A 230,686-nucleotide genomic window follows, 5' to 3' on the forward strand; every position below is an offset into this window, starting at 1 on the left:
ATGGTGGTTTTGCCGAGGGTGTTCACCTCTTCCCATTCCGAACAGAGAAGTTAAGCCCCTCATGGCCGATGGTACTGCACAACAATGCGGGAGAGTAGGTAGCTGCCATACTTATTAAGAGAAGCCTTAGTGTTTATGCACTAAGGCTTCTTTATTTTCATTTTTTTCCGCATAGAAAAGCTATCACCGGATCATTACTTTCAATGCTATTGAAAGTTTTTATTTGCGATTTTTTACAAGTTCGTTAGAACTTTCATAATATATTATTGCCCGCTAATACCGGCAAAAGATCTTATGGTGGTTTTGCCGAGGGTGTTCACCTCTTCCCATTCCGAACAGAGAAGTTAAGCCCCTCATGGCCGATGGTACTGCACAACAATGCGGGAGAGTAGGTAGCTGCCATACTTATTAAGAGAAGCCTTAGTGTTCTATACACTAAGGCTTTTTTATTTTATGTCATCTTCTGAAAAATTATTCTCTTCCAAAACCTATCTATCTCCGGAAAATCATCTACCTGGAATTACAAAGATTATTATCTCCGGTTATACCAACGTGCGATATCTACTGCTACTCCCATCGTAAAGGTTACCTGCTGGAAATATTGATTGATATTATCGTAGTTATTATTATTATTATTATCATTAAAAGAGCCATTATTTAAAGGAACAGAAAACTGAAGCTGTGACTGGAATTTCACATACCTATATCCTACACGCACAGTAAAGGCCGGCTCGTAAAAAGCGATTGGTTTATTATTGATCCGCATAAAATCCGCCTTACCAGCATTGTCACCTTCGAATGCTTTAACACCTAGCTGGCTGTCATAGAAGTTTACCATAGAAAAGCGGCTGCTGAAAATAGTTTCCACAACAGGATGTACAAATCCGATACTTGGCTGGATGAACACTTTGCTGAAACGGTTCTTTATCATATAGTCGTTCTCGTTACCACTGCTTCCTGAGTTACTATATTCACGGGTAATGGTTTTAAAGCCTCCGCCACCATAGCCTGCGTATACATCAAACACCATTTTTTTACTGGGTCCGAATGGTTTGAAAAATCCCACGGCACCTTCTACCAATCCACCACGGGTACGATTGGATACCAGGAGGTCATTATTATTGGAATTATTTTCATTAGCAGGATCTAAATAATTGAAACCATATAGATACTGCCCATTTGCCATAATGGCGATATTGTCGGTAATAGCAAAGGCACCCTGGAGATTGGTGGGAGTGACACTGCCTTTAAATTCATACCGTTCTTTTAAGAGAGGAGCATTTACCTGGTTAGGTACATAAATATGCCTGTTGCAGGAGGTGACAGCAAAGGCTGCTGAGCACAATATAGCTGCATAGATACGCGATTTCATACAGTTGTAGGTTTTATTGATATAGCTTATTGGTTTAACACTGCACTATGATGCAGTAGATTCCCGTTTTATTAATTCTACCGGAAAGATATAATTTTTAGTCACTTTTACTGTCTCTTCGTGATTGATCAGCTGTACAATTGTCTCCACTGCTTTTTGTCCCATATTATAGCCCGATTGCTCAATAGTGGTCAAAGAGGGAGAAATGATCCGGGAGGAGAGGTCATTGGAATAACCAACTACTTTGATTTGTTGTGGCACGGCAATATTCCTGTTTCTCGCTTCACGTATAAAAGCTACTGCGGAACTGTCATTGGCAGCAAACATACCATCTGGCATTTTTTGTGCATCAAATAATTGTTGCGCTGCTACCGTGGCAGAATCCATTGTCAGATCATGTATATATACGAGTTGTTCATCAAAAGGGATGTCGTACTGAGCCAAAGCTTCTTTGTAGCCAGAAAGTCGTTGTTGGTAAAGATTGCAGGTAAGCAATCCCGAAAAATGGGCAATACGCCTGCACCCTTGTTTAATCAGATGTTCAGTAGCCAGAAAGCCGCCTTTAAAATCGTCTCCCGTAATGGTATATCCCTGAAAATCGGTAGGTACGCGATCATAGAATACCAACGGGATATTGTTTTTAATAAACGGACTAAAATGGTCGAAATTGGTGGTAAACATGGAAGCTACTGCGAGCAGGCCATCTACACGGAGGGAATAGAAAGTATGTACCAGCTCTTTTTCCATCGCCACAGTTTCATCCGACTGGCCAATTACAATACTGAATCCGTATTTATGGGCTTCATGTTGAATACCACTTATCGCTGTACTCTGAAAATACATAGAGGTACGTGGTACGATCAGCCCGAGGATATTTGACCGTTTCTTGCGCAAACTGGAGGCGATCCAGTTGGGCACATACCCCATTTCTGTAGCAGCCAGCTGTACTTTTTCCCGCGTTTCCATGTTAATAAGTGGATTGTTTTGCAATGCACGTGAAACAGTAGATGCTGACAGGTTAAGCTTGCTAGCGATATCGTAAATCGTTATTTTGTTAGTCCGATCTTTCACTTTTTGAGGCTTCGTGAGTAAATAATGTAGCGATATTAAGCATTTTCCGGAAGAATTACCAGGCTTTAGGATATACATCAACGAAAGTACCCTTTCCGGTATAACCGGAAAGGGTACTCCTATTTTCGTGTATGCCTTATAGTTATTTGGGGTCCAATGCCTTACCAATACGGGCAATCAGGTCCTGTACATGGCTGCGGGTCATGGCATCTCCACCGGCCGCAGCTGCACGCAGTTCTGTTCTGAGTGCTATCAGTTGAGTGCGGCCAATGCTTGCAGCATCTGATTTAGATGGATTAGCAGGTGCATAGCCAAACATAGCTCCCATGGGATTAGCAGCAGGAGGTGTTACCAGTTCTGCCAGGTTATCCACATAAGAACGTTGCAGGTTCCTGCGGTACACATCAACTGGCTGATGTGCGTATATTTCTGAGAAGATGGATTTTTTCAGGTCGTTCAGCAACTCAGTAGGAGCATAAGCCTGTGTACCTAATGCGGCTTCACTGCTGATCAGTTTATTGATCGTATTGGTACTCATCAGTCTATCCAGCACTGGTTCCTGGCGGGAGTTGATCAGAGAAACGGCATCACCACCGAAGCGGCTCAGCAGGTCCTGGTTGATCAGCCATTTAGGCGTGGTAAACAGTTGTTTATTCAGGAATTGTACGGCTTCTTTCTGGGTAGCCTTTGGTACATATTCGTATACTGCACCAGGTTGTTCTACCGTTTTGGGTGTTTCGTAGATACCAGCCACATTTTTAACCACATGGCCCATGTAACGGCCGAATTGTCCGGCTATTTCTTTGTATAATTCAGCCAGGTTGCCATAGCCTTCATTCTCAACTTTAGTCCAGCTGAGTAGATTGGGCATAATATACTGCAGATTTTTAATACCGTAAGCACTTGCAATCATGGCATTATCGCCCAGATCTTCGTTTTGTGATCTTGGATCATCAGGATTAGATTCTGTACCAAACCAGAATTTCTTATCCTTCAGTTTTTCAACGGTCCATTTGTTCAGGATAGGAGTTTCTGCTTCCGGGGATTTTGCCTGTGGGAGCAGTTTGTAACCCCATTCAATCGCCCATTTATCGTAATAGTTGATACGTGGGTAAAGGTCGGCACCACTGATACCATCACCAGGTTGCGCAACGTAGTTGAAACGTGCGTAGTCCATGATAGAGGCAGCATGGCCATTTTTCTTAACCCATTCTTTATCACGTAATTTCTCAACAGGATAAGTAGAGCTGGATCCGAAGTTGTGGCGCAGCCCCAGGGTATGGCCTACTTCGTGAGAAGATACAAAGCGGATCAGTTCACCCATGAGTTCATCGCTGAACTGCATGCTGTGTGCACGTGGATCATTAGGAGCTGCTTGTACAAAGTACCAGTTGCGTAATAAACGCATTACGTTGTGGTACCAGTTGATATGGCTTTCTATGATTTCACCGGAGCGGGGATCGTGAATGTGAGGACCGCTTGCGTTAGGTACATCGGAAGGTTTGTAAACAATCGCAGAGAAGCGGGCATCTTCAATAGACCAGGTAGAATCTTCCTGTGGAGTAGGAGCCATTTTAGCGATGATCGCGTTTTTGAATCCGGCTTCTTCAAAGGCTTTCTGCCAGTCGTTAACGCCGAGGATCAGGTATTTACGCCATTTCTCAGGAGTAGCGGGATCAATGTAAAATACAATTGGTTTAACTGGTTCTACCAGTTCACCGCGTTTGTATTTTTCCATGTCTTCCGGCTTTGGTTCCAGGCGCCAGCGGGTAATCATCTGCAGTCTTTTTACGCCTTGCGGATCTGCATCAAAATCAGTTACGCTGGTAGTAAAGTAGCCTACACGCGGATCGAAGTAGCGTGGCTGCATTGGTACAGCAGGCAATAAAACCATGGAGCTGTTTAATTCTACCGTAGCATTACCACCTGGAGCAGGAGGCATGCCCGGACCGGCAGGACCACCGCTTTTGCTGTATGTTTTTACGGTTTTGATTTCTGTATTCAGCGGATAGGACTTTACATCGGAGATGTAAGATTTATCTGGTTGAACACCACCGAGTTTGAGCGCATTTTTTACTTGTCCGTCGAAGAACAGGATATCGTTATCACCGCTGATGAATTCAGTCAGATCGATGATGCTACCCTGATTGTTTTTAGACAGTGCTTTTACATCAAATGCAGCTACAATTGGTTGCAGGTTAGAATTCCTTACAGACGTGAACATCGGCTGTGTAGAATCTTTTGATACTTCGGAGTAGGAAATATTTTTCAGGAAGATGCGACTGTTAGGGCCTTTTTCAAAGCGGATCACATTTTCGTTGATGATATCTCCGCTGAATCCCAGCATCCCAGCGCGAAGGCTTGCAGCGGATTTGGATATTCTGTTTACCACGAGTACATCTCTGCCGAGGAGGGAATCAGGAATTTCGAAGAAGAAGCGGTCATCCAGCTTATAGATATTGAATAAACCGGAGTCAGATTTTGCTTTATCGGTGATGATTTCGGCAAAAGGTTTAGGGCCTTGTTTAGGTCCTGGTTTGATCATTGGTGGTTTTCCTGTGGAGTCTTTTGCTGGTGCAGGAGTAGTTGGTGCGGCGTTGCGGGAATGTTTTTTCCGTTGTGCTTCCGCAGGGTGAAAAACTGCAGTACCCAGACAGAGTGCGCCTGCCATGGCTATTATCAGTTTGTTGTGAAGTGGTTTGCTCATTGCGGTTTAAATAATTGGTTCTTGATTACTTGTTAAGTTTTTTTTAAAACCTTTGCAAGTAAGTATATTAAGTATTAACTTATGAGGAAAATCCATAAGCGCAGCAATGGCTGTAGGAATGGAAAAAAAGAGTCAAATTGAGAAGTAAATGTTAAAACAATAGTTGCGGGGGCAACTTTTTTTATGTAAGTATTTATTATTATAGCAAATAATAAATACATATGGGGGAGAAGGAAGGGAAGAAGTTGATGCCCGCTGTGCTATTGAATTTCGAGATAGGAGTACTGAAAATAATCGATGAAGTATTGCTAAATGCTATTAGCTTGGGCTGAAAGTGTTGACTGGCGCGGGAATAAATAAGTTATCAGAATTGTAAGATTTCTGTTGGAACATTTGAATTTTTTCTTAAATTGTGCGTCCAACTTTGAAAAAAATCAAACGATTTCAAGAATTGGGACAGTAACAATCAGTTGTGAAAACTGCAACATTGGTTTTTTCGCTTAATTAAGTGTTTGCTCTAAAAAAATGAGTGGTCTAAAAGCCCTGTGATGGGGCTTTTGCGTGTGAAAGTTAATTTTTGTGGGTTTTTTTGAGCTGCACTTGTTTTTTTGGACCAACCGTATAACTTTGCGAATCACTGATTAAAACAGTAAATTGAGTGCTGAGGGGCATTCCACAATAGGGTATCGTAATTAGTAACTTCTAACAAACAATAGTTTAATTTTTAACACTAAAATTTCAATCAACATGGCTGAGACTAAAACAACTGTGACTGCAGCTACAGCTAAGGCTTCTTCTCATCAACCTAAGTCATCCAACTTGTTCGCGACGTTGGCTGTGCCTATCTGCTTAGTGATAGGTTTTCTGTTTTACTTTTTTGTATTAGGTAACCCAGCTAACTTCCAGGGTAACAATCCTGAAGGGCATCCAGTTGATTCTGGTATCGGCAAATGGTTTGCTACTGTTTACAAAGGTGGTTTGATCGTACCGATCCTGATCTCCGTATTGCTGGTTTGTTTGACTTTCGTGATTGAGCGTTTTCTTTACCTGTCAAAAGCAAAAGGTAAATTCAGCGGTTCTGAGCTGGTACGTAAAGTACAGTATCACCTGGCTAACCGCAATATAGATGCAGCACTGGCTGAGTGTGACAAACAAAAAGGTTCTGTGGGTAACGTACTGAAAGCTGGTCTGAAAAAGTACAAAGAAATGGTTTCTAATACTGAGCTGGATACAGAGCAGAAGATTCTGACCATTAAAAATGAAATTGAAGAAACAACTGCATTGGAACTGCCAATGATGGAAAAGAACCTGGTGTTCTTGTCTACTATTGCTTCCGTAGCTACCCTGTTAGGTCTGTTCGGTACAGTATTGGGTATGATCCGTGCGTTCGCAGCGATGTCTTCCGGTGGTGCACCAGACTCTGCACAGCTGGCAGGTGGTATCTCTGAAGCATTGATCAACACTGCACTGGGTATCGGTACTTCTGCTGTTGCGATCGTAATGTACAACTACTTTACTACCAATATCGATAGCATCACTTACGCTATTGACGAATCTGGCTTTACTTTAACACAGAGCTTTGCTGCTAATCATAAATAATCTGAGATTATTTTGTGGAAAGTAAGCGGTTTTGAATCTATTTAAAGTAAACCATAAAACAGAGTAAAGATGCCTAAAGTTAAAATGCCAAGGAAAAGCACCGCCATTGACATGACAGCAATGTGTGATGTGGCTTTCCTGCTATTAACTTTCTTTATGCTGGCAACTAAGTTCAAACCGGATGAACCGGTAACAGTAGTTACCCCATCCTCTATAAACACTACCCTTTTGCCTGATTCTGATGTGTTGTTATTCACAGTAGATAAGGATGGTAGAGTGTTTTTCAGCATGGATGGCCAGCCTAAAAGAAGAAAGCTGATAGAAGATCTGAATACGCAGTATAAACTGGGCCTCACTGACAAAGAAATGAAGAACTTTGTTACAGGAGCCAGCGTAGGAGCACCTATCAAAGATCTGAAAGCTTACCTTGGCCTCACAGAGGATCAACGTAAAACTTCCGGTCTGGATAAAGGAATCCCTACAGATTCTGCCAGCGGTGAATTAGGAGCATGGATTGATTATGGTAATGCAGCTCAGGGTACAAACCTCAATAAAGTGAAGTATTGTATCAAGGCGGATAACCAGACACCCTATCCTAAGATCAAAGAAATTCTGGAAACTTTCAAGAGAAAGAAAATTCAGAAACTGAACCTGGTTACTAACCTGGAAGAAGCACCGAAAGGTACTGCTGCCTGGGAAGAACAACAGGCTGGTGGCAAAAAGAAGTAAACGACAGCAAATGCTTCCTGACCAGGAAGGCTGTTGATTTAAGAACTAAAAAAAATTGGCTACTATGGCAGAAATGGATACCAGTAGTAGTGGTGGGAAAGGGAAGAAACACGGTGGGACGAAATCCAAGAAACAGTCTACCCGTGTAGATATGACACCCATGGTGGATTTAGGTTTTCTGTTGATTACCTTCTTCATGCTTACCACTACCATGTCCAAGCCCAAAACAATGGACTTGATCATGCCAAAGGATACCGAAAATGAAAAGGACCAGAACAAAGTAAAAGAAAGTACGGCCCTGACCATTTTACTCGGAAAAGATAATCGTGTTTACTATTACGAAGGTTTGGCACAAGACCCTAATGCGTCTGCTAATCCTGACTTCTTCAAGGCAACAACTTTTGCCAACACAGGAGGAATCAGAGATGAGATCATTAAGAAAAGGGATGAAGTTGCCAAACTGAGAAATGCAAAAGGTGAACCAGAAGACGTTGTAGTGATTATAAAGGCTGATAATGACGCCAATTATAAGAATTTCGTTGATATCCTTGACGAAATGGCGATCAATAGAATTCAGCGTTACGCAACCGTAGACATCAGTGACCAGGATAAAAAATGGATACAGTCTACAGAAGCAGCTAACGGTGTATCTTCTACTCCAACGCCTCCAGCTAAATAGTTTTGTGGAATAATTATTTTTTTGCATCCATCATAAAACAACAACAATGGATTCTGCTAAAGTCTTAAAGTCCGATTTTCTCGATATCCTGTTTGACGGCAGGAATAAGGAATATGGGGCGTACGATTTGCGGAGACAGTATAATAAGCGTGTGCGGAATGCCATTTTAGGAACCGCGTCATTGTTTGTAATATTCTTTGCAACGTACATGATATCACAGTGGGTTAGAGCTGCTGAGGGAGATAACCTCAAGAAGCCGGTGATACAGGAAATTAAGATGGAAGATGTGAAGTTACCGGATGATCCGAAAACGCCACCTCCGCCACCTCCACCGCCTGCGCCACCGCCACCGGTAAAACCGTCAGTACAATTCACTCCTCCGGTTATTAAGAAAGATAACGAAGTACCACCGGATGAGGAACCTCCTAAACACGAGGACATCAAGGACAAAGCCATCAGTACTAAAACTGTAGAAGGTGATCCAAACGGTATCGATCCGGGATTACTGGAAGATAGTAAAGGTACCGGTGTAGTAACCGCTCCTGCTGCTCCTGCGAAAGAGGAAATCTTCACCTTCGTAGAACAACCTCCAACCTTCCCAGGTGGTGAGGAAGCACTGGCGAAGTACCTGAGCAAAAATATCCGTTACCCACGCGTTGCGCAGGAAAATGGTATCTCCGGTACAGTATTCGTTCAGTTCGTAGTAGACTCTGAAGGAAACATTAAAGACGTTAAAACAGTAGGTGCCGCAAAAGGTGGTGGCCTGGAAGAAGAAGCTGTTCGTGTGGTGAAAACCATGCCTAAATGGAAAGCTGGTAAGCAAAATGGCCGCCAGGTTTCTGTACAGTTCAACCTCCCTATCCGCTTTACTTTGCAGGAGTAGTACTGTATCAACATAATTTCAAAAGTCCCGTTTCAACATCGTTGGAACGGGACTTTTGATTTTTACAACCATGGATGGTAGCACTGATTATCGTAAATTTGTGCCCTTTGGGAATAATCATAAACTAAACAGGTATGCTGGGTAAACTAACAGGATTTGATGATACTATTGTGGCCGTAGCTACCGCGCCAGGCCTCGGCGCCATCGCAGTCATAAGACTAAGTGGCCCGGCTACCTACGCTATCTGTAATGGACTATTCCCCGCCAAAGACCTTACCCAACAGGCCAGTCATACCCTGCATTTCGGCAACATCGTATCAGAAGGCCGTGTTCTTGACGAAGTAGTCGTTAGTCTGTATAAAGGCCCCCGCTCTTATACCGGAGAAGATGTGATAGAAATATCCTGCCACGGATCTCCCTATATCCAACAACAAATCATTGACGCCACCATCAGATCCGGCGCCCGCCTGGCCAAACCAGGTGAGTTCACCCAACGGGCCTTCCTCAACGGTAAACTGGACCTTACCCAGGCGGAATCAGTAGCTGACCTTATCGCCAGCAACTCCGCCGCCTCCCACCAAACAGCTATGCAACAAATGCGTGGTGGCTTCTCTAAAGAATTACATGCCCTGCGTGAGCAATTAATCACCTTTTCAGCCCTTATAGAGCTCGAGTTGGACTTCAGCCAGGAAGACGTGGAGTTCGCCGATCGTACGGGCTTATATGCCCTTGTTTCAAATGCTACCGGCGTACTGCAACACCTGATAGACTCCTTTCGCATGGGAAACGTCATTAAAAACGGCGTAAATACCGCCATCGTTGGTAAACCCAACGCTGGTAAATCTACCCTGCTCAATACCCTCCTTAATGAAAACCGCGCCATCGTCAGCGATATTGCCGGCACCACCCGCGACACCATCGAAGAAATCCTCAACATTGACGGCATCCTCTTCCGCCTGATCGACACCGCCGGCATCCGCGAAAGTCGGGATACCATCGAAAGTATAGGTGTACAAAAAACGATGGAGAAGATCAAAGAAGCAGGTGTAGTTGTTTACCTGTTCGATGTAAACGAACTATCGGCAACGGATATACGTAATCAGATCAGCGCCTTCGAAACCGATAACATCAACTATCTCCTCGTAGGTAATAAAACTGATATCACCGGCGAAACAGCTATCCGTGCTAAATTCACGGACAGCCCCGATATCCTTTTTATCTCCGCAAAAAATCATGCGCATATCCAGGACCTCAAAGATGCACTCGTCCGCAAAGTAATAGCAGGTGAAGTGAATACGGAAGATACAATCATTACCAACGCACGGCATTATGCCGCATTGCAGGAAGTACTGAAATCATTGCAGGATGTGAAAGAAGGTATGGATAATGGATTGCCGGGAGATTTACTGGCGCTGGATATCAGGCTTTGTCTGCATTATTTGGGAGATATTACCGGAGAGGTGACGAATGAAGATAGACTGGATTATATTTTTAGTAAGTTTTGTATCGGGAAGTAGCATCGTTTCTTTTAGTTGACTTTTCAGACTGCCATGAAGACGGTCAAAGGACTTCGTGATAAATAGCTGATTCCCACCAGGCATTTTCCCCGAAGTCCTATGATAGAACTGATTCATACTTTTGGATCAATGAATCTCCAGTCAGGAATGCGTCCTCCCACGAATATTCATCGCCAAATGAGAGTAGCTATAATCTTCATCGCCTTCTATTCAATTTAACCCCCACTCCTAACTCCAGGTAACCAATATTACTAACCGTGCCCAGAGGATAATACCGGATAGGATAAAAAGGAAAATATAGTCGTGCATCGAATGTTCGCCTTTTGCCACCGAATGAAACATCATACATCAATCCATAATCCGGTACTATACTGTGTGTAGATGTAGTTATTTTATCTAACTCGGGATTGTCAAGTGTTTCGCTGAATGCAATGTATTTTATTCCACCCATTAGCAAGATAGTATGACGTGTTTGCCCTTTTGGACCGTATAAAGAATATCCTATACCCAACTTTTGAGCAAGGGTATAGTTGTAATTCGTTTTGATATATTTCTGTGGAAAATTCCTGAATAGCAGAAAGCTGAACATCGAATGGGAGGCGATAGAAAGTTTTGGGGTGAACTGATGAAAGGCCATGACAGACAGTGTTGGCTTTACCGTAATCCAGGTAATACCCAGGGCAGGTTTAATTTCCAGTAATGGAAGCGTATCCTGCGCCTGTACGCAGGTAGTAATAAAAAGAGAAATGCAAATAAGTATCAGACGCATAGGAGAGCGATTTATAATTGTTGAAAGTAGAAGGCTATTGCCTTTTTAATATTTGGAGTTTTGGAACCCAGGTGATCCAGGCCTTTGGCAAGATGGTATTGCTGGGCGAAGCCAGTGTAATATTGATTTAACACACGGTTAAACAGCGCTATGGGAGGCAGCATTATTTCTTCTTCCAGTTCACCTGCAGCCAAAAAAAATATACCAGAGGTAGTTTGATTGGCAGCGCGGTTTGCTCTCTCGTTTTTAAGAACGATCTGACCGCCCAGCCAAAACGAGGGACTAAGACAGAGGTAATTTCCAAATATCCCGGGATAATTTGTAAAGCAGTAAGCTACGCATAGTCCGCCGGCAGAATGTCCTATCATGCCCCTGTCTTTCCGGTTATCTGATGCGTGAAAATCCTGTTCCATTTTGGGAATCAACTCCTGCCGAATGAATTGAATGAATTTATCAGCTTCTCCTTTATGCCCTTTGTAGGATACGGGTAAATAGTCATCCAGGCGGTTATTGCCCCCACCTATACCAATGACCAGAATTTCTTCTTTATTTAGATCGGATGACTTTTTGTCGCATTCTAAAGCCACCAGGTCGAAGTCCGTTTTGGGATCAAGTACGTATAATGTTTTATAGGTCGTGGTTGGAGAGAAGTGTTTGGGGAGCGCAACTTTTATATTATAGGTGGCGCCATTGACCGATGAAGTAAGGTCAAATGTGCTGATGCGAGCACTTTCGAATTTTTCTTTCTTGCAGGCGGACACCAATAATAACAAACTGAAACATGTAATAAAAAGCTTCATAAAATGACTGAATTTATCTTTTAAGATAAAAAATGAAATAGGACTCGTACCAGACGAAAACCGCCACAAATGTGAGGAATGAGGCCATGGGAATCGCCCCACCAGCTATGATGACACCTTTTTTTGCGATAAACAATAAGAAAAGAGAGATTTTCCTCAGGAAGTGGGATGTTGATCCTTTAAATATGCAGATGGCTGCTGACCTGTGAATTTCCGGAAATTCCGATTGAAGGAAGACTTTGAATTAAAACCACATTCGAAAGCGATAGACAATAAGGTATAGCTCTTGCTTCCTGGAGCCGCAACCACTTTTTTAAATGCTTCCACCCGCAGAAAGTTGATATAATCGTAAAAACTCTGATCGAATTTTGAGTTGATAACCTGAGACAAAATGGCATCATGGACCTGCAGAAGCCGGGCTACTTCTCCCAATGTGAGTTCAGGATTCGTGTACAACCGCTCTTGGTCCATTAACTCGTTTAGTTGTTCCTGGATCTTTAATGCATCTACTTCTGTAAGGGAAGACCCTTTATATTTAATCCTGGCAGCGGGTACTTCAACTACTATTGGCTGACTGACTGCAATAGGTACAGGTTCCTCTTTTTCGGTTTCCATCCCAATAGAAGGGCCAGGGGATTTGAATATGGCTTTTTGGCGTACGCCAAAAAAACCGATGAAACATATAAACAAAGATGCGCTGAGGTAAATTGTTTGCGGCGTTTGATAGAATACCACAAATAACCAGATTATTCCCATCCCTCCGATCAGGTAACGGAGCCAGTTTAAACTGATCTTCTCCGTGTTGGAAAACTCCTCTTTCAGTTGCCGCTTAAATTTATATAGCAATATTGCCGATGCGGTGATGTAACTCACTCCTGATATAATAATGGTAATATTAGTGAAGATAGCCAGATAGCTAAAAGCTGGTAGTCCGTTATCGAATACCCGTATTTTTTCCTGTGGATGTAACAGGAGGAACGGCAACCAACAAATACTGATTAGTACCACCGGCAAAAAATGCAACAACCACATGGGGGCCGGCTTTTTTTTAGCCGTTAAATGTAAAATATAGAGATAGAGAAAGGGGCCATGGACAAGCGGAAAAACGCCACTCCACCCCAACAGGTAGGGAAATTGGTGATAATGCCCGGAGATAACGAAATAAAGATCCGCCAGGTGTAAAGTGGCAAATAATTGCCAGATGATTAAAATTTTGTCGGCAGTCGTCTTATCAGGCTTTCCGATTAGCAACAATAACAAATAGATAGATACAATGACACTTGAAAAGTACAGCCAACTCATTTTATTTATAGATAGGTTACAAATACAGCACGCACAAGGGCAGGTTGCAACGACGTATAACAAATATAGGTAAACTGAATTACAGCCATTACATTAAACTTCCTTAGTTAGGTGAATAGATAAACTGGATTAATGATTCTATTTTGATAAAAAACAATTCTATATTGACTTTTTTCTAAAAAAGTTGTTAAAAAATTGCGCGACTTGAAAAACTTTACATAGGTTTGAAAAAGAAGAAAAAGAGCATTTGGAGCAATGGGAAAAGCGATTCTTTTTTATTTTACTGATTGCTAAAACGTTTAATCAAAGACTGATTAGCATATTTCGTCCAACGCAAATCAACCTACAACAATTTAATTCAATCAGAATCAGCAATAATTTAAAGAACCAGATTTTCTTTAAACAGTCAACGAGAATTTCACTAAATAGCCAGACTTTTTTATCAATCACGTTGTTATTCGTAAGCATATGCGCGTTAAAATATCTCTATCATCAAGTAGCGTTGGTGAACGATAAGTGATGTCTTTCAAGCAAGACGCCTTTATCCCGTTATAATAATCAAGACAGCAAAACATTTTTTGTGCTAAGAAATAGCGCAATAGCTACTGCTTCTGCAAAAAGTATGAATCAAAAGAATGAGGACTGAACACACCAAACGGCGGCCATGTAATTCCAGCCATTATCAGCAACAAGGATTGAAACTGCGAGGAAGAATGAGTAATGGCCTTACAGGTTATAGTGCTGAAGCCTTGAACAAAGCCGAGTATCCTTTGTCATTTGGCGAGAGTGGTACATAAAGTACCATATACAATGTGTGTAACATTGCATATGGCGACTAATTACTGTCTTATAACCAACCAATAGTGGCCTTCCCGGGAAAACCGGCTTAGCCTGAATGCATAAAAAAATACTATCTCAACAAACGCTATCTACCGTCAGTATTATCAGCAGGGTGATCTGTTCGGTATTGTAAGTTTTTGACTATAGAAATTAGCAGTCTGGTGCTGATTTCTATAGCAGATGCAAATAGCCTGCAACATAGAAGATTCCCATTCGTGATACTATACCAAAATCAGTTCTATTCAATTATTAAAACTAAAAAATGATGAAGTCAACCAAGAAATGTCTTTTGCTTTTTATGCTCTTTTGCATAGGAAGCATGTTTGCTTATGGGCAGGGGAAAATGACAGTTACAGGTGTCATTAAGGATGGCACAGGCGCAGTTCTTGAAGGAGCTACAGTGGGCGAAAAAGGTACCGTCAACGGTGTATTGACCGGCAAACAGGGTACATTTACTATTAACGTAAAACCAGATGCAAAGCTGGTCATTTCTTTTATTGGATATGTAACACAGGAACTGTCAGCAACCTCTTCTATGCACATAACGTTGGTACCTAGTGTACGAACTACTGATGAGGTAGTGGTGACGGCACTTGGTATCAAAAAACAATCCAAAGCATTAGGATACGCAGTATCCAAAATAGATGCTGACAGGATTATGATTAGTGGTACCCCTTCCAATCCCTTACAGGCACTCTATGGTGCTGCACCCGGCGTACAGGTGGCTGCAACAGCAGCGGGCCCTACTGCCGGTATGAAAATCAACATTCGTAATGCAGTATCTTTTGACGAGAATTCCACCACACGTCCGCTGATTGTGGTAGATGGTGTGCCCATTCATGACCAGAATACCAAAATGGGTTTTGCCGCTACAGATCGTGACAACGGAACTGGTATTAACGATATCAACCCTGACGACATTGCTTCTATGGAAATTCTCAAAGGAGCGAAAGCATCTGTATTGTATGGTAGTGAAGGTGCTAATGGTGTGCTGTTGATTACTACCAAAAGTGGTACTAAAGGAACAGGGCTTGGAGTATCCGCTTCTTATACTACTTCATGGGACCGCGCAGCTTTCCTGCCTAAATTACAAAATGAATATGGTACAGGTTCCAGCCCCAGCAACCCCAGAAATGATGCGGATGGATATTATCTTGATGTGAACGGAAAAAGAGCGCTGGCAACTACATTGGGAGATGGTACCGGTGCCCAGGCATTTGGACCAAAATTTGACCCCAGCGTGAAGGTTTTATGGTGGGATGGCGTAGAAAGACCATGGCAGGCGCAAACCAAAAATATCTATAATGACCTTTACCAGACAGGGCATCAAAATACCACAAACGCGGCAATAAGTGGTGGAGGCGAACAGGGACAGTTCCGTTTCTCCTACACTAATTTAAGTATGACGCCGATCAGACCAGGTTCTCAGTATGATAAAAATACTTTTAGTCTTAGTGCGTCTGGTAAAATAAACGATAACATCACCCTTAAATATTCCGGTAACCTGTATCTTTCCAGGAACCTGAATGCTTCCAACCTGAGCACCATGAACGGAGAAGGTCAGCAGACAGAAATTGGAGCCTTCAGTGCTGATATTAATGTTGGTCTGTTAGAATCGCATCTGTTAACACCAGATGGCTATAACTACTTTGCCAGCCCAAGCMGTAGGAACTTAATATCCAATGGTAGAAAAGGGGTGGTTGGTTTCCTGTGGGATCAACTCTATAACAAATCTATTTTCTCAAGATTGCATACTATTCAGTCATTATCTGCTGATATAAAAATCAACAAAATATTTAGTGCTACGCTGATGGGTGGTATTGATTATAGCACAGAGCGGAATGAATATAAAGGCAGATTGCTGGACCCGCAGTTATTAGGCCCCACCAGTGGTATGATGTATAGTGATATGACTAATATATTTAGAAATACCTATGGTCAGGGTATGTTAAATTTCGATACTAAAATAAACAGTGATTTTGATTTATCCGGTTTTGTCGGAGGTGTGATCAGACAAAATTATACAGAAGGAAAAGGTGCATCTGTAAATGGTTACGGCCCTGGATTGATGGGTATTCCTAACTTCTTCTCGTTTACTAATTTGCCACTGGGCGTATCACCAACTTACCAGGCTATAAACGGACAGGATATATTGTATAGCTTATTGGGATCTGCACAGCTGGCATGGAGAAACCAGGTTTATATTGAAGTACAGGGTAGGCAAGACTGGTCTTCTATTTTACCTCCAGGCAATAACCATTATTTCTACCCAGGTATAAGTGCCGCCTGGATTTTAAGCGAAAGCTGGAAGTTGCCGGAAGTGTTTGATTACGCCAAAGTAAGGGCATCATGGGCAAATGTGGGACGTCCGGGACCACGCTATTTCAGTAACGTAAACTATGATGTTTCTCAAGTAGGTGGTGGATATGTGTTTACTCCTCCCGGCGATATTCCTCCAATGGATGGTAATGGCGTACCCAACTTAAAACCTGAGCGTAAACGTGAATTGGAAGTAGGCTTTGAAACTTATCTGTTGAAGAACAGAAGAATCGGTGTAGACTTCTCGTATTACAAATCTGATATCTACGACCAGATCATGGCAGTAGCTGCCCCTCCGGGAACAGGAGCTAAGAATCAGCGCATGAATGCTGGTGACGTGATGGCCAAAGGATGGGAACTGGCTATTAAAACAAAACCGGTTTTAGCCAAGGATTTTGAATGGGATTTGAATCTGATGTTTGCACACGGTAAAACTGTTGTAAAAAAACTGGATGGCAAACTGCAATCTCTTACCTTATGGAGTTCATTTGGTGCTGTAAATACAGTGGCTAATGTAGGCGAGGAGTATGGTCAGATTTACCTGACTAAGTCAACTTACACTTACAATAATCCTGATAAAGCAGATGATCCGGCTAACGGCAAAAAAGTAGTAAATGCTGCAGGATCTGCTTATGACTACAAAAGCACTGCAAAATTGATTGGTAAAACAATTCCTGATATATCAGGTGGCATCTTCAATTCCTTTTCCTACAAAAACTTCCGCCTGGTTGCAAATATCGACTACCAGTTTGGCGCTACGTTCTTGTCAGGATCAGAAACTTATATGATGGCTGCCGGTGCGTTGAATGAAACACTGAAATACAGAGATGCAGCACATGGTGGCGCGGCTTATTACTTAGATGCTAATTCCAAAAAAGTAGCTGGTAATAATCCCAATGGCGGACCTACCTTCCATGATGGTGTGATATTGGATGGCGTTAGCACTGATGGTAAAACAAATACAAAAGTAGTTTCTGCGGACAATTACTATTACGATTCATACTTCTCAAATGGTTTCTTCCCTGAAGACAGAATCTTTAAAAGCGACTATATAGCACTGCGTAACGTAGCCCTCGACTACAATCTGGGTCGGAAGATCGCTCAAAAAATCCGCATGAACAGTCTGACGGTATCTGTTTTTGCAAACAACGTGGCTTATCTTTATAAAGCGGCGCCAAATTCAGTACCGGAATCCACTAACGGAACCGGCTGGGGCGTAGGTTCCTATGGAACAACAGCATTACCTGCACAGCGTTCAATAGGTATTTCTATCAAAACTAAATTCTAAAAGCAACTAAGATGAAATACATACATTTAAAATCACTTTTCTTACTTACGTTGTTAATATCCTCCGTAGGATGTAAGAAGAAATTGGAAGAATTATATCAGAATCCGGATGGATATTCGAAAGATATGGCGGATAAGTCCGGCGTAAGTGTTATTGCCGGATTCTTCACTTCTCAGCTAACGCAGGGATTCTTTTTGAGTGGAGATTATGGTTCTGTTTATCACCAGGTAAGAAGTGGAGGAAGGATTACGGCTAGTGGCATTCAAATTTATAACGTAATGTCAGAAGGCGGTGCATACTCGCTTGCAGATGTTGAGCATGACTGGGGGACAGGTGGTTTTAACGAATCTATTTTCAACTTCGTGAATACCCAATGGATCACGCCAATAATCTGGGCACAACGGGAATACAATAAAACAGCACCGGATAAACGTACTGTTTCAGATAGCCTGTATATCACCTTAATGCATGTTTTAAAGGGGTATGCCTATCAAAGAGCGACCGACATGTATGATAAGGTGCCATACATAGAAACAGGTACTGCAGGTGGATTGGACGGACTTAAAGCAAAGTATCTCGGTCAGGCGGAAATCTATCCGAAAATAATCAACGAATTGAAAGCTGCTGATGCAACGCTGACGAATCTGACACTCACTTCTACCCAGCAGGCATCCTTTAATCAACAGGATATCCTTTTTGGCGGAAATCTTTTGAAATGGCGTAAGTATATTAATTCATTGAGATTACGTTGTGCAATGAACGTAAGCGAGGTGACGCCTGCGCTTACAAGGCAAGTGCTGACAGAGTTGCAGGGCAAGCCTTTATTGACCGACTACAACGATGTGGCTGGTGTGGCCGACATCGCTGTTATTGCACTGAATCGTATTTGTAATGAATTAGGAATTACACGTTCTTTCAGGGAAAGAGGGGCTGATTTCACAGCAGGGAAAAAATTCCTGCAAGACGTGATGTATTGTCAACCGACTCAAGGTAGCAAAGTGGTAAACGGAAAAACATTATTCTATTTTAGTGGTGATAATTCCGCAACAGGTTTGTTGAATGGTACTGTTGATCCGCGTGTTTCTTATATCTTCTCCCCAGATTGTATTGGCAGATACCTGGGTACTGAAACAAAATGGGATGGCAATGCAGATCCAAATAGTTATTTAAATAAAGTTTTGCGCGGCTACTACATCAACGATCCCATCATGACTGATATTTCAAAGACCACCTTTTATTATGGTCCAAACAAAAGCCTGTCAATTGAATTGGATGCAGCGTCAAAAACAGATCTGAGCAAACGTGAAGCATTCCTGTTAAATGCACTTCGCAGCAGACTCGCTAATTCCGAGGACACTGATGGGAACGTAGGTTCTGAAAGAAATCTGGTTGCCGCATATAATGTACGCCCCGAATTCAACTTTGCACTGAAGTTTCCAACCATTCATGCGGTTGAAACAGAGCTTTCATTGGCTGAAGCAGCAGTAAGAGGTTGGGGGCAACTGAATGGAAGTGCCCGCGAACACTACAAGAATGCGATCATCTTGTCCTGCAAATACTGGTATGAACTGAATAACTCAAATCAGTATTCAAAGACCACTTTGCCGGCGATGCCAACCACGATGGATGATTCGAGAATCAATGCCAAACCTGCTATGGAATATAATGCAAGTGCTTTTGCTGAGAATGCCGCCCAGAAATTTGATGCGATGTCAAGCGTGCAACAGGTACAGGCAATTTTTAATCAGCTGCAGCTGCACTACAATATGATAAACTTTGAAGTGCCATACACTGCTGCCCGCAGATTAATTAAATATGTGGGTACAAATCCAGCTTCTATGTATGATAAATACAAATGGAAGGAAAGAATGAGCTATCCAAGCAGCATTCAGGCTTCCGATCCCGAAGGTTGGAATATCATCAGCTCTACCAATAACCCGGATCTTCCGATGTGGTTTACAGGTCGTACTGCCAAATGGAAGAATGCATTGGAATAGGAGTGAAAAGTCTTAAAAAAATAGAAAAGAGAACGTCGCAAAAATGAAAATGCGCGTAAAGCATAATCTTCTGGCAGGTGAAGCAGACACCTCCTGATGGTTTAATAGCAAAGTGAAGACAGCAATAAGGCCGCCATTGTGCGGCTTTATTGCTTTTATATAAATGACTGGAAATTAGCTCGACCGGATTTTAGCACTTGCTTTCATAGAGATTCTCCAATGGTAAATCTACTATCTGGATAAGTAGCTTCAAACGCTGTGTGGTAGGGGGGAGACATGTTCTATTGCTGATAGCCTTGCCTGTATTAGTTTGTTTAACTGTTATTGCAATGTGAATTTATCGTGGTGTAAAAAAATGAAATCGTAATAAATTGATCTGCTATATTTGCCATCACCATGCAACACATATGAAGCCCAACAAAAATTAATTGTTTATACCCATCCATATTATGTACTATGAACCCGTATAACCCATGGTTGGCGCCTCATATGAAAGCAAGTTAACCGTTAAGAATGCTTTTTATATTTTATCATTGATACTATTCTTATGAACAAAAAACATGTTGCAATACTTCCGGCAATCGCATTGCTGGGAAGTCTGTTAAGTTCCTGTAGCAAACAGTTAACCCAAAAAGATCAGCTCCATCCGGAAGAGCTGAAAGGCGCGTCAATAGCTGAACTCCGGGGATTCGCGGATGCTCAGTATAACCTGCTGGGTTTTGGTTATGATCTTACTGGTACCTACGGGAGCGCTACCTCCGCTACCTACCAGGTTATTGATGTAGCACGCCTTAGTACCGAGCAGCCCGGCCGCGTGGAAATCATTCAAACACAAGGTCAGGATCAGCAACTGATATCCGGTATTAACTGTGAAAATTACTCGAGAAATTTGTCACAGAAGTTAGAAGTAACAGACACGCTGAAACTCTTCTCCGGCACGTTGAAATCCGCTTTCCAAGATAGTAGCGCTTATTCATCCAAGTATGTTTACAGCAGTTACAACATCCAGATCAAACAGCGTACATTGAAATTTGCAGCGGATAATTCCGTGCTCAGGAACTATCTCTCCGCTGCCTTCAAGGCGGATATACTCAGCAGTTCACCTGCGCTGTTGGTGAGTCGCTATGGTACACATGTCATGTCGGGCATTCTGCTGGGAGCAAAACTGAATTTCATGTACCAGGCACGAACCCGGAGTGAGGATCGTTCAAGCGCTGCTTCTTCTGGTTTGAAAACTGCGGCTGGTACATCTTTTAACGTAAATGTAGAGGGTGCAGCCGGTTCCAGCTATTCCAGCACGAATACCTCCCAACGTTTATATTACCAGACCATTGGTGGTGACCCTACCAAGGGGCTTTTCGGTATTATCGATCTGACGAATGGTACTCCTGCTCCAAAGATAGATATTGCAGCTTGGCAGGGCAGCGCAAGCCTGGCGAATTCGGAGCTCATTGATATCAACCGTAATGGCCTGATACCTATTTACGATCTGATTGCCGATCCGGTAAAGAGTGCTGCGGTGAAGGCATACGTAATCCAATACCTGATTGATCATCAGATAAAGACGAACAGTGATCCTGTACGTGTTTATTATAACACTATCATCAACCATCATACGATGACGATCGATCCCTATGATTACGACTATGCAGGTAATAACTGGACAGACGTAGGCATTAATTTCCATGCCTTCACCTCCCAGGTAGAAGGATCTTTGCCAGTGTATGAATATATCAATTATACATCTGGTAACCATGTGTTTACTATTGTCAAGGATGATTACCCTTATGCACAGAATAATTTTGTGTTACTGGGGATTAAATTCTATGCATTTCGGACACCGGTTCCAGGCAGCGTGCCGGTACACGTGCTCCATAATAGCGGTATTAATAATCACACCTATACTATCGACAGGTATAGTTATCCTTTTGAACAGCATGGCTACACCTATCTGGGTGTTGGTTTCTATGCATTCAGATATCCGGTAGCGCGCTAGTATTAAGTCAAAATTACCGGGTAAGGTTTTTAGCTTTACCCGGTAAATAATATCATATGCTGTATGATGTCAGATTCAAAGCAGTAAAAAGGCAAGACCCTAAACTTCTTATTTACCTGCTATGTGTTTCTGCAGCATGTTTAGTAGTGGCGATAGCCACCTGTTTCATTCCGGCAATGCACTTTCTTCAACGCTATGCAGCAATAGGCATAGTAGTGGGACTCACTATTCCGAATCTCTTTCAGCTATATAAAGAAATTGGAGAGTGCGTATTAGCGGATGATGAAATCATTCTTGTGCATGGAGAAAATATTGTCAGATACCCCATATCAGAAGTTACCGATATAAAGTTTCTTGAAGAACGATAGGAAAGTCGCTGTCTTACACTTTTCTTCATCAATTTGCATCATACATTTCTATTGTATTAAATGAAAGCAAACATAACCTGCCCGCTATAGAATGGCAGCTTGTATATTATATATAAAAAATACGCTATTTTACCCCGAAATAGTGAATATACTAACAAACATTGCGATGATGATAATAGCAAAACCGCTCGCCATCACTTATCTTCGTTACAATCGTGGACATAGTAAATCGCCAAAATCACTTTAGGACCAATTATATATCGTTGTGAAAAAGAGCTCCTGCAGCGTATTGCGGCAGGTGACGATATGGCGTTTACCCATCTTTTCCATACTTACCATCAACAGCTGGGGGAATACATCTGCAGGATCACGGGGTCTATCACGGCGGCAGAAGAAATTGTGCAGGAAGCATTCGTAAAGATATGGACCAAGAGGCACCTGCTCAATGATGTAGAGAATATCAAATCCTATTTGTATCGGTTGTGCAGGAATCAAACCCTGAATAACCTGCGGCAGCTCGCAAAAGAAAGAGCTAACCAACATGAGTGGGTCCAAACGGCAGGCAGTGTTATGGAGGACGAATTGAATAAGGAAACCTATTTCAGGTTGATCGATGAAGCTGTGACCAAGCTACCACCCCAACAGCAAAAGGCTTATTTACTGAGCCGCAGTGAAGATCTGACTTATGAGGAAATAGCCAATCGGATGAACATTTCCCGGGATACGGTTAAAAAACATCTCCAACTGGCTGTAAGGTTTATTATGAATTACGTGCGTCAGCACGCCGGTATGCCGGTTATAGCCATCGGCATTTTCTCTTCTTTGGTATAAAAATCGCTCTCCCGAAAAAAAGTTTACAGCGCATTACCCCTTTTGCCGACTTTCTGTGTCTTACCCCTGAAAAATGCATCCACATAATGATGAGCGAAAGACAGCATTACCTTTTCCAGCGATACTTTGAAAAACTGGCCACTCCGGAAGAAGCGGCTGAACTAATGTCGTGGTTGGCCGAAAACGCATCCGACCAGGAGGTGTTGTCATTGATGGATGGAACCTGGGAGAGCTTTGTTCCCACGCAGCCGGTATTTGATGAGGAAAAGAGCAACCGGATGTTGCTGTATGCACTTCAGGCACCTGTAGAAAAACAGCGAATGAAATATTGGCGCAGTTGGGCCGCTGCCGCTGCTGTTCTTTTGCTGCTTTTGTCCTCGGGCTACCTGCTGATGAAGAAAACTTCCCCAGCGGTATATCATCATCAACTGGCTAAATTAAAAAACGATATCACGCCGGCGAATGGGAATGTAGTATTAACACTTGCCAATGGTGCAAGTATTGTGCTGGATGATGCGGCTAATGGCCATCTTGCCAGTCAGGGAGGGAGTAGTGTTATAAAACAAAACGGGCGGCTATCGTACGCGGTGGCTGGCAAAAGCGGGACAACCACGATATACAATACCATCTCTACTGCTAGGGGAAAGCAATATATGGTAATACTCTCGGATGGTACCAAAGTATGGCTGAATGCCACCTCTTCACTTCGTTACCCGGCTGTTTTTGATGACACTATCCGAAAGGTGGAACTAAGTGGAGAAGCCTATTTCGAAGTGGCACATAATAGGAAGGCTCCATTTATCGTGGCTACGGTTGCTCCTGCCGGCGGACGAAGCGCAGAAGTAAGGGTGTTGGGCACTCATTTTAACGTAAAGGCTTACAAAGATGAATCACTCGTTAAAACGACACTGCTGGAAGGCAGTGTGCGTATGTCAACCATAAAAGATGCTACTACCAAAACCAGGATCTCTGCTTTGCTGGCACCTGGCCAACAGGCAGAACTCTCCCATCTTTCAGGGGAGGAAGATCATAACATTCACCTGGTAAAAGAAGTAAACGTTCACCAGATCCTCGCCTGGAAAAATGATTTGTTTGATTTCGAAAATGAAACTATTCAGGACATCATGCGGCAACTGACACGCTGGTATGATATAGAAGTGGAATTTAAAGGAGATATCCCGGAGAAGCACTACTACGGGGCTATCCGCCGGCAGGTAAATATTTCAGAAGTATTTAAAATGCTGGAAATAGCGGGAAATGTAACCTTCAGTATCAACGGTAAAAAAGTATACGTACAGAAAAATAATATCAACCTACAGCATCGGTAGCAATTGCTAACATATTCCCTAACACGAACATTAATATTTCACACGTATGAAAATTCGAGTTGTCTGCTCTGCTAATGGCAGAACGAAATGGGTCAGGTTCACCAAACTGATCTTTCTTTTTCTCACCTTTTCGGCAGTGCAATCGTTTGCCAAAGCCTATTCACAAAAAATCAACGTCAACCTGAAGAGCGTATACCTGGACAATGTTTTTAGAGAAATACAACGACAGACAGATTACCTGTTTCTGTATACTGCCGAAGAAGTTAAAAAAGCAGGTAAAGTAAATGTCAGTGTAAGAAATAGTACAGTAGAAGAAACGATGCAGCAATGCTTGTCGTCAACAGGCCTGGGTTTTCATATTGTGGATAAAACAATTGTACTGGACCCGAATCCAGTTGCAACGGATAATGCAGTTAAGCGGGTGGCCCGCCAGAAGATATCCGGTATCATTATACACCAGGAAACAAAAGAACCATTGATTGGTGTAACCATCATCATCAAAGGCACCAAAACAGCTACTATCTCCGACAGCAAAGGTCACTTTGAAATTGACGCAAACCCGGGACAGACAATGGTGTTGACCTATGTAGGTTTTGCTGCCAAAGAAATAGTCATCAGCAACCAGACATCCCTGAATATTCAATTACAGGAGCAACCTAAATCAGTATCTGAAATTGTAGTAGTAGGCTACGGCACTACAAAAAGAACGGACCTCACCGGCTCTGTGGGTACCGTGAATGCAAGTGACCTGGGTAAGGTAACCACTACTAATCTGGGACAGGCCATCCAGGGACGTATGAGCGGTGTTCAGGTAACGCAGACTTCTGGTCAGCCGGGAGCAGGCGCCGATATAAAAGTACGCGGCGTAGGCTCTGTAAAATCCGGTAATAGCCCGCTGGTATTGGTAGATGGCTTTGTAGGCAATATGAATGACATCGATGCGGATGATGTAGAGTCGATTACCGTGTTAAAAGATGCATCTGCTGCAGCCATCTACGGATCAAGGGCAGCGAATGGAGTACTGCTGGTCACCACTAAGAAAGGAAAAGCCGGTAAAGCATCTGTAGAATTTAAATCAGAAAACGGGTGGCAGTCACTAACTAAAAAGCCGCACTACCTCAATGGTCCCGAGTGGGCCCGGCATCAGAATGAAGCCCGGCAATACAATGGTAAATCCCCTTTCTGGGTGGATGCGACTGCGCCTGAAACCATTACGCAGTGGACGGATTGGTCTGACTACGTATTCAGTACAGCTCCTATACAGGATTATCACCTCGGTGTGAGCGGTGGTACTGATAAAACCCAGTACGCCATAGGAATAGGTTATGTTAATCAACAGGGAACTATCATCGGCAMAAATTTCGACAGAATTAATACCCGTATCAATTTTCAACAGGAGATCACAGATCATATCAGAACAGGTATTAACCTCAGTTATATCCGCTCGGCTTATACCACTACCATCACTGCGTTTTCATCTTCGCAGCCCGCTGCATTAAATGGTATTACGGCGGCACCACCTACCATCCCTGCTTATAATCCTGATGGACTTCCCGGCGCGCCACGTCCCGGATATTCCGGCGAAGCCTATATTACAAATACTACCTGGAAAACACCTTCTATCGCCAATGACATCCTGGATAATCTTTCCCGGAGTAATAAAACCTTCGGAAATCTTTTTGCAGAAGTAGACCTGATAAAGGGATTAAAATACAGACTCGTAGTAAATGGTTCTGTGATGAATAATTTTAATGAAGAATGGACCAGCAAATGGGCTATCTATTCTCCTGCAGATCTTAATCACACTACTCCGCTGGCGCAGGGAGCCACTGCCAGTTTACGTAATTTATCCAAAGAAAGTTATGTGTGGGAAGTACAAAACCTGTTAACCTATGTGAGAACTTTCGGAAAACACAGTCTCAACGCATTACTCGGCGTGTCTTACGAAAAAGGGGATGGCTACCAGTTTGATGCTTCGAAAACGGATTTCCCCAACAACGATTTACAGGTGCTGGGCGCAGGTAATACACTGGGCGCCATCAACGGCGGATATGTAGATCCTTATTCCCTCACCTCACAATTTGGCCGCATCAATTATTCCTATAACGACAGATACCTGTTCCAGGCCAATATACGTCGAGATGGTTCTTCCGTGTTCGCACCGGGTAAACAGCAAGGCATTTTTCCATCCTTCTCTGCGGGATGGCGCGTATCACAGGAGCCATTCATGAAGCAATTGAAAGCCGTCAGCAACTTGAAAATCAGGGGTAGCTGGGGACAGCTGGGAAATGCCAATATTCCGGCGTATTCGTGGATCAGCACCATTGATGTTACCGGCGGTGCAGTATTCGGTAATCCGCAAACAAGACAACCGGCATATTTCCCCAACCAGATGTCTAACGAAAACGTAAAATGGGAAACTACCACCACTACTGATATTGGTTTGGAGTTAGGCTTGTTCAACGACCGCATCACCTTTGAAGGAGATGTATACAATAAGAAAACAACAGACATGCTGTTGGACGCCACCATTCCATTCACTGCTGGCTTTACTTCCGGTCCGGTAGTGAACATCGGAGAAGTCCAGAACAAAGGCTGGGAGGTATTGTTGCGGTACCAGGATAACATCGGAGATTTTAATTACAGTGCTTCGGTTAATCTTTCCCACAATCAAAATAAACTGGTAAACCTGGGCGGTGTAAAATCAATGCTGACCGGACCCCTGAAATCAGATGAGGGGCTGCCATTATACACTTACTGGGGCTTTCAGACAGATGGCATCTGGAGAACCAGGGATGAAATCAATGCAAACCCTCATCGCAGCGGCGACAGGCCCGGCATGGTACGTTTCCTGGATCTGAACAACGACAAACAGATTACAGATGCAGATAAAACTGTTATCGGTAGCTATCTGCCGAAATATGTATATGGCTTTAATGCTGCATTTCGCTGGAGAGGAATCGATGTTTCTATTTTGTTCCAGGGAGAGAAAGACAAGGACATGCTTGTTGAGTCAGTATTTGGTGGGAATGGGGAAGGAGAAGATAATAACATAGACAGGTATTACTGGGATAACAGGGCGATACTTGATAAAGACGGCAATGTAACAAGTGGTACAACACCCGCTGCCGGTGCAGTAAAGGGAGATGCCATCTGGAGTAGTTACCTGGTGCAGGACGCCTCTTATCTGAGGATTAAAAATCTACAGATAGGTTATACCCTGCCTAAAAAATGGATAGCACCATTGCGGATACAGTCGCTGCGATTATATGCCAACGGCACCAATTTAGTTACCTGGACTAAATTTATTGGTTATGATCCTGAAATGAAACCATCAGAGCCCAGTGGTATTAATGCTTACTCCCGCGGAGGAGTAGACGCATATCCGGTAGCCAAATCGATCACCCTGGGCGCAAGACTTACTTTCTAAATCTTTAATCGGCAGTTATGAAAAAGATATTAAAGCTTTTCACCTTATTACTGTGTATTCTCTGTCTGACGCAATCGGGATGTAAGAAAAACTTTTTATCATCTTACCCGAAAAATAATCTTTCAGAAACTAATTTTTATAAAACAGAAGATGACTTCACCAGTGCCGTAAATGGTATTTATGATGCGATGCAGGCCGACAGGGAATTGAGTTTTTTTCCGATGACGGATATCGCTACTCCCTATGCCGGTTTTGGAGACACACGTTTTGGACAATATGATAACGGGATATTTGGTATAACTGATGGCTGGTTAATGGGGCAAACTTTATGGGTAGCGTGGTACCGGGTAGTGTTCAGAGCCAACCTGGTGTTAGATCATATTGATGCCAAAGATGTAACACTCTCGGCGGCCATGCATGACAGGTTGAAAGGAGAAGCGTTATTTCTCCGCTCACTCGCCTATTTTTATCTTGCTAATCTGTATGGAGATGTACCACTGATCACACGCGTATTAAAATATGAAGAACTCTTTACGCCCCGCAATAAAAAGTCGGAAGTAGTAGCAGCTATCATCGCTGATCTTAAAACAGCAGAAACACTATTACCTTCTGTTACTATTTATCGCAGCAAAAAATCGCTGCTGGGAAGAGCCAGTAGAGGAGCGGCTAAATCGCTGTTGGGTAAGGTATATGTATATGAAAAAATGTGGCCGGAAGCAGCAGCTAAATTAAATGAAGTAATTAATGTGGATAAAGACTATGAACTGGAACCTCAGTTCCTGGACTTGTTCTGGCCGTCTACAGAAAATGGCAAAGAGTCGATTTTTGAAATTCAATATGCAGGCGGTGTAAAAGAAGGTAATTCCTATGTGCGTTTTGCCGCGCCCAATACCACCTCGCTGATATCCACCGCGGGATTTGGTTACGTAACACCAACAGAAGATTATACCAATTTATTTGAAACCACCAATGGTTATCCGGTAACCAGCACCTTTGTTAGCAGGGTAGCAGCAGGAAATGCTTACCGCTATAAGTTTACCTATGCATCCGCAGATCCGGCCTTTGATCCATCTAAACCATACAACAACCGGGACCCGCGACTGGCGTGGACGGTATGGTATGAAAACACCCCCTACATTGCAGAATTTCAGGCCCGCACCGGCCAGAGTGGTGTAAATTATCTACAACAATATGCGAATGAAAACGGGCATAATACGGTGAAATATGTCATCGGGAAATTAGATCTCACTGCCGGTGACAGCCCGGGTAATATGATCCTGATCAGGTATGCAGATGTTTTATTATTGTACGCAGAAACATTAATAGAATTGAATCGCAGCGCAGAAGCCGCCACCTATATTAATAAAGTGCGTCAGCGTCCCAGTGTTGCCATGCCTACTATACAGGCGCTGGAAGTGGTACAACATAAAACTATTATTGCAGATCAGCAGGCAATGCGGAATTTTCTGCATGAGGAACGCTATCGTGAACTGGCTTTCGAGTGGGGACACCTGTACATGGATCAGATCAGATGGGATGTATTTGCAGATGAAATCGTGAAATACTGGACTGCCGGGAAATATGGTGGTAATAATCCTGCACTGAATAGCTTCGATAAGCGTCATTATCTGTGGCCTATCCCTGCAGAAGAAAGAAATAAAAATCCACAGTTATCTCAGAACCCTGGTTATTGAGTAGCATGTGTGTTGCAGGTATAATAACAGTTGACGGTTGGATGCCTTCAACTATTATTATACCTTCTTCTTTACATGCCCTATATTTTACGTACAATTAATTTGGTAAGCAAACGCTATTTAAGAAAAGTAGCCGAAATTGTTCCCGGATTTAATAATGAGAAAGAATAGAAGATGTATCCAGGCAATATTATTTTTGAATTGGGAAGAGATATCGACCCGATCATACCCTCGCTGAGAGCTAATCACATTAAAGATTTGGAGAACGCGGAGCTGATGGCATTAAAAAAGGTGTTGCAAATTAATGATCATTTGCCCGAGGCATCTTTGATGGCGGTTGCAGAAGCAATGCATAAGTATCCGGATCTGAGGCTGGCTTTCTATAGCCATGCGGACGTTACACGGATCGACTGGGGGCTTTTTTCTCATGTACGTCATTTGTCAATTGGTGGAAAAGGAAACTGGGAGCATGTAAATTTTTTGGAGCAGATGCCATTGCTGGAATCATTGGAATTAATAGCTCCATTGAAATGCAAGGCTTCGCTGTTGCCAATAGAAAGCCTCCGGAAGCTGAAGCGACTTAGTTTGAACGGCATTCAAAAAGATGTGGATAAAATTGTCTGGCTAAATGGCCTGGACTCATTGGGATTGTGTATTGGGAAGTTGAAGGATCTGGCATTTATGGCTAATATTCCTTTTATAAAAAATCTTAGTATAAGTTATACGCAGCCATCTGATTATAAAGTGCTGCTGAATATAAAGGGACTAAAAATCCTGAATTTGCTGGGTTTAAGATGCTTTCAGGAAGAAGATGCCTGCAGCTTACAACAGATACCGGAGTTGAAATTGCTCACGATGTCAAGATGTTCTAAAATCAAATCAATTGAATTTGTGCCAGGCTTGCAGCAACTAAAAAAATTAAGTTTGGGCAGTATGAGTATATGCTCTTTTGATCCTTTGTATGAGCATGAAACATTGCAGGTCATCTCAACACACTCAACAGAACCTGCAAACAAATCTTTAAAAGGTGTTTACCATATACCGCATGTATACCTTGGAGGACGTTTCCCGAAACCGGAAATAGAGGCCTTCCTGGCTGGTTTTACCGGTAAGGATGCAATTATTGGCGGGGTACAGTTGAAAGGTGCTATGGAGGAACATAATTTCATATACCATGTCAATGAAGTAACGGATGTTTAGGATTTCTTAAGATGGATATTAATAGGAAAGGGCGTAACTAAAAAAGCCCTTCCCTATTTAAAAATCTATCACGCATAAAATTGTTACATACCCGCCCTTTTCTCTTCCTCATTTTTATTTTCCTGTTTGCTCTTCTGCGTAGATTTTCCAAAGCTATAACTGAGGGTAATAGCCATCTTCCGGTTACCATTCCAGTGCTGTAGCTGGTTATCAATGATACTTTTCTCCCGGAACTTTAAGCGAATAAAATAGGTGTCAAACATATCGTAGTAGCTGATCCTGGAATTTAGTCTTCCTTTCATCCAGGTTTTCTGAACCCCCAGATCAACACTGGCCATCGGTTTGACGGTATAAAGACCGCGTCCCCCTGCGGAGCGGTAAAAATAGGAGATGTCGAAAGTGATTCCTTTGGGTAATGTAAATACCTGGCTGCCCGAAATAGTATAGTCAAATACAGGAATAGCATAGGTTACGCCGTGATAAGGTGTCTCCTCTTTTTTATAGGTCCCACTGATGGTATGATTCATTTTCCACCAGCTATAGATGGTAAGAGGAAAGCTTACGTCAATGCCACCAAAATCATTATAGGGTAAGTTTCTGCCGAGGTATTGCAGTACATTGGTAATGCTGTCATATTCGGGATAACGGGTCATAGGGTCCGATTCTCTGCCCAAATACACGGAAATGTTAAGTGCCCGTCTGGTGTAAGCAATCGTAAACATATCTGTTTTAGACGGCAGCAGATAAGGATTGCCCACATAGTAATTTAGCGGACTATTATAAAAACGGAAAGGATTCAGTTGAGCAAAGCTGGGACGGGTCATACGCCGACTGTAGGAGAGGTGGAGTTGCTGGGAGGGGCGGAGCGGAAACGTAAAACTGAAGCCGGGTAACCAGGTCAAATAATCTCTTGTTGTGAGCTCGTGCTGCGAAATAGCATTGCCCGTACTGTGCGTATGTTCTGCCCGCAGACTCACGCCATAGCTCCATTTGTTAACAGCACCTTCATAAGCAATATATCCTGCCGAAATGTATTCATCGTATTGAAAATTATTGGTGCGACTGCTGTCGGGCACAAAAATGGCTGCGTGGGTAAGGGTATCATAGCGGAGTTTGTTTTTTGTGGTAGTAAAAGCAAACCTGGCGCCAGCGCTCCATTTCCCCTTACCGGCATTTCCTGAAAGATCTGCCTGTACAGAACGGATCAGGATATCATTCTTCAGATCGGTTTTCCAGTAGTCCAGGAGATAGTGGGTAACGGCATTTTTTGTTTGTATATCCTCATTTTGCTGGTTATTTATTTTTAGGAGAGAAGACAATATTTCGAGCTGAGTGTTACCCAGTTGGCCGCTATAATTGAGATTGACGGCATAAGTATACTGTTTGGGGCCTCCGTTATTAACGCTGTAGGTTTCAGCAACCAGTTTTTGCGCCGTGGCATCCGTGGTATGGAGGACGTTGAAGGAATAGATGTCACGGTTTGCCTGAAAGGCGCGGGCCATGATCTCAATACGCTGCCCCTTTGCAAAGCTGTAGTCTGCGCCCAGTTGATAGTTGAAATTATTGTTGCCGGTTAACACCCTGGTGTTGGTGGCCATTATGTTGGTATTGGCCAGATGCTGCAAGGCAGCATACTGGTAGATGCTTTTGCCGGTGGTATAACCCAGCCGGGCGGTATAGGCGATCTTCCTTGTTTTGTAGGTGAGCGACAAATTATTATCGGCCAGATGATATTCATTTTGCTGGATGTTGCTGCTGATGTTGCCTTTCCAGCCCAGTGTGAGGTCACGTTTCAGCTTAATATCAATAATGCCTTTGTATTCGCCATTATATTTGGAAGAAGGATTGGTAATGATGTCGATAGATGCTATCATATCGGGCGAAAGACTGGCCAGATAGTTTTGCAATTCTTCCGGACTCATGGGAACCGGCTTCCCGTCAATGAATATATCAGGCGTTATTCCTCCGGACATTTGAAGTGTACCATCTCCATCTATCCGCAGGCCTGGTATTTTTTTCAGAATATCGAAGGTGTTGGCGGCAGCAGTGAAAAGTGGATTGCCGGAAATATTAAGGACCAACCTGTCTGCCAGTCGTTGGAAGACAGGTTTTTGTCCACTTACAATTACTTCGTTTAATTGGCTGGCAACCATCGACATGGAAACATCTCCAAGATAGATCGTATTACTTAAGGTATTTTCAAGTATCACATCTCTATATAATTTGCTATACCCAAAAGAGGAAAACAACAGGGTATACCTGCCGTTCGGGAGGCCCGGTAGTTCAAAAATACCGGCAGTATCGGTGACCTGCCCTTTGATCAGGGTGGAATCTTTCAGTGAAAGCAGGCTAACGGAAACGAACCCGATGCCCTGACCGGTTTTGTCATCAACCGTTTTTCCTTTGATATTTATTTGGGCATTAACGGAAAAGCAGACTACTATCAGCAGGCTAAATACCAGGCAAAATTTTGTCATCATCAACAGTTTTCCGCAAACGTAATGAGGAGACAGACAGTCGGGGTTTGACATCCGGAAATCAGGCGTACGGATTTATAAAACCGGACTATCTAAATTGTATCTGACTGGTTATCAGTGAAGTATTTAATGGCTTTTTTCAAGGCTTTCTTTATAAAGTGCCGGCGTGGTATCCTTTATTTTCCTGAAAGCAGCATAGAATGTTGATTTCGAATTATAGCCTACCTCATATCCGATGGCTTCAAAAGTGAGGTGATTGTTGCAGGTAATTAATTTGCAGGCTTCCCGGATCCTGTATTCGTTAATATAGGTAGAAAAACTTTTGCCGACATTGTCGTTCAGCAATTGTGATAGTTGATGCGGGGTAATATTGATATGTTTCGCCAGATCGTTTAACTTAAGGTTAGGATCCTGATATAGTTTCTTATCTAGTATCACACTTTCTAATTTTTCTACCCATACCAATGCATCTGTAGTCGCTATTTTCTTTTTTTCTGCTTTGATGGACAACCGGGTATTTTCAAATTTTGCACCATTTAGCTGATAGAAAATGGCCAGATATAATAGCGCGGAAAGCAAAACGGGGCCACTGATATACAGGTAGCAGGCAACTCCCGACCACGACAATATATATGTTATACAGATCACACAGTTACTCAGATACAACAAGAGCCAGAATTTATCTGTTTCATTGAGTGCCACTGCATTTACAATAAAAGTCTTTAATACATCTTTTAACAGAACGCCGGTGGCTACCAGGTAAATCATCCATTGCCCATATATCACATAAGTAATTGTATGTCTCCAGGTATCAGGATAAGTTTGGTACGGAATAAAAACCCCTGTTAAGATAATGATCCCTACCAGCGCACCCCAGATCCATTTCCATGAATCAGGAATGGCGGTCAGCTTTTGTGTTGCTGACCTGAAAAAGTAATACAGTGAAGGACCAATAAGAAAACAGGCCGATAGCCCTATCTGCAGGTATATTTTAGGTAGTGAAGGATGGAAATATAAAAAGACGGATTTAATGACCCGAAAACTCAGTGTCAGCAGTAGTATAGACAGAAATATAGTGGGTAGCGTTTTTTTTCTTTTACTAAAGAAAAGGTAAAGACTAAGGATCATGCCGTTAAAAGCGCCCAGGGCACTAACAAAAAATAATATTTGCTGACCAATATTCATGGATGAACGATACGTGCTTTTACAGATGAAATATAAGCGAATTTTAAATAGTACAATGTTGTGATTTTTCTGGCAGACATGAAAATTTGAGATGTAATTGATAGAATATTCATTACAGTGTATTAATATTAAAATATATATTTGAGCGCCATTTAAGTATTTTATTTATTTACTCGCCATGCTAAAGAATATTTTGTTGGCTTGCCTTTGCAGCCTGATGTTACCCGTAATACTTCCTGCCCAATCCCCCGAAGTTGTACGTAGCCAATCTTTTGATGAACCTGAAGACGGCGCCAGCAGGTTATTACTCATGAAAAATGGGAACACGCTGTTTTTCCATTTCACCCGTAAGAAAGGAATCGAAGTAGTGGTGTATAATAACAAACACCATGAATCTCCGATGGAGCATAACCGGGTGAGATCCTGGAAACAGAAAAAAATGGGGAATGCCGCATTGAAAGGGTTATTTGAAATGAATGGCCAGGCCGTGGTATTCCTGAGGCAGTATATAAGCAAGAAACCTTGTCTCTATCGCTTTATTTTTGATGGTAATACCGGCAAACTGTTGAAAGAAGACATTATCGGTGATTTGCCCCGCGTTGGCATGAAATCCGGTTATAGCCTTATGTTTGGCAGTGTTCCAACGCCCGATTTTTATGTACGCAAAGATCCTGAATCTGAATATTATGCAGTTGCAGCTTTTAATTCGTTTGCCCATGACCGTAATGAACGCATAAAGGTCACACATTACAGCCCTGATCACAAAAAACTGAATGAGGCGTTTTATGAATCTCCCCAGGGGGCCTATAAATACCTGAACTTTATGGAGATGTATGTGCATGGAGACGAATTTGTGTTTGTATCATCTTTCGCTTATAATACCAGGGCTTCTGGCGGAAAAGAATCCACGGTGATGATTTCCCGTCTCACAAAAGGAACGAAGGAATTTGAATATAAACTACTGGATTACCCGGATAGCCGTGTGCAACCAGATGTAGCATTAAAGTATAACCTGGTGAATAAAACTCTTTACATGCTTGCGGCAGTAAATGCTAAAGTCGCTGAAAAACCATACACCATGTATACCAGTGAGCAAAATATGGTATTACAGATGAATATAATAGACCCGTTTGTGTTAGCGGTAAAAAACAAGTACTTCATTGATCATCCGCAGTTATCAGAATATGCTAAGGATCACTTAAAGTATAAAAAGCCATACTATGGAGTGATCCAGGATTTCAGACTAAATACAGACAGCACGATCACGCTCATGTATGAAGAATTGGATGCACAGGTAAATCATACCACTACCACCACATTTGTAAACGGACAAATGAGGACCGGTGACCGCACCTCTATTAGTACCACACTGGGTGATATCGGCGTAGTGCGTATCAATGACGCTGGTAAAGAAATGTCCGGCAGTTATGCCATTGCCAAATTACAGTTGAGTGCCGGTTGGATTGATCTTTATTTTATACACCGCAGGCCTCAAACCAGCTGGACTTTCCGGAAAGGGATGATAAACAGTGGTAACTATAACGCTGGATTCTTTTCTTATGATTATATGTTTGCCAATAACAGGGGATATGCCATCTTCAATGATTTTCCCCGGAACGCAGAAGACTCAACGGAAAATTACCGGAGGAAGAAAGGAATGAGGGCCATCAGTGCAGCTAATACCATGTTGGCTTATCATGACGGCAACGCTGTGAAAAAGACGTACCTGTTTGGTGATCCGGAAGCAAAAGATGTATCGCGGTTTAGCATGCTGGAAATGAATACACATAGCGAAGATCAAAAATCCTATGCTACATTGATGATAGAACGTAAAGGCAGCAGAAAAAAGGCATATATTGTTTGGATTACTTTCTAAAGCAGATTCTGATACGAAAAAAGGCCAGGGTATTTTATCCTGGCCTTTTTTTGTCTAAATTCACCATCAGAATTGAATCAGCATGGAAATATTCGGGACAGCCAAACATAAAATCATCCACGGCGATGCGCTGCAGGCATTGCAAACAATGGTGCCGGATAGCTCAGTAGACCTGCTCTTCGCCGATCCTCCCTATAACATAGGCAAGAACTTTAATGGACATATTGAAAAATGGGATACGGAAGAAGCATACCTGGACTGGTGTTACCAGTGGTTGGACCTTTGTTTGCAAAAGCTGAAACCTAATGGTAGCCTATACGTTATGACCGCTACGCAGTTCATGCCTTATTTCGATATCTACCTGCGGCAGAAAATAAACATTCTCTCCAGGATTGTATGGAGCTACGACAGCTCTGGAGTGCAGGCCCGTAAATACTTTGGCTCCATGTATGAACCTATCTTATATGCTGTGAAAGATAAAACGAATTATACCTTCAATGCAGCCGATATCCTGATAGAAGCCAAAACGGGTGCAAAGAGAAAACTGATTGATTACAGGAAAGCGGTACCAGCTGCCTATAGTACCGAAAAGGTACCCGGCAACGTTTGGGATTTTGCCCGCGTACGTTACCGCATGGATGAATATGAAAATCACCCTACCCAAAAGCCGGTGGCATTGCTGGAACGTATCATCAGGGCCAGCTCCAACGAGGGCGATATCATACTGGATCCTTTTTCAGGCACTTTCACTACCTGCACTGTGGCAAAAGAACTGGGCAGAAATTGTATAGGCATTGAAATGCAGGAAGAATATATAAAGATAGGACTGCGGAGAATGCAGCTGGCAGCCGAATACAAAGGAGAACCATTAAAACGTGCGATACGCTCTTTTGAAAATGATGTGATGTAAACAGCTGTTAGGACGGATTTTGCCTTTAGGACTTCTTTAAAGCAATCCCCGCGATAAAGTATGGCATCATAACAATATGGACAACATACAAAAATCTATTATCTTCGCCCCGTAAGAACCTATATTATTCAGCCGTTTAACCCGTATTCTCAAAACAAGTAAAAACATAAACTATGTTTGTTTTCGTACGTTTAAGCCTCGTTTGCGCTTTGACCATGTCATTTGCTGTAGCCTCAAATGCACAATTAAAATTAAATACTAAAACGCTGGGAGCCGGCGCCAAGGCGGTGAAAGCTGTTACTCTCACCGATGACGATGTCATTAAGTATACCAAAGAGTATATTCAGTGGATGGATGCACACAACCCGGTAGCCCCTGCAGATGACGCCATGGCACAGCGTTTAAAAAGACTCACCGATAAGGCAACTAATTATGAAGGACTGAACCTGAACTTCAAAGTGTACCTGGTAAGAGATATCAATGCTTTTGCCTGTGCAGATGGTAGTGTACGTGTTTGCGCAGGGTTGCTGCAAACCATGACAGATGATGAAGTAATGGGCGTTATCGGCCATGAAATCGGTCATGTGAAGAACAAAGACTCTAAAGACGCATTTAAAACTGCATTACTGACTTCCGCGCTGAAAGACGGCGCCTCTTCACAAGGTGGTACAGCCGGTGCATTAAGCGATTCACAACTGGGAGAACTGGGTGAAGCAGTAGCGAATTCCGCCTACTCCCGTAACCAGGAAAGCCAGGCAGATAACTATGGTTATGAATTCCTGAAAGCAGCTAAGCTCAATCCATGGGGCATGTCTATCGCTTTCGAAAAATTATGGAAAGCTTCTCAGGAAGACAGCGGCGATAAAAAGAAGAAATCTCAACTGTTTTCTTCTCACCCTGACACGGAAAAAAGAATGAATACAATGGCGGAGAAAGCAAAGAAAGACGGATATGAAAAGCCGGTAGTGGCAGTGAAATAATTTTTTTAAATAAGAATCCCCGGTTGTCCTGCAAAGGATAGCCGGGATTTTTTTTGCCGTTACTTATGCGCCGTTTTGTTTTTTATTAGTATTTTTCCTGGCAGTGAACATGATAAATACTTTCCACAATTTTTAAGGCCGGCATGGCCATTTATATTTTTATGAGACATTTAAAATCGCGCTTGCTGCTCTTCGCATGTTTTCTCGGACTGTCAACTAAAGGAATGGTGAAAGATATACGCTTATCTGTGCTGCAACTGAATATCTGGCAGGAAGGTACCATGGTGCCGGGCGGTTATCAGGGAATTGTAGACGAAATTGCTGCCATAGATCCGGACTTTGTGACCTTAAGTGAAGTCAGGAATTATAAGGACACTCGCTTGTGTGACCGACTGCTGGCCTCTCTCGCCGGGAAAGGTAAAAAGTATTATTCCTTTTTCAGCCAGGGGGCGGGCCTGCTGAGCCGTTACCCTATCACCGACAGCGCCGTGATATTCAGTGAAAACGGAGAGATCTGCAAGCTGATCGCAAATGTGCATGGCCGGGAAGTAGCGGTGTATTCTGCTCACCTCGACTATCTGAACTATGCAGTGTACCTGCCCCGCGGATATGATGGTGTGACCTGGAAAAAGATGACAGCGCCCTGCACCAACCTGGATACTATCATGGCATCTAACCTGGCGTCTAAAAGAGACGAAGGCATCGCCGCATTTATACAAGCAGCAGATCAGGATATTCGGGCAAAAAGACTGGTATTCCTGGGGGGAGATTTTAACGAAGCAAGTCATCTCGACTGGACAGCATCTACCAAAGACCTGTTCGATCATCATGGAATGATTGTACCATGGACTTGCTCCGTGATGTTGCAGGACAAAGGATATAAAGACAGCTACCGCGTCAGGTATCCATCTCCCGAAAAAAATCCCGGATTTACCTTTCCGGCAGATAATAAAGCAGTAGAAGTGAAAAAACTGGCCTGGGCGCCAGATGCCGATGAAAGAGAAAGGATAGATTATATATACTTCTATCCGGACAAAAAACTGCAACTGCAGAAAAGTATTGTGGTAGGACCTTCTGGTAGTATTGTAAGAAATCAACGGGAAGAAGAAAAGGGGCAGGATAAATTTTTACTTCCTTCCGGTACCTGGCCGACAGACCATAAAGGAGTACTCAGCATATTTAACATGGGCTTATAGTGCTTAATTAAAATATTCCATCCTATTTTTGTCAAAGTGCAGCCAACCGCTGTACTTTTTAATACGGAGACATGGAAATACGGGATCAAAAAATTATCGCAGCAATAGAAGCCATCTGGCAGGAATCAGAAGTGTTGTTTGAAAAAAATGACCTCGCCAGGTATGCACAAAAACTGGAAGAGGCCTGGGACCTGTTGCCCTCCCCCAAAAACAGTTATGATGATAGCTTCCACCTTGCTTTAAGCATCGCTGAAACTTACCTGGAATTAAAAGATTTTCCGGCTATGCTGAGATGGGCTAAAACCCTGCAACAGTGTGATCTGGAACGTGCTGACGATGGTGACCGGGAATTTATGCTGGGCAAGGCCTTTTATGAAAATGGGTCTATGACGGAAGCGGAGCAGTATCTGAACATTGCCATGCAAAAATCCGGTGGCCGCGTATTTGAAGGTGCCGATGAAAAGTACCTGCACGTATTCCAGGGCCTGGCCTCCGTAGTGGAAGAATCACTTCCGGATGAAGTGTATGAGAAAATAGAAACATTATCGGAAGAAGGCAATGTACTTGCTGATGAAGAAAATTATGATGCTGCACTGGCAAAGTTCACGGAAGCATTGCAATTGCTACCTGAGCCCAAACATGAATGGGAAGCCAGTACCTGGCTCAATGCCAGCATTGGTGATATGTTATTTTTTAAAGCCGACTACTCCGCTGCCGCCAATAGCTTTTTTGATGCCTTAAACGGTCCCGATGCACAAGCTGTAGGTTTTGTGCAATTGCGTTTGGGAGAATGTCTGTATGAGCTGAAACAGGAGGAACAAGCCCTGGAACATCTGCTGCGGGCTTATATGCTGGAAGGGGCAGAGATTTTTACAGAAGAAGATCCCCGTTACCTTGACTTTTTAAAAGCACGGGTAGAATTATAAGTTTACCCATTTATTTCAAAAAATACAGATGAAAACGATTGTCCCATTTCTTTGTTTGTTGGCGATATGGTCATGTAATGGCGGTTCCAAAAACAATCCGCCCGCCGATAGTACGCAGGTGAAACATGATAGTACAGTAGCAGCTGCTCCTGCGGCATTAAAGGATACTGCCGCGGCGGCTTTTATCAGCCACTTTAGAAAAGGGGAGATCCTGACAAAAGGGAAAGTGTATACAGATACCCTTACTTATATTGGTTTCAACGACTTTGGCGATGATGCACTGTTTAGTTGTGTGAAAGGTAAGGACACCGTATCCCTGATCTTTAATAGTGGCGTACAGGACCCCGCGCTCAACAATGGCGACCGGATTATACTGCAGTGGAAAATGGAGGTATATGAACCTGCCGGAGACCCTGAGTTTCCTTACCCTAAAGAATATGTAGTGGATTATCATTTATTACAGCCGGGGAAAGTAACGCTGCTGAAGAAGACCAATATTTTGCTGCAAGGGTATTATGACGATAAAGAAATAAGCCCTGAAGGACAAATTGAAATAGAAGCCGCAGTATGGTATTATGTCGCCAATACAACAGACACGGCTATACGTAACGTAGTGGATGTGGAGCGACAGGCATTGCAATATTCCATTGAAAAATATGACGGAGAGGGGGAGCCGGGAATCAGTCATATTATCTTTAAGACTGCCAGCCAGCCGGTGTTGAAGCGGGTGCGCTTTGATGCAGGGATGTCGTATTCACTTTCTGAATAGATGTAGTGAGGGGAGTCGTTTCAGGCGTTTTCTTCTGAAATATCTCCCCGTTCTGCAAATTCATTGATTAGCCGCAGGTGATCTCCCAGGGAGTAAACGGCATCAATCAAAGGTGCATATTTCAGGCTGAAATTTTTGAGTTGCAGTTTGTTAGCAGCTTCTTTCTCTGCCGGACTGAATACACCTGCTTCTTCAAACAGAAATCCATCTCCCTGTATGCTGCTGCACGAGACACAATGATTAAGCCAGTGGTGACTTTCTGTAGACGGAGACGAGGCCGGCTTGTAATGAGGATAGTTGTCCTGCAGGAAAGTCCGCAGGTTGCCGGATACAGCCGAAATCTGTTGAAATACGGTAAAGAAGTCCTGCGCCAGCCATACCGGCTCATCCCGGTCATTGATATCTTTCTCATAAAAATAATTCCCGGCAATAGCTATAATGCGATTTTGCTGCTGACATTTCCAGCAGGGCCTGTCGGCATGTACAATGGTAATTTCAGTCGGCAGGATAATAGCCGGATTTTTTTCCGGAATCCACTGGTCTACTTCCATGAGCCGATCGTATTGATCTTCCGGTAAAAACCAGGCCTGGGCGACTTGATCCCATTGGGCGCCCTTTGATATAGCATTCTCTTTTTCCGCTAAGGGAACATTCAGTAGTAATGACATAATGCAGGGTATGACTAGAGGACTCTCTTCCCTGAATTTAAGGAAAAATCCGGGGATTCTGATATCCGGAAGCAAGTCTTTAGAATTTCATCATATAGCAGCGCTGTAGTGATGTGGAAATCAGGGGTTGGGCTTTCTTTTATGTTTCAGTAGCCACATACCTGCGGGTACCAGGAGTAGTAATATTAGCCAATACCAATAATGCGGGGAGGCATGCAAAACAATCGCCTGCGTATTGCCCTGGAAACTCAGTGCTGCCCAGTAATAGGGGAGTTTGTGGATATCTGATACCCCGGCATCMTGCAGCCAGTTGAGTTTGGCCTGTTGCAGTGCTACGGCGGCATTGCTTTGTTTCGACAGTTGTGTATAAAACTGCTGCATTAATAATGGTGCCGTGGCATCATTTACATTCCAGGAAGCCGCTACTACAGCCGGGGTTCCTCCGGCCATGAACGCGTGCGCCATACTTTGTATACCTTCTCCGGTTACCAGGCGTCCATCACCGGTTTTGCAGGCACTCAGCACTACCATCGCCGGATGCTGCTGCAGGCCATTCAATTCAAATAAATAAAACGGTGCATCATACAGCATAATATGCGGTGCATCAGCACTATCTTTTTTAATAAATGCATGCGTGCTGATATGCACCACTGCTGACTGCGTCAATGCCTGCCGGAATTTCCCGCTGCTGGCCTGTTCATTTACAAACCAGTTGCCGTTGGTGATAGCGGGCATCATGCCTTCTTTTTCTTTTTTCACTCCTTCCAGGTCCGATAATCCTGCTTGTTGCTGCGAAACAAAGAAGCCGCTGAAGCCTTGCCGGTTGGCAGGCGCCTGCATCTGCAGCCGCCAGGTACGTAATGAATAGGCGTATGAAATGGTGGCCTGTTTCACCAGGAAGGGCCATTTGCCAATGGCCGGTTTGTAAGTGGCATCCGTTACCAGTGCCTCCATAGGCAATGTACTCAGTACGCCATCTGGCATCAGCAGATAAGTATTGTGTGGCTGCAACGGATGACGCGCAAATAGCAGCGTATAGAGGCCGTAGGCAGCGTTGTAATAGGCTTTGGGGTTGTTGAGCATAGCCTGTGGTCCTGCTTCGAAATATAGCTGCTTAAAATGCGCAATAGCATCTCTGTCAATGGCGCTGCTGTCTACATAGCGGATACCATTTCGGTCCAGTTCTACTGTATACAAAGTATGGCTGCCGGTGAAAAATGTGCGGATCAGTTGTGCCGGCGCCAGCAAGTGCAGAATGCTGTCTGTCGGCAATACATCTGTTTCAGCGCCGGGAGCAGGACGGATTTTTTTACGTAGCGTGGCCAGATCCCAGGCCACCCGTTGCTCCCGAACTTGTAGTAAACTATCATTGCGACCGGATTGCAACGCTTCTTTACGGTAATACAACTGTGCCTGTTCCAGCAGCCGTATACGTTTATGTATGGAGTCGTTGCCGGTGTAATGGGTTTGCTGTTGCATTTCCTCCCACAACAGTTGTGATTTGCTGTTTTCCATAAACTGCAGCATCGCCTGTTGATACTGCTTGTCGTGGGTCATTTGCCAGCAGTGCCACGCCAGGGTAATAGCCGTTTCATAACGATAACGGCTATCTGAAATAGCTGTTTCTTTGGCAGAAGAGGAAATATATTGATGCCGTAATTCTTTTTCTGCGGCAAAGCATAAACGATATAAGGAGAGCGCCGTTGCAGACTCCTGCAACGATTGACAGGCAGTAGCTGCCGTGAACAGGAGATCAAGCAGGGCGTATTCTCCATAAATATCCCGGCTGTTCAAATGACGTATATTCTTTCCCGGTAGCAGAATGTTGGCACAGCTATCCAGCCATGCCAGGGCTTGCCGGGGCTGTTGCAGGGAGAGCTGAAGTTTACCCATCCGTAAAAACAACCGGGCTTGTTCCCGCCTGCGTAGCGCGCGTTTGCTTTCCGGCATAGCGGCAGCCTGTTGGTAGTATTGTGCAGCAATGGTGGGTGTGGAGAGATAAATATCACCAGCCTGCTGATAGGCCATAAACAGCCAGTGCGCAGCTTCCTGGTTAGTGGCGGGTTGTTGCCGCAATATGGCAATGCTTTGTTGTATGCTTTGTTTGGCAGCGGCGTATTGTTGTAGTTGCTGGCAGGCATCGGCCTGTTCGGATAGCAGTAATCCGTAAGTAGCACTGCGTTTATCTGCCAGGCGGGCGCCTTCCCTGCAGTATACAAGCGATTGCTGTAGCTGTCCCATATTGGCCGCGGTATTAGCCAGGTTGCTGTAAGTGGCTGCTATGGCTTGCTTGTCCTCCAGCTCACGGGCAAATTCCAGTGCCATGCGATGAATGAATAACGCCTGCTCATAGTCGCCCAGCCTTGTATAATTATTGCCTAAAGGCTTAAGAATATATTCCAGTACCAGGCTGGGATCTGTGATGGCAGTATGTTGCCGTCCCCATTCAAATGCCTGTTGATAGGCATCTGTAGAAGAAATAATATCCCCGCTTTGGAGTAAAGTATACCCCTGATTAATGAGGAGGTCCTGCCAGGCCTGTATTTCATCGGTACTGGCAGGCGTGCGCCAGGCACTTCCCTGTGCATGTCTGAGTTGTAAGGCTTTGGCAGAGGGAGAAGCGGCAGGATATTGAATCTGTGCATAGATCCAGGCCGAGAGCTGATTACTGTCCCGGTACTTTTTGAAGACCGTGCTATCCGGGTCTTGCCAACAGATGAAAAGCCCTGCTACTGCCAGTAACAGCAGCCTGTTCTTGATCAGGGCAATATATGATCCGACTTCAGCCATTTATAATAGCTGAAGATAGGATTAATTATAGTTTGTAGATGGCGTAAAGAAAGAATCGATCTCTGGTGTCACCACTGAGCTGATGCAGGTAACGGAATCCTATGGCCGGACCACTTTTTATTTTCCCCACCTGTATGTCTGCGAATGGTGCGGCATTCAGGCTGGCAAACCACTGTGTATCATCCTTTATGGTTTTGCTCACGGTGTTAGCGATGACGGTTGGCTGCTGCGCGGTGGTCAGGTATACTTTCGATTCGGTGGTAGTAGTGGAGGCGATATTTATCTGTGCCAGTGCACCTATGCCCACACCTACCCAGTTATTGATGTTGTAACGGAAGTGCAGGGGCACCAGCTGCATCGATTGACGGGAGGTGGTGATGAGTTTATTTCTGCCGCCGATTAAATACACCTGTCCGTTGATGGTAGTGTCGCGTTTGTCGCGCACAATGGTTGTTTCTGATGATGTTTTTTCCAATATCCCGGCATAGGCTTCCACCTGGAAGTAAGGCCGGTCGGGAGCAAAAGGTGCCAGTACGGCGCCGAGCTGCAAGGGGCCTTTCAGCGTATAGTCTCCACTGTTAGGCGAAAACGTATAGCCGGCTACGATACCCGGTGAAAAGCCTTTGATGAATCTTGCCGTAGCACGATTGGTATAAATAGGTTCGTTTTTGTCAAATATAATGGCAGCGCGGCTGCTGAAAGGAATCTTCCTGGGCTTCTTTTTAAATAAAATGCTATACCGCACAAATCCTTTGGTAGAATCTTCATCTGTTACACCTTCCTGTTGTAATCCTGGCAGGTAGATATTGCGGAATACAAAGTAGATGCTGTCTTTGGTGCGTACTGTGTCAATGCAGCTTTGCTGCCGATAGGCAGAGTCGCAGGCAATACAGGCAGGACTGATTTCTTTTAACTGTATCGTTTGTGTGTTTAGTTGCCGGGGAACTGCAATGCCGATGGCGACTCTTTTAGCGGGGCCTGGGCCGGTATTCTGAAATTGAATTTTATAGGTGAGTTCTTTTTTCTTACCCATAAAACGATAGTTAATGCGGTGTTTTTTCAGTTGCAGCCGGTTGGGGTCATGAGAGGCTACCACAGCCATTTCCAGCTCATATACTTCTGGCGCCATCAATGTGTTGTCGGGCACCAGCATGGCTGTCATAGTAACAGTAGCATTGGTATCCTGTATCATTTCCGGCAGGGTATGCATATTGAGAAACAGGAATTGTTCGTCTGTTTTATTGGTATTGCTGTAGTGTAATATGTGATGACTGCTGTAAGTGCTTTGCATGGACTGCAACAATGCTTTGGTAGCAGCATTGCTGGTAACTGCTGTTGGTGCGGCGTAGGGGCCGTGGGCGAAAGCCATGTCCGGACTTTGTTCCGGCGTTTCCAGCTTCGTCAACAGGCTGGATAAAGAGCTGCTGTCTTCTCCATGATAGCTTCTTTTTTCAGTGAGATCAAACCCGGCATGGCCAAACTGCTTCTCATTGTAAAATAAAAGAAGGGTACCGCTGCCGGCATCTCCGGATACATTTCTATAACCAATCAAAGCCATGAAATCTTCTCCCGGCTTGGGGTTGCGGTTGATCTTCATTTCTATATTGCCGGCGCCATGAAAAAAATGAGATGCCCAGGCGCTGTTCTTTACCGGTTTTTTAATTTTAATGGGCCGGGGTCTGGTAGGCGGAGCCTTACCATCGTCATAGTTATTAGTAGCGTATAGTCGTACCTGGTAGGTACCGGTATCTTTATAATGCAGTTCTGGTGTTTTACTGAAACTAAAAGATCCATCTCCCAATTCCCAGAAATAGGTGTAAAAGGAGGTGGGGGCGCCAGCTATCTGCCTCAGTGGGCGAAGCTTTGCTACGAGTTGCAGACTGTCGTCTGTTCCCTGTACCACAATTTCTGCCGGTACAGTATCCTGCGGAAATGCAGGAGAGGAAGGCGTTTGCGCCATACAGATGCTACTAAAAATAAGAAATAGTGTCAGGACAGGGGCAGCGTGTTGCATATAACATAAATATAAATAAATATTATATAAAATGAGCAATAAGTCAACCGGGTTGATTGACTTATTGCTTTTCAGTTTGGAGTAATTGTAAACGGATAACAGGCCGTTATTTGGAATTCATGCTGGTGATCAGTGTGAGCAGCGTAGCAGCATCAACTGGTTGTAGGTTAAAGCTTACGGTCGTATAGTCGTCACCTGCGGCAGGTGTGCCGATGGTAGTTGTTTTTTGTTCAGCATATAATTGTCCACCTATTGCGCTGATAGCGAGGAAAGTACCTTCTATTCCTACAGGGATTGAAGTCTGGTAGCTATGGAATCCTTCCTTGCCTGCTGGCGGCGTCATAATTACGTTATAGAATTTCACCAGGGTATTGAAGTTCTTAGGTTTGAAGAACAGCATGCTGGGTTGTTCTCCACTATAGCTGGCACTGGTTTCTGCATTAAAGTAATTGGTGAAATAGGCCATCACAGTAGTTTTGGGGTTAGGCATAGATGCCAGTCCATCGCAGTTCACCCACCGGATCAGGCTATCGAGACGAAAGTCCATTGTACCGTTAGCCGAATTAAACAAGGCGTAGCTGCTCTGTATCTGGTTCCAGAGTACACCTTTGGAAACAGATTGTTGTTTGGTAATAGTTACCGGTTGATTAATGTAGTTGAAACCGTTTTGAGTGAAGGTAACGGTGGTATCTCCGCTCCACATTGGCACTTCTTTCATACCATTGGGACCTCCTGCATTATCACGTGGTTTGGCGGGCACCTGTACCCGGATGCCATTCCCTGTGTCATTCTTCGGTCGCAGGGAAAGGTCCTGATTGTTCTGCACTGCTTTTACAAAAAACTCCCCATAAGACACCAGTATCTTTCCATCCGCTGTCACTGTAGGCTTGTCCGACAAGATCATATCGCTCACATCTCTCATCTCCTTGATACTGATATCTACAGCACCGGTTACAGGCGCTCCGGTAGCCGTAATAAAAACATTCGCAGGAATCGTAAATTTTGTGCCCTTGGTGGTGGTGATCACACCACCGGCAGCAGCATCTATATTAAAGTGTTCAAATTTAGGGGCATGAGTGCTGAGTAGTTCTGACAGCATTTTTCCGTCCAGCCCTTTATCAGGCGCCACTTCCTGGCTATTATTCTTTTTGCAGGAAGAAATGGCCATGGCGGTGGCTACTAAGCAGGTAATTGTTTTTAAGGAAATAGTTTTCATAAAAGTATTTTTTTTGAGTAATGTTTTCGCTTGTTTGATAGTAGATCAACACCTCTTTTATTTTGTTACCCCCCTTTTGAGAATATTTTTTTAGAAAGATGTATTTTTAATCATGGCATGTTCCTATCAACCAATGCAAATCAATCCCAGATGAGTACTCACCCCGATCAGCGATACCTTGATGGCCTGCTAAGGAACGATACCCGGCTGGTACAGGAGATATATGAGCGCTTCGCCGGAAAGATTAAACACCATATCCTGCAGCATCAGGGTACGGAAGATGATGCGGCAGATATTTTCCAGGAGTCTATTATAGATGTATATAACCAGGCAAAATATAAGCAGTTGCAGCTCACCTGTCCCTTTGAGCCGTTCTTTTTACTGATCTGTAAAAGGAAATGGCTGAATGAAATAAAAAAAAGAGGCCGTCAGCCGGTAACAAAAAGACTGGATGATTTATATGAAGTAGGAGAAGATGTATTTGCTGCCGCGGAGCAGGTGTTGAAAGAAGAGGCGCAGGCAGGTATGTTTCTGACTCAGTTTGAAAGGCTGGGAGAGAAGTGCCGGGAAATACTCCGGCAATCGCTTACCGGCGAGGCCCAGGAAAAAATTGCGGAAGCAATGGGCGTCACTTATGGCTATCTCCGGAAAAAAAAATCCGAGTGCATGGCTACGTTGTTATCATATATTCAGGCTCAGAAAATTTAGTGTATGGCTGCTTATAATAATGAAGATATTATCCGTTATGAAGATGGGGACATGCTGCCGGAAGAACGGTTGCAGTTTGAGGCTGCGTTGCAGGAAGATGCTGCATTGGCAGCCGCACTGGCACAATACCAGGAGGTAACTGCTACACTGTCTGACCGTTTGCAGCGGGATACCGGTAGGGAAGCTCTGAAAGCTACTTTACAGCAACAACGTCAAACACATTTCAGCCGTAAGGGGAAAGTGATCAGTATCAGAAAATACCTCACTGCCGTAGGCGCTGCCGCAGCTATACTCGCCGGCGTACTGTTGTTCCGCTTTTATTCGCACGATACCAGCTATATGGAAACATATGGCAACATTGAAATGCAGGTAGCCGCGGAAAGGGGAAATAATGCGGACAGCCTGTTACAGTCTGCCGCTCTTTATTTTAACGAGAAGGCATACACGAAAGTGATTCCTTTGCTGGATACTTATCTCAAAACCGACAGCAACAGCCAGATGGCGCTCTATTACAGGGGAGTGGCTGCCACCCACACCGGTGAAACCGCCGGAGGGCTGGCAGACCTTAAAAAAGTATATGGAGGGGAATCTGTTTTTAAATACGATGCGGCATTTTACATAGCGCTCTATTACGCACAGCAGCAAAACAAAAAGGAAGCATTGTCCTGGCTGAAATTGATCCCTGCTGATGCCGCCGCAGCAGCTAAAGCCGCCGCGCTGGAAAAAGACCTGAAATAAACTTAGTATTTGTCGTCATTGATTTCCAGCCAGTAGCCATCGGGGTCACGCAGGTAGATCTGCTGTACGCCATCTACCCTTTTGGTCACCGCATCTGCTTTACCAGGCCAGTCTTCAAAATCGATGTTATGCTGTTTCAGCACTTCCAGGAAATCTTTCATAGAAGGAACACTGAAACACAGGTGGGTGTTTTTATCGTGTGTAGTGGCCTGCGCGGCTCCTGAAATAACATGCACCTGTGCATGTTCTCCTACCTTAAACCAGCTATGTCTGCCATCTTTAAATGGCTCAGGCATAGATTCCAGCCCAATAATATCGCGGTAGAAAGTAGTGCTGCGTTCGAGGTTTACCACGTACAACGCCATATGATTTAATGACGGATACTTCTTCGTTTGTCCATTCATGTTAGTGGAAATGCCAATGAGTGCCAGGAGCAAAAGGCATCCGGGTAATAAGAATTGTTTCATAAGAACAAGATAATCACCCGGATTGATAAGTGCAACTAGTTGGCTGCCTTAAACGCCACAGATTCAATAATAACGTCCAGTTTTTTCAGTGCAGGGGTATCAGAACGGATCGTTTTATCGCCCGTTACCTGGTCATATTGTTTGGGATCGCCGGTATTGTTGGCTTTCAGCACAATGATTACCCCTTTACCTTCCAGGGCACCACCATTCCAACTGGATACCATGCCGCCATTGGTCCACTCAAAAGCGTTGAGTTTAAATGGACGGCCATTCACTTTGATGAGTTTATCCAGGGGATCGCCGGCTTTGATGCCATAGGGCGATTTCCATTTGGAAGGATAGTGGGAAAAAGTGAGGATATTGCCGTTTTCTCCATCAAACTGCACTTCCAGCTCATTATCTGTATCCGGGTAAATCAGGTAAGCTTCTCCTTCTTTATCGCCAGCCAGGTTAATAGCGTCATGTTGGGTAACATTACTGGCGCCATACATTTCCAGCAATTGTTCAGGGTTGCGTACCTGGAACAGGGGACGTACTTCCCAGTTACGTGTATCCGTAGCCGGGGCAGTGTTAGCAACGGGAGCGGTGCTGCCATCTGTGGTGGCAGCGGTGTTTTCCTGGGCACTGGTACTGGTATTAGCCGGTGCGGTAGCTGCGGCCTGGTTGGCGGCGGCTACTTCTGCAATGGTAGCAGGAGGCTTTTTGCCGGTAACAGGACCGGTATAGGTAGTCAGAAAATCTTTTTTATCGTCCAGCAGGGCTTTCACCTCGCCTTTAAATTTATTGGCGGTATATGTTGCAATAGGAAATACGCTATTGGTTTGCAGGTCCAGGCTACGCAGGTTGGCAATAAACCGCTGCCTGTTACAATCACTGTACTGATACAGGTATTTCAGGGCGGCGTCCAGGGCTACCGGGTCTTTCTTCAGGTCAAAAACGGTAGAATCTATATCCAAGCCGGCATTACCACTGCGGGTGAGCTGTTCTGCAATATAGCCTGAGATAGAGTCATGGGGCAATTGGTAGTGTGCAGCCACCCTGTTGGAGAAATCGTCTATCACCGGCTGACTGAGTTTCGCTTGTGCGTTCAGTAATACCGGAACGAAGAGGGCAACCAATATGAAAAACCTTTTCATGTGAGCTGTATTGATCATCTTAAAACTAATAACAACGTTAACTGGTTTGAGATCACTAATTTATGTAATCTTATCAACACCGTTACTATAACTGCCCAATTATGGCGGTAATTAGTAAAACGTATGGATACTGAAATATAGTATTTTTAAAGGCAGCCCGCTGCAAAGAAATGAATTTATGGTTGAGGTGGCAGGCTGTCGCGGGTTTTGAGAAAGACCTGGTATTGCTTTTTTATTTCCAGGTAAATATCATAATCCGAGGCGGTTTTTAAAAACGAATATTCGGGCGTATACCGTTGCATGAAAAGTTGAAGACTGTCACCATCCAGTTGCGTCACTTTATTTACCAGGGAGGGCGTATAAACGCTGTTTACATACATTTCCTGTTCCTTGTTGAGCAACATATGCCGGAAGGAGATCTTCTTCTTATTCTTTTTATACTGTGTTACCTTATATAGGTTGTTGATATTTACACTCAGCCCCTGGTACACCTCATACCACTTGGGGCGCCTGAAAGTAAGCGCCTTCCCATATTCTTCCCGGAAAGCCAGGGAATCTTTGAAAAAATTATACTGGATGATATGCACGGTTTTCAGTTGCACCGGTGGCGTAGCCGTGGTGTCTTTAGCCTTGTTTTGGGCAAAGCTGTGGATTGCTGTAAAGCATAACAGTAATAGCCATATCGTGAATGAGGGCTTCATGAGCGGATTAAAATACTTTTTTCTGTTTAAATGAAAAGTTAAATAAACATATCTTAGAGGGGTAGAATGTATCCCAAAATGAAGCGATGTCCATATTTTATGAAAAGTGTTTTGCTGGCCTTGTTGTTGGTATTTTTTGTTTCATGTGACAAAAGTAAACAACAAAAGTTTACGGTGGCAGATGTTCCGGATCCCAAAAAATCGGGAGGTGGTTATGTCAGTAATCCAGACCATTTGATTTCTGATCAGGCAGTAAGTGAGTTGAATACAAAAATAGCTGCGCTGGATAATACCGGCAAAGTGCAGGTGGCAGTAGTGATTATGCATAGCATCGGCGAAAACGAGTCCCGCGATTTTGTACATAAACTGTTTAATTACTGGAAAATAGGGGATAAAGAGAAGAATAACGGATTGCTGATCCTGATGGTAGAAGATGCGCGCAAGCTGGAATTTGAAACAGGTACCGGCATTGAAGCAGATATGCCGGATATCATCTGTTTTCGTATCCAACAGGAATACATGATTCCCCATATCAAGGAACATAACTATGATGCGGCCTTTACCGATGGGCTCCTGTCGGTAGCCTCGTTGTTTAATAATGGCAACTACGCATACAATCAGTTACCGGATATGCCGGCATCAGATCCTTCCCTGATGGCTTCTGATACCACCGCGGTGGCTATAAATATTTTACCGGATAATCCGGTACCAATGGCGGCGCCCGCGATGGACTCTGCTACTCCGGCAGATGCAACAACGGATAATCCGCCTTTAGATAACAACGTGGTGTATGCCGACCCGCAACAGTTTGCAGATACTTCCTCTTCGGGGAACTCCTATTCTTACACTGGTGATTTCTCTTTCATTGGCCTGATTTTCTGGATCATTGCGTCAGCGTTGATGGTGCGGGTTTTCTTCGGCAAAAAAAATAAGAAAACAGGGGCTAACGATCCTGAGCCGGTGCCCGTTTCAGCCTATCCGAATGAATTTCTGCATCCAGGCTGGATGGGGCAGGTGTTATTGCATCTGGCAGCCTTTAGCTGTATTTATTATATCGCCCACCAGCGGCATACAGATGTAGGATTTATAAAAACATTTGTAATATATTATGTGACATGGGTAGTGTTTATGCATGTGGCCGTGCTGATCATCATGATGCGTTCAGGGATGCTGCTGACAGGAAAAGACCGGCATGAAAAATGGCTTCGTCTGGAGATATTATTGCGGGATTTTGGTCGTGCGCGTTATGTCTTTCCCCTTCCTTATCTCTGGTTATACCTGGCGTTATTAAAGAAGCGCCTGGATCATCTGAGAAATGATCCTTATGATTGTCATCACTGTCTGAAGCCAATGCATAAGCTCGATGAGGCGGCAGATAATAAATTCCTGGACAAGAAGCAGGTGATAGAAGAAGAGCTGGACTCCGTAGATTACGATGTATGGGGGTGTGATACCTGCGATAACAAAATAATTCTGAATTACACGAATATGCATACGCAGATGGCGCAATGTCCTTCCTGTGCACACATGACGTATAAAAACGGTGGAATGGTTACGCAGCGTGCTGCTACTTATTCTTCAGAAGGTTGGGGCGTTACCAAATATGCTTGTATGGCCTGTGGATTTAAGCATGAGTATCGGTTTACCATTGCCAAATTAGTGGAATCCTCGTCTTCCTCGTCTTCTTCGGGTAGTTTTTCAAGTTCTTCCTCGTCTTCTTCTTCGGATTGGGGAGGTGGTTCTTCCGGAGGTGGAGGCGCCAGCAGCAGTTGGTAGGTAGTACCTTTAATAAGTGCTGAAACAGGCTTATTTGACGGAAAGATTGCCTCAAAAAAAGAGTCGGTTAAAAACCGGCTCCCTGTTAATCTGAATAACTATTTTCTTTAATTATCGGCATTCATTTTACCCACCACTTTGTAACCTGCTATGGTGTTATCACTGTTTAAAACAGATTGATAATACATGCCGTCTGGTGATAAAAAGAGCTGCTGACCGTTGATATTCACGGTGCGGCAATTATCCGGCAACTGTGTAATCATATTGTCTGTGTCATTGCCGGGATCATTGTTTGGGGCGTTGTTCCCCTGGTTTCCCTGGTCGTCTGTAATCGTCACTGTTTTGTCGCCTATTTTACCGTTCTTTCCAACTACCACATAACGTCTGCCGTTATCAGTCATCGTTTCCTGGTAATAGGTACCATTTAATTCGTAATAGGTGTTTCCATCTACTGTTATTTCCTGTGCACCTTCCGGTAAGTTCGGAACTGCAGCACCCAAAGGGGCTTCTACCACTTTGTAGCCTTTACTGTTGCCGGTAGATTCATAATAGGCACCTCCGTAATAGTACATTGGGCCAAAGGAGGCTCCAAGTGAGAAGTAACCGAAAGGTAGAGATGAAACGTATATGCCTAAAGGAGGATAAAATGGGTTATAGTAAGGTCTGTACCTGTAATAAGGGCGTCCGTAGTAACCATAGCCATGGCCATAGTAGCCGGGACGGTAACCACCACGATAGTAGCCTCTGCTAACAGGTGGTGCTACTCTTGGTGAAGATATATGCTGTGGCGTAGATATTCGTCCTCCGCCATTTCCTCCAAAATGACTGCCGCTGATACGGCCGCCGCCACCAAAGTGACCGCCACCTCCACCACCGTGTCTCTGTGCGTAAGCGCTGCTAACTGTAAATGTGCCCAGGAGGCCAATCAGCACAAACAGTATATAAAATCTGTTTTTCATTTTTGTAGCATTAAGTTGTACTCGTCTTATCAATTCCGCTATTTTTCAACCATTTATTAGACGGAACAAGGACTTGAAAGTTTAACGGAACAACTATAATATGCAAAAATGCGGCCGGTTTCCCGGGAGGATAAATTTACTGGGTGCTGGTGCTGTTAATGGCTGCCATAAAGCGATTGGCGAGTTGTCCGATTTCGGCTGATTTAGCCACCTGGCTGACCCACTGCGGAGAAATATTATTTATTCCGTAATGTAATCCGGCCGCTGCACCTGCCACTGCACCGGTAGTATCCGTGTCGCCGCCCAGGTTTACCGCGCGGAGTACGCAGCTGGCGTAGTCGCTGGTATTCAACAGGCACCAGAGTGAACTTTCCAGGGTATGTAGCACGTAGCCTGAACTATGGATCTGTTGTTCCCGGACTTCCGCTATATTTTGCAGTAAAACCCTTTCATAGTGTTTTACTTCTGCAGGATTAAATGACTGTGTATTTAGATAAGCATTGACCGCTCTTTGCATCTGAAGGTAGGACTCCTGCAAATGGCCGGTTGACAATAACGTGCGCAGGAATTCTACGTAAATAAAACAGGCCATTACCGAACGGAAATGCTGGTGAGTAATACCGGCAATTTCTTTCACCGTCTGGTAGCGGAGATGGATATCATTTTCTTTTGCCAGGAAAAAGGCGACCGGCATCATACGCATTAAAGCGCCGTTACCATTTTCAAATTCTTCGAAACCTCCACTGATCAGGGGAGAGGTTCCGGTAGCGACTCTTTGCAGGGCACGGCGGGTAGTATGCCCGATGTCGAATACTTCGTTGTGCGCGCCCCAGTAACCTTCCTGCGCCCAACGCACAAATGTTTGCGACATAGCGGCAATGTCATATCCGGTAATAAGACTTTCTGCTGTGCAGAAAGTAAGAGAGGAATCGTCTGAAAAAGTCCCTGCAGGTTGGTTCCAGCACCCGTTGCCCGTAAGGGTGTCTATGGGGTTTTCTGAAAGATAGCTACGCGTTTTGAATTCTACCGGTACGCCCAGCGCATCGCCGATAGCAATACCATAAAAGGCACCTGTTATTTGTTGTTGCATGGGATAGGTAACTAACGTTAAAGTCTGTATGAAATTGTCTGATTCAATATACGGTTGATTTATCAATTCTGATAAACAGACGATGTTTTTTATACAATAATTTTTTTGATTTTCGCGTGTTCATTTTCATTCAGTGCTTCTTAAGTTCGTTCATTCTTGTTCATTATGATAATGGCAATAAACGTGTTTTTCGTAAATAACTGTTCCCTATCTTTGCATTATAACGATCACTGATCGTTGAAAGATTACACCGAAATCCGTTTTTTAATTTGTCTGAGCCTTTGTAGATAGCCTTTTCGGTAACAGTTAACCCTGGATACATAAAAGAAAGGTTAACCAAACATTATCACGCAATGAAGTTGCTTATTACTCATTGATCGTGTCCATTTGTTAACAACGAAACCTAACCCACATGCAATCTTTTTTGTTCAACCGGCAGTTTCAGACCTGTACATTTCTCGGGCATTATCACCACCAGCTTTTTCTTTTTGTGCTGAATTAGATACACAGTAACTGTGTAATAGCGGCCAGGCTTTGTGATCGCCTGTTGTACAGGTAAGTGAGTAACTGCATCGTTTCAGTCATGGCTCTGTGATAAAACTGTCATGTATTATCCGCTGTACTGCCGGTAAGGGAAGATGTATGCCATCAAACGAATTTAATAGGAGGTAGCGCCTTCGTACACAGTTTGTTATCTACAGTTAATCTTTTACAGCTATTCACTAATGGGGTGATAGTACATACAGAAAAAGGGGACTGTTTATCCAGACAGTCCGGTTTTCATTGATAAATGAGATGAATTATTAGTTGACGTCTTTGCGACACTTGCATAACGGGACCACTTATTCAGGTAGTCCCCCCTTATTGCTGTCATCATCAAAAAAAGAATATGCAAAAAAATATTGGAGTGCAACATACACGATGGAAGCTTTATACACTGGACTGTTTTTCTAGACGGTCCCATATTATCAACATCATCAATATGCAGGTGCATACAGGCATATTGTTCAAATATAAAGTAGTAAACGCCATATGTTAACCCTCACAGCGTAAATAATGCAAGATCATTTATGCTGCGATTGATTCGGAAACCAGGGACTGTTTTTCCAGGCGGTCCCTTATTTTAAAACTCAGACTGCTACCACAGTCTTCAATTATATAAAACGTTTTTCATGAGTGCAATTTGATTTGGGAAAGGAAGGGACCATCTTTTCAGATGGTCCTTATTTAAACCTCCCAATCGCTTGCCAGGAAGAGACATACGATGGATCGGACATACTAAAAAACGGGGGCTGTTTTTCCAGGCGGCCCCATTCCATAACTACCATGGTAACACTGTCAATGGCAGTGGTTACTGCAACATAGCTCATTTTTGAGGTGGACGTAAATCGATATATAGGGGGCTGTTTATCAAGACGGCCCATTATTTAAACCAGGTTTATATGAAAAATGAAAGATTTGGCTATAACTTMGTTATGATCACTTCTCCGATAGCAGGTGATAAAAAACGTAGTAAAACCCGGAAACCATGCAATATCGTCTCCTCGGAAAATCAGACCTCTCTGTCAGTGAAATCGGATTTGGCTGCATGTCGCTTGGTAAAGATGATGCAGACAACGCACGTCTTATTCACCATGCACTTGATCAGGGCATTAATTTCTTTGACACCGCAGACCTGTATGAACACGGACAGAATGAAATAACGGTAGGAAAAGCATTGCAGGCGAAACGATCAGCCGTGATCATTGCCAGCAAAGTAGGCAATCAATGGAAAGAAGACGGCAGCGGATGGAACTGGAATCCTGGTAAAGAGTATATTATAGCAGCCGTGGAAGCCAGTCTGAAACGCCTGCAAACAGATTATATTGATTTGTATCAATTGCATGGTGGTACCCTGGAAGATCCGATAGATGATACCATCGCTGCCTTTGAAACCCTGCAACAGCAAGGGAAGATAAGGTATTACGGTATTTCTTCGATCCGGCCCAATGTGATCCGTGAATATGTAAAGCGCTCCCATATAGTGAGCGTGATGATGCAATATAGTCTGCTGGATCGCCGCCCCGAAGAAAGCAGTTTTCCGCTGTTGCTGGAAAACAACATCGGCGTATTGGCCAGGGGAAGTGTGGCGAGAGGATTGTTGGCGGACAAACCCGCTATGCCTTATCTAAACTATACAGAAACAGCCGTGGCTGCCGCTGCTGCCGCGATTAAAAAAGTCAGTACACCGGCGCGTGATGCGGCACAAACAGCGCTGCGCTTTGTATTGCAGCAGCCAGCTGTCAGCAGTGCTATTGTAGGTATACGTACCACTGCGCAACTGGAAGATGCAGTCCGCTCCACGCAGGCGCCCGCGTTACAGTCGGAAGAAATAGCCGCATTACAGCAGGTCGTTCCCATAAACAGGTACGATCAGCACCGTTAAGAAAAATTACGAATTGCGGAGTTGTGGGAAGATCGTAAAAACGATGATCGGTATTCTCTTTTACCTTCCCACAACTCCGTAATTCATTTACCTGCTCCCTGTTTACAGGCTGCTGCATTATTATTGTACCGCGTTTAAAGCTCCATGTATGCAAAAATTAAAGGTGGGGATGTTACTTTTTCCTGAATTGACCATCCTCGATTTCACAGGCCCCTATGATGTTTTTATTAAAGCCCCCTGCTTTGAAGTCCTGATCGTAGGACTCAGCAAAAGCCCGATCCGCGCGGAGGGTGGACTATCACTACAACCGGATATCGCGATGGCTGATTGCCCCCAGCTGGATATCATTTTTGTGCCGGGTGGACGGGGTATCAATTCATTACTCACCAATCAGCTATTGTTGCAGTTTCTGCGTGACCAGGGTATGAAAGCAAAATATATTACGTCTGTATGCACCGGCGCATTGGTGTTGGCCGCGGCCGGTTTGCTGGAAGGATATAAAGCTACTACCCACTGGCGTTCACTGGAATTACTGCGGATGTTTGGTGTGGAAACGCTGGAAGAGCGGGTGGTACGGGACCGCAATCGTATTACGGGCGGTGGTGTTACCGCCGGCATCGATTTCGGATTAGTGCTGACCGCATTAATAGGCGGAGAAGAATTGGCAAAAGTGATCCAGTTGCAATTGGAATATAACCCGGCGCCTCCGTTCAGGGCAGGATCTCCACATACTGCCGGATTACCGGTACTGCAAAAAACAAAAGAAATGACCCAGCTGACGCTGGAAGTAAGAAAGAAGATTATCCGGCAACTATTACAGGATCAGGCTTCCTCATCAATTGGGCTGACCTGATTGCGCGTACTTCTCTTAAACTGATCATCTTATCCTGTTCCGGATCCCACACTTTCAGGCGGAAACAGGCGCGTACACCCCGGAGACTCAGGGTGGTGGTTTTGGCGTTTTGTAATGCCGGTATAGCCTGCATTACTTCCGGTAAACGATAAAAAGGAATACGTGCATTCAGATGGTGAATATGATGATAACCGATATTGCCTGTAAACCACTTCATGGCAGGATTCATGACCATATAGCTGGAAGAAAGCAACGCAGCCTTGTCATAACACCATTCTTTGTTTACATTAAAGGTGACGCCAGGAAAATTATGTTGGGCATAAAAGAGATAGGCGCCCAGTCCGCAGGCGATGGTAAAAGGGATTAAAATAAACAGCAACCAGCTTTCCCATCCCAGGAAATACACTACTGCCGCGCTGCCCCCCAGGTGGATGATCAGGGCCAGTAAGGAATCCATGTGTTTACGCGGACTGCTCACAAATGACTGTACACACATACCGAGCATAAACATCGATAAATAGCCTGCGGCAATGGTTATTGGATGACGGCTGAACAGGTAAGTGCGCCTTTCTGCCGGTGTGATAGATTCAAATTTCTTGCGTGTAATGATAGGGTAGGAGCCTATACTGGCACTGAAAAGTTTTGAGTTGTGCTTATGATGATAATCGTGGGAACGTTTCCAGATACTGGATGGGGCCAGTACATATACACCAAAAAAAACCATGATCACTTCCGCTACCTTCGATTTATGCAGGATAGCATGATGTTGATGATCATGATAAATAACAAACATTCTTACTATCAGCAACCCGGAAAGGAGGCTGGCAAGAATTCTTAATACCAGGTAAGGTAATACCAGTGTGCCTGTCAGTGATAAAACCAGCAGTAATAATGTCGATAATGTGAAAAGCCAGCTTTTGGCTCTCTCTTCGCGCGCATATGGCTTGGTAGCCAGTATCAGTTCTTTACCTTCCAGCATATCGTTGTAGGATAATCTTATCTAATGTTTGTTGATGTATGATTGAATGTTAAATAACAGCAGGACGTTTATGTTTCCACCGTTTGTGCGACCACAACCAGGTTGCAGGCTGAGAAACAATATCTTCCTCTAGTTTACGTGTATGTGCTGTTGTAATTGCTCCGTCTTTTTCTTCGGCCGGAGTGGCAGTCAGCATTTCTGCTGTTACCGTGTAATAGCCTCTTTTTTCACGTTGCACTGTTACGTATACTACGGGATAGTTCATTTTCTGCGCTATTTTTTCAGTGCCCTTAAATACCGGGGTGTCCTGATGCAGAAAATTGAGCCATTGGGCGGTTTTAGGCTGCGGAGCCTGATCCGCGATGAAAGCAGTTGCATTTACTTCACCACGGTTTTGTACCATATCCCGGAAAGTATCCTGCATGGCGATCAGCTTGGTGCCGAAGCGTGTGCGCATGCGGTACATAAGACCGTTAAAATGTTTATTCGCCAGCGGATGATAGATGACATATAGTTGTTGACGGCACAATATACTGAATGTATTGCCAGCCCATTCCCAGTTTCCCTTATGGCCCATCACCAGCACGGCACTCTTTTTTTCCGCTTCCAGCTTGTTAAACAGCTCAAGTGTAGCAGGTGTAAAGTTGCAATGCTTTACCATAGCAGTTTTGCTGATGGTGAGCGTTTTAAATGTTTCCAGGAAGAGGTCGCAGAGGTAATGATAGAAATCTTTGCAGATGCGGTTAATTTCCGCATCACTCTTTTCAGGAAAAGAATTGCGCAAATTTTGAAGTACTACCTTTTTACGGTAGCCCATCACATAAAATAACAACACATATACTGCGTCAGACACCAGGTAAAGTACACGGAATGGCAGTAGCGACAACGCGTAAATCAGTGGTAACAGTAAGTAGTAGGCAATTGCAGACAATGTGGCACAGGTTTTTGATACTCCTAAAAGTATTATTGAAAACGTAAATATATATTTTAAAGAACACTTTTCATAGTATCTATGAAAAAAACGATGCATCGGTTCATTTAGTATCTTTATCAAGTAGTCTTGTGTAAACTTTAACAGATACAAATGAAGACCATATTTCCCTTTATAAAATACTGCTGCCTGCTGGCAGTGATTGGCGGCTTTGCTTATTGCGCGCGTAATCCCTATGCCAGTACCAATAAGGTGTACAGGCAGCAAGCCAAGTCCTATGCGAAAGCATTGCGGCAGCAACCCGGGGAATTGTCCGGTGCCAGTGGCGTAGCTGCTCCCTCGTGGGTGGGTACGGTCAATTTTAATATGCGTAAACCCAGCATAGTTATCATTCATCATACAGCTCAGAATTCATGTGAACAAACACTGAAGACGTTTACCATGGAAAAAACACAGGTAAGCGCGCATTATGTGATATGCCGCAATGGGGCCATTCATCATATGCTGAACGACTATCTCCGCGCCTGGCACGGAGGTGTTGCCAAATGGGGCAACCTCACGGATATCAATTCTTCTTCCATCGGGATAGAACTGGACAATAACGGAAAGGAACCTTTTGATCCCGCCCAGATCAGCAGTTTGCTTGTGTTGCTCGATACCCTGCAGCATCGCTACAATATTCCCACTGCCAACTTTATAGGCCATGGTGATATTGCTCCGGGCAGAAAAGTAGATCCCAGTGCTTTCTTTCCCTGGCAACAACTTGCAGAAAAAGGCTTTGGCCTTTGGTATAAAGACACCACCGCCACCGCAGTGCCCGAATCTTTTAACACATTACTGGCGCTCCGCATCATCGGATACGATATAAAAGATTCTTCCGCCGCCATCATGGCCTTTAAACGCCACTTTATGCCAACGGACAGCCTGCCGGGCCTGAGCGATGCCGGAAAGAAAATACTACTCAATCTGCAGCAGCAATATCAATGACCTGTTAGGAAGACACCTTACTTTACTTTTACCCCTACGCGAACCACAGAGTTTATTTTGTGGAATGAGATAAATATGTTATTTTAATAATGAGTTAGCACGATAACCAAAATCAAAGAGATCATCTAATAAGGACTTGTTATATACCTATTCTCCAACCCTTATCTTAATCTATACTTGTTATGAAGCGTACAATTAAATTCCCGTTACTGCTTTTGGCAGCCAGCACCCTTTTGCTCTGTATTCCCCGCCACCATGTTAACGCCGCACACAGCATACTCTCAAAAGACTCCTCCTGCCTCGTGAAAACCGAGGTGAGCTATGATTTTGCAGATAATATGCATAAAAAAGTGAATGACGTTATCGAAGACAAACTCGCTGGCGGTATTGAAGAAGGCGGCAAAATTACCTGGGAAAATTCTCCCGGCGCGCCGGAATACTACCAGGTGATATTGCGCAAAACCAAAGTATCTATCAAGTACAAAGGCACTGCTTGCCAGGACCGGCAAATCTGGCAAAATATTGAAGACTGTAAAGCAGAATTGAAAAAACTGCTGAATATTCAAACTGCTGCAACGAAGTAAACCAACCATTTCCGGGGGATATCATATCTCCCGGTGTTTTATTTGCCTATATTACTTCCATTATTTCCTCCTGCGTTCTTTAAATCTATTTAGTCTATAAATTTTGTAGATTAATAATTGTGCCTTACTTTTGCCCCGATATCACACCAATCATCATACGCCAACAACTAAATGCCAAAATCGGAAACGGGTGTAACGGGATAACCATTCTCCGCAAAGATCTAAGTCAATACATAAACAAAGTACTAAGCATGAATTACGTAAAAAGGCTGTTATGCCTGCTGCCGGTTTTACTGTGGCTGCAGCAGAGTATTGCCCAGGAAATCAGGGTCAGCGGAGTCGTTACTTCCCGCTCCGATGCACAGCGTGTACCCGGCGCTATCATACAGTTGAGAGGAAAAAGTTATGGTACGCAAACAGATCCGGATGGGAAATATACCATCAGCGCAAATGTAAATGACACATTACAATTCTCGTCCCTTGGCTTCCAGACCGCATTTGTAGTCATAGGCAACAGCCGGGTCATTAATATCTCTTTAGAAAACAGCAACCGGAAACTGGATGAGGTAGTAGTAACAGCACTCGGTATTTCCAGGGAAAAAAAATCACTGGGCTATGCGGTGCAGGAATTAAAATCGAAAGATATTTCTGAAGCCAAAGAAACCAACCTGGTAAACGCTTTATCCGGGAAAATAGCAGGCGTGCAGGTGACTAACAGTCAGGGTAACCTCGGCTCTTCCCGTATTGTGATTCGTGGCGAGACTTCGATTGCAGGTAATAACCAACCATTATTTGTACTGGATGGTGTACCGGTAGATAACAGTCAGCTGGGAATAGGTACCGGTCGCGATTTTGCGAATGCTATCTCCGACATTAATCCGGACGATGTGGCCTCTATCAGCGTGCTGAAAGGTCCTAACGCAGCGGCATTATACGGCTCACGTGCCTCCAGTGGTGTGATCGTTATTAAAACAAAAACCGGAAAAGATACCAAAGGCGGTATGGGCGTAACAGTTAACTCCGGCGCTACCTTCGATAAATTATTGATCCTGCCTGATTTTCAGAACTCCTACGGACAAGGGTCCGGCGGACAGTTTTCTTATAAAGATGGTAAAGGCGGCGGAATCAACGATGGCGTAGATGAAAGCTGGGGCCCCAAACTGGATGGCCGGCTTATTCCGCAATTCTTTTCTAATGGAGAAGCAGTACCGTTTGTAGCACATCCGGATAATGTGAAGGATTTCTACGTAACCGGTTATACATTAAACAACGGTTTATCCGTTGGAGGCTCCAATGAAAAACTGGATTATCGCTTCTCTTATAACAACACCAAACAAGAAGGTATTTTGCCTAACACAGGTATTACCCGTAATACTTTTACAGCCAGCAATACTTTCCGCCTCACGCCAAAGCTGACCCTCAGCACCTATGCCAATTACGTGCGCAGCGCCGCCGATAATTTGCCTGGTGTAGATGGCAGACGTGGTAACAGCGTAACCCTTCAGTTTATCTGGTTCGGCCGTCAGGTGGATGTGAGCAAACTGAAGAACTATAAAAATGCAGATGGTACCGACTTTAACTGGAACCATAGCTACTATAGCAATCCTTACTGGATCCAGAATGAAAATACGGTGGGCATGCTGCGTAACCGATTCCTCGGTAACGCCAGATTATCCTATCAGGTACTTGACTGGCTGACCGCTAATCTGCGTGTTGGTACAGATTATTATACCGACAGACGTAAGTATAAAATCGCTTACTATACCAATGGTACACCATTTGGTTCCTACACGGAAGATGCTTACACGGTGAATGAAACCAATGGCGAATTCACCTTGAACGCAAAGAAAAAAATAGGCAGCGATTTTGATTTCGATATCCTGGCCGGCGCCAACCTGCGTACCAATCAACTGGAGCAGAACTACCAACAGGCGCCTAAGCTGGCCGTGAAAGATGTGTATACACTGAATAATTCACGCGATCCGTTTTTATCTACCAGCTTGCTCAACAAACAAAAAGTATACAGCGGATTTGCAGCAGCACAGATAGGCTTCCGCAACTATGCCTTCGTTAACTTAACGGCACGTAACGACTGGTCTTCCACTTTACCGCCCGGTAGCAACTCCTACTTTTATCCTTCAGCCAACGCCAGCGTGGTGCTCACAGAGGCCCTGCACATACAAAGCAAGGCGCTTACCCTGCTGAAAATACGTGGTGGCTGGGCACAGGTAGGAAAGGATACAGATCCTTACCAACTGGTAAATACATTCCCCTTCAATCAACCGTTTGGCGCCAATCCACTGCTGACAGTATCAGATAAGTTTTTAAATAAAAACCTCAAACCGGAGATTACTACCTCCACAGAATTTGGTGTGGAAGCAGGTTTCCTGGATAACAGGTTAAGACTGGACGTCACCTACTATAGCTCTAATAGCCGCAACCAGATTCTGCTGGCGGACGTAAGTCCTACCACCGGCTATCTGAAAAAATTACTGAACTCCGGCGAAATCAGTAACCATGGGGTAGAAGTAATGCTGGGACTAACGCCCATCACTACACGCTCCGGCTTCCGTTGGGATGTGAATGTGAATTACGCACGTAATGTGAGTAAAGTGTTAGCATTGGATGCAGATGGATTTTTGACCAACTATGTACTGGGTAGTTCCGGCAATATACAAGTACTGGCAAGTAAAGGTCAGCAGTATGGTGCATTATATGGTACTGCCTACAAAAGAGATAGTGAGAACAGGATATTAGTGAATGCAGACGGCACGCCATCTGTAGATCCCAACAAAAAAATATTGGGTTACTACACACCAAAATGGACAGGTGGTATTAATAACAGCTTTACTTTCAAAGGCTTTAATCTGAGCTTCCTGATAGATACCAAACAGGGAGGATCTATCTGGTCCGGAACCAATTCTACCGGGATGACTACAGGTGTACTGGCAGCTACTATGCCGGGCCGCGACCAGGAAAATGGTGGGTTACCTTACTACGTAGAGGGCAAAAATAATATTCCGTTACCGGATCATAACGCTACCGCACCGGGTGGTGCAGCGGTAAAACATGATGGGATCATCTTTGATGGTTATACTGCAGATGGTAAAAAGAATACCACCATTCTTCCTGCAGCCAGCTACTACAAGGCAGTATACAGCGGCAATCTGAATGAGAGCGCGATATACGATGCGTCCTTTATCAAGCTGCGCGAAATTAAACTTGGGTATACACTGCCCGCCTCTATTGTAGGCAGATGGGGATTACAGGCGGTGAATATTGCGCTGGTGGCCAGGAATCTGGGATACCTGCAAAAACATGCGCCCAATATCGATCCTGAAACGGCATTTAACACCGGTAATGGCCAGGGATTGGAAACACTGCAAATTCCTACTACGCGCAGCTTTGGCTTTAACCTGAATGTTTCATTTTAACTATTGACCGATCATGAAAAAGTTGTTGATACCTTTCTATATCATATTTGCTGCTACCTTACTGGCCAGTTGCCAGAAGGAGCTGGAGCGCACCAACAAAAATCCAAATGAACCTACCTCCGCACAACCGGACTACCTGTTGAGCAATGGAATAAAATCCAATGTGGATACCTATTGGGGTCCTGATGCCACTATGGAAACATCCTTGCTGTATGTGCAGTATTGGGCAAAAATCCAGTATCCTGATCCTGACAGTTATAAACCAGCATCTACCAGCATACAAACCGTGTGGAGCAATTTTTACGCACAGGGAGTACAGGATTTTACTACGCTGGTGCAGTTGGGTGATAGTCTGCATAATCCCAATTATAGGGCTGTAGGTGTGATTATGCGTAGCTGGATATTTCAGCAGTTAACAGATTTGTATGGAGATATTCCTTATTCTCAGGCTGGTAATATTGAGAAATATCTTACACCTGCATATGATAGTCAGCGGGTAGTGTACAGAGGTTTGTTAGCGGAACTAAAAGGAGCCGTACAGATCATTTCTCCTACAGATAATCCCATATTGGGTGATGTGCTGTTGCAGAACGATCTGAAAAGCTGGAAAAGATTCGCCAACGGTTTACGTTCCCGTATTGCACTGCGTATTGCAGATCGTGATCCGGAAGCAGCTAAAGCGGTATTTGCAGAGCTGGCGGCAGAAGGCAACTTCTTATTGGGGCCTAACGACCCTGAGATAAAACTGAATTACCTGGCTTCTCCTAACCAGAATCCGGTAGGAAGAAACAGGGAAACAAGAAATGATTATCGCATCAGTAAAACAGTGGTGGATAAATTGAAAGGACTGAACGACCCACGCTTAAGTATATACGCCGCATTACCAACAGAACCAGGTTCTACTAACTATGTGGGCGTTACCAATGGTCTGACAGCGGATTCTGCTTCCCGACTTGGTTTCACTAAGACCTCCGATATTGGTGCTGTATTCACTGCTACCCTGGCACCGGCATGGTTATTTACTTATTCAGAACAGTTGTTTATCCTGGCAGAAGCAGCGCAGCGTAACCTCATCAGTGGCAATGCTGCAGATCTGTATGCACAGGCTATCCGCGCTTCTTTCAAACAATACGGCATCACTGGCAAACCGGTAGACGATTACCTGGCGCAGGCAGCCGTTGCTTACGATGCGAATAACTATAAGAAATCAATCGGTGAACAGAAGTGGCTGGCGCTTTTCAGCGAAGGTCTGGAAGCATTTGCAGAGTGGAGAAGACTGGATTATCCACAACTTACACCTGCTTATACCGGTGCATTGCAAGGAAAAATGCCGTTGCGTTTAACGTATCCTTCCAGTGAGCAGGCGTTGAATGGAAATAGCTATAAAGCTGCAGTAGCAAGGCAGGGCGCTGATCTGCTAACCACTAAGGTGTGGTTTGATGTGTACTAACAGGAATTACGAATTATGAATTACGAATTACGGAGTTGTGAGAAGATAGTAAACGCGATGATCGACATTTGCTTTTATCTTCTCACAACTCCGTAATTCGTAATTCTTATTTTTTCGCCCTGTAGCGCATAATTTCAACGCCCGCTTCTATCACAGGTCCTATACCGTGAAAATCGTTTAACTCCGTAGGGCGGTTATAGTAAAAAGAAAGATCGGCAGAGGTATTTGTACCGATACATACATCCTTCAGTTGTCCGTCTTCCTGTATTTTTTCCTTTACCAATCCTTCCCAGCCACGTTCGGCAATAGTGATATAGCGTTTGTCGAGCCAGCCTTCATTTACAGCCCGGGCAATGGAATACACAAACATCGCAGTGCAGGAAGTTTCCGTGTAAGAGTCCGTGCGATCCAGTACCTGGTGGAACAGTCCATTAGCGCCCTGATATTTTGCCACACCCAGTATCTGTTGGGTGAGGTCGGCGATCACTTCGTTTCTGCCGGGATGATTAGCTGGTAAGCTATTCAGTAGTTGTACTTTGGCCAGCATGATCCAGCCGTTGGCACGACCCCAGTGAGCCACGCCCTGTCTTTTCAGATCTTCGTAATAGTAGTGCACATATAATTCTGTGCGGGGATCCCAGAGGTAGTGGGTGAAATGTTTGATCTGCGCTACCGCATCGTCAAAGTAGGCGTTGTTGTTGGTGAGCTTTCCCATACGGGCGAGAAAGGGCACACTCATATAGAGGTCATCTCCCCACAAGGTCCATTTATAGGGGTTTGGCCGGCATAACGTGCCATCAGGCAGTCTTTCCTGTATCTTGCTGATATGATTGGCTGCTTTGTCGATATAGGCCATGTAATCGTTTCTTTTTACGGTATTATATACATCCAGCAGACTGGCGCCCATGGAGCCGCAATCATCCAGTACCCGGGTATTGATCAGCTGATTGAATGGAAAGTTTTTGTATTTCACGCCTTTTTTGCTGAGTGCTTCGAAATAAGCATAGTTGTCGAATGCAAATGCCACATGTTTCTGCGCAAACGCATTGTATTTTTCGTCTTTGAGGTAATTACCCAAATCTATCATGGCAATGTTTAATACGCCATTGGGGTAGTGCCATTCACTCAGGTGATCTGAGATGGAGGCTTTGACGCCGTCCGGAATTTCCTTGCTGGTATTCCAGCTCTGGTTGTTATCACCTGTAAACTTGAAGGCAGCGTGTGCAATGGCGTAATCTGCTACTTTTTTTACCACCGCAGCATCTGCGGAGTTGTCCTGCGTACGGCCGGCAAAGGGTGTGGCCAGTCCCAGGTATAACAGGAATGTCAGCTTTTTCATAAATAGTACGTGGTTTATGCTTAACAATATAGTGCGCTTTCATCATTTGTGCAAACGATTGCATAAAAAATAATTGGTCATCTATATAAATTATTTTAATTATGTGTTTGAGAATGATTAGTTTTAGTTTAATCGGGTCATGCTGAAAAAACGGTATTGACCCCACGAAGAAGTAACGATCATGAAAAGCGTATTTTTATTCCTAACGGTAACCATCCTGTCCGCCTGTCATCAGAATAAACCGGAAGAGCCGGATACGATGCCGGTAGCAGCACCCTCAGAAACCATTCAACCACTCACCGCAGCAGATGACTCTATGCAGGAGCCCCACCGCAGCCGTAACATTTCCTGGGAGCAGGTGGAAGTATTCGAGTTTTCAAAGGCACTGATCAATAACAAAGTGCCCCTGTTTACTAACCGGCAACGCCTGGAAAGCAGCATCGGAGCGGCAGACAGTATTGTTTCTACTCAGAATGAAGACATCTGCGGGTCACAGTTCGACGAGGACTTCAGCTATTTTTATAAAGAAGGTTCTACGTTTGAACTCTGCAGGGATTCCATTGCCTGCGAGGAATTCGTGTTTACAACGAATCAGATACTGACTTTGGGTAAGGTATCCTTCTCCCGTAATACCACCTGGGAAGACGTGAAAAAAATGTTTCCAAATGCCGTATTACAGGCGGAAAATGAAGGAAAATCAGATATGGTTACCCTCCGGGACTCTTATAGTAAAGACAGCGACAGCAGCGTGCAGCTATATTTCGAAAACGGAAAGCTGGCACGCGTGGTGAACTTTATTCCCTGTTAATAACGGGTCGCCTCAACCGCATCTTCAAAAGCTGATACATCTCCGGATATTTTGTTCCAGGTGAACAAATCGTGATTCCTTTCCTTATTTTTGATGATAATGCTTTCGGAAGGGTTACATATGGAGGATGCATGGAGAATGCTGCTGAACGGCCAGCAGGCCGCAATGATGCTGTTATATGATGCGCATTATATAGGCATGTTTAATTATGGGGTGAAGCTCACCGGCAACCGGGAACGGGCTTCAGAATGTATTACCCAGGTATTGCTGGACCTGTGGGACAAACGCAACACATTGCCCGAAGTGGAAAATGTACGCGCCTACCTGCTCACCTGCATCCGTCATAAACTGATGGCTGAAATGAAAGCCGACCGCCGCCGGGAACAGCGACACCACGCTTTTGAAGCCGGCCGGGAACAAACAGAAGTAGCTTATGAACAGCTGCTGATTTCCGCACAATCCGATAAAGTATTGAAACAGCGTCTGGAAAAAGCGCTGGCCAAACTGGCTCCCCGGCAACTGGAGCTGCTGCGCCTGCGCTATTTTGAAGACAGAGATTATGATGAGATAGCTGTTATTTGTAATGTAACAAAACGAACCGTCTATAATAGTATCCACGATGCCATCAAAATTTTGAGGGCAGAACTCAGTACCGACGGCGAGGACTATACTTATCTGTACAGCATTCCCCTCCTTGTTCTATTCATGTTGACCCTTCAATAAAAAAAATATTGTTTTACAGTAGTAAAAAGAACAACCCGTGTTCTCTATAGAAAAAGGATGGATGTTTTATGTCTGATTTTCAGGACTACCATAGTGAAGATTTTTTACAGGAGCCTTCTTTCTGCCGGTACTGTACCGGCACAGATGCCCGTGCTGTCAGCTTCTGGGAATCCTGGATCATAGCACATCCGGAAAAACAGGCAGCAGTGAAAGAGGCGAAAGCCTTATATTATATGCTGAACGGCAATATTACGGCCAAATCTTTCTCGCAGCAACGCCAGCGTTTTGAACAAGCTTTCCAGCAACATCTGGCCACAACGCCTGTCAGGAGGATATCGCCCGTATGGAAAATACTGGCCCGCGCCGCAGTGATAGCTCTGCTGATCAATATCGCAGGATTTGCAGTATACCAATACAAAAAACAAAACCGCATCCGGAATTACAGCAGTCTGTCTGGCGAAAGAAAATCTTTTCAGCTCCCGGATGGCACCAGCGTAATGTTGAATGCCAATAGTCATATTACCATCGCCCAACATTTTAATAAAGAAGCCCGCGAAGTTACATTGGTCGGGGAAGCCTTCTTTGACGTAGCAGCAGCGGCTAACAAGCCCTTTATTGTACACACAAAGAAAATGGATATACGCGTACTGGGAACTTCTTTCAATGTACGCGCCTACCCGGAAGACAAAGTGGTAGAAACCGCCCTGATCAAGGGAAAAGTGGAAGTCACCATTCACGGTGAACAAAACCGGAAAATCATCCTGCAACCGACGCAAAAAATTGTGATCGGGGTGGTGGCAGCGAGTCATATTACCGCACCATCGGCCACCATCGGCAATGTGGTGCTGAGTCCGCGCGATAGTGCTGCGGTAGAAACTTCCTGGACGCGCAATCGCCTTGTACTTACTGATATGCCGTTAGGTACTGCCGCCGTGGAAATGAGCAGATGGTATGGTGTGAAAATTAAAGTCGATAGTACGATTGCTAATAAATACAGGTATACCGCCACGTTTGAGAAAGAAACAGTAGAACAGGCATTGAAGGCCATGCAAGCCTCTGTGCCATTTAATTACAGAATTGAGAACAATGAAATATTTATCAGCCAATAAAAAAAGAAGATGACAACTTATCAAGACCAACCATTTTCTAAACAGTAAAAGGGAACGCCTGAGCGCTCCCTCCAGTTAAGTAAAGGAAACAGGGCTTTTGCCGGGCGTCTGTTTCCCATTATGGACATTAACCAACTAAATGTATGAAAAAAATCAGTCCACGGACTGCACGTATGGTGCATTCCGGCAGGAGCATTATTTGTCGTGTTACCAAAATGACCATGCTGCTGCTGTTACTCTGTAGTATTCACGCCTTCGCTACCAAGCTTCATCAAAACATCCGTTTATCCCTACACTTGAAGAAAGTTCCGCTGACAAAGGTTTTCAGCGCCATTGAACAACAGTCGAATCTGCGCTTTGTATATGGGAATAATATTATTCCGGCAGACAAACGCATTTCCATTGATGTGGACAATGTAACGTTAACGGATGTACTAAAAGAAGTTCTGCTGGGTACCGGACTCGGATTTAGCAGTACGGAAACCAACCTGGTGGTAATTAATCAGCAACCTGCTCCTGCCAAACAGGAACGCATTATCAAAGGAAAAGTATTTGATGAAGCCCATAACGCGGTGCCAGGCGTAACAGTTATGCTGAAAAATCTGCAGGCAGGTTCCAACACCAATGCCAAAGGAGAATTTACATTGGCGGTTACAGAAAGCAATCCCATACTGCTGATCAGCTGTATGGGGTTTATGCCTAAAACATTGGAGGTGGGAGACAAGTCTTACCTGGAAATAATTCTCACACCCAATATCTCCCTGTTACAGCAGGTAGTAGTTACCGGTTACCAAACTATTTCAAAAGAAAGAAGTGCGGGATCTTTTACGAAGGTAGAGGGCGCACAGCTACAGCAAAAATCGGGGAGTATGAGTGTGGTAGACCGCCTGGAAGGCCTTGTACCGGGGTTTGCCGTGAACAACAGTACCGGTGCGGATAAATTCCTGATAAGAGGTGTTTCCAGTGTAAACGCCAGCAGAATGCCGCTGTTTGTAGTCGATAATGTGCCCATGTCCAATGATTATATTACCAACTTTGTTAACCCCAACGATGTTGAAAGTATCACTTTCCTAAAAGATGCTACGGCTGCTTCTATCTGGGGCGCCAACGCTGCTAACGGTGTGGTGGTAATCACCACCCGCAAAGGGAAAGATCTGAACCGCCGCATCAAAATGAATTATGATGGTTTCGTTTCTTTTAAAGGATTGCCGGATTATGATTACCAGCATAAAATGAATTCCACTCAGTTCATGAATGCCGCAAAAGAGATATTTAATGCAACGGCTTATCCCTGGAAGACGGTTACCACACCTGGTGTTGGTAATTCAGATCCTATTGTATATCCACATGAGCGAATATTATACGATCTGAGTAATGGCCTTATTCCGCAATCAGTTGCAGATGCCAGGATGGATTCGTTGGCTTCACTGAATAATCGTGGCCAGATTGATCAGTACCTGCAACAGCCGGCGCTGTTGACAAATCATAGTTTGTCTTTTACCGGCGGTAGTCAGTTTCATTCCTACTACGGTTCACTCGCTTATACCAACCAACAGAATAACGATAAGTCTTCCCTGAACCGTTACCAGATGAACCTGCGTCAGGATTTCGCTTTTAGTAAAAATGTGAAAGCAGATATGACGGTGAACCTGTCACAACAGAAGAACACCCGTTTCATCATTCCTACTCTTCCCGACCTGAATACCTATTTACCTTATGCTATGCTGGCGGATGCCGATGGAACGCCTTTATCCCAGGCGTATTTGAAAATGTATCAGCCCTATCGCCAAACCGCGGAAACGAAAAGTGCACTGAACCTCAACTATATTCCGTTGAAAGAATCCGCTTATACCAGTAATAACGCTACTACCTCGGGGGCTGTCAGGGTAAATACAGGTCTGAATATAAAATTGGTGAAAGGGTTAACGTATGATGGTCGTTTTCAATACCAGCAGGTTAACAACAACGGCTATACGTTTTACGACCAGAAATCTTATCAGACACGCTACGAGTTGGTACATTTTACACAGGCCGCCACTACACCCGGAGCAAAACCTGTATATTTTCTTCCTGAATCAGGTGGACAATACCAATCCTCCAATTCACAAAATATTTCCTGGACAGCACGTAATCAGCTGATGTATGATAACAGTTTTAAAGCACATCAGTTAACCTTCCTCGCTGGTACGGAAGTGCGTGGCGACAGAACCCGCAGTTTTTCTTCCACCCGTCGTGGCTTTGATTACCAGACGCAGACCTATAATGTGTTCGATGAAAAAATGCTGCAAACTACCGGTGTAACCAGTCCCGTGATAGGAAATACCTCCGCCACAAAAAGTTTATTAACAGCTAACCCTATTACAGTGGGAGAAGTCGAAACCCGCTTTTTCTCCTTGTATGCCAACGGCGCCTATACCTATAAGCAGCGGTATAACCTGAATGGTAGCATACGTATGGACCAGTCCAATCTTTTTGGTACGGAAAAAAGTCAGCAGTATAAACCTATCTGGTCGGCCGGCGCCGGCTGGATCATCAGCAATGAATCCTTCTTTGCGGTGAAAACAGTGAATCGCCTTAACCTCCGCGCTACCTACGGTTTGGGCGGAAATGCACCTTTACCGGGTTCCGGCAGTTCTGTGGATATTGTGCTGGCAGAAAGCAGCCCGTTATTTAACAGCGTAGGAATCGGCTATCGTCCTTTATTGCCAGGTAATAAAATGCTTACCTGGGAACGGACTAAAATGATGAACATCGGGGTGGACTTTGACCTGTTTAACAGCCGTTTAAGTGGTGCCGTAGATGTATACCGTAAGAAGACAATTGATTTGCTGGGCTCACAACCACTGGACAGAACAGCTGGTTGGTATTATGGATATGCTAACCTGGGCGATATGATGAATAAGGGGATCGACATACAGCTCAACAGCCGGAACCTGGCGAAAGGCCGTTTCACCTGGAACACTTTATTTACGTTAGGGTATAATAAGAACAAAGTCCTGAAGTTAAACCGCAACACGCCACTGACACCATCCAATAAAGTAAACGCAGGATTTGTGGAAGGTTACCCTGCCTATAGTTTCTTCGCATACAAATGGGCAGGACTGGATGCCATGGGCGACCCACAGGCATTCACTGCCGATGAAAAAAAAGTAAAGAACACTTCCGGCATAGTGGCCGCAGATCTTAATTATGCAGGGGTATCACAACCTACATGGTATGGTGGTATCACGAACAGCTTTCGTTATGGAAATTTTGACCTGTCTTTTTTGGTGATTTATAACCTGGGTTACCAGATGCGCAGAGATGTAAATAATTTTTATGCCGGAAGACTCACCGCCAACATCCCGGTTTCTTTTGAAGATCGTTGGAAACAACCTGGTGATGAAGCGAAAACCAATATCCCGTCTTATATGCCTGTAGGCTCGCAAAGCATTGCACGACGTTCTACAGAATTGTATCAACAGGCAGATATTAATATTGTGAAGGCGGATTATATCAAGCTCCGTGACCTTACGCTCGCCTGGAACCTTCCGGGACGTGTGGTAGATCATGCCGGTATGGAAAGCTGCCGCATTTATACACAATTAAACAACGTGATGTTGTGGAAGGCCAATAAAGATGGTATCGATCCGGAGTACTTCAAACTGATGTATGGTGTACGGGCGCCGGAAATGAAGCCTTTTTTTACAGTAGGGATGAACGTGAGGTTTAAATAATCTTAAAAACCAGGTAATATGAGCAACAAACGACTGATATATATCGCGGTAACGGCAGGCATCCTGATGATGACCTCCTGTACCAAATTTCTGGATATAGTACCCAAAGGAAAAGATACCCCACGCACACTGGATCAGTACAACGGGTTATTTAACAGCAGCAATCTCTTTAGCTATAACGATGTGGCACAGTATGCAGATGGTAGTCTGCATATCAACGGTGGGGCAGATATGTGTGTGATGATGGGAGATGATGTCATTACGGATTCCGGCTACCTCTCGCTGCTGGACCTTTCTTATCTGAAGGGCTATACATGGAAAGATAATCTTTACCTGCCGGATGCGGATGCCATTGAGTGGGGCGCTTTCTATGGTCAGAACTATACGTATAATGTGATTGCCAATAATGTGATGGCAGTGGCAGATGACAATCTGCAAAAGAAAAAAGAATTACTGGCAGAAGCGAGGACAGGTCGTGCGCTGATGCATTTTATGTTGTTAAATTATTTTGCAAAACCCTATGATCCAGCTACAGCTGCCACAGATCCGGGGGTACCATTGGTGACAACCGCTAATGCAGTGGCCTCCGGATTTAAAAGAGCGCGGGTACAGGAAGTGTATGATTTTGTGATCAATGAACTGGTATCCGCCATTCCAGACCTGCCGGAGATTACGCCTATGCGCTTGCGCATGGGCAAATCTGCCGGGTATTATATCCTGGGGCAGGTATATTTTACCATGGGGAAGTATGACCTGGCGCTCGCCGCATTGCAGCAATGTAAAGCAGCCCTGAATAATAGCGCCGTGCCTTTACAATTCTATGATTACAACAAAGTAATGGCGGGATGGACCTCACCTTTTATGCCCAGCTTCGGCGCTTTTAATATGCCGCAGGCATTCGATAACCAGGAGAACATTTACCTGAAACAGATCACGTTGCTGAATTTCATTTTTTCAAATGTAGCGATGCTGAGTCCTGCTGCACTGGCAAAATATGATCCGGCAGACTTGCGCCTGAAGTTCTTTTATGGAGCAGACTATTTCACCGGCGCTACCAAGCTGCCTTACCTGTTGCATAACTCTCCACTGGCGATCAACTTTGGCCCTTCTCTTCCCGGCTTATACCTGATGCTGGCGGAATGTAAAGCCCGTACCGGTGATCTGACCGGCGCTACCGCCGATCTGGTTACACTGCGCAGTAACCGTTTACCTGCTGCCAAAGCAGGTGTGGATGCTACTACCAAAGATGACCTGATACGCTTTGTGATCGATGAACGCCTGCGTGAATACGCCTGTACGGGAGTGCGCTGGTTTGATATGCGCCGTCTTTCTACTGATCCGCTGTTTAAAAATGTAACCTATACCCATCAGCTGGGTACGGCTACTTTTACTTTACCGAAAGAACGTCTGACCCTCAAAATACCACCTAAGATTTTAATGCTGAATCCGGGAATGGAAGACAATCCTTAATCAATAGCTTAAAGAGAAAATCAAGTCATATGAATTATAAAAAGATAGCAGGAGCGCTGATGCTCATGGCTGGCTCTCTGTATGCCAGCGCCCAGCAGGGATATACCATCAAGGCAGCATTGAAAAATGCAGGAGATGCTAAATTACTGATGGCGTACATGGATGGGAAAGACTTTGTAATAGATAGCAATTACACCACCGAAAAAGGCGTGGTTACTTTTAAAGGGAAAGTGAATCATCCGGTATTATGCCATTTTATTACGCGTAACATGGCGCTGAATATAAAAACTGATCATGGTTATATTCCTTCGCCAGGGCTGGAATTCTTTCTTTCCAATGATCTTATCCGCATCACCGGCGATGCCAACGCTATTTATAAAGCTTCCGTAAAAGGAGGGCAGGAGAATAACGACTGGAACACCATTAAAGCAAAGGAAGCGGCGATTACAGACCGGAACTGGCAGGCTACATTGCTATCCTACAAAGATACGGTTGCTGACCATCAGCAGGCGCTAAAAGCCAAAAGCCGCATACTGCGGGAACAACTCAGCACCGAACAGGATAAACTGCAAACAGCCTTTATTCAGTCTCACCCTAAATCACTGGTGAGCATGTACTTCCTGGCTAATATGGTAAATAGCCTGGACCTGGCAAAGTTGGAGGCCACCTACAACCAGCTGGACGCTGCTCATAAAACTTCGGAATACGCCAGAAGAATCGAAGATAAACTGGCTGCCAGCAAAGCCACCAGCATAGGTAAAACGGCTATCCCACTGAATAAAACAGATATCAACGGCACCCCGGTAAACCTGCAGGCGTTGCAGGGAAAATATGTGTTGCTCGACTTCTGGGGCAGCTGGTGCGGCCCTTGCCGTCAAAGCCATCCGCATTTGAAAGAATTGTATAACCAATACAAAAGCGCTGGTTTTGAAATAGTAGGCATTGCGCAGGAACAGGGTAATGATCCTACTGCCGTTTGGAAAAAAGCCATCGCAGAAGATGGCCTCCCATGGATACAGGTACTTAATAACACCGGCATAGAAAAGTTTGATGCTGTAAAATCTTACGGTATTACCGCTTTCCCCACTAAAATTCTGTTGGATAAAGAAGGTAAAATTATAGGGAGATATGTAGGGCAGGAAGCAGAAGGATTAACAGAAAAATTAACAGGGCTCTTTAAAAAATAACACATGAAATATATCATTGCAATGGTCTCCCTGCTCACTGCCACCGGTGTGGCCGCTCAGGGGAAGTATACCATTAAAGGCACTATCAGCGGTTTGGATAAGGAAACAAAAGTGATGCTCAGTTATCGTATTGATAAAACATCAGTAGAAGATTCTGCGATCACAAAAAACGGGACTTTTGAAATACAGGGAACCATTGGAGAACCAGCCAATGCTACGCTCAAACTCAAAGCCCTGGATGATGATGGCATTTTTTCTATCGAGAAAATGTTGTTTGCCGATAAGCAGGAGTTTTTCCTGGAAAAAGGAAATTTCACAGTAACCGGTAACGGCAATATAAGTCATGCGGTGATTAAGGGTGCCGCGGCTCAAACAGATTACCTGTTGCTGGCGCAGCAGCTGAAACCATTTACAGATCAACTGGAGCCATTAACCGAACAAATAAAAAAGCAGTTTCTGCAGAAAAATAATGCGGTGGTGGATTCCGTCCGTAAAATTTGTGTGCCTTTGTTTAATAAAGTGGAAGAAGGAGAGCTGGCGTTTATCAAAGCTCATCCGGCTTCTTTTGTAAGCTGGCACCTGGTAAAGGAACGTGGTGGCATTATTAACCCGGTGACCTTCGAACCATTATTCAATGGTTTGGATGCGCAATTTCGTAATTCCGTGAGAGGGAAGGAGCTGGCTGCCAAGTTAGATATCGCAAAAAAAACGGCGATAGGTAATGCCGCTTTGCCGTTTACACAGGCTGATACCACCGGGCAGGCGATTACGTTAGCATCTCTCAAAGGTAAATATGTGTTAGTAGATTTCTGGGCCAGCTGGTGCGGACCCTGCAGAGCAGAAAACCCTAATGTACGTAAAGCCTATGCGGAATACCACCACAAAAACTTTGAGATCATCGCCATCTCCCTGGATGAAAAAAAAGCGCCCTGGATCAAAGCGATTAACGATGATCAGCTGCCATGGCTGCATGTAAGTGACCTGAAGGGCTGGAACAATGAAGTAGCAAAGGCTTATGGTATTACAGCAGTGCCACAGAATCTGTTACTGGATCCTAACGGCGTCATTATTGCAAAAAATCTGCGGGGTGATAAACTGGCCGCTAAGCTGGCAGAAGTATTAAAATAGAAAGAATAAAAATAAAATTCCGGTAGCATATTAATATGCTACCGGAATTTTATTTTCAGGCAGTACGTTTACATCACCGGTGTTTTACCACCATCTACTGCGGTGCTGGTACCTGTAATATATGCAGCAGCAGGGGCGGCAAGAAATGCTGCGAGGGCAGCTATTTCGCGGGCTTCTCCAAATCTTTGCATCGGAATTTCTTTCAGCCACTCTGCTTCAATTACTTCCCTGGAAACATTTCTGGCAGCAGCACTGCTATTGAATAATCCTTCCAGTCTTGCCGTGGAAGTAGAGCCTGGCAGCACATTGTTGACGGTAATGCCGTATGGCGCCAGTTCCGTAGCCAGTGTTTTAGACCAGGCAGCAACGGCCCAGCGGGTAGTATTGGATACGCCCAGGTTTTTTATCGGTGTTTTTACGGAAGTAGAAATAATATTAATAATGCGGCCATACCCGGCGGCTATCATGCCGGGTACTAACGCCTGCGCCAATGCCTGGTTACAGAGCAGGTGTTGTGAAAATGCGGCGGTAAAGGCCGCCGCATTGGCTTCTATAATAGGGCCGGCAGCTGGCCCGCCGGTGTTATTAATGAGTATATGAACGGGCCCCTGTTCGGCTACGCTGGTCGCAACGGCCGTTACCTGCACTACATCTGAAAAGTCGGCTATCACATAACGGTGTTGTTGTTCATGAGCAGTGCTCAGGGTAGATAACACCTTTTTCAACCGGTCTTCATTCCTTGCTAATAACACACAGGTAGCGCCCAATAACGCCAGTTCTTCTGCTGTAGCTAATCCTATGCCTTGTGAGCTGCCGCACACCAGCGCTGTTTTTCCTTTCAGTGAGAGGTCCATTGGATATGTTTTGTGTACAATTTAATGGATTTTTTTACAGGGGTCAGCGGCAAAAAAAAGCAGCGAAGACAGGATACACCTGCTTCGCTGCTTTTAATAATTTATTTTCTCTAACTACACCCGCACGTAAATCTTACGCTTATCCAGTATGTACCCTACCAACCAGCAGGTGAGCATAAAGGCGAGCGAGAAGAGCAGTGAACCGAACTTGCCGGGTGACAGTGGCTGAAAGATGGTATCGTTGATCCATTGATAAAGAGTGGCGCCGCCAACAGTAAACACGCCAAACAGAATGGCCATGATCTCCGATAGCAGGTAAAGGAACAGTGGATTTTTACCGAATACGGTAAAGAAGCCGGTGCCTTTTGTGAAGCCGATAATATCAATCACAAAGATGAGTAAGGATAACAGGAACAGATCTATACTTATTGTTAGCAGTACATAAGAGCTGGTCCAGAGTTTTTTATTGATAGGGAATACGGTATTCCAGGCGTAAGCCAGGGCAAAGAGGAAGATGCCGGCCATGATCATGCGCATGAGTCCTGGTTTTGTTCTGCCTTGCTGCTGTACAAATAGTCCGGTATAATAACCCGCTATTACATTCACTACCGCAGGAATGGTGCTGAGTAAGCCTTCCGGATCAAAGGCAATGCCTTCGCCGTGGTACATGTGGTTATCACCAAGCACCAGTTTATCGAGCAGGATACCAGCGTTGCCGTTAATGCCGTACTGGTCACCAGGTGTGCCGCAATACCATAGTATGGCCCAATAGCCCAGCAGGAACAGGGCGCTGACGCCCCATATCACTTTCTTTGAACAGTAATGGATTAACAGGGAGGCAATACCATAGCAAAGGGCAATACGTTGCAATACGCCCAGGATACGGGTATGATCAAACGGTTTGAATTCGATGCCGTGATCGGTTTGTTGAACAAAAGGAAACCAGTACATCAGGTATCCTAGCAGGAAAATTATCAGGGTGCGCTTGAAAATCTTTCCGAGCACCGCTGAATTTCCCAGTTGTTCATATTTTCTCATGCTGAAGCTCATGGCATTGCCTACAGCAAAGAGAAAAGAAGGGAATACGAGGTCGGTGGGAGTCCACCCATGCCAGGAAGCATGATCGAGTGGCCAGTATGTTCCACCTGTACCGCCTGTGTTCACTATGATCATGAAACAGACGGTCATGCCGCGGAATACGTCCAGCGGTAAAAAGCGTTGAGAGCTTTGTGTCATTTCCCTTTAATTATTGGTTGATAAGATGGTAAGGAATGAAAAAAGAGCGTTGAGCGCCTACAATATATACATCTAAAAATCAAAATCCAAATATGAAATGTCGAAGAAAAATGTATGAGCGGTCATAATGACTATTTCCGGAAGGGAAAATTGACTATTTTTAGATAGCCCCTTAAACCTTGCCCTATGCACAACAAGATGATGGCAGTATGTGGTTTAGCCCTGTTCCTCACTGCCTGTAAACAATCGCCCACTGATACCTGGTCACCCGAAAAAGCTAACAACTGGTATGCGTCCAAAGGTTGGTTGCGGGGATGTAATTTTATTCCAAGTACGGCGGTCAACCAGCTGGAAATGTGGCAGGCGGCCACTTTTGATTCCGTTACCATTGACCGGGAATTGGGATATGCCGAAGGTATTGGCTTGAATTCGATGCGGGTATACCTCCACCACCTGCCCTGGGTGGACGATGCCGCCGGATTTAAACAGCGCATCCGTACTTACCTCTCTATTGCAGACCGGCACCATATGTCCACTGCCCTGGTGTTTTTTGATGATTGCTGGAATAACGTGTATGATGCCGGCAAGCAACCGCCGCCCATACCGGGGGTACATAATTCCCGCTGGGTGCAGGATCCGGGAATCGCTATCTTTACCAGTCCTGCGCTGGCAGATACTTTGGAGAGATATGTAAAAGATATACTCCGCACGTTTGGTAAGGATCCACGGGTACTGCTCTGGGACCTGTACAATGAACCCGGAAGCTTTGGAGCGGGGACTAAAAGTTTACCACTGCTGGAAGAAGTATTTCGCTGGAGCCGGGAGATAAACCCCGCACAACCTTTAACAGTAGGCATCTGGAACCCGGACCTGAAAGTATTGAACGAGTTCCAGGAGGAACATTCCGATGTGATTACTTATCACAACTATCTGCCACCCGACATGCATCAGCAGGATATCAATAACCTGCGATCGTTCGCGCGGCCACTGCTTTGCACAGAATACATGGCCCGTCCGCTGGGCAGTCGTTTTGATAATATTATGCCATTACTGAAAAAGGAAAATATTGGCGCCTATAGTTGGGGATTGGTAGCCGGTAAAACCAATACCATGTATGCACAGGGTATGCCGGTGCCGGATGGGAGTGAACCTGAGCTGTGGTATCATGATATTTTCCGGAAAGACGGAACGCCTTACAATGAGGAAGAAGTGAAAGTGATACGTGGGCTAACAGCGAAGTAGGCATTCGGATAGGGGGATGACTCTATCCGAATGCCGATATACTATTATTTAGAAAATCCTCTCCCTAATACCTCGTGCACTTCGTGGATAACCACAAAGGCTTCGGAATCGGTTTCCTGTACCAGTGATTTCAGGCGCATCAGCTCCTGTTTACCAATGATCACATACAGCACTTCCTTGGGATCGTGTGTATAGGCGCCATGTCCGTGTAATACGGTGGCGCCGCGTTTCATTTCACCGGTAATCTTTTGCGCAATAGCATCTGTATGGTTGGAGATGATAGTAATTGCACGCTTGGTATTCAACCCATCCACGATATAGTCGACTGTTCTGGCGCCTATGTATACCGCAATGAAAGTATACATGGTTTTTTCTATGCCAATAATAAAGGAGGATGCCAGTATCACTACGATATCAAAAATGAGCATGGCGTTGCCCAGTGTCCAGCCCAGGTATTTGTTGAATAACCGCGCCACAATAGCAGAGCCACCTGTAGTGCCCCCAGATAAAAATACCAGTCCTATGCCTATGCCCACCAGGAGTCCCGCAAAGATAGCTGCCAGTAAAGGGTTGGTGGTAACGGGTGTTAGTTTGTTTTCAGTGAGATACAGAAACAGGGAGCAAAAAAAGATGCCCAGTATCGTATAGACCATGCTTCGTTTATCCAGCAGTTTATAGCCGGTAACGATCAGGATGGCGTTAATAATAAGGTTCGTAACTCCTGGTGACCACCCCCAGTAGTAATAAGTCACAATGGTAATACCAATTACGCCCCCCTCGGATAATTTGTTGGGGATAGCCAGGTAGTTGATGCCGACCGCGAAGATCAGGGCACCTGCCACAATGAGTAAAATATTTTTCACATGCTCTTTCATGCCGCAAAAATACGCTTTTGTCCTACTCCCCATCACGGGTGGCATCCCGGGGAAAGAAAAAAAAGTACAAAAAAGTCATTCAATAATTTGGAATTAATAAAACTCGATGTATATTTGTCTACCAATTCAGTAGACTAATAAAATCTACCACTATAAGGGAAGCATCAGGCAAACGCTTCCGGCATCCTTTGATCCACCAGCAAGGTGTTGCTGCCATCATTATTGAAAAAACGTGTAAATAAAAATACACTATGAAAAGGCACACGCTGACTAGTGGAATGCGTTCCCACACGCAAAAAAACGTGGTAAATATCACCTGTTCCCGTTACATCCAAACGGCCCGCTCCTGTTGCAGTAGCTGCTGTTGATGACAAAATCTTGCGTTCTGTAAGCTGTAAATAGAGTGCCTGGTCTGGCATGCGGGGACGGTATATTGCAAAATTTATTGGTGGTAAATTTATCCGCAACGTACTTACCCGCATCCTCCTGGCATTTTCAACCGGAATCTTAATCATTACCTCTCTCATTGTATTCAATATGAAACTATATAGCCGTTGTTTAATGATGACTTACTTATTGGGTAAGCCAGGTCAAACAACCATGAAAGATAATATAACGTTTACGGATACACGCTTTGTGCTTGTATCCGGAACGGAATAGCATTCGTTACTATCCAATGAAATTAAACGATCGACTTCAGTTCAAAGGGGCGTTGCCTCAAACAATTCTGGTGGGTTTTGTTGGTGGCGGCCCCGAAAACTGAAGTATATAAACTGATTTAAGACTGCTTCCCAACCAACTGTTATTTAAGACATTCATCCGGGAGCGGTCAGCCTACACGAAGTAACGTGTACGTTTATACCTTTTTCGGAAAGCCTAATTAAAATAGAAGGAACCACTTGTTTCCAGGTAAGGTCCCCAGTGCCAGCAAGTCCCGACACGTGTCGGGACTTCTATTTTTGATATATCCTGTATGATTTGTTTACCTGTTTTCATTAATTATCATATATCCATTGACGTTATAATACCATTTTATTTTTCATTTGCCGTATAGTCATCACTGTTGTTTCCTTCATCTTTCTGATATATATGGTTGCGCCCTGCTAACCACTGCAGTCCACACGCGCTTATATAATATACACCACTGTGTTTCCCATCTCCCGGAAAAAATATTTTCATAAACCTTATGGAAAGTATTTCACTGTAACATCTAATTAAAAAACAAATTACTATGGACTCAACTAAGATCCCGGGGAATGAATTCCTCGACATTCTTTTCTATGGAAGGAATAAAGATTATGGGGCCTATGAACTCCGCAGTCGTTACGACAAACGCGTTCGTAATGCAATAATAGGCACCGCTTCTGTTATGTTAGTAATGATTGGTGGTTACGTGTTGAACAACACATTGATGGCTGCCGGAAATGTACATCCTCCGGTGTTTACCAAGGAGGTAATCAAACTGGATGATATAAAATTACCAGATCCTGACCCGGTAATCCCACCACCACCACCAGTTCAGAATACACCACCACCAGCAGTAGCTGCAGTTAGTTATGTAGATCCAAAGATTGTAGCCGGAGATGTTGCGCCGGAGGAAATGCCTCCACGGATGGCTGATATCGGTAACAAAGCAATCGCTTTTGAAAATAGAGAAGGTCCAGATGGAGACATCAATAATATAGATCTGGGCGCTGGTAACCGTGGTGGAACAGGTGTTGTAAAATCTGAAGCAGTGGCACCTGATGCAAGCGGCCCTATGTCTTTCGTAGAACTCATGCCGGAGTATCCTGGTGGAGAAACCGCACTGATGAAATATCTTAACAAAAATGTGAAGTACCCGCATGTAGCCCAGGAAAATGAAATACAAGGAACCGTTTTTGTTCAGTTTGTGGTGAACCGCGATGGTACCATTAGCAATGTGAAAACAGTAGGTGCTCCCAAAGGTGGTGGTCTCGAGGACGAAGCAATAAGGGTAGTTAGCAATATGTCCAAATGGAAACCCGGCAAACAAAACGGACAATATGTAGCTGTCTTCTTTAATCTGCCGATTAGCTTTAGACTCAGTCAATAGTGGCCTTTACGCGATGACTATATTATCAACACATTAATTTTTATTCCTGTTAATCCGGCTTACATCCATTTAACCTGCGCATTCTAATTCCTGATACCAGTCCCGGCTCACATAAAAGTGGCCGGGATTGGCTTTTTTAGGTCATTTTATTTGATAATATTCAAACTTTCTGTATATATATCAAACAAAAATCAAAAAACTCAAAAATTACCGTAATAATTATTAATTTCACGACCGCTTAGTCTTCTTCTTTAGCACTATAAACGGATAATTAGTATGGAAGCGCCGGTAAATAATTCGCTGCAACAGTTCAAAAACCTCGTTGGTACAAAGTTTCAGCTGTATAATAGTCTCTTCACCTCATTGCCTTTCCACCGGGTGGAAAAGACAGGTATCTTCCTGTCCCTGTTCCTGCTTCACTGCGAAGAAGGATACGCCAAGGGCAGCAGCCCGCAGGAAATTATGGATTCCTTTTTTCAGCAGTATACTACCTATACCGAAGAAAAACAGCGGACGGACCTGTTATTCCGCTTTGTGCAGTATGCAGAAAGACAAGTTGTATTATTTGATGCACTCGAAGATGCAGCCTTCCGTAATATCCGCGACCTGCAAGGCGCCGGAACCCTGCGCCACCTGCAATCAGAAGTAATACAGGAACAAGCCCAGGAACAGCTGACAGAGAAACTGAAAGATTTTTCCGTACGACTCGTACTTACCGCGCACCCTACCCAGTTTTATCCGAGTGAGGTATTAGGTATTATCAACGACCTGTCTAAAGCCCTCATCGATGAAAATACCAGCCAGGTAAATATGTACCTGCAGCAGCTGGGTAAAACACCTTTCTTCAAAAAAGAAAAACCCACTCCATATGATGAAGCTATCAGCCTGGTGTGGTTCCTCGAAAATATATTTTACCAGTCGGCCGGCCGTATCCTCTCTTCTATCCGGGCACAGTTTCCCGGTGCGATCAGCAGTGATAACTCCCTGATCCGTATGGGCTTCTGGCCTGGCGGTGACCGGGACGGTAACCCGTTTGTAAAAGCGCCTACCACCCTGGAAGTGGCTGCCGCACTGCGTTCTTCCGTGATGAAATGCTATTTCCGCGAAGTACGTAACCTGCGCCGCCGCCTTACCTTTAAAGGTGTAGAAAATGTAGTGGCTGCACTGGAATCAAAATTATCCCGCAATCTCTTTATTCCCGGCCATAAGGCGGATATCAGTCGTCAGGAAATCCTGGATACGTTGTCGGATATACGCCGTACCATCATCGCCGATCACAACGGCCTGTTTGTACATCTCGTGGAAAACCTGATCAGCAAAGTAGAAATCTTCGGATTGTTCTTTGCCTCCCTGGATATACGCCAGGACAGCTCAGTACACGAAGCCGTGCTGGAAGCAGTGGCCACTAAAACCGATGTACTACCAGGTAACTATACGTCGCTGGACGAGAACGCAAAGATCGATGCACTGCTGAATATTCCGGCAGCGATAGATCCGATGGTGCTGGAAAATCCATTGCACCAGGATACGCTGCAAACTATTGCCGGCATCAAAGAAATACAGGCTGCCAACGGGGAAGAAGGATGTAACCGTTATATTATCAGTCACAGTACCAGCGTACTCAATGTGATGGAAGTATATGGTATGTTCCTGCTCAGCGGCTGGAAGAAGGAAGAAATCACAGTAGACATTGTACCGTTGTTTGAAACGATCGATGACCTTCGTCATGCCGGACAGGTGATGAAGCTGCTGTATGAAAATAAAGAATACCGTGAGCACCTGCGCCGCCGCCAGTGTAAACAAACCATTATGCTGGGCTTCTCAGATGGTACCAAAGATGGTGGTTACCTGATGGCCAACTGGAGCATCTACAAAGCAAAAGAGGAACTGACCAAAATATCCAAAGACTATGGTATCAGCGTGGTGTTCTTCGATGGCAGGGGAGGTCCTCCGGCACGTGGTGGTGGGAAAACGCATCAGTTCTATGCTTCTATGGGTAGAAATATTGCCAATAAAGAAATTCAGCAAACCATTCAGGGGCAAACCATCAGCTCTAACTTTGGTACCGTGGATGCGGCACAATTCAATATGGAACAACTGATTCATGCCGGTATCAGCAATGAACTGTTTTCTTCCCGTGACGTAACCCTGAGCAAGGCAGAAGAAGACCTGTTGCAATTACTGGCGGATGAAGGATATAAGTCTTACAATAGATTAAAAACACATCCGCACTTCCTGGCGTACCTGGATCATGCCAGTCCGCTGCGTTACTATGCGGAAGCCAATATCGGCAGCCGCCCGAGCAAACGTAATGCCTCTGCCAAACTCAATCTCAATGACCTGAGGGCAGTACCTTATGTAGGCGCGTGGAGTCAGCTGAAACAAAATGTACCAGGGTATTACGGCGTGGGCAGTGCACTGGAGCAGTTAGATAAACAAGGTAAATGGGATGATATAGCCGCCTTGTACAAACATTCCCTGTTTTTCAGAACCTTGCTGGATAACTGTGAAATGGCGATGAAGAAAAGCTATTTCCCGCTGACAGCTTACCTGGCCCGGCACCCGCAGTACGGAGAAGTGTGGCAGATGATCAATAGCGAATTTGAACTCGCAAAAAAATACCTGCTCCGGCTCACCAATGAGTCTGAACTGATGGGAGGCAGCCCTATTGACCTGCTTTCTATTCAGATGAGGGAAAGGATTGTGCTGCCTTTGCTCACTACGCAGCAATATGCGCTTACCCGTATCCGAGAGCTGGATTCACATGCCGACAATGGTCATGGCAGAGAAACCTACGAAAAGCTCATCATGCGTTGTTCTTTCGGTATTATTAATGCGGGCAGAAACTCCGCGTAAATAGCAACCGGTGATTTTTATGCAGATCATTGAAATTGAAATGGAATATAACGTGAGCCTTTGGAGTATTCCAAAGGCTCACGCTTTTTGCTCCACTCAGCAGTGGCAGTACAAAAATCACCCTTCCTGCAATATTTCGTAATTCTTCCATACTTTTACACCTCCTTAAGTAACTTCTCTATATATGGCAAACAGCTTATATGACTTTGGAATGATTGGCCTCGGCGTAATGGGTAGAAACCTGTTGCTGAATATGGCAGATCATGGCTTTTCCGTTATCGGCTTTGATAAAGACGCTGCCAAGAACAGCGCACTGGAAGCAGCCGCGACCCCCGGTACTACTGTTAAAGGCGTAGCAGAGCTGGCCACTATGGTACAGTTGCTGGAGCGTCCCCGCAAATTGATGATGCTGGTACCAGCGGGTCAACCGGTAGATGACGTAATCGCATCCCTGTTGCCGCTGCTGGAGCAGGGCGATGTGGTGATAGACGGTGGGAACTCCCACTACACCGACACTTTGCGCCGTGTGCAGGAACTCCGTCCGAAAGGTATCCATTTTATGGGTATGGGAGTTTCTGGTGGTGAGCAGGGTGCCCGTACAGGCCCCAGCATTATGCCTGGAGGCGATCTCGATGCATATGCCAAGGTGAAACCTATGCTGGAAGCAATTGCTGCCAAAGTAAAGGATGTTCCCTGCGTAGCATATCTCGGTAAAGAAGGCGCCGGCCACTATGTGAAAATGGTACACAACGGTATTGAATATGCCATCATGCAACTGATCAGTGAAAGCTATGCCTTGTTACAAAAAGGCGCCGGACTGAACAACGACCAGTTACATGAAGTGTTCAAAAGCTGGAACCAGGGCGCTTTACAGTCTTTCCTCGTAGAAATTACTGCAGATATTTTCCTGCAGGATGACGATAAAACAGACAAACGCCTGGTTGATGTGATTTCCGATAAGGCAGGTTCCAAAGGTACCGGCAAATGGACTTCACAGGATGCTATGGAACTCCCGGTAGCAGTACCTGTTATTGATACAGCGGTAGCCATGCGTACGCTCTCTGGTTATAAAGAGCAGCGTTTACAGGCCGAGGCGTTGTACAAAGCACCGGAAAATACCCTGCACGTTCCTGCGGAGATGTGGATCAAACAGGTGCATGATGCCCTGTATTTCGCTACTATCCTGAGCTATGCACAGGGATTGGCCATGCTGCGTGAAGCATCTGCCGATCTGAAAATGGAAATTCCATTACCGGAAGTGGTGAAAGTATGGAGAGGCGGATGTATCATCCGTTCTACCCTGCTGGAAGTATTTACACAAGCCTACCAGAAAAATGCTGACCTGGGAAATATCCTGCTGGATGAAGGCGTAGCTTACCTGGTACAGTCAGTAGAAAGCAACACCCGCAGTGTAGTATCACAGGCTGCCGCCGCAGGTGTGGCAGTGGGTGGCTTTATGTCTGCATTGTCTTACTTCGATGCTTTCCGTACCGGTCGTATGCCTACTAACCTGATACAGGCACAACGCGATTATTTTGGTGCGCATACTTATCAGCGTATTGATATGCCTGGCACTTTTCACACAGAGTGGCAGCAACACTAAAAATGTTCATCTTTAATTAAAATTATGCAGATCCATAAACGCCCTCCTGCTTCCATCCTTTTTATATTCGGAGGCAGTGGCGATTTAAACTACCGGAAACTAACGCCTGCGTTATACAATCTTTTTTTAGATGAGTGGATGCCTGAGCAGTTTGCAATTGCAGGTTTAGGCCGCAGCCCTTACAGCAACGAAGATTATAATAAACATTTGCTGGAAGGGATCAGTAAGTTTTCCCGTCGGAAGGGCGAGCAGAATGGCCACTGGAAAGATTTCAGCAATCATATTACTTATCTGCAGATGGATGCAGAAGATCCTGCTTCCTATAGCAAAATCACCGATTTTGTTACCGCCAAAGAAGAAGAATGGGGAGTACATCCTACCGTCATCTTTTACCTGGCAGTAGCACCGCAACTGGTACCTAATATTGCTACCCGTTTGGGTGAGCTGAACCTGTGCACGGATAAACATTGCACCCGCATTGTGGTGGAAAAGCCTTTCGGTCATGACCTGCAAAGTGCACATGAACTGAACGAACTGCTGTCAAAGAAATTTACGGAAGAACAGATTTATCGTATAGATCATTATCTCGGTAAAGAAACGATTCAGAATATCCTGGCTTTCCGCTTTGCGAACGCCTTGTTCGAACCGGTATGGAACCGCAACTACATCGATAACATCCAGATCACTGCTGCTGAAAGCGTGGGGCTGGAAGGTCGTGGCGGTTACTACGAAAGGGCAGGAGCCCTGCGTGATATGGTGCAGAATCATATCCTGCAGATTATGTGTATCCTGGCCATGGAAGCACCGGTATCTTTCGATGCCAATGAAGTGCGTAACAAAAAAGTGGATGTACTGAATGCCATCCGCCGTATCACACCGGATAAGGTGCATGAGCATGCGGTTCGCGGACAGTATTCTGCCGGCTGGATGAAAGGAGATAAAGTGCCTGGCTACCGCGAGGAGAAAGGCGTGGATCCCAAATCCAACATTGATACGTACGCAGCAGTTAAGTTTTATATCGACAACTGGCGCTGGCAGGGTGTTCCGATCTATGTACGTACCGGAAAATACCTGCACCAGAAAGCCACCAATATCATTATCACCTTTAAGGAGGCTCCTCCTTATTCCTTCCCGATGGAAGCTGCACAAACATGGCGCCCTAACAGGCTCACCATCAGCATTCAGCCGGAAATGGATATACGGATCCGCTTCCAGGCAAAACGCCCGGGACAAACCATGACACTGGACCCGGTAGATATGACCTTTAACTACGATGCCGCCAATGGCGAACATGCACCGGAAGCATATGAAACACTGCTGCTGGACGTAATGGAAGGTGATGCTACCCTGTTCATGCGCGGCGACCAGGTAGATGCCGCCTGGAAAGTGATTATGCCTATCCTGGAAACATGGGAAAACCGCACCCCGCAGGATTTCCCGAACTATGCACCAGATTCATGGGGCCCTGATGATGCAGATGCACTCGTTGCCCGTGATGGTCATACCTGGATTAATTTACCTACTAAATAATAATTACAGGTTAAGAATTACGAATTACGGCTCTCCGTAATTCGTAATTCCTGATTCGTAATTATCTTCATCTTATGGAACTACACATCGCCAAAGATCCTGCACAACTGAGTGAAAACGTAGCTGCATGGATCAGCAACTACATACTGGAAGTATTACAAACACAGGAGCGCTTTACCTTCGTATTATCCGGAGGCAGTACCCCTAAACAATTATATAGCCTGCTGGCCAAAGCCCCTTATAACATGGTTATTCCATGGGAAAAAATACATTTTTTCTGGGGAGATGAAAGAGATGTACCCTTTGAAGATGAACGCAATAATGCCCGTATGGCCTACCTGGAGCTGCTGGATAAAGTAGGGGTTAATCCCGAAAATATCCACGTGATGCGCACAGATATTGGTCCGGAAGCATCTGCCGAGGAGTATGAAAAAATCCTGAAATCATATTTTGGAAAAGAAGATACCACTTTTGACCTGGTATTACTGGGTATGGGAGATGATGGACATACCCTGTCCCTGTTTCCCGGTACGGCAGTGGTAAAGGAGCAGAAAGCCTGGGTAAAAGCATTTTTCCTGGAAGCACAGAACATGTACCGCATTACATTAACTGCACCGGTAGTCAACAGGGCCGCCTGCGTAGTATTTCTTACCACCGGCGCCAATAAGGCCATTACATTGAAAAATGTGATTGAAGGTACTTTTGATGCGGAGAAATTCCCTTCCCAGCTCATCAGACCGGAAGAGGGTGAATTACACTGGTTTGTGGACGAAGCTGCTGCCGGCGCGATGGAGATTTAGGTGCTTTCTGCTTTCAGCTATTTTCTGTAGCTTGTGACTGTAACAACAACGATGAGATTATGTTTGATAAGCCCGTATTTGACGCACACCTGCATATCATTGATCACCGGTTCCCATTGCAGCCTAACGAAGGGTATTTGCCAGCGGATTTTTCTGTTGCCGACTATCAGCAACAGGTAGGGCCGTTGAATATACAGGGCGGTGCAGTGGTATCAGGTTCCTTCCAGGGATTCGATCAGGCGTATTTGCTGGAAGCACTGAAGCAGCTGGGACCCGGTTATGTTGGCGTTACACAGATACCAGCCAGTACAACCGATGAGGAAATTATAGCTCTCCATAACGCGGGCATACGTGCCGTCAGATTTAATGTGCAACGCGGAGGTTCTGAAAGTGTAAAATTCCTGGAACAACTGGGATTACGTGTATATGATCTCGTGAAATGGCATGTGGAATTATATGTGGACTCCCGCCAGCTACCTGGATTATCTACCACACTGCATAAATTACCCGCAGTAGTGATCGATCACCTGGGATTGTCCAAAGCAGGACTCAAATATTTATTGCCACTGGTAGAAAAAGGAGCCAGGGTGAAAGCTACTGGTTTCAGTCGCTGTGATTTTGATGTGCTAACGGCGATGCGCCAGATAACCGCTATCAATGCCGGTGCACTGTTATTTGGTACAGATCTGCCTTCTACCAGAGCTCCGCGACCATTCGCAGCAACAGACCTGCAATTGATCCTCAACAATTTTCCAACAGATATTGCAGCGAAAATATGCAGGGAAAATGCATTAGCATTATATAAACCTGTAGGAAAGAATTAAGAATTACGGCTTTGTGAGTAGATAGTAAACGCGGATATTATCCGATGTTATCTACTCACAAAGCCGTAATTCGTAATTCCTCTTTATCCCCAGTTATCAATCCCCACTGTTTCCATTTCTTTTTTCAGATGTTCCGGCATTTGCCCGTTCAATAAAGCCCCTGGCATTGTACTCGGATAAATTTCTTCGAAAGTTTTCACCTGGTTCATAAACACGCGGCGGAAAATATGCCGTCTTGTAATATCATGCGGGTCCCGTAAACCGGCTGCACCAGCCAGTTCTATGGCACTCTCAATGGTGTCGCGGTGATAGTTGGCCACGCGGTGTTTTTTATCGTCTACTACCAGCCCGGCAGATAACCATTTGTCCTGGGTAGCTACGCCGGTAGGGCATTTATTGGTATTGCATACCAATGCCTGGATACATCCCAGCGCCATCATCATGGCACGGGCACTGTTGCAGGTATCGGCGCCCAGCGCCATGGCACGGAGCATATGGTAGCCCGTCAGTATTTTGCCGGAAGCAATGATTTTCATATGATGACGGATATTGAAACCCGTCAGCGTATCATGCACAAAGGAGAGTCCATCCATCAACGGCATACCCACAGAGTTGGAGAATTCAGGCGGCGCCGCACCGGTCCCACCTTCTCCACCATCTACCGTAATAAAATCCGGATAGATATCTGTTTCTACCATTGCTTTGCAGATGGCGTAAAACTCCCGTGGCTGGCCTATACATAATTTGAAGCCAACAGGTTTACCCTTGCTCAGTTCCCGCAGGCGCTGTATAAACAGCATCATTTCCCGCGGACTGCCGAATGCTTTATGATAAGGAGGAGAGAATACCGTTGTATAAGGTTTCACATGGCGGATGGCTGCAATCTCCGGTGTGTTTTTGGCGGCAGGTAATATACCACCATGGCCGGGTTTGGCGCCCTGGGAAATTTTCAGTTCTATCATTTTAATTTGTGGCAGCGCACTTTTTTCGGCAAAAAGACTATCAGAAAAATTACCATCTTCTTCCCGGCAACCAAAATAACCGGTACCTATCTGCCAGATAATGTCACCACCCTGTTTCAGGTGAAAATCACTGATCCCCCCTTCGCCGGTGTTATGTGCAAAGTTCCCGATCTTAGCGCCGCCATTTAAGGCCTGTACGGCGTTGGAACTGAGCGATCCGTAACTCATAGCGCTTACATTGAGGATACTGCCGGAATAAGGCTGTTTGCAGTCTTTCCCGCCAAATGTTACGCGTGGGTCCTTCTCCAGGTTGTCAAAATTCTGTGGCTGAATAGAATGTGCCATCCACTCATAACCTTCTGCATACACATTGAACTGGGTGCCAAAGGGCTGGGAATCCAGTTCCCGCTTGGCCCGCTGGTAAATGGTGGAACGATCTACCCGGTTGATCGGGCTGCCATCTATATCACTCTCTACAAAATACTGGTAAATTTTGGGGCGCAATGCTTCCATCCAGTAACGCGCACGGCCTACTACGGGATAGTTGCGGATAATGGCATGTTTCGTTTGAAGCATATCCAGCATGCCCATTATTACAATAGGTACTACAAGGATCAATAGCCAGAATACCCAGGGGAAAAATAAGCCTAAGCCGATGACAATAGCTAAGCTCACACATGAAAATCCGATAAATGCTTTAACCATGAAACGAGATTTTTGTAATTTTTTAATGCTCCCCGCGAAGGGAGATCGTTGAATACTTCCTTATCTATATCTATTATGCCGCATTATCCTATAAAACTAATTAACGCACGTCAGATAAATTTGTTAAATCTGTTTTATTTCGGAAGCCGGATGATGATTGTTTTATCGCCGTATCCCCAAACTCGCACGCCAACTTTCCTTTCTCTCCGTTTATCCCAAAAATCCCGTTGATCAAATTAATCAACCACCAGTTTTTAAATTATTTTATTATCTTTCAAAATAAGCCAATTCTCTAATCAATCCACAACATGAAAAGATACAATTATCTTGGTAAGTTGATAGCAACGGGTATGCTCCTGTTCAGTACTGTAGCAGTTGTACTGGCACAACAATCCTCCTATGATGCTTCACGTCTGAAAACCAGCTGGGAAGTAGTGGAAAACCACTACCAGGGGCGCGACAACTTCCTGTCGGCCTTTACTTTTGTAAATACCACCAACAAGCCCTTTCCAGCTAAAGGATGGCAACTGTATTTCAATTTTGTAAGGATGGTAACACCCGGCGAATTGCCTGGTCATGTGAAAGTAGAACATATTAACGGTGACCTGTACCGTTTTACACCTGCTGATGGCTTTAATGGTATTGCTCCCGGCGACTCCCTCAAACTGGGTATTACCGGAGATGCCTGGGCCGTGAATTTTACAGATGCTCCGGCGGGTTTGTATCTCGTTTGGGATGCACAACCGGAAAAAGGTGTACCGATTAAAGATTATAGTATTCGTTCTTCTACCACCGCCAAACAGTTGATGCGCTATCCTGGCGACAAAACAGCGGTAGTAACGCCCACGGATATATTTAAACAGAATGCCGCAGTAAAAGATATTCCGGTGGCGCAGTTGCCGCTGGTATTTCCAACCCCGGTATCTTATACCGCTACCGGCAATAACCTGGTGCTGGATGCATTTCCCGTTATTAAAGCGGATCCGCAGCTTTCGGCAAGTGCTAATGTGCTGAAAGAAGAATTACAGCTGTTGTTAGGTAAACGTGCGCAAGGCAATGTACCGGTTGAACTTACCTATGATGCCGCATTGGCTGGTAAAACAGAAGGATATAGCCTGAAGGTAAGTCCCCAGGGTATCGTTATTAAAGCAGGTACTGAGGCAGGCGCTTTCTATGCCATTCAATCCTTGAAAACACTGATCGCACCTGCTGCCTGGTCTGGTGTACAAAAATCAATCAGCATTCCCGGCGTAGAAGTAACGGACGAACCCCGTTTCGGTTATCGTGCTTTTATGATTGACGTAGCCCGCAACTTCCACAACAAACGTGATATGTTGCGCATACTGGACCTGATGGCCCTGTACAAATTAAACATCTTACACTTCCACTTCAGCGATGATGAAGGCTGGCGTGTGGAAATCCCTTCATTGCCGGAGTTAACGACAGTAGGCGCCAAACGCGGACATAGCACCGACTGGAAAAATATGCTGCCACCATCTTACGGCTCTGGTCCTGATACCAGCAATGCAGCCGGCACCGGCTATTTCAGCCGCAACGATTTTATCGAAATTCTCCGGTATGCAACGGCAAGGCATATACGCGTATTACCTGAAATAGAAAGCCCGGGCCATGCGCGTGCTGCGGTGAAATCAATGGAATCCCGCTACTACCGCCTGAAAGCGGCAGGTAAGGATCAGGAAGCCAGCGAGTATTTACTCACTGATCTACAGGATAAATCTGATTATCACTCTGTACAATATTGGAACGATAATGTGATGAACGTAGCATTACCTTCTACTTATCATTTCCTCGATAAAGTAGTGGAAGAACTGCAGGCCATGTATAAAGAAGCAGGAGCACCGCTCTCCGCTGTGCATATGGGTGGTGACGAAGTGCCCGGTGGTGTGTTTGAAAAATCACCCGCTTGTATCGCATTGATGCAACAGGATAAATCTCTTACCAGTGTAAATGATCTCTGGTATTATTACTATCGTAAGGTAAATGATCTGGTGAAAGCACGTGGCTTAACAGTAGCCGGATGGGAAGAAGCAGGTATGCGTAAAACTTCTCTGAACGGAGAGGCACAAAGTATTCCTAATCCGGATTTTGTGAACGACAATTTTCAGTTGAACGTGTGGAATAATGTGATCGGTGGCGGTCAGGAAGATTTATCATATCGGCTGGCAAACGCAGGATACAAGGTGATCCTGTCTGGTGTGAGCAATTTTTATTTTGACATGGCTTACATGAAATCTTTTGATGAACCGGGTTTCTACTGGGGTGGTTTTGTAGATGTGGATAAGCCATTTTATTTCATTCCTTTCGACTATTACAAAAATTCAAAAGTAGATGGTAGAGGGAACCCGGTAACAGCGGAACTGTTTGTAGGTAAAGACCGTTTGACAGGTTTCGGCGCTTCCAATATTCCGGGTATACAAGGGTTGCTGTGGAGTGAAACCGTTACCAGCTCTGATCGTATGGAATACATGATGCTGCCTAAATTACTGGGTCTTGCAGAACGTGCATGGGCACAGGACCCAGCCTGGGCTACCGAAAAAGATCCGGCTAAGGCAGATGCGTTATATGCACAGGCATGGAGCGTGTTCAGCAATGTAATGGGTAAACGTGAAATGCCTCGTCTGGATTATTACGATGGAGGCTTTAACTGGCGTATTCCTACCGCAGGTGCTGCTGTAGAAAATGGTGTAGTTACCGCTAATGTACAAATGCCGGGTCTGCAGATCAGGTACACTACTAACGGTGAAGAGCCTACGTTAAAAAGCCCGCTGTATACTGCATCTGTATCCGCAGGTGGAAAAGTGGTAAAACTGAAGGTGTTCAGCACACGTGGCCGTAGTAGCAGAACTACTACTGTAAAGGTTCCTGTGGCAGATACTCAAATGAAGAATAATAAATTGTAAGACAGCTTTTAACCATTAGCTGTTAGAAAAATGCAGCGAATATGAAACAGTATACCAGTTCATATTCGCTGCATTTTTCTAACAGCTAACAGCTAATGGCTAAAAGCTGTTTCCCCATTCATCCCTTTTTTACTTCCTCCTTTTTCAATTTTTGTATTTTGTTTGTTCAACCCATAACGACCTGATGTTTCGTATCATTCCACTAGTATTTTGTTGTAGCCTGTTTGGTATCACTGTAATGGCGCAAAAGAAAAATGAATCGTATCAATTGCAGATGCGTAAGGCCGTTTCACCGGTAAAGATAGATGGCGTAATAGATGAGGCGGCCTGGCAGCAGGCAGATGCGACGCAGCAGTTTCATATGGTATTGCCTATGGATACCAGTTTAGCTAAACTTCGCACAGATGTGCGGATGACATATGATGACAAAAATATTTACCTGCTGGTGGAAAATTATACCACCGGAGAGGGGCCTTATATGGTAGAGTCGTTGAGAAGAGATTTTGCTTTTCTGAAGAATGATAATTTCCTGTTGTTCATGGATCCGTTTGATGACCAGACCAATGGTTTTTCTTTTGGCGCAAACGCTGCTGGTGCACAATGGGATGGGTTAATGTATGATGGGGGTAAAGTGGATCTGAGCTGGGATAATAAGTGGACCTCTGTGGTGAAAAATTATCCGGATAAATGGGTATTTGAAGCAGCTATTCCTTTTAAAACTATCCGGTATAAAAAAGGGATTACCAAATGGGGTATTAACTTTAGCCGCAATGACCTGGAAACAACGGAGAAGTCGGCCTGGGCGCCGGTACCAAGGCAGTTTGCCACTGCATCGCTGGCATATACGGGTAGTCTTGTTTGGGATGCTGCGCCGCCGGAAGCGGGCGCCAATGTATCACTGATTCCTTATTTATTGGGAGGGATCTCTAAGGATTATGATAAAGGGACCAAAGAAAAATATCGCCGGGATGCAGGGCTGGATGCCAAAGTAGCAATAACTTCTTCCCTGAATCTGGATTTAACGGTGAACCCTGATTTTTCGCAGGTGGATGTGGACAAGCAGGTAACCAATCTGGATCGCTTTGAGTTATTCTATCCGGAGAAGCGACAGTTCTTCCTCGAAAACGGGGATCAGTTTTCTAATTTCGGTTATTCCACCATTCGTCCTTTTTTCTCCAGGCGTATCGGTCTGGGGGGCGTGCCTATTCATTTTGGCGCCCGTTTGAGTGGAAAGATCAATAAGGACTGGCGGCTGGGCATCATGAATATGCAAACCGGTAAACAGGAAGAAACCGGGCTGCCGGCGCAGAACTTTACCGTAGCGGCCTTGCAGCGCCGGGTATTTTCCCGTTCCAACCTGGGATTCATTTTCATTAATAAGGAATCGGTTAACTATGATCCGGCGAAGGTAACAGATCATCCGGTATACAACCGGTACAACCGGAACATGGGCCTGGAATATAACCTGGCTTCTTCCAATAACTTCTGGACTGGAAAGGCGATGTTTCTGAAATCGTATAGTCCGAATAAAACCGGCCATGATATAGCCCATGCGGCCAATCTGCAATATACCAGCAAGGAATGGAATATTGGGTGGCAGCATGAGTATGTAGGGCGTAATTACAATGCAGAAGTGGGCTATGTGCCCCGGCAGGGCTATGTGAAAATAGCGCCGCAGATCACCCACTTGTTTTTCCCGTTATCCGGCAAGGTGCTGAGCCATGGACCGCAGGTAACCAGCACCTGGTTTTTTGATGAGAAAAATCTTCACCGTACGGATAATGAAACCATCTTTAACTATGGGATCGTATTCCGCAAGCGCAATACCCTGAATGTATGGGCTTCCAATACTTATATTAAATTATTGCAGCCGTTTGACCCTACCAATACCGGGAAGGATAGTTTGTTTACCGGCTCTCAGCATAACTGGAATACGGTGGGAGCGGATTATGTATCCAAGCCTCAGCGTTTGTTTACCTATGCATTGTCTGCCCGTTATGGGGGGTATTATGCAGATGGTACCAGGTTGATGACCAACACCGAGCTGGGTTATCGTTTTCAGCCCTACGTAAGTATTGCGCTCAGTGCCAATTATAATTATATTAACCTGCCCAAGCCCTGGGGCACCAATTCTTTTTGGCTGGTGGGCCCCCGTTTGGATGTGACCATGACCAACACCTTATTTTTTACCGGCTTTATGCAGTACAACGGGCAGCAGAAAAATATGAACCTGAATACCCGCTTCCAATGGCGTTATAGGCCCGCCTCGGACCTTTTTATTGTATATACCGACAACTATCTGCCTGAGCCTTTTTACGTAAGAAACAGGGCATTGGTACTAAAACTGGTGTACTGGTTTAATATTTAAATCCGGTTTTGTATTAACAGTTAAGAAACGATTAACACTTCTGTATTTTATTCCTGCTAACATTGCACCACTAAATTGGTGTATCGAACGGTAATACCCGTTAAAATATATATTAAGTTTTCATTTACTATCGTTGTGAATATTATCTCCCTGTGGTCTTTACCATGGGGATTTTACCATTTTAAATCCTTTTTTATGCGTCCTCTTATACCCGGGCAGCTACTGCGTATATGCTGCGTATTCATATTGCTGGCAGGATCCGCTGCAGCACAAACCACCGCCGTTATTACGGGGAGGGTAACAGATCGCCCGGTACGGAATGTATCGCTGGCTTACTGGTATGATCCGGGTATTTCCCCGGCGCTTACGCAGGATACCTTATTAAAACAGGATTCCTTTTATTTCCGTTTGCCACTATCTGCCGGCAGGCAGGTATTTTTTTATGTAGATGCCGGAAGCGGATACCAGTTTTATGGCCTGGTCCGGGAGGGAGACAGTATACATATAAATATGCGGGGAGATAGTTTATCATTTACAGGAAAGGGCGCAGTTGTTTGCCGGGCGATGTATGCTGCAGGCAGAGAACAGGCAGCTGTAGTCATTCCGGCGAAGGCGACCGCGCAGGCTTTGGCAGCGGCGTACCGGCAGCAACTGTTGAAGGGCAGCCAGGTATTGGCTGTTTACCGGGATAGCCTGACTGTCATGACCTGGTCTTTGGTGAATGCGCATGTGCAGGGAGAAGCCGGGGCGAGGCTGATAAGTACGTTGTGGAAATTGCCACCTGCACCGGATAGTACCATGGAGGAGCGACAGGTACATTTTTATCAGCGGGAAATTTTGCCTGCGCTTCCGGTGATCATACCTTCAGATACTACGGCGATGGCTATACGGTTTTTGAGTTATCTGCTGCAAAAAGCGGAGGCAGATTATTTTATACAACATCGCTTTGAATGCAATAACAGGGCTATCTACGAATGGGTTAAAGCGCATTATAGTGGCCGTTTCCGGGATAAGCTACTGGCGCATGCACTTACCCTGGGTTTTGCTGCCGGCAATCAGGCAGAAGAACAGGAGTGGTGTGTGCGGGACTACCTCTCGATGGCACAGGATGATGCCTGCAAACAGGCTATAGGAAAGATTTACGGACGATCCAGAAAAGGAATCAGCAAAGGGAGCATAGCACCTGCTTTTAGTTTTCCGGATCAGCAGGGGAAGTTGGTAAGTCTGCAACAATTCAGCGGGAAAGTAGTGCTGCTGCACTTCTACAACAGCACGGATTCATTGGTGAAGATACTATCCGAAGTAAAAACATGTTTCAATGAAGGAACTGTTTCGTTTGTGAATATCTGCTGTAATGGTAGTACTGTAAAGGATTTGCCAGGATGGTTGTTGTATGCAGATGAGCAGCATCAGGAGGTGTTAACGCAATATAATATCAGTAAATATCCATCGTTGATTGTAGTGGGAAAGAATGGAAAAATATATGCCGCCAGACCGCCGGATCCCGCAGCAGATCACGGTACAGCCCTTACCAACATTATCTATGAAGCATTACTGCAGTAAGTATTTATTTTATATTATTCAACCAATAAAACGAAGCTGCCTACGTTTAATATCCGTACGCAGCTAAACCGCATCAGCGCCATTGTTCCGCAGCTAATTTTTGAAAAACCCGTTTAAACCAGTTTGTTAATATTTACATTTAAATATATATATGCGAATACTGGTTTAATCAAGGCACATATCGTATATTCAGTAAATAACCGTTAAGACCCCTCTATGCCACATGCCAAAGCGTTATTTTGACAGACTACAAACCATTGATTACCTCATCAGGATCAAAGGGACCGGTAAGCCAGCTCAGTTAGCCAAGCGGCTTCGTATTTCCGAAAGAACACTCTATGAATTCCTCAAAATGATGAAGGAGTTAGGTGCTCCCATTGAGTACGACCGGTACAAAGAAAGTTACTACTACTCAGAAAAAGGCGGCTTCAACGTCAGGTTCTCAAAAAACCTGATCACCGTGAGTACGATGTTACTTTTATTCCTGCACATTTGGTAAACATGGTCCGCGCACTGACCAGTTAACCGGCCTCCCTGTTAGCTTTCCTGCGCTCACGCTGCCCGTTTTTCGGGCCTTAGATCTACCCACAGCTGTTAACACAGTTGTTCCTGGATCTTTTATTTAAACCTCCTTAAGTGGTGGACAGGAAAGGTGTTGTCCTTTTGACAATAGCTTATCTGTCCACCTTCTTTTTCCATAATACTTAACATTGGATTAACTGTTCCTACTTTAAATAGATCCAATTTTATCAGGGAAGTATATTGTCAGCTTTTGATAAAGTATTATGCGAACAATAACTCTTTTTTCATAACGCGGTTTAGATTAGATTTTAGATAATACGCGGGTCTCTATTCAGTCACCTGCTCTACTTAAATCTTCTGTGTCCGCGGGCAACTGACTCGAATAAATTCTCGTACCCATAATTGACCAAAATCAGCTCTATGGTACTAAACTGTATTATTTTGGGTAATGATCCGGAGGGATTCGGGGAGCTGGAGCATTTTTTGTCTGCTATCCCATATGTTTACCTGGTAGATCGTTGCAATACCATGGAAGACGCACGTTTCTGGCTGGAAACTCAAACCATAGATGTGTTGATTGTTGGTAGCTACGAAGATCCGCTCCCGCCACCACCTGGCCCACAAGATGTATTACCGGTAATGATGATGATGTATACTGAGCATCCTCATGGAGGCTTTGATTTTCTGCCGGCCGGACTACTGCAGTTGCCGTTTACACAAACAGCATTGAATGACTTGATTTCTAAAATATATAATACCATAGAAATGGAAGGAATCGCCCGCCCCACAAAATATTCTGCTGAATATTTTATACTGAAAACACAACACCGCCATGAAAAGGTATTCTATAACGACCTGCAATATGTAGAAGTGATGGATGATCATATCACCTTACACCTGGGTGATCAAAAACTGGTGACAACAGAAAAGCTGGACTGGATCATGTCTCAGCTACCCGCCAATGCTTTTATGCGGGTACATCGCTGGTTTGTAGTAGGCTTCCGATATATTACCCACCTCGATCTGGATCACGTAATGGTAGGAGAAGCCAGAATAGCACTCACCTCTGCCATGAGAAATGAACTGGAAAAACGCTACAAGCTGCCGATGTAATTACACTGATAACTAAGGCATTTGCCCACTCATCCCTATCTGTCAGGGATGCAGTGCTGTGAGTATTTTACCCGCTACACCATTAGCATCTTCATCATACGCATGCCCACCCGGAAGGATCAGCTTCTGATAAGGAATATTAAGCGTAGAGAAATTAAAGTCTTTTTCTTCTGCCCCAAATACAAGCAATAAAGGCTTATCTGTAATTTTATTGATTTMTCCGGGAACACTCAGACCTTTATTACTGGACTTCCCCAGCATATCCGACACATGCACTTCCAAATCTGTGTATAAAGAAGGAGACAGCAATACCAGTTGCTTTACCTCGGTGGCTATCTCTGCAGGTAAACTGGTATATATAAATGGCAGCACATCTGCGCCTAAAGAATAACCAATCAGTAAAACGCCGTGGTTGCTGCCCCATTGCAACTGGTAATATTTAACCAGGGCTGCCACATCTTTTGCTGCCTGCTGCGGTGTTTTTTTGCTCCAGAAATATTTAAGGGCATTCAAAGCTACTACCGGGTAGTTCTTTTGGTGAAAGGATTCTATTACGTTGGCAGAAAATTTTTTCATCCCACCATCACCGGTAATGTAGATGATCAGGGGTGCCGTAGTACCCGCTGCCGGAACTTTTGTAACCACGGGCAGGTTATTGATCCCACTTTGCGCATGTACCTGTAATACAGCCAATAATAATAAACCGCTGAACAGTTTTCCTGTTTTAGATAACATTCCTGATAATAACATATGGCCTTCTGCTTGCAATTGTTAAAGGGAGCCACTAATGGCCGGCAGCTAAATTAACGCTTGCTTATGAAACAAAATCCATTCCGCAATTGTTCGTCCGCCAACCGGCACCGCGTGCGCCAACAATCCTTATGGTTGCATTACTTTGCTCAGCGCAGAAGGCAATTGTATCAGGTCAAAATCATGTTCGTATACCAGGTATTTGTTAGTCCATTCGGTAGCATATTTTTCCTTGAACTCCCGTAACCCCTGGTAGTGACGGAAAAAACGCAATTTCTCATAGGCATACTTCACCATTTTCTCCGCAGTATTTTCAGGTTGAATGATCCCGGACATTGGCACCATACCCAGGTTCAGAAAATGGAGTTCTTTTTGCTGAGCATCCTGTATCAACGCAATAATCAACGCATCCATGACGCCACCAGGCGCGTCAGAGCGCTTGCGGATAAGATCGTAGGTACATTCACCCGGTGCATAATCCGGGATCATGTTCAAAAAGGCGACTACCTGCCCTTCTGCATCGGTAACAGTAATAACATCCTGTCCACGAATACTGTCGGCATCAAAAAGACCCTGTGAAAAAGTAAGTTCCTTTACCTCATATTGCTGCAACCATTCATCGCTGACAGATTTTAACGCCTGCAGCATTGCCGGCGTTTGTGGAGCCGTATGAAAAGTAGTTACATAGCCTTTGTTGGCCAAACTATTCAACCCGTTGCGCAACGATTTTTTGTCTTTGCCACTCAGGGTAAAATTGCGTATATCCATGATGGCTTCCTGGCCAATCAGCATCTTTTTCTTTTTAAGATGACTGAAATAATAGGTGCTGTCTTCATCTACCCGATAAAAGGCAGGCCGCAGGCCCATCTTACGGCATTGTTGCTCAAACTCCTGCAATAAATCGAGTTTGTTATTTTCACTGCATACCGGTTCTTCCAGCACAATGGCAAAACTGCCCGCCACCCGGTAAGCAATAAATCCTTCATACTGATCAGATATAAACAACAGTTTATCTTGCCCTACCTTGAAGTAATCCATGGGAGAATCGCCATACTGGCTCAGGTAGAAGCGTGCTTTTTCAAGACTGGTATTGGTTTGTTGTGTTACATGCAGATAAGGACGGATGATGGTATAGAAAAGAAAAGCCCAGGCGCCTACACCCAATACCCTGATCGCCGACATAAATTCTTTTCCGAAACGGGTAACCGGCTGCAGTCCATCATCTTCCAGCAACATAAAACAGTGGAATGCATGACGTATGGATTGCTGCCAGGTAAAGTCAATCCCAAAGTGGCGCACATTCAGAAAATAAAATCCAATGGTGCCAAAAATCAATACCACAAACAAAGTAGCTAATGCCGTTACTACGCCAATATTCACCAGCTGCGGATTACTTTTTACACGGTATTGTTTGGAGGTGATCAGCAATATCACGCAGGTAACCAGCGCCAGTGAGGCTTCTTCATAGTCAAGTGCTTTTCCGATGTGGCCAAACACTGATAGCATAGATACTGCCAGCGCCACTATCCATGCACTGCGCAATCCCCGGAAAAGGAAGGTGGCTGTTACCAGTAATACCAATCCCAGGAAAACCACTAATAAATTGGTGGCATGTATGGAGGTGCCGGGAATATATGCGCGGAGCAAATGCATGCGATTGGCCAGCGGCGGGGTGAGCACAGAGAAGATATTTACCATGCCCAACAAAAAGATCAGAATTGGTGGTAATAAGCGAAGTACCAGCTCACGACCTTTCAATGCAAACGCAAACATGCCTGCAATCAGTGGCAACCAGAACTCAAACAAACGGAACAACAGTGTGATTTCCAACGCCTCTAATGTGCTGAAGCCATAGTTGCTCAGCAGATAGGCCAGTGATAATTCGATGGCGCCAAGTCCGCGCAGGAAAGGAGATATAATGAGAAAGATAGTAGCTACAATATATCCTACGCAGGCCGCTTCCAGAGAAGGGGTAACGCCAACTGCCAGCATACTCAGGTACAAATGTGCCACCCCTGCTACTTCTATCAGCACAGAAGCCAGCACCGTATTCATAAAAGCAGGTATGGATAATTGAAACGTAAAAATTTCATCTACTTGGTGCGCAGCTCCGGGAAAATATTTAACGAGCAACTGGTAGGCTTTGCCCTTTGTTTGCATGGAACGTACCAACAGTACTACGCTTAACAATAAGCCGCAAATAGCCGCCAGTCCCCAAATCGCATCTCTCATACTGCCGGCATGCAGCATGGAGTATATTACTACAGGAATACCTACCAGGAAAACAGACAATATCCCCACAAAGCCATAGATGCCGGATGCCTGATGTATCTGCTGTTTATGTAATTGCGTACGACGTAAGCTCTGTGGTAAATAGGCCAGTGAACTGATGCCACCTGCCGGCAGAAATACCGACAACAGGTTGCGTTTCAGAAAGAGCTCTGTACTTTTTATGGTGTCCAGTCTGGCGCCTACAGCGCGGAAGCTGAACACATACATGGCAGCCTGTAATAAAATATATGCCAACGTAACGGCTACACCTATTACTACCCAACCCCTGTCTGCTTTTTCAATAGCAGGAATTAACGAATACAATTCATGGCGTTGTGAACGGAAAAAATAAATGGCGAGTAATATAAATAACACCGCCAGCAGCTCTTTCAGATGAAGCTTGCGCAGGAATGCTGCAGTAAAAAATTTCTTTCTCAAAGGTTTGTAGGTTTCGTGAAATGGGTTGTTCGCACTAACCCACAAAGTTACAGTAACTTTAGTAGCCATCCCTTAACTGTGCGGAGTTTAAGCGGATTTTAATATGTTGCCTATTCCATTATTATTACTTTCTCTGTATGCAGCAGCTCATCATTTTCGCCGATAAACTGCAGGAAGTAAGTTCCTCTGGTCAGGTTGGGAGGTACATTTAGTTCATAATAATTACGTTGTTGCAATGGTTGCTGGAACTTCTGGTATATTAACCGGTGTCCTGGCACATCTACGAGCGACAGCGCCTTTATGTGCTGACTGGATCCATAATAGATATGTATCACACCACCTTGTACCGGGTTAGGCCATACGATAATATCTCCTTTGCTTTTTTTACCTTTCACCAAACGCACTGGTCCATAGAAGAAAGAACCATCTGTCATGATAACTTTGAGCCGGTAAAAGATAAAGCCGTCATTATGCGGCGCATCTACGGCATCATAGCCTACCGGATAGAAGCTAATGCCTCCAGGTGATTTGCTGTTGACAAACCCGATGGAATCAAAATTTGAGTTAGCAGCAAATCTTCGTTCAATGGCGAAGCCGCTGCAGAAATATTCTCTGCCGGTGATCCAGTGAAGGAGTACACTGTCTTCATTATCACTGCTGCGATATGCGCTGAAGAAATCCAGTGTTGTTCTGTTGGGGCTGTTCACAGTTTCTGCCACCAGGCTGGTAAAATAGTTAGACGAGCGTAGGTGTTGGAAACTCCGTGATATAGCTACTTTTTGTCTGTCTGGTGGCCCGGTGGTGTAACTGCCTGGGGTACCGGGAGCCCCTCTGATACTGGCAATATCCCATGCAGTATCCGCAAATCTGGCCAGGTAGGCTGTATTCCGGTTCGCTTCATATACGGGCCCTTCATCAGACCGATCGAAAACAAGGTGCAGACTTAATGCTGCATCGGGCTGTGACGCCGTTACTTCCCAGGTTTTATTAATACTGATGAGCAGCAGGTTATCGCCGGTAGTAAGATTTTTTCTGACACTATCGGAAACGCCTGCACGAATAGTGGTGGTGGCACCCGGATTATCCAGCACCACAGGTGTGTAGCTGGAGGGCCTTGTGCCAATAGGAAAGATGACGTTTTTATCTGCCGGGGAAATGTGGTTGCGGTAAAGGGCGCCTCCGCCAAAATTACTGCCGGTAATAATAAAATGTTGGGCAGAATAATGCATAATATTTCCGGGGGTATGATGCCCCATCACCAGGTTCCAGCCATTCAGGAAAATATATCCATTTTGCAGATCCAGTCCATTTACAATTTTAAGATCGCTGAGATCATCCAGGAAAATGCCCGGGGAATTTTCCACACTGATATTTGGGAAGCTGGGACCCTCACCGGTGGCGGCGCTGAATCCTCCGCTGATATACTGATACAGCGCAGGATTTGTTTGCATGAAGCGGAATAATCCTCCTGCTGCACTGAAGCCGTCACTGCTTTCATCCAGTATGCTGGCGTTGTTGCTGTTACGCCAGCGTAATCCATAGAAGTTTACAACGGATCCACTCACAGAAAGGATGTTGCCTTCATTGACCATATCACCAAAAACAGCAATGGTGTCTGCACTGAATATACCCATCCTGGTGTTGGGATGTAACCAGGTGGCTGACTGTGCCCGGACGGCCATATGAGCCATCAGGATGAAGCAGAAAATTAATATGGAGTATTTAAGTCTTATAACGTTAACGATTGTATGAAATTGATGAATACTTTGTTTTAATAGCCTATGACCGTGACGAATATTTTTGTGGTATTTGCGGTACTCGGTTCCAGGCCTTCAACGTTGCCGCCCAGCAGAATGCCCGTGTTCTTGCTCTCTGCGAGGAGGAAATTTATTTTGGTTAAACTATAGCCCAATATGGAAACCAACGGAGCATTGGTCACATCGGTACCACCTTTTGCGGTGGCGGTGATCGACATGATCTTGGTAAATCCTGCGTTGGAAATATCCACAGCCAGTTGTCCGGTTGCGAGCGGTGTTGCAGGCTGACTGACGGAATCTGCCCAGATCTTAATATTCTGCGATACCACACCGCCGGCATTATAAAACACCGGTGCCGTTGCAGATCTGACCACATTTCCGCTGACATCTACGCCCAACGCACCGGCTCCCACCGTGATGGTGGCGGCGCTGGTAAGATTTTCCAATCGTACGCCCGATGTATTGGCAATGCCTGTTTTTACCTGTAATAAAGAGGTAGGTGCGGTATTGCCAATACCCACATTGCCGGTGGAAGAAACCGTGAGTCGTGCTATATTATTGGTGCGGACATTAACGGCGTTTGCATTGGTGCTGCCAATAAATTTTGTGGTACTGTCTGCGAGGGCATTACCCGTCAGCAGCCATTGGTTGTTGCTGACAGCAGTGCTATCCGCCAGTTTTGACCAGGAACCATTCCGCCGGATCAGTAAACTACTGGCCGGTTTGTAATAGATAATCATACCATCCGGAGAGGCGGGAAGTGGTGCTAACGTAGTATCCGTAATCCTGGGCAATAGCAGGCCCTGATTGGTGGTATTCAGTTCCAGCAGTGCGGCTTTAATCGCGGAAGACGTGGGGTCTCCCAGCTTGAGCTGTTGCGCATGTACCTGTACAAGCAGCAACAGCAGCGCGCATAGCAGTATGCTGCTTTTAATTCTTGCTTTCGGCATGAATAACAATTTACGGGTAACAATAAAGAGGGTTTACTTTCTGATCACATACCAGTTAGTGCCATCTGTTTGAATTGTTACGTAGGTATAATTGTTATAAATCACGTAAGAAGTACTGCCTTCGATCTGGGCGCCACCTGAAGGTTGCAGTGTAACTGCATTATCGATGGTGCCGGAGATTTTTTTAATAGTATATACTCTACCGATAATATTTGCTACCGGTGGCAGGGTGATGGTAGTATTCGCTCCGGTGGCATTTACCAGCAATGTGTTATCTGTTTCTGCCAGCGCCTCTGTAGTATTGGTGGTAGTACGGATGTTCAGTGACATGGAACCACTTACCTGCAGGGTGGAGTTAGGGGCTGTGCCGGCGCCTACAATGGCATTTTTGGCAACAGCCAATGTATCACGGATTGTTTTAAAACCTGCAAAGGTCTGGGTAGAGTCATTCACTACACCACGGGCAGTAGCACTCGCATCCGGAATATTCAGGGTGAGGGTGTTGGTCACGCTGGTACTATCCAATGCAATATCGGTTCCTGCTTTGCCGGTTTTGATATAGATATTAGGGCCGGTTTGGTTATTGATTCTGCGGATGCCTACGGAGAAAGCGGCGGAATCAACGTCTCTTTTTTCCAGTGCGCCGGTAACAGGATTTCTGAAGAGTACAGTGGTAGTAGCTGTGCTTACATTAGGAGGTGCGGTGTTCAGGGTAACATTGCCGGTAATATTGGCGCCACCAGCAGTTACTTTGATGCCATTGTTGATGGTAGCTTGCCCGGTTACGCCTAGTCCGGTCACGATGCTCACACTGTCGTTAAATGTTTTGGCGCCACCAAAGGTTTGGGCCACTGCGGATATGCCACCGGGGGTGGTAGCTGTGGCGGCCACCAGGTGAAGCACACCGGCGGCGCTGTCCAGTACCAGACCATCAGGACTGCCGGGAGTAAGTATAAATGCACCGATAGTAATGGCTTTTTGCTTGGTGCTGAAGGATAACCAATCCGCATACGTGAGTAAACCCGTTCTGGCACTGGCAGTACCTACTATCGGGATATTCAGGGAAATGGTACTATCCGCGGGAGTAGTCGTCACCCCAAAGTTTGCATTGAGGGTATCCGCCTTGATGGTGAATCCCTGTCTTGCTACACCATTGAGTGTGCGGATCGCGTCTGTAAATGCCGCTGCCGAAAGGTTCCGTTGATTAATGGTTCCTGTGGCAGGATCTATCATCAGTACGCTGACGAGGGTAGCGCTGGCAGGCACCTGTTTCAGCGCCACGGTCTGGGTATTACTGATATTAATGGCTTCTGCGGCATTGGTACGGATCGACAATGCCTGGTTGTCGGTAGTCCCCAGGTAGTTGTTTGTGGGATTGGTACCTGTATTGCCTTTCAGTAGCCAGGTGCCGGCGGAAGCGTTTAAGCTATCCACCAGTTTTGACCAGTAGCCGGCGCGTCTTACGAGTAAGCTCTGGCTCGGGGTGTGATAAATGATCATCCCGTCTGGTGCCGTGCTAAGTGGAGCAAGCGTGGTATCCAGGATACGGGGCAGCAATAAGCCCTGTCGGAGACTTTCCAGTTCCAGGATAGATGCTTTGTTGATAGTTGCCGGGTTGTCACCGATTTTTAGCTGTGCAAACGCGGCTGGGGCAGACAAAAAAAAGACTAATACCAGCAGCAAACCTTTTGAGGTGTAATTTTTCTTCATAGCAGCGATTTAGAGATGAAGGGAAAGTTGTGTCAATAGAAATCCTTAACCAGTTTTTGGGGCTGGAAGGAGGGTAGTAGGACCGTAGATGTACATTAATTATTCCTTATAAATATAAGCTTTATCATGCGTTTATGCGGCAGCGTAGTGATAAAAAAATCCCGGCGAAGCCGCCGGGATCCTGCAACAGGCAGAGCCTTTGCTGTTGTGGTTTTATTGATTGTTGAGTAGTAGTTGTTGGGCTGACTAGTGTTCCTGCTGATTGTAGGGCACCACCAATACTGGTATGCGTGAATGCCGGATAATATATTCCGCATTGCTGCCAAGCAGCATGTGATCCAGGCCGGTTCTGCCATGTGTACCTACTACCAGCATGGTAGTATTGCCATTATGTGCCTGTTCCAGTGTTTCATTTTTAGGGTTCCCGGTGGTTACCAGGATTTGGATATTATTATTGTCCGGATAATTTTGTTTGTAGGCTTCCAGTCTTTCCGTTACTTCGCGGATGCGTGCCGGGATATCATCTGTAAATACAGGGCCGGCCTCTGGTAAACCTAAGCCTATGCCTATTTCTACTACGGAAAAGAGCGTAACCGATGCCTTCATTTTATTGGCCAGTTCTAAGCCTGTCCTGATCAGGCTTTCTGAAAAGCTGCTCAGGTCTACTGCGATCATGATGTCTGACATATGCATGGTGTATTTATTGTGAATAATTATTCATTATAGTTTATGCTTTCAGCGCATCCCAGCAAAGATCAAAAGTGGTGTTTACCCGGCTTCTGTTCAGGGTAATGCCGCTGTAATGTGTTTGTTTCACCAGTTCATTCATGGTGCCTATCATAAAGGTGAGTAACAACCCGGTATCCACCTGTTTGATCAGCTGTTCTTTCTTACCTCTTTCCATGAGTTCATAGAAGGGGGCAGACAGCTGTTGCGCCTTCTCCCGCGTGTCGGCGGTGATAAAAGGCGAATGGTAACATTGTTCCAGGAAAACGACTTCTTCGAAATTTGCCAGCTTGTAGCGTAAGATGTTCAGCCAGATGTGTCTGAATCCGAGTTTGAACGGAATTTGTGGTTGATAGCCTTTAAAAGCTACCTGTACGGAATTTCCTCTGCAGGCGGCAAACAGTGCATTGATCAACTCATCCTTGCTCTTGAAGTAAACATAGAGGGTGCCGGTAGCTATCCCGGCCTCTTTGGAAATATCTCCCATCGTCATGCCTGACAATCCTTTCCTGGTCACCAGCTTGAGTGCTGCCTGGAAGATCTGCGCTACTTTTTTATCATCTTTCAGTTTCACCCTACAAAGATAAGTGAATATATATTCATTTTCAAGGCAAAAAGAAAGCCTCCGCAGTGGAAACCGCAAAGGCGCTGTAGCTAGATGATGATTAAATCAAAAACCCATTGGTCGTCAGACCGGTGGGTGCTTGTTTTATCTCTGGAGGCAGGGTGGAAACATCTCCATGAAGGCTCCTATGGACAATAAAATAACCCCGTCGGCCTGGAGAAGCCAACAGGTACTGCTGAGATATTTGTTAGTTGTATGCATTTTTCAGTTATCGTGAATATTTGCGTAGTCCTGACAATGGTTTCCTGCCGGAGAAGCGCAAAACGATGCCACAATATTAAGCGGAAGCGTTCCTTGGAGAGTTAACCGAACCTAAACAAGAATTGAAATAACGAGAGAGCCGGGGGGAGTTGGAATGTTACAGATCTGGGCCTGCCTGCTGCCCGAAAGCCTGCATCATGGATATTTTAGAAGGAATTTTATCCTCATTGTCTCTGCATACGCTTTTAAGATATAATGCAGTAAGAACACCCATCATTGCAGTCAGCATTACCTCTTCATTATGGTGATGCTGTCGATCATATGCCTGAAATCCGCTATGTACATACAGTATCCCTGGAGCAGAGGTGGACTTGATGCGGGGATGAGGTCCGGAACTGGCCATAGTAGCGCAGCTATAGCAGACTGTAGCAGGAAAAAAATGTATTGTTTAAAGAAAGCAGGTAAAAAGGGTTTATTCATCAAAATATCTCCAGGAGGCAATGTTGAAAAAAGATATCTCCCTGGTTTTCAACCTGAATCGCCGGGAGCCGGGTAAAAATAAGAAACCCCTGCTGATGACATACAGCAGAGGCTTTTAAAACATTCACATGGCACCTTGGTATTGCACCAGATGCTTATAACACATTATAGCCTATTAATAGCTTAAATAAGATGATTGCTTAATCTGGAAAGTTACATTAATGCTTAGGTAGTGTAACTTGTCTGTTATCGAAATTAACTATTACTCCTGGTAATATTCGTTAACCGTTGGTTAATAACATCACACTTCGTTTAATTGTACCATTTTCCCTTTCCCTGATACCATTTTCCATGCATTTGCTTATACCGGAGGATATGTATATTTTTTACGGCTGGTTACTAAAATTCAGAGTTATGTTCCATAGGGTTCCATGTTTATTGTTGTTTCTATGCCTGTTCATGCACGCCAAAATGCATGCACAGGATATGCCTGATATGTGGAACAAGGCGGCCACTGCTAATCCGGCTCATCCGGGATTAAAATGGTTCCAGCAAGCTAAATTCGGACTATTCATACACTGGGGGCTTTATTCCAAACTGGCCGGCAGCTGGCACGACAGCAGCTACTATGGTAGCGGCGAATGGATTATGGACCGCGCCAAAGCACCAGCCGCAGAATATGCCAAAGTAGCTCAATCATTCAACCCCGTTGGCTTTGACGCAAAAGAGTGGGCAGAAACAGCAAAAGAAGCCGGTATTAAATACCTGGTCGTCACCGCCAAACATCATGAAGGCTTCAGTATGTTCGATTCCAAAGTAACGGACTTCGATATCATGGATGCCTCCCCTTATAAGAAGGATCCGATGAAAGCCCTGTCGGTTGCATGCAAGGCGCAGGGAATACCATTCGGATTTTATTACTCCCAGTTCCTCGACTGGCACGAACCTAATGGTGGTGGCAACAACTGGGATTTTAATAATAAAGAGAAAGATTACCAGGAATATTATCGCACCAAATCAATACCACAGTTAAAAGAACTACTCACCAACTATGGTCCATTGGGCCTGGTATGGTTTGATATGCCCGGCGGGTTAACGACCGAACAAACCCGGCTGATGATAGATAGTTTGCGTGTATTGCAACCCGGCTGTTTATTCAGCAGCAGGGTAGGGCATGACCTGGGCGACTACCGCGATTTCGGCGACTCTGAAGTTCCTCCGGTACCTATTGCCGGCGCCTGGGAATCTATTTATACCCACAACGATTCCTGGGGGTATATTCAACACGACCTCAACTTTAAATCTCCCGAAGAGATAATTCATCTTCTTTCCAATGTAGCCTCCAAAGGAGGTAACCTGATGCTCAACGTGGGGCCGGATGGCAATGGTAAATGGCCAGCCTATTCTGTGGCCTACCTGAAAGCAACCGGTAAATGGCTGCAGACATACGGCGAAAGTATTTACGGCACTACCTGGGGCCTCATTCCGGCACAACCCTGGGGTGTAACCACCAGCAAGCCAGGTAAATTATTTTTACATGTATGGCAAATGCCCGCCAACAGACAATTGCGGGTACCTGGCATTACGGCAAAAATCAAATCGGTGAAAATACTGGGCAGCAATAAGGTGCTCACCTGGAAACAATTACCGGAAGAAACCATTATTCAGATGCCTATAACGCTGCCGGATACACGAAATACGGTGCTGCTGATGGAATACAGCGGACAACAACCCGACCTGTCACAGCTCCGTACACAAACCGTTAGTAACGAATATCCGCATGCGGAAATACCTGCTGTATGGGCTGTTTTCAACGGCGCCGCCAAAAGTAAACTGTTTACCTATTCCCATTATTTCGGCGACTGGAAACATGATAACTGTATTACCGGTATGGTGACGCCTGACGATGCCATTGTATTTCCACTGGACATACAGGATGCCGGAGATTATAAAATTATACTCGACTATGCCTGTGAACCAGGCAGTGCTTCTCAACAGGGGATGGTAACCGTTGGCGGACAACAACTTTCTTTCCTGACGCTGACGACAGGTACCTACGACAGTCACAAACCGATGCAGTTTATTCAACATGCCGTTGGCATTGTACATATTGATAAAGCCGGTAAACAAAACCTGGCAGTAAAGCCGGTATCCGGTAATAAAAGTGAGCTATGTTGGTTGAGGAAAATTATCCTGCAGCCCGTAAAATAATTTTATAAGAATAGCATGAACATGAAAAAAACTAACCTCCTGGCAGGACTGGTTACCTGTTTGTATTCCGGTATGTTACTGGCACAGGTGAAGCCACCGGTAAATGACTGGTTGATTAATCGTCAGCCCTACACCGCTGCTGTTACAGAAAAGGGTAAAGAAATTACACTCAGCAATGGTTTGCTGAGTCGCAGTTTTCGTATAACCCCCAACGTGATATGCACGGATTATCGTAACCTGGTAAGCGGAGAACAATTACTGCGTGCAGTGAAACCGGAAGCAAGGATAACAGTGAACGGACACGACTATATGATTGGTGGAGCGCAGGGACAGCCGCAGCAGGCCTATCTGTTGCCAGCCTGGCTGGATAAGCTGCAGGCGGGTAAATCAGATTTCATGTACAAAGGCCACCAGGTGACCAGCATTGCCCCCTACTTAAAATGGACCGCACATGGTTGGTGTACAAATCCCAAACAACCTACCGGTAAAGCGCTGATCTTCTCCTACGAGGCACAGGCGCCCGAGCTGAAAGGACTATTGGTGAAAGTACACTATGAAATATTTGATGGCATCCCTTTATTATCTAAATGGCTGGAAATAACCAACCAGAGCGGGGAGCCCGTTAAACTGCAACAGGTAGTGAATGAAATACTGGCTACGCCGGAAGAAGAATCGGCAGTAGTAGGTGGCGTAAATAAAATGCGCGTACCACATGGCATCTATATTGAAAGTAACTACGCTTTTAATAACGCCATGAAAGCAAATCTCAGCGACCAGACCACGCACTGGAAGGCCGATAGCACTTACACTTCACAGGTGAATTATGACTACCAAACGCCCTGTGTGCTGGAAGTATATCCAATAGTACCAGTTGGCATTACCATGGCTGCAGGAGAACATTTTGAATCTGTACGTACTTACGAGTTACTATTGGATGGCTACGACAGAGAACGCAATGGTCTGGCTCAACGCCGTATGTACAGCACCATTGCACCGTGGACAACGGAGAATCCCATTTTCATGCACCTGGTAAGCACAGATCCTGTAAAAGTAAAAGCAGTCATTGACCAATGTGCGGCTACCGGCTATGAAGGTGTGATCCTGAGCTTTGGCAGTGGTTTAAATATGGAAGATACCAGCGCCGCCAACATCGCGAAATTTAAAGCACTGGCGGATTATGCGCATAGCAAAAAAGTACTGCTGGGCGGTTACTCCCTGTTTTCGAGCAGGCGTATCAGTGAGGAAGATGATGTAATTAGTCCTGTTACCGGCAAACGTGGTGGCGCCTTCTTTGGCAATGCCCCTTGTCTGGGAAGTAAATGGGGATTGGGTTACGTGCAGGAGTTAAAGCGTTTTATCAGTGGTACCGGCTTTGATATTTTTGAAAATGATGGTCCATATCCAGGGGATGTATGCGCCTCCACCACGCATCCCGGACATACCGGCCTGGAAGATTCCCAATGGAAACAAATGCAGTTGCAGAAAGCGCTTTACCATTGGTGTAATGAAAGAGGTGTTTATGTAAATGCACCTGACTGGTACTTTATGGATGGCACCAATAAAATTGCGCTGGGCTACCGGGAAGTGAATTTTTCCCTGCCAAGAGCAGAACAGTTGATCCTGAACAGGCAGAATATTTTTGATGGCACCTGGGAAAAAACACCTTCCATGAGCTGGGGATTTGTACCACTCAGTGAATACCAGGGTGGTGGCGCTGCTGCAACGCTGGAGCCGCTGAAAGATCACCTGGATTCCTATGAGCAACTGATGGTACAATACTATGGCGCCGGTGTACAGGCTTGTTATCGCGGTCCACGTTTATACGATACCGATAGTACCAAAACAGTTGTTAAAAATATGATCAGCTGGTATAAAAAATACCGGGATATACTCAATACCGATATTATCCACCTTCGCCGCGCCGATGGCCGTGATTGGGATGGCATCATGCACGTAAGTCCCACATTGCCGCAAAAGGCAGTGATCATGTTGTACAATCCAACAGAGCAGGCAATTGTACGGGAACTGACTTTACCGATGTATTATACCGGCGCCACGCAAAGCGTGCGTATCAGGGAAAAAGAAGGTGCGTCAAAAGCGTATACCCTTGACCGTGAATACCAGGCGCATGTGAAAGTAACCATTCCTGCGGCGGGTTATACGTGGCTGGTAGCAGAATAAAAATGTATCAAACCAAATTAGCATAATTAATTAGTTATGAAAAAACTATCACTCTGTGCAGTTACTTTCCTCCTGTTCCTCCTGCAGGTACAGGCCCAGGAAAAGAAAATTTTTAATGAAACGCCCGAGCAAAAAGAACAAAGATTGGCGTGGTGGGTAAATGACCGTTTCGGTATGTTTATTCATTGGGGGCTGTATTCTATGCCTTCCCGCCACGAATGGGTAAAGAGTAATGAGCATCTCACAGACGCCGATTATCAGAAATATTTTGATCTGTATAATCCTGATCTGTACAATCCAAAAGAGTGGGCCCGTCAGGCGAAGGCTGCCGGGATGAAGTATGCGGTGATCACCACCAAACACCATGAAGGCTTTTGTTTGTTTGATTCTAAATTTACGGATTATAAAGCGCCAAATACAGCAGCCAAAAGAGACCTGATCAAGGAATTTGTAGAAGCTTTCCGCGCAGAAGGATTGAAAGTAGGGTTCTATTATTCCCTGATCGACTGGCATCATCCGGATTACACCATTGACCGGGTGCATCCGCAACGCCCCAATGATCCAAAGGATTACGAGCGCCTGAACAAAGGTCGTGATATGGAAAAATACCGGGCTTATCTGAAAAACCAGGTGAAAGAACTGATGACTAATTATGGTAAAATTGATATCCTGTGGACAGACTTTTCTTTCCCTGGTGAGAACGGTAAAGACCATAACGACTGGAATTCACTGGAGCTGATAAAAATGATCCGTAAACTGCAGCCAGGCATTATTGTTAACGATCGCCTGGATTTGGGAGAATACGAAGATGGCGGCGACTTTGCTACACCGGAGCAATACAAAGTATCCGAATGGCCTACCCGTAATGGCAAGCGTATTCATTGGGAAACCTGTCAGACCTTTTCCGGTTCGTGGGGTTATTACCGTGATGAAACTTCCTGGAAGGATAATAAGCAGTTACTGGTACTGCTGATAGAATCAGTGAGCAAAGGTGGTAACCTGTTGCTGAATGTAGGACCTACCTCCCGTGGTACTTTCGATAGCCGGGCACAGGATAGATTGAAAGGCATGGGTGCGTGGATGGAAGTAAACGGTCGTTCTATTTATGGTTGTACAGAGGCACCTGCAGAATTTAAGCGTCCGGACAACAGCCTGTTAACTTACAATCCTACTACCAAGCGTTTATATGTGCACCTGTTGGATTACCCGTTGCAGCGTTTTGAACTGCCTGGCCTGAAAGGGAAAGTAAAGTATGCGCAGTTGTTGAATGATGGTTCTGAAATAAAAATGCATGGTACCGATAAAGGTGATCTGGCACTGGATTTACCAGTACGTAAGCCTGATACTGAAATACCGGTAATAGAGCTGATTTTGCAGTAGGCAGAAAGCGAAAAAGCAGAAAGCGAAAAAGCTATTGAAGCGAATGACCTCAGCGTATATACTATACGTGTTAATCATTCGCTTCAATAGCTTTTTCGCTTTCTGCTTTTTCGCTTTCTGCTCTCCTCGCAAAGATTAATTTCATTTTTGATAGGAATTCTCCGGAAGATGTATATTTTTATGGTCACCATTTTTTATTGTTAAACATCCCGGATGAAGAGAGTTTATTTTTGCCTGTCTACATTATTTTTGGCGGCTGTATTATTCAGTTTCATCAAGCCTTTGCCAGTCGTTAAAAAGCCAAACATTGTGATCATCTTTATGGATGATATGGGTTACGGTGACCTGGAGTGCTTTGCTGGTACACCCTGGCATACCCCCAACTTAAACCGGCTGGCGGCGCAGGGAATGCGATTCACTTATTTTTATGCAGCACAGGCTGTATGTTCGGCTTCCAGGGCTGGTTTGCTGACGGGGTGTTACCCTAACCGGGTAGGCATCAATGGTGCTTTATCGCCGGTGGCGCCTATTGCACTTGATACTGCAGAACAAACCATTGCTACTGTATTAAAAAGCCAGGGCTACCGCACGGGCATGGTTGGGAAATGGCATCTGGGATCTAAAGAACCCTGGTTGCCATTGCAGCATGGTTTTGATGAATACCTGGGATTGCCTTATTCCAATGATATGTGGCCGGTGCATTACGATGGCAAGCCTTATGCCGATACCTCATCTAATCCCCGCAGAAAATATCCGCCGTTGCCGCTGATAGAGGGTAACAAGCCATTGAGATATATTAAAACGCTGGAAGACCAATCCCAGCTCACCACTATTTATACAGACCGGGCCTGCCGGTTTATAAAGGAGCATAAAAAGCAGCCTTTTTTTCTTTACCTGGCGCACAGTATGCCGCATGTGCCGATTGCTGTTTCTGACAAGCACAAAGGAAAAAGTAAAGATGGATTGTTTGGAGATGTGATTGAAGAAATTGACTGGTCGGTGGGGCAGGTAATGAAAACCCTGGAAGAGAATGGGTTGGCGGAAAATACGCTGGTGGTTTTTACCAGTGACAACGGGCCCTGGTTATCTTATGGCAATCATGCCGGTAATACGGGTGGTTTGCGGGAAGGCAAAGGTACTTCCTGGGAAGGAGGTTTGCGTGTACCCTGTATTATGCGCTGGCCTGGTAAAATACCTGCTGGTACTGTTTGTAATAAGATGGCTGCTAACATTGATCTGTTGCCTACCATCGCTAACTTTTGTGGTGCTGCTTTACCCACACGAAAAATTGACGGGGTGGATTTGAAATCATTATTATTTAATGAGGCAGATGCAAACCCCAGAGACGAACTGGCCGTATATTATCAGGTAAATAGTCTGGAGGCTATTCGTAAGGGTCCCTGGAAGCTGGTATTACCGCACAGGAGCAGGACCTATAAATTAAATCTGCCGGGTTATGATGGTTTCCCGGGAGCGCAACCAGAAGTAGAGGTTCCATTAGCATTATATGACATGCGTCGTGATCCGGGGGAAACCTTAGATGTACAAAAGCAGTTCCCTGAGGTGGTAAAAGAACTGCAGGGGATAGCAGAAAAGTACCGGAATGAACTCGGAGATGACCTGACCGGAAGGAAAGGAACTGAGCGAAGAACGGCCGGAAAGGTGCAATTGTAATATATATGTTTAAATATAATTTGTTTTAAATGAGAGAAGTGCCAACTTTTAAGTAGTTGATTTGTAAGCTATTACATTCCTGTTAATCCATTAAAGGGCTACGAATTACCACGTTACACGTTTGTTTTATGGCTAATATAAAACAAATTGTATATTAATATTTATTGAAAAACCATATACGTATCCGATTGACTACTGCATGTAATTGTTTCAAATTTGTTACGGGTATGGAAACCGTGTAATCTTTCCATTTATATTTTATCAGCCATACCAGCTTCCGAGAACTTGCAGTTATCAATGGGAGATTTCATATGAATATACATAACCCAAAAGGAATATTATGAAAAAAGTGCGGCCTATAAGTCCTGGTAATTTGGGAGAAGCGCGTGTTTTGGAAGTTTCGGGATTGCACAACGAATCAACAGAATTGTTACAACAATTAGCAAAAGATATCTGCAACCTGGTTTTTATGGATATAGAGATACCTGGATTGACCGCGATAGAAGCCGCCAGCATAGTAAAAGCAGCTTACCCTGATATAAATGTGCTATTGCTTACCCTGAACGACAAGGAACAGGAATTGACACCTGTGCCGGCAGCACGGCAAGGATATGAACCGGACCATGTACCTCCTGTGTCCTTGTCGGAGTTTATATCTCAGGTGTATGAGACGGCTTTGCAGTCGAATTTAGTGGCGGTTAACAAAGTGCTGGCATTTTTCCGGAAAGAGCGGCACGTCTATCAGGACCCTTATGGATTGTCGCCACGGGAGAAGGAAATTTTACGTTGCCTGGTAAATGGAGACACGTATAAGCAAATAGCTGAAGTGTGTCATATCAGTGTGGGTACAGTACGCTCCCATATCATGAATATTTATCGCAAGCTCGATGTAAATTCCCGCTCCAATGCAATTGTAAAGGCAATGAAAGAACACCTGGTCTGATGCCATAAAAGCTTTAGCCCCAGAAACCCTGTGCCTTTACTTGTCCGCCTTGCTGACGCAGCGATTTACGCACCTGCACTACCATCTTTTGATTACCTGCCACATAATAAGTCGTGTCTGCTGCGGGGAAATTGTAATGATACAACCACTCATGCAAATCGGTGAAATAGTGTCCGTTATTGGAAAGCGGTTGTACCGGCATTTCGAGTATTTGCCTGGTCATCGGACTCTCCAGTTGCAGGAAACAATGGAAATTTTGCAGGGCTGTTTTACGCTGATAGAGCGAATGAAAATGTCCTGCTGCGCTGGCATCGCCTATGCATACCAGGTGTTGGGCAGTAGTAGGTTGATGTATACCGCCACCAGGTCCTGCATAATATACTTCCTGGCCGGGTTGGAGCTGAAGTGCCCAATAGCTGCCGGCGCCATCGTGTCCGCAATCTATCAGCACAGTGGCAGACTGTGTCACCATATCCCATTGTGCTACCGTGTAATCACGATAGGTATACGGAGCTACTTCGCATTTGAGGTGTTGTGTGCTGCGGTCAGGCAGCGATTGTAGTAATTGCAGGTCTACCTGTAACAGCAAATTGCCAATGCGTGTTACGTTACGTACGGACGCAGTTTTCCCTATGCGCGACATCAGTAAACTGGTCGCCCTGTCTTTAATTGAAGGCATGAAAAGTTTATTTTTCGGGTGTTATAATTTACCTGCCATATCAGGCCAGGTTTGCAGGATAATAGTTTTGATGTTTTCAGACCGGATGGCCAGATGTTTAAAAACACCCAGCAGTTCCAGCGCAGGAACTAATTCGAGCATATCTTTTAATGCTTCCGTATAGGCCTGACCGGTAGTATCGCTGTTGTTTTCAATAATATTTACATTCGCCAGAAAGGCAGCAACAGAGCCTTTTCTGAGGGTTTGTCCGTTTATTTCTACATTGTTGATATCATCGGGTAAAATTGCTGATGGTTTCATGTGATGTCTATAATTTAAGCAAAGCTACCGGACCTGTCGTTACCCGTTATTATACTATTCCGGGTTATAATTATACTTTTCCCGGCTGGAGATACGGAAGGCGAGTGGAGTTTGTCCGGTATGCTGTTTGAAGAAACGATTGAAGTAAGTCACTTCATTAAATTGCAGATACCACGCAATTTCTTTAATGCCATGGGTGGAATGCAACAACATACGTTTAGCTTCCAGTATACGCCTCGCCGCCAGCAGTGCAGACGCTGTTTGCCCCGTTTCCTGCTTCACCACCTCATTCAGGTGATCGGTGGTCACATGCAATGCCCGTGCATAATCACCGCAACTGCTCCAGCTTAGTAAATGTACCTCCATTAACTCCCGGTAGCGTGTCAATAACTCCGGCTGTAATTGTTTGCTGGTAGCATTTTCCGGTAAGTAACGCGTAAAAAGCGTGAGTAACAGGGCCAGGTAATGTTGCAACACCGGTTGTTGCAATGCCTTGCGATGATTGAACTCCTGCAATAATCGCTGACATAAATACCAGATCTCTTTATATCCTTCCGGATCAGGTGTGATTGCCTTTTCCATACATACTGGTAACGCCGGGGCTCCCGGTGGCAGAAATTCTGATGTAAAGGAAATCAGGAACAGGTCTGATACCAGTATAATATCCTGTGGTAAATGTATCTGCCAGGGGGAGAGTAAAAAAATACTCTCCGGCGGCATCTCTACCTGCCGGAAATCTACCATATGCTGACTACGCTGATGGCCGGTAACGGCCAGCGTGTAAAATTCGTGCCGGTGCGCCTGGGTCAGATCCGCATGCGGATGATGATGATCCTCCCCGGCTGTTTTGTAATGAACATCTATCATCAGACCAGGAACAACCAGCAAATCCTCCAAACGGTAAGATGTGATGACGGGTTGTTTATCCTTCTTCATAACTGCAAATTAAATCTATCTGCCGGTACTGTATCATGTTCCGAAATATGGGTTAAGTCAAATACAGGTATCACTTCGTGACAATGGTTAAAAGCCTTTAGTCCCGCCGTCCAATATCCTGCTCTTTTAACCAGACGAATGAAAAAAATAATTATTGTAGTCCCTCCCCTGAAAAAGATACCTGAAATAGGTAAAATTGCATACATTTATCTGCAACCGATTGCATAGTTTAGGATTTTATTAGCGCAACAAATCTGACAATACCTGTAAATAATGAGAATAGTACTGATTTCAGCGCCTGAATATTTTTTTGCAAACGTTTGCTATTAATTGATTGAATTCCATAAATGAAAAGTTTACTGCCACTGATCAAAACAGGGCAGGAATTCCTGCCAGATAAAGTATAATAATAAAAAGAAGGCAGACAAGGACTTGTCGCCAGATTTATTCCGGTTATAAAAACAACTGTACGAAAATGTTGATAAGAAGAATAGCTGCCTGCTATGCTATCCTGGCGGCACTACTTTATTCCACACGCGTAACGGCCCAGCAATCTGCCCGTATTAACCAGTCCTGGGAATTCCTGCAGGGTGACCTGGGCGGTATCTGGGAGGCAGTAAGGCCCGCTGCAGAAGGTAGCCCTGAATCTGTGCCCTTGTGGAAAACCATTACACTCCCACATTGCTTTAATGCCAGAGATGCTGTAGACCCGGATCAAAACTACTACGAAGGGCCAGGTTGGTACAGGACCTTACTGGATATCAACAACCCCTACGATAAAGGACGTACGCTGCTGCACTTCGAAGGCGCTGGGCAAAAAACTACCCTATATGTATACACGACAAAAGTGGCGGCCCATACCGGCGGCTATGATGAATGGTCGGCCGACATCACCACAGCCGTGAATGACTTTCTTCAATCGCCGGCAGCAAAACGTTACAAAGGAAAAATACCCATCTCTATCCGTTGCGATAATACCCGCGACCTGGAAATGATTCCTTCCGATATGTCTGATTTTAATGTATACGGCGGATTATACCGGTATGTAAATATCGTATATGCCCCCGCGTTATCCTTTGATGCATTTCACGTACAGGAAGAAACAGACGCCGCAGGAAAAGAAGGTATACTGCATATCAGCACCGCCTTTTCCGATGCGGAAAACATCACCACCGGCACGCTGGAACTGCGTGTACTGGACCCGCAGCATCATATCATCAAAACAATTAAACAAACAATTATCCCCACAAAGAACATACAACAACTATCCGTCATCAGTGTTAAAAAGCCACAGCTATGGTCGCCTGATCAACCACAGCTGTATACGGTGGAAGCCACTTTAACCAGTGCCGCAGGCGTGGCTACCTGGTCAGGGCAAACCGGTTTCCGGCATTTTGAATTTGTAACACAGGGCCCGTTTTTACTGAATGGCAAACGCCTCCTGCTACATGGTACTCACCGCCATGAAGATCATGCCGGCGCAGCCGCTGCAATGACGGAAGACATGATCCGTCAGGAAATGATCCTGATAAAAAAGATGGGCGCCAATTTTATCCGCCTCGGCCACTATCAGCAATCACGCATTGTGTTAAACCTCTGTGACAGCCTGGGCATCCTTGTATGGGAAGAAATTCCCTGGTGCAGGGGAGGGCTGGGTGGAGAAGTATATAAGGCACAGGCCAGAAGAATGCTGACGAACCTCATTTCCCAACATCGCAACCATCCTGCGGTGATATTATGGGGCCTGGGCAATGAAAACGACTGGCCAGGCGATTTCCCCGAGTTCGATAAACAACAGATCCGCGCGTTTATGTCGGAGCTGAATACACTCGCACATCAGCTGGACAGTACCCGCAAAACCACCATCCGCCGTTGTGATTTCTGTAAGGATATTGTAGATGTTTACTCTCCATCTATATGGGCTGGCTGGTATCGTGGCCGCTACACAGAATATAAACAGGAAAGCCTGAACGAAATAGCCAAAGTACCACATTTCTTTCATGCGGAATGGGGGGCCGACAGCCACCAGGGACGCTATGCAGAGGAGCCGGAAAAATTCATTAAACAGATAGCTACCGGTAAAGGTGCCGATGAACGCACCGGTGATTTTGCTCTCACCGGTGGTAATGCCCGCGCATCAAAAGATGGTGACTGGTCAGAGTCGTATGCAGTGAACCTGGTCGACTGGCACCTGAAAGAACAGGAAACCATGCCGCAGCTGACCGGTTCCGCCTACTGGGTTTTCAAAGATTTTTCTACTCCATTGCGTCCTGAAAATCCCGTACCTTATGTAAACCAGAAAGGTATCGTTGCCCGTGATCTCAGCCCTAAAGAAATATATTATGTATTTCAGTCTTACTGGACCAAACAGCCCATGGCACACATCCTGGGCCATGCCTGGCCGATACGTTGGGGAAAAGAAGGAGAAGAAAAAGAGATCCGTGTATACTCCAATTGTACCGAAGCTGAATTGTTTGTAAACGGAAAAAGTGCGGGTATCCGCAAACGCAACAATCCCGATTTTCCTGCTGCCGGGCTGCGCTGGAAGGTGGCGCTGATCACCGGTAATAACGTAGTGAAAGTAATTGCCCGCAACGGAAAACAAACCATCACTGATGAAGTAAACTGGCAATATCAAACTGCTTCCTGGACAGCACCTGTGAAACTGATACTGGAACATACCGGCAACCTGGTGAAGGTGAAGGCAGTAGACGCGGCCGGCGTATTATGCCTGGATGCCGCCAACGAAATAGCATTTTCTATTGCCGGTAACGGCCGGCTGATAGACGATCTGGGCACTGCCGGAGGATCACGCAAAGTACAACTGGCCAACGGACAAGCGAGTATTCGTGTAGCCGTTAACGATGGAGCCGCGGTAGTAGCGGCTACCAGCAAAGGAATGGAAACTGGTATGACTCAAATTAAAAAATAATGAATTAATGATAAAGTATCTGTTAGCATCTGCTGTAATGCTTTTTGCGCGCAACACCTATGCCGCGCCACCTGAAGACTCTCTGCTGAAACTCTGGTATAAACAGCCTGCCCAAAACTGGGTAGAGGCATTACCGGTAGGAAACGGCCGTATCGGCGCCATGATGTTTGGTGGCGTGCAACAGGAAGAACTGCAACTGAATGAAGGCTATCTCTGGTCAGGCGTGCCCCGTGATGGCAACAATCCGCAGGCAAAAGAAACACTGCCGGAAATGCGTAAACTGTTGTTTGAAGAGAAATATACAGAGGCGAATGTGCTGGCAAAAAAAATGATGGGTACCTATAGTGCCCGTTATCTTACGCTGGGCAGCCTGCTGATTGATAACGATATACCACAGGAAGCAATACAATATAAGCGCGAACTGGACCTGAATAAAGGAATAGCACGGGTAAGCTATGTGGCTAACGGCATCGCATATACGAGAGAAGTATTTTCCAGCTATCCACAACAACTGCTGGTGATACGCTATACTGCCGGTAAAGCCGGACAACTAAATTTCAGTACCCGTTTTGCCAACGGCATGCCGCATACCAATAGCGTACTGAATAATCATTACCTGGTGATGAAAGGCAGATGTCCGGAATATGTGGCCGCCAGACCTTATGAGTCTAAACAGATCGTGTATGGCGAAAAAGGTATTAATTATGAAGTACACCTGGATGCCCGTGTTAGCGGTGGACAGGTAAAAACAGATACCGCTGGTGTACATATATCCGGCGCTACAGAAGCCCTGTTGTTATTATCTGTTGGGACGAGCTTTAAAGATGGCCAACCCAATGGTAACGATGAGCATGCCGCCGCAGCTGCGCCACTGCTGAAAGTGGGCAATTATGCACAGTTGCTGCAGGCACATTTGAAAGACTATACCGCATTATTTAACCGCGTAGCTATCAACCTGGGTGTAGACCGTGATGCAACGCTGCCTACAGACGAACGTCTGAAAGTATACACGGAGCATGGTGGTAACCGGGATCCACAGTTAACCACGCTGTTGTATCAATATGGCCGCTACCTGATGATAGCGGGTTCCCGTAAAGGCGGACCGGCTATGAATCTGCAAGGATTGTGGAATAAGGAAATGCAACCGCCATGGGGATCTAACTATACAATTAACATTAATACTGAAATGAACTACTGGCCATCTGAAACGGCTAACTTATCAGATTGCGGTATTCCTTTATTTCAGTTTATTAATAAGCTTTCGCAGAGCGGACGTGTAACCGCTGCCGTTAACTACGGCGCAAAAGGTTGGACCGCGCATCATAATTCAGACATCTGGAATATGACCAATCCCGCTGGCGGCATAGATTTCAAAGACCCCAACGGTAATCCCAAATGGGCTATCTGGCCTATGGGCGGCGCCTGGCTTAGTCGCCACCTGTGGGAACATTACCAGTTTACAGGTGATAAAAAGGCGCTGCAGCAAATGTATCCCGATCTGAAAGGTGCTGCGGAATTTATGCTGGACTGGCTGGTGAAAAACGAAGCCGGACAATGGGTGACCAATCCTTCTACTTCTCCGGAAAATAACTTCCGTATCGATGGCAAAGCTACCGGTACGGTGAGCATTGCTTCTACCATGGACCTGTCGATCATTCATGACTTGTTTAACAACACCATACAAGCCGCTACAGTATTACAGCAGGATGCGCTACTGGTAGCACGTATCAAACAAACCATGTCCGAAATGTATCCTTTTCATACGGGGCAGTATGGTCAATTGCAGGAGTGGTACAAAGACTGGGATGATCCGCAGGACACCCATCGTCACGTATCTCATTTGTATGGCCTGTTTCCGGGTAATTTCATTTCTCCACGCAGGGATAGCATACTCGCGGCTGCGGCTAAACGTAGTTTATTATTGCGCGGCGATGGTGGTACCGGCTGGTCTAAGTCGTGGAAAATTAACTGGTGGGCGCGGCTGGAAGACGGCAACCATGCTTATACCATGTTAAACAAACAATTATTCCTTGCTGGTGGACAAACCGTGAGTGTAGCGGATAACAGCGGAGGTTCTTATCCTAACCTGTTTGATGCACATCCCCCGTTCCAGATAGATGGCAATTTTGGTGTGACCTCTGGTATTACGGAAATGTTGCTGCAAAGTCATGACGGCGTAATATACCTGTTGCCTGCACTGCCGGATGCATGGCCTGCCGGGAACGTAAAGGGACTGAAAGCGAGGGGAGGCTTTGAAGTAGATATGGAGTGGAAAAACGGACAACTCACCCATGCCGTCATCAGATCTGCTTTGGGTGGTAATTGCCGTATTCGTACACGCATTGCGGTGAGAGTAGATGGTAAACCGGCGAAAGCTGCAGTGGGTACCAATGATAACCCATTCTACCAATTACAGGTGCCAGGCAAAACGGTAGTAAAAGACCCAACGAAATTGCCAGTGTTGCAGTTGGAAAAAGTATTTGAGTATGATATTTCAACTGCACCTGGTAAAACTTATCATATTTTATGAGTATCAGGAAAGGGCTACTGAGTGTAGCCGTTAGCGTGATAGCTTATTCTGCTGTAGCGCAGGTAAAAGGAGATGATGAAGGCATACTGACACAGCGCGCCGCTACACGCGACAGCATCGCAGTGAGTACTGCTGTGAATGGCTGGTGGAAAGCATCTATGAAAAATCATGATGCACGTATTGCCTGGTGGCGGGAGGCTAAGTTTGGCTGCTTTATTCACTGGGGAGTATACTCTGCTGCTGGTGGAGAATGGAAAGGAAAGAAGGTGGATGGCTATGCAGAGCACCTGATGAGAAAAGAAAAGATCAGCCGGCAGGAGTACGCCGATCAGTTGATAAAAACATTTGACCCTGTTCACTTCAATGCTGAAGCCTGGGTACGCATGATTAAAGCGGCAGGCATGAAATACCTGATCATCACCGCCAAGCATCATGATGGAGTAGCCATGTATCCTACCGCCATCGGGAATTATCATATTCAACAGGACCCACTGGCGGCGCTGTCTGCCGCGTGTAAAAAGTATGGCATCCACTTCGGTTTTTACTACTCCCATGCGTTCGACTGGGAGCATCCTGATGCGCCGGGTAATGACTGGGATTATAAAAATCCGGGAGGAGATAAAAACCTGTATGGTGGCACCACCTGGTATGATGCACATCCCGAGCTGCTGCCTAAAGCAGTGAAGTATGTGAATGAAAAAGCGATCCCGCAGATTGTAGAATTGCTCAAAAGATATCATCCGGATATTTTATGGTTTGATACACCACATAAATTACCACTGAGTGAAAACATCCGGGTATTACAGGCTATCCGTGCAGTGGATAAAAATGTAGTGGTGAATGGTCGTTTGGCCAGGAGTAGCCATATTTCTTTTGGGGATTATATCAATACTTCCGACAGACCCGCGGAGTTTTATCCCGTTACCGGTGACTGGGAGGCGATTCCCACCACCAATGAATCCTACGGTTACTCAAAATATGACAGCAGTCATAAACCCGCTTCTTTCTTTATCCGTTTGCTGGCTAAGGCGGCAGACAGGGGAGGGAATCTGCTCATGAACATCGGACCAGAAGGAGATGGCAGTATTGATCCGCGGGACACGATCATACTGCATACCATTGGTAGCTGGATGCAACAGAACGGAGAAAGTATTTACGGCAGCAGCAGTAGCCCGCTGCCGGTGCAGCCCTGGGGCGAAAGCACCCTCAAGGGCAACAAATTATACCTGCACGTTTTCGACTGGCGGACGGCCCTTTATGTAGGTGGTCTGGAAAGTAAGGTGAGTAAGGCTTACCTGCTAAGTGACAGCACTAAAAAAGCGTTACCGGTACAACGTAAAAATGCAAAGGACATCTTAATAACCGTGCCTGCAGCAGCACCAGATAGCATTAGCAGCGTGGTAGTGCTGGAAATGGAAGGTATTAAAACAGATACGGTGCGTGTGCTGGATACACAGGATATTACTAACGTATTGAGGGCATTTGACGGCATACTTCATGGTCGTGGCTGGCAGAACGGCGATGGCAAGAAGGCCGCGTATTTCGTACATAACTGGAAAGATACCACGCAATACGTGAGTTGGAAAGTTCGTACAGTGAAAGACGCCACTTATCAGCTCGGTATAAAGTATACTGCGGATCAGTCAGCAGCAGGGAATTACAGTATTCGTGTAGGCGATAACGTTATTACCGAAGATGTTCAGCCGGCAAAAGTAATAGTGAAACCATTGAAGGCAATTTATCTCCCTGCAGGTGAGTATGAAATAACTATCAGGGCGAATGAAATTAGAGGGAGTGAGTTGATGAAATTATTTGAATTAACAATGCAACCAAAATAATATCCACGATGAAAAAATGCAACTTGCTTTTACTGTGTTGTTTGCTGTGCAGTGCTATCACAGCCATGGCAGGAGATCCGGAGCGGTTTGTACAGGCATTGAAAAATAGTACGCCGGTGGCGTATACCGCTGATGGTCGCCCGGCGCCTTCATTTATTAAAGTGATCCGTAACTGGAAAGGAGAGCTATGCGAAGTGCGTGTAGTCAATACCGGTAGTACACCCGTGCGATTGAAAGAAGTGATCACAGGCGCTGTGGGTAAAATACTTCCGGCGGCTACACCTTTTTACGCAGAAGGCTTTCAGATGCTGACTCAAACAGCCGGTACACTGGCTAAGCCGGAAAATCTGGGGAACTACACAGATGCAGGGCATTACAAAATACCACAACCGGATGGCTACCTGGCCGTATATAACCTGTTGCGTTTATATCCTGCCGGCGATGTACAGTTGCTATTGGGATATACTTCCGGCAAACGCTTTGTAGGCAAGTTTTATTTATCTGCCGATACCATTAAAGTAGTGACGGACCTGGAGAACCTGGAATTGTTACCTGGCACCACTTTTAACCTGGAAGAGCTGATGCTGGGCACCGGCAAAGATGGTAATCAGTTGCTGGATCGTTTTGCAGATCGTATCCATCATTTTCATCCCCGCCTGGAATTTAAACAACCACCTACCGGTTGGTGTTCCTGGTATTGCTTCGGTCCTAAAGTAACGGCGCAGAATATTTATGATAACCTGGATTATATCAAAAATAATATCCCGGCATTAAAGTATATACAAATCGATGATGGATATCAGCCGCATATGGGCGACTGGCTGGAAGTGGGTAATTCCTTTGGTGGTAATGTACAGCAGGTACTTCGCAGTATCCGTGACAAAGGATTTGAACCGGCTATCTGGGTGGCGCCATTTATATGCGACAGCAATTCGACCATCTATAAAAATCATAAAGACTGGCTGGTAAAAGATGCGACTGGCGCACCGTTGCGCAGTGACCTGGTTACTTTTGGTGGCTGGCGCTGGAAGCCATGGTATGTACTGGATGGTACAAACCCGGCGGTACAGCAGCACCTGGAGCAGTTGTTCCGCACCATGCGCAACGACTGGGGTGTTACTTATTTTAAGCTGGACGCCAATTTCTGGGGCGCTATTCATGGGGGCTATTTTTACGATAAGCAGGCTACCCGTGTGGAAGCTTATCGTCGTGGCATGGAAGCAGTGATCAAAGGAAGCAAAGATGCATTTTTACTGGGCTGTAATCATCCGCTGTGGCCTTCTTTAGGCCTGGTACATGGCAGCCGCAGTTCTATGGATATCAAGCGTAACTGGACGGTGTTTGAACGCTCGGGCCGCGAAAACCTTTATCGTGCCTGGCAGAATGGCCGTTTGTGGTGGAATGATCCGGATTGCCTGGTGTTAACAGGCGCCATGCCGGCTAATGAATTTAACTTCCATGCTGCTTTATTATACGCTACAGGTGGTATGTTGCTGAGTGGAGATGACCTTACTAAAATATCACCCGAACGACTAAACGTTTTGAGGAAAGCAGTGCCACCAACCGCTAAAGCAGCCGCTTTTGAAAATACAGATTTCGAAACCGGAAGGGTCACTACAGCGGGAGGACAACAGGTGATCTTACTCAACTGGCAGTCATCTCCCAAAAAAATATCCGTAAAACTCGATAAAACGTACGAGGTAACAGACTATTGGACAGGCAAGGTGTTAGGTAGCTTCAGTGGCAATTTCGCCCTGGAATTAGCCGGCCATGATGGACGCGTATTATCATTAACCCCAAAAAAATAGGGCCATGCGTAAACATACTACCTGGCTGTTGGCATTGTTGTTAAGTGTAACGTATGCTGCCAATGCACAATCGCCTTTCGTGAAGCAGCTAATAAAAGATACCCGTCCCGCTATTGTAGCCCGTGCCAAATGGGCTCTGCAGCAGGCGCCGGAAACAATTACGGCTTTCCGTTGCGATCGGAGTGCGGGCGGTTTGCATGATTTTTATTCTGAAGGAGATTACTGGTGGCCGGATCCGGCGCATCCGGATAGTCCTTACATTCAAAGGGATGGACAAAGCAACCCCGACAATTTTGTTGCGCACCGGCTGGCGATGATAAAGTTGAGTCGCGTAATGGGCGCACTGGCAGCGGGGTATGTGGCTACGAAAGACAATACCTATCTGCAACATGCACTGTTGCATGCAAAGGCCTGGTTTGAAGATAGTGCTACCCGCATGAATCCTTCCCTGTTATATGCACAGGCAATAAAAGGAAGGGCTACCGGCAGGGGCATTGGTATTATCGATACTATTCACCTGATGGAAGTAGTGCAGGCATTAAGCATTATGGAAAAGGCGGGAGCTATTCCACCCGCTGATCTGCAAGCTTTCAAAGACTGGTTTAGTACTTACCTGGAATGGCTTACCACGCATCCTTATGGCAAAGATGAAATGAATGCTGCCAACAATCATGGTACATGTTGGGTGATGCAGGTAGCAGCTTTTGCCCGGTTTGTGAACAACCGGGAGCTGATGGACTTTTGTATAAACCGGTATAAAACGGTATTGCTGCCAGGGCAAATGGCAGCTGATGGCAGTTTTCCGCGGGAGTTGAAACGTACTAAACCTTACGGTTACTCGCTGTTTAACCTGGATGCTATGAGCACTGTTTGCCAGTTGCTGAGCACTAAAGAAAATGACCTGTGGCAGTATACCCTGGAAAATGGCCGGAACATCGGCAAAGGCATGGCATTCCTGTCTCCCTATGTAAAAAATAAAAATGGCTGGCCTTATGCCCATGATGTGATGTACTGGAATAACTGGCCGGTAGCGCAGCCATTCCTCATTTTTGGCGCTGCTGCCCTGAAAAATGGTGAATATTACCGTTTATGGCTGTCCCTGGACCCTGATCCCCGGGAAGAAGAAGTGTTACGTAACCTCCCTGTAAGGAACCCTGTGATCTGGTTCTGAGCACTTTAGAATTTACAATTAATTAAGATTCGGATGGTATATTTTGTTAATGTAAATGCTTAACTTTAGGGGACTATACACTATGTTTAAACTTTAGAGATATGAGTTGGATGGACGACTTGTATGTAATTTACCAGAAACTGGATGCCACCGGTTGTCAAGAGGTAAAGCATAACATTCTTAAAGCCCAGATTGACGGCTGTAACAGAGGTGAAATTTACTTCCTGGTATTACAACAATTGGTACGTATTAAAACAGATAAGGCACCTGTTTATGAATTGATTAAAGGAGAAGTGGAAAATATTATCCATTGTAGTAAAGGACAATACCTGAGTTAATTATTTTAATTCTTCTATCAGTTTCTGCACTTTGAGGTAATTAGGGGCACCGGGTGGAATTTTCAACAGCCACTCCAGGCATTGTTGCTTGCGCCCTTCTTTCAGATAACTCAATGCCATATAAAAGGCTGCTTCATTACGAAGATCGCCGCTGTTGTTATAAACAGTGAGGAGATCTTTACGTGCATTTTCCAGCTGGTTTTGGTCTATCAGCGCTACACCACGATAATAGCGGGCGTATAAGTTGCCCGGATTGATGTTGAGTGCATTGTTCAGCAATACAACGGCTTCATTGAAATGGCCGTGGTTAAACTGTATAATGGCTTCTTCCGGCAGGCGTAAACTGTCGATATCCGGTATCTGCATTTCTGTAGAAGCAAACTGCCGGTAAATATTTTTACTCCACGGACTCACATACAGCAGGATTGCCATGGCTGCTGCTATCATTGCTGTCAGTATCACGTAATTACGAATGGGAATGGTGGAGTTGTCTTTCAGGGTATACCAGGCATTGCGGTGGGTAAACAACAGATGTTGCAGTTCATCTCTGCTGGTATCACTACATATTTTTTGTGCCAGCAACTGCCGGACGACATCAAATCTTTTCACCTGTTGATTCAGCAATGCATCTGTTTGCAAGCGTTCTGTGAATGCTTTGCGGTCTGCCTCACTCATTTGTGCGCTCAGGAAGCGGTCTGTTTCCAGCAGGTCTTTTTCAGAAAGACTGTTGGCTTTCAGTTTTGTATCGATATCTCTGAACAGGCTGCGGAAGCAGGCAGTTCTGCGTTCGGGTAATTCAGCAACGGGTATTTTAGTTTCAGCAGCAATGTCTTCCTGCAGGCAGCCCTCAGTCAGCGACCAACGGAGCAGTTCTTTGCATTCATCGGATAATGCGAGGTAGTAGTGATAGGCCAGTCTTCTTTTTTCTCCTTCTTTCAGTACGTCTTCCACATCCTGGATATCATCCCTGCTCATGGTAGACAATTCTTCTGCTTCCAGTCCCGGGATACGCTGTCCCCGTCTTTCCAGTTCCTGTTCCCAGACGCGCTTGCACAATAGTTGCAGAAAGGGTTCGAAGTCGGTTACTTTGAGAGGGTGACGGCGGGCAAAATAGTAGATATCCATGAGGGCTTCTTCAAAGATATGGGCGGCATCTTTTACATGACCGCTTTTTTGGAGAATAAATCGCTTTTCCTTGGAAGCAAACCGCTGATAAATACTTTCTATTACTGCTGGCTGATGGTGAAGCAATCCCTCAATATATTCCTGGTCGTTATGAATTAAAGGTTCAGGTGACATACATATTGTTTTTGCCTTGTTCGTCTTTACTAAAAATATTAAACCTTGCCGAAGTGACCTAATTATTTATTCTGTCTGCAAATGCGATGCCTGTGCGGCGGAACTTGTATGGAAGTTAAGTATCTTGCCGGACATACCAGCTATAGCCGACAGTACCCATTTAATATGTATCAACCGCAGCAGGATGTCAGTGACCTGATATCAAGATATATACAGTCTCCGCAAGACCCGCTTTTACAGGAACAAATAGCTGCGCTGATCGCTGCTGGTCCTGAGCAGGCGGCGTATGTGGAACGGCGGTTGACCGACTGGCTGGGGGAAGGCATTCCTGTTGTTGTTATACCTGCCACTCCTGTTGTTCCTGTGTTGCGGGAACCTAAGGCCCGCTCTTTTCACCCGAAGTGGGTAGTTTTGGCAACAGTTATTGTACTCGCTCTGGCCGGATTTATTTTTTATAAATGGCGTCCCGAGGGCAGCATGTTGCACTACGTTAATCATACCGGCCATATTGATACCCTACGCCTGGCAAAGGATAGCCGGGTCATCACCAATAAGGAAACAGCGATTTCCTATGCGGCTAAGTTTGATGTAACACCACAGCTGCAGATGGTGAATGGTGACGCCTATTTTGAAATCAGTCGACCTGCGCGTATCCGCATGCAGCTGGATGAGCACACTGTGTTATATACTTCGAATGCCGCATTTAATGTGCATAAAACGGCTACGCTATCCCAGGTATTCGTGGTGAAGGGAAGAGTTACCCTCGTGCCGGATAAGGGCAATAAGATGCAGCTAACGGCCAATATGCAGGCAAAACGGGAACTGCATCATCCATTACAGAAGAAAACGGTAAAAAGTCAGTCGCAGCTGGCCTGGAAAACGGGGCACCTGAAGTTTCGAAATATTCCGCTGGAAGAAGTGCTGGATGCAGTGAATGGCTACTACGGTCTGGAAATCCTGGTGCCACCTTCGGCGGGTAATCTATATAAACGCAGGCTCACCGCAGATTTCGAAAATAAATCTGCTGATGAAACACTGGTCATATTACGTACAATGCTGAATGTGCCTATCGTGAAAGATAGTGCGAACAGGTATTATGTAAGCATGAAATAACCCGCAGATCAATCCAATTTTAAACCTGCATTTAATTTTTTGAGGATGGCTTTCAGTTCTGTGAGTGCGTCGGTTCCGATAATGCTTTCATACAACGCCTGTATTTCATCTACCCCTTCATACACGCTGATCATAAATTCTTTTCCTTTTTCTGTGAGGAAAATGATGCTGGCGCGGTTATCAGTATCGTGTTTGCGGGTGCTGATATAGTTTTCTGCTTCCAGGTTTTTCACCACCTTACTCATGGCTTGTTTGCTGATACGTGCCTTTCTGGCGAGGTCGTTGTTGATAGTGCCTTGTGCATCTATATGCACCAGTAATACCATGTCTCCCAATTTAAAATTCTTGTATCCGCGTTCCTGGATTCTTTGGGTAATACGCAGGTCTATATCTTTTTTGAACAAGTTAATCAGGCGGGCGAGGCTATCAGGTCTTTTGGCCAGGCATGCCTCGTATCTCGCATCGACAGTTGCGCTCATCGTATTGTAGGTTTAGTAAAAGTGTACAGTTGATAAAATCTCGTATCCTGATGCAATGCTACAAAAAAGCAGTGATTTTTTCGATTATAAAAAGAAAGACCCAACCGTGATGGGTGGGTCTTTTATATTTTAACGAAGCAGTGTCATTTGTACGCGTAATCAGCCATTACGGTATGTGTTCAAATACGCTTTCTGCTCTGGTGTAGCATCTCAGTCCGACGATGGTATTGCTTATCCCCACCTTTACTCGTTGTGCAGACCTGATGCTGGTAGATGTCAGTCAATCAGAGCCTAAAGCCCCCGCGATGCCCATTTCCAGGCCACGCAGCTCTGCCAGGCCGCGTAAACGGCCGATGGCGCTGTAGCCAGGATTGGTTTTTTTATGGAGGTCATCCAGCATCTGGTGTCCATGATCCGGTCGCATAGGAATGGAAACATTGCGGCGTTTCATGGTGGTGAGGATGTTTTTCACTACAGCAAACATATCTACGTCGCCTTCCAGGTGGTTAGCTTCGTGGAAGTTGCCCAATGCATCCCGCTGTGTGCTGCGGAGATGGATGAAGTGAATATGATCGCCCAGGCGTTCTATCATGCCCGGCAGATCATTGTCGGCCCGTACCCCATAGGAACCTGTGCAGAAGCACAGGCCATTAGACGCATAAGGTGCTGCTATCAGCAGTTCCCGGGCATCCTGCTCCGTGCTTACCACGCGTGGCAGTCCGAAGATAGGAAATGGAGGATCATCCGGATGGATGGCCAGTTTTACCCCTGCTTCTTCTGCAATAGGTACTATTTGCTGGAGGAAATAGAACAGGTGCAGTTTCAGCTGGGTGGCATCAATGCCTTTGTATTTATCTAATGCCGCCTGGAACTGTTGCAGCGTAAAGCTTTCTTCAGATCCGGGTAATCCGGCAATAATATTTTTTTGTAACAGGGTACGATCTTCATCGGTCATGCTGTCGAAATGCTCTTTCGCACGTGCAATGTCATCGTCACTGTAATCTTTTTCTGCATCTGGTCTTTGCAACATGAACAGGTCGAACGCCATGAAGGCTGCTTTTTCAAAGCGCAATGCTTTGGAGCCGTCTTCTACGGTGTAAGAAAGGTCTGTGCGGGTCCAGTCCAGTACAGGCATGAAATTGTACGTTACCGTACGTATGTCGCATGCAGCCAGGTTACGCAGGGTTTGCTGGTAGTTGTTGATATAATCTCTAAAACGCCCGCTCTGCGTTTTAATATCTTCATGTACCGGCACACTTTCTACGACTGACCAGGTAAGACCTGCCGCTTCGATGATGGCTTTCCGCTTTAATATCTCTTCTCTCGTCCATACCGCGCCATTAGGTACATGGTGCAATGCAGTAACGATTCCGGTAGCTCCTGCCTGTTTTATATCAGACAAGCTTACCGGATCATTAGGCCCGTACCATCGCCATGTCTGTTCCATTCTCAGCATAATGCAAATACGTTTAGTAAATCCAGAATTTCTAATTCCAAACCCCAAAAATATAATCTATCCACACATATACAAACTTTGATTTTAAATTTTGGGGGTATCTGTGGTGATGAGCAGGATCATCAGATCCATTACATTGGTTTGAGTAGGCCCTGTAATCATTAGCCCGCCTGCTTTTGAGAAGAAATGCCATGCATCATTGTTCTGCAAAAAACTATTTGCATCCAGCTGCATATTTCTGGCATTTTGCATCGTAGATGCATCTACGATAGCCCCTGCCGCATTTGTAGGGCCATCGCTGCCATCGGTGCCCCCGCTTAAAAAAGTGAGTGTTGGGTGGTGAGCGAGTGCAATACCTGCTGCCAGCGCCAACTGCTGATTGCGGCCACCAAGGCCGTTTCCGGTGATGGTGACGGTGGTTTCACCTCCTGCCAGCAAACAGGCGGGAAGGGAACCGGAATAACCGAGCGCTGTTTGTACCAGTGAAGTAGCCACAGTATGTGCATCTCCGTTAATAGTATCTGACAACAGCAACGGATAATAGCCCAGCTCCCGGGCTTTGCCGGCGGCGGCTTCCAGGGCGATGCGGTTGGTGCCGGCCAGGTAGTTATGCACATGCCCGAAATCCTTATCCCCCGGTTTGGGCGTTTCCGGTATTACACCAGCCACTCCATTTTCGATATGCTGCAGGAGAGCAGCGGATATTTTTTCGGGGAGATGATATTTGAGAAGTACCGCCATCGTGTCGGCAAAGGTAGACGGGTCGGGCACTGTGGGGCCTGACCCTATCACACTCAGATCATCACCCACTACATCGCTCAGGATAAGGGTACATAACGTAGCCGGATATATGCTTTTTGCCAGCTGTCCGCCTTTGATACCCGATAAATGTTTGCGGACCACATTCATTTCGCGGATATCCGCACCACTTTTGAGCAGTGCTTCAAACAGTTGTTGTACTTCCTCCAGGTGACTGCCCCCCGGTACATCGGCCAGCAGGGCGGAAGCACCACCCGATAAAAGGAAAATAACCAGGTCAGACGGCTGCACCTGCGCGGCGATGGTCTGTAGTTTAACGGAAGCGGCTACACTGTTTTGATCGGGTACCGGATGCCCCGCCTCCAATAATCCGAGCTGTTGTAACGGTAACGCATGCCCGTATTTGGTGATGACCATTCCTTGCAGGGGGAAATGGGGGAGCAGTATTTTCTCCAGTTCCTGGGCCATCGCGGCAGCAGCTTTGCCCGCTCCCATGACCCATACACGGCCATCCTCCGGGATCTCATAATCATCTCCCGAAATAGTGATTATACGGGAGCCCGGCTGCACCTGCACATTTTTCCGCATCAGCTCCTGCGGATGCACTGCTGCTACGGCATGCAAAAAAATATCTTTTATATCCGCTGTTGTCATCCGTTTTGGGAATAAAAAAAGCAGTGAGTTGACTCACTGCCGGTAGGTTTAAATGTAAGTTATTTATTGTTGCGGTGCCGCATTCTTCGCCTCTTTCCTCATTCTCTTCTTTTCCATTTTTTCTTCGAGATGCTCCTTTTTAGTCATTTCCCAGTCGTTCCATTTCTTATACTGGGCGGCTGTAAACACGGTTTTAAAACGCTGGCTACGCTCTGAATCCAATGCTTTGAACTGTGTCATCCGCTCTTTTTTAGTGAGGGCAGGATTGTTTTTTACCGCATCCATCCGGCGCACAATATCTTCATTGATTACATAAATCTTTTTGGACTGCTCTTTATTCAACCCGATTTTATGGGAAATTTTATCAGTTATTTTATCAGCCCTTCCCTCAACACCCCAGCGGCCCGTTGTAGCGGAGCTATCTTTTACCTGGGCAAAAGCGGTGGTCGAAACGGCTACAAAAAAACAGGTTAGCAGCACTTGTATATAAACGGAAATAAACTTCATAGTCAGCAAATATTGAACGAATTTAAACAAACTTAGGATGTAATTCCCTGTCAAATTATCCCTTTTTCGTGTGAATCCAAAATTTTAGGATCGCCTTACCATTCATAAAAAATATCGGGTTTTATTAAACTCCGCCTTAATGATTTACTACATTTAACGAATCAACTAGATCTGAACCGAAAAATTAAAGATTTACATGAAAAGAGCTTTTGAGAAACCCGGGATGGCCCTGCTATCACGGTGTATTACCTATGCCATGAACCGGTATCGCAGTCAGGTGTTTTTGCTGGCTTTACTGGCAACAGGCACCTACGCCAGCGCACAGGAAACTTTTCCAGTAAACGGTATTGCTGACCCCCGGGAAGGATGTTTCGCCTTTACACACGCCACTATTGTAAAGGATGCACAAACAACCCTGCAAAATGCCACCCTCGTGATCCGCGATGGAAAAGTGATAGATGCCGGTCCTGCTGCTGTTATCCCAAAAGATGCAGTGATACTGGATTGTAAGGGAAAGTACATTTATCCTTCCTTTGTGGATATTTATAGCAGTTATGGACTGTCTGATTCGAGAAAAGGCGGCTCCGCCTGGAATGCAGCGCCTCAGTTCCTGTCTAATACCAAAGGAGCATATGGCTGGAACCAGGCTATTAAAAGTGAGGTAAATGCAGTGGATTTGTTTTCGGGAGATGAGGGTAAAGCCGCTCCATTACGGGAAGCCGGTTTTGGCGCTGTACTTACCCAGCAGCCGGACGGTATTGCCCGTGGCACTGCGGCCCTGGTTACCCTGGCCACTGCAAAAGAAAATAAGGTGATCATCCGCGAAAAGGCCGCTGCGGTCTATTCTTTCGATAAAGGTACTTCTACCCAAAATTATCCTAACTCGCTCATGGGCTGTATTGCATTGCTGCGCCAAACTTACCTGGATGCACAATGGTATAAATCCCAGCCAGCCAAAGAAGGTGTGAACCTCAGTCTGCAGGCATGGAATGCTAACCAGCAGCTGCCGCAGCTGTTTGAAGCAGCAGATAAATGGGATGTACTCCGGGCAGATAAAATCGGCGATGAATTTGGCGTACAATACATTATCAAAGCCGGCGGTAACGAATACCAACGTATCCCTGAAATGGCCGCTACCAAAGCTACATTCATTTTGCCGCTGAACTTCCCCGGCGCTATCGACATGGAAGATCCGGGCGATGCCCGTTTTGTATCCCTGTCGGACATGAAACACTGGGAAATGGCTCCATCAGAACCAGGCGCCTTCGAAAAAGCAAATATCCCTTTCTGCTTAACGGCTGCGGATCTGAAAGACGTTAAACAATTTATGGCCAACGTACGCAAAGCCATAGAATACGGCCTCAGTGAACAAAAAGCACTGGAAGCATTAACAAAAACACCCGCCACGCTTTTAAAGGCATATGATAAAGTAGGTAGCCTGGAAGCCGGTAAACTCGCTAACTTCCTCATTGCTTCCGGACCCATTTTCAGCGATAAAACCATCCTGTATCAAAACTGGGTGCAGGGCAACCGCTATGTGATTAAAGCCGACGGCTGGAATGATATCCGCGGTATTTATACTGTGACGCTTACACCAGGCAACAGCTATAGTGTGGATGTAAGAGGTACTGCCAGCGCACCATTGCTGTCTGTTTTGCAGCAAGATACCCTGCCAGGACGCATAGATGTAAATGGAAAACTGGTGTCTATGTCTTTGCCGCTGGCAAAAAATAGCAAGAGCAGCATCCGTTTGAGTGGTATCATCAGTGGCAGCAACTGGACCGGTACCGGCGCTGATACCAGCGGCAACACCGTAAAATGGACGGCCGTATTTGTGAAAACAGCACCGGAGAAAGTTGATTCCGTAAAGAAGAATGCCGCCATCACTTTAGGCCCGTTACTGTATCCTTTTAATGGCTATGGCTGGGATAAACTGCCTAAACAGGAAGACCTGCTCATCAAAAATGCCACCGTATGGACCAACGAAAAAGAAGGTAAACTTGAAAATACCGATGTTTTGCTCCGCAACGGAAAAATTGCACAGATAGGTAAAAATCTGTCTGCCGGCAACGCCCGTGTAATTGATGGTACCGGTAAGCACCTGTCTGCCGGCATTATTGACGAACATTCACACATCGCTATCAGCAGAGGCGTCAACGAGTCATCACAGTCTGTGACTTCAGAAGTAAGGATTGCAGATGTATTGAACCCTGACGATATCAACATTTACCGGCAGTTGAGTGGTGGCGTTACTGCTTCTCATCTATTGCACGGCAGCGCCAATGCCATCGGCGGGCAATCTCAGCTCATCAAACTGCGCTGGGGACAAAATGCGGAAGACCTGAAAGTCACCAACTGGGATCCCTTCATCAAATTTGCATTGGGTGAAAATGTGAAACAATCCAACTGGGGCGATCGTAATACCGTACGTTTTCCACAAACCAGGATGGGAGTGGAACAGATATATACAGATGCGTTTACCCGTGCCCGTGACTATGAAAAACAAGGCGCCGGCAAACGCCGTGACCTGGAGCTGGATGCACTCGTAGAGATTTTGCATCAGCAACGTTTTATTACCTGCCACTCTTATGTACAGAGCGAAATTAATATGCTGATGCATGTGGCAGACAGCTTCCATTTCCGTGTGAATACTTTCACACATATCCTGGAAGGCTATAAAGTAGCAGATAAAATGAAAGCACATGGCGCCGGTGCAGGCACCTTCGCCGATTGGTGGGCGTATAAAATGGAAGTACAGGATGCTATCCCTTACAACGCGGCCATCATGCAAGGCGTAGGGGTAGTAACCGCCATCAACTCCGATGATGCGGAAATGGCCCGCCGCCTGAACCAGGAAGCTGCCAAAACAATCAAATATGGTGGTGTGAGTGAAGAAGACGCTCTTAAAATGGTGACCATCAATCCTGCTAAATTACTACATGTAGATAACCGCATGGGTAGCATTAAAGTAGGGAAAGATGCAGATGTGGTACTGTGGAGCGATAACCCGCTGAGCATCTACGCTAAAGCTGAGAAAACCATCGTAGATGGTATCGTGGAGTTTGACCGCGATAATGACCTGCTGTTGCGCAAACGCATCACCGCAGAACGTAATCGTCTTACCCAGCAATTGCTGACTGAAAAGAAAAAGGGTACACCTACACAGAAAGCGTCTTTTGTGGCGGATGAAATGTACCACTGTGAAGACTTACAGGGTGGGCACCAGTCAGCTGTTGGCTATTAGCTTTTAGCTATTAGTCAGCGATTATTGAAAATATTAAATGCTAACAGCTAAATGCTTACAGCTATGAAAAGTATCATGATTTTATTTGGCCTGGCTATCGCGTTACATACCGCCTATGCACAGGAAACTATATCGCCGGCTGCGCCACAGGATAAGCCGGTATATCTTACCAATGCTACTATTCACGTGGGTAACGGTGAGGTAATCAATAATGGAACGATTGCATTCAGCAAAGGAAAAATTACTGCGGTAGGTAGTAATGTGTCTGCCGCCGGTAGCGATGCTACCGTAGTAGATCTGAAAGGGCAGCATGTATATCCGGGCATCATTGCGCCGGAGTCCCAGCTGGGCCTGATAGAATTTGAAAGCGTACGTGCTACCATTGATGTGAAGGAAGTCGGAGAAATAAATCCATCAGTACGGTCCATTATTGCCTATAATGCGGATTCAAAAGTGATCAATACCCTGCGCTCTAATGGCATCCTACTGGCACAGGTAACGCCGGAAGGAGGTATCATCAGCGGTGTTTCTTCTGTAGTACAACTGGATGCCTGGAACTGGGAAGATGCAGCATATAAAACAGATAATGCCCTGCATTTTTACTTACCCAGCCTGTTGCCCGTAACCAGTGGTGGTGGCGGACGTGGCGGGGCTGCTCCGGCCGTTGATCGCCTGAAAGCTGCCATGGAACAGATTGAAACCGTAAGAACATTTTTCCGCGAAGCAAAAGCATATCAGCAGGAAGCCAAACACACGGCTACCAATCTGAAGTTTGAATCTATGCGCAAGCTGTTTTCCAAAGAGCAAAAGCTTTTTATTCATTGCAACCTGGTGAAAGAAATGCTGATCGCCATTGATTTTGCAAAGGAGTTTAATGTAGACGTCACTATCGTAGGTGGCACTGATGCCTGGCTCATCGCAGACATCCTGAAACAAAATAATGTGCCGGTGATTTTAACACAACCACATAGCTTGCCGGTGATGCAGGACGATGATGTAGACCAGCCTTATAAAGCTGCGGCTCAACTGCAAAAAGCAGGTGTGCTGTTTTGCCTGAGCAATGAAGGCTTCTGGCAACAACGTAACCTGGGCTTTGAAGCCGGTACTGCCAGCGCTTTCGGACTCAGCAAAGAAGAAGCCCTGACCGCGGTGACGCTGAATGCCGCCAGGATATTGGGCATCGATAAAATAACCGGTTCGCTGGAAGCCGGCAAGGATGCTAACATTGCGATCAGCACAGGTGATATGCTGGATATGAAATCCAGCGTGATTACAAAAGCATTTATTCAGGGCAGAGAAATCAACCTGGATAATAAGCAGAAGCAATTGTATGAGAAGTACGAGAAGAAGTATGGATTGAAATAATATGGGTAATGAGTATAAAAAAKAAAGGCTGGTAGTGATACCAGCCTTTTCTGTTTATGTAAGTTTTATACACTATACCGCTTTTACAAGGAAATAACTTTTCCCTTTTTGTAGCAGAATGTATTTATCTCTTAGCAGTGAAGAGGTATTGATCACCATATCAATGCCAGGAACTTTTACTTTATTTACACTGACACCGCCACCCTGCACTGTTTTACGGGCTTCACTTTTGCTCGGGAAAATGCCGGTTTCTGCCAGCAGACTTACAATATCCTTACCGGCTTCCAGGTCTGTTCTGGGTACATCATATTGAGGAACTCCGTCCATTACCTCTATCAGATCTTCTTCAGAAAGTGACAGCAGGAGCGCTTCTGTATTTTTATTAAACAATATGGCAGATGCTTCTACTGCATAATTGTAGCTTTCTTCACCATGTATGAATACCGTTACTTCTTTTGCCAGACGTTTCTGTAGCAGTCGTTGTCCGGGATCCTGCTGATGTTGTGCAATTAATTCTTCCACTTCGGATTGTTCCATAAAAGTGAAGATTCTGATATAGCTTTCTGCATCAACGTCACTTGTTTTCAGCCAGAACTGGTAGAAGGCATATGGAGACGTGCGTTTAGGATCCAGCCATATTGTTCCTGATTCGGTTTTGCCGAATTTGGTGCCATCTGCTTTTTTAATGAGCGGGCAGGTAAATGCGAATGCCTCACCGCGTGCTTTACGGCGCACCAGTTCAGTACCGGTAACAATGTTCCCCCACTGATCGGAGCCACCCATCTGCAGTTTACAGTTTTTAGCGGTATACAAATGATAGAAATCGTAGCCCTGTATCAGTTGATAGGTAAATTCTGTGAATGACATCCCGTTGTCGCCTTCGATTCGTTTTTTAACGGAATCTTTGGCCATCATATAATTTACGGTGATGTGTTTACCGGTATCGCGAATAAAATCGAGGAAGGAAATGTGTTGGAACCAGTCGAAGTTATTCACCATTTCTGCCGCATTGGGTTTGGCAGGATCAAAATCCAGGAAGCGTTCCAGCTGTGCTTTGATACCATTCACATTTTTTTGCAGGGTATCGAGGTCCAGCATTTTTCTTTCTTCCGCTTTAAAGGAGGGGTCGCCTACCATGCCGGTAGCGCCGCCCACCAGCGCGAGGGGCTTATGTCCTGCCTTTTGCAGGTGCACCAGCAGCAGAATAGGTACCAGGCTACCGATGTGCAATGACGCTGCTGTAGGGTCAAAACCAATATAAGCAGTGGTCATTTCCTTTTGCAGTTGCTCTTCCGTTCCAGGCATCATATCCTGTAGCATACCCCGCCAGCGCAGTTCTTCTATCAGATTCATGATTTTAATAACAATTTTTGCAAACCTACATAAAATTAACAGGATTCGTCCATTTTAAGGGAGGGAGGTCAGATCTAACAAATATCTATGTAAATTTATAGTAGCAGCCAGCCGGTTGATTCATCCATCGTAAGGTTAATTCATAAGATATCTATTTTTCATCTTCCCCAAAACACCTTGTTTTATGAAAAGCTTACTTATTTTTTTATTACCCCTATGTTATGTTACACCCGCAATAGCACAGGATTGTAAAGGGTTCTATTACCTGCTGAATAATGCCGAAATTGAAATGACCGTGTACGATGGCAGTGACGTCGCCACTGGTAAAACCATCTATAAAGTCAATAATGTGCATAAAGATGGCGATGGTGTCATATCTGATTTCACCAATACCTATTATGACAAGAATAGTAAGCAGGTAGCCACCAGTACCGGGCATTTCAAATGTAGTGGTAATGGGGCGGCGGTAGACATGAAAATGAATTTTCCATCTATGCCCAACACAACAGACACAAAAATGGAGGGTAAATCTAACGGGGCTTTTCTGGATTACCCTTCTCATATGCAGGTAGGACAGGAACTACAGGGAGGTTCGTATGAAATGAAGAATAAGGTAAAGGGCATGGAAATGGTGCTCAGTTATACTATCCATAACCGGAGGGTAACAGGAAGAGAAAATGTTACCACCGCTGCCGGTAGCTGGAACTGTTATGTTATCAGCTATGACCTTGATTTTCAGATGACAATGATGAACAAAGTCGTGCCCAGGAAGTTTACCGCGGTGGAATGGTTTGCCCCTGCCTTTGGTCCGATAAAGACAGCCTCTTTTAGTGAGGGTAAAAAAATGGGAGGAACTTTAATTACCGGGCTTAAGAAGTAAACTGCCATAAAAAGGTCTGGCATGAAAAGAATTCTTTTCATGCCGGACCTTTTTAATCAGCCTTGTATGGCCTTATATATTTTTCAGGCATTTCGCCAGGCTATCTCTCCAATAGGGGATAGTAATACCGAAAGTACTTTTTATTTTTTCCTTGTTCAATACGCTGTAGGCCGGGCGTTTTGCTGCAGTTTTATATTTGTCAGATGTAACCGGGTGGATAGTGGTGGTTGCATTGGTCATCTCTTTAATAGTTACCGCAAAGTCGTACCAGCTGGTCACTCCTTCGTTACTATAGTGATATACACCTCCAATGGCCACATCTGTATTGGCTGCTTTGTATTGCAATATATCCAGGATGGCTTTGGCCAGGTCACCGGCATAAGTAGGTGTACCTGTTTGATCAAATACAACGGTTAATTCCTGTTTTTCCTCCATTAGTTGCTTCATGCGTTTAACAAAGTTCACCGCAAATTCGGAATAAAGCCAGGAGGTACGGAGTATAATGGTATCAGGGTTGTAGCCTGCTGCCGCAGCTTCCCCACGTACTTTGGAGGCGCCGTAAATGCTCTCCGGATCTGTATCATCGGCTTCTGTATAAGGTACATTTTGTTTGCCGCTGAATACATAATCTGTAGAGATATGCAGTAGTTGCGCCTGATGTTCTGCGCATATTTCTGCGAGGCTCAGCACCGCCTGGAAGTTCAGCAAAAAGGCATTGTCTTCATCTTCCTCTGCTTTATCCACAGCTGTATAAGCAGCACAGTTAATGCAGGCATCAATTTGCTGTGCAGAGAAATAGGCAGCCAGTGCATCTGCATCCGTGATATCCAGGTCCTGGTAATCGGTAAATAACAGGTTAAATTGCGGATAAGCGCCGGCTACCTTTTGTAAGGACTGTCCTAATTGACCGTTTCCGCCGGTAACAAGAATGTTTTTCATAGCAAATGATCAGCTGTTAAAAATAAAATTATGATGTATGTCTGCCAGTGTTGGCAGAATAAGGTCTTTATCAGAAATGATCGCATCTTTCAAATCAATTCCCCAATTAATGTCAAGGGCAGGATCATTATAAATGATACCACCTTCGCTGCCTTTTTGGTAGAAGTTATCGCATTTGTACATTACTTCTGCTGTTTCGCTGATAACAGCATAACCATGTGCAAATCCTTTGGGTACCAACAACTGTAATTTGTTGGCAGCGCTTAATTCGATGGCAAAAGATTTACCGTAGGTAGGAGATCCTTTGCGGATATCCACTACCGCATCAATGATGCTTCCTTCCAGGACTCTTATCAACTTGGTTTGTGCATATGGTTCCAGCTGATAGTGAAGGCCTCTTAAAACACCGTAGGTAGAGCGAGCCTGATTGTCCTGAACAAATTGGTAGGTAATACCCTCTACACTGAAAGTATTGGCGTTATAGCTTTCAAAAAAATAGCCTCGATGGTCGCCATGTACTTTTGGCTCGTAGATTAAAAGGTCCGGTATTCCGGTTTGTTGAAAGCCCATATGGTAATAACTATTTGGCTACTGGTGGCTGATGACCAGCTATTGTAATAACAGCAGATCACCAGCCAGCGTAACTATCTTTTTTGGTATTGTTCGTTATAATATTTTTGGTAATCTCCGCTGGTTACATTGTTTAACCATGTTTCATTTTCAAGATACCAGTCCACTGTTTTTTCCAGACCTTCCTCAAACTGGAGAGAAGGCTCCCAGCCTAACTCTTTATTGAGTTTGGTGGCATCTATCGCATAACGTAGATCATGCCCCGCGCGATCCTTTACATAAGTAATCAGCTGAGCAGAAGTTCCTTCCGGACGTCCCAGTTTTTGATCCATAATCCTGCACAGCAGCTGAATAAGATCAATGTTTTTCCACTCATTAAATCCGCCAACGTTATAGGTTTCTCCAATTCTTCCGTGATGGAAAATGGTATCGATAGCCCTTGCATGGTCATTTACAAATAACCAGTCACGTACGTTTTCTCCTTTGCCATATACGGGTACCGGCCTGTTGTTTTTGATATTGTGTATGGCCAGTGGTATGAGCTTTTCCGGAAAATGGTGGGACCCATAATTGTTAGAACAATTTGAAATGACAGCGGGCAAATGATACGTATGATGATAAGCCATCACAAAATGATCAGAGCTGGCTTTGGAAGCGGAGTAAGGTGAACGGGGATCATATGCTGTTGTTTCGAGGAAAAACCCTTCTTCCCCGAGAGAACCATACACTTCATCAGTAGATACATGATAGAAAAGTTTTCCGTCCATGTTATCTTTCCAGTGTTTCCGCGCATTATTCAGCAATACCGCTGTTCCCAGTACATTTGTTTTGATAAATGCCAGTGGGTCCATAATAGAACGGTCTACATGACTTTCTGCCGCCAGGTGAATAACACCATCAAACTGATATTTTTCAAAAAGAGAATCAATGAAAGATTCATCTGTGATATCGCCCTTCTCGAAAATGTAATTAGATTTATCTTTTACATCAGTCAGGTTTTCCAGGTTCCCCGCATAAGTAAGTGCATCCAGGTTTACGATTTGATAGTTGGGATATTTATTTACAAATAGCCGTACTACATGTGAACCAATGAACCCGGCCCCGCCAGTAATCAATAGTTTCCGCTTCATTCCAGATAATTTTATTTTAATAACGCCTCTTTAAAGTACTCGTAGGTAATCTTTAAACCTTCCTGTCTGCCCACCTTAGGCTCCCATCCCAGGAGGGTACGAGCTTTGGTAATATCCGGCTGACGTTGTTTAGGATCATCTTTTGGTAATGGATGATAAACGATTTTCTGTTTAGATCCGGTTAATGCAATAATTTCTTCTGCAAATTGATTCAGCGTAATCTCCTGTGGATTACCAATATTTACCGGCAGGTGATAATCGCTCAATAATAAGCGGTAAATACCTTCTACCAGATCATCTACATAACAGAAAGAACGGGTCTGACTGCCATCTCCGAATACGGTAAGATCCTGACCATTTAATGCCTGACTCATGAATGCCGGTAAAGCGCGGCCATCGTTGAGTCGCATACGTGGACCATAAGTATTGAAGATACGTATGATACGGGTGTCTACACCATGGAAGTTATGATAAGCCATGGTAATAGACTCCAGGAATCTTTTAGCTTCATCATATACTCCTCTTGGACCTACCGGGTTTACATTACCCCAGTATTCTTCCGGTTGAGGATGCACATTAGGATCGCCATATACTTCTGAAGTAGAGGCAACGAGGATACGGGCTTTTTTTTCTTTTGCTAATCCCAACAGGTTATGTGTACCCAGTGAACCAACTTTCAATGTTTGAATAGGCATCTTCAGGTAGTCTATAGGACTGGCTGGTGATGCGAAGTTCAATATGTAATCCAGTTTACCCGGAACATGTACAAATTTGGTGACATCGTGATGGTAATATTCGAAATCCGGCAAAGGGAAAAGATGCTCGATGTTTTTGATATTACCCGTGAGGAGGTTGTCCATGCCTATTACATGGAAACCTTCTTTTATAAAACGATCGCAAAGGTGGGAGCCGAGAAATCCGGCGGCGCCAGCAATGAGAATTCTTTTCTTTTCCATATGTCTGGTATAAGTTGTTAAATAGTAGCAGGTATACGTCCTACACTTTCGTAGTGGTATCCCAATTCTCTCATACGCGTTACTTCGAAAAGATTTCTGCCATCAAAAATGGCTTTGTTCTTCAGGCTGGCGGAAATTTTATTAAAATCCGGAGTTCTGAATACGCTCCATTCTGTAGCAATAATCAAGGCGTCGGCATTTTCCAGGCAGGTATACTGATGTTCTGCATAAGTAATTTTATCGCCTACTACTTGTTTCACATTATTCATCGCCTCCGGATCAAAAACGGTTACAGTAGCACCTTCTGCCAGTAAAGCATCAATGATGTATAAGGATGGGGCTTCCCTGATATCATCGGTATTAGGTTTGAACGCAAGTCCCCACAACGCAAAGTGTTTTCCTTTAATATCGTTGTTGAAGAAAGCCTTTATTTTAGGCAACAGAAAGAGTTTTTGTTTCTCGTTCACATCCATTACGGCATTCAGTATTTTAAACTCATACTGTGCATCTTCAGATGATTTTACCAATGCCTGTACATCTTTAGGGAAGCAGCTACCGCCATAGCCGATGCCAGGGAACAAAAAGCGTTTGCCGATACGATCATCACTACCTATGCCTCTGCGAACCATGTCTACATCAGCACCTAGTTTCTCGCACAGCACGGCTATTTCATTCATAAAGGAAATCTTGGTGGCCAGGAAAGAGTTAGCAGCATACTTGGTCAGTTCCGCGGATTTTTCATCCATGAACAATATCGGATTTCCCTGTCTTACGAAAGGCGCATACAATTCTCCCATTACTTTACGTGCTCTTTCAGAAGTGGTACCAATGACTACTCTGTCGGGCTTCATGAAATCATCTACTGCTACGCCTTCGCGTAAAAATTCTGGGTTGGAAACCACATCAAATGGGGTTGTACAGTTTTCCGCAATTGCCGCTGCTACTTTTTCTGCCGTGCCAACCGGTACTGTACTTTTGTCAACTATTACTTTGTAGTCAGTCATAATCTTACCTAAATGCGTTGCTACATTCAGCACAAAGGAAAGATCTGCTGCGCCATCTGCTCCAGGGGGAGTCGGTAATGCCAGGAAAATCACCTCCGCATCTTTAATACCTTCTTCCAGGCTGGTAGTAAAAAACAAACGTTCTTCCTTGAGGTTACGTTCAAATAGTTTTTCCAGCCCAGGCTCGTAAATGGTAATCTGACCTGCAGATAGCTTTTTTACTTTGTTGGCATCAATGTCTACGCAGGTGACATCATTTCCTGTTTCGGCAAAACAGGTGCCGGTTACGAGACCTACGTAACCGGTACCTACTACTGTAATCTTCATGTGGGGGAATTGTTTAAAAATGATTTAACGGACTGGATAATGTGTTCCAGTTGATCGGCATCCATTTCAGTGTGTATCGGCAAGGAAATCACCTTGGTGGTGAGATTATCGGTTACTGGGAGGTCAAATGAAGCGCCGCCGAAATGTTCAAACATTTTTTGGCGGTGGCCCGGAACAGGATAGTAGATCATAGCAGGTACTCCCTTTGTTGAAAGGTATTGCTGCAGTTCATTCCTATCGGCTCCGTTTAATTGGAGGGTGTATTGGTGAAATACGTGATAGCTGTATGGGGCGCGGTAAGGTGTTGTGATTTGTGGTACATCAGCAAAAGCAGCATCATAGGCATCTGCTACTGCACGACGTGCCCTGATATATTCATCCAGTAGCGGCAGTTTAATATTTAATACGGCTGCCTGCACAGAATCCAGGCGGGAATTGCAACCTACTACATCATGGTAATAGCGGGCAGACTGGCCGTGGTTGGCTACCATCCGGAGTTTGGCTGCCAGTTCATCATCATTGGTGAAGATAGCGCCACCGTCTCCGTAGCAACCCAGGTTTTTGGAAGGGAAGAAAGACGTGCAGCCAATATGACCAATTGCACCGGCTTTCTTTTTGGTACCATCTTTAAAAGTATAATCAGCTCCTATCGCCTGGGCATTGTCTTCAATTACATACAAGTTGTGCCTGGCTGCCAGCGCCATCAGCGGTTCCATATCCGTTACATGACCATACAAATGTACAGGCACAATAGCTTTKGTTTTAGGCGTAATCGCTTTTTCTATGGCATTAATATCCAAACAATATGTTTGTGGGTCTACATCCACAAAAACCGGTTTCAGATGCAGCAGCGCAATTACTTCTGCAGTAGCAATAAAGGTAAAAGAAGGAGTGATTACTTCATCGCCGGGTTGCAGTCCAAGTGCCATCATGGCAATTTGAAGTGCATCAGTTCCATTGGCGCAGGGAATCACATGTTTAACGCCCAGGTACGTTTCTAATTCTCCGGCAAATTTCTGCACTGCACCGCCGTTAATAAAAGCGGAGCTTTCCAAAACTTCCTCGATGGCTGCATCTACCTGGGATTTAATCTTCGTATACTGGCGTTTCAAGTCCACCATCTGAATAGGAACCATATGTTCGTATATTTTTATTTTGTTTAAAGTGTGCAAATTTACAAATTTTGAGATTGGCTGGGGATTATCTTTGCATTCAGCTGAAAATTAAGTAAAAGTACGCAGGCGAATGATAGCAACAGGGATTTATAATGCAGGGCTCCAATTTTACAAGGCAGGGGTACATCTGGCCGCTATGGCAGGTAAAACAAAAGCGCAGCGGTGGCTCAAGGGCCGCGAACACTGGCAATCCCGCATGCGGCAGGCTGGTATAGGGGCCCAACCCGTGGTATGGATTCATGCCGCCTCCCTTGGGGAATTTGAGCAGGGAAGACCCGTTTTGGAAGCCATCCGCGCTGCCTGGCCCTCATATAAAATTTTGTTAACTTTTTTTTCACCCTCCGGCTACGAAGTCCGGAAAGACTATAAAGGGGCCGATTTTGTATATTATCTCCCCCTCGATACCCAAAGCAATGCCCGTGAGTTTTTGGATATTGTACAGCCTGCATTAGCCATCTTCATAAAATATGAATTCTGGTACCATTATCTCACGGCGCTGCATACACGCCATATTCCTACCCTGCTCGTATCCGGCATCTTCCGGAAAGACCAGGTGTTTTTCAAGGGATATGGAGGTATGTTCCGTCAGCTCCTGCAACAACTGACACATATTTTTGTACAAAATGGTATGTCCCTGCAACTGTTGCAAAGCATAGGTCTACACAACAGTAGTATCAGCGGAGATACCCGTTTTGACCGGGTATTTGCCCTCTTATCCGAGCAAACAGCTATCCCGGCCATCGCCTCATTTGCTGCCGGCAACAGCTTGCTGGTGGCAGGAAGCACCTGGCCGGAAGATGAAAAAATGCTGAATGAGTGGTGGAAAGAAAAGGAAGCAACAGGTATAAAGCTGGTCATAGCTCCCCATGAAATTCATGATAGCCATATTGGCGCTATCATTCAGCTGTTTCCGGAGGCCATTAAATATTCAGAATGGCGGCCTGGTGCTACTGCCAACGTAATGATTATCGATAACATTGGCATGCTTACCACCTTATACCGCTATGCCACCATCGCCTATGTGGGTGGAGGTTTGGCTAAAGGCGGTATCCATAATATACTGGAACCGGCGGTATACAGTAAGCCCGTGCTGATAGGTCCGGAGTTTGAAAAATATTTTGAAGCAGTAGAGCTGGTAGCTGCGGGCGGAGCAGTGGTGGTGCAGCATTCCAGTGATCTGAAGGCAGTTGTGGAATTATGGCTCCGCGACAAAGAAGCGTATACTAAAACCGCCGCCATCGCAGGAGATTACGTGGCGGCCAATACGGGGGCCACGCAAAAAGTATTACATTATATTCAGGAAAACCGCTTTTTAAGCAAGGAATAGAAGTGTTGTACCAGGTGATGATCATCTTCCCAGCCTTGTATAATCTTGATTTCGCGTTGTATCCAGTAATCTGCTTCCTGCAGATTACCACATTCGTTAATGGTTTTAATCGAACGCTCATAAAGGTCCTTGTCACCCCGGAAAAGCTCCTGGATGAACTGGTACTTGTCATTGATGCCGATAGCTGCCCGGAGGTCATTAATGGGTAGTTCTCCCAGCTTCTGGGCTACTTCCACCTGTTGTTGACGCAGACGATCGTTTAAGGATAGTCCGTTATTGCCTGCCAACTCGTTCAGATCTTTTCTGAGTTCGCCGGTATTACCAGTTGTATGGCCATTCCCATTCCCATTAGTTGGTACATCGTCAAAAAGAGTGGCTGGTCTTGGCTTTTCCGTTATCGGTTGATTTGCGGCCAGCGTAGGTATTGGCTGTGCTGTCACCACGGGTTCCGGCTTGGGAGGTACCAGATCCGCGGCAGGCGGTACTTCTGCGGCTGCCGGGAGAACGGGCTCCGGGGTAGCTGGAGGTGTTGCTGGTCCGGTTGCGTTGGTTGCGGGTGCTGATACTACCGGAGGTACCGGTTGAACCACTACCGCTTCGGGTACTTTGGGCAATGTTTGGTTAACGGAAGCATTGGTAAAAGATTCCTGTGCTTTCGCTGCCCTGGTATTTATATCTTCTGATGCGGTAATATTATTAAACGTAGGGTTTGTATTTAACCTGGCTGCGCGGGTGTTGATGTCTTCTGCTTCGGGCTGCGCTGCTGCCGGTATGGGTGTTCCCGGGATATTGTATGCTGGTTTAACGGGTACTTCCGGAGCCACTTGCGGTGGTTTCTCTTCTATTGGTGCTGGTACTTCCGGCTGTTTATTTGATGGTAATGTTGTAGTTTGCGCCGCAGTAGCTGCTGGCATATTTTCGGTCATCGCAGATTGTGATGGCATAATGACCGCGATATTACTCTGGGAAGATTGCACCCGCTGCTGATGCTGCTTGTTGCGTGCATGCAGCACTTCCGCCTGTAGCAATTGCGCATAATACGAAAGTGCCGAAAGGTCCGCGCCGGAATTTTTTAATTCCTGTAGTTTCTCAATTAATGCATTAATTTTTTCCATGCCTTAATTGTTAACGGGTTAGTGATGGAAATATTTTATTTTCATAAAATTAGAATATTTTAATTAATTAATAATCAAATTAGTATAATATGTTTATTGAACCTTCTCTTGCAGGAGGACGGAGGGGCTGGATTGAAGTAATTTGCGGCTCTATGTTTTCGGGAAAAACCGAGGAACTGATCCGCCGGCTGAAACGGGTACGCATCGCCAATTTAAAAGTGGAGATATTTAAACCCGCAGTAGATACCCGTTATGACGAAGGTAGTATCACGTCTCACGATGAAAATAAAATCATTTCCACCCCAATAGAGAATTCCCAGCAAATATTACTGCTGGCGCAGGATGTTGATGTGGTGGGTATTGATGAAGCACAGTTTTTTGATGATGAGTTGCCGAATGTATGTGACCAGCTTGCATTGCGTGGAATACGCGTAATCATTGCAGGGCTGGACATGGATTTTACAGGCAAACCTTTTGGGCAAATGCCTTTCCTGCTGGCCAAAGCAGACTATATCACCAAGCTGCATGCTATCTGCGTGAAGTGCGGACATATTGCAAATTATTCTTATCGTAAATCCGCTTCGAAAGAAACCCTGTTACTGGGAGAGAAGGATTTGTACGAGCCGAGATGCAGGCATTGCTACTACGAGAACGTTCCCTGATAGGATAAGATATAAAAGTAAAAACCCCGTCAGGTATCATACCGGACGGGGTTTTTACTTTTATATCTTATCTGTTAAAGTTGTTGCTGTTTTACTTTAAACGTAAATTTCTTTTGTGTCAGGTAGCTGAAAACAACGACCAGCGCAGTAGTACATATTTTTCCTATAGTAGGATAAAAATGAAACTGCTCTACAAATATTTTCATTAACACATAGTTCAGCACAATGCAGATACCTACCAGCACGAAGTAACGGAACAATTGTACCCGTCCGCGTAAGTTCGACTCTGAGAATACCACATATTTGCTTAACAGGAAGCCGGTAGGGAAGGTAACCGCCATAGACATGAACAACGCGGCAATATGGGGGCCCATGTCAAAAAGGCCAAAATGCACGATTTGCTGGCGCAGTATGAAATTGTAACACACAAAATACAGGAGAATATCCAGCGCGGTATTACCTCCGCCACACGCCAGGTAGCGGAAGGTTTGCCAGGGCATCACCTTCGAAAAGGGCTGGTAAAAGAACTTAAGAATCTGTAAAATGGTGTTGCGTAACATCATAAAAATTGGCGCAAAGTTATACGTTTTCCTGTTTTTAGGAAATACTTTAACGAAAGTTAACAACTGTTATAGCTTTATCTTAACATATTCCGTTTTTTCCATGCTGAAACGGAAGGAATATTGCTGATAGCTGCTTCCTGTAAATTTATATTGTTTTGCTGCCATACGTACGCAGCCAGTATGGCCGCGAGTTTATTTACGTCGGCTGATTCCGTTTGTAACGATTGTGGGGTGAAGTACTTACTGATAAAGTTAGTATCAAAGTTTCCTGTGATGAAGGCAGGTTGCTGTAAGGCCCAGTGTCCAAAGGGTAAGGTGGTTTTGATACCTTTTACCTGGTATTCTTCGATGGCCCGCATCAGGCGGAGCCTGGCTTCTTCCCGGTCACTTCCCCAGGCAATGAGCTTGGCAATCATCGGATCATAATAAATAGGAATATCCATGCCTTGCTCATATCCATCGTCTACCCGCACACCATAGCCCTGCGGGCGGATATAGGTTTCCAGTTTGCCGGTATCAGGTAGGAAATTGTTGGCAGGATCTTCTGCACAAATACGTAATTCTATGGCGTGGCCATTGATTTTAAGACTCTCCTGGGTAAAGGAGAGTGCTTCGCCTCTGGCTATTTTAATTTGTTCTTTTACGAGGTCCAGCCCGGTGATCAATTCCGTTACCGGGTGTTCTACCTGCAGGCGGGTATTCATTTCCAGGAAATAGAAGTTCAGCTGCTCATCCACCAGGAATTCTACGGTGCCGGCGCCATAGTAATTACAGGCTTTGGCTACATCTACGGCACATTGCCCCATGGCCGCCCGGATGGCGGGAGTAAGACAGGAAGACGGGGCTTCCTCTATCAGTTTCTGATGCCGGCGCTGTATGGAGCACTCTCTTTCAAATAAATAAACACAGTTGCCATGGCGGTCGCCCAGCACCTGTATTTCTATATGCCGTGGGGAACCCACATATTTTTCTATAAATACGGCATCATCGCCAAAAGCATTCAGGGCTTCACTTTTAGCCATCCTGATCTGCTCTTCCAGTTCTTCGGGGTTGTTGACCACCCGCATCCCTTTACCACCACCACCGGCAGAGGCTTTGATGAGAATAGGGAATCCTGTTTTCTGCACTACTTCCCGGGCTTCTTCCACACTACGTAGAGGCGTTTCCGTTCCCGGCACCATTGGCACGCCGAATTTCTGTGCTGCCTGTTTAGCTGCCAGCTTACTGCCCATCACCTCGATAGAAGCTGCAGAAGGGCCTATAAAAGTAATCCCTGCATCGGTGACCAGCTGGGCAAAACGGGCATTTTCGCTCAAAAAGCCATACCCCGGATGTATCCCATCGGCGCCTTTTTCTTTGGCTACTGCAATGATTTTTTCGCCCAGTAAATAGGACTGATTGGAAGGTGCAGGGCCTATACAAACGGCTTCATCAGCATATTGTACAAATGGCATGGTACGATCTGCCTCGGAATAAACCGCTACAGTTTTTATTCCCATCTCACGTGCAGAACGCATAATGCGTATGGCTATTTCCCCCCGATTGGCAACCAGAATTTTGTTCATCGCTACTTTTTATGGAGGGGCTAATATACTTCTTTAAGCGCATAAAGCTGAAAGCAGAAAGCAAAAAGCTATCGAAGGGGATGACTTTAGCGAATCTCTTATTGATCATTCGCTTCGATAGCTTTTTGCTTTCTGCTTTCCCCTTTTTGCTATCTTTGCGGCGACCATGACCCGAAATAGTTCAATACATCAGACACTCACCCTTGTAAAAAAGGATCTTACGCTGGAATTACGCCAGCAATATGCTTTTTATGGGGTATTGCTCTATATCGTATCCACCGTTTTTGTTATTAACCTGATGATGGGGCGGCCGGAAGATAAGGTATGGAATGCCCTTTTCTGGGTAATACAGCTGTTTGTGGCGGTGAATGCTGTTGCCAAAAGCTTTATGCAGGAAAGCAGGGGGCGCCTCCTGTATTTCTACTCCCTGGTGAATCCGCGTGTGTTTATTGCCGCCAAACTGATCTACAACGTGATATTAATGACCCTGATGAGCCTTATAGCATTGATATGCAGTATCGCTTTCCTGGGCAATCCCATTATTAATCCCCTCTATTTTATAGGAATGGTGCTGCTGGGGGGCGTTAGCCTATCGCTGTTATTCACCATGCTGGCGGCTATTGCTGCCCAGGCTAACCACAATGCGGCCCTTATGGCCGTAATGGGTTTTCCGCTCATTATGCCAGTGCTGATGCTGCTGGCCAATATCTCTTTATCGGCATTTGTCACCGTATTTCAGCCGGAACTGCCAAAAATGTTCCTGTTGCTGGGAGGAATGGATATCCTCGTAATTGCCCTGACAATGATACTTTTCCCGTTCCTGTGGAAAGACTGATATTAGAAATATCAAACAAAATGCGTACTTCTGTAAAGGATATTTAACAGGGATTTACTGCTGTTGGATAAACTTAAAATCCCCGAAAATCTTTGTGATTAGGTTTAAAACGTGTAGGTTTGCCCCCGAATATAGCTGTTAAAAAATGGCCAGACATTGGTGGAAAGCATTAGCGATACTGCTTCTTATATATGTAATTATCGCTGGGTTCACTGTTAAAATACCTATAATAGGAACCAATGGACAATCATCCCGCGGATTGTTCTTTCACGTACCGATGTGGATATGTATGTATACCATGTTCACCATATCGATCATCAACTCCCTGCTTTATCTGTCGAAATATGATTTAAAGAAAGACGTGATTGCCGCCAGCGCTGCGGGAGTAGGCACCTTCTTTGGCGTATTGGGATTTGCTACAGGAACACTTTGGGCCACTTATACCTGGGGCGGTACGCTCACGGATGACCCCAAACAGATGTGTACGGCCATCGCCATACTGATCTATATGGCTTACCTGGTATTGCGGATGTCTATTCATGACCTGGACAAACGGGCACGCATATCCGCAGTTTTTAACGTGTTTGCTTTTGCGTTATTAATACCACTTACTTATATCATTCCCCGCATGGTAGATTCCCTGCATCCGGGAAGCGCTTCCACACCGGGTTTTGCCTCTAAAGACACCTCCGGCTCCATGAAAATGGTGTTGTATCCTGCCTTTATCGGATGGACCTTACTGAGTGTCTGGATATTTTCACTGGTGGTACGTTACAAGAAATTACAGCTTAAAAATATTTTTAAATGATCAACAAAGCGTTTTCATTTTGCCTGACCCTGGTCTTGCTATTCATTACAGTGCTGGCAAATGCACAACAGCAGAATACGGAGAAAGGACCAGTCAACGAATTCTTCCGCAGCAATGACAAGATATATGTGATTGTAGGCGTTTTAGTGATCATCTTCTTGGGAATTGTATTATTTCTTATCAGGTTGGACAGAAAGATCGGTAAGCTGGAAGAAAGAGAAAAGAATAATCCGTTATAGCATAAAATCTAATCGTTATACCAAAACAATAATTTATGTCGCAAGATCAGCATTATAGCTTCTTCCAGAGTGTGGAAAAAAGCTTCGACAAAGCAGCTGCGTTCACCAAATGGGACAAGGGTATCCTGGAGCAGATCAAAGCCTGCAACGCCGTTTACCAGATTAAATTCCCGGTGAGAATAGGCGATTCTGTACAGGTAATTGAAGCTTACCGCGTACAACATTCCCATCATAAACTCCCTTGTAAGGGTGGTATCCGCTTCAGTGAAGAAGTAAACCAGGACGAAGTAATGGCACTGGCATCTCTGATGACCTACAAATGTGCCATTGTGAATGTGCCATTCGGTGGTGCCAAAGGTGGTTTGAAGATCAATCCCCGCAACTATACTCCTTTCCAACTGGAAGCGATTACCCGTCGTTACACTGCGGAACTGGTGAAGAAAAACTTTATCGGCCCGGGTACGGATGTTCCTGCTCCTGATTATGGAACCGGCGAAAGAGAAATGAGTTGGATCCTGGATACGTACATGAGCTTACGTCCGGGTGAAATTGATGGTTATGGTTGCGTTACCGGTAAACCTATTTCTCAGGGCGGTGTACGTGGTCGTACAGAAGCTACTGGTTTGGGTGTATTCTATGGTTTGCGCGAACTGTGCAATATCAAGGAAGATATGGACCGTCTGGGGCTGACTACCGGTATTGAAGGTAAGAGAGTAATTGTACAGGGTATGGGTAATGTGGGTTACCACGCTGCCAAATACTTCCATGAAGCAGGTGCTAAAGTAATTTGCCTGATCGAGTGGGATGGTGCTATCTATAACGAACAGGGGCTGAATCCTGATGAAGTACTGATGCACAAAAAAGCGACCGGTTCTATCGTGAACTTCCCGGGTGCTTCCAATCTGAATAAAAATACAGACGGCCTGGAGCTGGATTGCGAAATCCTGATCCCTGCTGCACTGGAAAATGTAATTCATAAGCACAACGCACCTAATGTTAAGGCTAAAATCATCGGAGAAGCTGCCAATGGTCCGTTAACACCGGAAGCAGATGAAATCCTGAATAAGAAAGGTGTAATCGTTGTTCCGGACATGTTCCTGAATGCCGGTGGTGTAACCGTTTCTTATTTCGAGTGGTTGAAAAACCTGAGCCACGTGCGTTATGGCCGTTTAGGTAAACGTTTCGATGAGAATATGAACATTCATATTCTGCAAACCATCGAAGACCTGACTGGTAAAAAAGTGTCTGATAACGAAAGGAAATTCATTGCACATGGTGCGGATGAAGTGGATCTGGTATACTCCGGTCTGGAAGAAACGATGCACGCTGCACTCCACGAAGTACGTGATGTAATGATGGCTAACCCGCAAATCCATGATATGCGTACAGCCGCTTACGTAGTGGCGATTAATAAAGTAGGTGCTGCTTACGAGCAACTGGGTATTTTCCCATGATGCACGGTGATAGATAATTTTTGTAGAAGCCTCTGCCTCCGGCGGGGGCTTTTTTATGCAGATGGGTTTAAACGTCCCTGCCTCAGGTAAAGGCCGGCAATGCATGTAAGAACCGCCACTTTCCTTCATTGGCTACATAGTTGCCACAAAAAGTATTGGTACCATTCGTAATTACCAGGTAGGTGGCTGGTATCACCATATTGTAGCGGATCACCTGTTGCATGGTTTGTTCTGTGAGTGGTACATTCATTTCTTTACATTCTACCAGCATCCAGGGTTGCATAGCACGATTGTAGATCACGATATCGTAACGCTTCTTCATCTCTCCCAAAAATATTTCCTTTTCAATACCTATCAGGGAAGCCGGGTATTGTAACACCTGAACCAGGTAGTTCAGGAAATTTTGTCTTACCCATTCTTCTGGTGTCAGTACCACATATTTTTTACGATAGCGGTCAAAGATCAGCTCTTTACTGCCTTCTCTGGTAATTTTAAAATCCGGTGGTGGGAAGCTGATAGCGATCAAGTTGCAATTGATTTTAATACTGTTGCGAAGATAGTTACATTAGGATAATATTGCCGTTAGCGAACAAAACCTTATATTTGCTTGTCAAAAGGCTATGAAGACAAAAGAAGAAATTGTAGCTAATTGGCTGCCCCGCTACACGGGTGAGAAACTGGAGCACTTCGGCTCCCACATCCTCCTCACCAATTTCAGTAATTATGTGACCATGTTTGCCGAATGGAACAACGTAGAAATCGTTGGCCACGGTAGACCTATGCAATGCGCCACTGCAGGCGATATTACCATTATTAACTTTGGTATGGGAAGTCCGGGAGCGGCTACCGTCATGGACCTGCTCTCCGCCATCACGCCCAAAGCCGTATTGTTTCTCGGTAAATGCGGCGGACTTAAAAAGAAAAACAACATCGGCGATCTGATACTTCCTATTGCGGCTATTCGCGGAGAAGGTACCAGCAATGATTATTTTCCGCCGGAAGTACCTGCACTGCCTGCATTTGCGCTGCAAAAAGCGATTTCCACCACCATCCGCGACTCCGGTCACGATTATTGGACAGGCACCTGTTATACCACCAACCGTCGTGTGTGGGAACATGATGCAGAATTCAAAGCGTACCTGGAAAAAATTAGGGCCATGGCAGTAGATATGGAAACCGCCACTATTTTTTCTGTGGGTTTCTATAACAAAATTCCAACTGGTGCATTGTTGCTGGTATCTGATCAGCCAATGGTTCCGGAGGGCGTGAAAACAGAAGAAAGCGATAAAAAAGTGACCACCAAATTTGTAGAGCGTCACCTGAAAGTGGGTATTGATTCTTTACAGAAGTTGATTGAAAGTCACCAGACAGTAAGACATCTGCGTTTTTAGAATTGTTGTATCTTCCCGGTATGCTTTCCTCGCGGGTAGAGATACAGGACCTGGAAGTTACTTTCCAGGCCGGCCAAACAAGAACAACAGCTATTAATCAGATTTCCCTTTCTATAGGCAAGGGCGAAATAGTGGGCGTAGTAGGAGAATCCGGCTCGGGTAAATCCGTTACTGCCCTCTCGCTCATGCGGCAGATAGATTTGCCAGGCACCATCTCCGGTGGAAAGATCCTATACCAGGCAACAACCGATACAGCAGTAAACCTGCTACAGTTGCCCGATGCCGACATGCGCAACTATCGGGGCAACGAAATAGCCATGATATTTCAGGAGCCCATGACCGCCCTCAATCCACTGCATACCTGCGGGGAACAGGTGGCAGAGGTGATCCGTTTACATCAGCGCAGTACACATAAAGTAGCACGGGAACAGGTGATAGCCCTGTTTGAAAAAGTGAAATTACCTGATCCGGCCGGCATCATGGATCGTTATCCACATGAGCTCTCCGGCGGACAAAAGCAACGGGTGATGATTGCGATGGCCATTTCCTGTCATCCCCGGCTGTTGATAGCCGATGAACCTACCACCGCATTGGACGTTACCGTTCAGAAAGCGATCCTGGAATTGCTCCGGGAGCTGCAGCAGCAAATGGATATGAGCGTTATTTTCATTACACATGACCTGGGCGTGGTGGCAGAAATTGCCAGCAGGGTAGTGGTGATGTACAAAGGAAATATTGTGGAAGAAGGAAATGTCAGGGACGTATTCCTGCATCCACAACATCCGTATACCAAGGGGTTGCTGGCTTGTCGCCCTCCGCTGGATAAGCGTTTGGTAAGACTACCCGTTATCCGTGATTTTATGGAAACAGACTCACAGGGACAGATATACGAAAAGGCCGGGGCCATACAGGAGCTGGTGCATTCACTGGTGATTCCGGAAGCTGCTTTGCGGCAACGCGAGCAGCAGCTGGCTGCAGCCACACCTTTGCTGGAAGTAACCGGCCTTAAGACCTGGTTTCCTGTTAAAAGAAGTATTACCGGCAAAGTGTTACAGTGGGCTAAAGCAGTGGATGATGTGAGCTTTACTGTAAGAACAGGCGAAACCCTGGGTCTGGTGGGCGAATCCGGTTGTGGCAAAACTACGCTCGGCAGATCTTTATTAAGATTGATAGAACCTACAGCAGGCAGTATTATTTATAAGGGACAGGATGTGAGGAGTTTATCAGCCGGCGATATGCGGGCGCTGCGCAAGGATATGCAGCTTATATTCCAGGATCCTTATGCCTCATTGAATCCCCGGCAAACTATTGGTGCCGCTATCCTGGAACCGATGCAGGTACATGGGTTATATGGCAATGCCCGCAGGCAAAAAGAAAAAGTACTGGAGTTGCTGGAGAAGGTAAATCTACAAGCTGATCATTATAACCGTTATCCGCACGAGTTTTCAGGTGGACAGCGGCAGCGGATTGTGATTGCGCGTGCACTGGCGGTGGAACCATCGTTTATTATCTGTGATGAATCTGTAGCCGCACTGGATGTGAGTATCCAGGCACAGGTACTGAATTTGCTGATCCGTTTGAGAGAGGAGCTGGGCTTCACCTGCATTTTTATTTCGCATGACCTTTCTGTAGTGCGATTTATCAGTGACCGGATGATGGTAATGCAACGGGGCAGGATCGTAGAAACCGGGGCGGCAGATGCCGTTTACAACCATCCCGGAAACGCTTACACACAACAACTGATTGCAGCCATTCCTAAAGGAATATAATATATAATTATTTGACTATTATGCTTTTTATATCATTTTTTGATGATATAGATAATAATCGGTAGCTTTGCACCTCTAAAATTCATTCATACCGTAATATGAAACTATCACAGTTCAAATTCGATCTTCCTTTAAATCTGATCGCCCAGCACCCTACCAAGACAAGAGATGAATCACGCTTAATGGTGGTACATCGTAATACCGGCAAAATTGAACACAAAGTATTCAAGGACATCCTCGGTTATTTCAATGACAAGGACGTAATGATAGTGAACAATACCAAGGTATTTCCTGCAAGGTTATATGGCCGTAAGGAGAAAACAGGAGCAAAAATTGAAGTATTTCTGCTGCGTGAGCTGAACAAGCAAAACCGTTTGTGGGACGTAATTGTTGACCCGGCGCGTAAAATCCGTGTGGGTAACAAATTGTATTTTGGCGATGACGAGACGTTGGTGGCAGAGGTAATTGATAACACTACATCAAGAGGCCGTACTATTCGTTTCTTATTTGAGGGCAATGACGAAGAATTCAAACAGGTGTTAGATCAGCTGGGAGAAACTCCGTTGCCTAAGTATATCAAACGTAAGCCGGAAGATGAAGATAAGGAGCGTTATCAGACTGTGTATGCCAAGTATGAAGGCGCTGTAGCAGCACCTACTGCAGGTTTGCACTTCAGCCGTGAGTTGATCAAGCGTTTGGAAATCAAAGGTGTTAAGTTTGCAGAAGTAACGCTGCACACAGGTTTAGGTACTTTCCGCCCGATTGAGGTAGAAGATCTGAGCAAACACAAAATGGATGCGGAGTATTTTCACATTGAAGATCACGCGGTGAAAGTGGTGAACAAAGCAAAAGAAGAAAACCGCAAGATCTGCGCTATTGGTACTACCTCTGTACGTGCTGTAGAATCTTCTGTAACTGCACAAAACCACCTGAAAGCAGCTGAAGGGTGGACTAATACGTTCATTCATCCGCCGTACGAATTTGCTATTCCAAATGCGTTGGTAACGAACTTCCACCTGCCTAAGACCAGTTTATTGATTATGACCTGTGCATTTGCAGGATATGATCTGATCATGGAAGCTTATCAGCAGGCGATTAAAGAAAAATATCGTTTCTTCAGTTATGGCGATGCCATGCTGATCGTTTAAAAAATTACGAATTACGAATTATGAATTTCAAATTACACACCCGTAATTTGAAATTCGTAATTCGTAATTCTTTTTTATATGGAATATAAAAAAGTAGCCATCATCGTTGCCGGAGGTTCCGGTACCCGGATGCAGAGCGCTGTCCCAAAACAGTTCCTGGACCTGTCAGGAAAACCTGTATTATACCACACTATAGCTGCTTTCGCCACCGCTTTCCCTGATATGGAAATTGTGCTGGTACTTCCGGAAGCTCATTTTACTTTTGCCAATCATTTATTGCTGGCTTTCGATCAGTTGCCAACTATTACCATTGTAAAAGGTGGAGAAACGCGTTTCCATTCTGTTAAAAATGGTTTACAACAAGTAACGGAGCCATCTGTGGTGTTTATACATGATGGAGTTCGGCCGCTGGTATCTACTACGTTGATCCGTGCCTGTTATGAAGCTGCACTCAGCCATGGCAGTGCTATTCCTGTAATTGATATGAAAGATAGTATCCGGGAGATAACAGCCGGCGCTAATGCTGCTGTGGACCGCGATCGTTTCAAAATCATTCAAACTCCGCAAACTTTTCTCTCTGAACTGATTCTACCTGCTTTTGAACTGCCTTACGATCCGTTATTTACGGATGAAGCTACGGTAGTGGAGCGATTGGGACATCCCGTGTACCTGTTGGCAGGAGAGGAGTCTAATATCAAAATTACCAAGCCGCTGGACCTTACTATTGCCGAGGCATTGCTGAAGGACAGAGAGTAAGCAATATTTTTCAGTACATCCGTAAATGCTGTGAAAGAACAGCGTATATACGTTGTCGTTATTCCTCCCGAGAAGTTAAATTTTAATCCTTTCTAAAGCCCGCTGTTGCTGCTTTTGCAGTATCAGCAAAGTATACTTCTGCCGTAATCAGCCGATTGGTAATGGTATCGCAGTTGGTATAACCAGCGGCACCGGAAAATATTTGTCCCTGAATGGTGATCATTTTAAAGGAGATTTTTTGTTTAGAAAACCAGGTAGCTACTGTGTCGCTGCTGGTGGTTAGCGCTTTGCCCCAGGGATCGTTGCAAAGTGTTTCTTTATACCACATGTAGGTGGTAACAGGAGGTGGAGGGTCCTTAAAACAGGAAGTAAGGATCAAAGCCGCCGTCAGCGCTAATAGTATTCGTTTCATAAGTGTTTGGTTGCTTTCTGAAAACGGGCAGACAGCGGCTTTTGTTACAATCGGAGTTATTTTGCGGCGGCTGTTTCGGACAGTCCCTTATTTATTTTCGCTAAAATCTGATGCGCTACATCCATTGCCTGCAGGCCATCAATCGCATTCACGACTACTGGTTTGTTTTGCAGGATGCTGTCACGGAACATTTCCAGTTCCATACGGATGGCATTAGATTGTTTGATTTCCGGATTATCGATCGCGATGGTTTTTTTGCCGTTGTTGGTTTCGATATCCAGGGTAAATAATCCTTCGTCTTCCGGAGTTTTCAGTTTGATGATTTCTGCTTTTTTATCCAGGAAGTCAATGCCGATGTAGGCGTCTTTCTGGAAGAGGCGCATTTTGCGCATTTTCTTCAGGGAAATGCGGCTGGAGGTGAGATTGGCTACACAACCATTATGGAACTCGATGCGTACGTTGGCAATATCCGGGGTGTCGCTCATTACAGCTACGCCACTGGCGGAAATGCGGCTTACAGTAGATTTCACGATGCTCAGTATAATATCGATATCATGGATCATCAGATCCAGGATCACGCTTACATCGGTACCACGGGGATTGAATTCTGCCAGGCGATGTACTTCAATGAACATAGGTTTAAGGTCGTATCCCTTGAGTGCCAGGAAGGCAGGGTTGAAGCGTTCCACATGTCCTACCTGGAATTTGATATTCGCTTCATCCACCAGTTTTACCAGTGTTTTGGCTTCATCCATGGTGTTGGTCATGGGTTTTTCCACGAATATGTGTTTGCCGTTCCGGATAGCCTGTTCACATAATTTGAAGTGCAGGGTGGTCGGTGCCACAATGTCTATGGCGTCTACGATCTGTATCAGTTCTTCCGCTACGGTAAAGCGCGGAATATTATATTGCTCGGAGATGCTGGCTGCGTTTGCATTGTTTGGATCATAGAAGCCTACAACTTCTACGTCTTTCATGGTGGCCAGTTGAGAGAGGTGTATTTTACCTAAATGTCCTACGCCGAAGAGTCCTATTTTGAGCATATGGAAAATGAATAAATATGTGCGAAAGTAAACAAATATCATCATCTCAGATCATCCCTTCTTCCACGAGGCTGCAATAGCCTGTTTCGGAAACGATGATATGGTCCATTACGTCAATATCGAAGAGGAGGCCCACGTCTTTTATTTTGTGGGTAATGCGGATATCTGCCTGGCTGGGGCGCAAACTGCCGGAGGGGTGATTATGGCAAAGGAGTAATTTAGTGGCATTGGCATCGAGGGCTTCGCGAAAAATGATGCGGGGATCTACTACGGTGCTGGTCATGCCGCCGCTGCTCATGCAGCGATAACGGAGAACCTTATTGGCGTGATTAAGGAACATGACGTAGAAGGTTTCATGGCATTGGTCGGCCAGTAAAGGTTTGAAGAACATGGCGGCGTCGGAGCCGTTGTTGATCACGGTTTTTTTGTGAATGGAACCTGCCTGTCTTCTGCGGGCCAGTTCCATGGCGGCTAAAACCGTTACTGCTTTGGCATGGCCCATACCATTGAGCTGCTGTAGCTGTTTCACATTTATTTTCCCGAGTTCTGACAGGTTGTTGTGGGCCAGCCGGAGGATTTCCGTGGCCAGTTCAAGAGCAGATTTATTTTTATGTCCTGTGTGTAGTAAAATGGCTAATAATTCTGCGTCACTGAGTGCGGCAGCGCCAATATTTACTAACTTTTCTCTGGGCTTTTCGTTTTCGGGCCATTGGCGCATGGCCAGGTGGGGAGCTGGTTTAACGTTAACAAACATGACTTATTCCATTTACTCAAATATACGATCACTCTTCCGGAATTATGCGGCTACCCAACACATTTTTATCCCATTTTCTCCCGGATCGTTATAAAATTGTTATATTGGGTATCGATCGTTATGGGAATTTTTCGGGACGATTTACCTTTCCGAATGATTTGATACAATGTAATTTATAGTTGTTTTAAAACAACTATATGATTTGTATTTCAAAAAAAATCAGGCTGGTACTCCCAAAAATCATAGTTTTGCAACCTCTTTTCCACTAGTATCTAGTATGCAACCTTCAGTAAAAATTTTCACAGGCAACAGCAATCCGGCATTGGCCGAGAAAATTGCCAAGAAATATGGCAAGGGTCTTAATGGCGGTCTTGGCAAAGTAAAAATTCAGAAATTCAGCGATGGCGAGATCCAGCCTGTATTCCTGGAGAGTATCCGTGGCGACTATGTTTTCCTGATTCAGGGCACCAGTGCGCCATCCGATAATCTATTGGAACTACTGCTGATGATCGATGCCGCCAAACGCGCTTCTGCCGGCTATATTACAGCAGTCATCCCTTATTTCGGTTACGCTCGCCAGGATAGAAAAGATAAGCCCCGTGTGGCTATCGGATCTAAACTGTTAGCAAATCTGCTTACTTCAGCGGGAGCTAACAGGGTGATAACCATGGATTTACATGCTCCGCAGATTCAAGGGTTCTTTGATATCCCGGTAGATCACCTGGATAGTTCCGCTATTTTTATTCCTTATATAGAGAATTTAAGGTTAGAAAATCTTACCTTTGCGTCCCCTGACGTAGGTAGCACTAATAGAGTGCGTGAGGTTGCGTCTTACTTTAATGCTGAGATGGTTATTTGCGACAAACATCGTAAACGTGCCAATGAAATAGCATCTATGGTAGTGATCGGGGATGTGAAAGACAGGGATATTGTGCTGATTGACGACATCTGTGATACTGCAGGAACACTTTCCAAAGCTGCTAACCTGTTAATGGAAAAAGGAGCCAGAAGTGTACGTGCATTTTGTACTCACCCGGTATTTAGCGGGAATGCGTACGAAAACATCCAGAACTCAGTACTGCAGGAGATAGTGGTATGTGATACCATTCCTATCAAACCGCAGGGGCCGGATTCCAAGATCAAGGTGATTTCAGTAGCAGAGCTTTTTGCGGTAGCTATCCGTAATATGCACGAAAACAAATCGATCACCAGTTTGTTTATTCACAGCCATCGCCGGGGAGATTCATAACGTATTTTAATCATCAATATAAATTGTCTAAACAATGAACACAATAACCATCGAAGGACAACTCAGGAGCGAATTCGGCAAAAAAGCCACCCGCCAGATCCGTTCTGAGGAAAAAGTGCCTTGCGTTATTTACGGGGGTGCAGAAACTGTTAATTTTTCAGCTCCTGCCAAAGCATTCAAAACACTGGTTTACACTGCAGCTTTCCAGATTGCAGAAATTAAACTGGGTGCTAAAACTTACAGATGCGTATTGAAAGATATGCAGTTTGACGTAGTTACTGATTCTCTCGCTCACATCGATTTCATGGAGCTGGTAGAAGACAAACAAGTAGCCGTTACTATTCCTATCAAACTGGTAGGTTCTTCTGTAGGTGTTAAAGCCGGTGGTAAACTGGTTAGCAAACTGAAAGCGCTGAAAGTAAAAGCTTTACCTAAGCACCTGGTTGAAAATATCGAAGTTAACATCGATAACCTGGAACTGAACGCGAACATCCGCGTAGAAGACGTGAAGATTGAAGGTATTGAAGTTACCAACTCTCCTCGTATTCCTATCGCTTCTGTGGTAATGACTCGTCAGCTGCGTCAGGAAGAAGCAACTGCTGAAAAAGACGCTAAAAAGAAATAATCTTTTAGAAATATTTTTTCAAAAAGCCTCTCTACTTTTAGAGGGGCTTTTTAATTTTGGAATTTCCCGGGCAGCGGAATGGATCCCGGTACTTCGAAAATCATCTGTATGAAATACTTAATTGCAGGATTAGGCAATATCGGAGACGAATACAAGCATACCCGGCATAATATCGGGTTTGATGTGGCAGATGCTTTTGCTGCCAAACATAAAGCAGTTTTTAATAACGATCGCCTCGCAGATGTGGCTGAATGCAAATGGAAAGGCAAAACATTTATTGTTATAAAGCCTACCACCTACATGAATCTCAGTGGCAGAGCCATCAAATACTGGCTGGATAAAGAAAAGATCCCGGTTGAAAACCTGCTTGTGATCCTGGATGATCTGGCCCTTCCGCTGGATGTGATCAGACTCCGTCCCGGCGGCAGCGACGCCGGACACAATGGACTGAAAAGTATTCAGGAATCATTGGGCACCAACCAGTATCCCCGCCTGCGTTTTGGAGTGGGAAACAATTATCCCAAAGGCAGACAAGTGGAGTTTGTACTCAGTAAATGGAAAAATACAGAGGAACCTGTTGTACAGGAAAAGATTAATAAAAGCACGGAAATTATCGAGAATTTTGCCAGCATTGGTATTGCCCGTACTATGAATGAATGTAACAAACTGACTTTCCTGTTGTAACGTAAATTTGTATAGCTGATACCTATCTGTTTTTTTTATCTTTAAAAACAAACGCATTATGAAAATTATTTGCGTAGGCAGGAACTATGCCGACCATGCCAAAGAATTAAAGAATGAAGTGCCTACTGAACCGGTATTGTTCATGAAACCTAAGAATGCACTCCTTCAGAATGGCCATCCCTTCTATTATCCTGAATTTACCAGCAACCTGCATTACGAATGTGAACTGGTGCTGAGAGTGAGCAAGAATGGTAAACATATACAGGAAAAGTTTGCAGATAAATATTACGATCATATTTCCGTTGGTATCGACTTTACTGCCCGCGATCTGCAGGACAAGCAGAAAGCCAAAGGATTACCCTGGGAGATCGCCAAAGCTTTCGATAACTCTGCAGTAGTAGGGAACTTCATTCCAATTACCCCGGAAATGGATAAGAAGGATATTAATTTCGTTCTTTATAAAAATAAAGAACTGGCACAATCAGGTAATACCCAGGATCTCTTATTCTCTTTTGACTTCCTGGTAGCTTATATTTCCCGCTTTTTTACCCTGAATATCGGTGATCTGATCTTTACCGGTACACCTGCCGGTGTAGGACCCACCGAAATAGGAGATGCTTTTGAAGCCTTTATAGAAAACGATAGCCTGCTGGAGTTTTCTGTGAAATAACTTGCTTTGTTGCTCTAAGCGACTACTGGATTTGACCTTTTTGATAAAAAGTTAGCGGAGACTGGCAATGTATATCTTGCTGGTCTCCGCTAATTTTTTACATAATAAATAGAAAAATGGCCTAATAACGGAAAAAATGGTCAAATTTATATGATTTTCTATGAAAACCATAGATGATATCTGCCATATTTGTTTGTATTACCAACACATTCTGATAATTGGCTCATCCTCTTTAATGGTTATGGTCCCTGTTCCCATCTTAATTGCCCTGATCATTGACCAAGGCTATAGATATGCCTCACATCAATATAGTGTAATGATGTTTCTTATGGAAATAAGGGGTGCTAAAGTTTTTTAGGAGGTAAATGTCATAAAATATTTATTATCAAATAAATATAGGGTATTTAGTCGCGATGTTTAGTGCTAAAAGCCCTCAAATAAGTATGTTTTTACCATTTCCTGGTTTTCTACACGCAAAAAGCGCTTAAAATACAGAAATGCACTAAAAATGGAAAAAATAGAAGAAAATGGGCTTGGTTAAGGGATATTCGCATAAATGGTATCCAAAATCCTTGTCAGCTCGGCATAATCTGTTTCTGTCAGCGTTTTCCAGCMAATTTTCCGCATATCATATACCAACGATTTAACGTCTTTATATTTATCCACACCTGCTGGGGTTAGTTGTAAATATACCTTACGCCGGTCGATCACATCTGCTTCTCTTTTTACCAATCCTTTTTTTACCAGCAATTCAATAATGCGCGAAATGGTAGTAATGTCCTTAGAGGTATTACGGGCCAGCTCGTTGTGGGTGGTTTTTTTATGTTTATATAAGTTCTCTATCAGCAGCCATTGATCCACTGTAATGTCCTTCTGTTGGGCATCGAACATTTTTTGCCAATAGTTGCGCAATTTTTTGAGCGTAGCATCCAACTTAAAAAAAGAGGGATTACTGACGAAAGTATCAGGCATATTATTTAATTTGCATTAGCAACTGTTGCTATGGCAACTATTGTTTTTGAACCACCATCATCACCAAAACAGTCTTATTGTGTTTAAAGATAGCACAAGCGTTTCAACTTTAAAAACGCCTGCCTCCAATCCGGACGGCAACAKCGGCGAAATGGCTGATTTATTAACAGCCTGGCGCCTGATGTGTGAGGCTGGCAGTATGGCCGCTACCTATGAGGCTAACAGGGCCATCTGCAAATATGTTCACTCCACTTCCCGCGGTCATGAAGCCATACAAATAGCCACCGGTCTGCAATTACGGCCGTGGGATTTTGTGAGTCCCTATTACCGCGACGAAAGTATGTTGCTGGCTATGGGCTTTACCCCGTATGAGTTAATGCTGCAACTGCTGGCAAAAGCAGACGACCCGTTTTCCGCAGGCAGATCTTATTACAGTCACCCTAACAGCCGGGAAGCCGATAAACCACAAATTCCCCACCAGAGCAGCGCTACCGGTATGCAGGTAATTCCTACCACCGGGATGGCACAAGGGATACAATACCTGGAACAGATACATTCCGACCTGCTGAAAGTGGGGCCGGAGAGAGAAATGCCCATTGTATTATGTTCCCTTGGCGATGGCAGCGTAACGGAAGGAGAGGTCAGTGAAGCCTTTCAGTTTGCTGTATTGAAACAGTTGCCGGTTATTTACCTGGTACAGGACAATGACTGGGGGATTTCCGCTACCGCCGCAGAAGTACGCACGATGGATGCATATGAGTATGCTGCCGGTTTCAAAGGACTGGAACGTATGCGGGTGGATGGAAGTGATTTCACGGCCAGCTACGCTGCTATGGAAACGGCGATCCATTATGTTCGCCAGGAACGCCGGCCTATATTGGTGCAGGCAAATGTGCCGCTATTGGGACATCATACTTCCGGCGTACGGAAGGAATGGTATCGTACCGCGGAAGACTTGGAAAAGCATGCTGCCAATGATCCACTGCCAAAGCTAAGGGCATTGCTGGAGAAACATGGTATAAGCGCAGATGTACTGGATCAGATAGCAAAAAACGCCGCTGCTGATATACAGGCCGCTTTTGATAAAGCGGTGGCAGCACCCGAGCCTTCACCGGAAACAGTGAAGGAGCATGTGTTTGCACCCGCAGCTGTTACAGAAGAAAGTGGTACCCGTACCCCCGATGGTAAAACCAAGGTGGTCATGGTGGATGCGGCCTTGCATGCAGTAGAAGAAATCATGCAGCAACATCCGGAGGCTATATTTTTCGGACAGGATGTAGGGCGCAGACTGGGAGGCGTTTTCAGAGAAGCCGCTACACTTGGTGATAAATTTGGCGCTCATCGTGTATACAACACCGCTATACAGGAAGCCTATATTATAGGCGCTACTGCGGGGCTTTCTGCCGTAGGCGTAAAACCTATAGTAGAAGTGCAGTTTGCGGATTACATCTATCCCGGATTCAACCAGCTGGTGACAGAAATATCCAAATCATGTTATTTAACTAATGGTAAATATCCGGTACAAACACTGATACGCGTGCCTATTGGCGCCTATGGCGGTGGTGGGCCTTATCATTCCGGTAGCGTGGAATCTACCTTGCTGAGCATTAAAGGCATCAAGGTGGTGTATCCTTCTAATGCGGCCGACATGAAAGGTTTGATGAAGGCTGCTTTCCTGGATCCGAACCCAGTGGTGATGCTGGAACATAAGGGATTGTACTGGAGTAAAGTACCTGGTACCCTCGATGCCATGATGGTGGAACCTGCAGCAGATTACGTGCTGCCGATGGGAAAAGGTAACGTGGTATTATACGCGCATCCTAAAGATGTTGCGCAAGGAAATGCTTTGTGTGTGATTACATACGGTATGGGGGTATATTGGGCCAAAGCTGCTGCCAAAGCCTATCCCGGCAATGTTACCATTGTAGATCTGCGCACATTATTTCCGCTGGACGAAGCCCTTGTTTTTGACATAGTACAACAACATGGCAAATGCCTGATTCTGACAGAAGAACAGCTCAATAACTCTTTCGCGCAGGCCCTTGCCGGCCGTATTCAAAAAGCCTGCTTCCGGTTCCTGGATGCACCTGTATTTACGCTGGGGGCCATGGATTTACCGGCTGTACCTTTAAACACCGGCCTGGAAGCCGCTATGCTACCAACACCCGCAAAAGTGGAAGCGGCTATCAAAGAATTATTGGCCTATTAATAAGCTCATGTAAAATATATGGGAGCAAATTTACAAGCTCCCATATATTTTGTTAAAAAGCGATGCCAGCAGCAGGCGACACAATATTCTTTCTATCTTTTGGCGATGAAAGCCAATGTTACCGACCTTGAAATAGAAAAGCAACTACTACCACTGTTTKATTTTACCGGCAACACCTATGCCCGTAAAAAGCTGGCCGGCGTGTTATCTGAGCTACCAGACACACAGGAAGGCGTATGTGAAAGACAAGCCCTCATTAAATCATTTATTGATAACGGTTACGCATATACGGAAATTGCCTATTCGACACACGACTTTGAAGAAGTACTACATTCCTTTACACGAATAAACGACCAGTATTACTATTACGACAGCAATCATATAATTGCCACTGTTCAGCTATTGTGGCGTCGTCGTTACCGGCATTCTATGAGAAGCCGGCTGGCACAGCTGGCGCTTTTCATGGCGCAGTTTCATGCCTATTTTGAAGCAATAGATCCGGGAGTATTTCCTGCTGTATTTGGGGAACGTATAGCCGCGTTAAAGCAATACCTGGCAATGTTCCGGGCCAGGGAAATTGCTCATCGTATCAGTAAGGATCGATTTGGTATAAAGGATCAGCTGTTTTTATTAGACCTGCTGAATCGTAAAATTGACGAAAAGACTGCCAAAGGGCATTGGGAAACTTTTTATGCATATGAGGCCTGGTTGTCGGTGGCAAAAGGTATCGTAAAACATGGATTTGTTTTTCCTGAGTTTACAGACAGTGGATTCCAGATGAAAGACTTTTATCATCCTGCATTAAGTCAACCTGTCAAAAATAACCTCGATACCAATGGTCCGGTGATGTTGCTGACGGGTCCTAATATGTCGGGGAAATCAACCCTGCTGAAGGCCATAGGCATTTGTGTTTACCTGGCGCATGCCGGTATGGGCGTGCCAGCCAGCCTTTGTCGCTTACCTTATTTCGATTCCATTACCGTGATCATTAATCTCTCTGATGACCTGAAACATGGTTATAGTCATTTTATGATGGAAGTGCAGCACCTGAAGAATGTGGTACGGGAGGCGCATGCAGGTAAACGTTGTTTCGCCGTATTTGATGAATTATTCCGGGGGACCAATGTAGATGATGCCCTCGATATTTCTCAACAAACGATCAGTGGATTGCATCATTTTGATGGCAGTTTTTTTGTGATCTCTACACACTTGTACCAGTTACAACCCTTGTTGAAAGAAGTGAATGCGTGGTATATTGATTGTATGCTGAAGGACGATGTGCCCCAGTTTCTTTACCGGTTGCGTGCAGGTTGGTCTGATTTGAGAATAGGAAGAATTATTTTTGAGAAAGAAGGATTACCCGCGTTATTGCGATCGAAATAAAGAAAATTATCTTACGGCTTTCGGAGTGGTACCTAAGGTGAAATTTACAGTTGCTGTTAGGCGTTTCATAGCAATAGCCAATTGGTTTTCCACTGTTTTAACAGAGAGGTTCAGCACAGATGCTACTTCTTTGTACTTCATACCATTTTGCTTGATCAGCGTAAATACCATTCTGCATTTTGGTGGAAGTTGTTGCACTGCAAATTCCATCTTACGAATCATCTCTGCAGAAATCATGAGTTGCTCCGGATTGCTGTCAAAAGCAATTTCCATTTTCTCATCTTCTTCAAAAAACACCTGTCTGGATGCCGCTTGTTTACGGAGATGGTCGATGGCTTTGTTTTTAGCGATGACGAAAAGGTAGACCTGTGGATTTTTTATATGAGAAAGAGAGGCTCTTTTTTGCCAGCAATGCATAAAAACATCGTTGGTAATTTCTTCTGCTACTTCTTTGGAATGTGTGAGCGTATAGGAAAAACGGAGCAGCGTCACAAAGAAATGATTGTAGAAAGCGCGAAAGGCAGTCTGATCATTGTTCTCTGTGATGTTATTGAAAAGTTCACTTATTATACTCTCGTCCATTCCTTTGTCCGCTGATAATGGTTGCAAATTATATAACGTAGATTACGCTAAAGTTAACAAAATTAATTATCCCGTAAACTTTTCTCCATCGATATTATTTTGTCTGAAAGTTGCTGTATTTTATCCCTATTGCCGGTTGTGGCTGCTCCAATATCAACCCAAAATTATTTTTAAAATTTTTTTGGGGGTTTTTCTGTTTCTTTTCGTCCTTCAGGTGTAATATGTACAAAATAGATGACTGAGGATCACCGGATCAATATATTGCTGGCCAGAAAGCTTGCCGGAGAGGCTTCTCCGGACGAGCTAACAGAACTGGATGAATTGCTGCTGCAATTCCCCGGGCTTCATTATGCTTATACAATAGTAGCCGATATTACTATTCTGAAAGAAAATAATGGATTCTCTGCTACAGAAGAACAGCAGTTATTACAGGAAGGGTTATCTAATATAAGCAGGTTGATGGAGACGCCGGCATCTGGAAAGATAAAACGGATGTTTCCGTGGAAAGCGGTGCTGGGTGTGGCTGCATGCGTAGCGGTATTAGTAACTGCATACAGTGTATGGCAACTACCGGGGAAGCATAATTTCCGCAACGAAGTAGTCACCAGGAATGGTTCTAAAACCGCTGTGGTATTGCCGGATGGTACCAGCGTGGTGTTGAATGCCTGCAGCCATTTACGCTATGATGTGAATAGGTTCCTGAATGGCGACCGGGAGGTAACACTGGTAGGAGAAGCTTATTTTGATGTGAAGCACGATCCGCAACATCCTTTTATTATTCAAACAGAGCATGCCAATATAAGAGTGCTGGGCACCGTGTTTAACGTAAAAGCCTATGCAGAAGATGCGACTGTAGAAGCCACCTTGCTGAGTGGAAAGGTAGAGGTGAGCTTTACCGAGGGAGCTGCAGCCGGCGCACATAAAGTAGTAGTGTTGCAGCCAGAGCAAAAACTAATCATTGATAAAAAAAATATGACTGCTTTACCCGTGAAAGCAGTGAGTGCCAACAATAGTAATTATACCATTACACCTGTAAAGTTAAGCCAGGAGGGGGATTCCGCTGCCAGTCAGACGACCGCCTGGATGAATGACCGTTTTGAGTTTGATAAAATAACGTTTGAACAACTATCACACGACCTGGAGCGCTGGTACAATGTAACGGTACGGTTTAAAAACGACCGTTACAAGCATGAAGTATTTAGTGGTGCCTTCCGCAAACAGAGTATAGATGGGATATTGCAGGCATTGCAATTAACATCTGGATTTCATTATGAAGTGAACAATAAGGAAAATGTTATTGATATATGGTAAACATCTTTTAGACATATAAATCATATTACTTTTTTTACGGCAGTCAGCAGATAAAAAAAGGGAAATGCTCGAACATTCCCCTTTCAAAATTGCTGGCTAAAACAACTAAACCGATCCACACAATCTGGTAATGGCCTAATTATTTAACCTAACGAAACAAATTTATGAAAAAAAGTCATTGGTGGCCTTCTCATATTCCCCGTCGGCGTATGAGGAAATTGTTACTAAGTATGAAACTAACTTCTGTATTGCTTTGTGCAGGTTTTCTGCAATTGAGCGCACATGGATTTTCACAGGAAAAGATCACTGTTGATTACAAAAACATCAACATTGCGAAGCTCCTGACCTTAATCGGGAAACAAAGCGATTATACATTCCTGTATAAAAACGCCATCATTCCTGATAAGAAAATATCCATCAGCATGAAGGATGCCCCGGTACGGGCTATCCTGGATAATGCACTGGCAGGCACTTCACTTGATTATAAGGTCATGAAAGATAACCTGGTGGTGATTGTGGAGGCTGGAGATAAAGTGCTGAATATTAACATAAAAGGTAAAGTAACCGATGAAGCTGGTAATCCGCTGATTGGGGTAACAGTGTTGGTAAAAGGCACTACCCATGGCGCGCATACCGATGAAAACGGCCGTTTTGCGCTGGATGCTCCGGAAAATGCCCTGCTGGAATTTTCCTATGTGGGATATGAAAGCATGCAGATGACGGCAAAGGCAGATCAGCACTATAACATAGTGATGAAAGCAAATTCGAGTGGTTTGAATGAAGTAGTGGTAGTGGGTTATGGCAAACAGAAAAGAGTAAACCTCAGTGGTGCTGTGGATGCTATTTCCGGTAAAGAACTGGAAAGCCGCCCTATTACCAACGTGGGTACGGGTTTACAGGGATTGATCCCCAATCTGAATATTACGAATAGCGATGGTCGTTCTTCTTCTGCCGCAAAGTTCAACCTGCGTGGGGTGACGTCTATCAATGGTGGTGATCCTTTTATCCTGGTAGACAATATTCCATTTACCAGTGATGAGGTATCCAGAATTAATCCGGCGGATATACAAAGTGTAACCGTACTGAAGGATGCGGCTTCTGCTGCTATCTACGGTGCCCGTGCCGCTTTCGGGGTAATATTGATTACCACCAAATCCGGAAAAGACGGCCGCATTGCAGTAAGTGCCAATACCAACTATGCGGTGCGTACTTTGGGCATGGTGCCTAAAATTATTACGGATCCGCTAACGGTGATGCAATACAAGCACGATGCCGCTACTCCGTTATATAATCTTTATCCGCAGCCGGACAGAGATTATGCCGCACAACTCCTCAAGGATCCTTCCTTGCCAAGAGTAATTGTGAATCCAAACGATCCTAAATCATATAGTTATTACGGAGAAACTGATTGGTTGCATGAAGTGTACAGTAAATCAGCACCCGCTTACACCGCTAATTTCAGTGTATCCCGTGGGGATGAAAAACTGAATTATTATTTATCAGGTGAATATTATTCACAGGATGGTATGTTAAAGAGCAACCCTGATAAGTACGAGCGTTACAACCTGCGTGCAAAGGCTACCTATACCTTTAATGACCGCTTTAAGTTGGGTACAAATACGATGTACACCAATACTACCTATGACCAGCCTTTTGCTACCAGCACCTCTGACGCCAGTATGTACAGTGGTAGTACCAATAATTCTTTCTTCAATGCGGTAAACCGTACCCCTTCGTTGTCTGTATTGCATAATCCGGATGGTACCTGGACGTCGGATGGCGCCAATCTCTTAGGTGTATTACAGAGTGGCGGCCGAAAAGCGGATACCTGGAGTGAGTTTATGACTACATTGAATGCAGAACTGGGATTGATTAAAGATATATGGACTTTAAAAGCAGATGCAACCTGGAGACGTGGAAATGATGTTGGTAAAGGATTCAGTATTCCGGTACCCTATAGTACCGGCCCGGGTCAACCATTAAATTATACCGGTGGCAACCTGTCTTCTGCTTCCAATAGCAGCAATTCAGTGAAGTACAATGTATTTAACGTATACACTGATTTTCACAAAACATTCAACAGGAAGCATGCCGTGGGCGCCCTGGTGGGTTTCAACCAGGAGTATCACTACTATAATAATTTCTTCTTAACGGCTAATGGGCTAATCAGCCCGAGTTTACCTACTTCACAGCTGACAACTGGTTTGGTTAAGCAGGAGCAACATATTAAGGATTGGGCAGTAAGAGGTATCTATTATCGTTTGAACTATACTTTTGACGATAAATATATTGTAGAACTGAATGCCCGTAATGATGGTTCTTCCCGTTTCCGCGCGGACAACCGCTGGGGCTTTTTCCCTTCCGCTTCTGCTGCATGGGTGCTGTCTAAAGAAAAATTCTTTGATGGCATAAAGAAAACGATTGGTATGGATTTCCTGAAACTCCGTGGCTCTTATGGATCGTTGGGTGATCAGCAATGGGGAGAATATGGTTACATGTCATTGATGAGTCCAGGTAATATATCCACTATTCTGGATGGTAAATTGCCAGTGGCAGTATATGATCCAACACCTGTAACAGCTACCTATACCTGGCAGCAGGTGAAAACGATCAACGGTGGTATCGATGTAAGTTTCCTGAAAGAAAGATTATCGTTTAGCTATGACCGTTATACACGCTATACCAATGGTATGTTTGCCAAAAGCCAGGAGTTGCCGAATGTATATGGTGCACCAGCGCCTAAAACCAACTCTGCTGACCTGAAAACACGTGGCTGGGAAATGACTTTATCCTGGAGAGATCAGTTCAATATTGGTAAGGATCCTTTTAGTTATGGTGTGAAATTATTGCTGGCAGACAGCCGTTCCTTCATTACACGCTTTGCGAATCCGAGCGGATCATTGAAGAACTATGATGCAGGTATAAATAACAGAAACTATTATAAAGGTCAGGAATTGGGTGATATCTGGGGGCTGGAAACAGAAGGATTTTTCCAGAATGAAACAGAGTTGAAAGATCATGCAGATCAGACAGCAGTAGGATCTGATGATCAGAACTATCTTTTCTACGTAGGTGACCTGAAGTTCAGAGATCTCAATCATGATGGTAAAATCAATTATGGTGATAACACGATTTCTAATCCCGGCGACAGAAGGATCATTGGTAATACCGCTCCCCGTTTTCCTTACAGCGTGGATCTGACGGCCTCATATAAAGGTTTTGATATCCGTGCACTGATACAGGGCATTGGTAAAAGAGACTGGTATCCTGGCCCGAGCAATCACTACTTCTGGGGTGTATATGCCCAACCATGGACCAACGTACAAATCCATAACCTGGATCGCTGGACACCGGAAACACCGAATGGCTACTTCCCCCGTTTGAAATCATATATCGCGGAAGATGCTTCGGAGCTGGGAGCACCACAAACCCGTTACCTGCAGAATGCTGCCTATACCCGCTTAAAGAACGTAACGCTGGGTTATACGCTGCCAAAGAGTTTGACAGACCGGATCAAACTGAATCGTGTTCGTTTCTACTTCAGTGCAGAAAACATCTTTACGATTTCTCACCTGAAAGCCAATATTGATCCGGAAGGACTGGATGGAGCCTTGTATCCTTATCAGAAAACCTATTCATGTGGTCTGAACCTGAACTTTTAATGAATTCTAAAATGTGCAACATGAAAAATAAGTGGCTTTTATTATCACTCACCATATTAGGGGTTACTGCAGCTTCCTGTAGTAAGGACTTTCTGCAACGTAATCCGCAAACGGAAATTTCTCCGGATGCATTCTTTAATACACCCGCTGATCTGAATACCTATGTAAATGGGTTTTATGATAATCAGCTATCCTCTCCTTTTGATGATGCCAATTCGGATAACATCTCCAGCTATACCGGCAGTGAAATGGATAAACTGGTACATAATGGTATTACTCCTTCTACTATTGGTGGTTGGGAAGACTGGGATCAGTTGCGCCGGGTGAACTTTATGCTGGACAATGTTCACAAGACACAGGGAGATGCAGCAGAAATTGCTCACTATGTAGGCGTAGCCCGTTATTTCCGTGCGAAATTTTATTTTGCAAAGATTGCCGCCTACTCTGATGTTCCCTATTATGGTCATGCATTGTCCGATGTAGACAGTTCCATGTATAAAGCACGGGATCCACGTGCCATGGTAGCGGATTCTGTGTTGGATGACCTGCAATATGCGGTGGATCATCTGAAGGAAAAAGATGGTAACGGTACCCGCGTAAACAAGTATGCAGCACTGGTATTAATGTCCCGTTTCTGCCTGTTTGAAGGTACTTTCCGTAAATATCATGACGAATTAAATCTGCAGAGCAGTGCTAATAAATTCCTGGAAAAGGCAGCATGGGCAGCTCAGCAGGTAATGGATAGCAAAAAGTTCAGTGTATATACCGGTGGCAATGGTGCGGCGTCTTATCGTGCATTATTTGTGAGCACCGCACTGGATAATAATCCTGAAATTATTCAGTGGCGTGATTATCAGGCAGCCTTGGGCATTGGTAATAACTCACATACGGTATTGGGCTGGGTATGGTCGCTGAGTCAAAGCCTGGTGAACACCTACCTCATGAAAGATGGTACTCCATTTACTGCTATTGCTGGATATGATAAAATTGGTTTCCTTGGCACCTTCAATAATCGTGACCCACGCTTAGCTGAAACCGTTGCTTATCCGGGGTTTTCTACTACCATGGATAATATTTTATATGTTGCCAAACCTAACTTAGGTGGTTATGATCAGCTGAAATTTTATCCACGTGACCCGGCATTACGTAAAGGCTGGAACCTGAACTATACCGCCTTACCAATTTATCGTTTTGGAGAAGTGCTGCTGAACTATGCAGAGGCGAAAGCTGAGCTGGGTACTATTACGCAAGCAGATATTGATGCTACGATTAACAAATTACGCAGTCGTGTGCAGATGCCTGATATGAATATGGCAGCAGCTAATACCAATATTGATCCGGTATTGGCAACAGCCTATACTAATGTAAGTGGCGCCAGCAAAGGGGTGATTCTGGAAGTGAGAAGAGAAAGAAGAGTAGAACTGGCTTGTGAAGGATTACGCGCAAATGATGTAAACAGATGGAAAGCGGGTAACCTGCTGAAAGAAGCTCCTAAAGGAATGTATGTTCCTGCAGTTGGTGCAATAGATATGACAGGAGATAATGTACCGGATATAGCTATCCTCCCGTCTCTGGCGGATTCATCTTCCATCGATAACATCCCGTGGAGTGTTAAGAAAAATATGGGTCGTTATTATCTGAACGAGAATTTTTACCTGGAGAATGGCAACAGTGGGCATATTATGTTTGCAGCTGATCGTAACGGTCGCACATTCATAGAGCCTAAGTTCTATTATCGTCCTATTCCGTTGGATCAAACGGTATTGAACGGCAGACTGAAACAGATTTTTGGTTGGTAATAAAATGTGTAAATAGCAAAGGGAAGGCCATGGCCTTCCCTTTGCTATTTACATCTATGTTGAGTTTGAAAAAAAACATGCATGTATAAAAATATATTACGTACTGCCATGATGCTGCTCTTTACGCAGGCGGTAGTGGCACAGGGATTTTCCGGCAAAGTATTTATAGACAAAAATGGGAATGAATCCTATGATGCAGGAGAGGCAGGCCTTGCCGGTGTAAGGGTGTCCAATGGTTTACAGGTAGTCGTGACCGATGCCGCCGGCAAATTTTATTTACCAACACATCAGAAAGCAAGGTTTGTATATATTACAACCCCGGCTGGTTACCGTTTTGCCAAATCATTTTATATTAAAACAGACAGCAGCAAAACAGCCTATGATTTTGCACTGACGCCGGTGAAGCAGTCGCAGCAAAGCATGGCTAAGTTTGTGCGGTTAACAGATACAGAAACTGCGGTGTACAATAACTGGATCACTGAAGCAAAAGACTATGCAAAGAATGAAAATGCTGATTTTATTGTGCATACCGGTGATATCTGTTATGAAGATGGATTGAGGTTTCATGCCAAACAGGTGAATACTGTGACCATGGGATTGCCCGTGTATTATTGCATCGGTAATCATGACCTGGTAAAAGGCCCTTATGGTGAAGCGCTGTATGAGTCGTTGTTTGGCCCCGTGTTTTATTCCTTCGAGGCAGGGCCTGCGCATTTTATTGTAACGCCGATGTGGTATGGAGATTATACACCTTCCTATACCGTGGATGATGTATTACAGTGGATTAAAAATGACCTGGCACATACCGATCCGGCTAAACCGGTGATCATCTTTAACCATGACCTGCTTACTTATGATACACTGTTTGCGATCCGTTCCGGTAAGGATAGTATTAACCTGAATGATCATCACCTGAAAGCGTGGATCTATGGACACTGGCATATTAACTTTGCACGGACGCATGGTAATACCGGTATCCGCTCCCTTTGCTCTGCCCCGGCGGCAGATGGAGGAATAGATAACTCTGCCAGTAATTTTGATGTGATCAATGTAGATAAAGCTGGTATCTCCGCAGTACAAAGACGTTACACCTACGTGAGCAATCAAATTACACAGGTATCCCCTGCAGCCACTGGTGTGGCCTTTGAGGGTAATAAAATGCTGATCAGCGTTAATACTTACCATACTTCTGCCAATGTAAGGCAGGTGCTTTTCAGTTTGTACAATAAGAAGGGACAGTTATTGAAACAGTTGCCGCTGCAACCCCGCACTGACTGGAACTGGGCTGCTACCACGGAGATTCCTGCTGCCTGGTTAAACAACGTATATACTTCCACGGTAGAGGCGACTACCAGTACGGGCAATATGCTGTTCAGAAGGGATACCTTCTCCCTGGAAAAAAGTAAAGTACCCGCCCTTACCGGACAGGTATGGCCGGAGGTGTTACAGAATGCACAGCGAATAGGTGTAGTCAACAATGCACCTGCAGGTAATAAATTGCACCTGGTATGGTCTGCCAATACAGGTGGAAATGTGTGGAAGTCATCTCCGGTATGCGCGGAGGGAAAAGTATTTGTGGGTAATATCGATGATGAAGGAAATAAGCACTGCGGTATTACAGCTATGGATGCCAGGACTGGTAAAGTAGTATGGCAGTTTCCTACTAAAAATTCTATTAAGCATAGCATCAGTTACAGCGATCATCTATTAGTTGCTACAGATGCAGAAGGTATTACCTATGCGCTGGAAGCTGCTACGGGTAAGCTTCACTGGCAACATGCCGGCGATATGAAAAGTTTACCTTCTTACAATTCGGGTGGTGTGGTGAAAGCAGGTGTGTATTATACGGGTGCCGGGAAATATATGCAGGCGCTGGACTTGTTGACCGGCGCAGTAAAATGGACCAACCATGACTGGAGCGGGGGAGAAGGTACACCGGCGGCCATGGCTGTGCAGGGAGATTGCCTGATTACTTCTTCCAACTGGAATCATTTATTTGCCCATGATCTGGCTACCGGTAAATTACGCTGGAAACGCAGCGATGAGGGCATCCGTTTCCGTAGTGGTACTGCAGCGTTTTATGATGGTAAACTGTATGTACACGGCTTGAATAAGCTGCATATTATTGATCCGGCAGATGGTAAAACGATTGATAGCATTCCGGTAGAAGATGGGCTGAAAACAATGACAGCGCCGGTGGTAACCGATCAGTTGATACTTATTTGTACGGCCACTAATGGCTTGGCGGCTTACGACAAAAAGACGAAGCAACTGATGTGGCGTTTTGTGCCTGGTGAAGCGTTGTTTTATACCGCTCCTTATACGCTGCCTTCTTCTGCAACGATTGAGTCGACACCGCTGTGTGCAGGTAACCGTGTTTATATTGGTGCATCTGACGGATATGTGTATGTGGCGGATCTGAAAACAGGTAAGCTATTATCAAGTTTTCATACAGGTGCTCCGGTATTTGCTGAAATGGCAATATGCAATGGTTTGTTGTATGTAGCAGATTTCTCTGGAAATGTGAATGCATTTAGCCTGTAGTAATAACCAGATAAAAAGAAAAGACCATCTCATATAGAGATGGTCTTTCTTGTCTTCCGCACTCGGGCAGGCATCGTTTACTACACCTGACCAATGAGATTTATCAATAGCCCGGATTTTGTACCAGGTTAGGATTGATGCTGGTTTGTTTGAATGGAATAGGGAACAGCTTATACTTGTCTGATGAAGGCTGGTGATCCCACCAGGAAGCGGTGGTGAACTTACCAAAGCGGATCATATCCGAGCGGCGCTTGCCCTCAAATATGAATTCCCGACCTCTTTCAGCCAGTAATTCGTCCATGGTGAGACTTGTAGTTGTATAAGCTTCTTTAGACCAGTCTTCGGCCTTAAAGGCGCGTTTTTTGCAGGTGTTGATCAGGTCTACTGCTTCCTGGGTAGCGATACCGCCACCTTTGCGCATAAGTGCTTCTGCCTTATTGAAATAGATTTCTGTGAGGCGGTACAATACGAAGTCGTTGCCCCAGTAATTTGCATCGGTTTGTTTGCCGGGCAAATATTTGGCGAAGCGTGCGCCGCTGTTTTCTTCTCCCTGGGTCATGCCACCAGCACCGGTTTCACCGGTAGAGTTTCTACGTATTTCTTTTACAAAAATGAGTGGTTTGTCGGCGTATTCCTCTGTACCTAATACGAGGCTGTCACCGATGGCTGTACGCAGTGCCAGATCTTTTTTCTGTGGTCCGATGAGCATCCAGTTTTGTTTACGGAGATCATTGTCCTTGAAAGCATCGTATGCAGATGGAATGACTACAATACCGTTGTTGCCATCTACATCAGCATTGTAGATCTGACGTTGGCGGTAGTGCCAGAAATCACCCTGCCATCCGAAGCGTGAGTTACCGGCTCTCAGGTCATAGGTGAGCTGGAACAGGTCTTCCGCAGAGGTGCTGTTGGTGTTGGCGAAAGCACGGAAAATATCTGGTTCCAACGCGGGTACAGTACCATTCAGGGAGCCACCTTCACCGGCTATGATTTTATTACAGTAGTTGATGCAATCATCCCAGCGTGGGGTGCCTGTCCATTCCTGGGCATTGAGGTACAGTTCTACCAGCATGGAGTAAGCAGCCGCTTTGGTAGTACGGCCTACCATGGCGGCAGACAGTGGTTGCAGCTGGTCCATGTTGTCCTTGATTTCTTTTTCCACGAATGCAAATACTTCTTTGCGGGATTTGGTAGCCGGCGAAGCTGAATTGTTCACTACTGTTTCTACGGGAATATTTCCATACAGATCCATCAGTTTCAGGTAATGCCAGGCGCGTACTACTTTCGTTTCTGCCAGCAGGGTGGTTTTATCAGCTTCAGTCATACCGATTTTGGTAAAGTCCAGTGGCGTCAGATCTTTAATGGTATTGTTGCAGAAGCCCATACCCCAGAACATCAGTCTCCATGGATTCCAGGCATTGTCTTCATTGGCAATCCAGGTATGGTCATGCAGGCGGATCCAGTTACCGCCGTCATAGCCGTGCCGGCCTTTCTGCGGCCATGCCAGCTGGTCGGCAGAGAGTTCCTGCAAACGCCAGTAGCCGGTTTGTCCGGTAGGTGCAGCCCATGCACCCGCATGGGTGTAAGGACGCAGGATGGCAGACATTACTTCCTGCTTGTTATTATAAAACTGGTCTGAGATAATTTCGCTGTATGGTTTTTCCTCGAGCTTGGTGCAGGCGCTCATACCGAGAGCCAACAGGGCTGCGCTGATATATACTTTACTTTTTTTCATACGTTACAATTTTGCTGCTTTTAAAATCCAAGGTTCAATCCGATAGTATAGGAGCGGGTACGCGGGTAAAACCCTCTGCCGTCTATACCGGAATCCAGGGCGGTATCCTGTAATTCAGGATCAAGACCGCTGTATTTGGTGATGGTAGCAATGTTACGTCCGCTGGCATATACGCGCAGACTGCGGATATATTTTGTTTTCAGTTGGAAGTTATAGCCCAGGGTGATGTTATCCAGTTTTACGAAATCTCCTTTTTCGAGGTAGTAATCGGAGAACTGTGGATCAGCATTCAGCTGGGCATTTTTACCGATGGCATAACTGAGCATGTTGTTTGGTGCCCATTTTTTGTTACCGAAGTACATATCCTGCAGGTTCAGGATATCGAAGCCAAATTTGCCACGGAAGAAAATACTCAGGTCAAAGTTTTTATAACGGAAAGTATTGTTCCAGGAAGCCATGTATTTAGGAATACCATTTCCGATCACGGTTTTATCATCCGGATTAACGGTGGAGATATCTCCTATGCTGCCATCTTTTTTATAGAATTGCCATTTACCATCTTTGGTAAGGCCAGCATAACGGTATCCAAAGAAAGTACCCAAGGGGCCGCCTTCGACTACGCGGATAGCGGAACCAAGGTTGCCCGGAGAGGGAAGATCTCCAAAATATTGCTCTGTGGTTTTAAATATCTGGTTAGAAAAAGAGACCATTTTATTCCGTTGGGAGTTAAAAGTCAGGTCACTGTTCCAGGTGAAATCTTTTGTTCTTACTGGTACGGCATTGATGACTACTTCTACACCATTGTTGGAGATAGCACCTACGTTGGTGAAGATGTTATCAAGAATATTGGAAGGTAATTGCGCGGTATAGTTAAACAACAGATCCTGTGTTTTACGGCTATATACATCGATGGAACCACCTAGTCTGTTTTGGAGGAGGGAGAAGTCCAGGCCTACGTTGAATTCTTTTTTCTTTTCCCATTTCAGATCCGGGTTAGGGTTTTTGTTGGGACCGTAAGTCTGGATCCATTGACCGTATTGAATGTACGCTCCACCTGTTCCCAGGGTGAGCAGGGATTGGTAGCTGGGAATGCCCTGGTTACCGGTAATACCATATCCTGCGCGCAGCTTCAGGTTATTGATGACTGTTAGGTCCTGCATGAAAGCTTCTTTTGAAATCACCCATCCTGCGGAAACTGCCGGGAAGTTACCCCATTTGTTATTGGCACCGAAGCGGGAAGAACCTTCATGGCGCAGGATGGCCTGCAGCATGTATTTTTGTTTGTAGTTATAGTTGATCCTGCCGAAGAAGGCGATCAGGGTATTGTCTATTTTGTTACTGCTTTGCTTTGGAGCAGGGAGGGTTTTGTCAATCAGTGCATTGCCGGCAGCGATGTTCCAGTCTTCGAATGCATCGGTGAGGAAGCCGTTGTTGTCCATCGCATATTTTTCCAGTGTACTATATTGGTAGCTATAACCGCCGAGTACATTGAAGGTATGATCCGAGTGAATTGTTTTTGTATAGTCAACCGTTGCTTCAAAGGTTTTATCCATGGCTGCGGAATTGGCTTTATATGCGTAGCCACCTCCTTTATAGTCCTGGATAGAAGAGCGGGAGAGTTTACTTTTGTATTGGCGATCGTTGTATTCATCGCGGACGATGGCGCCGAATGCAGAAATTTTCAGATCGCGTATAGGCTCCAGCGTTATACGTGCATCGCCGGAATAGGTTTTCTGATCTCTTTCATACAGTTCCTGGTTTAAGCGGGCCAGCGGGTTATAGTTATTGAAACCATTTGTTTCAATGTATTTACCGTCCGGGCCAAAGATAGGCGCAGTAGGATTGCGTTGTACTGCCTGTTCAAAATCGGCGCCTGCGTTGCCAGCTTTGTTGTCGCCACCGCCGCTGTTGCCACCATTGAGGTTGGCTTTATTAAAGTTACCTGCCAGGTTGAATTGCATGGTCAGCAATCCCTGTAATCCGGTCTGATTTACGTTTACACGGCCACCATATTGTTTACGGCCGTTCTGCAGGGCAATACCATTTGCATCGTTATAGTAGAGAGATGCGCGGTAGTTGCTGTTGACAGTACCACCCGAAGCGGCGAAGTTATGATAATGACTGAGGTTGTTTTTGTCCAGCAACAGATCATACATATCTACATCCGCTCCCTTGTTCTGATCCTGTCCGGCAATTTTTACATATTCCGCTGCGCTTAAGATGCTGGGTCTTTTGGCGACCGCTTCTCTTTGCAGATAAGTAGAGTAGGTGTATTGCGGATCGCCGGCTTTCCCTTTTTTAGTGGTGATGAGAATAACACCGTTGTTACCTCTGGTACCATAAATAGCTGCGGCAGAACCATCTTTTAATACATCGAAAGTGGCGATATCATCCTGTTGCAAGAGGTCCAGGTTACCACCCGGAATACCATCAATGACGATTAAAGGATTTTTGTCGCCGGAAAGGGAACCGATCCCTCTGATCTGAATAGAGGCGCCACTGTTGGGATTGTTCCCTTGTGTTCTGGTAACAGATAAACCGGCTACTTTACCCTGGATCAGATCCATCGGTGAGCGGGAACCGCCCTGGTTAAAGTTTTCCGCTTTTACTGTTGCTACAGAGGTGGTTACTTCATTTCTTTTTTGTGTACCGTAGCCCACTACCACTACATCCTGCAGTGATTTGGAGGCAGTGACCAGTTTTACAGTCAGGGGGGCACCTGCACCGGCAGGTACTTCCTGTGGCTGATATCCTATAAAGGAAAATATCAGAACACTGTTTTCCGGTGCCTGCAGACTGAAACTACCGTCTGCTTTGGTGATGGTACCGGAACTGGTATTTTTTATCTGTACAGAAACACCCGGTATTGGTGTTTTATCATTGGCATCCGTCACTTTGCCGGATATAGTTTTGCCCTGTGAAAAGGCAAAGAGCGAAAGAAGCATCAGGAGAGTACTGGCAATACTCATCCCCGCCCAAAACGTGGATCGTTTGTGCATATACAATTATTGAAGTTGGTTAATAAGAAAAGCCCGGCTGGTTTATTGAAAAAACGATTTAGCAATAAACCTACAGGCTATTTGTTTAAAGTTTTGATACGATTGAGTACTATTTAAGTGATTTATAAAATGGTAAAATACCTCACAATGGAGGGCGTCACCTGGCTTCCGGTCAGGTTGGCAATGGTTTCCCTAATAATGTAGCATAAGCAAAAATTACACGATACCTCACAGTACTGGTTCTTCAGAAGAATATCGATTTAGCTAACAATTAGAATAACAAGTGTTTTAAAAAAATCATCTTCGGAATTCCCCCGGCATAACAAGGTGTTGTTTTTTTAGTTTTTTCATACACGCGGGTTTGCGATGCAGCGACTTTCTAACACTGATTGGATCAGTATTAAAAAAATCGATTTAGCAATGGTTTCTAAAAAAAAGATTCAAGGAATCTTCCATTTCAATAACAAGTTTCAAAAACGTAGCACGTTATCTCTTCTTCGGGAATAAAAGTAATATTTATTTGTATTAAATGAAATCATTTTTAACATTTTTTTTGGAATGCCAGGAAATACAGGTGTTCACGCATAATTAATTAAAACGGGGAAATTATTTCCCATCACAGGTTTTTAAAGACTAACGGGTAATCAAAATATTATAACAGGTTACAAAACAAAGCCTTCAGCAGAATTCCGCTGAAGGCTTTGTTTGCAATGTACCAGGTGTATAAAACAGGGGGTTCTAAGGATAATTTTTTCGTAGCACCGCTTACGTTACGGGTTACTCCTTCGAGCATATCGAAGATCTGTTGATCTGCCAACAGCTTTGAGGTGACTACCTGTATGTTTTGTGGTGTTTGCAGTAGGGGAGTGGTTAATCTCAGTGTTGGAGATAGGGCGTTCACCTGGTAGCGCTGCCGTTCGGATGATATCACAATTTCGCGTAGCTGAGCATCAGAAGCATCTAGTTGGATGTTGGGGGTCGCGGCTTCGCCGGCAGTAACGGTAATATTTTGCTGACTTGTTTTATATCCGATCAGTGATACCAGTAACTGGTAGTCGCCTGGTGTTAGTTTCCCGAATTCAAATGTTCCTTTGCTGTTGCTGACAGCACCCTTGTTCCCGTTTTTTAATTGAACGGTTACGCCGGGAGTCACTACGCCATCGGAAGTGGTAATGGTTCCTTTAATAGTGCCGGTGTTCTTTTGTGCGATTACATTAACAAGGATCAGCATCAGGCTGACCATAAAAAAGAACATGCGTTTCATTGAGTGATAAAAGATTTGCTGTCTCATTGGAATGAGAAAATGATTCGATTTAAATTACTGGTTACTCCATAGGAGCCACGCAAAATTAGCCGTACCATCCTTGTGGGCAGCAACGAATCAGGGAAAGTATTTATGTATTCCGGAAAAGGGAAGGCGTATTTTTTTCTTGTGGGGACTGGTGGGTAGGGGACGGGAAAAAGTCAACAGGGTGGCTACCACCCTGTTGAAAAAAATTAAAAGTCGGAAGTAGCTGTTTCTTTGACAACCGGGTTGCTGTCTTTCGCAGCCTGGCTATCGCGGGTATTTTTTTGTACGGTAATAGCACCGAAAACGCTGAGCAAAAATGCAAAAGCATAGAATCCCTTTTCACTTGGGGCCAGTGTTGCGTTCCATAATCCTACTGTTAACAATAGGATGGTGAGCAGCATAGATACCCAGCTAAGTCCATAATAGATATCGGTAACGGGGATACCTTCGATTCTGTCTCTTACGCATTTTTGTACTGATACGGCGGCAAAGAGGCCATACATTAAAACGGTGAAGTAATAACCTTTTTCGTTCAGTTGCATAGTGGTGGCATTCCATAAGCCGATGATAAAGCCCAGGATACCTGCAAATACTGCTACCCAGGAGGCTGCAATAAATGCCATTGAAGGTTTTTGTTTCATTGATTGAATCAAATTTTATTGATGGGATTGGGTTGATGGCTAACAAGATTGCGATGTGCATATTGAAGGCCTGCTGTAATAATACTATTTATTTTGCATAAAAAAAGTCCTGAACAATGTGTTCAGGACTTTTAACTTTTTGTAGCGAGGAGCGGATTCGAACCACTGACCTTCGGGTTATGAGCCCGACGAGCTACCTCTGCTCTACCTCGCAATGTGGAGTGCAAATGTAGGTAAATAAATTAAACTGCAAAATTTAAATATTGTTTTTCCTGAGCGTAGCCGCATGTTTCAGGAGATTGGCTATTTTTTTATTATAGAAGATGCGGCTTGTAACTGTTTGCTGTGGCTTGTTTAGATAGATAATGTAAAAGTAATTGAGAGGTGCCGGTGTGTGAAAAATATTTTTTTAAAGATGATGAAATGAAAATAGAATTGTTCAAAATCAACTCATTTATCATTTCATCATCTACATAAAATATTTAAATTTTACTCCTGCGTAAACGTAATAATGTATTTACGAGTGTATCAATATCTCCGCAACTATTGTAAAATGCCAGTGATGGCCTTACGGTACTTTCCACGCCAAACCTGCGCAGGATGGGTTGTGCGCAGTGGTGACCGGATCTTACTGCGATGCCTTCCTGGTTCAATGCGGCACCTACCTGTTCAGTGGTATAGTCTTTAAAAACAAAAGACAGCACACTGGTTTTATCAGGAGCGGTGCCTATTAAACGCAGTCCTGGCACATCTTTCAGCAATTGTGTAGCATATACCAGCAGGTAATGTTCATATTGATATATAACATCAATGCCTATATGATTTACGTAATCGATGGCGGCGCCCAGTCCTACGGCATCGGCAATATTACCGGTACCTGCTTCAAAACGGCCGGGGGCGGCATGATACTGGGTATGTTCGAAAGTAACGTCCTTAATCATATTGCCACCACCTTGCCAGGGTTGTGTTTCATTGAGTAGTGCTTCTTTACCATAAAGTACGCCGATCCCGGTTGGCCCAAAAACCTTATGCCCGGAAAATACGTACCAGTCGCAGTTCAGGCGTTGTACATCTGCACGCATATGAGATACCGCCTGTGCACCATCTACCAGCACTTTAGCGCCGGCCTGATGTGCGAGTTCCACTATCTGCTGTGCCGGTGTAACAGTGCCGAGAGCATTCGATACCTGTGTAAACGAGACCAGCTTTGTTTTAGTACTGAGCAGTTTCTGGTATTCCGACAGGATAATTTGTCCGTCTTCATCTACCGGAATAACTTTAATCACCAACCCTTTTTTGCCGGCCAGCTGTTGCCAGGGAACGATGTTGGCGTGATGTTCGAGGTGGCTGAGAATAATTTCATCGCCGGCCTGCAGGAACTGTTCCCCCCAGCTTTTCGCCACAAGGTTGATGGCTTCGGTGGCACCGCGTACAAAAACAATTTCATTGACAGAAGCGGCATTGAGAAAGGCCCTTACTTTTTCGCGGGCGCCTTCATACGCATCTGTGGCACGCGCGGCCAGTTCGTGTGCTGCACGGTGAATATTTGAATTTTCGTGTTCGTAAAAACTACTGATACGATCAATTACCAGCCTCGGTTTCTGCGTGGTGGCGGCATTGTCCAGCCATATCAGCCGGCGTCCGTTCACATGTTCCTGCAGAATAGGAAAGTCGGCCCTGATCAGATTTACATCCAGCGGGGGCTGCGCAACGCCGGTAATACCGGCTTTTTGTTCCGGTAAAAAATAGTATGAAGTGCCGGGTGACGGCAGCTGCGAAGTATACGATGATACGGGAATACTTTTCAGTGCGCGCTGCAGTTCCTTTTCAAAAGACGGGTCGTAAGCCGCCGGATGTTGGGAGAGTGCAGACGGAGAAATACCACTGCCAGCTACAGAGGCAGGGATGCCACCATTACCGGAAAAGTGTGGGTCCGGTAAACTGGTAGGCGCCTGTGTAACATCTGTTACACTACCCTGTTGCAGCAGCGGGTCCTGGATGGGGGCAGCAGAGGCGTATGCCGGTGGCAGTACCTCATTACCGGATTGCAGGGAGGAAAATAACTGGTTAGCCAGCTTTTCCAATGCAGCAATGTCCGGTAATCCATCAGTATTAAAATTATTTGTATTCATGGTACTTGCCTATTTCTACATCATCCAATACAGCAATGGCATCATCTACCAGCACTGCCAGTGAACAGTAAAGAGAAACCAGATAAGAAGCAATGGCCTGGTGGTTAATACCCATGAAGCGTACAGACAGTCCGGGGGATTGTTCTCCAGGCAGATTAGGCTGGTAAAGACCCACCACGCCTTGTCTGCTTTCGCCGGTACGCAATAAGATGATTTTTGATTTGCCGTTTTCAATAGGCACTTTATCTGACGGAATCAGCGGAATGCCGCGCCAGGTAATAAATTGGGAGCCAAACAGCGAGACGGTAGGCGGAGGTACACCTCTGCGGGTACATTCGCGGCCAAAAGCAGCGATGGTTAACGGATGCAGCAAAAAGAAGCCAGGCTCCTTCCATACTTTGGTGATGAGTTCATCAAGATCATCCGGAGTAGGGGCACCGGTGCGTGTTTTAATTCGCTGAGAAGCCACTACACTGTGCAGCAGGCCATACTCCTTGTTGTTGATTAATTCGCTTTCCTGCCTTTCTTTGATGGTTTCAATAATCAGCCGCAACTGTTCACTGATCTGGTTGTAAGGTTTACTGTAGAGGTCAGAAACACGGGTGTGAACATCCAGTACAGTGTTAACTGCGCTGAGGTTGTATTCACGGGGATTGTCGATGTAATCCACAAAAGTTTGTGGCAGTTCCCGTTCATCCCTGCCTGAGCAATCTACGGTTACATTGCTTTCATCCTTTACTTTGTTGAGGCGGTACACACCTGATTCTACCGGTATCCAGCTCATTAGCTTGGTGAGCCAACGCGGGGTAATGGAGGTCATCTGTGGTACGGTACGCGTAGCGATGGCCAGTTGCCTTGCTGCTACGTCGCCAAGTGCTGTTTGGACCTTTTGTTGAATTTCATCTGCCATGGGGAGTCAGTTTTTGAAATTTTAAAAAATGAAGTTTTTGTAAACAGGGGAAAAATGTGTGGTGGCTCATTTCTTTCCTGCTGGTGGGTGTAATAGGGGTTAAATTAAGTCTTTTTGATTAAAAATCCATGTTAATCATTAATCATTAATGGCGATGAGCGCGGTGGTTGTTTGGGGTGCTTATTTTTTTGTGAGATGATGACACAGGTTTCCCATCTCCTGCTATAAATAACGGGATGATGGGAAAAGAAAAATATAAATATTAGAAAATAGTTCTCAGTAAACCGCCGTCAGCACGGAGTGCGGCGCCGTTGGTAGCGGCAGAAAGGGGGCTGGATACATAGGTGACCAGGTTGGCTATTTCTGATACGGTGGCGAAACGCTGGATAAGGGAGCTGGGACGCTTGTTTTTGAAGAAGTCCGCTTCTGCCTGGTCCTGGCTTACATTGTCTGCATCTGCTAATTTTTTGATGAATTCATCCACACCCTCTGACTTGGTGGGGCCAGGCAGTACGGTGTTGACGGTTACATCCGTGCCTTTGGTTAATTCGGCCAAGCCGCGGCTGATAGACAATTGCGCCGTTTTGGTTGTGCCATAATGGATCATTTCTTCCGGGATCATGATTGCCGATTCGCTGGCGATAAAAATAATGCGGCCCCAGTTTTTAGCCAGCATTTTAGGGAAAAAGTAGCGGGAAAGACGAACGCCACTGAGTACATTGACTTCAAAAAAGCGCAGCCACTCTTCATCAGTAATTTCCACAAAAGGTTTAGGCTCAAAAATACCCGCATTGTTTACCAGGATATCCACGTCCTGTACCTGATCCAGCATCTGCTGTACTTCGGCTGCGTTTGAAAAATCTGCTGCCACCCCGGTCACGTCTGCTGTTGGAACCTCTTGTTTCAACTTTGCAATCGCTTCATTTATTCTACCAGTGCTGCGGCCATTGATAATAACAGTAGCACCTTCTTTTAAAAGTTGGAGGGCAATAGCAAAGCCGATTCCCTGTGTGGAACCGCTGACGAGCGCTCTTTTGCCCTTTAATTGTAAATCCATAGTTGTAATATTTAGTATTGAGATGCAAATTTACCGCCACTTAATCTATAAATTTAATAATATGCTTTATTGATAAGTATAAATAAATTTATACTTTTATATTATGGTAAATTTTGAATGGTACCGGACTTTTAAGGCCATCTACCAGTCAGGTACTTTAACAGGCGCCGCACAGGAATTGTTGATTTCACAGCCTAATGTGAGTCAGCACTTATCTGCGTTGGAGAACTATATTGGTCATCCGCTGTTTGAGCGCAAGCCCAGGCAGATGGTGCCCACCAGCTACGGGCAACTGTTTTATACCCAAATCATAGAGGCCGTAGAGAAGCTGGAGAAGATAGAGGGTGACTTCAGCCGCAGTTGTGTGGCCAGGTGCATGACGCTCATCACTATAGGGGCGCCCAAAGAGTTTTTTGACGCCAGGCTAACCAACCAGCTGGACCAGATTGGGGATGCCAACCTCGTAGTGGAGTTCGGGTTGACCAAAGACCTCGTGCAGAAACTGCTGAAAGGAGATCTCAACTTTGTGGTATCTACCAGTGCGGTGATGGAAAAGAATATTATTTCGGAGCCGGTGCTCTTTGAAAAATTTGTGCTGGTTGGTAGCCCGGACATTGATCCGCAGCCTCTAAAGAAATATATCAGGAATGAGGACCTGGAAAACATAGAAGCCTGGATGCTGGCGCAAAACTGGTTTGCCTATAGCAGTGATCTGCTGGCCATCCGCCGGTTCTGGCTGCATAACTTTAAGAAGCGGCCTGCCATGCGGGCCCGGTTTACGGTACCTGACTTCAATTCTATATTGAAATCCATGCAGCACATCGAGGGAGTGACGGTTGCCTCTGATTACCTGGTGAAAGAGCTGGTACAGCAAAAGAAACTCAAATTGTTATGGAGCGGTAATGAGCCTACCACCAATACCATTTACCTGGCTTACGATAAAACCAAGGCTACTGCACAGAATATTGAAGCAATCAGGAGGATGTTCAGTAAGGAAGTAGCAGTGTAAGCACCGGATAGATAACTGCCGCTGTCATCCACCCGGTACGTTATTATAAATCGGAATAATCAGCAGGTCTTAAAAAGAGGATCTCCGATTTGGATACGTTATGAGCATATTCTTCCAGTGCCGACAGGCTTTTCCATTTGGCATCTGCGCTAAAGGCTTTCCAGTGTGCATCCCGGTCTTCTTTACTGTTAAAGGTGGTCATGTACATCAGGTTAGGCATACGCGGGCCCGAAATAACGGAGGCATAAAAAACGGCATTGAAATTAAGATTTTTGAAGATGCCTATTTCATCCCCGGTATTAAACATTTTTACTTTATTGACATGGTATTTTTCAGAGGGACTTTCATAGCTGCGTAATTCGTATACCCGTTGACTTTTGGGCGACTGCAGCGAAGGAGCCTGTAGCACGGGCATGCCGGGGAATGCCTGCAACAGAATAGACTCTATACGCGTATAAGGAATATTATTCCATGCCGCGTCCGTATAGTCGGCGCCGTTAGCCTGTAAGGTTTTGTCGGCCTGCAATGTTTTATCCAGTCCCGCAAATTGCTCCAGCGATTGGAAAGGAATGAATACATAGATCCTGATATCGGCAGTATCTGTGGTAACTGGTTTAAACACACCGGCTGCTTTGATACCTGCACGGTGCAGGGCAGGCAGGTAGGCTTTTTCGAGGTAGTTGTCTACCAGCGTTTCCTGTGCGGCTGTTTTCAGGTGATAGATTTTAATCTGGTAAAATTGCCGCTCTTTTGCAAACAGGGTGGTAGCGCTTAAAAGCAGGAGTGCCAATAACAAAGTGGAATATCTCATCATAAAATAATTGTATAATTGACAAAATACAGCAAATAAATCAGGATTTATAGTCCTGTTTGAATGCACTACTTTTGAACGATCTTAAAAAATGTAATTATGTCTGAGCCGGTAATGTTGATAGACCAGCCTAATAACCGAGGAACTTTATATGCAGTGGTAGAGCAGGATGACAGAGTGGCTTACTTCTACCTGTATCCTTCAGAGTTGCTTCAATCTAAATATTCTCCCCGTCCCTGCTGGCTGCGTAATTTGCAGGCAGCGCCGGAAAAGAAAGATGTGGCTGCTATGAAGGAGGGCATGGCGCCTATGCTGGAAGCTGCTTTTTGTAATCATCCGCAGGGAAAGGAGCCGTTGGAGAAAGAACGTATTTCCATTATATGGATGGAAGAAGGGGATGGTGCAGCAGTGATGTATGATGGTGAAATACTGGGCGTTATTCCCGGCTGGAGTTTATATAACGACGAACATGCCGTGGCCTATGCCGTGGATTGTATTGGGGCTGCTGAAAATGACCGCCTGATGCCACTGGGCAAGCGCGGGGCTAATGCCATGTATGAGCGGGTAGATCAGGCAGTGGCTTTCTGGAATGAGTGGTCTGATGAAACTTCCCAGGCCTGGGGTATCCTACAAGATAAATATATTACTGCCTATGAGGCGGAATACGGGCCTATTCAACAGTATTATGCCATAGATGGCGGGCAATGGCCTCCTATGGCATTGGGTAAGTTTGAAAAAGAAGGCGTAGTATACCTGTTCACCATGGGGGTGAGCATACGGCCTATGCCCTGGGTAGAATTGTTGTACAATGATCGGGCACCTGGTTTCCGCCGGATGGAACTCGCTATGGCAGTGAGCAAAGCAGATTTCACCGATAAGGAGATTATGACCATGGCAGGGTTAATGTCCGGCCTGGCAGACAGACCGTGGAAACAGGTTACCTGGCTGGGAGAGGGGCATACTGTGAGTGCGGAAGACTTGCCGGTGCCTTATGAAAGCGTAGTGATATCGGCCGCCTTATATAGTGGACCAGCCATTCAGCTACCGGAAGTATATGGCGACAAAGTGAACCTGTACTGGTTATCACCGATCACCAAACTGGAACGTGAGTTTGCTCACTTCCGGCCGAATGCAGGATATGATTTGCTGGAGAAAATGATCCATCATAACCTGAATCATGTTGTTACTAAAAGAGCAGAACTGCCTTTTGAATAAAAAATATACTTTTATATAGTAATTAAGGCCTGCTGATTGCGGGCCTTTTCCTTGTCTACCCTTTATTTTATGATTTTTCTAAAAAAAGTTTGAAAAATCTGTAACGAAATGATTCCACCGGTTACTAATCCTAAAAAGAAATTTAAAAGCATATGAAAATCATCTCCCGGAATATCGCCGCTATCGCATTCGTACTAACAGGCTTATTTGCCGGTACAGCAGAGGCACAACAATCCGCATTAGAAAACTCTCTTCTCTGGGAGGTGAGTGGCAACGGATTAGAAAAACCTTCCTATATCTATGGTACTATTCACATGATTTGTGACAGTGATTTTAAGATAACAGATAAAGTGAAAAAAGCTTTTGGTCAATCATCTCAGTTGGTACTGGAAGCAGACATCTTTAATCCTGAAATGGGGAATTTAGTAAAAAAGGAAATGATGTCTGATGTGCCACTCAGCAAAAAGTTAGCAGCTGCCGACTATGCGTCAGTAGATTCTATTATGCAGCTGAAATGTGGAATGCCGCTGAAAGCGTTGGATAATTTCAAGCTGTCGATGGTATTATCCCTGGTGTCCGTTAAACTATTCCCTTGTGCCGTTCCGCAATCTTTTGAAGCAGCATTTGATAAAATGGCGAAAGAAAAGAATATGCATAGGAATGTATTGGAAGAAGTAGTAGCACAAATGGAATTCCTGAACAAAGCCTTTACAGATTCACAAATCATTGCACAGGTGAAAGCCTTTGACAGTTCGGCTATAGGCACTAGTCAAATGGTAGCTATGTATAAGGCAGAAGATATTAACGCGCTGTATAAATATATGACCAAATCAGATTTAATGGATGAAAATACCGTGCGCTGGATGTTGGTAGAAAGAAATAATAACTGGGCGGAAAAGATGCCTGCCATGATGAAGAAAGAAAGCAGCTTCTTCGCGGTAGGAGCCGCACACCTGCCGGGATCTATTGGCATCCTCTCTCTCTTAAAAGCAAAAGGATATACGGTTAAACCTATTATGAAATAAAGCATCCTATTTTGAAAAGCAAGGAAAAAGAATTTCTTGACCTGATAGAAACCCATAAAGGAATTATTCATAAGATTTCCAAAATGTACATGGATGCGGAAGATGATCAGCAGGACTTAACGCAGGAAATCATCTATCAACTCTGGAAATCTTTTGACTCCTTTCAGCAACAAAGCCGCTTTTCTACCTGGATGTACCGGGTTGCGCTGAATACCGCATTGGTATTCTTCAAAAAAGAAAAAAAGAAGATGGCCGTTACGGATATCATGYCGGAGCATATTGCGATGGAAGAGAATGTAACCGCTACCAAAGAACTGCAGTTGTCGCACTTTTATAAGGCAGTACAAAAACTGGAAAGATTAGAAAAGGCGCTGGTTTTTCTTCATCTCGAAAACTATTCACATAAGGAAATCGGAGATAACCTGGGGATTTCAGAAGGGAATGCAAGAACAAAACTCAGCAGGGCAAAAGACAAATTAAAAGAACTCATTAAACAACAAGGCTATGAATTTTGATGATATAAAATCTGCATGGAACAACGAGGAGGATGACCAGGTGGTAGTGCCCTCCAGTGTAGATCAGTTGAAAACCTTGCAACTGCCGTTAGAGAAGATCCGTAAAAATATGCAGTATGAATTTTATATACAGTTGATCAGTTTAGTTGTGATAGGATTTGTACCCAGGTATACCTATTTCAATCCGGTATTGGTTATACCTTTTTATACGGTGTATTTTGTAGCCTTAATTATTTCCGGGTATTATTTTTTCAAATTTTATCTTTTCTATAAACGTCTTAGTACAAATACACTCCGCTCCAGGGACCATTTATATGCGTTGTATTATGAAGCCAGGCTGAATATTGAAATGTATAAATCATTTGCCTATACGTTAATTCCACTGGCATTAATCGGGGCGGCCCTGTATGTCGTGAGTCAACCCGATGGAAAATTGAAGGACGTATTTCAGATGGCCGTCACCCGACAGGGGGTAGCAGTGTCGTTGGTTATTCTCTTTTTGCTGGCGGTGTTATTGATCATGGCGGTAACGGAGCTTTGGGTGAGAAGTTATTATGGAAGATACCTGGATCAGATAAAGAGAGTACTGGATGAGTTTAAGGAGAACGTGTAATTTTTTGATAAAGTAAAAGGGTTGGTCATTGTACATGACCAACCCTTTTTTATTACTGCTGGTAGCTACCAGTTACTTTAATCAGTTTATCGGGTGCATTGGTAATGATACCATCTACGCCATCCGCTATCAGTTTTTTGAAATCACTGTCTTCATCTACTGTCCATGGAAGAACGGCAACTTTTTTAGCATGTGCTTCTTTTACCAGGTCGGCTGTTACCAGCAGGTAGTAAGGGCTGTAGATATTTGGTGTGAATCCCAGTTTTTCCAGGTTAGCGCTAAAGCTGTCTTTATTACCGATTAATAAAGCAGTTTTTTGTTTGGGAAAAGTTTGATGTAATACCTGTAAAGTACGGATATCAAAAGATTGAATAATCACCCTGTCAGTAATTTTCTTTTCTTTGATCACCTGCATCAGTAGCGCTACAAATTCCTTTGGTGCCGGATTGTAGGTGCCATCGCCATCAGGAGCGCTTTTGGTTTCCATATTGTAATACACCGGTTTCAGGTGATGTGCTTTTACATAGGCTTCCACGCTGTCAATCAGGACCGACAGCAATGGTTTATGAACCATCATTTTTTGCTGTTGCGGAAAACGGGGATGAGGTTTGGTACCGGCATCATATTTTTGGATACTGTCGTAGGTCATTTTATAGAGTGCCAGGCCTTTCTCTTCCGCTTTGGTAACATCTGATCCGTCTGGTTTACGCATAAATTCGGCCGACATGTAAGCATCATGTGATACGGCTACTTTATTATCTGCGGTAATGATACAATCCAGTTCCAGTGTTCTGGCGCCCAGTTTCACCGCATTGAGCATAGCGGGAATGGTATTTTCCGGCATGAGTGCCATACCGCCGCGGTGTGCCTGTACATCGATCGATTGTTGTGCAAAGGCGCCACCACAGAGCAGTGCGCCACATAAAGTTAAAATTAAACTACGGTTCATATCAACAGTGATTTTTTAAGATTATTTCAATAGCCACATTTGTCCATTAATGTCAGTTCATTGATATGAATGGAAAGGGTGGCTTGCAGGTTGGAGCATGATCCGGTTAAAGATACACGGTATTGCCATATTTTGATGAAGGTGCATTGCGTTAACTCCCTGGTTATATCATGGGGTTGTTTCCTTTTCAGGAAGTGGCGAAATAGTTTGATGTGAAACAGGTCATATAACTGTTTAAACGCTTTTTCGTTTCCATTCTTTATTAGCGAAATGTTGAGCATTTAAATATAAATATTGCAGCAGTTTACTTATGGATCAGGATCATGCAAAGTGAATTATAAATGATTAATCGACAAGGTTATTTTAATGTTAAGTGGGGTGAGGAGCAATATTTTCTTATCATGTTAAGCCTTGGGAATAGACGGTTGTATATCAATATATTAACATCTTCCCGATTAAAAATTTATATTTAGGTAGTGTTAACTTTTATTCATCCAATACCTATCGGTTAAATATGTTCGAAACGATCGCTTTTCTGTTGCTGGTGGCTATTTTCATTGTGTTGTTAGTCTTCAAGGGGGAAACAGCTACCTCTATACTTGTTTTAAAGGCCCAGATAATGGACCTGCAAAAACAGTTACTTGAATTAAAGTCGCCTCCCAGACCAGGATCGGTAGTGGAAAAAGCCCAGGATGTTTCAATGGAGGCATCGGCTCCTCCGCCTGTAAGGCCGCCGGAAGATATACTATCGCCGAAGCCGGAGGTGATATTCCGGGAACCGGCACCAGCCCCCAAACCGGAGCAGGTACCCGATGTCGCTATTCCCGAGCCGGAGTATATTCCCGAGCCGGAAATTGTGATACCTCCTGTTGCTGCTGTGGAAGCTACTACCTGGTCGGTATCGCCGGACGTGCTGGCGCATCTGGAACCTAAACATAAGGAACCAGCACCAGATAAACCTGGGTTCTGGGAAAAGAACCCGGATATTGAAAAATTCATTGGGGAGAACCTGTTTAATAAAATTGGTATCGCGGTGTTGGTACTGGGCATCGGGTTTTTCCTGAAATATGCCATAGATAAAGACTGGATCAATGAAATAGGCCGTACGTTTATTGGCATTGTTTGCGGTGGTTTATTAATCGGGTTATCCTACAAAATGCGCAAAACCTTTGCTGCATTTAGTTCTGTGCTGGTAGGAGGCGGGGTGTCTGTCCTTTATTTCACGATTACAATTGCCTTTCACCAATATCACCTGATCAGTCAGGCGTTGGCCTTTGTACTCACTATTTTTATTACCGCATTTACTGTATTGTTATCGCTGAATTACAACCGGAAGGAGCTGGCGGTTATTGCCATTATTGGTGGATTCTCCGCACCTTTTATGGTGAGCACCGGTGAAGGAAATGTGGTGGTACTGTTTACATACATCCTGATCCTGAACATAGGAATGCTGGTATTGGCCTACTATAAAAAGTGGAATATTGTAAATATCATTTGTTACCTCGCTACTATATTATTGTATGGTGGCTGGGTGTCGTATCATCTTACGGAAGAACATTCTGCGAAGCCGGTACCTTATGGTATAGCCCTGGTATATGGCACATTATATTATTTTGTGTTTTTTGCCATGAATGTGATTAACAATGTGCGTAATAAGAAGTCCTTTCATGCCCTCGATATCTGCATCCTGCTGAGCAATACTTTCCTGTATTATGCTGCGGGTATGGGGATTCTGAACGAATTGAGCGGCGACACGTGGCAAGGGTTATTTACGGCTTTGATGGCGGTGTTTAATTGTATTTTTGCGTATAGTCTTTACCGTAATAAGCGTGCAGATCGTACTTTGATATTTTTGCTGATAGGATTGGTATTGACTTTTGTGAGTCTTACTGCACCTATACAATTGCATGGTAACTATATTACTTTATTCTGGGCTGCGGAAACAGTATTGTTGTTATGGTTGTGGCAGAAGTCCGGTATCGTTTTGATGAAATATGTTTCGGTGCTGGTATTGGCGTTGATGACCATCAGCCTGATGCTCGACTGGAGCCAATTATACGCTGGGTCACTGCGTCATTTTATGCCCTTCATTAATAAAGCTTTTATAACAGGCATCGTATCCATTATCGCTTTGGTGTTACTTCGGAGATTATGTAAAGCAGAAGATCCGGAGAAGCCTTTTATCATAGATCTGTCGGTATCTTTTTACCGGACAGCCCTGATGTTGTTCTCGGTGATCCTGATTTATGTGGTGTTGTTACTGGAGTTGTTATACCAGAGTAATTACTATTTCGTGTTATTGACCCCGGTATTGGCAGGCGCTTATAATTACCTGTTTATAGCGGTATTGCTGTATTTCAGTCGCGATAAATTTAATATGGCACGGTTACCGTTGCTGGGACTTGCGTTGGTATTGGTGTTGGCGTTCCCGATATATTACAACCCGGCTATCATCAATGTAAGAACAGAAGTGCTGGCGGGTAAAGCGCCGGCAGCTTATTTCTTCACACACTATTTATTGATGGTATTGCTGGTAAGTGTCATTTACCAGGCATGGAAAACAGTGGCCTCCTTTAATCGGGAGGACTATCAGCGGGTATTCCAATGGATTAGTTCCGCAGTGATTTTGTATATCATCAGTGCCAGTCTGGATCACCTGGTGGTATTTATGGGGAATAGTGCATCTGCCGAAGCTGCATTGTACAATACCCATCGTGTTGGCTATGCTATCCTGTGGGGGGCATTTGCCTTTGTGTTGATTTACCTCGGGCTGCGCTGGAAATCAAAGGCGGTGCGTATTATTTCCATTTCTGTATTCGGACTTACCTTACTGAAATTATTTCTGTTTGATTTTGCCGGTTTAGGAGAAGGTGGAAAAATTGCTGCCTTCATTTCATTGGGTGTTATTCTGCTGATCATTTCGTTTATGTATCAGCGTTTGAAAAAAATATTATTTGCAGATGATCAACAACAACAACAAAGTGTTCCGGAAAACAATGAGTAAATATATACTGCTCCTGTTGCTGCTAATGGGCGGACATGTAGCTGCGCAACAGCCGGCTGCAAAGTTCACGTGGCAGGCAGCTTTGCCTCTTGTGGCACAATCGGGATTTTATCATATTGCCCTGCCCCCAGCGGTAGCAGCAAAGCTGAATAATGATGCTACGCCGAATTTCCGTATTTACCAGGGCAGCAAAGAAGTTCCTTATTTGCTGCAGGAACAGGTAGGCGGCTATGATGTGTCCAGCTTTGAATCTTTTGAGGTAACGGATAACATTCGTTCGGCGGGAAAAAATTCCACTATTGTGTTTCATAACGCTAATGGTTATACGCTTGATCATTTTGAAATGGTATTCAAAAATGCGCGTGTAATTAAAACCATGCGTATCAGTGGAAGCAACGACAACAAAAACTGGTATGGTGTAACGGATACTTTTGTTTTTGATCCTGCCAGTGCAGTGCCGGATTCTTCCAGTACTACGCTGGTAAAAACAATTGGTATTCCTTCTTCTAACTATGCCTGGTACCAGTTAATCATTAACGATTCTACCAGTGCGCCGGTATTTATTGAAAAGATTGGTCGTTACCGGACGAATAGCCGCGCTAAGGAATACACGCCGGTGCCGGCTCCCAAAGTAAGTATAGTTGCCGCTGATAAGTATCCGCATGAAACCAGGGTACAGTTGAACTTCGACCGGCCTTACCTGATCAACAAGTTATCTTTCAATATTACCGCACCGGCATTGTATCGTCGCAGAGCAGTGATGATGGTGGAAAGGGAATTGTTTGATGGAAAAAAGACGATTACCCAACCAGAGGATATTGCTTCTTTCGAGCTTTCTTCAGATCAGCCAGCACAAGTGGTTTTGCCAAGCCCTGGTAATTATAAACGGCTTTTCCTGGTGGTGCAGAATGACGATAATCCGCCATTGCAATTCGGCGCCGTCAATGCCTGGCAGCAAACGATCTGGCTTACAGCGAGCCTGCAACAGGGACAATCTTATGTTATCAAAGGTGGGGATGTTAATTTGCCCGCACCGGTATACGACCTGGCTTATTTTAAAGATAGTGTACCCGCCAATATTCCGCTGATTCAGCCGGAGCAACCGGTTAATATCGCGGTAGCGGTGACAGAAGAAGCGTCTCCGACCGTGTTTAAAAGCAAATGGTGGATTTGGTTAGGGATTATCGCCATCGCCGTTTTCCTGGTGTTTATTGCGTTTAAAATGCTTAAGGAAATGCAGGGAAAGCAATAGTTGTGCACAGGATATTTTTGAGAAGGGGGTGGCTACGAGTTTACATTTTGTGAACTTTTAGCCACCTTTTTCATTTTATGAGATACAACGAACTATAATTTATTTTTCCTACTTTAGTCTGCTATTCACACTAACATTCCACTACCAGGCTTACCAGCGCATGCACGACCACCTATACAGTGACAGAGAACTATTCCAGCTGATCTCTGAAGGCGATGAATCAGCCTTCAGGCAACTCTTTTATACGTATGGTCCGCAGTTCCAGCCTTTAGTGATCCATCTTACCAAAACAACCGCTGTAATGGAAGATATTATCCAGGAAACTTTTCTGCGGGTGTGGATGAGCCGGGATAAATTGCCCGGCATTGAAAATCCGCGGTCCTGGATGTTGCGCATTTTATTTCATCAATCCTTTAGCTATTTACGGCATCAGGCAGTGCACCACAAAGCGATGGATGCGATGGGGGCAGATCCTGATATGAATAGTGCCACAGAAGAGGCAGTAGCCTTTACCGCTACTTTGCGCCTGATAGGTGAAGCTGTGCATAAATTGCCTCCGCAGGCAAAGCGTATTTATTTACTGAGCCGGGAGAAGGGGTTGAAGATCCCGGAAATAGCGGAAGAGCTGTCGCTGTCTCCCAGTACCGTTAAAAATTCGCTCGTAAGGTCACTTCATGCCATCCGCAAGCACCTGGAGGGGGCCGGACATATAATACCATTCTGGCTGCTGTGGCTGTTTTACGGGCAATAGCAATTTTTTTTAAAAGTAGTAGGTCCTAAATGTTCCGTTGTGCGTCTGTTATGTAGAGAGAAATTACCACGTTAAACTGAAAAACGATACCAATTGATCATCCACGAACGCCTGGTGTACCTGATTCACCAGGTTGAAAATCAATCCGCTACCGCCGAAGAGTTGCGGGAACTGTCTGATCTTATGATGGAAGACAGTACCGGCATGCTTGCTGCTCAGATTGAGCAACTGCTGCATGTATCCCCGGTTCTGGTGGATACTCCCCTCAATTGGGATCAGCTGGCGGATAATATCCTGGGGGCAGATCGTCCGAAGGTGGTACGTATGAGGAGATGGAGCTGGGTAGCAGCAGCGGCAGTGCTGGCCCTTATCAGCATAAGCAGTTATTTCTTCCTGCAACAGCGCACTACTACAAAAGTGCCGGTGGTAGCACAAAAGAAAAATACAGATATCCAGCCAGGCGGAAATAAAGCAATACTTACATTGGCAGACGGATCGGAGATATTGCTGGATAGCGCGGCCAATGGCACCCTTGCGCAACAGGCGGGAACGCAGGTAGTCAAATCTGCCGGCGGGCAGCTGTTGTATCGTTCTTCGGAAAAAGAAAATCCCAACACCGCCTTACTCTTCAATAAAATTTCGACTCCCCGCGGCGGGCAATACCAGTTGACTTTACCGGACAGTACCCGTGTGTGGCTGAATGCCTCCAGTACCTTACGTTTTCCAGCCACCTTTGCAGGACATACAAGAAAAGTACAACTCACCGGGGAAGCCTATTTTGAAGTAGCGAAAAATGCCGCCATGCCTTTTACAGTGCAGGTGGAAGACCTGGAAGTACAGGTATTAGGCACACATTTCAACATCATGGCATATGATGATGAAGCACAGATTAAAACAACTTTGCTGGAAGGCGCCGTGAAGGTAAATAAAGCCGGAAATAGTAAACGACTGGCTCCCGGAGAAGCAGCGCATCTGAACCGGAACAGCGGTACGCTGGCGCTATTGAAAGACGTAGATACGGAAGAAGCCATTGCCTGGAAGAACGGATATATTCAGTTGGAAGGAAACGACCTCCACGCCGTGATGCGGCAAATTGCCCGCTGGTACAACGTAGATATCGTATACAAAAGTAATGTGCCTGCGCACTTCAGAGGCATTATCCCGAGGAATGTACCTATATCCCAGGTACTGAAAATGATGGAATTAACAGGAGAAGTACATTTTGAAATCACGGAGCACCAAATCATCGTATCACCATAAAACCAGCATAAAGACTAAAAAACCGGAAGTGGTTCGAAGCACTCCCGGCAAGTAAGGGTCTATAAACCATAATCGTTTCAGCAATCATTTTTCATTTACCCAAACCATACAAATGTATGTATTTAAGGCTTTTTTTCCAAAGCAGGGCTCCCCGTGTGATATGGAGTCAAGAAGGTTTTTCGCGATTGTCAGCAAAAATTTTACGGATCATGAAACTGATAGTGCTTTTAATGACCATAGCCCTCACGCAGGGACATGCGACAGGATATGCACAAACCGTATCCATTTCCCAACGGAATGTATCTCTTGAAAAAATTTTCCGGGAAATCAGGAAACAAACGGGCTATGCTTTTCTTTGTACCAGCGAGCAAATGGAACAAGCGCATAACGTGAGTATGCAGGTGAAAAATGTTCCCCTGAAAACTGCCCTGGACCTATGTTTCGAAAATCAATCCCTTACCTATGTTATTGCTGACAAAACAATCATTGTTAAAAGAAAAGCAATGGTTGAAACAGAACAACGGGTAGCAGATATCATCGTAAAAGGAAAAGTGCTGAATGATAAAGGAGAACCACTTCCGGGTGTTACCATTCAACTGAAAGGCACGGTGAAAGGTGTGATGACTAATGATCAGGGTGCATTTGAAATTGCGGTGCCGAACAACAGTGCTATGCTGGTGATCTCTTCTATCGGTTTTGACCGGCAGGAAATAAGCGTAGACGGCCGGCAATACCTGGATATTATGTTGCAACCGGCCGCATCAAAGATGACGGAACTGGTAGTAGTAGGGTATGGAGAACAGAAGAAAAGGTCCGTTACCAGTGCTATATCTTCTATCTCTGCCAAAGATTTTGAAGGGCAGCCCGTTAATCGCCTGGACCAGGTATTGCAGGGAAGAGCGCCAGGCGTACAGGTAACCAATGCTGCCGGTTCACCCGGTGGTAGTGTCAGGATCCGTATCCGCGGTACCAACTCCATTAACGGTGATAACAGCCCCCTGTATGTAGTGGATGGCTTTGTTGGTGCAGAGTTTTTTGCTATCAATCCGGACGATATTGAATCAATACAGGTGCTCAAAGACGCCTCCGCTACTGCTATTTACGGCAGCCGTGGTTCTAACGGTGTGATTATCGTAACCACCAAAAAAGGCAGTAAAGGCGGTTTGAAAGTGAATGTTTCTACCCGCTTGTCTTCCTCAGAAGTGATTAAGAAATTAGACCTGCTGGATGCGTCAGAATTTGCGCAAACCGCCAATGCGCATGCTGCCGCCATTGGTACCGCATTGCCCTTCTCTGATGCACAACTAAAAGAGATTGCTGCAAAAGGCGGTACCAACTGGCAGGATGAAATATTCAGACGGGCCTTTGGACAAGAGTATATGCTGAGCCTTTCCGGCGGTAACGATAAAACCGGCTATTTCATTTCCGGTAATTATCTCAACCAGGATGGCGTGATTAACAATTCCTCGTTCAAACGTTACACCATCCGGTCCAACATTAATTCAAAACTCACCAACAAGATTACCGCATTGCTCAATATCACAGGTTCTTACAGTGATGCACTGAATATAGATATTCCCGCAGATGGCCCCCATAGCCCGCTTGCGCAGGCCATTACCTGGTCGCCTACAGTGCCGGTAAGAAAAGCAGATGGCACCTATACCGTCACAGATCCTGTGAGTTCAGTATTCTTTAACCCGGTGGCCATCACTACAGAGCAGTTGGCAGTGCGGGAAAGAATGCTGGCAAACCTGATCGGCGGATTTAAATTTGATGATGTCATTGTACCCGGACTTTCACTGAACCTGCAATACGGCGCCAACTACCTGGGATATGATGATAAGAGTTTTACCGGGAAAGTGGTGAATTCCGGCACAGCTACAGCCGGTATCAGATCTAACAAAGAGATCCGTTTACAGAATACCAACACATTGAACTACAAGAAGATATTTAATGATCATAGTCTGGATGTTACCGCTGTAGCGGAGTACCAGCAATCCACTTATAATTACGTGTCTGCCGGTGCATCTAATCTCACCTATGAAAGTTTTCAGTGGAATAACCTGGGATTGGGAACAGCCAGCAGTCCGGGTTCCGGCTATTCAAAATGGAGTATCTTTTCTTTAATGGGCCGCATTAATTACGGATTTAAAGACAGGTACCTGCTTTCCGCTGTCATTCGCAGAGATGGATCTTCTAAATTCGTTGGGAAAAATAAATTCAGTTATTTCCCTTCTGTGTCCGCAGGCTGGATCGTTTCTGAAGAACCTTTCATGAAAGACCAGCAATTATTCAGTAACCTGAAATTGCGCGGTAGCTGGGGATTAACAGGCAGTGAAGGCGTAGGTCCTTACAGTACCTTCTCCGCTTACTCCAACAGGATTGCCTCGTTTACCAACTCCACTTTCCAGAATGGTATTGTATTGGGCAATATCGGGAACCCTGACCTGAAATGGGAAACCACCGAGCAACAAAACATTGGATTGGATATCGGCTTTTTAAAAGGACGGATTAATGTAAGCGCAGACTACTTTGAAAAAAATACCCGTGACCTGTTGCTGAATGAAACCCTGCCTATTTACCTGGGTGGAAATGTGATCACCCGCAATGTGGGTACTGTGCAGAATAAAGGCTGGGAAGTAGCTGTGGATGCAGATGTAGTTAATGACAGATTGGTGAAGTGGAATACCGCTGTGAATGTATCCTTCATTAAAAATAAAGTAGTGTCTATTGGCGCCGGTAAAACCATTCTGTTTGATCCCAATAACCGGAAGATCGGTTCCGGTATGTCGCCTCAATCTGAATTTGTGGTGATGCCCGGGCAGCCATTAGGGGCTATTTGGGGGCTTACTTATCTCGGAACATGGAAACCATCGGAAGCAACAGAAGCGGCTAAATTTGGGGCTAAACCGGGCGATTCCAGGTACCTGGATCTGAAAGCAGATGGTGTGATAGATGCCAATGATTATGGTGTGATCGGTACAGGTATCCCTAAAACTTCTGTAGGTTGGAATAATACCGTTTCTTACAAACATTTTTCCCTCAATATATTTTTCCAGGGCATGTTTGGTTTCGATCGTCTGAATTATAACAATGCTGCAACTATGTATTATGGTGGCGATGCGAGGGAAGCTACTCTGCGCCAGATCAAAGACAGGTACATCCCGGGTGTAAATGAAACATCTAATATTCCGGCTTTCAGTACCACCAACAGGAACTTCACACAATCTACCCGTTTCCTGGAAAAAGCAGATTTTATAAGGTTGAAGAACATCAGTCTGTCCTACGAATTCCCTAAATCTGCTATCCGGAACATTGCCGCCATCAAGGTTTTCATTGGCGCCACCAACCTTCTGACGATTACAGATTATAGCGGTATAGATCCGGAAGCGAATTCCTCTGCCGGAGATTTCCGCCAGGGTATTGACTACGGTTCTTATCCTAATGCTAAAACTATTACGGGCGGTTTTTCGCTTAGTTTTTAAATCATTATCAAACGGTTCCACATGAAAAAGATATATTCACTCGTACTCATCATCATATTAACAGGTTGTAGTAAATCGCTGGAAGAAGATCCAAAAGGTTTGATAGCAGGAAACGCAGGTCTCAGTAGCCAGGCTGGTTTGGAGGCCGCACTCACAGGCGCCTACGGCAGTCTGATGGTGCCATGGGAAAGTGGTTTTACTACGGTGTCGCAAATTGCGATGTGCATGGGAGGAGATGATCTCACTACCCATCCGGGTTCTAACAAAGAAGAATTCCGGGAGTTTGACCGGTTTAATGTTTCTTCTCTCAATAGCCGCATGGTGCCAATCTGGCGTGGCTGTTACAAAACTATTCAATCTACTACCAACATTATCAATAACTACAACGCCGTATTAGATGGCAACGAAACCACCATCCAAACCATTGTGGGAGAAGCTTACTTTTTACGTGCCCTCTGTTACTACTGGTTAACAAGATATTGGGGAGAAATACCCGTGATTCCATCTGAAAAATACACGTCAGATTTATTGACCCTGAAAAAGAGCACGCCGGCGGTAGTATATAAACTGATAGAAGCAGATTTGCTTAAAGCAGAAGCGTGGGTGCCTAATGCCAAACGTGATCCGGGAAGACCTAACAAAGGTTCGGTGAAAGCGTTGCTGGCAGACGTATACCTGACCGAAGGTGGCTGGCCGTTGAAAGATGTATCGAAATATGCATTGGCTGCTGCAAAAGCAAAAGAAGTGATCGATAATAAAGGCGTGTATAAGTTTGATCTTTACCAGGATGGGTACCTGAAAATTTTTGCCGGAGGTACTTCGGAAGATGTGTTCGCACTGTTTACACGTGGGCAGTGGTCTACTTATAATTCTTTCTATGGTCTATCTACCATGCCGGAAAACGAAGGTGGCTGGTCCGACTTCTTCCCGGAAATTAACTTCTTTAATAACTTCCCCGCAGGTACACGGAAAGATGCCACCTTCTCCACACAGTTTGTGATAAAAGGGGATACTATTTCCTGGAAAAATGTAACTACCAAACATCCCTATTATAAAAAATTCACCATCCAAACAGGACAGAAAGACACGTACATGTCCAACAACCCGGTGATCATGTTACGCTATGCGCAGGTGTTGCTTACCTATGCAGAAGCACAGGTACGTGCTACCGGTACCCCTAATGAAGAAGCCTATGCGGCTATTGATGCCGTACGTTTGCGGGCTGGTCTCGGAAAACTCACCGCAGGCTTATCGGGCGCTGATTTTGCCGAAGCGGTAGTCAATGAAAGAGCCTGGGAATTAGCCGGAGAATGGAATCGTTGGTTTGATCTTATCCGGTTAGAAAAGGTGGAAGCGGCCAATGCGAATAAAGATCCCAATGACTTGCCGTTGAGTGGCGCTATTACCAAACAAAAATACTGGATGCCTATTCCGGGTGTAGATGCTGTTATTAATCCGAATCTCTAGTGATTTTTATTCCGCGATAAAACAATACCCGTTATGAAAAAAACTTTACTGCTCGTATTGTGCAGCGTATTGCTGTGCAATATCCTCCATGCCCAGTACCTGCTACTGGACGACATGGAGGGTCATGGCCCCTGCTCCGGCAGATGGTCGTATTACGCAGGGGCAGGGGCCACAGGGTCAGTATTATTTCATGTAGCCAACCCTGCTCCATCCTCCATAAATCCCAGTCCCTATGTAGCAAAATTTACGAAGGACACTTCCTGCTTTGAGTACATGAGCGCCAGTTGTCCGCTCACATCCACCTTCGACCTTTCTTCCAACAGCACATTCAAAATGTTGGTATACAGCAATGTGAAAGAAGAAATTATGTTCAAACTGCAGCCTGGCAGTGACTACACGAAGGCCGTATTTTTCACGTACAAAGTCACTAACATCAATCAATGGGAAGAAGCCAATTTCAATTTCCAAAGTGTAAAGAACAGAACAGATCTGAACAATATTTCTGTACAATTTATTGATGGTAAAAAGGCCAATGGCATTTTGTATTTCGACCTGGTACAGGCGCCTAATCCGGTTGGGATCACGTTAACGAATACACGTATCCTGATGGGACAGGAAAATGGAGCCGTCATTCCTGCAAAGCTGAATGGTGCTGCGTTTAAATCAGCCCTGAATAAAGGTTCCTGGAATGCTGCGAATCTTCCGCCCGGCGTTACTATCGACAGTATTCAACGGGTAAATGATACTATCGCTAACATCGTACTGGCTGGTAATTCGGCCGCTAATTATTCCAAAAGAACCTTGCAGTTATCTGTTGCAGGTACGGAAATGGATACTGCCAATACCCCTTTTTATACGGCTAAAGGAAATGCTGTGTTTGAAGGGAACCCGGCATGGACCATGATCTACGGTGATGAATTTAATACCGGTGGATTGCCAGATCGCACCAAATGGGCAGTAGATCCACGTCCCAAAGGATGGATCAATGGAGAACAACAGGTATACACGGATACCACGCACGACAACATCCGCGTGAGAAATGGCGACCTGGTGATCACCGGGAAAAAAGATTTTCCGAATGGAAATACTACGGAGCCATGGTCTTCCGGCAGATTGATTTCCCAGGGCAAGATGGATTTTACCTATGGTAAAGTAGAAGTGCGGGCCAAACTGCCCAAAGCCAGGGGCTCCTGGCCAGCCATCTGGCTCATGCCTACTACCAGTGTATATGGTGCATGGCCCCGCAGCGGTGAACTGGATATCATGGAACATGTAGGTAATAATCTTCGTACTGTATTATCCACGGTACATACGCAAAATAATAACTGGACAAACGGTGGACATCTGAGCGCCTCCCGTGTGATCCCGGATGTAAATACTGCCTACCACGTATATGCGATGGAGTGGTCAGCGGATTCATTGATCTTCACTTACGACAGCAGCCGCGTGTATGCATATGCGAATCCGCAAACAGACTGGAAAGACTGGCCCTTTGATCAGAAATTTCATGTAATCCTGAACCTGGCCATAGGCGGGGGAATGGGCGGTAACATTACGGAGGCCGACTGGCCGGATAGTATGAATGTAGATTATGTAAGAATTTACCAGAAAGGGTTGGGTACACCGGTATTGGATACTATCCTGGTGGCTCCTGCCAACCAGGTATTGCTTCCCGGCAAGTCCATTCAGTACACAGCTACCGCCAATGATCAGAATGGACGCCCGATCACCATCAACCCTGTATGGACTATCACTGGTGCCGGCAATACTATCACTACTGGCGGTCTGGCGACTTTTCAGTCTTCCGGCACTATAACGGCAACGGCTACTGTAGATAGCGTTACCAGGTCTACCACTACCTATGCTAATATCCGCCCCACCAACTATAAACCGGTACCGGCCAGGATAGAAGCGGAAGCTTTTGACAACAGCAATACCTGTTGTACAGAACCGGTAGGAGATACCAGTGGCGTGGTAAACGTGAGTTACATTGGAAAAGGTAGCTGGATGGAATATGATATTGATGTACCGGATAGTGCTATGTACCGGATCCAGTTTAGGGTAGCCGTTAGTACGGTATCGAACATATCTGTTCAACTGGATACCACCAACCTGGCAACCATGAACCTGCCTGGCTCCGGTGGCTGGCAGAATTGGAGTACTGTGTCTTCTCCTGCTTTCAAACTAAAAAAAGGACGGCAAACGATCCGGATCTACGCCAATACTTCCGGCTGGAATTTCAACTGGCTAAAGTTCATTCCTGCAAATGCAGTGGCACTTAACTCCATTACCGTGGCACCGGATTCTGTATCTGTGACGGCCCTCGCCACAAAGCAGTTTACGGCTAACGGATTTGACCAGTTTGGAGATAAGATGGCTATTACGCCGGAATGGAAAGTGAATAATAGTTTTACGATGATCAACCAGGCTGGTTTATTTACCGCCGCAGATACCAGTGGATACTTCACTGTTCAGGCCAGGGACTGCGGTATTACAGGCACTGCAACGGTGAAAGTATTGCCACTGCCCGTACTCACCCGTATCAGGATATCACCTGATACCGTTACCATTCCGGTGACTGCCAGTTATACATTCACCGCTAAAGGATTTGATCAGATAGATAGCATCATGCCATTGCCATCTTCCAAAATATGGGCGGTAACCGGTACCGGTAATAGTATTAATGCCAACGGTATTTTAACGGCAGGTAGTACACCCGGAAATTACCAGGTAACATTAACCGCTGGTTCTATAAGAGATACGGCCAATATATCACTGGTATACGGTTGCACTGTGAATGGCAAGTATGAAGCGGAATCAGCATCTTCTATTTCTTCCGGTCTGGTATTGGAAGCTTGTACTGATGAAGGTGGTGGTCAGAATTATAAAAACCTGTATGCAGGGCATTGGTTTGCCTACAGTACGCTGAATGTGCCGGTAGGCCGCAGGTATAATATCAGCCTGAGAGTATTGTCCACTGCGCCGTCGCAGGCATCGGTAGGTCATGGTGGTCAGACGTTTGGCACCATCAACATTCCTTCTACCGGTGGTGTTTGGAAAACAATTAAAGATACTATCACACTGCCGGCATTATCTTATACCGGTATTCATGTGGTATCAGGTACCTTTAAGTTCAACTGGTTCAGTATTGATGATTGTGTAGCACCGCCACCTCCGCCATTAGCGAGGATTGAGCTGACACCGGGCGATGTTTCGTTGCCAGCCAGATCAGCGCAGCAATTCACCGCCAAAGGATATGATACAGACAGTAACGAAGTAACGTTAGCGGCACCAGTTTGGTCCGTAACCGGAACAGGGAATGTTATCAGTGCAGGAGGATTGTTCACGGCAGATACTACAATAGGTACTTATACAGTAACCGTTACCGTAGGAAGCATCAGCCAAACCGCCACTATCCGCATTGCACAATACAACTGTTCGGTGAATAACAAATACGAAGCAGAGAGTGCCTCTGCCCGCATCTCCGGACCTGTACTGGAAACCTGTACTGACGTTGGTGGCGGACAGAATTTTACAAATTTAAAAGTGAGCGATTGGTTTGCGTATAACAACCTGGTTGTGCCAACCGCCGGTAGGTATACCCTGCGTATTCGTGTATCCACCAACGCACCTGCGCAAGTTGGTATTGGTAATGGAGGCGTGGTTTTCGGTGTAGTTAATTTACCTAATACCGGGGGAACCTGGCAAACCATCAGCGACACCGTTACATTGCCAGCATTGACTTACACCGGTATTCTCGTGAGAGCCGGCACGTTTAAATACAATTGGTTTATCATTGATAACTGTACACCGATACAACCATTATCCGGTATGACGTCGGCTGTGGCGGCACCTTTCAAAACAATTACCCTATCAAAAACACGGGTGTATCCAAATCCTTTTGCAACGCAACTCACCATGGAGTTCCAGGAGGCTTATCATACTGCCACTTTGGTAGATATAACAGGCAAGGTGATACAACAATGGAAGATAGCGCCAGGGACGTTCAGGATGAATAAAAATCCCGGGAATCTGAGGAGAGGAATGTATCTGCTAACGTTGGAAGGAAGAGGGAAGAGCGAAGTGATAAAGGTGATTAAGTTATAATTGAAAAAGGCTGACCTGAGAGGGTCAGCCTTTTTCTTATGTTTCTGAGCAATTATTCAACATCAAAATCCAACGATACAGAAAGGGCAACTTCTGACCTTTTTGCTAATTCTGTTCATGTCATTAAAATAGCATTTACTTTCCCCATTTCCATTGCGCTTATTTTACTGTAATCCACCCCGCACTTCTTAACAAAATAAATGAATGCGACTTTCCTTGTATTGATGGGAAGTGTGGCGCTGTATCAAAGAAACTTATTAACTTAGTTGTCTCAAAACCCACAATAAGTATCTTTTAAATTCCCTCATTTTTAAACTTATAACCATGACACCATTATCCAACAACCCAGGCAACAGCGTACAGCCGGCAGGTGCGCAAACTGCAGTATTATTAACTTATGTAACGTATGCTTCCGATCCGGTTAATGACATCAGCAGCTACTTACCTGGCTGGAAAATAGTCTGGAATGGTATCCAGACCTCTGACGGTAACTATGCTTTTATAGCAGTAGATGCTACCGGGGCAAATTACGCGCTGGCTATCCGTGGTTCCCTGCCTCCGCAGGATATATTTGATAACTGGGATGCTTTTGCGAACTGGATACTAGAGGACCTGGATGTAGTAACACAGGTAAGCTGGCCTTATGCTTCCACCCCTAATCCGTTGATCAGCAACGGCGCCAATACTTCCTTTACCAATCTGCTGGATATGCAGGACGCACTTGGCTCCGGGGTGTCGCTTACTGATTACCTGGTAACCAATGTTATTCAACCCGGGAACCCGCTGACGATTGCAGGGCATAGCCTGGGCGGTAATATTGCCAATGTATTTACTTCTTATTTCATTACTACCATTACCGGTGAGCAATATTCTTCGGATAATGTGTCCCTTTATACTTTTGCGGCGCCTGCACCAGGAAATGGTGATTTCGCCACTGATCTGGATACCAAGTTACCGGCAGCCTGGCATTACCAGAATGCGAATGATATTGTACCTAATTTCCCTGTTTCTGACACCATCTTCCTTACCGGATTTTTATATGATCCTGCTCCGGCGGCTTCTGCTATCACTGTTACCTACAAAGGCTATACAGTTAGTCTGCGGGAGGCATTTTTCCTGTTATCCGGTGTGTTCCTGTTGTATGGCTATCAACAGCAGAGTAATAACTACACGATCTTTAATACAGCACTGTATACGGAGTATGAAAGTAATACAGCCGACGACTGGTTTGCACAGGCGGGTAGTCAACATGCGGTGAGTAACTACGCTGCCTTCCTCGGGGTGATGCTGCCTTTGCAGCAGGCCACCCAAGGGGTGTAAATTCCTGTAAAATTACGACCGGCAGCAAGCGATGTGCGCCGGTCGTAATATTCAATTATTTCTTCGGCGTCCTCGCTGTCCAGCCGCCACCAACGTTCCTCCCCCGTTTTTTCAGTAACCTGGATTATCGGTCTACCGGTGTAGGATTCTTAATAAAAAATAATCCATCAAACACATTGGGCCACATACCAGTAGTCGGTATATAATCCATGATCATGCCCGTTGACGGATTGCCTACCTTACCGTGCATCGTTTGATAATTAGTGAAGCTATACTTGTAACCGGTTTTTGAAAGCTGGCCTTCCATACTTTCCGGCGTTACCGGAGGAATACTTTGCAGTTTACCATCATTGAAATCTATGAAGGTACCTGCAGCCCCGGTAAAGCCAATTGTATAGGCTTCTCTGCCAAAATGCTGATGGACAGCAACACCTAATGGTACATAGGATGCGTAGAAACCGGTCAGTCCGGGATTCTCTGCTTTAAGGCCGCTGGTGCCTTTAGATACATGCAGGTTATGCGCCCATACAATGATCTTTTGGCCGGGATATACTTTTTCCGCCAGCCATATAATGTTTTCCGCCATCTGCAGATCACGTACATTCATTTCATTGCCTTTCACCATTTCCCAATATCGGGTGGTTTCCGATTCAATGCTGCACACTACGCGGTACCAGAATCCGCCGGAAGCAATGAAGTGATTTTCAGGTGTCACATCATCAGGTGATAATGTCTTTTTCAGTTCCGCCAGTTTGCTGAAAAATGTTTTCTTCTCTTCTTCGGAGGGACGGTAGGCCCGGGAAGCCATAGTCGCTACGGAAAGTTTTTTGAATACTTCCCAGTCAGGGCCCAGCAGGAAAGGGTATTTGTTTTGCAGGAATTTTTCGAAATCAGGAAACAGCAGCGTCTTTGCTTTTTCGCCGGAGTGCTGACTTTCAAATCCTGTTACCGTCAATTGATCGGGTTGATGCACTTTTGACTGGATGTAATCGAATAAAGGAATCATTTGTTTGCTGCCGGCATACATGTAGAATAAGCTACCGGGAATTTCTTTTTTAAAGCTGCCATTGTTGAGTGTATTTTCCCAGATGCGGGCTACATCATAAAAGCCACTTTCAAATGCGAGTACATTGAAACCCAGCTTTTCATGCAGATATTTTATGATTCTCGTTTTTGCTAGATAAGTTGATCCTTCGCCATGTGTTTGCTCTCCCAGCAGCACAATCCGGGAATTGCCTATGGCCTCTTTGATGCTTTGCAGGTCGGAGAAATCAGTATCAGCAGGATCAATAGATCTGATGGCCGAAATATTTTTTGCAGGGATTTGTTGCTGGCTGCTGCAGGGTAATGCGAGCAACAGGAGACCGGTGAGTAGCCGGCTTATACAGACAGGGGACATAGTATAATTTTGAGGTTGTAAACATAAGGGTTCGTTGGCAAAATATTTCAATGGCAGTGCTCTTTTGTTGGTTAAATGTGATGGGTGGTATTTACCGGAGGGAACAACATTCAGCTGGATGTTGTTCCCTTTGTTTTGCCCCTGTATTTTAAATATAAAATGTTTTGATTAACCTTGTATTCCGGCGGGATGAAATCCCGGTTGTGCCCTTGATATAATCACCTTTTCACTTAAATACTAACTGTTATGAATCTACGATTACCAGTTGCCATTGGTATTATTGCATTTGCTCTTGCTTCCTGCGGAGAAAAAAAAGCCCCTGTAACAGTTGCTGAAGCACTGCCACTCACAGGTACCTGGAAATTAGCCTATAGCAAGATGATAAAAAATGGTGACACCAGCACCACTTATCCTGTACCAGGTAAGCCAAACGAAATGATTAAAATGTTTAACGGAAGTCATTTCTCCTTTTTTTCACACGACCTGTCGAAAGGAAGTGACAGCGCTACGGCGGCCTTTAGTTCGGGTGCGGGCACTTATACCTTAACGGGAGATAAGTATGAAGAACATCTGCAGTATTGCAGTTACCGTGGTTGGGAAGATAAACACTTTTCTTTCACCGTCACTTTGCAAAATGATACACTGATACAACGAGGCATAGAAAAAATTGATAGCCTGAATGTAAATCACGAAATTGTAGAAGCGTATACCCGTTTACGTTAAACCTGATTTATATGAGTGCAAATATTCCTTTCCAGACAATAGACTGGTCTGCCATCGAAAAAACAATTCATCCGGGAGAAACGGGCACCTCGTGGTGGCAAACATTGCAGCTGCCGGGGCTGAGGATAAGGATCGTAGAGTATTCGCCTGGTTACCTGGCAGATCACTGGTGCCGGAAGGGACATATTGTTCACTGTTTACAGGGAGCGTTCATCAGTGAGATGGAGAATGGAGAATGTTTTGAGTTGTCAGCAGGTATGAGTTATGTGGTATCAGATGAATTAAGTTCTCATCGTTCGGTTGCTGATGAAGGCGTGAAGCTGTTAATAGTAGATGGAGATTTTTTAAAACCATAAGTTTTAATTTATAAAATAAAAACGGAGATAGGTAGGTATGCTACTTATCTCCGTTTTTTTATTTAAAGGATTTTACTGCTTTTTAAGGAGTGTTTTTAATGTAACCATTTGGTTACGTGTGTTCGGTTTGTTAACAAATGCATTCTTTCCCTGATCGGCCATGGGCGTGATTCTTACCATTTTTTAAACATTCGTGCTTAACAACTGCTTAACCAGTTGGCTCATTTTATAGCATTACTTTTAAGTTAAGTTTTAAAAAAGGGATGTGAAATAAACCACTTTCAACCACCGTGTTAAACCAGTAGAAAAGTAATTTTCTAAAACCGGACAGCTTAAAAAATCATGTAATTTTTTCCTAAACCAGTCTCTCAAAAAGGAAATGAGAATGCAACAAAACAACCAAGATGCAGTCCTCCTGGAACTGCTAAAAGATGGTAGTGCCGAAGCTTTTACGACAGTGTACACTAAGTATCACCGTATTCTGATGATGCTCGCCGTAGACATGCTCAAAGACGAAGATAAGGCAGAAGATCTTATTCAGGAGTTTTTCATCGATTTCTGGCAGAAGAAATTGTTTCTGAAAATTGACGCTAATTATCAGAACCGCGACAGGGCTTCTATCATGAAGTGTTACCTGTATGCCAGCGTGCGTAATCGCTGTCTCAATAAAATTACGCGGGAAAAGAAATTTACCAGCATCATTCCGGACGAGGCCTTTCTGCCAAGTGATCCACTGGAAAGCAAAGAAATTTATTTCCAGGTAAATACTGCCCTGAAAAAGAAAGTACCGCCTAAATCATCCACCGCTTTCCGCCTGAGGCATTATGACCAGAAGAGTCATAAGGAAATAGCCGAAGAAATGAATACCAGTATTCAAACGGTTAAAAACCAGATCGGAACCGCTGTAAAAATTTTACGTGGTCATTTTAGTCCTGCCCACCTGTAAATCCAGGTAAACCTCTCATAGCATTTGTTAAACGCTTATACCTTGTTGCGCACCGCCTTTTAATAGGTACAGGAATTGGCATGTTAATGTGTTGACAGTCATGGCTTTAACAAGCCATGACTGTCCTTTTAGCGAATGGTCAAAATGGTTGCCTTTGTAGATAAATAAATAATTCCTTATTGCGTAAATTGTTTTCCCGATTGCGTAGCTGCTTTTGCCTTTTATAGCCTCTCTTTGCACCTGCGAAAATGCTAAACAAAGACCAAAAATGATAAGGGTATATCTTCTTCTTGCCTTCTTTATACTTCCCTTTTTTACCTATGGTGGTATCCCTGACGAAGGGACTAACAATAGCGTACAGGGCGTAATTACTACATCAGACGGCCATCCGGCCAGTAATGTAACGGTGCTGCTGAAAGGAATTTCAAAAGGAACTGTTACCAACCAAAGCGGAGAATTCCTTTTTAAGAACGTTGCCAATGGACATTATCAACTGGAAGTTTCTATGGTAGGATTCGAAACGATCCGGCAACCCGTTACCGTGGAAAACGGTAAAAATGTAGTGCTACAGATCGTTCTGCAAACTTCTTCCCAAAAACTGGAAGAAGTAGTGATTACCAGCGGCGGCAACCGTTTTGCCAAAAAGGAAAGTGAGGACGTATCCAAACTCCCCCTGAAAAACCTGGAGAATCCCCAGGTGTACAGCGTAGTAGGAAAGGAGCTGATGAAAGAACAGGTGATCACCGACTATAACAGTGCTTTTAAGAATATTCCCGGAGCCGGTATCCCCATTGTATACAACCAGGGCAGAAGCTCGGCCATCTCCAGGGGATTCACCACCGCTAACCTGGTACGTAACGGGGTAGGTAGTTTTGTGTATACCAATGTAGATCCGGCCAACCTGGAACGGATTGAAGTGATCAAAGGCCCCTCTGCCACCTTATTCGGCAGTACTTTATCCTCTTACGGTGGATTATTTAACCGGGTCACTAAAAAGCCCTTTGAAAGTTTTAAAGGAGAAGTATCCTATTCAGGCGGCAGCCGGGATCTGAGCCGCTTAACGCTGGACGTGAATACCCCTTTGAATGAGAAGAAAACGGCCTTATTCCGTTTTAATGGCGCTGCACATACAGAACGCAGCTTCCAGGATGCCGGCTTCAGTAAAAACTTTTTGCTGGCGCCCAGCTTTTCCTATAAGGCAAACGACCGCCTTACCTTCCTGCTMGATGCGGAAATGAGCGGCTATAAAGCCACCTCCCCGGTCAGAATGAACACCTACGCCAAAGGGAAAGCACACAGTGTGGAAGACATGGGCGTGCCTTACAATATGTCTTTTGCGGATAATTCTATCTATTACACCAGTCAGCAGTTAAACATATTTGCCCAGATAAAATATAAACTGTCTGATAAATGGACTTCACAAACCGTTGCTTCCTGGACACGCTCTTCTTCAGAAGGCTATACTACCCAGTTGAACGTAGTGAGCGATAGTACCCTCAGCCAGGCAGTTACTTCACAAACCTATCCCTACCATGGGCTAGACATTCAACAAAACTTTATAGGCGACTTTCCTATCGGTAACATGCGTAACCGGTTGGTAGTTGGCGCGGATTTTTACCGCCTGAGAGCCTCCCGCAATGATGCGACCATCAGTATGCCTGCAGTGAATTTCAGAACGCCGCCTCCTGGCTATAACGGCTTTAACCGCGATAAAGTAGGGCCGCTGTTCAATAAAGTACCGTTTGCCATTTTCGACAGTAACCGGGAAAATACCTACAGTGCTTATTTTTCTGATGTGATCAATATTACAGAGCAACTGCTGGTAATGGCCAGCTTACGGTTAGATGATTACCATAACCTGGGTGCTTATTATCCTGGCAAGGATTCTACGGCTGGAGCATTCAACCAAACGGCCCTGTCGCCCAAGTTTGGTGCAGTATACCAGATCATCAAAAGCCGCTTGTCTTTATTTGCCAACTATATGAATGGGTTTCAAAACCAGAGTGGTACCGATTTTAATGGCAATACTTTCAAACCACAGCAGGCCAACCAGATCGAAGGGGGCGCCAAACTGGATCTTTTCAATGAAAAGCTGAACGCTACTTTTAGTTATTATAATATCTCCGTAACCAACTCCACCTATGATGATCCGGCACATGGCGGTTATCAACTTCAGGATGGAACCCAGGTGAGCAAAGGATTTGAAGCGGAAGTAATTGTCAATCCTTTAGCCGGGCTTAACATCATCGCCGGATATACCTACAACGAAAGTAAGATGGATAAGGCATCGCCTAAATTACAGGGATTACGTCCCAGCGCTGCGGGACCAGCTACCATGGCTAACCTGTGGATTAGTTACCGATTGGTGAAAGGCGCTGTAAAAGGCCTGGGGCTTGCCTTTGGTGGAAACTATGGCAGCCAGTCTTTCCAGACCAATACCAGCACCTTTGCATTCACCATACCTTCTTATACCGTTATGGATGCATCCGTATTCTACGACCGGAAAAAATACAGGATTGGGGTAAAAGTGGATAATCTCACTAACGAAAAATACTGGTCTAACCGCCTGGCGGCGCAGAACACCACAAGGGTGACCGGAAATATTACCGTGAAATTTTAGCATAAGTAGACCCTGCATAATAGCAAAAGGGAAGCACCCGGCGTTTTCTGGTGCTTCCCTTTTTTGTAACAGGCTTTTATCCCTGGTATACTACGTTATGTAAATGCTGCTCTTTAATGATCTTTCCCGCTTTCCAGTGAGCTACTGAAATCTGCCGGTAATCGACTGCACCTATTTTACTATTGGTAAACTGGTAATGCCATTGCGCTACGGAGTAATTATCGATGACGATACTGTTTTCCAGCACCATCTTCATATCGGTGGTATTGCCTAAAAAACCGGCAGCCGCCTTGCGCAATGCTTCCAGGCCATTGATAGCCGGACCGTCATTATCCGCCGAACTTATGTTTTCATCATAATACTGTTCCAGCGCTTCCATAAATTTACCTTGCCCAACCAGGTGGTGAAACCCTGCTACCCTTGCTTTGAAGTCTTCCATACTTTTTTTACCAAATTTCCTCCATTAAAGTTTGGCTGTATTGTAAAAAGGCGACAATATGCAGGATGCCTGCATTTGAAAAGAAGCAAGACGTTGCCACAGGAATCCTGAACCGGGAGAAAGGAACCCCTTTCTTTCAGTTAAACAGGTATTTCCCTACGGCATGGCTGGCCGACTTTGTAGAGCACTACTGGATAGTGGAGTGGTCATTGCCGGCAGGATATACCCATGTGCAGGAGGTACTGCCCACCTTGTCTGTACAGCTGGCGTTTCAGCTCAATGAAGCCATTGTACACGGCGTTAAAAAGCAACGATTTATCCAGCACATCTCCGGAACAGGCAGGGTAGCAGGCGTGAAGTTTAAACCGGGCGGCTTTTATCCTTTTCTCAAAAAGTCAGTATTAACGATTGCACATCACGAAATCGACGCATATGCTTTACTGGGTATTACAACGCCACCTATACACGTTCCTGTGTCCGGTGAACACGGGCCTGTGCTTGAAGCAATAGAAGCCCTGCTGCATTCCCTTCTCCCGAAAAAAGAAGAAAAAATGGTACTGGTACAACAGATCGCCGCTACTGCATTAGCCGATAGAACGATGATTTCTACTACCCGGCTGGCGGCACATTTCCACCTGACCATCCGTACGTTGGAACGACTATTCAGTAAGTATGCCGGTATCAATCCTAAATGGGTGATTAAAATTTTCAGGTTTCATGATATCGTAGAACGTATTGCCGGCAGTAGTGAAGTGAACTGGGCCCAGCTGGCAATCGATCTTGGATACTTCGATCAGGCACATTTTATAAAAGATTTCCGGATGATTATGGGAAAAACGCCCCAGGAGTACGCGTTGGAGTGCAGGAAGCCGTAGTCGCCGTGGGAGACGGGCAGTAATTTATCGTATAGGATGAGAGTGCTCTGTGTTTTAATGCCGCAAGCAACGATTAAAGGTAATTATACGTAGTACCTATAAACAACTGTTATGAAAAAAGTATCTTTTTTCCGTCTTTACAGGACACGGTTGCTGGCATACAGTTTAGTGGTAATTGCTGCATGGCTGGCCGCTTGTAGTAAAGGTAACGGATATGGTGGTGGCGGTACTAATCCACCTCCTGCGGGAACATCTTACACCCTTAGTGCAACCCTTAATAGCGCACAGGAAACCCCTCCTAATTCAACTACCGGTTCTGGAACACTTACAGGGACTTATGACCCTTCTTCGTACCAGGTGAATTACACCGTTACATGGACAGGTATCAGTGGTGCACCTGGTGGCATGCACTTGCATGGCCCGGCAGTGGCAGGGCAAAGTGCTGCGGTAGTAGTAGGGATTACGGGCTTTACTGCAACCACTTATGGTAGTGTTTCCGGTTCTGCGGTGATTACGCAAAGTCAGGGCGCTGATTTGATAGCCGGGAAATACTATGTTAATATTCATACTGCCGCTTATCCTGACGGAGAAATAAGAGGACAGATCAGCAGCATGAAAAAATAGTATCCATACAAAATGCGCAGAAACGCAGCGTTCATTTGGCCATACATGGGCCATCCTGGCATATTTATGGCCAAATTGAAAACAGGCATCCGGCGCCTGTTTTTTTGCATAGAACAAACAGATAGGACTTACCCTATTAGCTTTATGGGAACGATATTATTATATTGCGGACCAAAATCAATCAATTGATTGTTCCGGTTTTGCCGGGCTGAGGACATGCATAGGTCTTATCATTACTAAAATAATTTTTACTTGCCGGATATTTCTTCATATAACGAGAAGGAGTTCCTGAATGCTATTGCGGAGGGTGATGACGTAGCTTATGCGCAATTATACAGGCATTACTGGAATGAAGTGTACTCACTTGCGCTGGCGTTCCTGAAATCTCCTGCTCTGGCAGAAGATACCATACAGGAAGTATTTGTGAAGCTATGGCTTAAAAAAGAAAGTATTACTGAATGGAAGGATTTCAGGGCTTATTTTATGGCGATGGTGCGTAATGAAATCATCAATACATTGCGCCAGGGAAAGCGCCATATGTTGATCCGGAATATCAACTCCGAAATCGAAATAACCCAATCTTCTCCCCAGGAAGAATTATTGCGTGGTAAGGAAGCAGCTACCCTGATACAGGAAGCGCTGAGCAGTTTACCGGTAAAACAACAAACTGTCTTTTCCCTGAGCCGCACAAACGGGCTTACGCACGACCAGATTGCAACACAAATGCAGCTTTCAAAAAAAACAGTGGCTAACCTCATTACGCTTGCGTTGAACCATATCCGGGATTACCTTCATCGAAAAGGATATCTCCTGGAAGTCTTATTGGGGGCTATAAGCCTGCTTTTTTTAAAAAAATAGCTGTTTTTTCGGGAGTATCATTTCCATTTTACGTCTTATATCTACACATATGTGTCCGATCCATAAAAGAAGTATGTTCATGAACACGCCATTTATTGAACTGATTGATGCCTGGCTGACTGATGCTTTGACTCCCCTGGAGGAAGAGGCTTTTATAATTATGCTGGAAGAGAAGGCTAATTATGACATACTGGAAAGGGTTATAGCAGAAAAAGCCGAAGCACAATCCCTGATCGGCCAGGAAGATGTGAACCGCAGAGAGAAAAGTCTATTGGCTTTGCAGCAAAAATTGGAGGTGTTGAATAAAGAATTGCCTGTTGTGCCATTGATACGTCCACTATATAAGCGGATATGGGCAGCTGCGGCAGTGCTGCTGATATTGGCCACCGGAATATATTTCCTGATACCTGCTGTCCAGCAGAAGCACCTGGTTGCCTTGCCACCTGCAGCCAGGCCATCCGACATTGCGCCGGGAAGAAATGGAGCGATACTAACGCTTTCAGATGGATCCGCTATCGTGCTGGATAGTGTGAAAGATGGGCTGGTAGCCAATCAGAACGGTGCAAAGATAATGTTGCAGCAAGATGCATTGACTTATGCTTCCAGTGGACGAAAAACGGGAGAAGCCACTTTGAATATGATATCTACTCCACGGGGCCGGCAGTTCAAAGTAGTTTTGCCGGATGGTACAAAGGTTTGGTTAAATGCTGCTTCCTCTGTTAAGTATCCTACTGCTTTCAGTGGCCGGGAAAGAAGAGTGACCGTTACCGGAGAAGTCTACTTTGAAGTGGCTGAAAATGCACAGGCGCCTTTTTACGTAGGTATCAACCGGGAAACCGAAATACAGGTATTGGGAACAGATTTTAATATTAATGCCTATGGGGATGAACCGGTTATTAAAACCACCCTGCTGGCAGGGAGCGTGAAAATAGTCAGGGGGAACAGGGCAAGCATACTGAAACCGGGAGAAGAAGCGGCAGTGCACACGATCAATGCCCCCAATACAACTATTAGTATACAACCGGCGGATATAGAGAAAGTCGTTGCCTGGAAAAAAGGCATCTTCGATATGGAAGGAGAAGGGACCGCCACCTTTATGCGGCAGCTATCGAGGTGGTATGACCTGGAAATAGTATATAACGGCCCGGTACCTGAAAGAAAATTTCATGGAAAATTAGGAAGAGACCTGCAGTTGTCACAGATACTGGATGTGCTTTCACAATTCAATATCCGGTATCAATTAACAGGAAAAGTATTAACAATAGAATAAGCCACCATTAAGATAAGTAAATCACTATTAAATGATCTGATTATGATTAGATGAATTGACATCTGAAAAACAGCAGAAAAAAACCGGAAGTGTTACTAGCACTCCCGGTATAAAACGCTGGCTGATTTCAAAAACAACTTGCACTTCAATACAGGACTGCCTTATTATCAACCAACAAACTGATGCAAAAGTATGCAATTAAATGCTTTTTGTAACCGGGGAAGCTTTGTGTTCACAAACTGCCGGTTAATCAACCAAACTTTGCGAGTTATGAAATTGACCGCATTTATTTCCCTTGTCTTTTGCCTGCATATTTCAGCCAGGAGTTTTTCTCAGAAGATAACTTTTACAGGGAATAAAATGAAATTGGAAAGAGTATTGGAAGCGGTAGAGCGGCAAACAGGCTTCGTTGCCTTTTATGATGAAGAGGCATTGAAAACTGCCCATCCCGTAACCGTTTCAGCCAACAACCAATCTTTAGAAGCATTCCTGAAAGAAATCTTTAAGGATCAGGCGCTGGGGTTTACCATAAAGAATACCTCCATTATCATCAGTAGAAAAAATATATCTCCTGAGCAGGTGAATGTGTTGCCATCTTCGCTTTCTGTACCGCCCATTAAAGGAACCATCCGTGGTCCCGATGGTATTGCACTTTCCGGAGTATCTGTTCGCGTACAGGGATCCAACAAGGGGGCCATAACGGATGCAAATGGTCAATTCACTATCACGGTGAAGGAAAATGATATACTGATGATCTCTTACGTGGGATTTACCGGTCTGTTTTTTAAGGTAAACGCTTCAGGAGCACTCTCCCTTATGGCAGCTGATAAGCAGGTAAACGCAGCGCTGGTGCTGCTCAATACGGCTGATGGTCCTGTGATCCGGCTGGAACCAGATCCTACACAATTGGAAACAATTACGGTGAATACCGGCTATCAGCAGATTTCAAAAGAAAGAAGTGCAGGCGCATTTTCAAACCCGGAAAT

174 protein-coding genes, 1 tRNA gene and 2 rRNA genes (1 of these 177 cut by a window edge) are annotated in these 230,686 nt (G+C 44.9%); 107 read left to right on the forward strand and 70 right to left on the reverse strand.

Annotation, left to right across the window (positions count from 1 at the left end):
* Nucleotides 1–111 (forward strand): 5S ribosomal RNA (gene rrf, locus AC1DCV_RS00005).
* A gap of 182 nt (nt 112–293) precedes the next feature.
* A 5S ribosomal RNA gene (gene rrf, locus AC1DCV_RS00010) occupies nt 294–405 on the forward strand.
* A gap of 127 nt (nt 406–532) precedes the next feature.
* On the opposite strand, the gene AC1DCV_RS00015 is transcribed toward rrf (AC1DCV_RS00010), so the two are convergent.
* From AC1DCV_RS00015 to AC1DCV_RS00025, 3 genes are all read right to left on the reverse strand, one after another.
* Complete coding sequence (locus AC1DCV_RS00015; RefSeq protein WP_477021285.1) at nt 533–1,372, reverse strand: hypothetical protein; 840 nt, start codon at nt 1,370–1,372, stop codon at nt 533–535.
* Between the two features lie 45 nt (nt 1,373–1,417).
* Nucleotides 1,418–2,521, reverse strand: coding sequence for a LacI family DNA-binding transcriptional regulator (locus AC1DCV_RS00020; RefSeq protein WP_477021286.1), 1,104 nt, complete (start codon nt 2,519–2,521; stop codon nt 1,418–1,420).
* A gap of 64 nt (nt 2,522–2,585) precedes the next feature.
* Entirely contained in the window at nt 2,586–5,150 is a 2,565-nt protein-coding gene (locus tag AC1DCV_RS00025; RefSeq protein WP_477021287.1) for a zinc-dependent metalloprotease, read from the reverse strand.
* A gap of 747 nt (nt 5,151–5,897) precedes the next feature.
* Between AC1DCV_RS00025 and AC1DCV_RS00030 the strand changes: the two genes are divergently transcribed.
* From AC1DCV_RS00030 to mnmE, 5 genes are all read left to right on the forward strand, one after another.
* The gene (locus AC1DCV_RS00030; RefSeq protein ID WP_133808392.1) at nt 5,898–6,749 is read left to right on the forward strand and encodes a MotA/TolQ/ExbB proton channel family protein; all 852 of its coding nucleotides are present in this window, start codon (nt 5,898–5,900) and stop codon (nt 6,747–6,749) included.
* Nucleotides 6,750–6,818: 69 nt separating this feature from the next.
* Nucleotides 6,819–7,478: an ExbD/TolR family protein gene (locus AC1DCV_RS00035; RefSeq protein ID WP_441572823.1), complete on the forward strand. Its 660-nt coding sequence runs from the start codon at nt 6,819–6,821 to the stop codon at nt 7,476–7,478.
* 64 nt (nt 7,479–7,542) lie between these two features.
* Nucleotides 7,543–8,157: an ExbD/TolR family protein gene (locus AC1DCV_RS00040; protein ID WP_477021288.1), complete on the forward strand. Its 615-nt coding sequence runs from the start codon at nt 7,543–7,545 to the stop codon at nt 8,155–8,157.
* A 46-nt stretch (nt 8,158–8,203) separates the two neighbouring features.
* Complete coding sequence (locus tag AC1DCV_RS00045) at nt 8,204–9,040, forward strand: energy transducer TonB (RefSeq protein WP_441572821.1); 837 nt, start codon at nt 8,204–8,206, stop codon at nt 9,038–9,040.
* Nucleotides 9,041–9,174: 134 nt separating this feature from the next.
* Entirely contained in the window at nt 9,175–10,557 is a 1,383-nt protein-coding gene (gene mnmE / locus AC1DCV_RS00050) for a tRNA uridine-5-carboxymethylaminomethyl(34) synthesis GTPase MnmE (protein WP_477021289.1), read from the forward strand.
* Between the two features lie 196 nt (nt 10,558–10,753).
* Here the strand turns inward: mnmE and AC1DCV_RS00055 are convergent, their stop codons facing one another.
* The 3 genes from AC1DCV_RS00055 to AC1DCV_RS00065 form a co-directional block, all read right to left on the reverse strand.
* Complete coding sequence (locus AC1DCV_RS00055; RefSeq protein ID WP_477021290.1) at nt 10,754–11,326, reverse strand: hypothetical protein; 573 nt, start codon at nt 11,324–11,326, stop codon at nt 10,754–10,756.
* Nucleotides 11,327–11,337: 11 nt separating this feature from the next.
* A complete protein-coding gene (locus AC1DCV_RS00060) occupies nt 11,338–12,126 on the reverse strand; it encodes an alpha/beta hydrolase (RefSeq protein WP_477021291.1) in 789 nt (262 codons plus the stop codon).
* 156 nt (nt 12,127–12,282) lie between these two features.
* Nucleotides 12,283–13,428 carry a helix-turn-helix domain-containing protein gene (locus tag AC1DCV_RS00065; RefSeq protein ID WP_477021292.1) on the reverse strand — a complete coding sequence of 382 codons (1,146 nt, stop codon included), beginning with the start codon at nt 13,426–13,428 and terminating at the stop codon, nt 12,283–12,285.
* A gap of 1,102 nt (nt 13,429–14,530) precedes the next feature.
* Here AC1DCV_RS00065 and AC1DCV_RS00070 point away from each other — a divergent pair.
* The 9 genes from AC1DCV_RS00070 (at nt 14,531) to AC1DCV_RS00110 (ending at nt 30,719) form a co-directional block, all read left to right on the forward strand.
* The gene (locus AC1DCV_RS00070; protein WP_477021293.1) at nt 14,531–17,875 is read left to right on the forward strand and encodes a SusC/RagA family TonB-linked outer membrane protein; all 3,345 of its coding nucleotides are present in this window, start codon (nt 14,531–14,533) and stop codon (nt 17,873–17,875) included.
* A gap of 11 nt (nt 17,876–17,886) precedes the next feature.
* Entirely contained in the window at nt 17,887–19,872 is a 1,986-nt protein-coding gene (locus tag AC1DCV_RS00075) for a SusD/RagB family nutrient-binding outer membrane lipoprotein (protein WP_477021294.1), read from the forward strand.
* 547 nt (nt 19,873–20,419) lie between these two features.
* Complete coding sequence (locus tag AC1DCV_RS00080; protein WP_477021295.1) at nt 20,420–21,868, forward strand: MAC/perforin domain-containing protein; 1,449 nt, start codon at nt 20,420–20,422, stop codon at nt 21,866–21,868.
* 56 nt (nt 21,869–21,924) lie between these two features.
* The gene (locus AC1DCV_RS00085; protein WP_477021296.1) at nt 21,925–22,236 is read left to right on the forward strand and encodes a hypothetical protein; all 312 of its coding nucleotides are present in this window, start codon (nt 21,925–21,927) and stop codon (nt 22,234–22,236) included.
* Nucleotides 22,237–22,515: 279 nt separating this feature from the next.
* Nucleotides 22,516–23,067, forward strand: a complete 552-nt coding sequence (locus tag AC1DCV_RS00090; protein WP_477022068.1) for an RNA polymerase sigma-70 factor — start codon at nt 22,516–22,518, stop codon at nt 23,065–23,067.
* An 86-nt stretch (nt 23,068–23,153) separates the two neighbouring features.
* Entirely contained in the window at nt 23,154–24,395 is a 1,242-nt protein-coding gene (locus AC1DCV_RS00095) for a FecR family protein (RefSeq protein WP_477021297.1), read from the forward strand.
* A gap of 46 nt (nt 24,396–24,441) precedes the next feature.
* Nucleotides 24,442–27,825, forward strand: a complete 3,384-nt coding sequence (locus tag AC1DCV_RS00100; RefSeq protein ID WP_477021298.1) for a TonB-dependent receptor — start codon at nt 24,442–24,444, stop codon at nt 27,823–27,825.
* Between the two features lie 17 nt (nt 27,826–27,842).
* Entirely contained in the window at nt 27,843–29,519 is a 1,677-nt protein-coding gene (locus AC1DCV_RS00105) for a RagB/SusD family nutrient uptake outer membrane protein (protein WP_477021299.1), read from the forward strand.
* Between the two features lie 174 nt (nt 29,520–29,693).
* A complete protein-coding gene (locus AC1DCV_RS00110) occupies nt 29,694–30,719 on the forward strand; it encodes a hypothetical protein (RefSeq protein ID WP_477021300.1) in 1,026 nt (341 codons plus the stop codon).
* 83 nt (nt 30,720–30,802) lie between these two features.
* Here AC1DCV_RS00110 and AC1DCV_RS00115 read toward each other — a convergent pair whose 3' ends face one another.
* Both AC1DCV_RS00115 and AC1DCV_RS00120 read right to left on the reverse strand, forming a co-directional pair.
* Entirely contained in the window at nt 30,803–33,199 is a 2,397-nt protein-coding gene (locus tag AC1DCV_RS00115; protein WP_477021301.1) for a TonB-dependent receptor, read from the reverse strand.
* A 123-nt stretch (nt 33,200–33,322) separates the two neighbouring features.
* Nucleotides 33,323–34,381 (reverse strand): helix-turn-helix domain-containing protein, encoded by a 1,059-nt coding sequence (locus tag AC1DCV_RS00120; RefSeq protein ID WP_477021302.1) that lies wholly within the window; start codon nt 34,379–34,381, stop codon nt 33,323–33,325.
* A gap of 178 nt (nt 34,382–34,559) precedes the next feature.
* On the opposite strand from AC1DCV_RS00120, the gene AC1DCV_RS00125 reads away from it, so the two are divergent.
* The 6 genes from AC1DCV_RS00125 (at nt 34,560) to AC1DCV_RS00150 (ending at nt 41,038) form a co-directional block, all read left to right on the forward strand.
* Nucleotides 34,560–36,257: a hypothetical protein gene (locus tag AC1DCV_RS00125; protein WP_477021303.1), complete on the forward strand. Its 1,698-nt coding sequence runs from the start codon at nt 34,560–34,562 to the stop codon at nt 36,255–36,257.
* A gap of 82 nt (nt 36,258–36,339) precedes the next feature.
* Complete coding sequence (gene yhdJ / locus AC1DCV_RS00130; RefSeq protein WP_477021304.1) at nt 36,340–37,167, forward strand: adenine-specific DNA-methyltransferase; 828 nt, start codon at nt 36,340–36,342, stop codon at nt 37,165–37,167.
* A 173-nt stretch (nt 37,168–37,340) separates the two neighbouring features.
* Entirely contained in the window at nt 37,341–38,147 is an 807-nt protein-coding gene (locus AC1DCV_RS00135) for a M48 family metallopeptidase (protein ID WP_477021305.1), read from the forward strand.
* A gap of 161 nt (nt 38,148–38,308) precedes the next feature.
* Nucleotides 38,309–39,343, forward strand: coding sequence for an endonuclease/exonuclease/phosphatase family protein (locus tag AC1DCV_RS00140; protein ID WP_477021306.1), 1,035 nt, complete (start codon nt 38,309–38,311; stop codon nt 39,341–39,343).
* 71 nt (nt 39,344–39,414) lie between these two features.
* Nucleotides 39,415–40,269: a tetratricopeptide repeat protein gene (locus AC1DCV_RS00145; RefSeq protein WP_477021307.1), complete on the forward strand. Its 855-nt coding sequence runs from the start codon at nt 39,415–39,417 to the stop codon at nt 40,267–40,269.
* Nucleotides 40,270–40,297: 28 nt separating this feature from the next.
* Entirely contained in the window at nt 40,298–41,038 is a 741-nt protein-coding gene (locus tag AC1DCV_RS00150; protein WP_477021308.1) for a hypothetical protein, read from the forward strand.
* Between the two features lie 20 nt (nt 41,039–41,058).
* Here AC1DCV_RS00150 and AC1DCV_RS00155 read toward each other — a convergent pair whose 3' ends face one another.
* From AC1DCV_RS00155 to AC1DCV_RS00170, 4 genes are all read right to left on the reverse strand, one after another.
* Nucleotides 41,059–41,706 (reverse strand): DUF5710 domain-containing protein, encoded by a 648-nt coding sequence (locus tag AC1DCV_RS00155; RefSeq protein WP_477021309.1) that lies wholly within the window; start codon nt 41,704–41,706, stop codon nt 41,059–41,061.
* 120 nt (nt 41,707–41,826) lie between these two features.
* Nucleotides 41,827–44,496, reverse strand: a complete 2,670-nt coding sequence (locus tag AC1DCV_RS00160; protein ID WP_477021310.1) for a CHAT domain-containing protein — start codon at nt 44,494–44,496, stop codon at nt 41,827–41,829.
* Nucleotides 44,497–44,521: 25 nt separating this feature from the next.
* Entirely contained in the window at nt 44,522–46,510 is a 1,989-nt protein-coding gene (locus tag AC1DCV_RS00165) for a PKD domain-containing protein (protein ID WP_477021311.1), read from the reverse strand.
* A 106-nt stretch (nt 46,511–46,616) separates the two neighbouring features.
* Nucleotides 46,617–47,726 (reverse strand): hypothetical protein, encoded by a 1,110-nt coding sequence (locus AC1DCV_RS00170; RefSeq protein ID WP_477021312.1) that lies wholly within the window; start codon nt 47,724–47,726, stop codon nt 46,617–46,619.
* Between the two features lie 150 nt (nt 47,727–47,876).
* On the opposite strand from AC1DCV_RS00170, the gene AC1DCV_RS00175 reads away from it, so the two are divergent.
* The gene (locus tag AC1DCV_RS00175) at nt 47,877–48,434 is read left to right on the forward strand and encodes an RNA polymerase sigma factor (protein WP_477021313.1); all 558 of its coding nucleotides are present in this window, start codon (nt 47,877–47,879) and stop codon (nt 48,432–48,434) included.
* 3 nt (nt 48,435–48,437) lie between these two features.
* Nucleotides 48,438–49,172, forward strand: a complete 735-nt coding sequence (locus tag AC1DCV_RS00180; protein WP_477021314.1) for a tetratricopeptide repeat protein — start codon at nt 48,438–48,440, stop codon at nt 49,170–49,172.
* A 2-nt stretch (nt 49,173–49,174) separates the two neighbouring features.
* Here the strand turns inward: AC1DCV_RS00180 and AC1DCV_RS00185 are convergent, their stop codons facing one another.
* From AC1DCV_RS00185 to AC1DCV_RS00195, 3 genes are all read right to left on the reverse strand, one after another.
* Nucleotides 49,175–49,639 carry a VOC family protein gene (locus AC1DCV_RS00185; protein ID WP_477021315.1) on the reverse strand — a complete coding sequence of 155 codons (465 nt, stop codon included), beginning with the start codon at nt 49,637–49,639 and terminating at the stop codon, nt 49,175–49,177.
* Nucleotides 49,640–49,674: 35 nt separating this feature from the next.
* Complete coding sequence (locus tag AC1DCV_RS00190; RefSeq protein WP_477021316.1) at nt 49,675–50,775, reverse strand: hypothetical protein; 1,101 nt, start codon at nt 50,773–50,775, stop codon at nt 49,675–49,677.
* Between the two features lie 176 nt (nt 50,776–50,951).
* The gene (locus tag AC1DCV_RS00195) at nt 50,952–51,476 is read right to left on the reverse strand and encodes a hypothetical protein (RefSeq protein ID WP_477021317.1); all 525 of its coding nucleotides are present in this window, start codon (nt 51,474–51,476) and stop codon (nt 50,952–50,954) included.
* A 99-nt stretch (nt 51,477–51,575) separates the two neighbouring features.
* On the opposite strand from AC1DCV_RS00195, the gene AC1DCV_RS00200 reads away from it, so the two are divergent.
* Entirely contained in the window at nt 51,576–53,252 is a 1,677-nt protein-coding gene (locus tag AC1DCV_RS00200; protein ID WP_477021318.1) for a TPM domain-containing protein, read from the forward strand.
* Between the two features lie 107 nt (nt 53,253–53,359).
* Here the strand turns inward: AC1DCV_RS00200 and AC1DCV_RS00205 are convergent, their stop codons facing one another.
* Nucleotides 53,360–54,211 carry a DUF6515 family protein gene (locus AC1DCV_RS00205; RefSeq protein ID WP_477021319.1) on the reverse strand — a complete coding sequence of 284 codons (852 nt, stop codon included), beginning with the start codon at nt 54,209–54,211 and terminating at the stop codon, nt 53,360–53,362.
* Nucleotides 54,212–54,347: 136 nt separating this feature from the next.
* The gene (locus AC1DCV_RS00210) at nt 54,348–55,301 is read right to left on the reverse strand and encodes an ADP-ribosylglycohydrolase family protein (RefSeq protein WP_477021320.1); all 954 of its coding nucleotides are present in this window, start codon (nt 55,299–55,301) and stop codon (nt 54,348–54,350) included.
* Between the two features lie 1,528 nt (nt 55,302–56,829).
* On the opposite strand from AC1DCV_RS00210, the gene AC1DCV_RS00215 reads away from it, so the two are divergent.
* Both AC1DCV_RS00215 and AC1DCV_RS00220 read left to right on the forward strand, forming a co-directional pair.
* Nucleotides 56,830–57,726, forward strand: coding sequence for an aldo/keto reductase (locus tag AC1DCV_RS00215; protein WP_477021321.1), 897 nt, complete (start codon nt 56,830–56,832; stop codon nt 57,724–57,726).
* Nucleotides 57,727–57,874: 148 nt separating this feature from the next.
* Nucleotides 57,875–58,579, forward strand: a complete 705-nt coding sequence (locus AC1DCV_RS00220) for a DJ-1/PfpI family protein (protein WP_477021322.1) — start codon at nt 57,875–57,877, stop codon at nt 58,577–58,579.
* Here AC1DCV_RS00220 and AC1DCV_RS00225 read toward each other — a convergent pair.
* Both AC1DCV_RS00225 and AC1DCV_RS00230 read right to left on the reverse strand, forming a co-directional pair.
* Complete coding sequence (locus tag AC1DCV_RS00225) at nt 58,527–59,558, reverse strand: fatty acid desaturase family protein (protein WP_477021323.1); 1,032 nt, start codon at nt 59,556–59,558, stop codon at nt 58,527–58,529. The two genes, AC1DCV_RS00220 and AC1DCV_RS00225, sit on opposite strands and share 53 nt — an antisense overlap.
* Nucleotides 59,559–59,607: 49 nt before the next feature.
* A complete protein-coding gene (locus tag AC1DCV_RS00230) occupies nt 59,608–60,489 on the reverse strand; it encodes a lysophospholipid acyltransferase family protein (protein ID WP_477021324.1) in 882 nt (293 codons plus the stop codon).
* A gap of 153 nt (nt 60,490–60,642) precedes the next feature.
* Here AC1DCV_RS00230 and AC1DCV_RS00235 point away from each other — a divergent pair, with 153 nt between their 5' ends.
* The 4 genes from AC1DCV_RS00235 (at nt 60,643) to AC1DCV_RS00250 (ending at nt 66,944) form a co-directional block, all read left to right on the forward strand.
* A complete protein-coding gene (locus tag AC1DCV_RS00235; RefSeq protein ID WP_477021325.1) occupies nt 60,643–61,476 on the forward strand; it encodes an N-acetylmuramoyl-L-alanine amidase in 834 nt (277 codons plus the stop codon).
* A gap of 182 nt (nt 61,477–61,658) precedes the next feature.
* A complete protein-coding gene (locus tag AC1DCV_RS00240) occupies nt 61,659–62,060 on the forward strand; it encodes a hypothetical protein (protein WP_477021326.1) in 402 nt (133 codons plus the stop codon).
* Nucleotides 62,061–62,311: 251 nt separating this feature from the next.
* Complete coding sequence (locus tag AC1DCV_RS00245; protein ID WP_477021327.1) at nt 62,312–65,494, forward strand: SusC/RagA family TonB-linked outer membrane protein; 3,183 nt, start codon at nt 62,312–62,314, stop codon at nt 65,492–65,494.
* Nucleotides 65,495–65,507: 13 nt separating this feature from the next.
* Complete coding sequence (locus AC1DCV_RS00250; RefSeq protein ID WP_477021328.1) at nt 65,508–66,944, forward strand: SusD/RagB family nutrient-binding outer membrane lipoprotein; 1,437 nt, start codon at nt 65,508–65,510, stop codon at nt 66,942–66,944.
* A 106-nt stretch (nt 66,945–67,050) separates the two neighbouring features.
* On the opposite strand, the gene AC1DCV_RS00255 is transcribed toward AC1DCV_RS00250, so the two are convergent.
* On the reverse strand, nt 67,051–68,283 hold the full coding sequence (locus AC1DCV_RS00255; protein ID WP_477021329.1) for a glycoside hydrolase family 88/105 protein: 1,233 nt from the start codon (nt 68,281–68,283) through the stop codon (nt 67,051–67,053).
* 181 nt (nt 68,284–68,464) lie between these two features.
* Between AC1DCV_RS00255 and AC1DCV_RS00260 the strand changes: the two genes are divergently transcribed.
* The 7 genes from AC1DCV_RS00260 (at nt 68,465) to AC1DCV_RS00290 (ending at nt 78,424) form a co-directional block, all read left to right on the forward strand.
* The gene (locus AC1DCV_RS00260) at nt 68,465–69,091 is read left to right on the forward strand and encodes a hypothetical protein (RefSeq protein WP_477021330.1); all 627 of its coding nucleotides are present in this window, start codon (nt 68,465–68,467) and stop codon (nt 69,089–69,091) included.
* Between the two features lie 99 nt (nt 69,092–69,190).
* Nucleotides 69,191–69,814 carry an RNA polymerase sigma factor gene (locus tag AC1DCV_RS00265; protein WP_477021331.1) on the forward strand — a complete coding sequence of 208 codons (624 nt, stop codon included), beginning with the start codon at nt 69,191–69,193 and terminating at the stop codon, nt 69,812–69,814.
* Nucleotides 69,815–69,882: 68 nt separating this feature from the next.
* Entirely contained in the window at nt 69,883–70,923 is a 1,041-nt protein-coding gene (locus AC1DCV_RS00270; protein ID WP_477021332.1) for a FecR family protein, read from the forward strand.
* Between the two features lie 143 nt (nt 70,924–71,066).
* Nucleotides 71,067–74,639, forward strand: coding sequence for a SusC/RagA family TonB-linked outer membrane protein (locus tag AC1DCV_RS00275; RefSeq protein ID WP_477021333.1), 3,573 nt, complete (start codon nt 71,067–71,069; stop codon nt 74,637–74,639).
* Nucleotides 74,640–74,657: 18 nt separating this feature from the next.
* Nucleotides 74,658–76,109 (forward strand): RagB/SusD family nutrient uptake outer membrane protein, encoded by a 1,452-nt coding sequence (locus tag AC1DCV_RS00280; protein ID WP_477021334.1) that lies wholly within the window; start codon nt 74,658–74,660, stop codon nt 76,107–76,109.
* Nucleotides 76,110–76,138: 29 nt separating this feature from the next.
* Complete coding sequence (locus AC1DCV_RS00285; RefSeq protein ID WP_477021335.1) at nt 76,139–77,296, forward strand: redoxin family protein; 1,158 nt, start codon at nt 76,139–76,141, stop codon at nt 77,294–77,296.
* A 3-nt stretch (nt 77,297–77,299) separates the two neighbouring features.
* Nucleotides 77,300–78,424: a redoxin domain-containing protein gene (locus AC1DCV_RS00290; RefSeq protein ID WP_477021336.1), complete on the forward strand. Its 1,125-nt coding sequence runs from the start codon at nt 77,300–77,302 to the stop codon at nt 78,422–78,424.
* 68 nt (nt 78,425–78,492) lie between these two features.
* Here AC1DCV_RS00290 and AC1DCV_RS00295 read toward each other — a convergent pair whose 3' ends face one another.
* The gene (locus tag AC1DCV_RS00295) at nt 78,493–79,278 is read right to left on the reverse strand and encodes an SDR family oxidoreductase (RefSeq protein WP_477021337.1); all 786 of its coding nucleotides are present in this window, start codon (nt 79,276–79,278) and stop codon (nt 78,493–78,495) included.
* Nucleotides 79,279–79,392: 114 nt separating this feature from the next.
* The gene (locus AC1DCV_RS00300; RefSeq protein WP_477021338.1) at nt 79,393–80,514 is read right to left on the reverse strand and encodes an acyltransferase family protein; all 1,122 of its coding nucleotides are present in this window, start codon (nt 80,512–80,514) and stop codon (nt 79,393–79,395) included.
* A 186-nt stretch (nt 80,515–80,700) separates the two neighbouring features.
* Between AC1DCV_RS00300 and AC1DCV_RS00305 the strand changes: the two genes are divergently transcribed.
* The gene (locus AC1DCV_RS00305) at nt 80,701–81,756 is read left to right on the forward strand and encodes a cellulase family glycosylhydrolase (RefSeq protein ID WP_477021339.1); all 1,056 of its coding nucleotides are present in this window, start codon (nt 80,701–80,703) and stop codon (nt 81,754–81,756) included.
* 44 nt (nt 81,757–81,800) lie between these two features.
* Here AC1DCV_RS00305 and AC1DCV_RS00310 read toward each other — a convergent pair whose 3' ends face one another.
* Both AC1DCV_RS00310 and AC1DCV_RS00315 read right to left on the reverse strand, forming a co-directional pair.
* A complete protein-coding gene (locus tag AC1DCV_RS00310; protein ID WP_441572771.1) occupies nt 81,801–82,631 on the reverse strand; it encodes a YitT family protein in 831 nt (276 codons plus the stop codon).
* A gap of 164 nt (nt 82,632–82,795) precedes the next feature.
* Complete coding sequence (locus tag AC1DCV_RS00315) at nt 82,796–83,050, reverse strand: hypothetical protein (protein ID WP_477021340.1); 255 nt, start codon at nt 83,048–83,050, stop codon at nt 82,796–82,798.
* An 812-nt stretch (nt 83,051–83,862) separates the two neighbouring features.
* Between AC1DCV_RS00315 and AC1DCV_RS00320 the strand changes: the two genes are divergently transcribed.
* From AC1DCV_RS00320 to AC1DCV_RS00345, 6 genes are all read left to right on the forward strand, one after another.
* Nucleotides 83,863–84,705, forward strand: coding sequence for an energy transducer TonB (locus AC1DCV_RS00320; RefSeq protein WP_477021341.1), 843 nt, complete (start codon nt 83,863–83,865; stop codon nt 84,703–84,705).
* Nucleotides 84,706–84,981: 276 nt separating this feature from the next.
* Nucleotides 84,982–87,561: a phosphoenolpyruvate carboxylase gene (locus tag AC1DCV_RS00325; protein ID WP_477021342.1), complete on the forward strand. Its 2,580-nt coding sequence runs from the start codon at nt 84,982–84,984 to the stop codon at nt 87,559–87,561.
* A gap of 184 nt (nt 87,562–87,745) precedes the next feature.
* Entirely contained in the window at nt 87,746–89,164 is a 1,419-nt protein-coding gene (gndA, locus tag AC1DCV_RS00330) for an NADP-dependent phosphogluconate dehydrogenase (protein ID WP_441572767.1), read from the forward strand.
* 24 nt (nt 89,165–89,188) lie between these two features.
* A complete protein-coding gene (gene zwf / locus AC1DCV_RS00335; protein WP_477021343.1) occupies nt 89,189–90,694 on the forward strand; it encodes a glucose-6-phosphate dehydrogenase in 1,506 nt (501 codons plus the stop codon).
* 74 nt (nt 90,695–90,768) lie between these two features.
* On the forward strand, nt 90,769–91,494 hold the full coding sequence (pgl, locus tag AC1DCV_RS00340) for a 6-phosphogluconolactonase (protein WP_477021344.1): 726 nt from the start codon (nt 90,769–90,771) through the stop codon (nt 91,492–91,494).
* Nucleotides 91,495–91,553: 59 nt separating this feature from the next.
* Entirely contained in the window at nt 91,554–92,318 is a 765-nt protein-coding gene (locus tag AC1DCV_RS00345; protein WP_477021345.1) for an amidohydrolase family protein, read from the forward strand.
* Between the two features lie 83 nt (nt 92,319–92,401).
* Here AC1DCV_RS00345 and AC1DCV_RS00350 read toward each other — a convergent pair whose 3' ends face one another.
* Nucleotides 92,402–93,985, reverse strand: coding sequence for an FMN-binding glutamate synthase family protein (locus tag AC1DCV_RS00350; protein WP_477021346.1), 1,584 nt, complete (start codon nt 93,983–93,985; stop codon nt 92,402–92,404).
* Between the two features lie 308 nt (nt 93,986–94,293).
* On the opposite strand from AC1DCV_RS00350, the gene AC1DCV_RS00355 reads away from it, so the two are divergent.
* The 5 genes from AC1DCV_RS00355 to AC1DCV_RS00375 all read left to right on the forward strand — a co-directional run bounded on the left by AC1DCV_RS00355 (nt 94,294) and on the right by AC1DCV_RS00375 (nt 102,472).
* Nucleotides 94,294–96,906, forward strand: a complete 2,613-nt coding sequence (locus tag AC1DCV_RS00355; protein WP_477021347.1) for a family 20 glycosylhydrolase — start codon at nt 94,294–94,296, stop codon at nt 96,904–96,906.
* Nucleotides 96,907–97,090: 184 nt separating this feature from the next.
* Entirely contained in the window at nt 97,091–99,274 is a 2,184-nt protein-coding gene (locus tag AC1DCV_RS00360) for a DUF5916 domain-containing protein (RefSeq protein WP_477021348.1), read from the forward strand.
* A 195-nt stretch (nt 99,275–99,469) separates the two neighbouring features.
* The gene (locus AC1DCV_RS00365) at nt 99,470–100,837 is read left to right on the forward strand and encodes a peroxiredoxin family protein (protein ID WP_477021349.1); all 1,368 of its coding nucleotides are present in this window, start codon (nt 99,470–99,472) and stop codon (nt 100,835–100,837) included.
* A 223-nt stretch (nt 100,838–101,060) separates the two neighbouring features.
* Nucleotides 101,061–101,336, forward strand: coding sequence for an HTH domain-containing protein (locus AC1DCV_RS00370; RefSeq protein ID WP_133808462.1), 276 nt, complete (start codon nt 101,061–101,063; stop codon nt 101,334–101,336).
* A gap of 443 nt (nt 101,337–101,779) precedes the next feature.
* Entirely contained in the window at nt 101,780–102,472 is a 693-nt protein-coding gene (locus AC1DCV_RS00375) for a LytR/AlgR family response regulator transcription factor (RefSeq protein WP_477021350.1), read from the forward strand.
* A gap of 42 nt (nt 102,473–102,514) precedes the next feature.
* Here AC1DCV_RS00375 and AC1DCV_RS00380 read toward each other — a convergent pair whose 3' ends face one another.
* The 8 genes from AC1DCV_RS00380 to AC1DCV_RS00415 all read right to left on the reverse strand — a co-directional run bounded on the left by AC1DCV_RS00380 (nt 102,515) and on the right by AC1DCV_RS00415 (nt 112,303).
* A complete protein-coding gene (locus AC1DCV_RS00380) occupies nt 102,515–103,207 on the reverse strand; it encodes an AcvB/VirJ family lysyl-phosphatidylglycerol hydrolase (RefSeq protein WP_477021351.1) in 693 nt (230 codons plus the stop codon).
* Between the two features lie 144 nt (nt 103,208–103,351).
* Nucleotides 103,352–105,931: a phosphatidylglycerol lysyltransferase domain-containing protein gene (locus AC1DCV_RS00385; protein WP_477021352.1), complete on the reverse strand. Its 2,580-nt coding sequence runs from the start codon at nt 105,929–105,931 to the stop codon at nt 103,352–103,354.
* Nucleotides 105,932–106,041: 110 nt separating this feature from the next.
* Nucleotides 106,042–107,613: a T9SS type A sorting domain-containing protein gene (locus AC1DCV_RS00390; protein ID WP_477021353.1), complete on the reverse strand. Its 1,572-nt coding sequence runs from the start codon at nt 107,611–107,613 to the stop codon at nt 106,042–106,044.
* A gap of 89 nt (nt 107,614–107,702) precedes the next feature.
* Nucleotides 107,703–108,638, reverse strand: coding sequence for a hypothetical protein (locus AC1DCV_RS00395; RefSeq protein ID WP_477021354.1), 936 nt, complete (start codon nt 108,636–108,638; stop codon nt 107,703–107,705).
* Nucleotides 108,639–108,671: 33 nt separating this feature from the next.
* The gene (locus AC1DCV_RS00400) at nt 108,672–110,348 is read right to left on the reverse strand and encodes a hypothetical protein (protein ID WP_477021355.1); all 1,677 of its coding nucleotides are present in this window, start codon (nt 110,346–110,348) and stop codon (nt 108,672–108,674) included.
* Nucleotides 110,349–110,594: 246 nt separating this feature from the next.
* Nucleotides 110,595–111,035, reverse strand: a complete 441-nt coding sequence (locus tag AC1DCV_RS00405; protein WP_477021356.1) for a universal stress protein — start codon at nt 111,033–111,035, stop codon at nt 110,595–110,597.
* A gap of 40 nt (nt 111,036–111,075) precedes the next feature.
* Nucleotides 111,076–111,648 (reverse strand): TetR/AcrR family transcriptional regulator, encoded by a 573-nt coding sequence (locus AC1DCV_RS00410; RefSeq protein WP_441572752.1) that lies wholly within the window; start codon nt 111,646–111,648, stop codon nt 111,076–111,078.
* A 409-nt stretch (nt 111,649–112,057) separates the two neighbouring features.
* Nucleotides 112,058–112,303, reverse strand: coding sequence for a hypothetical protein (locus AC1DCV_RS00415; RefSeq protein WP_477021357.1), 246 nt, complete (start codon nt 112,301–112,303; stop codon nt 112,058–112,060).
* Nucleotides 112,304–112,794: 491 nt separating this feature from the next.
* On the opposite strand from AC1DCV_RS00415, the gene AC1DCV_RS00420 reads away from it, so the two are divergent.
* From AC1DCV_RS00420 to AC1DCV_RS00440, 5 genes are all read left to right on the forward strand, one after another.
* On the forward strand, nt 112,795–114,591 hold the full coding sequence (locus tag AC1DCV_RS00420; RefSeq protein ID WP_477021358.1) for an alpha-L-fucosidase: 1,797 nt from the start codon (nt 112,795–112,797) through the stop codon (nt 114,589–114,591).
* A 21-nt stretch (nt 114,592–114,612) separates the two neighbouring features.
* On the forward strand, nt 114,613–116,772 hold the full coding sequence (locus AC1DCV_RS00425) for an alpha-galactosidase (RefSeq protein ID WP_477021359.1): 2,160 nt from the start codon (nt 114,613–114,615) through the stop codon (nt 116,770–116,772).
* Between the two features lie 36 nt (nt 116,773–116,808).
* Entirely contained in the window at nt 116,809–118,152 is a 1,344-nt protein-coding gene (locus tag AC1DCV_RS00430) for an alpha-L-fucosidase (RefSeq protein ID WP_477021360.1), read from the forward strand.
* A gap of 213 nt (nt 118,153–118,365) precedes the next feature.
* The gene (locus AC1DCV_RS00435; RefSeq protein WP_477021361.1) at nt 118,366–119,826 is read left to right on the forward strand and encodes a sulfatase family protein; all 1,461 of its coding nucleotides are present in this window, start codon (nt 118,366–118,368) and stop codon (nt 119,824–119,826) included.
* Nucleotides 119,827–120,166: 340 nt separating this feature from the next.
* Nucleotides 120,167–120,769, forward strand: a complete 603-nt coding sequence (locus AC1DCV_RS00440) for a response regulator transcription factor (protein ID WP_477021362.1) — start codon at nt 120,167–120,169, stop codon at nt 120,767–120,769.
* 13 nt (nt 120,770–120,782) lie between these two features.
* On the opposite strand, the gene AC1DCV_RS00445 is transcribed toward AC1DCV_RS00440, so the two are convergent.
* The 3 genes from AC1DCV_RS00445 to AC1DCV_RS00455 are packed head-to-tail and all read right to left on the reverse strand — an operon-like array spanning nt 120,783 to nt 122,684.
* Nucleotides 120,783–121,448, reverse strand: coding sequence for a siderophore-interacting protein (locus AC1DCV_RS00445; protein ID WP_477021363.1), 666 nt, complete (start codon nt 121,446–121,448; stop codon nt 120,783–120,785).
* A 21-nt stretch (nt 121,449–121,469) separates the two neighbouring features.
* Nucleotides 121,470–121,748, reverse strand: coding sequence for a hypothetical protein (locus tag AC1DCV_RS00450; RefSeq protein ID WP_477021364.1), 279 nt, complete (start codon nt 121,746–121,748; stop codon nt 121,470–121,472).
* Nucleotides 121,749–121,802: 54 nt separating this feature from the next.
* The gene (locus tag AC1DCV_RS00455) at nt 121,803–122,684 is read right to left on the reverse strand and encodes an AraC family transcriptional regulator (RefSeq protein ID WP_477021365.1); all 882 of its coding nucleotides are present in this window, start codon (nt 122,682–122,684) and stop codon (nt 121,803–121,805) included.
* A gap of 475 nt (nt 122,685–123,159) precedes the next feature.
* Between AC1DCV_RS00455 and AC1DCV_RS00460 the strand changes: the two genes are divergently transcribed.
* From AC1DCV_RS00460 to AC1DCV_RS00485, 6 genes are all read left to right on the forward strand, one after another.
* Nucleotides 123,160–125,616, forward strand: coding sequence for a glycoside hydrolase family 2 TIM barrel-domain containing protein (locus AC1DCV_RS00460; protein ID WP_477021366.1), 2,457 nt, complete (start codon nt 123,160–123,162; stop codon nt 125,614–125,616).
* Between the two features lie 7 nt (nt 125,617–125,623).
* Complete coding sequence (locus AC1DCV_RS00465) at nt 125,624–128,146, forward strand: glycoside hydrolase family 95 protein (RefSeq protein WP_477021367.1); 2,523 nt, start codon at nt 125,624–125,626, stop codon at nt 128,144–128,146.
* Nucleotides 128,143–129,984, forward strand: a complete 1,842-nt coding sequence (locus AC1DCV_RS00470) for an alpha-L-fucosidase (protein WP_477021368.1) — start codon at nt 128,143–128,145, stop codon at nt 129,982–129,984. Before AC1DCV_RS00465 ends, AC1DCV_RS00470 begins: the two co-directional genes overlap by 4 nt.
* An 8-nt stretch (nt 129,985–129,992) precedes the next feature.
* The gene (locus AC1DCV_RS00475) at nt 129,993–131,792 is read left to right on the forward strand and encodes an alpha-galactosidase (RefSeq protein ID WP_477021369.1); all 1,800 of its coding nucleotides are present in this window, start codon (nt 129,993–129,995) and stop codon (nt 131,790–131,792) included.
* A 4-nt stretch (nt 131,793–131,796) separates the two neighbouring features.
* Nucleotides 131,797–132,963: an alginate lyase family protein gene (locus AC1DCV_RS00480; protein ID WP_477021370.1), complete on the forward strand. Its 1,167-nt coding sequence runs from the start codon at nt 131,797–131,799 to the stop codon at nt 132,961–132,963.
* A 101-nt stretch (nt 132,964–133,064) separates the two neighbouring features.
* Nucleotides 133,065–133,301, forward strand: coding sequence for a hypothetical protein (locus AC1DCV_RS00485; RefSeq protein WP_441572738.1), 237 nt, complete (start codon nt 133,065–133,067; stop codon nt 133,299–133,301).
* Here AC1DCV_RS00485 and AC1DCV_RS00490 read toward each other — a convergent pair whose 3' ends face one another.
* Nucleotides 133,302–134,600: a hypothetical protein gene (locus AC1DCV_RS00490; protein ID WP_477021371.1), complete on the reverse strand. Its 1,299-nt coding sequence runs from the start codon at nt 134,598–134,600 to the stop codon at nt 133,302–133,304.
* 108 nt (nt 134,601–134,708) lie between these two features.
* On the opposite strand from AC1DCV_RS00490, the gene AC1DCV_RS00495 reads away from it, so the two are divergent.
* Nucleotides 134,709–135,713, forward strand: a complete 1,005-nt coding sequence (locus AC1DCV_RS00495) for a FecR family protein (RefSeq protein ID WP_477021372.1) — start codon at nt 134,709–134,711, stop codon at nt 135,711–135,713.
* Nucleotides 135,714–135,721: 8 nt separating this feature from the next.
* Here the strand turns inward: AC1DCV_RS00495 and AC1DCV_RS00500 are convergent, their stop codons facing one another.
* The 4 genes from AC1DCV_RS00500 to AC1DCV_RS00515 all read right to left on the reverse strand — a co-directional run bounded on the left by AC1DCV_RS00500 (nt 135,722) and on the right by AC1DCV_RS00515 (nt 139,568).
* The gene (locus AC1DCV_RS00500) at nt 135,722–136,192 is read right to left on the reverse strand and encodes a MarR family winged helix-turn-helix transcriptional regulator (protein ID WP_477021373.1); all 471 of its coding nucleotides are present in this window, start codon (nt 136,190–136,192) and stop codon (nt 135,722–135,724) included.
* Nucleotides 136,193–136,472: 280 nt separating this feature from the next.
* Complete coding sequence (gene uxuA / locus AC1DCV_RS00505; RefSeq protein ID WP_477021374.1) at nt 136,473–137,648, reverse strand: mannonate dehydratase; 1,176 nt, start codon at nt 137,646–137,648, stop codon at nt 136,473–136,475.
* A gap of 84 nt (nt 137,649–137,732) precedes the next feature.
* The gene (locus AC1DCV_RS00510) at nt 137,733–139,061 is read right to left on the reverse strand and encodes a glycerate kinase type-2 family protein (protein WP_477021375.1); all 1,329 of its coding nucleotides are present in this window, start codon (nt 139,059–139,061) and stop codon (nt 137,733–137,735) included.
* A 63-nt stretch (nt 139,062–139,124) separates the two neighbouring features.
* Nucleotides 139,125–139,568, reverse strand: a complete 444-nt coding sequence (locus tag AC1DCV_RS00515; protein WP_477021376.1) for a hypothetical protein — start codon at nt 139,566–139,568, stop codon at nt 139,125–139,127.
* A gap of 196 nt (nt 139,569–139,764) precedes the next feature.
* Between AC1DCV_RS00515 and AC1DCV_RS00520 the strand changes: the two genes are divergently transcribed.
* Together AC1DCV_RS00520 and AC1DCV_RS00525 are read left to right on the forward strand one after the other, a co-directional pair.
* Nucleotides 139,765–142,812, forward strand: coding sequence for an amidohydrolase family protein (locus tag AC1DCV_RS00520; protein WP_477021377.1), 3,048 nt, complete (start codon nt 139,765–139,767; stop codon nt 142,810–142,812).
* Nucleotides 142,813–142,875: 63 nt separating this feature from the next.
* Nucleotides 142,876–144,177 (forward strand): amidohydrolase family protein, encoded by a 1,302-nt coding sequence (locus tag AC1DCV_RS00525; protein ID WP_477021378.1) that lies wholly within the window; start codon nt 142,876–142,878, stop codon nt 144,175–144,177.
* Between the two features lie 72 nt (nt 144,178–144,249).
* Here AC1DCV_RS00525 and tyrS read toward each other — a convergent pair whose 3' ends face one another.
* A complete protein-coding gene (gene tyrS / locus AC1DCV_RS00530; protein WP_477021379.1) occupies nt 144,250–145,530 on the reverse strand; it encodes a tyrosine--tRNA ligase in 1,281 nt (426 codons plus the stop codon).
* Nucleotides 145,531–145,714: 184 nt separating this feature from the next.
* On the opposite strand from tyrS, the gene AC1DCV_RS00535 reads away from it, so the two are divergent.
* A complete protein-coding gene (locus AC1DCV_RS00535; RefSeq protein WP_477021380.1) occupies nt 145,715–146,410 on the forward strand; it encodes a TapB family protein in 696 nt (231 codons plus the stop codon).
* Nucleotides 146,411–146,482: 72 nt separating this feature from the next.
* Here AC1DCV_RS00535 and rfbD read toward each other — a convergent pair whose 3' ends face one another.
* The 6 genes from rfbD to AC1DCV_RS00565 form a co-directional block, all read right to left on the reverse strand.
* Entirely contained in the window at nt 146,483–147,349 is an 867-nt protein-coding gene (rfbD, locus tag AC1DCV_RS00540) for a dTDP-4-dehydrorhamnose reductase (RefSeq protein ID WP_477021381.1), read from the reverse strand.
* Nucleotides 147,350–147,358: 9 nt separating this feature from the next.
* Nucleotides 147,359–147,919, reverse strand: a complete 561-nt coding sequence (gene rfbC, locus AC1DCV_RS00545) for a dTDP-4-dehydrorhamnose 3,5-epimerase (RefSeq protein ID WP_477021382.1) — start codon at nt 147,917–147,919, stop codon at nt 147,359–147,361.
* Between the two features lie 74 nt (nt 147,920–147,993).
* Nucleotides 147,994–149,049: a dTDP-glucose 4,6-dehydratase gene (gene rfbB / locus AC1DCV_RS00550; protein ID WP_477021383.1), complete on the reverse strand. Its 1,056-nt coding sequence runs from the start codon at nt 149,047–149,049 to the stop codon at nt 147,994–147,996.
* Between the two features lie 11 nt (nt 149,050–149,060).
* Nucleotides 149,061–150,005 carry a UDP-glucuronic acid decarboxylase family protein gene (locus AC1DCV_RS00555; protein WP_477021384.1) on the reverse strand — a complete coding sequence of 315 codons (945 nt, stop codon included), beginning with the start codon at nt 150,003–150,005 and terminating at the stop codon, nt 149,061–149,063.
* Between the two features lie 17 nt (nt 150,006–150,022).
* Nucleotides 150,023–151,336, reverse strand: coding sequence for a UDP-glucose dehydrogenase family protein (locus AC1DCV_RS00560; RefSeq protein ID WP_477021385.1), 1,314 nt, complete (start codon nt 151,334–151,336; stop codon nt 150,023–150,025).
* Complete coding sequence (locus tag AC1DCV_RS00565; RefSeq protein ID WP_477021386.1) at nt 151,333–152,472, reverse strand: DegT/DnrJ/EryC1/StrS family aminotransferase; 1,140 nt, start codon at nt 152,470–152,472, stop codon at nt 151,333–151,335. The genes AC1DCV_RS00560 and AC1DCV_RS00565 overlap by 4 nt, the downstream gene beginning before the upstream one ends.
* A gap of 109 nt (nt 152,473–152,581) precedes the next feature.
* Here AC1DCV_RS00565 and AC1DCV_RS00570 point away from each other — a divergent pair, with 109 nt between their 5' ends.
* Nucleotides 152,582–153,838: a 3-deoxy-D-manno-octulosonic acid transferase gene (locus tag AC1DCV_RS00570; RefSeq protein WP_477021387.1), complete on the forward strand. Its 1,257-nt coding sequence runs from the start codon at nt 152,582–152,584 to the stop codon at nt 153,836–153,838.
* On the opposite strand, the gene AC1DCV_RS00575 is transcribed toward AC1DCV_RS00570, so the two are convergent.
* Nucleotides 153,808–154,953, reverse strand: a complete 1,146-nt coding sequence (locus tag AC1DCV_RS00575) for a hypothetical protein (RefSeq protein WP_477021388.1) — start codon at nt 154,951–154,953, stop codon at nt 153,808–153,810. The two genes, AC1DCV_RS00570 and AC1DCV_RS00575, sit on opposite strands and share 31 nt — an antisense overlap.
* 89 nt (nt 154,954–155,042) lie before the next feature.
* Between AC1DCV_RS00575 and AC1DCV_RS00580 the strand changes: the two genes are divergently transcribed.
* Nucleotides 155,043–155,615, forward strand: a complete 573-nt coding sequence (locus tag AC1DCV_RS00580) for a thymidine kinase (protein WP_441572719.1) — start codon at nt 155,043–155,045, stop codon at nt 155,613–155,615.
* A gap of 74 nt (nt 155,616–155,689) precedes the next feature.
* Here AC1DCV_RS00580 and AC1DCV_RS00585 read toward each other — a convergent pair whose 3' ends face one another.
* Nucleotides 155,690–156,178: a GtrA family protein gene (locus AC1DCV_RS00585; RefSeq protein ID WP_477021389.1), complete on the reverse strand. Its 489-nt coding sequence runs from the start codon at nt 156,176–156,178 to the stop codon at nt 155,690–155,692.
* A 74-nt stretch (nt 156,179–156,252) separates the two neighbouring features.
* Entirely contained in the window at nt 156,253–157,743 is a 1,491-nt protein-coding gene (accC, locus tag AC1DCV_RS00590; RefSeq protein WP_477021390.1) for an acetyl-CoA carboxylase biotin carboxylase subunit, read from the reverse strand.
* 166 nt (nt 157,744–157,909) lie between these two features.
* Between accC and AC1DCV_RS00595 the strand changes: the two genes are divergently transcribed.
* The 4 genes from AC1DCV_RS00595 to AC1DCV_RS00610 all read left to right on the forward strand — a co-directional run bounded on the left by AC1DCV_RS00595 (nt 157,910) and on the right by AC1DCV_RS00610 (nt 161,079).
* The gene (locus AC1DCV_RS00595; RefSeq protein ID WP_441572716.1) at nt 157,910–158,578 is read left to right on the forward strand and encodes a heme exporter protein CcmB; all 669 of its coding nucleotides are present in this window, start codon (nt 157,910–157,912) and stop codon (nt 158,576–158,578) included.
* 145 nt (nt 158,579–158,723) lie between these two features.
* On the forward strand, nt 158,724–159,386 hold the full coding sequence (gene ccsA, locus AC1DCV_RS00600) for a cytochrome c biogenesis protein CcsA (RefSeq protein ID WP_441572715.1): 663 nt from the start codon (nt 158,724–158,726) through the stop codon (nt 159,384–159,386).
* Nucleotides 159,383–159,625 carry a CcmD family protein gene (locus AC1DCV_RS00605; protein WP_477021391.1) on the forward strand — a complete coding sequence of 81 codons (243 nt, stop codon included), beginning with the start codon at nt 159,383–159,385 and terminating at the stop codon, nt 159,623–159,625. The genes ccsA and AC1DCV_RS00605 overlap by 4 nt, the downstream gene beginning before the upstream one ends.
* Before the next feature lie 35 nt (nt 159,626–159,660).
* Complete coding sequence (locus tag AC1DCV_RS00610; RefSeq protein WP_441572713.1) at nt 159,661–161,079, forward strand: Glu/Leu/Phe/Val family dehydrogenase; 1,419 nt, start codon at nt 159,661–159,663, stop codon at nt 161,077–161,079.
* An 82-nt stretch (nt 161,080–161,161) separates the two neighbouring features.
* Here the strand turns inward: AC1DCV_RS00610 and AC1DCV_RS00615 are convergent, their stop codons facing one another.
* Complete coding sequence (locus AC1DCV_RS00615; RefSeq protein ID WP_477021392.1) at nt 161,162–161,605, reverse strand: type I restriction enzyme HsdR N-terminal domain-containing protein; 444 nt, start codon at nt 161,603–161,605, stop codon at nt 161,162–161,164.
* A gap of 94 nt (nt 161,606–161,699) precedes the next feature.
* Here AC1DCV_RS00615 and AC1DCV_RS00620 point away from each other — a divergent pair, with 94 nt between their 5' ends.
* From AC1DCV_RS00620 to AC1DCV_RS00635, 4 genes are all read left to right on the forward strand, one after another.
* A complete protein-coding gene (locus tag AC1DCV_RS00620) occupies nt 161,700–162,470 on the forward strand; it encodes an AMP nucleosidase (protein ID WP_477021393.1) in 771 nt (256 codons plus the stop codon).
* 20 nt (nt 162,471–162,490) lie between these two features.
* Nucleotides 162,491–164,239: an ABC transporter ATP-binding protein gene (locus AC1DCV_RS00625; RefSeq protein ID WP_477021394.1), complete on the forward strand. Its 1,749-nt coding sequence runs from the start codon at nt 162,491–162,493 to the stop codon at nt 164,237–164,239.
* 98 nt (nt 164,240–164,337) lie between these two features.
* A complete protein-coding gene (gene queA, locus AC1DCV_RS00630; RefSeq protein ID WP_441572709.1) occupies nt 164,338–165,387 on the forward strand; it encodes a tRNA preQ1(34) S-adenosylmethionine ribosyltransferase-isomerase QueA in 1,050 nt (349 codons plus the stop codon).
* A gap of 78 nt (nt 165,388–165,465) precedes the next feature.
* On the forward strand, nt 165,466–166,143 hold the full coding sequence (locus tag AC1DCV_RS00635; protein WP_477021395.1) for a 2-C-methyl-D-erythritol 4-phosphate cytidylyltransferase: 678 nt from the start codon (nt 165,466–165,468) through the stop codon (nt 166,141–166,143).
* A gap of 82 nt (nt 166,144–166,225) precedes the next feature.
* On the opposite strand, the gene AC1DCV_RS00640 is transcribed toward AC1DCV_RS00635, so the two are convergent.
* Genes AC1DCV_RS00640 through radC form a run of 3 tightly spaced genes read right to left on the reverse strand, consistent with a single transcriptional unit; the run spans nt 166,226 to nt 168,352 of the window.
* The gene (locus tag AC1DCV_RS00640) at nt 166,226–166,555 is read right to left on the reverse strand and encodes a lipoprotein (protein WP_477021396.1); all 330 of its coding nucleotides are present in this window, start codon (nt 166,553–166,555) and stop codon (nt 166,226–166,228) included.
* A gap of 56 nt (nt 166,556–166,611) precedes the next feature.
* Nucleotides 166,612–167,598 carry a Gfo/Idh/MocA family protein gene (locus AC1DCV_RS00645; protein ID WP_477021397.1) on the reverse strand — a complete coding sequence of 329 codons (987 nt, stop codon included), beginning with the start codon at nt 167,596–167,598 and terminating at the stop codon, nt 166,612–166,614.
* A gap of 46 nt (nt 167,599–167,644) precedes the next feature.
* A complete protein-coding gene (gene radC / locus AC1DCV_RS00650; RefSeq protein WP_441572705.1) occupies nt 167,645–168,352 on the reverse strand; it encodes a RadC family protein in 708 nt (235 codons plus the stop codon).
* Between the two features lie 277 nt (nt 168,353–168,629).
* Here radC and AC1DCV_RS00655 point away from each other — a divergent pair, with 277 nt between their 5' ends.
* The 4 genes from AC1DCV_RS00655 (at nt 168,630) to AC1DCV_RS00670 (ending at nt 171,580) form a co-directional block, all read left to right on the forward strand.
* Nucleotides 168,630–169,601: a ribose-phosphate pyrophosphokinase gene (locus tag AC1DCV_RS00655; RefSeq protein WP_441572704.1), complete on the forward strand. Its 972-nt coding sequence runs from the start codon at nt 168,630–168,632 to the stop codon at nt 169,599–169,601.
* A gap of 34 nt (nt 169,602–169,635) precedes the next feature.
* The gene (locus AC1DCV_RS00660; protein WP_331959269.1) at nt 169,636–170,226 is read left to right on the forward strand and encodes a 50S ribosomal protein L25; all 591 of its coding nucleotides are present in this window, start codon (nt 169,636–169,638) and stop codon (nt 170,224–170,226) included.
* A gap of 108 nt (nt 170,227–170,334) precedes the next feature.
* Entirely contained in the window at nt 170,335–170,910 is a 576-nt protein-coding gene (gene pth / locus AC1DCV_RS00665; protein ID WP_477021398.1) for an aminoacyl-tRNA hydrolase, read from the forward strand.
* 58 nt (nt 170,911–170,968) lie between these two features.
* Nucleotides 170,969–171,580 carry a fumarylacetoacetate hydrolase family protein gene (locus tag AC1DCV_RS00670; RefSeq protein ID WP_331959262.1) on the forward strand — a complete coding sequence of 204 codons (612 nt, stop codon included), beginning with the start codon at nt 170,969–170,971 and terminating at the stop codon, nt 171,578–171,580.
* A 537-nt stretch (nt 171,581–172,117) separates the two neighbouring features.
* On the opposite strand, the gene AC1DCV_RS00675 is transcribed toward AC1DCV_RS00670, so the two are convergent.
* Entirely contained in the window at nt 172,118–172,552 is a 435-nt protein-coding gene (locus AC1DCV_RS00675) for a MarR family winged helix-turn-helix transcriptional regulator (protein WP_477021399.1), read from the reverse strand.
* A gap of 151 nt (nt 172,553–172,703) precedes the next feature.
* On the opposite strand from AC1DCV_RS00675, the gene AC1DCV_RS00680 reads away from it, so the two are divergent.
* Nucleotides 172,704–174,761, forward strand: coding sequence for an alpha-ketoacid dehydrogenase subunit alpha/beta (locus AC1DCV_RS00680; RefSeq protein ID WP_477021400.1), 2,058 nt, complete (start codon nt 172,704–172,706; stop codon nt 174,759–174,761).
* Nucleotides 174,762–174,866: 105 nt separating this feature from the next.
* On the forward strand, nt 174,867–176,144 hold the full coding sequence (locus AC1DCV_RS00685; protein WP_477021401.1) for a MutS-related protein: 1,278 nt from the start codon (nt 174,867–174,869) through the stop codon (nt 176,142–176,144).
* A 6-nt stretch (nt 176,145–176,150) separates the two neighbouring features.
* On the opposite strand, the gene AC1DCV_RS00690 is transcribed toward AC1DCV_RS00685, so the two are convergent.
* On the reverse strand, nt 176,151–176,753 hold the full coding sequence (locus tag AC1DCV_RS00690) for an RNA polymerase sigma-70 factor (RefSeq protein WP_477021402.1): 603 nt from the start codon (nt 176,751–176,753) through the stop codon (nt 176,151–176,153).
* A gap of 207 nt (nt 176,754–176,960) precedes the next feature.
* On the opposite strand from AC1DCV_RS00690, the gene AC1DCV_RS00695 reads away from it, so the two are divergent.
* The 4 genes from AC1DCV_RS00695 (at nt 176,961) to AC1DCV_RS00710 (ending at nt 186,042) form a co-directional block, all read left to right on the forward strand.
* Entirely contained in the window at nt 176,961–178,037 is a 1,077-nt protein-coding gene (locus AC1DCV_RS00695; RefSeq protein ID WP_477021403.1) for a FecR family protein, read from the forward strand.
* Nucleotides 178,038–178,267: 230 nt separating this feature from the next.
* The gene (locus tag AC1DCV_RS00700) at nt 178,268–181,699 is read left to right on the forward strand and encodes a SusC/RagA family TonB-linked outer membrane protein (protein WP_477021404.1); all 3,432 of its coding nucleotides are present in this window, start codon (nt 178,268–178,270) and stop codon (nt 181,697–181,699) included.
* Between the two features lie 20 nt (nt 181,700–181,719).
* Complete coding sequence (locus AC1DCV_RS00705; protein WP_477021405.1) at nt 181,720–183,498, forward strand: RagB/SusD family nutrient uptake outer membrane protein; 1,779 nt, start codon at nt 181,720–181,722, stop codon at nt 183,496–183,498.
* Nucleotides 183,499–183,579: 81 nt separating this feature from the next.
* On the forward strand, nt 183,580–186,042 hold the full coding sequence (locus tag AC1DCV_RS00710) for an outer membrane protein assembly factor BamB family protein (protein ID WP_477021406.1): 2,463 nt from the start codon (nt 183,580–183,582) through the stop codon (nt 186,040–186,042).
* A gap of 103 nt (nt 186,043–186,145) precedes the next feature.
* Here the strand turns inward: AC1DCV_RS00710 and AC1DCV_RS00715 are convergent, their stop codons facing one another.
* The 8 genes from AC1DCV_RS00715 to AC1DCV_RS00750 form a co-directional block, all read right to left on the reverse strand.
* Nucleotides 186,146–187,777: a RagB/SusD family nutrient uptake outer membrane protein gene (locus AC1DCV_RS00715; protein ID WP_477021407.1), complete on the reverse strand. Its 1,632-nt coding sequence runs from the start codon at nt 187,775–187,777 to the stop codon at nt 186,146–186,148.
* A gap of 20 nt (nt 187,778–187,797) precedes the next feature.
* Nucleotides 187,798–190,776 carry a SusC/RagA family TonB-linked outer membrane protein gene (locus AC1DCV_RS00720; RefSeq protein WP_477021408.1) on the reverse strand — a complete coding sequence of 993 codons (2,979 nt, stop codon included), beginning with the start codon at nt 190,774–190,776 and terminating at the stop codon, nt 187,798–187,800.
* Nucleotides 190,777–191,428: 652 nt separating this feature from the next.
* Nucleotides 191,429–192,040, reverse strand: a complete 612-nt coding sequence (locus AC1DCV_RS00725) for a carboxypeptidase-like regulatory domain-containing protein (RefSeq protein ID WP_477021409.1) — start codon at nt 192,038–192,040, stop codon at nt 191,429–191,431.
* A gap of 233 nt (nt 192,041–192,273) precedes the next feature.
* Entirely contained in the window at nt 192,274–192,708 is a 435-nt protein-coding gene (yiaA, locus tag AC1DCV_RS00730) for an inner membrane protein YiaA (RefSeq protein WP_477021410.1), read from the reverse strand.
* Nucleotides 192,709–192,850: 142 nt separating this feature from the next.
* Nucleotides 192,851–192,922 (reverse strand) — tRNA-Met (locus AC1DCV_RS00735).
* Nucleotides 192,923–193,190: 268 nt separating this feature from the next.
* Nucleotides 193,191–194,840 (reverse strand): family 2A encapsulin nanocompartment cargo protein cysteine desulfurase, encoded by a 1,650-nt coding sequence (locus AC1DCV_RS00740; protein ID WP_477021411.1) that lies wholly within the window; start codon nt 194,838–194,840, stop codon nt 193,191–193,193.
* Nucleotides 194,827–195,750 (reverse strand): family 2A encapsulin nanocompartment shell protein, encoded by a 924-nt coding sequence (locus AC1DCV_RS00745; protein WP_477021412.1) that lies wholly within the window; start codon nt 195,748–195,750, stop codon nt 194,827–194,829. Before AC1DCV_RS00745 ends, AC1DCV_RS00740 begins: the two co-directional genes overlap by 14 nt.
* Before the next feature lie 262 nt (nt 195,751–196,012).
* The gene (locus tag AC1DCV_RS00750; protein ID WP_477021413.1) at nt 196,013–196,807 is read right to left on the reverse strand and encodes an SDR family NAD(P)-dependent oxidoreductase; all 795 of its coding nucleotides are present in this window, start codon (nt 196,805–196,807) and stop codon (nt 196,013–196,015) included.
* 103 nt (nt 196,808–196,910) lie between these two features.
* Between AC1DCV_RS00750 and AC1DCV_RS00755 the strand changes: the two genes are divergently transcribed.
* Complete coding sequence (locus AC1DCV_RS00755; RefSeq protein ID WP_477021414.1) at nt 196,911–197,816, forward strand: LysR family transcriptional regulator; 906 nt, start codon at nt 196,911–196,913, stop codon at nt 197,814–197,816.
* A 43-nt stretch (nt 197,817–197,859) separates the two neighbouring features.
* Here AC1DCV_RS00755 and AC1DCV_RS00760 read toward each other — a convergent pair whose 3' ends face one another.
* Nucleotides 197,860–198,630 (reverse strand): NIPSNAP family protein, encoded by a 771-nt coding sequence (locus AC1DCV_RS00760; protein WP_477021415.1) that lies wholly within the window; start codon nt 198,628–198,630, stop codon nt 197,860–197,862.
* A gap of 96 nt (nt 198,631–198,726) precedes the next feature.
* Between AC1DCV_RS00760 and AC1DCV_RS00765 the strand changes: the two genes are divergently transcribed.
* The 4 genes from AC1DCV_RS00765 to AC1DCV_RS00780 all read left to right on the forward strand — a co-directional run bounded on the left by AC1DCV_RS00765 (nt 198,727) and on the right by AC1DCV_RS00780 (nt 201,995).
* Complete coding sequence (locus AC1DCV_RS00765; RefSeq protein WP_477021416.1) at nt 198,727–199,842, forward strand: suppressor of fused domain protein; 1,116 nt, start codon at nt 198,727–198,729, stop codon at nt 199,840–199,842.
* 152 nt (nt 199,843–199,994) lie between these two features.
* Nucleotides 199,995–200,867, forward strand: coding sequence for a TraB/GumN family protein (locus tag AC1DCV_RS00770; RefSeq protein ID WP_477021417.1), 873 nt, complete (start codon nt 199,995–199,997; stop codon nt 200,865–200,867).
* Nucleotides 200,868–200,878: 11 nt separating this feature from the next.
* Nucleotides 200,879–201,382 carry an RNA polymerase sigma factor gene (locus tag AC1DCV_RS00775; RefSeq protein ID WP_477021418.1) on the forward strand — a complete coding sequence of 168 codons (504 nt, stop codon included), beginning with the start codon at nt 200,879–200,881 and terminating at the stop codon, nt 201,380–201,382.
* Nucleotides 201,372–201,995, forward strand: a complete 624-nt coding sequence (locus tag AC1DCV_RS00780; protein WP_477021419.1) for a hypothetical protein — start codon at nt 201,372–201,374, stop codon at nt 201,993–201,995. The genes AC1DCV_RS00775 and AC1DCV_RS00780 overlap by 11 nt, the downstream gene beginning before the upstream one ends.
* Before the next feature lie 52 nt (nt 201,996–202,047).
* Here AC1DCV_RS00780 and AC1DCV_RS00785 read toward each other — a convergent pair whose 3' ends face one another.
* Entirely contained in the window at nt 202,048–202,944 is an 897-nt protein-coding gene (locus tag AC1DCV_RS00785) for a glycerophosphodiester phosphodiesterase family protein (protein WP_477021420.1), read from the reverse strand.
* A gap of 26 nt (nt 202,945–202,970) precedes the next feature.
* A complete protein-coding gene (locus AC1DCV_RS00790) occupies nt 202,971–203,225 on the reverse strand; it encodes an RNA polymerase sigma factor (RefSeq protein WP_477021421.1) in 255 nt (84 codons plus the stop codon).
* Nucleotides 203,226–203,458: 233 nt separating this feature from the next.
* Between AC1DCV_RS00790 and AC1DCV_RS00795 the strand changes: the two genes are divergently transcribed.
* The 8 genes from AC1DCV_RS00795 to AC1DCV_RS00830 all read left to right on the forward strand — a co-directional run bounded on the left by AC1DCV_RS00795 (nt 203,459) and on the right by AC1DCV_RS00830 (nt 219,590).
* Complete coding sequence (locus AC1DCV_RS00795; protein WP_477021422.1) at nt 203,459–205,948, forward strand: DUF2339 domain-containing protein; 2,490 nt, start codon at nt 203,459–203,461, stop codon at nt 205,946–205,948.
* Nucleotides 205,905–207,200, forward strand: a complete 1,296-nt coding sequence (locus AC1DCV_RS00800; RefSeq protein WP_477021423.1) for a hypothetical protein — start codon at nt 205,905–205,907, stop codon at nt 207,198–207,200. Before AC1DCV_RS00795 ends, AC1DCV_RS00800 begins: the two co-directional genes overlap by 44 nt.
* Nucleotides 207,201–207,360: 160 nt before the next feature.
* Nucleotides 207,361–207,951 carry an RNA polymerase sigma factor gene (locus tag AC1DCV_RS00805; protein WP_477021424.1) on the forward strand — a complete coding sequence of 197 codons (591 nt, stop codon included), beginning with the start codon at nt 207,361–207,363 and terminating at the stop codon, nt 207,949–207,951.
* Nucleotides 207,952–208,044: 93 nt separating this feature from the next.
* The gene (locus AC1DCV_RS00810) at nt 208,045–209,211 is read left to right on the forward strand and encodes a FecR family protein (RefSeq protein ID WP_477021425.1); all 1,167 of its coding nucleotides are present in this window, start codon (nt 208,045–208,047) and stop codon (nt 209,209–209,211) included.
* Nucleotides 209,212–209,420: 209 nt separating this feature from the next.
* Entirely contained in the window at nt 209,421–212,696 is a 3,276-nt protein-coding gene (locus AC1DCV_RS00815; RefSeq protein ID WP_477021426.1) for a TonB-dependent receptor, read from the forward strand.
* A 21-nt stretch (nt 212,697–212,717) separates the two neighbouring features.
* Nucleotides 212,718–214,163, forward strand: a complete 1,446-nt coding sequence (locus AC1DCV_RS00820; RefSeq protein ID WP_477021427.1) for a RagB/SusD family nutrient uptake outer membrane protein — start codon at nt 212,718–212,720, stop codon at nt 214,161–214,163.
* 33 nt (nt 214,164–214,196) lie between these two features.
* A complete protein-coding gene (locus AC1DCV_RS00825) occupies nt 214,197–218,270 on the forward strand; it encodes a carbohydrate-binding protein (RefSeq protein WP_477021428.1) in 4,074 nt (1,357 codons plus the stop codon).
* A gap of 324 nt (nt 218,271–218,594) precedes the next feature.
* The gene (locus tag AC1DCV_RS00830) at nt 218,595–219,590 is read left to right on the forward strand and encodes a lipase family protein (RefSeq protein ID WP_477021429.1); all 996 of its coding nucleotides are present in this window, start codon (nt 218,595–218,597) and stop codon (nt 219,588–219,590) included.
* A 124-nt stretch (nt 219,591–219,714) separates the two neighbouring features.
* Here AC1DCV_RS00830 and AC1DCV_RS00835 read toward each other — a convergent pair whose 3' ends face one another.
* The gene (locus AC1DCV_RS00835) at nt 219,715–220,989 is read right to left on the reverse strand and encodes an erythromycin esterase family protein (protein ID WP_477021430.1); all 1,275 of its coding nucleotides are present in this window, start codon (nt 220,987–220,989) and stop codon (nt 219,715–219,717) included.
* A gap of 246 nt (nt 220,990–221,235) precedes the next feature.
* Here AC1DCV_RS00835 and AC1DCV_RS00840 point away from each other — a divergent pair, with 246 nt between their 5' ends.
* The 4 genes from AC1DCV_RS00840 (at nt 221,236) to AC1DCV_RS00855 (ending at nt 225,634) form a co-directional block, all read left to right on the forward strand.
* Nucleotides 221,236–221,712 (forward strand): hypothetical protein, encoded by a 477-nt coding sequence (locus AC1DCV_RS00840; RefSeq protein ID WP_477021431.1) that lies wholly within the window; start codon nt 221,236–221,238, stop codon nt 221,710–221,712.
* A gap of 11 nt (nt 221,713–221,723) precedes the next feature.
* Entirely contained in the window at nt 221,724–222,068 is a 345-nt protein-coding gene (locus tag AC1DCV_RS00845) for a DHCW motif cupin fold protein (RefSeq protein WP_477021432.1), read from the forward strand.
* 385 nt (nt 222,069–222,453) lie between these two features.
* A complete protein-coding gene (locus AC1DCV_RS00850) occupies nt 222,454–223,014 on the forward strand; it encodes an RNA polymerase sigma factor (protein ID WP_477021433.1) in 561 nt (186 codons plus the stop codon).
* Nucleotides 223,015–223,282: 268 nt separating this feature from the next.
* Complete coding sequence (locus AC1DCV_RS00855) at nt 223,283–225,634, forward strand: TonB-dependent siderophore receptor (protein WP_477021434.1); 2,352 nt, start codon at nt 223,283–223,285, stop codon at nt 225,632–225,634.
* Nucleotides 225,635–225,710: 76 nt separating this feature from the next.
* Here the strand turns inward: AC1DCV_RS00855 and AC1DCV_RS00860 are convergent, their stop codons facing one another.
* Nucleotides 225,711–226,073: a nuclear transport factor 2 family protein gene (locus tag AC1DCV_RS00860; RefSeq protein ID WP_477021435.1), complete on the reverse strand. Its 363-nt coding sequence runs from the start codon at nt 226,071–226,073 to the stop codon at nt 225,711–225,713.
* A 65-nt stretch (nt 226,074–226,138) separates the two neighbouring features.
* Between AC1DCV_RS00860 and AC1DCV_RS00865 the strand changes: the two genes are divergently transcribed.
* The 5 genes from AC1DCV_RS00865 to AC1DCV_RS00885 form a co-directional block, all read left to right on the forward strand.
* Nucleotides 226,139–226,948, forward strand: a complete 810-nt coding sequence (locus AC1DCV_RS00865; protein WP_477021436.1) for an AraC family transcriptional regulator — start codon at nt 226,139–226,141, stop codon at nt 226,946–226,948.
* 111 nt (nt 226,949–227,059) lie between these two features.
* Entirely contained in the window at nt 227,060–227,572 is a 513-nt protein-coding gene (locus tag AC1DCV_RS00870; protein WP_477021437.1) for a CHRD domain-containing protein, read from the forward strand.
* A gap of 252 nt (nt 227,573–227,824) precedes the next feature.
* A complete protein-coding gene (locus tag AC1DCV_RS00875; RefSeq protein ID WP_477021438.1) occupies nt 227,825–228,430 on the forward strand; it encodes an RNA polymerase sigma factor in 606 nt (201 codons plus the stop codon).
* Nucleotides 228,431–228,509: 79 nt separating this feature from the next.
* Nucleotides 228,510–229,700, forward strand: a complete 1,191-nt coding sequence (locus AC1DCV_RS00880; RefSeq protein WP_477021439.1) for a FecR family protein — start codon at nt 228,510–228,512, stop codon at nt 229,698–229,700.
* Nucleotides 229,701–230,060: 360 nt separating this feature from the next.
* Nucleotides 230,061–230,686 carry the 5' end (the start) of a SusC/RagA family TonB-linked outer membrane protein gene (locus AC1DCV_RS00885; protein WP_477021440.1) on the forward strand. It continues 2,905 nt past the right edge of the window, so 626 of the gene's 3,531 nt are visible here — the first part of the coding sequence; its start codon is at nt 230,061–230,063; its stop codon lies beyond the right edge, outside the window.

The sequence above is a fragment of the Chitinophaga sp. 10T418 genome, assembly GCF_056394125.1.

Excerpts from the sequence above, each read along its gene's own strand:
- AC1DCV_RS00015 (WP_477021285.1), bottom strand. The coding sequence starts at position 1,372 with ATGAAATCGCGTATCTATGCAGCTATATTGTGCTCAGCAGCCTTTGCT.
- AC1DCV_RS00020 (WP_477021286.1), bottom strand. The coding sequence starts at position 2,521 with ATGTATATCCTAAAGCCTGGTAATTCTTCCGGAAAATGCTTAATATCG.
- AC1DCV_RS00025 (WP_477021287.1), bottom strand. The coding sequence starts at position 5,150 with ATGAGCAAACCACTTCACAACAAACTGATAATAGCCATGGCAGGCGCA.
- AC1DCV_RS00030 (WP_133808392.1), top strand. The coding sequence starts at position 5,898 with ATGGCTGAGACTAAAACAACTGTGACTGCAGCTACAGCTAAGGCTTCT.
- AC1DCV_RS00035 (WP_441572823.1), top strand. The coding sequence starts at position 6,819 with ATGCCTAAAGTTAAAATGCCAAGGAAAAGCACCGCCATTGACATGACA.
- AC1DCV_RS00040 (WP_477021288.1), top strand. The coding sequence starts at position 7,543 with ATGGCAGAAATGGATACCAGTAGTAGTGGTGGGAAAGGGAAGAAACAC.
- AC1DCV_RS00045 (WP_441572821.1), top strand. The coding sequence starts at position 8,204 with ATGGATTCTGCTAAAGTCTTAAAGTCCGATTTTCTCGATATCCTGTTT.
- mnmE (WP_477021289.1), top strand. The coding sequence starts at position 9,175 with ATGCTGGGTAAACTAACAGGATTTGATGATACTATTGTGGCCGTAGCT.
- AC1DCV_RS00055 (WP_477021290.1), bottom strand. The coding sequence starts at position 11,326 with ATGCGTCTGATACTTATTTGCATTTCTCTTTTTATTACTACCTGCGTA.
- AC1DCV_RS00060 (WP_477021291.1), bottom strand. The coding sequence starts at position 12,126 with ATGAAGCTTTTTATTACATGTTTCAGTTTGTTATTATTGGTGTCCGCC.
- AC1DCV_RS00065 (WP_477021292.1), bottom strand. The coding sequence starts at position 13,428 with ATGAGTTGGCTGTACTTTTCAAGTGTCATTGTATCTATCTATTTGTTA.
- AC1DCV_RS00075 (WP_477021294.1), top strand. The coding sequence starts at position 17,887 with ATGAAATACATACATTTAAAATCACTTTTCTTACTTACGTTGTTAATA.
- AC1DCV_RS00080 (WP_477021295.1), top strand. The coding sequence starts at position 20,420 with ATGAACAAAAAACATGTTGCAATACTTCCGGCAATCGCATTGCTGGGA.
- AC1DCV_RS00085 (WP_477021296.1), top strand. The coding sequence starts at position 21,925 with ATGCTGTATGATGTCAGATTCAAAGCAGTAAAAAGGCAAGACCCTAAA.
- AC1DCV_RS00095 (WP_477021297.1), top strand. The coding sequence starts at position 23,154 with ATGATGAGCGAAAGACAGCATTACCTTTTCCAGCGATACTTTGAAAAA.
- AC1DCV_RS00105 (WP_477021299.1), top strand. The coding sequence starts at position 27,843 with ATGAAAAAGATATTAAAGCTTTTCACCTTATTACTGTGTATTCTCTGT.
- AC1DCV_RS00110 (WP_477021300.1), top strand. The coding sequence starts at position 29,694 with ATGTATCCAGGCAATATTATTTTTGAATTGGGAAGAGATATCGACCCG.
- AC1DCV_RS00115 (WP_477021301.1), bottom strand. The coding sequence starts at position 33,199 with ATGATGACAAAATTTTGCCTGGTATTTAGCCTGCTGATAGTAGTCTGC.
- AC1DCV_RS00120 (WP_477021302.1), bottom strand. The coding sequence starts at position 34,381 with ATGAATATTGGTCAGCAAATATTATTTTTTGTTAGTGCCCTGGGCGCT.
- AC1DCV_RS00125 (WP_477021303.1), top strand. The coding sequence starts at position 34,560 with ATGCTAAAGAATATTTTGTTGGCTTGCCTTTGCAGCCTGATGTTACCC.
- yhdJ (WP_477021304.1), top strand. The coding sequence starts at position 36,340 with ATGGAAATATTCGGGACAGCCAAACATAAAATCATCCACGGCGATGCG.
- AC1DCV_RS00135 (WP_477021305.1), top strand. The coding sequence starts at position 37,341 with ATGTTTGTTTTCGTACGTTTAAGCCTCGTTTGCGCTTTGACCATGTCA.
- AC1DCV_RS00140 (WP_477021306.1), top strand. The coding sequence starts at position 38,309 with ATGAGACATTTAAAATCGCGCTTGCTGCTCTTCGCATGTTTTCTCGGA.
- AC1DCV_RS00145 (WP_477021307.1), top strand. The coding sequence starts at position 39,415 with ATGGAAATACGGGATCAAAAAATTATCGCAGCAATAGAAGCCATCTGG.
- AC1DCV_RS00150 (WP_477021308.1), top strand. The coding sequence starts at position 40,298 with ATGAAAACGATTGTCCCATTTCTTTGTTTGTTGGCGATATGGTCATGT.
- AC1DCV_RS00155 (WP_477021309.1), bottom strand. The coding sequence starts at position 41,706 with ATGTCATTACTACTGAATGTTCCCTTAGCGGAAAAAGAGAATGCTATA.
- AC1DCV_RS00165 (WP_477021311.1), bottom strand. The coding sequence starts at position 46,510 with ATGCAACACGCTGCCCCTGTCCTGACACTATTTCTTATTTTTAGTAGC.
- AC1DCV_RS00170 (WP_477021312.1), bottom strand. The coding sequence starts at position 47,726 with ATGAAAACTATTTCCTTAAAAACAATTACCTGCTTAGTAGCCACCGCC.
- AC1DCV_RS00175 (WP_477021313.1), top strand. The coding sequence starts at position 47,877 with ATGAGTACTCACCCCGATCAGCGATACCTTGATGGCCTGCTAAGGAAC.
- AC1DCV_RS00180 (WP_477021314.1), top strand. The coding sequence starts at position 48,438 with ATGGCTGCTTATAATAATGAAGATATTATCCGTTATGAAGATGGGGAC.
- AC1DCV_RS00185 (WP_477021315.1), bottom strand. The coding sequence starts at position 49,639 with ATGAAACAATTCTTATTACCCGGATGCCTTTTGCTCCTGGCACTCATT.
- AC1DCV_RS00190 (WP_477021316.1), bottom strand. The coding sequence starts at position 50,775 with ATGAAAAGGTTTTTCATATTGGTTGCCCTCTTCGTTCCGGTATTACTG.
- AC1DCV_RS00195 (WP_477021317.1), bottom strand. The coding sequence starts at position 51,476 with ATGAAGCCCTCATTCACGATATGGCTATTACTGTTATGCTTTACAGCA.
- AC1DCV_RS00200 (WP_477021318.1), top strand. The coding sequence starts at position 51,576 with ATGAAAAGTGTTTTGCTGGCCTTGTTGTTGGTATTTTTTGTTTCATGT.
- AC1DCV_RS00205 (WP_477021319.1), bottom strand. The coding sequence starts at position 54,211 with ATGAAAAACAGATTTTATATACTGTTTGTGCTGATTGGCCTCCTGGGC.
- AC1DCV_RS00210 (WP_477021320.1), bottom strand. The coding sequence starts at position 55,301 with ATGCAACAACAAATAACAGGTGCCTTTTATGGTATTGCTATCGGCGAT.
- AC1DCV_RS00215 (WP_477021321.1), top strand. The coding sequence starts at position 56,830 with ATGCAATATCGTCTCCTCGGAAAATCAGACCTCTCTGTCAGTGAAATC.
- AC1DCV_RS00220 (WP_477021322.1), top strand. The coding sequence starts at position 57,875 with ATGCAAAAATTAAAGGTGGGGATGTTACTTTTTCCTGAATTGACCATC.
- AC1DCV_RS00225 (WP_477021323.1), bottom strand. The coding sequence starts at position 59,558 with ATGCTGGAAGGTAAAGAACTGATACTGGCTACCAAGCCATATGCGCGC.
- AC1DCV_RS00235 (WP_477021325.1), top strand. The coding sequence starts at position 60,643 with ATGAAGACCATATTTCCCTTTATAAAATACTGCTGCCTGCTGGCAGTG.
- AC1DCV_RS00240 (WP_477021326.1), top strand. The coding sequence starts at position 61,659 with ATGAAGCGTACAATTAAATTCCCGTTACTGCTTTTGGCAGCCAGCACC.
- AC1DCV_RS00245 (WP_477021327.1), top strand. The coding sequence starts at position 62,312 with ATGAATTACGTAAAAAGGCTGTTATGCCTGCTGCCGGTTTTACTGTGG.
- AC1DCV_RS00250 (WP_477021328.1), top strand. The coding sequence starts at position 65,508 with ATGAAAAAGTTGTTGATACCTTTCTATATCATATTTGCTGCTACCTTA.
- AC1DCV_RS00255 (WP_477021329.1), bottom strand. The coding sequence starts at position 68,283 with ATGAAAAAGCTGACATTCCTGTTATACCTGGGACTGGCCACACCCTTT.
- AC1DCV_RS00260 (WP_477021330.1), top strand. The coding sequence starts at position 68,465 with ATGAAAAGCGTATTTTTATTCCTAACGGTAACCATCCTGTCCGCCTGT.
- AC1DCV_RS00265 (WP_477021331.1), top strand. The coding sequence starts at position 69,191 with ATGCTTTCGGAAGGGTTACATATGGAGGATGCATGGAGAATGCTGCTG.
- AC1DCV_RS00270 (WP_477021332.1), top strand. The coding sequence starts at position 69,883 with ATGTCTGATTTTCAGGACTACCATAGTGAAGATTTTTTACAGGAGCCT.
- AC1DCV_RS00275 (WP_477021333.1), top strand. The coding sequence starts at position 71,067 with ATGAAAAAAATCAGTCCACGGACTGCACGTATGGTGCATTCCGGCAGG.
- AC1DCV_RS00280 (WP_477021334.1), top strand. The coding sequence starts at position 74,658 with ATGAGCAACAAACGACTGATATATATCGCGGTAACGGCAGGCATCCTG.
- AC1DCV_RS00285 (WP_477021335.1), top strand. The coding sequence starts at position 76,139 with ATGAATTATAAAAAGATAGCAGGAGCGCTGATGCTCATGGCTGGCTCT.
- AC1DCV_RS00290 (WP_477021336.1), top strand. The coding sequence starts at position 77,300 with ATGAAATATATCATTGCAATGGTCTCCCTGCTCACTGCCACCGGTGTG.
- AC1DCV_RS00295 (WP_477021337.1), bottom strand. The coding sequence starts at position 79,278 with ATGGACCTCTCACTGAAAGGAAAAACAGCGCTGGTGTGCGGCAGCTCA.
- AC1DCV_RS00300 (WP_477021338.1), bottom strand. The coding sequence starts at position 80,514 with ATGACACAAAGCTCTCAACGCTTTTTACCGCTGGACGTATTCCGCGGC.
- AC1DCV_RS00305 (WP_477021339.1), top strand. The coding sequence starts at position 80,701 with ATGCACAACAAGATGATGGCAGTATGTGGTTTAGCCCTGTTCCTCACT.
- AC1DCV_RS00310 (WP_441572771.1), bottom strand. The coding sequence starts at position 82,631 with ATGAAAGAGCATGTGAAAAATATTTTACTCATTGTGGCAGGTGCCCTG.
- AC1DCV_RS00315 (WP_477021340.1), bottom strand. The coding sequence starts at position 83,050 with ATGCCAGACCAGGCACTCTATTTACAGCTTACAGAACGCAAGATTTTG.
- AC1DCV_RS00320 (WP_477021341.1), top strand. The coding sequence starts at position 83,863 with ATGGACTCAACTAAGATCCCGGGGAATGAATTCCTCGACATTCTTTTC.
- AC1DCV_RS00325 (WP_477021342.1), top strand. The coding sequence starts at position 84,982 with ATGGAAGCGCCGGTAAATAATTCGCTGCAACAGTTCAAAAACCTCGTT.
- gndA (WP_441572767.1), top strand. The coding sequence starts at position 87,746 with ATGGCAAACAGCTTATATGACTTTGGAATGATTGGCCTCGGCGTAATG.
- zwf (WP_477021343.1), top strand. The coding sequence starts at position 89,189 with ATGCAGATCCATAAACGCCCTCCTGCTTCCATCCTTTTTATATTCGGA.
- pgl (WP_477021344.1), top strand. The coding sequence starts at position 90,769 with ATGGAACTACACATCGCCAAAGATCCTGCACAACTGAGTGAAAACGTA.
- AC1DCV_RS00345 (WP_477021345.1), top strand. The coding sequence starts at position 91,554 with ATGTTTGATAAGCCCGTATTTGACGCACACCTGCATATCATTGATCAC.
- AC1DCV_RS00350 (WP_477021346.1), bottom strand. The coding sequence starts at position 93,985 with ATGGTTAAAGCATTTATCGGATTTTCATGTGTGAGCTTAGCTATTGTC.
- AC1DCV_RS00355 (WP_477021347.1), top strand. The coding sequence starts at position 94,294 with ATGAAAAGATACAATTATCTTGGTAAGTTGATAGCAACGGGTATGCTC.
- AC1DCV_RS00360 (WP_477021348.1), top strand. The coding sequence starts at position 97,091 with ATGTTTCGTATCATTCCACTAGTATTTTGTTGTAGCCTGTTTGGTATC.
- AC1DCV_RS00365 (WP_477021349.1), top strand. The coding sequence starts at position 99,470 with ATGCGTCCTCTTATACCCGGGCAGCTACTGCGTATATGCTGCGTATTC.
- AC1DCV_RS00370 (WP_133808462.1), top strand. The coding sequence starts at position 101,061 with ATGCCAAAGCGTTATTTTGACAGACTACAAACCATTGATTACCTCATC.
- AC1DCV_RS00375 (WP_477021350.1), top strand. The coding sequence starts at position 101,780 with ATGGTACTAAACTGTATTATTTTGGGTAATGATCCGGAGGGATTCGGG.
- AC1DCV_RS00390 (WP_477021353.1), bottom strand. The coding sequence starts at position 107,613 with ATGGCCGTCCGGGCACAGTCAGCCACCTGGTTACATCCCAACACCAGG.
- AC1DCV_RS00395 (WP_477021354.1), bottom strand. The coding sequence starts at position 108,638 with ATGCCGAAAGCAAGAATTAAAAGCAGCATACTGCTATGCGCGCTGCTG.
- AC1DCV_RS00400 (WP_477021355.1), bottom strand. The coding sequence starts at position 110,348 with ATGAAGAAAAATTACACCTCAAAAGGTTTGCTGCTGGTATTAGTCTTT.
- AC1DCV_RS00405 (WP_477021356.1), bottom strand. The coding sequence starts at position 111,035 with ATGTCAGACATCATGATCGCAGTAGACCTGAGCAGCTTTTCAGAAAGC.
- AC1DCV_RS00415 (WP_477021357.1), bottom strand. The coding sequence starts at position 112,303 with ATGGCCAGTTCCGGACCTCATCCCCGCATCAAGTCCACCTCTGCTCCA.
- AC1DCV_RS00420 (WP_477021358.1), top strand. The coding sequence starts at position 112,795 with ATGTTCCATAGGGTTCCATGTTTATTGTTGTTTCTATGCCTGTTCATG.
- AC1DCV_RS00425 (WP_477021359.1), top strand. The coding sequence starts at position 114,613 with ATGAAAAAAACTAACCTCCTGGCAGGACTGGTTACCTGTTTGTATTCC.
- AC1DCV_RS00430 (WP_477021360.1), top strand. The coding sequence starts at position 116,809 with ATGAAAAAACTATCACTCTGTGCAGTTACTTTCCTCCTGTTCCTCCTG.
- AC1DCV_RS00435 (WP_477021361.1), top strand. The coding sequence starts at position 118,366 with ATGAAGAGAGTTTATTTTTGCCTGTCTACATTATTTTTGGCGGCTGTA.
- AC1DCV_RS00440 (WP_477021362.1), top strand. The coding sequence starts at position 120,167 with ATGAAAAAAGTGCGGCCTATAAGTCCTGGTAATTTGGGAGAAGCGCGT.
- AC1DCV_RS00445 (WP_477021363.1), bottom strand. The coding sequence starts at position 121,448 with ATGCCTTCAATTAAAGACAGGGCGACCAGTTTACTGATGTCGCGCATA.
- AC1DCV_RS00450 (WP_477021364.1), bottom strand. The coding sequence starts at position 121,748 with ATGAAACCATCAGCAATTTTACCCGATGATATCAACAATGTAGAAATA.
- AC1DCV_RS00455 (WP_477021365.1), bottom strand. The coding sequence starts at position 122,684 with ATGAAGAAGGATAAACAACCCGTCATCACATCTTACCGTTTGGAGGAT.
- AC1DCV_RS00460 (WP_477021366.1), top strand. The coding sequence starts at position 123,160 with ATGTTGATAAGAAGAATAGCTGCCTGCTATGCTATCCTGGCGGCACTA.
- AC1DCV_RS00465 (WP_477021367.1), top strand. The coding sequence starts at position 125,624 with ATGATAAAGTATCTGTTAGCATCTGCTGTAATGCTTTTTGCGCGCAAC.
- AC1DCV_RS00470 (WP_477021368.1), top strand. The coding sequence starts at position 128,143 with ATGAGTATCAGGAAAGGGCTACTGAGTGTAGCCGTTAGCGTGATAGCT.
- AC1DCV_RS00475 (WP_477021369.1), top strand. The coding sequence starts at position 129,993 with ATGAAAAAATGCAACTTGCTTTTACTGTGTTGTTTGCTGTGCAGTGCT.
- AC1DCV_RS00480 (WP_477021370.1), top strand. The coding sequence starts at position 131,797 with ATGCGTAAACATACTACCTGGCTGTTGGCATTGTTGTTAAGTGTAACG.
- AC1DCV_RS00485 (WP_441572738.1), top strand. The coding sequence starts at position 133,065 with ATGAGTTGGATGGACGACTTGTATGTAATTTACCAGAAACTGGATGCC.
- AC1DCV_RS00490 (WP_477021371.1), bottom strand. The coding sequence starts at position 134,600 with ATGTCACCTGAACCTTTAATTCATAACGACCAGGAATATATTGAGGGA.
- AC1DCV_RS00495 (WP_477021372.1), top strand. The coding sequence starts at position 134,709 with ATGGAAGTTAAGTATCTTGCCGGACATACCAGCTATAGCCGACAGTAC.
- AC1DCV_RS00500 (WP_477021373.1), bottom strand. The coding sequence starts at position 136,192 with ATGAGCGCAACTGTCGATGCGAGATACGAGGCATGCCTGGCCAAAAGA.
- uxuA (WP_477021374.1), bottom strand. The coding sequence starts at position 137,648 with ATGCTGAGAATGGAACAGACATGGCGATGGTACGGGCCTAATGATCCG.
- AC1DCV_RS00510 (WP_477021375.1), bottom strand. The coding sequence starts at position 139,061 with ATGACAACAGCGGATATAAAAGATATTTTTTTGCATGCCGTAGCAGCA.
- AC1DCV_RS00515 (WP_477021376.1), bottom strand. The coding sequence starts at position 139,568 with ATGAAGTTTATTTCCGTTTATATACAAGTGCTGCTAACCTGTTTTTTT.
- AC1DCV_RS00520 (WP_477021377.1), top strand. The coding sequence starts at position 139,765 with ATGAAAAGAGCTTTTGAGAAACCCGGGATGGCCCTGCTATCACGGTGT.
- AC1DCV_RS00525 (WP_477021378.1), top strand. The coding sequence starts at position 142,876 with ATGAAAAGTATCATGATTTTATTTGGCCTGGCTATCGCGTTACATACC.
- tyrS (WP_477021379.1), bottom strand. The coding sequence starts at position 145,530 with ATGAATCTGATAGAAGAACTGCGCTGGCGGGGTATGCTACAGGATATG.
- AC1DCV_RS00535 (WP_477021380.1), top strand. The coding sequence starts at position 145,715 with ATGAAAAGCTTACTTATTTTTTTATTACCCCTATGTTATGTTACACCC.
- rfbD (WP_477021381.1), bottom strand. The coding sequence starts at position 147,349 with ATGAAAAACATTCTTGTTACCGGCGGAAACGGTCAATTAGGACAGTCC.
- rfbC (WP_477021382.1), bottom strand. The coding sequence starts at position 147,919 with ATGGGCTTTCAACAAACCGGAATACCGGACCTTTTAATCTACGAGCCA.
- rfbB (WP_477021383.1), bottom strand. The coding sequence starts at position 149,049 with ATGAAGCGGAAACTATTGATTACTGGCGGGGCCGGGTTCATTGGTTCA.
- AC1DCV_RS00555 (WP_477021384.1), bottom strand. The coding sequence starts at position 150,005 with ATGGAAAAGAAAAGAATTCTCATTGCTGGCGCCGCCGGATTTCTCGGC.
- AC1DCV_RS00560 (WP_477021385.1), bottom strand. The coding sequence starts at position 151,336 with ATGAAGATTACAGTAGTAGGTACCGGTTACGTAGGTCTCGTAACCGGC.
- AC1DCV_RS00570 (WP_477021387.1), top strand. The coding sequence starts at position 152,582 with ATGATAGCAACAGGGATTTATAATGCAGGGCTCCAATTTTACAAGGCA.
- AC1DCV_RS00575 (WP_477021388.1), bottom strand. The coding sequence starts at position 154,953 with ATGGAAAAAATTAATGCATTAATTGAGAAACTACAGGAATTAAAAAAT.
- AC1DCV_RS00580 (WP_441572719.1), top strand. The coding sequence starts at position 155,043 with ATGTTTATTGAACCTTCTCTTGCAGGAGGACGGAGGGGCTGGATTGAA.
- AC1DCV_RS00585 (WP_477021389.1), bottom strand. The coding sequence starts at position 156,178 with ATGATGTTACGCAACACCATTTTACAGATTCTTAAGTTCTTTTACCAG.
- accC (WP_477021390.1), bottom strand. The coding sequence starts at position 157,743 with ATGAACAAAATTCTGGTTGCCAATCGGGGGGAAATAGCCATACGCATT.
- AC1DCV_RS00595 (WP_441572716.1), top strand. The coding sequence starts at position 157,910 with ATGACCCGAAATAGTTCAATACATCAGACACTCACCCTTGTAAAAAAG.
- ccsA (WP_441572715.1), top strand. The coding sequence starts at position 158,724 with ATGGCCAGACATTGGTGGAAAGCATTAGCGATACTGCTTCTTATATAT.
- AC1DCV_RS00605 (WP_477021391.1), top strand. The coding sequence starts at position 159,383 with ATGATCAACAAAGCGTTTTCATTTTGCCTGACCCTGGTCTTGCTATTC.
- AC1DCV_RS00610 (WP_441572713.1), top strand. The coding sequence starts at position 159,661 with ATGTCGCAAGATCAGCATTATAGCTTCTTCCAGAGTGTGGAAAAAAGC.
- AC1DCV_RS00620 (WP_477021393.1), top strand. The coding sequence starts at position 161,700 with ATGAAGACAAAAGAAGAAATTGTAGCTAATTGGCTGCCCCGCTACACG.
- AC1DCV_RS00625 (WP_477021394.1), top strand. The coding sequence starts at position 162,491 with ATGCTTTCCTCGCGGGTAGAGATACAGGACCTGGAAGTTACTTTCCAG.
- queA (WP_441572709.1), top strand. The coding sequence starts at position 164,338 with ATGAAACTATCACAGTTCAAATTCGATCTTCCTTTAAATCTGATCGCC.
- AC1DCV_RS00635 (WP_477021395.1), top strand. The coding sequence starts at position 165,466 with ATGGAATATAAAAAAGTAGCCATCATCGTTGCCGGAGGTTCCGGTACC.
- AC1DCV_RS00640 (WP_477021396.1), bottom strand. The coding sequence starts at position 166,555 with ATGAAACGAATACTATTAGCGCTGACGGCGGCTTTGATCCTTACTTCC.
- AC1DCV_RS00645 (WP_477021397.1), bottom strand. The coding sequence starts at position 167,598 with ATGCTCAAAATAGGACTCTTCGGCGTAGGACATTTAGGTAAAATACAC.
- radC (WP_441572705.1), bottom strand. The coding sequence starts at position 168,352 with ATGTTTGTTAACGTTAAACCAGCTCCCCACCTGGCCATGCGCCAATGG.
- AC1DCV_RS00655 (WP_441572704.1), top strand. The coding sequence starts at position 168,630 with ATGCAACCTTCAGTAAAAATTTTCACAGGCAACAGCAATCCGGCATTG.
- AC1DCV_RS00660 (WP_331959269.1), top strand. The coding sequence starts at position 169,636 with ATGAACACAATAACCATCGAAGGACAACTCAGGAGCGAATTCGGCAAA.
- pth (WP_477021398.1), top strand. The coding sequence starts at position 170,335 with ATGAAATACTTAATTGCAGGATTAGGCAATATCGGAGACGAATACAAG.
- AC1DCV_RS00670 (WP_331959262.1), top strand. The coding sequence starts at position 170,969 with ATGAAAATTATTTGCGTAGGCAGGAACTATGCCGACCATGCCAAAGAA.
- AC1DCV_RS00680 (WP_477021400.1), top strand. The coding sequence starts at position 172,704 with ATGGCTGATTTATTAACAGCCTGGCGCCTGATGTGTGAGGCTGGCAGT.
- AC1DCV_RS00695 (WP_477021403.1), top strand. The coding sequence starts at position 176,961 with ATGACTGAGGATCACCGGATCAATATATTGCTGGCCAGAAAGCTTGCC.
- AC1DCV_RS00700 (WP_477021404.1), top strand. The coding sequence starts at position 178,268 with ATGAAACTAACTTCTGTATTGCTTTGTGCAGGTTTTCTGCAATTGAGC.
- AC1DCV_RS00705 (WP_477021405.1), top strand. The coding sequence starts at position 181,720 with ATGAAAAATAAGTGGCTTTTATTATCACTCACCATATTAGGGGTTACT.
- AC1DCV_RS00710 (WP_477021406.1), top strand. The coding sequence starts at position 183,580 with ATGTATAAAAATATATTACGTACTGCCATGATGCTGCTCTTTACGCAG.
- AC1DCV_RS00715 (WP_477021407.1), bottom strand. The coding sequence starts at position 187,777 with ATGAAAAAAAGTAAAGTATATATCAGCGCAGCCCTGTTGGCTCTCGGT.
- AC1DCV_RS00720 (WP_477021408.1), bottom strand. The coding sequence starts at position 190,776 with ATGCACAAACGATCCACGTTTTGGGCGGGGATGAGTATTGCCAGTACT.
- AC1DCV_RS00725 (WP_477021409.1), bottom strand. The coding sequence starts at position 192,040 with ATGAAACGCATGTTCTTTTTTATGGTCAGCCTGATGCTGATCCTTGTT.
- yiaA (WP_477021410.1), bottom strand. The coding sequence starts at position 192,708 with ATGAAACAAAAACCTTCAATGGCATTTATTGCAGCCTCCTGGGTAGCA.
- AC1DCV_RS00740 (WP_477021411.1), bottom strand. The coding sequence starts at position 194,840 with ATGAATACAAATAATTTTAATACTGATGGATTACCGGACATTGCTGCA.
- AC1DCV_RS00745 (WP_477021412.1), bottom strand. The coding sequence starts at position 195,750 with ATGGCAGATGAAATTCAACAAAAGGTCCAAACAGCACTTGGCGACGTA.
- AC1DCV_RS00750 (WP_477021413.1), bottom strand. The coding sequence starts at position 196,807 with ATGGATTTACAATTAAAGGGCAAAAGAGCGCTCGTCAGCGGTTCCACA.
- AC1DCV_RS00755 (WP_477021414.1), top strand. The coding sequence starts at position 196,911 with ATGGTAAATTTTGAATGGTACCGGACTTTTAAGGCCATCTACCAGTCA.
- AC1DCV_RS00760 (WP_477021415.1), bottom strand. The coding sequence starts at position 198,630 with ATGATGAGATATTCCACTTTGTTATTGGCACTCCTGCTTTTAAGCGCT.
- AC1DCV_RS00765 (WP_477021416.1), top strand. The coding sequence starts at position 198,727 with ATGTCTGAGCCGGTAATGTTGATAGACCAGCCTAATAACCGAGGAACT.
- AC1DCV_RS00770 (WP_477021417.1), top strand. The coding sequence starts at position 199,995 with ATGAAAATCATCTCCCGGAATATCGCCGCTATCGCATTCGTACTAACA.
- AC1DCV_RS00780 (WP_477021419.1), top strand. The coding sequence starts at position 201,372 with ATGAATTTTGATGATATAAAATCTGCATGGAACAACGAGGAGGATGAC.
- AC1DCV_RS00785 (WP_477021420.1), bottom strand. The coding sequence starts at position 202,944 with ATGAACCGTAGTTTAATTTTAACTTTATGTGGCGCACTGCTCTGTGGT.
- AC1DCV_RS00790 (WP_477021421.1), bottom strand. The coding sequence starts at position 203,225 with ATGCTCAACATTTCGCTAATAAAGAATGGAAACGAAAAAGCGTTTAAA.
- AC1DCV_RS00795 (WP_477021422.1), top strand. The coding sequence starts at position 203,459 with ATGTTCGAAACGATCGCTTTTCTGTTGCTGGTGGCTATTTTCATTGTG.
- AC1DCV_RS00800 (WP_477021423.1), top strand. The coding sequence starts at position 205,905 with ATGATCAACAACAACAACAAAGTGTTCCGGAAAACAATGAGTAAATAT.
- AC1DCV_RS00805 (WP_477021424.1), top strand. The coding sequence starts at position 207,361 with ATGCACGACCACCTATACAGTGACAGAGAACTATTCCAGCTGATCTCT.
- AC1DCV_RS00815 (WP_477021426.1), top strand. The coding sequence starts at position 209,421 with ATGAAACTGATAGTGCTTTTAATGACCATAGCCCTCACGCAGGGACAT.
- AC1DCV_RS00820 (WP_477021427.1), top strand. The coding sequence starts at position 212,718 with ATGAAAAAGATATATTCACTCGTACTCATCATCATATTAACAGGTTGT.
- AC1DCV_RS00825 (WP_477021428.1), top strand. The coding sequence starts at position 214,197 with ATGAAAAAAACTTTACTGCTCGTATTGTGCAGCGTATTGCTGTGCAAT.
- AC1DCV_RS00830 (WP_477021429.1), top strand. The coding sequence starts at position 218,595 with ATGACACCATTATCCAACAACCCAGGCAACAGCGTACAGCCGGCAGGT.
- AC1DCV_RS00835 (WP_477021430.1), bottom strand. The coding sequence starts at position 220,989 with ATGTCCCCTGTCTGTATAAGCCGGCTACTCACCGGTCTCCTGTTGCTC.
- AC1DCV_RS00840 (WP_477021431.1), top strand. The coding sequence starts at position 221,236 with ATGAATCTACGATTACCAGTTGCCATTGGTATTATTGCATTTGCTCTT.
- AC1DCV_RS00845 (WP_477021432.1), top strand. The coding sequence starts at position 221,724 with ATGAGTGCAAATATTCCTTTCCAGACAATAGACTGGTCTGCCATCGAA.
- AC1DCV_RS00850 (WP_477021433.1), top strand. The coding sequence starts at position 222,454 with ATGCAACAAAACAACCAAGATGCAGTCCTCCTGGAACTGCTAAAAGAT.
- AC1DCV_RS00860 (WP_477021435.1), bottom strand. The coding sequence starts at position 226,073 with ATGGAAGACTTCAAAGCAAGGGTAGCAGGGTTTCACCACCTGGTTGGG.
- AC1DCV_RS00865 (WP_477021436.1), top strand. The coding sequence starts at position 226,139 with ATGCCTGCATTTGAAAAGAAGCAAGACGTTGCCACAGGAATCCTGAAC.
- AC1DCV_RS00870 (WP_477021437.1), top strand. The coding sequence starts at position 227,060 with ATGAAAAAAGTATCTTTTTTCCGTCTTTACAGGACACGGTTGCTGGCA.
- AC1DCV_RS00880 (WP_477021439.1), top strand. The coding sequence starts at position 228,510 with ATGAACACGCCATTTATTGAACTGATTGATGCCTGGCTGACTGATGCT.